General features: G+C 68.3%; 231 protein-coding genes, 4 tRNA genes and 6 pseudogenes (2 of these 241 only partly in view). 74 read left to right on the top strand and 167 right to left on the bottom strand.

What is annotated here, in order from left to right:
• Positions 1–215: the 5' end (the start) of a 2-oxo-4-hydroxy-4-carboxy-5-ureidoimidazoline decarboxylase gene (gene uraD, locus QM774_RS13990; protein WP_414976456.1), read on the bottom strand. 595 nt of this gene lie to the left of the window's left edge; the window shows 215 of its 810 coding nt (coding positions 1–215); its start codon is at positions 213–215; its stop codon lies off the left edge, out of view.
• Between the two features lie 121 nt (positions 216–336).
• On the opposite strand from uraD, the gene QM774_RS13985 reads away from it, so the two are divergent.
• The 4 genes from QM774_RS13985 to QM774_RS13970 all read left to right on the top strand — a co-directional run bounded on the left by QM774_RS13985 (position 337) and on the right by QM774_RS13970 (position 4107).
• Positions 337–1575, top strand: coding sequence for a DUF6986 family protein (locus QM774_RS13985; RefSeq protein ID WP_414976455.1), 1239 nt, complete (start codon positions 337–339; stop codon positions 1573–1575).
• Positions 1576–1623: 48 nt separating this feature from the next.
• Positions 1624–2604 carry an allantoicase gene (alc, locus tag QM774_RS13980; RefSeq protein ID WP_414976454.1) on the top strand — a complete coding sequence of 327 codons (981 nt, stop codon included), beginning with the start codon at positions 1624–1626 and terminating at the stop codon, positions 2602–2604.
• A complete protein-coding gene (gene puuE, locus QM774_RS13975; protein WP_414976453.1) occupies positions 2601–3578 on the top strand; it encodes an allantoinase PuuE in 978 nt (325 codons plus the stop codon). Before alc ends, puuE begins: the two co-directional genes overlap by 4 nt.
• A gap of 274 nt (positions 3579–3852) precedes the next feature.
• Positions 3853–4107 (top strand): DUF5652 family protein, encoded by a 255-nt coding sequence (locus tag QM774_RS13970; RefSeq protein WP_414976452.1) that lies wholly within the window; start codon positions 3853–3855, stop codon positions 4105–4107.
• Here QM774_RS13970 and QM774_RS13965 read toward each other — a convergent pair whose 3' ends face one another.
• A complete protein-coding gene (locus tag QM774_RS13965) occupies positions 4108–4662 on the bottom strand; it encodes a cysteine hydrolase family protein (protein WP_414976451.1) in 555 nt (184 codons plus the stop codon).
• A 56-nt stretch (positions 4663–4718) separates the two neighbouring features.
• On the opposite strand from QM774_RS13965, the gene QM774_RS13960 reads away from it, so the two are divergent.
• Together QM774_RS13960 and QM774_RS13955 are read left to right on the top strand one after the other, a co-directional pair.
• Positions 4719–5153, top strand: a complete 435-nt coding sequence (locus QM774_RS13960; RefSeq protein WP_414976450.1) for a MarR family winged helix-turn-helix transcriptional regulator — start codon at positions 4719–4721, stop codon at positions 5151–5153.
• A gap of 270 nt (positions 5154–5423) precedes the next feature.
• Entirely contained in the window at positions 5424–6524 is a 1101-nt protein-coding gene (locus tag QM774_RS13955) for an MFS transporter (protein ID WP_414976449.1), read from the top strand.
• Position 6525: 1 nt separating this feature from the next.
• On the opposite strand, the pseudogene QM774_RS13950 reads toward QM774_RS13955, so the two are convergent.
• A pseudogene (locus QM774_RS13950) lies at positions 6526–7432 on the bottom strand (TIGR03564 family F420-dependent LLM class oxidoreductase).
• A gap of 41 nt (positions 7433–7473) precedes the next feature.
• Between QM774_RS13950 and thiS the strand changes: the two are divergent.
• Complete coding sequence (gene thiS / locus QM774_RS13945; protein WP_414976448.1) at positions 7474–7698, top strand: sulfur carrier protein ThiS; 225 nt, start codon at positions 7474–7476, stop codon at positions 7696–7698.
• 91 nt (positions 7699–7789) lie between these two features.
• Here thiS and QM774_RS13940 read toward each other — a convergent pair whose 3' ends face one another.
• Genes QM774_RS13940 through rplN form a run of 4 tightly spaced genes read right to left on the bottom strand, consistent with a single transcriptional unit; the run spans position 7790 to position 9245 of the window.
• Positions 7790–7975, bottom strand: a complete 186-nt coding sequence (locus QM774_RS13940; RefSeq protein ID WP_414976447.1) for a type Z 30S ribosomal protein S14 — start codon at positions 7973–7975, stop codon at positions 7790–7792.
• A 1-nt stretch (position 7976) separates the two neighbouring features.
• Positions 7977–8555 carry a 50S ribosomal protein L5 gene (rplE, locus tag QM774_RS13935; RefSeq protein ID WP_414976446.1) on the bottom strand — a complete coding sequence of 193 codons (579 nt, stop codon included), beginning with the start codon at positions 8553–8555 and terminating at the stop codon, positions 7977–7979.
• 2 nt (positions 8556–8557) lie between these two features.
• A complete protein-coding gene (rplX, locus tag QM774_RS13930; protein ID WP_414976445.1) occupies positions 8558–8875 on the bottom strand; it encodes a 50S ribosomal protein L24 in 318 nt (105 codons plus the stop codon).
• A gap of 1 nt (position 8876) precedes the next feature.
• Positions 8877–9245: a 50S ribosomal protein L14 gene (gene rplN / locus QM774_RS13925; protein WP_414976444.1), complete on the bottom strand. Its 369-nt coding sequence runs from the start codon at positions 9243–9245 to the stop codon at positions 8877–8879.
• 283 nt (positions 9246–9528) lie between these two features.
• Here rplN and QM774_RS13920 point away from each other — a divergent pair, with 283 nt between their 5' ends.
• Together QM774_RS13920 and QM774_RS13915 are read left to right on the top strand one after the other, a co-directional pair.
• A complete protein-coding gene (locus QM774_RS13920; RefSeq protein ID WP_414976443.1) occupies positions 9529–9711 on the top strand; it encodes a hypothetical protein in 183 nt (60 codons plus the stop codon).
• 120 nt (positions 9712–9831) lie between these two features.
• Positions 9832–10413 (top strand): Fic family protein, encoded by a 582-nt coding sequence (locus QM774_RS13915; protein ID WP_414976442.1) that lies wholly within the window; start codon positions 9832–9834, stop codon positions 10411–10413.
• On the opposite strand, the gene QM774_RS13910 is transcribed toward QM774_RS13915, so the two are convergent.
• On the bottom strand, positions 10414–10725 hold the full coding sequence (locus QM774_RS13910) for a response regulator transcription factor (protein ID WP_414976441.1): 312 nt from the start codon (positions 10723–10725) through the stop codon (positions 10414–10416).
• A gap of 245 nt (positions 10726–10970) precedes the next feature.
• Here QM774_RS13910 and QM774_RS13905 point away from each other — a divergent pair, with 245 nt between their 5' ends.
• The 3 genes from QM774_RS13905 to QM774_RS13895 all read left to right on the top strand — a co-directional run bounded on the left by QM774_RS13905 (position 10971) and on the right by QM774_RS13895 (position 12328).
• Positions 10971–11513 (top strand): DUF4878 domain-containing protein, encoded by a 543-nt coding sequence (locus tag QM774_RS13905; RefSeq protein ID WP_414976440.1) that lies wholly within the window; start codon positions 10971–10973, stop codon positions 11511–11513.
• A 186-nt stretch (positions 11514–11699) separates the two neighbouring features.
• Positions 11700–11957, top strand: a complete 258-nt coding sequence (locus QM774_RS13900) for a ribbon-helix-helix protein, CopG family (RefSeq protein WP_414976439.1) — start codon at positions 11700–11702, stop codon at positions 11955–11957.
• Positions 11954–12328: a type II toxin-antitoxin system VapC family toxin gene (locus tag QM774_RS13895; protein WP_414976438.1), complete on the top strand. Its 375-nt coding sequence runs from the start codon at positions 11954–11956 to the stop codon at positions 12326–12328. Before QM774_RS13900 ends, QM774_RS13895 begins: the two co-directional genes overlap by 4 nt.
• 153 nt (positions 12329–12481) lie before the next feature.
• Here the strand turns inward: QM774_RS13895 and rpsQ are convergent, their stop codons facing one another.
• The 11 genes from rpsQ to rpsJ all read right to left on the bottom strand — a co-directional run bounded on the left by rpsQ (position 12482) and on the right by rpsJ (position 18005).
• A complete protein-coding gene (rpsQ, locus tag QM774_RS13890; protein ID WP_414976437.1) occupies positions 12482–12772 on the bottom strand; it encodes a 30S ribosomal protein S17 in 291 nt (96 codons plus the stop codon).
• Positions 12769–13002: a 50S ribosomal protein L29 gene (rpmC, locus tag QM774_RS13885; protein WP_414976436.1), complete on the bottom strand. Its 234-nt coding sequence runs from the start codon at positions 13000–13002 to the stop codon at positions 12769–12771. The genes rpsQ and rpmC overlap by 4 nt, the downstream gene beginning before the upstream one ends.
• Positions 13002–13418, bottom strand: coding sequence for a 50S ribosomal protein L16 (rplP, locus tag QM774_RS13880; RefSeq protein WP_414976435.1), 417 nt, complete (start codon positions 13416–13418; stop codon positions 13002–13004). The genes rpmC and rplP overlap by 1 nt, the downstream gene beginning before the upstream one ends.
• 3 nt (positions 13419–13421) lie before the next feature.
• Positions 13422–14252: a 30S ribosomal protein S3 gene (gene rpsC, locus QM774_RS13875; protein WP_414976434.1), complete on the bottom strand. Its 831-nt coding sequence runs from the start codon at positions 14250–14252 to the stop codon at positions 13422–13424.
• A 2-nt stretch (positions 14253–14254) separates the two neighbouring features.
• Positions 14255–14665: a 50S ribosomal protein L22 gene (gene rplV / locus QM774_RS13870; RefSeq protein ID WP_414976433.1), complete on the bottom strand. Its 411-nt coding sequence runs from the start codon at positions 14663–14665 to the stop codon at positions 14255–14257.
• Between the two features lie 2 nt (positions 14666–14667).
• A complete protein-coding gene (rpsS, locus tag QM774_RS13865; RefSeq protein ID WP_414976432.1) occupies positions 14668–14949 on the bottom strand; it encodes a 30S ribosomal protein S19 in 282 nt (93 codons plus the stop codon).
• Positions 14950–14966: 17 nt separating this feature from the next.
• Positions 14967–15803 carry a 50S ribosomal protein L2 gene (gene rplB, locus QM774_RS13860; RefSeq protein ID WP_414976431.1) on the bottom strand — a complete coding sequence of 279 codons (837 nt, stop codon included), beginning with the start codon at positions 15801–15803 and terminating at the stop codon, positions 14967–14969.
• 33 nt (positions 15804–15836) lie between these two features.
• Positions 15837–16142 (bottom strand): 50S ribosomal protein L23, encoded by a 306-nt coding sequence (rplW, locus tag QM774_RS13855; protein ID WP_414976430.1) that lies wholly within the window; start codon positions 16140–16142, stop codon positions 15837–15839.
• 2 nt (positions 16143–16144) lie between these two features.
• The gene (gene rplD, locus QM774_RS13850) at positions 16145–16780 is read right to left on the bottom strand and encodes a 50S ribosomal protein L4 (protein ID WP_414976667.1); all 636 of its coding nucleotides are present in this window, start codon (positions 16778–16780) and stop codon (positions 16145–16147) included.
• Between the two features lie 248 nt (positions 16781–17028).
• Positions 17029–17685 (bottom strand): 50S ribosomal protein L3, encoded by a 657-nt coding sequence (gene rplC / locus QM774_RS13845; RefSeq protein ID WP_414976429.1) that lies wholly within the window; start codon positions 17683–17685, stop codon positions 17029–17031.
• 14 nt (positions 17686–17699) lie between these two features.
• Complete coding sequence (gene rpsJ / locus QM774_RS13840) at positions 17700–18005, bottom strand: 30S ribosomal protein S10 (protein ID WP_003938093.1); 306 nt, start codon at positions 18003–18005, stop codon at positions 17700–17702.
• 454 nt (positions 18006–18459) lie between these two features.
• Here rpsJ and QM774_RS13835 point away from each other — a divergent pair, with 454 nt between their 5' ends.
• From QM774_RS13835 to QM774_RS13810, 6 genes are all read left to right on the top strand, one after another.
• Positions 18460–20103, top strand: a complete 1644-nt coding sequence (locus tag QM774_RS13835) for an acyl-CoA synthetase (RefSeq protein ID WP_414976428.1) — start codon at positions 18460–18462, stop codon at positions 20101–20103.
• Between the two features lie 38 nt (positions 20104–20141).
• The gene (locus QM774_RS13830; RefSeq protein ID WP_414976427.1) at positions 20142–20627 is read left to right on the top strand and encodes a hotdog fold domain-containing protein; all 486 of its coding nucleotides are present in this window, start codon (positions 20142–20144) and stop codon (positions 20625–20627) included.
• Positions 20628–20706: 79 nt separating this feature from the next.
• Positions 20707–21450 (top strand): DsbA family protein, encoded by a 744-nt coding sequence (locus tag QM774_RS13825; protein ID WP_414976426.1) that lies wholly within the window; start codon positions 20707–20709, stop codon positions 21448–21450.
• Positions 21447–22121 (top strand): vitamin K epoxide reductase family protein, encoded by a 675-nt coding sequence (locus QM774_RS13820; RefSeq protein ID WP_414976425.1) that lies wholly within the window; start codon positions 21447–21449, stop codon positions 22119–22121. Before QM774_RS13825 ends, QM774_RS13820 begins: the two co-directional genes overlap by 4 nt.
• A complete protein-coding gene (locus QM774_RS13815) occupies positions 22121–22861 on the top strand; it encodes a DsbA family protein (RefSeq protein WP_414976424.1) in 741 nt (246 codons plus the stop codon). Before QM774_RS13820 ends, QM774_RS13815 begins: the two co-directional genes overlap by 1 nt.
• 18 nt (positions 22862–22879) lie before the next feature.
• A complete protein-coding gene (locus QM774_RS13810) occupies positions 22880–23626 on the top strand; it encodes a class I SAM-dependent methyltransferase (protein ID WP_414976423.1) in 747 nt (248 codons plus the stop codon).
• 7 nt (positions 23627–23633) lie between these two features.
• Here QM774_RS13810 and QM774_RS13805 read toward each other — a convergent pair whose 3' ends face one another.
• Positions 23634–23909 carry an excalibur calcium-binding domain-containing protein gene (locus QM774_RS13805; RefSeq protein ID WP_414976422.1) on the bottom strand — a complete coding sequence of 92 codons (276 nt, stop codon included), beginning with the start codon at positions 23907–23909 and terminating at the stop codon, positions 23634–23636.
• A gap of 103 nt (positions 23910–24012) precedes the next feature.
• Here QM774_RS13805 and QM774_RS13800 point away from each other — a divergent pair, with 103 nt between their 5' ends.
• The 6 genes from QM774_RS13800 to QM774_RS13775 all read left to right on the top strand — a co-directional run bounded on the left by QM774_RS13800 (position 24013) and on the right by QM774_RS13775 (position 29907).
• Positions 24013–25119 (top strand): CaiB/BaiF CoA transferase family protein, encoded by a 1107-nt coding sequence (locus QM774_RS13800; protein ID WP_414976421.1) that lies wholly within the window; start codon positions 24013–24015, stop codon positions 25117–25119.
• 206 nt (positions 25120–25325) lie between these two features.
• Positions 25326–26522 carry a histidine kinase gene (locus QM774_RS13795; protein WP_414976420.1) on the top strand — a complete coding sequence of 399 codons (1197 nt, stop codon included), beginning with the start codon at positions 25326–25328 and terminating at the stop codon, positions 26520–26522.
• On the top strand, positions 26519–27160 hold the full coding sequence (locus QM774_RS13790; protein WP_414976419.1) for a response regulator transcription factor: 642 nt from the start codon (positions 26519–26521) through the stop codon (positions 27158–27160). Before QM774_RS13795 ends, QM774_RS13790 begins: the two co-directional genes overlap by 4 nt.
• A 142-nt stretch (positions 27161–27302) precedes the next feature.
• A complete protein-coding gene (locus QM774_RS13785) occupies positions 27303–28094 on the top strand; it encodes an ABC transporter ATP-binding protein (RefSeq protein WP_414976418.1) in 792 nt (263 codons plus the stop codon).
• Positions 28091–29464: an FtsX-like permease family protein gene (locus tag QM774_RS13780; RefSeq protein ID WP_414976417.1), complete on the top strand. Its 1374-nt coding sequence runs from the start codon at positions 28091–28093 to the stop codon at positions 29462–29464. The genes QM774_RS13785 and QM774_RS13780 overlap by 4 nt, the downstream gene beginning before the upstream one ends.
• Before the next feature lie 44 nt (positions 29465–29508).
• The gene (locus tag QM774_RS13775; RefSeq protein WP_414976416.1) at positions 29509–29907 is read left to right on the top strand and encodes a hypothetical protein; all 399 of its coding nucleotides are present in this window, start codon (positions 29509–29511) and stop codon (positions 29905–29907) included.
• Here QM774_RS13775 and QM774_RS13770 read toward each other — a convergent pair whose 3' ends face one another.
• The 12 genes from QM774_RS13770 to QM774_RS13715 form a co-directional block, all read right to left on the bottom strand.
• Positions 29908–30642 carry a DNA alkylation repair protein gene (locus QM774_RS13770; RefSeq protein WP_414976415.1) on the bottom strand — a complete coding sequence of 245 codons (735 nt, stop codon included), beginning with the start codon at positions 30640–30642 and terminating at the stop codon, positions 29908–29910.
• Positions 30639–31145 (bottom strand): hypothetical protein, encoded by a 507-nt coding sequence (locus QM774_RS13765; protein WP_414976414.1) that lies wholly within the window; start codon positions 31143–31145, stop codon positions 30639–30641. The genes QM774_RS13770 and QM774_RS13765 overlap by 4 nt, the downstream gene beginning before the upstream one ends.
• Complete coding sequence (locus QM774_RS13760; protein WP_414976413.1) at positions 31142–31732, bottom strand: hypothetical protein; 591 nt, start codon at positions 31730–31732, stop codon at positions 31142–31144. Before QM774_RS13760 ends, QM774_RS13765 begins: the two co-directional genes overlap by 4 nt.
• The gene (locus QM774_RS13755) at positions 31729–32229 is read right to left on the bottom strand and encodes a hypothetical protein (RefSeq protein ID WP_414976412.1); all 501 of its coding nucleotides are present in this window, start codon (positions 32227–32229) and stop codon (positions 31729–31731) included. The genes QM774_RS13760 and QM774_RS13755 overlap by 4 nt, the downstream gene beginning before the upstream one ends.
• Positions 32226–32792, bottom strand: a complete 567-nt coding sequence (locus QM774_RS13750; RefSeq protein WP_414976411.1) for a hypothetical protein — start codon at positions 32790–32792, stop codon at positions 32226–32228. The genes QM774_RS13755 and QM774_RS13750 overlap by 4 nt, the downstream gene beginning before the upstream one ends.
• An 11-nt stretch (positions 32793–32803) precedes the next feature.
• Entirely contained in the window at positions 32804–33670 is an 867-nt protein-coding gene (locus QM774_RS13745; protein WP_414976410.1) for an SDR family oxidoreductase, read from the bottom strand.
• Between the two features lie 33 nt (positions 33671–33703).
• The gene (locus QM774_RS13740; RefSeq protein WP_414976409.1) at positions 33704–34288 is read right to left on the bottom strand and encodes a TetR/AcrR family transcriptional regulator; all 585 of its coding nucleotides are present in this window, start codon (positions 34286–34288) and stop codon (positions 33704–33706) included.
• Positions 34288–35664, bottom strand: coding sequence for a cytochrome P450 (locus QM774_RS13735; RefSeq protein WP_414976408.1), 1377 nt, complete (start codon positions 35662–35664; stop codon positions 34288–34290). Before QM774_RS13735 ends, QM774_RS13740 begins: the two co-directional genes overlap by 1 nt.
• Before the next feature lie 125 nt (positions 35665–35789).
• A complete protein-coding gene (locus QM774_RS13730) occupies positions 35790–36770 on the bottom strand; it encodes an o-succinylbenzoate synthase (protein WP_414976666.1) in 981 nt (326 codons plus the stop codon).
• Between the two features lie 77 nt (positions 36771–36847).
• On the bottom strand, positions 36848–37495 hold the full coding sequence (locus QM774_RS13725; RefSeq protein ID WP_414976407.1) for a hypothetical protein: 648 nt from the start codon (positions 37493–37495) through the stop codon (positions 36848–36850).
• 54 nt (positions 37496–37549) lie between these two features.
• Positions 37550–38491: an esterase/lipase family protein gene (locus tag QM774_RS13720; RefSeq protein ID WP_414976406.1), complete on the bottom strand. Its 942-nt coding sequence runs from the start codon at positions 38489–38491 to the stop codon at positions 37550–37552.
• Complete coding sequence (locus QM774_RS13715; protein WP_414976405.1) at positions 38488–39372, bottom strand: hypothetical protein; 885 nt, start codon at positions 39370–39372, stop codon at positions 38488–38490. Before QM774_RS13715 ends, QM774_RS13720 begins: the two co-directional genes overlap by 4 nt.
• 107 nt (positions 39373–39479) lie before the next feature.
• On the opposite strand from QM774_RS13715, the gene QM774_RS13710 reads away from it, so the two are divergent.
• Positions 39480–40403 (top strand): oxygenase MpaB family protein, encoded by a 924-nt coding sequence (locus QM774_RS13710; RefSeq protein ID WP_414976404.1) that lies wholly within the window; start codon positions 39480–39482, stop codon positions 40401–40403.
• A gap of 6 nt (positions 40404–40409) precedes the next feature.
• On the opposite strand, the gene QM774_RS13705 is transcribed toward QM774_RS13710, so the two are convergent.
• Complete coding sequence (locus QM774_RS13705) at positions 40410–41660, bottom strand: arginine deiminase (protein WP_414976403.1); 1251 nt, start codon at positions 41658–41660, stop codon at positions 40410–40412.
• Between the two features lie 96 nt (positions 41661–41756).
• On the opposite strand from QM774_RS13705, the gene QM774_RS13700 reads away from it, so the two are divergent.
• Positions 41757–42437 (top strand): hypothetical protein, encoded by a 681-nt coding sequence (locus QM774_RS13700; RefSeq protein ID WP_414976402.1) that lies wholly within the window; start codon positions 41757–41759, stop codon positions 42435–42437.
• A 90-nt stretch (positions 42438–42527) separates the two neighbouring features.
• On the opposite strand, the gene QM774_RS13695 is transcribed toward QM774_RS13700, so the two are convergent.
• The 5 genes from QM774_RS13695 to rpsL form a co-directional block, all read right to left on the bottom strand.
• A complete protein-coding gene (locus tag QM774_RS13695) occupies positions 42528–43268 on the bottom strand; it encodes an alpha/beta fold hydrolase (protein ID WP_414976401.1) in 741 nt (246 codons plus the stop codon).
• 204 nt (positions 43269–43472) lie between these two features.
• Positions 43473–44663 (bottom strand): elongation factor Tu, encoded by a 1191-nt coding sequence (gene tuf, locus QM774_RS13690; protein ID WP_414976400.1) that lies wholly within the window; start codon positions 44661–44663, stop codon positions 43473–43475.
• A 104-nt stretch (positions 44664–44767) separates the two neighbouring features.
• On the bottom strand, positions 44768–46873 hold the full coding sequence (fusA, locus tag QM774_RS13685; RefSeq protein WP_414976399.1) for an elongation factor G: 2106 nt from the start codon (positions 46871–46873) through the stop codon (positions 44768–44770).
• A 134-nt stretch (positions 46874–47007) separates the two neighbouring features.
• Positions 47008–47478: a 30S ribosomal protein S7 gene (rpsG, locus tag QM774_RS13680; RefSeq protein WP_414976398.1), complete on the bottom strand. Its 471-nt coding sequence runs from the start codon at positions 47476–47478 to the stop codon at positions 47008–47010.
• A gap of 3 nt (positions 47479–47481) precedes the next feature.
• Positions 47482–47853 (bottom strand): 30S ribosomal protein S12, encoded by a 372-nt coding sequence (gene rpsL, locus QM774_RS13675; protein ID WP_414976397.1) that lies wholly within the window; start codon positions 47851–47853, stop codon positions 47482–47484.
• A gap of 367 nt (positions 47854–48220) precedes the next feature.
• On the opposite strand from rpsL, the gene QM774_RS13670 reads away from it, so the two are divergent.
• Entirely contained in the window at positions 48221–49447 is a 1227-nt protein-coding gene (locus tag QM774_RS13670; RefSeq protein ID WP_414976396.1) for a CynX/NimT family MFS transporter, read from the top strand.
• 115 nt (positions 49448–49562) lie between these two features.
• On the top strand, positions 49563–51173 hold the full coding sequence (locus tag QM774_RS13665; RefSeq protein ID WP_414976395.1) for a sigma-54-dependent Fis family transcriptional regulator: 1611 nt from the start codon (positions 49563–49565) through the stop codon (positions 51171–51173).
• A 208-nt stretch (positions 51174–51381) separates the two neighbouring features.
• On the opposite strand, the gene QM774_RS13660 is transcribed toward QM774_RS13665, so the two are convergent.
• Positions 51382–52443: a hypothetical protein gene (locus tag QM774_RS13660; RefSeq protein WP_414976394.1), complete on the bottom strand. Its 1062-nt coding sequence runs from the start codon at positions 52441–52443 to the stop codon at positions 51382–51384.
• A gap of 74 nt (positions 52444–52517) precedes the next feature.
• On the opposite strand from QM774_RS13660, the gene QM774_RS13655 reads away from it, so the two are divergent.
• Positions 52518–52961, top strand: coding sequence for a MarR family winged helix-turn-helix transcriptional regulator (locus QM774_RS13655; RefSeq protein WP_414976393.1), 444 nt, complete (start codon positions 52518–52520; stop codon positions 52959–52961).
• A gap of 99 nt (positions 52962–53060) precedes the next feature.
• Here QM774_RS13655 and QM774_RS13650 read toward each other — a convergent pair whose 3' ends face one another.
• Positions 53061–53945, bottom strand: coding sequence for an exodeoxyribonuclease III (locus tag QM774_RS13650; protein WP_414976392.1), 885 nt, complete (start codon positions 53943–53945; stop codon positions 53061–53063).
• A gap of 22 nt (positions 53946–53967) precedes the next feature.
• Here QM774_RS13650 and QM774_RS13645 point away from each other — a divergent pair, with 22 nt between their 5' ends.
• Positions 53968–54117 (top strand): hypothetical protein, encoded by a 150-nt coding sequence (locus tag QM774_RS13645; RefSeq protein ID WP_414976391.1) that lies wholly within the window; start codon positions 53968–53970, stop codon positions 54115–54117.
• Between the two features lie 27 nt (positions 54118–54144).
• On the opposite strand, the gene QM774_RS13640 is transcribed toward QM774_RS13645, so the two are convergent.
• The 10 genes from QM774_RS13640 to QM774_RS13595 all read right to left on the bottom strand — a co-directional run bounded on the left by QM774_RS13640 (position 54145) and on the right by QM774_RS13595 (position 66274).
• Positions 54145–55017 (bottom strand): SGNH/GDSL hydrolase family protein, encoded by an 873-nt coding sequence (locus QM774_RS13640; protein ID WP_414976390.1) that lies wholly within the window; start codon positions 55015–55017, stop codon positions 54145–54147.
• A 114-nt stretch (positions 55018–55131) separates the two neighbouring features.
• Positions 55132–55728: a TetR/AcrR family transcriptional regulator gene (locus tag QM774_RS13635; protein WP_414976389.1), complete on the bottom strand. Its 597-nt coding sequence runs from the start codon at positions 55726–55728 to the stop codon at positions 55132–55134.
• Positions 55725–56519, bottom strand: a complete 795-nt coding sequence (locus tag QM774_RS13630) for an enoyl-CoA hydratase family protein (protein ID WP_414976388.1) — start codon at positions 56517–56519, stop codon at positions 55725–55727. Before QM774_RS13630 ends, QM774_RS13635 begins: the two co-directional genes overlap by 4 nt.
• A 7-nt stretch (positions 56520–56526) precedes the next feature.
• Complete coding sequence (locus QM774_RS13625) at positions 56527–57699, bottom strand: acyl-CoA dehydrogenase family protein (protein ID WP_414976387.1); 1173 nt, start codon at positions 57697–57699, stop codon at positions 56527–56529.
• Between the two features lie 24 nt (positions 57700–57723).
• Positions 57724–59796, bottom strand: a complete 2073-nt coding sequence (locus QM774_RS13620) for an acetyl/propionyl/methylcrotonyl-CoA carboxylase subunit alpha (protein ID WP_414976386.1) — start codon at positions 59794–59796, stop codon at positions 57724–57726.
• A gap of 89 nt (positions 59797–59885) precedes the next feature.
• Positions 59886–61487, bottom strand: a complete 1602-nt coding sequence (locus QM774_RS13615; RefSeq protein ID WP_414976385.1) for an acyl-CoA carboxylase subunit beta — start codon at positions 61485–61487, stop codon at positions 59886–59888.
• Positions 61484–62644: an acyl-CoA dehydrogenase family protein gene (locus QM774_RS13610; RefSeq protein ID WP_414976384.1), complete on the bottom strand. Its 1161-nt coding sequence runs from the start codon at positions 62642–62644 to the stop codon at positions 61484–61486. The genes QM774_RS13615 and QM774_RS13610 overlap by 4 nt, the downstream gene beginning before the upstream one ends.
• Positions 62645–62647: 3 nt before the next feature.
• The gene (locus QM774_RS13605; protein WP_414976383.1) at positions 62648–64405 is read right to left on the bottom strand and encodes an acyclic terpene utilization AtuA family protein; all 1758 of its coding nucleotides are present in this window, start codon (positions 64403–64405) and stop codon (positions 62648–62650) included.
• Entirely contained in the window at positions 64402–65205 is an 804-nt protein-coding gene (locus QM774_RS13600; RefSeq protein WP_414976382.1) for a TIGR03084 family metal-binding protein, read from the bottom strand. Before QM774_RS13600 ends, QM774_RS13605 begins: the two co-directional genes overlap by 4 nt.
• Before the next feature lie 154 nt (positions 65206–65359).
• Positions 65360–66274: a PaaI family thioesterase gene (locus tag QM774_RS13595; protein WP_414976381.1), complete on the bottom strand. Its 915-nt coding sequence runs from the start codon at positions 66272–66274 to the stop codon at positions 65360–65362.
• 81 nt (positions 66275–66355) lie between these two features.
• Here QM774_RS13595 and QM774_RS13590 point away from each other — a divergent pair.
• Positions 66356–67274 (top strand): annotated as a pseudogene (locus QM774_RS13590) (amidohydrolase family protein).
• A 200-nt stretch (positions 67275–67474) separates the two neighbouring features.
• On the opposite strand, the gene QM774_RS13585 reads toward QM774_RS13590, so the two are convergent.
• Positions 67475–68506, bottom strand: coding sequence for a glycerophosphodiester phosphodiesterase family protein (locus QM774_RS13585; RefSeq protein ID WP_414976380.1), 1032 nt, complete (start codon positions 68504–68506; stop codon positions 67475–67477).
• 96 nt (positions 68507–68602) lie between these two features.
• Between QM774_RS13585 and QM774_RS13580 the strand changes: the two genes are divergently transcribed.
• Positions 68603–69433 carry an acyl-[acyl-carrier-protein] thioesterase gene (locus QM774_RS13580; protein WP_414976379.1) on the top strand — a complete coding sequence of 277 codons (831 nt, stop codon included), beginning with the start codon at positions 68603–68605 and terminating at the stop codon, positions 69431–69433.
• A gap of 32 nt (positions 69434–69465) precedes the next feature.
• Here QM774_RS13580 and QM774_RS13575 read toward each other — a convergent pair whose 3' ends face one another.
• The 3 genes from QM774_RS13575 to QM774_RS13565 form a co-directional block, all read right to left on the bottom strand.
• Entirely contained in the window at positions 69466–70002 is a 537-nt protein-coding gene (locus tag QM774_RS13575; protein WP_414976378.1) for a DUF3558 domain-containing protein, read from the bottom strand.
• Positions 69999–70871, bottom strand: a complete 873-nt coding sequence (locus QM774_RS13570) for a DUF3558 family protein (RefSeq protein ID WP_414976377.1) — start codon at positions 70869–70871, stop codon at positions 69999–70001. Before QM774_RS13570 ends, QM774_RS13575 begins: the two co-directional genes overlap by 4 nt.
• Positions 70872–71028: 157 nt before the next feature.
• Entirely contained in the window at positions 71029–71436 is a 408-nt protein-coding gene (locus tag QM774_RS13565; protein WP_414976376.1) for a hypothetical protein, read from the bottom strand.
• A 283-nt stretch (positions 71437–71719) separates the two neighbouring features.
• Here QM774_RS13565 and QM774_RS13560 point away from each other — a divergent pair, with 283 nt between their 5' ends.
• A complete protein-coding gene (locus QM774_RS13560; protein WP_414976375.1) occupies positions 71720–72172 on the top strand; it encodes a flavodoxin domain-containing protein in 453 nt (150 codons plus the stop codon).
• A 51-nt stretch (positions 72173–72223) separates the two neighbouring features.
• Here QM774_RS13560 and QM774_RS13555 read toward each other — a convergent pair whose 3' ends face one another.
• The gene (locus QM774_RS13555; protein ID WP_414976374.1) at positions 72224–73081 is read right to left on the bottom strand and encodes a DMT family transporter; all 858 of its coding nucleotides are present in this window, start codon (positions 73079–73081) and stop codon (positions 72224–72226) included.
• A gap of 98 nt (positions 73082–73179) precedes the next feature.
• Here QM774_RS13555 and QM774_RS13550 point away from each other — a divergent pair, with 98 nt between their 5' ends.
• From QM774_RS13550 to QM774_RS13535, 4 genes are all read left to right on the top strand, one after another.
• Positions 73180–73674, top strand: coding sequence for a nucleoside deaminase (locus QM774_RS13550; RefSeq protein WP_414976373.1), 495 nt, complete (start codon positions 73180–73182; stop codon positions 73672–73674).
• Between the two features lie 177 nt (positions 73675–73851).
• Positions 73852–75624, top strand: coding sequence for a hypothetical protein (locus QM774_RS13545; RefSeq protein ID WP_414976372.1), 1773 nt, complete (start codon positions 73852–73854; stop codon positions 75622–75624).
• Between the two features lie 64 nt (positions 75625–75688).
• A complete protein-coding gene (locus tag QM774_RS13540) occupies positions 75689–76207 on the top strand; it encodes a hypothetical protein (protein ID WP_414976371.1) in 519 nt (172 codons plus the stop codon).
• Positions 76208–76265: 58 nt separating this feature from the next.
• Complete coding sequence (locus QM774_RS13535) at positions 76266–77177, top strand: SGNH/GDSL hydrolase family protein (RefSeq protein WP_414976370.1); 912 nt, start codon at positions 76266–76268, stop codon at positions 77175–77177.
• Positions 77178–77295: 118 nt separating this feature from the next.
• On the opposite strand, the gene QM774_RS13530 is transcribed toward QM774_RS13535, so the two are convergent.
• The gene (locus tag QM774_RS13530) at positions 77296–78747 is read right to left on the bottom strand and encodes an acyltransferase (RefSeq protein WP_414976369.1); all 1452 of its coding nucleotides are present in this window, start codon (positions 78745–78747) and stop codon (positions 77296–77298) included.
• A 100-nt stretch (positions 78748–78847) separates the two neighbouring features.
• On the opposite strand from QM774_RS13530, the gene QM774_RS13525 reads away from it, so the two are divergent.
• From QM774_RS13525 to QM774_RS13515, 3 genes are all read left to right on the top strand, one after another.
• Positions 78848–79168 (top strand): hypothetical protein, encoded by a 321-nt coding sequence (locus tag QM774_RS13525; protein ID WP_414976368.1) that lies wholly within the window; start codon positions 78848–78850, stop codon positions 79166–79168.
• Positions 79169–79197: 29 nt separating this feature from the next.
• The gene (locus QM774_RS13520) at positions 79198–79662 is read left to right on the top strand and encodes a SixA phosphatase family protein (protein WP_414976665.1); all 465 of its coding nucleotides are present in this window, start codon (positions 79198–79200) and stop codon (positions 79660–79662) included.
• A gap of 228 nt (positions 79663–79890) precedes the next feature.
• The gene (locus QM774_RS13515; protein ID WP_414976367.1) at positions 79891–80862 is read left to right on the top strand and encodes an alpha/beta hydrolase; all 972 of its coding nucleotides are present in this window, start codon (positions 79891–79893) and stop codon (positions 80860–80862) included.
• Positions 80863–80979: 117 nt separating this feature from the next.
• Here the strand turns inward: QM774_RS13515 and QM774_RS13510 are convergent, their stop codons facing one another.
• The 16 genes from QM774_RS13510 to rplJ all read right to left on the bottom strand — a co-directional run bounded on the left by QM774_RS13510 (position 80980) and on the right by rplJ (position 103606).
• Entirely contained in the window at positions 80980–81276 is a 297-nt protein-coding gene (locus tag QM774_RS13510; RefSeq protein WP_414976366.1) for a DUF503 domain-containing protein, read from the bottom strand.
• Between the two features lie 188 nt (positions 81277–81464).
• Entirely contained in the window at positions 81465–85421 is a 3957-nt protein-coding gene (locus QM774_RS13505) for a DNA-directed RNA polymerase subunit beta' (protein ID WP_414976365.1), read from the bottom strand.
• 43 nt (positions 85422–85464) lie between these two features.
• The gene (locus tag QM774_RS13500) at positions 85465–88980 is read right to left on the bottom strand and encodes a DNA-directed RNA polymerase subunit beta (protein WP_414976364.1); all 3516 of its coding nucleotides are present in this window, start codon (positions 88978–88980) and stop codon (positions 85465–85467) included.
• 371 nt (positions 88981–89351) lie between these two features.
• On the bottom strand, positions 89352–90404 hold the full coding sequence (locus tag QM774_RS13495; protein WP_414976363.1) for a hypothetical protein: 1053 nt from the start codon (positions 90402–90404) through the stop codon (positions 89352–89354).
• A complete protein-coding gene (locus tag QM774_RS13490) occupies positions 90404–91705 on the bottom strand; it encodes an ABZJ_00895 family protein (RefSeq protein ID WP_414976362.1) in 1302 nt (433 codons plus the stop codon). The genes QM774_RS13495 and QM774_RS13490 overlap by 1 nt, the downstream gene beginning before the upstream one ends.
• Before the next feature lie 143 nt (positions 91706–91848).
• Entirely contained in the window at positions 91849–93090 is a 1242-nt protein-coding gene (locus tag QM774_RS13485) for an MCE family protein (protein ID WP_414976361.1), read from the bottom strand.
• On the bottom strand, positions 93083–94495 hold the full coding sequence (locus QM774_RS13480; protein WP_414976360.1) for an MCE family protein: 1413 nt from the start codon (positions 94493–94495) through the stop codon (positions 93083–93085). The genes QM774_RS13485 and QM774_RS13480 overlap by 8 nt, the downstream gene beginning before the upstream one ends.
• Positions 94495–95748, bottom strand: coding sequence for an MCE family protein (locus tag QM774_RS13475; RefSeq protein WP_414976359.1), 1254 nt, complete (start codon positions 95746–95748; stop codon positions 94495–94497). Before QM774_RS13475 ends, QM774_RS13480 begins: the two co-directional genes overlap by 1 nt.
• A gap of 2 nt (positions 95749–95750) precedes the next feature.
• Positions 95751–96827, bottom strand: a complete 1077-nt coding sequence (locus QM774_RS13470; RefSeq protein WP_414976358.1) for an MCE family protein — start codon at positions 96825–96827, stop codon at positions 95751–95753.
• 3 nt (positions 96828–96830) lie between these two features.
• Positions 96831–97928, bottom strand: a complete 1098-nt coding sequence (locus tag QM774_RS13465; protein ID WP_414976357.1) for an MCE family protein — start codon at positions 97926–97928, stop codon at positions 96831–96833.
• Positions 97925–99241, bottom strand: a complete 1317-nt coding sequence (locus QM774_RS13460; protein WP_414976356.1) for an MCE family protein — start codon at positions 99239–99241, stop codon at positions 97925–97927. Before QM774_RS13460 ends, QM774_RS13465 begins: the two co-directional genes overlap by 4 nt.
• 4 nt (positions 99242–99245) lie before the next feature.
• Positions 99246–100118 (bottom strand): MlaE family ABC transporter permease, encoded by an 873-nt coding sequence (locus tag QM774_RS13455; protein ID WP_414976355.1) that lies wholly within the window; start codon positions 100116–100118, stop codon positions 99246–99248.
• A gap of 3 nt (positions 100119–100121) precedes the next feature.
• The gene (locus tag QM774_RS13450; protein ID WP_414976354.1) at positions 100122–100928 is read right to left on the bottom strand and encodes an MlaE family ABC transporter permease; all 807 of its coding nucleotides are present in this window, start codon (positions 100926–100928) and stop codon (positions 100122–100124) included.
• A 2-nt stretch (positions 100929–100930) separates the two neighbouring features.
• On the bottom strand, positions 100931–102160 hold the full coding sequence (locus QM774_RS13445; protein ID WP_414976353.1) for an ABC transporter ATP-binding protein: 1230 nt from the start codon (positions 102158–102160) through the stop codon (positions 100931–100933).
• Between the two features lie 402 nt (positions 102161–102562).
• The gene (gene rplL, locus QM774_RS13440; RefSeq protein ID WP_414976352.1) at positions 102563–102955 is read right to left on the bottom strand and encodes a 50S ribosomal protein L7/L12; all 393 of its coding nucleotides are present in this window, start codon (positions 102953–102955) and stop codon (positions 102563–102565) included.
• Between the two features lie 120 nt (positions 102956–103075).
• Positions 103076–103606: a 50S ribosomal protein L10 gene (gene rplJ / locus QM774_RS13435; protein ID WP_414976351.1), complete on the bottom strand. Its 531-nt coding sequence runs from the start codon at positions 103604–103606 to the stop codon at positions 103076–103078.
• A 300-nt stretch (positions 103607–103906) separates the two neighbouring features.
• Between rplJ and QM774_RS13430 the strand changes: the two genes are divergently transcribed.
• Both QM774_RS13430 and QM774_RS13425 read left to right on the top strand, forming a co-directional pair.
• Positions 103907–105151 (top strand): glycoside hydrolase family 76 protein, encoded by a 1245-nt coding sequence (locus QM774_RS13430; RefSeq protein WP_414976350.1) that lies wholly within the window; start codon positions 103907–103909, stop codon positions 105149–105151.
• Between the two features lie 128 nt (positions 105152–105279).
• The gene (locus tag QM774_RS13425) at positions 105280–107340 is read left to right on the top strand and encodes a CocE/NonD family hydrolase (protein WP_414976349.1); all 2061 of its coding nucleotides are present in this window, start codon (positions 105280–105282) and stop codon (positions 107338–107340) included.
• 160 nt (positions 107341–107500) lie between these two features.
• Here the strand turns inward: QM774_RS13425 and QM774_RS13420 are convergent, their stop codons facing one another.
• The 4 genes from QM774_RS13420 to QM774_RS13405 all read right to left on the bottom strand — a co-directional run bounded on the left by QM774_RS13420 (position 107501) and on the right by QM774_RS13405 (position 110941).
• Positions 107501–108475 (bottom strand): alpha/beta hydrolase, encoded by a 975-nt coding sequence (locus tag QM774_RS13420; RefSeq protein WP_414976348.1) that lies wholly within the window; start codon positions 108473–108475, stop codon positions 107501–107503.
• Positions 108476–108574: 99 nt separating this feature from the next.
• A complete protein-coding gene (locus QM774_RS13415; RefSeq protein ID WP_414976347.1) occupies positions 108575–109069 on the bottom strand; it encodes a TIGR04338 family metallohydrolase in 495 nt (164 codons plus the stop codon).
• Between the two features lie 10 nt (positions 109070–109079).
• Positions 109080–109925, bottom strand: a complete 846-nt coding sequence (locus QM774_RS13410; RefSeq protein ID WP_414976346.1) for a DUF2786 domain-containing protein — start codon at positions 109923–109925, stop codon at positions 109080–109082.
• A 59-nt stretch (positions 109926–109984) separates the two neighbouring features.
• On the bottom strand, positions 109985–110941 hold the full coding sequence (locus QM774_RS13405; RefSeq protein WP_414976345.1) for an L-lactate dehydrogenase: 957 nt from the start codon (positions 110939–110941) through the stop codon (positions 109985–109987).
• Between the two features lie 257 nt (positions 110942–111198).
• On the opposite strand from QM774_RS13405, the gene QM774_RS13400 reads away from it, so the two are divergent.
• Positions 111199–112164, top strand: a complete 966-nt coding sequence (locus QM774_RS13400; protein WP_414974532.1) for an IS481 family transposase — start codon at positions 111199–111201, stop codon at positions 112162–112164.
• Positions 112165–112216: 52 nt separating this feature from the next.
• Here QM774_RS13400 and QM774_RS13395 read toward each other — a convergent pair whose 3' ends face one another.
• From QM774_RS13395 to QM774_RS13340, 12 genes are all read right to left on the bottom strand, one after another.
• A complete protein-coding gene (locus tag QM774_RS13395; RefSeq protein WP_414976344.1) occupies positions 112217–113428 on the bottom strand; it encodes an esterase/lipase family protein in 1212 nt (403 codons plus the stop codon).
• Between the two features lie 170 nt (positions 113429–113598).
• Entirely contained in the window at positions 113599–114687 is a 1089-nt protein-coding gene (locus tag QM774_RS13390; protein WP_414976343.1) for an NAD(P)-dependent alcohol dehydrogenase, read from the bottom strand.
• A 206-nt stretch (positions 114688–114893) separates the two neighbouring features.
• Entirely contained in the window at positions 114894–115610 is a 717-nt protein-coding gene (gene rplA / locus QM774_RS13385) for a 50S ribosomal protein L1 (RefSeq protein WP_414976342.1), read from the bottom strand.
• Positions 115611–115747: 137 nt separating this feature from the next.
• Complete coding sequence (gene rplK, locus QM774_RS13380; protein ID WP_414976341.1) at positions 115748–116182, bottom strand: 50S ribosomal protein L11; 435 nt, start codon at positions 116180–116182, stop codon at positions 115748–115750.
• A gap of 64 nt (positions 116183–116246) precedes the next feature.
• The gene (gene nusG, locus QM774_RS13375) at positions 116247–117098 is read right to left on the bottom strand and encodes a transcription termination/antitermination protein NusG (protein ID WP_414976340.1); all 852 of its coding nucleotides are present in this window, start codon (positions 117096–117098) and stop codon (positions 116247–116249) included.
• An 87-nt stretch (positions 117099–117185) separates the two neighbouring features.
• The gene (secE, locus tag QM774_RS13370; protein WP_414976664.1) at positions 117186–117569 is read right to left on the bottom strand and encodes a preprotein translocase subunit SecE; all 384 of its coding nucleotides are present in this window, start codon (positions 117567–117569) and stop codon (positions 117186–117188) included.
• Between the two features lie 75 nt (positions 117570–117644).
• Positions 117645–117717 (bottom strand) — tRNA-Trp (locus QM774_RS13365).
• 302 nt (positions 117718–118019) lie between these two features.
• Complete coding sequence (locus QM774_RS13360; RefSeq protein ID WP_414976339.1) at positions 118020–119072, bottom strand: fused (3R)-hydroxyacyl-ACP dehydratase subunits HadA/HadB; 1053 nt, start codon at positions 119070–119072, stop codon at positions 118020–118022.
• A 284-nt stretch (positions 119073–119356) separates the two neighbouring features.
• Entirely contained in the window at positions 119357–119524 is a 168-nt protein-coding gene (gene rpmG / locus QM774_RS13355; protein ID WP_414976338.1) for a 50S ribosomal protein L33, read from the bottom strand.
• A 76-nt stretch (positions 119525–119600) separates the two neighbouring features.
• Positions 119601–119674, bottom strand: a tRNA-Met gene (locus QM774_RS13350).
• 43 nt (positions 119675–119717) lie between these two features.
• Positions 119718–119790, bottom strand: a tRNA-Thr gene (locus QM774_RS13345).
• Between the two features lie 112 nt (positions 119791–119902).
• Positions 119903–119986: transfer RNA gene (locus QM774_RS13340), tRNA-Tyr, on the bottom strand.
• Positions 119987–120101: 115 nt separating this feature from the next.
• Between QM774_RS13340 and QM774_RS13335 the strand changes: the two genes are divergently transcribed.
• A complete protein-coding gene (locus QM774_RS13335) occupies positions 120102–120593 on the top strand; it encodes a YajQ family cyclic di-GMP-binding protein (protein WP_414976337.1) in 492 nt (163 codons plus the stop codon).
• 71 nt (positions 120594–120664) lie between these two features.
• On the opposite strand, the gene htpX is transcribed toward QM774_RS13335, so the two are convergent.
• A complete protein-coding gene (gene htpX / locus QM774_RS13330) occupies positions 120665–121540 on the bottom strand; it encodes a zinc metalloprotease HtpX (protein WP_414976336.1) in 876 nt (291 codons plus the stop codon).
• Positions 121541–121678: 138 nt separating this feature from the next.
• Positions 121679–122695 carry a polyprenyl synthetase family protein gene (locus QM774_RS13325; RefSeq protein ID WP_414976335.1) on the bottom strand — a complete coding sequence of 339 codons (1017 nt, stop codon included), beginning with the start codon at positions 122693–122695 and terminating at the stop codon, positions 121679–121681.
• Positions 122696–122784: 89 nt separating this feature from the next.
• Here QM774_RS13325 and QM774_RS13320 point away from each other — a divergent pair, with 89 nt between their 5' ends.
• Positions 122785–124044, top strand: a complete 1260-nt coding sequence (locus QM774_RS13320; protein WP_414976334.1) for a geranylgeranyl reductase family protein — start codon at positions 122785–122787, stop codon at positions 124042–124044.
• 3 nt (positions 124045–124047) lie between these two features.
• Here QM774_RS13320 and QM774_RS13315 read toward each other — a convergent pair whose 3' ends face one another.
• Complete coding sequence (locus QM774_RS13315) at positions 124048–125604, bottom strand: MFS transporter (RefSeq protein WP_414976333.1); 1557 nt, start codon at positions 125602–125604, stop codon at positions 124048–124050.
• Positions 125605–125711: 107 nt separating this feature from the next.
• On the opposite strand from QM774_RS13315, the gene QM774_RS13310 reads away from it, so the two are divergent.
• Positions 125712–126755, top strand: a complete 1044-nt coding sequence (locus QM774_RS13310) for an AsnC family transcriptional regulator (RefSeq protein WP_414976332.1) — start codon at positions 125712–125714, stop codon at positions 126753–126755.
• 122 nt (positions 126756–126877) lie between these two features.
• Here QM774_RS13310 and QM774_RS13305 read toward each other — a convergent pair whose 3' ends face one another.
• Genes QM774_RS13305 through menD form a run of 3 tightly spaced genes read right to left on the bottom strand, consistent with a single transcriptional unit; the run spans position 126878 to position 129795 of the window.
• The gene (locus tag QM774_RS13305; RefSeq protein ID WP_414976331.1) at positions 126878–127627 is read right to left on the bottom strand and encodes a demethylmenaquinone methyltransferase; all 750 of its coding nucleotides are present in this window, start codon (positions 127625–127627) and stop codon (positions 126878–126880) included.
• Between the two features lie 10 nt (positions 127628–127637).
• Positions 127638–128105 (bottom strand): hypothetical protein, encoded by a 468-nt coding sequence (locus tag QM774_RS13300; RefSeq protein ID WP_414976330.1) that lies wholly within the window; start codon positions 128103–128105, stop codon positions 127638–127640.
• A 4-nt stretch (positions 128106–128109) separates the two neighbouring features.
• The gene (menD, locus tag QM774_RS13295; RefSeq protein ID WP_414976329.1) at positions 128110–129795 is read right to left on the bottom strand and encodes a 2-succinyl-5-enolpyruvyl-6-hydroxy-3-cyclohexene-1-carboxylic-acid synthase; all 1686 of its coding nucleotides are present in this window, start codon (positions 129793–129795) and stop codon (positions 128110–128112) included.
• 46 nt (positions 129796–129841) lie between these two features.
• Here menD and QM774_RS13290 point away from each other — a divergent pair, with 46 nt between their 5' ends.
• A complete protein-coding gene (locus tag QM774_RS13290; RefSeq protein ID WP_414976663.1) occupies positions 129842–130462 on the top strand; it encodes a class I SAM-dependent methyltransferase in 621 nt (206 codons plus the stop codon).
• Here QM774_RS13290 and QM774_RS13285 read toward each other — a convergent pair.
• Positions 130431–130901, bottom strand: a complete 471-nt coding sequence (locus QM774_RS13285; protein ID WP_414976328.1) for an NUDIX hydrolase — start codon at positions 130899–130901, stop codon at positions 130431–130433. The two genes, QM774_RS13290 and QM774_RS13285, sit on opposite strands and share 32 nt — an antisense overlap.
• 136 nt (positions 130902–131037) lie before the next feature.
• Here QM774_RS13285 and QM774_RS13280 point away from each other — a divergent pair, with 136 nt between their 5' ends.
• On the top strand, positions 131038–132288 hold the full coding sequence (locus QM774_RS13280; RefSeq protein ID WP_414976327.1) for a saccharopine dehydrogenase family protein: 1251 nt from the start codon (positions 131038–131040) through the stop codon (positions 132286–132288).
• Positions 132289–132315: 27 nt separating this feature from the next.
• Here the strand turns inward: QM774_RS13280 and QM774_RS13275 are convergent, their stop codons facing one another.
• Positions 132316–132957: a PaaI family thioesterase gene (locus QM774_RS13275; protein ID WP_414976326.1), complete on the bottom strand. Its 642-nt coding sequence runs from the start codon at positions 132955–132957 to the stop codon at positions 132316–132318.
• 23 nt (positions 132958–132980) lie between these two features.
• Between QM774_RS13275 and QM774_RS13270 the strand changes: the two genes are divergently transcribed.
• Positions 132981–133937, top strand: a complete 957-nt coding sequence (locus QM774_RS13270; RefSeq protein WP_414976325.1) for a 1,4-dihydroxy-2-naphthoyl-CoA synthase — start codon at positions 132981–132983, stop codon at positions 133935–133937.
• A 19-nt stretch (positions 133938–133956) separates the two neighbouring features.
• Here the strand turns inward: QM774_RS13270 and QM774_RS13265 are convergent, their stop codons facing one another.
• Positions 133957–134103, bottom strand: coding sequence for a hypothetical protein (locus QM774_RS13265; protein ID WP_414976324.1), 147 nt, complete (start codon positions 134101–134103; stop codon positions 133957–133959).
• Between the two features lie 142 nt (positions 134104–134245).
• On the opposite strand from QM774_RS13265, the gene QM774_RS13260 reads away from it, so the two are divergent.
• Both QM774_RS13260 and QM774_RS13255 read left to right on the top strand, forming a co-directional pair.
• On the top strand, positions 134246–135412 hold the full coding sequence (locus QM774_RS13260) for a YncE family protein (RefSeq protein ID WP_414976323.1): 1167 nt from the start codon (positions 134246–134248) through the stop codon (positions 135410–135412).
• A 160-nt stretch (positions 135413–135572) separates the two neighbouring features.
• Positions 135573–136730 (top strand): YncE family protein, encoded by a 1158-nt coding sequence (locus tag QM774_RS13255; protein WP_414976322.1) that lies wholly within the window; start codon positions 135573–135575, stop codon positions 136728–136730.
• A gap of 58 nt (positions 136731–136788) precedes the next feature.
• Here QM774_RS13255 and menE read toward each other — a convergent pair whose 3' ends face one another.
• The 5 genes from menE to QM774_RS13230 are packed head-to-tail and all read right to left on the bottom strand — an operon-like array spanning position 136789 to position 140232.
• Positions 136789–137910, bottom strand: coding sequence for an o-succinylbenzoate--CoA ligase (gene menE / locus QM774_RS13250; RefSeq protein ID WP_414976321.1), 1122 nt, complete (start codon positions 137908–137910; stop codon positions 136789–136791).
• Between the two features lie 41 nt (positions 137911–137951).
• Positions 137952–138308, bottom strand: a complete 357-nt coding sequence (locus QM774_RS13245; RefSeq protein WP_414976320.1) for a DUF3349 domain-containing protein — start codon at positions 138306–138308, stop codon at positions 137952–137954.
• A 27-nt stretch (positions 138309–138335) separates the two neighbouring features.
• The gene (locus tag QM774_RS13240) at positions 138336–138641 is read right to left on the bottom strand and encodes a DUF3349 domain-containing protein (RefSeq protein WP_414976319.1); all 306 of its coding nucleotides are present in this window, start codon (positions 138639–138641) and stop codon (positions 138336–138338) included.
• Positions 138642–138674: 33 nt separating this feature from the next.
• On the bottom strand, positions 138675–138980 hold the full coding sequence (locus tag QM774_RS13235) for a hypothetical protein (RefSeq protein WP_414976318.1): 306 nt from the start codon (positions 138978–138980) through the stop codon (positions 138675–138677).
• A 28-nt stretch (positions 138981–139008) separates the two neighbouring features.
• Positions 139009–140232: an inorganic phosphate transporter gene (locus tag QM774_RS13230; RefSeq protein ID WP_414976317.1), complete on the bottom strand. Its 1224-nt coding sequence runs from the start codon at positions 140230–140232 to the stop codon at positions 139009–139011.
• Positions 140233–140472: 240 nt separating this feature from the next.
• Between QM774_RS13230 and QM774_RS13225 the strand changes: the two genes are divergently transcribed.
• The 4 genes from QM774_RS13225 to QM774_RS13210 all read left to right on the top strand — a co-directional run bounded on the left by QM774_RS13225 (position 140473) and on the right by QM774_RS13210 (position 143947).
• Complete coding sequence (locus QM774_RS13225; RefSeq protein ID WP_414976316.1) at positions 140473–141531, top strand: LLM class F420-dependent oxidoreductase; 1059 nt, start codon at positions 140473–140475, stop codon at positions 141529–141531.
• A gap of 89 nt (positions 141532–141620) precedes the next feature.
• Positions 141621–142016 (top strand): PGPGW domain-containing protein, encoded by a 396-nt coding sequence (locus tag QM774_RS13220; RefSeq protein ID WP_414976315.1) that lies wholly within the window; start codon positions 141621–141623, stop codon positions 142014–142016.
• A 193-nt stretch (positions 142017–142209) separates the two neighbouring features.
• Positions 142210–143082, top strand: coding sequence for a 1,4-dihydroxy-2-naphthoate polyprenyltransferase (locus QM774_RS13215; protein WP_414976314.1), 873 nt, complete (start codon positions 142210–142212; stop codon positions 143080–143082).
• Positions 143083–143296: 214 nt separating this feature from the next.
• A complete protein-coding gene (locus QM774_RS13210; RefSeq protein WP_414976313.1) occupies positions 143297–143947 on the top strand; it encodes a hypothetical protein in 651 nt (216 codons plus the stop codon).
• A gap of 4 nt (positions 143948–143951) precedes the next feature.
• On the opposite strand, the gene QM774_RS13205 is transcribed toward QM774_RS13210, so the two are convergent.
• The 6 genes and pseudogenes from QM774_RS13205 to QM774_RS13180 all read right to left on the bottom strand — a co-directional run bounded on the left by QM774_RS13205 (position 143952) and on the right by QM774_RS13180 (position 149288).
• Positions 143952–144191 (bottom strand): hypothetical protein, encoded by a 240-nt coding sequence (locus QM774_RS13205; protein ID WP_414976312.1) that lies wholly within the window; start codon positions 144189–144191, stop codon positions 143952–143954.
• Between the two features lie 94 nt (positions 144192–144285).
• A complete protein-coding gene (locus QM774_RS13200) occupies positions 144286–145173 on the bottom strand; it encodes a Clp protease N-terminal domain-containing protein (protein ID WP_414976311.1) in 888 nt (295 codons plus the stop codon).
• Positions 145166–145462: a helix-turn-helix domain-containing protein gene (locus tag QM774_RS13195; protein ID WP_414976310.1), complete on the bottom strand. Its 297-nt coding sequence runs from the start codon at positions 145460–145462 to the stop codon at positions 145166–145168. The genes QM774_RS13200 and QM774_RS13195 overlap by 8 nt, the downstream gene beginning before the upstream one ends.
• A 125-nt stretch (positions 145463–145587) precedes the next feature.
• Positions 145588–148107, bottom strand: a complete 2520-nt coding sequence (locus QM774_RS13190) for an ABC transporter permease (protein ID WP_414976309.1) — start codon at positions 148105–148107, stop codon at positions 145588–145590.
• Between the two features lie 185 nt (positions 148108–148292).
• Positions 148293–148922 (bottom strand): annotated as a pseudogene (locus QM774_RS13185) (ABC transporter ATP-binding protein); the annotation flags it as partial.
• Between the two features lie 48 nt (positions 148923–148970).
• Complete coding sequence (locus tag QM774_RS13180) at positions 148971–149288, bottom strand: DUF4229 domain-containing protein (RefSeq protein ID WP_414976308.1); 318 nt, start codon at positions 149286–149288, stop codon at positions 148971–148973.
• Positions 149289–149506: 218 nt separating this feature from the next.
• Between QM774_RS13180 and QM774_RS13175 the strand changes: the two genes are divergently transcribed.
• Together QM774_RS13175 and QM774_RS13170 are read left to right on the top strand one after the other, a co-directional pair.
• Positions 149507–149704 carry a BldC family transcriptional regulator gene (locus tag QM774_RS13175; RefSeq protein ID WP_414976307.1) on the top strand — a complete coding sequence of 66 codons (198 nt, stop codon included), beginning with the start codon at positions 149507–149509 and terminating at the stop codon, positions 149702–149704.
• A 40-nt stretch (positions 149705–149744) separates the two neighbouring features.
• On the top strand, positions 149745–149897 hold the full coding sequence (locus QM774_RS13170) for a hypothetical protein (protein WP_414976306.1): 153 nt from the start codon (positions 149745–149747) through the stop codon (positions 149895–149897).
• 105 nt (positions 149898–150002) lie between these two features.
• Here QM774_RS13170 and QM774_RS13165 read toward each other — a convergent pair whose 3' ends face one another.
• From QM774_RS13165 to QM774_RS13085, 17 genes are all read right to left on the bottom strand, one after another.
• Positions 150003–150854, bottom strand: coding sequence for a 3-hydroxybutyryl-CoA dehydrogenase (locus tag QM774_RS13165; RefSeq protein ID WP_414976305.1), 852 nt, complete (start codon positions 150852–150854; stop codon positions 150003–150005).
• Between the two features lie 90 nt (positions 150855–150944).
• Positions 150945–152003 carry a c-type cytochrome biogenesis protein CcsB gene (gene ccsB / locus QM774_RS13160; RefSeq protein ID WP_414976304.1) on the bottom strand — a complete coding sequence of 353 codons (1059 nt, stop codon included), beginning with the start codon at positions 152001–152003 and terminating at the stop codon, positions 150945–150947.
• Between the two features lie 35 nt (positions 152004–152038).
• Positions 152039–153676 carry a cytochrome c biogenesis protein ResB gene (locus QM774_RS13155; protein WP_414976303.1) on the bottom strand — a complete coding sequence of 546 codons (1638 nt, stop codon included), beginning with the start codon at positions 153674–153676 and terminating at the stop codon, positions 152039–152041.
• Positions 153673–154494 carry a cytochrome c biogenesis CcdA family protein gene (locus QM774_RS13150; protein ID WP_414976302.1) on the bottom strand — a complete coding sequence of 274 codons (822 nt, stop codon included), beginning with the start codon at positions 154492–154494 and terminating at the stop codon, positions 153673–153675. Before QM774_RS13150 ends, QM774_RS13155 begins: the two co-directional genes overlap by 4 nt.
• A complete protein-coding gene (locus QM774_RS13145; RefSeq protein WP_414976301.1) occupies positions 154491–155087 on the bottom strand; it encodes a TlpA family protein disulfide reductase in 597 nt (198 codons plus the stop codon). Before QM774_RS13145 ends, QM774_RS13150 begins: the two co-directional genes overlap by 4 nt.
• 5 nt (positions 155088–155092) lie before the next feature.
• Positions 155093–155710, bottom strand: a complete 618-nt coding sequence (locus tag QM774_RS13140; RefSeq protein WP_414976300.1) for a histidine phosphatase family protein — start codon at positions 155708–155710, stop codon at positions 155093–155095.
• Between the two features lie 116 nt (positions 155711–155826).
• Positions 155827–157167 carry a glutamate-1-semialdehyde 2,1-aminomutase gene (gene hemL / locus QM774_RS13135; protein WP_414976299.1) on the bottom strand — a complete coding sequence of 447 codons (1341 nt, stop codon included), beginning with the start codon at positions 157165–157167 and terminating at the stop codon, positions 155827–155829.
• A 106-nt stretch (positions 157168–157273) separates the two neighbouring features.
• Positions 157274–158173: an SGNH/GDSL hydrolase family protein gene (locus tag QM774_RS13130; RefSeq protein ID WP_414976298.1), complete on the bottom strand. Its 900-nt coding sequence runs from the start codon at positions 158171–158173 to the stop codon at positions 157274–157276.
• 1 nt (position 158174) lies between these two features.
• On the bottom strand, positions 158175–158720 hold the full coding sequence (locus QM774_RS13125) for a DUF3093 domain-containing protein (RefSeq protein ID WP_414976297.1): 546 nt from the start codon (positions 158718–158720) through the stop codon (positions 158175–158177).
• Between the two features lie 10 nt (positions 158721–158730).
• Positions 158731–159192, bottom strand: a complete 462-nt coding sequence (locus tag QM774_RS13120) for a hypothetical protein (RefSeq protein WP_414976296.1) — start codon at positions 159190–159192, stop codon at positions 158731–158733.
• Positions 159189–159947 carry a hypothetical protein gene (locus QM774_RS13115; RefSeq protein WP_414976295.1) on the bottom strand — a complete coding sequence of 253 codons (759 nt, stop codon included), beginning with the start codon at positions 159945–159947 and terminating at the stop codon, positions 159189–159191. The genes QM774_RS13120 and QM774_RS13115 overlap by 4 nt, the downstream gene beginning before the upstream one ends.
• Complete coding sequence (gene hemB / locus QM774_RS13110) at positions 159944–160936, bottom strand: porphobilinogen synthase (RefSeq protein WP_414976294.1); 993 nt, start codon at positions 160934–160936, stop codon at positions 159944–159946. The genes QM774_RS13115 and hemB overlap by 4 nt, the downstream gene beginning before the upstream one ends.
• A 48-nt stretch (positions 160937–160984) precedes the next feature.
• The gene (locus tag QM774_RS13105) at positions 160985–162640 is read right to left on the bottom strand and encodes a uroporphyrinogen-III synthase (protein ID WP_414976293.1); all 1656 of its coding nucleotides are present in this window, start codon (positions 162638–162640) and stop codon (positions 160985–160987) included.
• A gap of 68 nt (positions 162641–162708) precedes the next feature.
• Positions 162709–163644, bottom strand: a complete 936-nt coding sequence (gene hemC / locus QM774_RS13100) for a hydroxymethylbilane synthase (protein ID WP_414976292.1) — start codon at positions 163642–163644, stop codon at positions 162709–162711.
• A 90-nt stretch (positions 163645–163734) separates the two neighbouring features.
• Positions 163735–165066 carry a glutamyl-tRNA reductase gene (locus QM774_RS13095; protein ID WP_414976291.1) on the bottom strand — a complete coding sequence of 444 codons (1332 nt, stop codon included), beginning with the start codon at positions 165064–165066 and terminating at the stop codon, positions 163735–163737.
• Between the two features lie 86 nt (positions 165067–165152).
• Entirely contained in the window at positions 165153–165449 is a 297-nt protein-coding gene (locus tag QM774_RS13090) for a glutaredoxin family protein (protein ID WP_414976290.1), read from the bottom strand.
• 5 nt (positions 165450–165454) lie between these two features.
• Positions 165455–165967: a GNAT family N-acetyltransferase gene (locus QM774_RS13085; protein ID WP_414976289.1), complete on the bottom strand. Its 513-nt coding sequence runs from the start codon at positions 165965–165967 to the stop codon at positions 165455–165457.
• A 284-nt stretch (positions 165968–166251) separates the two neighbouring features.
• Between QM774_RS13085 and QM774_RS13080 the strand changes: the two genes are divergently transcribed.
• Positions 166252–167421, top strand: coding sequence for an HAD family hydrolase (locus QM774_RS13080; RefSeq protein ID WP_414976288.1), 1170 nt, complete (start codon positions 166252–166254; stop codon positions 167419–167421).
• A gap of 353 nt (positions 167422–167774) precedes the next feature.
• Here the strand turns inward: QM774_RS13080 and QM774_RS13075 are convergent, their stop codons facing one another.
• From QM774_RS13075 to QM774_RS13035, 9 genes and pseudogenes are all read right to left on the bottom strand, one after another.
• Entirely contained in the window at positions 167775–168848 is a 1074-nt protein-coding gene (locus tag QM774_RS13075) for a lysophospholipid acyltransferase family protein (protein ID WP_414976287.1), read from the bottom strand.
• A 105-nt stretch (positions 168849–168953) separates the two neighbouring features.
• Positions 168954–170019, bottom strand: a pseudogene (locus QM774_RS13070) (NAD-dependent epimerase/dehydratase family protein).
• 77 nt (positions 170020–170096) lie between these two features.
• Positions 170097–170198: a 30S ribosomal protein bS22 gene (locus tag QM774_RS13065; protein ID WP_003402602.1), complete on the bottom strand. Its 102-nt coding sequence runs from the start codon at positions 170196–170198 to the stop codon at positions 170097–170099.
• 148 nt (positions 170199–170346) lie between these two features.
• Positions 170347–170547 carry a helix-turn-helix domain-containing protein gene (locus QM774_RS13060; RefSeq protein ID WP_414976286.1) on the bottom strand — a complete coding sequence of 67 codons (201 nt, stop codon included), beginning with the start codon at positions 170545–170547 and terminating at the stop codon, positions 170347–170349.
• 182 nt (positions 170548–170729) lie between these two features.
• A complete protein-coding gene (gene proC / locus QM774_RS13055; protein WP_414976285.1) occupies positions 170730–171608 on the bottom strand; it encodes a pyrroline-5-carboxylate reductase in 879 nt (292 codons plus the stop codon).
• Between the two features lie 39 nt (positions 171609–171647).
• Entirely contained in the window at positions 171648–172505 is an 858-nt protein-coding gene (locus QM774_RS13050; RefSeq protein WP_414976284.1) for a thioesterase family protein, read from the bottom strand.
• Positions 172486–173376, bottom strand: coding sequence for a sugar phosphate isomerase/epimerase family protein (locus QM774_RS13045; RefSeq protein ID WP_414976283.1), 891 nt, complete (start codon positions 173374–173376; stop codon positions 172486–172488). Before QM774_RS13045 ends, QM774_RS13050 begins: the two co-directional genes overlap by 20 nt.
• A 13-nt stretch (positions 173377–173389) precedes the next feature.
• Positions 173390–174469, bottom strand: coding sequence for a hypothetical protein (locus tag QM774_RS13040; RefSeq protein WP_414976282.1), 1080 nt, complete (start codon positions 174467–174469; stop codon positions 173390–173392).
• A 68-nt stretch (positions 174470–174537) separates the two neighbouring features.
• Positions 174538–175488 carry a hypothetical protein gene (locus QM774_RS13035; RefSeq protein WP_414976281.1) on the bottom strand — a complete coding sequence of 317 codons (951 nt, stop codon included), beginning with the start codon at positions 175486–175488 and terminating at the stop codon, positions 174538–174540.
• A 57-nt stretch (positions 175489–175545) separates the two neighbouring features.
• Here QM774_RS13035 and QM774_RS13030 point away from each other — a divergent pair, with 57 nt between their 5' ends.
• Entirely contained in the window at positions 175546–176385 is an 840-nt protein-coding gene (locus QM774_RS13030) for a hypothetical protein (protein ID WP_414976280.1), read from the top strand.
• A gap of 248 nt (positions 176386–176633) precedes the next feature.
• On the opposite strand, the gene QM774_RS13025 is transcribed toward QM774_RS13030, so the two are convergent.
• The 7 genes from QM774_RS13025 to mshA form a co-directional block, all read right to left on the bottom strand.
• Complete coding sequence (locus QM774_RS13025; protein ID WP_414976279.1) at positions 176634–177323, bottom strand: response regulator; 690 nt, start codon at positions 177321–177323, stop codon at positions 176634–176636.
• Entirely contained in the window at positions 177320–178648 is a 1329-nt protein-coding gene (locus QM774_RS13020; RefSeq protein ID WP_414976278.1) for a sensor histidine kinase, read from the bottom strand. The genes QM774_RS13025 and QM774_RS13020 overlap by 4 nt, the downstream gene beginning before the upstream one ends.
• 134 nt (positions 178649–178782) lie before the next feature.
• Entirely contained in the window at positions 178783–179106 is a 324-nt protein-coding gene (locus QM774_RS13015) for a GNAT family N-acetyltransferase (RefSeq protein ID WP_414976277.1), read from the bottom strand.
• A gap of 62 nt (positions 179107–179168) precedes the next feature.
• Positions 179169–179933: a phosphoglyceromutase gene (locus tag QM774_RS13010; RefSeq protein WP_414976276.1), complete on the bottom strand. Its 765-nt coding sequence runs from the start codon at positions 179931–179933 to the stop codon at positions 179169–179171.
• 179 nt (positions 179934–180112) lie between these two features.
• The gene (locus tag QM774_RS13005; protein ID WP_414976275.1) at positions 180113–181717 is read right to left on the bottom strand and encodes a 4-coumarate--CoA ligase family protein; all 1605 of its coding nucleotides are present in this window, start codon (positions 181715–181717) and stop codon (positions 180113–180115) included.
• Positions 181718–181845: 128 nt separating this feature from the next.
• Entirely contained in the window at positions 181846–182454 is a 609-nt protein-coding gene (locus QM774_RS13000) for a YbjN domain-containing protein (protein ID WP_414976274.1), read from the bottom strand.
• Positions 182451–183773 carry a D-inositol-3-phosphate glycosyltransferase gene (mshA, locus tag QM774_RS12995; RefSeq protein WP_414976273.1) on the bottom strand — a complete coding sequence of 441 codons (1323 nt, stop codon included), beginning with the start codon at positions 183771–183773 and terminating at the stop codon, positions 182451–182453. The genes QM774_RS13000 and mshA overlap by 4 nt, the downstream gene beginning before the upstream one ends.
• Before the next feature lie 103 nt (positions 183774–183876).
• On the opposite strand from mshA, the gene QM774_RS12990 reads away from it, so the two are divergent.
• From QM774_RS12990 to QM774_RS12980, 3 genes are read left to right on the top strand one after another with little or no spacing between them, the layout of a single operon-like run.
• Positions 183877–184857, top strand: a complete 981-nt coding sequence (locus QM774_RS12990) for a metal ABC transporter solute-binding protein, Zn/Mn family (RefSeq protein WP_414976272.1) — start codon at positions 183877–183879, stop codon at positions 184855–184857.
• The gene (locus tag QM774_RS12985) at positions 184854–185663 is read left to right on the top strand and encodes a metal ABC transporter ATP-binding protein (RefSeq protein WP_414976271.1); all 810 of its coding nucleotides are present in this window, start codon (positions 184854–184856) and stop codon (positions 185661–185663) included. The genes QM774_RS12990 and QM774_RS12985 overlap by 4 nt, the downstream gene beginning before the upstream one ends.
• Positions 185660–186514 carry a metal ABC transporter permease gene (locus QM774_RS12980; protein WP_414976270.1) on the top strand — a complete coding sequence of 285 codons (855 nt, stop codon included), beginning with the start codon at positions 185660–185662 and terminating at the stop codon, positions 186512–186514. Before QM774_RS12985 ends, QM774_RS12980 begins: the two co-directional genes overlap by 4 nt.
• A gap of 115 nt (positions 186515–186629) precedes the next feature.
• Here QM774_RS12980 and QM774_RS12975 read toward each other — a convergent pair whose 3' ends face one another.
• The 5 genes from QM774_RS12975 to QM774_RS12955 form a co-directional block, all read right to left on the bottom strand.
• Entirely contained in the window at positions 186630–187001 is a 372-nt protein-coding gene (locus QM774_RS12975; RefSeq protein WP_414976269.1) for a type II toxin-antitoxin system HicB family antitoxin, read from the bottom strand.
• Positions 186998–187213: a hypothetical protein gene (locus QM774_RS12970; RefSeq protein ID WP_414976268.1), complete on the bottom strand. Its 216-nt coding sequence runs from the start codon at positions 187211–187213 to the stop codon at positions 186998–187000. Before QM774_RS12970 ends, QM774_RS12975 begins: the two co-directional genes overlap by 4 nt.
• An 82-nt stretch (positions 187214–187295) precedes the next feature.
• A complete protein-coding gene (locus QM774_RS12965; RefSeq protein WP_414976267.1) occupies positions 187296–187556 on the bottom strand; it encodes an ABC transporter permease in 261 nt (86 codons plus the stop codon).
• A 47-nt stretch (positions 187557–187603) separates the two neighbouring features.
• Positions 187604–188110 (bottom strand): DUF2599 domain-containing protein, encoded by a 507-nt coding sequence (locus QM774_RS12960; RefSeq protein ID WP_414976266.1) that lies wholly within the window; start codon positions 188108–188110, stop codon positions 187604–187606.
• Complete coding sequence (locus QM774_RS12955) at positions 188107–189669, bottom strand: carboxylesterase/lipase family protein (RefSeq protein WP_414976265.1); 1563 nt, start codon at positions 189667–189669, stop codon at positions 188107–188109. The genes QM774_RS12960 and QM774_RS12955 overlap by 4 nt, the downstream gene beginning before the upstream one ends.
• Before the next feature lie 45 nt (positions 189670–189714).
• On the opposite strand from QM774_RS12955, the gene QM774_RS12950 reads away from it, so the two are divergent.
• Positions 189715–190476 (top strand): LamB/YcsF family protein, encoded by a 762-nt coding sequence (locus QM774_RS12950; RefSeq protein WP_414976264.1) that lies wholly within the window; start codon positions 189715–189717, stop codon positions 190474–190476.
• Positions 190473–191420 carry an EamA family transporter RarD gene (gene rarD, locus QM774_RS12945; protein WP_414976263.1) on the top strand — a complete coding sequence of 316 codons (948 nt, stop codon included), beginning with the start codon at positions 190473–190475 and terminating at the stop codon, positions 191418–191420. The genes QM774_RS12950 and rarD overlap by 4 nt, the downstream gene beginning before the upstream one ends.
• Before the next feature lie 505 nt (positions 191421–191925).
• On the opposite strand, the gene rlmB is transcribed toward rarD, so the two are convergent.
• Genes rlmB through QM774_RS12920 form a run of 5 tightly spaced genes read right to left on the bottom strand, consistent with a single transcriptional unit; the run spans position 191926 to position 195935 of the window.
• The gene (gene rlmB, locus QM774_RS12940) at positions 191926–192882 is read right to left on the bottom strand and encodes a 23S rRNA (guanosine(2251)-2'-O)-methyltransferase RlmB (RefSeq protein ID WP_414976262.1); all 957 of its coding nucleotides are present in this window, start codon (positions 192880–192882) and stop codon (positions 191926–191928) included.
• Positions 192882–194279 carry a cysteine--tRNA ligase gene (cysS, locus tag QM774_RS12935; RefSeq protein ID WP_414976261.1) on the bottom strand — a complete coding sequence of 466 codons (1398 nt, stop codon included), beginning with the start codon at positions 194277–194279 and terminating at the stop codon, positions 192882–192884. The genes rlmB and cysS overlap by 1 nt, the downstream gene beginning before the upstream one ends.
• Positions 194280–194290: 11 nt before the next feature.
• Positions 194291–194755 carry a 2-C-methyl-D-erythritol 2,4-cyclodiphosphate synthase gene (gene ispF, locus QM774_RS12930; protein WP_414976260.1) on the bottom strand — a complete coding sequence of 155 codons (465 nt, stop codon included), beginning with the start codon at positions 194753–194755 and terminating at the stop codon, positions 194291–194293.
• Positions 194755–195417: a 2-C-methyl-D-erythritol 4-phosphate cytidylyltransferase gene (ispD, locus tag QM774_RS12925; RefSeq protein WP_414976259.1), complete on the bottom strand. Its 663-nt coding sequence runs from the start codon at positions 195415–195417 to the stop codon at positions 194755–194757. Before ispD ends, ispF begins: the two co-directional genes overlap by 1 nt.
• A gap of 29 nt (positions 195418–195446) precedes the next feature.
• Positions 195447–195935, bottom strand: a complete 489-nt coding sequence (locus QM774_RS12920) for a CarD family transcriptional regulator (protein ID WP_414976258.1) — start codon at positions 195933–195935, stop codon at positions 195447–195449.
• Positions 195936–196172: 237 nt separating this feature from the next.
• Here QM774_RS12920 and QM774_RS12915 point away from each other — a divergent pair, with 237 nt between their 5' ends.
• Positions 196173–196850, top strand: coding sequence for a copper-binding protein (locus QM774_RS12915; protein ID WP_414976257.1), 678 nt, complete (start codon positions 196173–196175; stop codon positions 196848–196850).
• Between the two features lie 85 nt (positions 196851–196935).
• Positions 196936–198315 carry a DNA repair protein RadA gene (radA, locus tag QM774_RS12910; protein ID WP_414976256.1) on the top strand — a complete coding sequence of 460 codons (1380 nt, stop codon included), beginning with the start codon at positions 196936–196938 and terminating at the stop codon, positions 198313–198315.
• Positions 198316–198347: 32 nt separating this feature from the next.
• On the opposite strand, the gene QM774_RS12905 is transcribed toward radA, so the two are convergent.
• The 5 genes from QM774_RS12905 to QM774_RS12885 form a co-directional block, all read right to left on the bottom strand.
• Positions 198348–198764, bottom strand: coding sequence for a DUF4333 domain-containing protein (locus QM774_RS12905; RefSeq protein ID WP_414976255.1), 417 nt, complete (start codon positions 198762–198764; stop codon positions 198348–198350).
• 70 nt (positions 198765–198834) lie between these two features.
• On the bottom strand, positions 198835–199188 hold the full coding sequence (locus QM774_RS12900) for a DUF4333 domain-containing protein (protein WP_414976254.1): 354 nt from the start codon (positions 199186–199188) through the stop codon (positions 198835–198837).
• Positions 199189–199268: 80 nt separating this feature from the next.
• Positions 199269–199640, bottom strand: a complete 372-nt coding sequence (locus QM774_RS12895) for a DUF4333 domain-containing protein (RefSeq protein ID WP_414976253.1) — start codon at positions 199638–199640, stop codon at positions 199269–199271.
• Positions 199641–199828: 188 nt separating this feature from the next.
• Positions 199829–200176: a DUF4333 domain-containing protein gene (locus QM774_RS12890; protein ID WP_414976252.1), complete on the bottom strand. Its 348-nt coding sequence runs from the start codon at positions 200174–200176 to the stop codon at positions 199829–199831.
• 139 nt (positions 200177–200315) lie between these two features.
• Entirely contained in the window at positions 200316–200852 is a 537-nt protein-coding gene (locus QM774_RS12885) for a PaaI family thioesterase (protein ID WP_414976251.1), read from the bottom strand.
• Positions 200853–200902: 50 nt separating this feature from the next.
• On the opposite strand from QM774_RS12885, the gene disA reads away from it, so the two are divergent.
• Positions 200903–201982, top strand: a complete 1080-nt coding sequence (gene disA, locus QM774_RS12880; protein WP_414976250.1) for a DNA integrity scanning diadenylate cyclase DisA — start codon at positions 200903–200905, stop codon at positions 201980–201982.
• A gap of 87 nt (positions 201983–202069) precedes the next feature.
• On the opposite strand, the gene QM774_RS12875 is transcribed toward disA, so the two are convergent.
• Positions 202070–202819, bottom strand: coding sequence for a hypothetical protein (locus tag QM774_RS12875; protein WP_414976249.1), 750 nt, complete (start codon positions 202817–202819; stop codon positions 202070–202072).
• Positions 202820–202917: 98 nt separating this feature from the next.
• A complete protein-coding gene (locus tag QM774_RS12870; RefSeq protein ID WP_414976248.1) occupies positions 202918–203535 on the bottom strand; it encodes a carbonic anhydrase in 618 nt (205 codons plus the stop codon).
• A gap of 43 nt (positions 203536–203578) precedes the next feature.
• Between QM774_RS12870 and QM774_RS12865 the strand changes: the two genes are divergently transcribed.
• The gene (locus QM774_RS12865) at positions 203579–204451 is read left to right on the top strand and encodes an A/G-specific adenine glycosylase (protein ID WP_414976247.1); all 873 of its coding nucleotides are present in this window, start codon (positions 203579–203581) and stop codon (positions 204449–204451) included.
• 125 nt (positions 204452–204576) lie between these two features.
• Here QM774_RS12865 and QM774_RS12860 read toward each other — a convergent pair whose 3' ends face one another.
• The 3 genes from QM774_RS12860 to purB are packed head-to-tail and all read right to left on the bottom strand — an operon-like array spanning position 204577 to position 209035.
• Positions 204577–206706, bottom strand: coding sequence for a S9 family peptidase (locus QM774_RS12860; RefSeq protein WP_414976246.1), 2130 nt, complete (start codon positions 206704–206706; stop codon positions 204577–204579).
• Positions 206699–207595, bottom strand: coding sequence for a phosphoribosylaminoimidazolesuccinocarboxamide synthase (locus QM774_RS12855; RefSeq protein WP_414976245.1), 897 nt, complete (start codon positions 207593–207595; stop codon positions 206699–206701). The genes QM774_RS12860 and QM774_RS12855 overlap by 8 nt, the downstream gene beginning before the upstream one ends.
• 12 nt (positions 207596–207607) lie before the next feature.
• Entirely contained in the window at positions 207608–209035 is a 1428-nt protein-coding gene (gene purB, locus QM774_RS12850; RefSeq protein WP_414976244.1) for an adenylosuccinate lyase, read from the bottom strand.
• A 228-nt stretch (positions 209036–209263) separates the two neighbouring features.
• Between purB and QM774_RS12845 the strand changes: the two genes are divergently transcribed.
• Positions 209264–209530 carry a metal-sensitive transcriptional regulator gene (locus QM774_RS12845; protein WP_414976243.1) on the top strand — a complete coding sequence of 89 codons (267 nt, stop codon included), beginning with the start codon at positions 209264–209266 and terminating at the stop codon, positions 209528–209530.
• A 100-nt stretch (positions 209531–209630) separates the two neighbouring features.
• Positions 209631–210548 (top strand): annotated as a pseudogene (locus tag QM774_RS12840) (alpha/beta hydrolase); the annotation flags it as partial.
• A gap of 246 nt (positions 210549–210794) precedes the next feature.
• Here the strand turns inward: QM774_RS12840 and purD are convergent.
• From purD to QM774_RS12825, 3 genes are all read right to left on the bottom strand, one after another.
• Entirely contained in the window at positions 210795–212048 is a 1254-nt protein-coding gene (gene purD, locus QM774_RS12835) for a phosphoribosylamine--glycine ligase (RefSeq protein WP_414976242.1), read from the bottom strand.
• 79 nt (positions 212049–212127) lie between these two features.
• On the bottom strand, positions 212128–214392 hold the full coding sequence (locus tag QM774_RS12830; RefSeq protein WP_414976241.1) for an ArnT family glycosyltransferase: 2265 nt from the start codon (positions 214390–214392) through the stop codon (positions 212128–212130).
• On the bottom strand, positions 214389–215648 hold the full coding sequence (locus tag QM774_RS12825; protein ID WP_414976240.1) for a glycosyltransferase: 1260 nt from the start codon (positions 215646–215648) through the stop codon (positions 214389–214391). Before QM774_RS12825 ends, QM774_RS12830 begins: the two co-directional genes overlap by 4 nt.
• 115 nt (positions 215649–215763) lie before the next feature.
• On the opposite strand from QM774_RS12825, the gene QM774_RS12820 reads away from it, so the two are divergent.
• From QM774_RS12820 to QM774_RS12805, 4 genes are all read left to right on the top strand, one after another.
• A complete protein-coding gene (locus QM774_RS12820; protein ID WP_414976239.1) occupies positions 215764–216612 on the top strand; it encodes an endonuclease domain-containing protein in 849 nt (282 codons plus the stop codon).
• An 85-nt stretch (positions 216613–216697) separates the two neighbouring features.
• The gene (locus QM774_RS12815; protein WP_414976238.1) at positions 216698–218827 is read left to right on the top strand and encodes a RecQ family ATP-dependent DNA helicase; all 2130 of its coding nucleotides are present in this window, start codon (positions 216698–216700) and stop codon (positions 218825–218827) included.
• A 32-nt stretch (positions 218828–218859) separates the two neighbouring features.
• Entirely contained in the window at positions 218860–220083 is a 1224-nt protein-coding gene (locus QM774_RS12810) for an adenylate/guanylate cyclase domain-containing protein (protein WP_414976237.1), read from the top strand.
• Positions 220084–220119: 36 nt separating this feature from the next.
• Positions 220120–220734, top strand: coding sequence for a DUF4203 domain-containing protein (locus QM774_RS12805; RefSeq protein WP_414976236.1), 615 nt, complete (start codon positions 220120–220122; stop codon positions 220732–220734).
• Between the two features lie 215 nt (positions 220735–220949).
• Here the strand turns inward: QM774_RS12805 and QM774_RS12800 are convergent.
• From QM774_RS12800 to QM774_RS12790, 3 genes and pseudogenes are all read right to left on the bottom strand, one after another.
• Positions 220950–221372 (bottom strand): annotated as a pseudogene (locus QM774_RS12800) (HIT family protein); the annotation flags it as partial.
• A gap of 10 nt (positions 221373–221382) precedes the next feature.
• Positions 221383–222858 carry a sensor histidine kinase gene (locus QM774_RS12795; protein ID WP_414976662.1) on the bottom strand — a complete coding sequence of 492 codons (1476 nt, stop codon included), beginning with the start codon at positions 222856–222858 and terminating at the stop codon, positions 221383–221385.
• A gap of 4 nt (positions 222859–222862) precedes the next feature.
• On the bottom strand, positions 222863–223084 hold the final stretch of the coding sequence (locus QM774_RS12790; protein ID WP_414976235.1) for a response regulator transcription factor. It continues 492 nt past the right edge of the window; 222 of the gene's 714 nt are visible here — the last part of the coding sequence; its start codon lies off the right edge, out of view; the stop codon is at positions 222863–222865.

The raw sequence follows: 223084 nt of genomic DNA, 5'->3' as shown, positions 1-223084 counted from the left end.
GCGGCGGACAGTCCCTCGGCGGTGAGCGAAGCGACCGCGTGATCGGAGACGGCCAGCAGTTCGTCGACGGTCTCGTAGGGCCGCGCGGCGACGACGTTCGCGATCCACTCGGGGGCCGTGCACACTCCGCTCAGCAGACCGCTCAGGTCGTCGGCGCCGAGGGCGTTGATGCTTCTCGAGGTCGTATTCGCGGGTCGTCGATCCCATACCGACAAGCCTGTTCGGATCGCCTCGGCGCCACCCGCCCAGAAACTACGAAATCGCTGCTCCGCAGACCAGTCATCGTTGGAGGATCCGACAAGGCCGCGACCGGCGCCGATGACTTACGCTCCGGCTATGGAGGTCGATCTGGACGAAGCGATGCGGCGCGTGGACGCGCTGCTCGAGCCGGTGGATGCCGCGCTGGCACGGCAGTTTCCGGGCGATCGCACCGGCCGCCAGCCGATCCATTCGGTCTACGTGCCCGCCGACCGCGCCGACGAGAACACCGTTCAGGTGTGGGGCGACGGCGCCCTGGCCCTGCTCGAGGAGAACCGCGACGTGGTCGCCGGGCTCGGCGACGGCGTGGACATCGACGGACTGGAGACCGCGCTGCGGACCCGGCCGATCCAGGATCTGCGCATCGATTTCGAGGACGGCTACAAGCATCGCGACGACGCGTCGGAGGACGCCGACGCGCGCCGGATCGGCGGCGTGCTGGCCGGACTCACCGGTCCCGGCGCCCCGGAGCGGTTCGGGATCCGTCCGCGAGGCCTGGAACCGGCCGAACGCCGACGGGGCATGCGCACTCTCGAACTGGTCCTGGAGGGCGCCGGCGGCGTGCCGGACGGCTTCGTCTTCACCGTCCCGAAGATCCGCTCCCCCGAACAGATCCCGGCACTGGTCACCCTGTGCGAGATCTTCGAGAAGGCTCATGGACTGGCCGAGGGGACGCTGACCTACGAGTTGCAGATCGAGAGCCCGCACATCGTGTTGGGCGCCGACGGCACCGCCGGTGTCGCCCGCGCGATCCGCCGCAGCGAGGGCCGGTGCACGGCCCTGCACTTCGGCACCTACGACTACACGACCGCTCTCGGTGTCGCCCCGCGCTATCAGTCGCTGGCGCACCCGACGGCCGACCACGCGAAGAACGTCATGATGCTCGCAGCGGCCCAGGCCGGCGTGTGGGTGTCGGACGGGTCGACGCAGGTGATCCCGCAGGGCACCGAAGAGGAGGTCACCTCGGCACTGGTGCGCCACTTCGATCTGGTGACCCGCTCGCTGACCGGCGGCATCTACCAGGGCTGGGATCTGCATCCGGGCCATCTGGTGACCCGCTGGGCGGCCACCCTGTCGTTCTACCGGGGAGCGATGCCGGCCGCCGCGACCCGGATCGACGCCTACTGCCGGCGCTCGGCCGGCGGCAGCATGATGGACGAGCCGGCGACGGCGCAGTCGCTGTCGGCTCTGGTGTTGCGCGGCCTGCAGTGCGGCGCCTTCACCGAGGCCCAGCTGCGGGTGCACGCCCCGCGCACCGACGAGGCGGTGCTGACCGCGCTGTCCCGCCGCGAACCCGTGCCCGCCTCCGCGCAATAGACCCTCGCGCGATCGGCACCGTCGATCCGCCCTGACATTAAGGACGCCATGACCGCCGCCGAAGCCTTCCACACCCTGCCCGATCTCGCGGCCCGCCTGATCGGCGGCTCGGTGATCTGGGCCAACGACGAGCTCTTCGCGCAGCGGCAGAACCTGATCAAGCCGGGCGACGCCGAGTACTCGCCGCACACGTTCGGGCACACCGGTCAGATGTACGACGGCTGGGAGACGCGCCGCCGCCGCGACGACGGCCACGATGCGGCCATCGTCCGTCTGGGCGCCCCCGGCATCATCCACGGGGCCGTCGTGGACACCTCGTGGTTCCGCGGCAACTATCCGACGTCGATCTCGCTCGAGGGCGCGAACGTGCCGGGCTACCCGACCGTGGAGGAGGTGCTGGCCGCGGACTGGACCGAACTGGTGTCGCAGTCCACCGCCTACGGCGACACCAAGAACGACTATTCGGTGTCCGACCGCCACACGTACACCCATGTGCGGCTGTCGATCTATCCGGACGGCGGTGTGGCCCGTCTGCGCGTGCACGGTGTGGCCCGCCCGGATCCGGATCTGCTCGATCTCGGCCCGGTCGATCTGGCGGCGCTGGAGAACGGCGCCGCCGTCTCGGGTTGCTCGAATCGCTTCTACTCGTCACCGGACAACCTGCTGTTGCCCGGTCGCGGCCGCACCATGGGTGAAGGCTGGGAGACGGCCCGGCGCCGGACCGGCGGCAACGATTGGGTGGCGGTCCGGCTGGCCGCCCACGGCGTGGTGCATATGGCCGAGCTCGACACCACCCATTTCCTCGGCAATGCGCCGGGCGAGGCGTCGTTGAGCGGTCGCGACGGCAACGGGCCGTGGTTCGAACTGATGCCGCGTACCCGCCTGCAGCCGGATACCCGGCACCGTTTCCCGATCGACGTCGACACCCCGGTCACCGAGGTGCGGATGGACGTCTACCCCGACGGCGGCATGCTGCGTATGCGGCTGTGGGGCGAGCTCACCGAGCAGGGTCGGGCGGCGCTGCGATGACCACGCCTGGAGGTTCGCCGTCGACGGCCCGCGATACGCAGCCGTATCCGCGCGACATAGTCGGCTACGGTCCGACGACCCCGGACCCGCAGTGGCCCGGCGGCGCGGTGATCGCCGTCCAGTTCGTCCTCAACTACGAGGAGGGTGCGGAGAACAATCCACTGCACGGCGATCCCGGCTCGGAGACCTTTCTGTCCGAGCTCGCCGATCCGGCCGCCTTCCCCAATCGGCACATGTCGATGGAGTCGAACTACGAGTACGGCTCGCGTGCCGGCCTGTGGCGGGTGCTTCGTGCGTTCGAGAAGCGCGATCTGCCGTTGACGATCTTCGGGGTGGCCAAGGCCCTCGAACGCAATCCCGAGGCCCTGGCGGCCTTTCAGCGTCTCGGCCACGAGATCGCCTGCCACGGCCTGTGGTGGAAGTCGTATCAGTTGGTGGACGAGGAGACCGAACGCCGCGACATGGCCGAGGCCGTGAAGCTCATGATCGAGCTGACCGGTGAGCATCCGCTCGGCTGGTACACCGGGAGGGATTCCCCCAACACTCGACGTCTGGTGGTCGAGCAGGGCGGCTTCCTCTACGACTCCGACTCGTACGGCGACGACCTCCCGTACTGGGCGCAGGTCGACACCGAGGACGGTGCGACGCACTCGCAGCTGGTGGTGCCGTATTCGTTGGAGACCAACGACATGAAGTTCTCGTCGCCGTCGGGCTTCTCGACCGGCAAGGACTTCGAGGACCATCTGCGTGATGCGTTCGACGTGCTGTACGCGGAGGGTCTGGCCGGCAGTCCGAAGATGCTGAACGTCGGCCTGCACTGCCGGATCGTGGGGCGTCCGGCGCGCACCGCCGCGCTGGAACGCTTCCTGGACTACGTGCAGTCGCGGGACCGGGTCTGGGTGGCGCGCCGCGCCGACATCGCCCGGCACTGGATCGACCACCACCCCGCCCCTTCCCCACCACTCGACGGCTGAGCCGCCGCCTACCCCGTTGGTTGAGCCGCCGGAGAGGCGCTAGCCGATCCGGCGAGTCGAAACCACTCCCCCGTCGGAGTGTTTGGTTTCGACACGACCTCCTTCGTCGGTCGGCTCAACCGCCGAACAGGACCGCCCCCTCGAACGGGCTGCCGAACGGAACCGCCCCCATCCCGCCGGTTGAGCCGGGTCGACGACGGAGCACAGCGACGACGACGCCCCGCGTCGAAACCAAACCCTCCGAGCGGCACGGAAACCGCAGTACCGTGGCCTCATGGCTAAGAAGAAGTGGCAGGACCTGTCCGACCGGCAGAAGGCGCTAATCGCGGGTGGCGCCGCGCTGGATGCGGGTCTGCGCCTGTATGCGGGACGCGATCTGGCGACGCGCGAGCGCGACGAGGTCCGGGGACCGAAGTGGCTGTGGGGCGTGGGCCTGGCCGTCGTGAACTCGGTCGGTGTGCTCCCGGCGATCTACCTGCTGCTGGGACGTCGCAGCAAGCCCGGCGGATACGACGTCACGCCGGGCTGATCAGAGGTCACCTGCCCAGGCGTCCACGGTGGTGACGGTCGCCTGCTTCGGGAACACCTTTCCGATGAGGATCGCGTGCACCTCCGGGTCGGGGTCGCCGCAGGCGTCCTGGAGAACGGTCAGCCGGTAGTCGAGGTCGGCGGCCTGCCGCACGGTGGACAGCACCACTCCGCTGGTGGAGACGCCGGCGAGAACCAATTCGTCGGCGTCGAGTCCGCGGAGAAGCACGTCGAGATCACTGCCGGCGAATGCGGAGATCCGCTTCTTGACCACCACCGGCTCACCGTCGCGGGGTGCGAGGGCGGCGATGATCTGGGTGCCGGGCGCGTCGACGTGCATGGCGTCGCCGGCGTTCGCTTTGGTGGCAGAGAAGGCCCGGTTGGTGGCGGCGACCTCGGGATAGCCGGGCCCGAACGCGACGCGGACGAAGATCACCGGCACCCCTCGGTCGCGGGCGGCTGCCAGCGACCGGGCGGCGGCGTCGACGACAGGCTCGAAGCCGGGACGTCCGGCGATGCCGTTCTGGAAATCCATCAGGATCAGGGCGCTGCTCATGGTGTCCTTCCACCGCGTTATTAGACAGTTATAACTGTACAGTCTATCCTGTTGATATGTCGAAGTCCCGCGAGGCCGGCATCGCCCAGGCCGCCATCGATCTGCGTTCCGTCGTCGCCCGCATCGTGCGCCACCTGCGTGAGGCCGGAGCCGACGATCAGATCACCCCGTCACAGGCCTCGGCCCTCTCCCGGCTCGGCCGCGCCGGAATCGCGACCACCAGCGCCCTCGCCGCCGGCGAAAAGGTCCGCCCGCAGTCGATGGCGGCCACCGTCGAAGCCCTCGAACAGATGGGCCTGGTGACCCGCCGCCCGGATCCCACCGACGGGCGGCGACAGCTCATCACTCTCACCGACGCCGGGCACGCCCGGCTCGACGGCAACCGTGCCGCCGTCAACACCCGTCTCGAACAGACCTTGTCCCAGTTGAGCACCGACGAACTCGCCACCGTCCGGGAGGCGACGGCCATCCTCGAACGAGTCCTCACCTGATGGTGCTCGCGCTACAGAGCCTCGACCCCCGACGGCCGGCACCCGCCGGCCGCTTCGACCGCCGTCTGCTGCCGCCCATGCTGTTGGGTGCGGTGCTCAACCCGATCAACACCTCGATCATCGCGGTGGCCCTCACCCCCATCGGGATAGCGTTGGGCGCACCCGCATCGGAGACGGTCTGGCTGGTGTCCGCCCTGTATCTGGCGACCACCATCGGGCAGCCCTTGGTCGGACGCCTCGTCGACGTCTTCGGTCTGGTGGCTGGTGGCCGTGCGGGTGGTTCTGGGCATCGGCACCTGCGCCGGCTATCCGGCCGCCATGCACATGATTCGCGCCGAAGGCGAACGGACCGGGCTGACCTCCCCCGCCACCGTTCTGACCGCACTGTCGATCACCACCCAGACGGTCGCCGTGATCGGCCCGACCCTGGGCGGACTGTTGATCAGCGGCTGGGGCTGGCGGGCATCGTTCGACGTCAACCTGCCGCTCGGGCTGCTCAGCGCCGCGCTCGGGCTCCTGTACCTGCCGCGCCGCACCGGCCTCGAACCGTCCACGACGGACCGGCCGGTGATCGACTGGCGCGGCATCGGACTGTTCGCGATATCCATGATCGGCTTGCTGATCTTTCTGCAGAACATCTCGATCGGCCTAGCGTGGCTCGCGGTGGCCGCCGCGGCCGTCGGAGGCGTCTTCGTGTGGTGGGAGTTGCGTGCCGACGACCCGTTCCTGGATCTACGCGTGCTGGCCGGCAACGCGCCACTCCTACGGACCTTTGCGCGGGCATTGCTGACCGCGGTCGTCTCGTACACCTTCATCTACGGTTTCACGCAGTGGCTCGAGGACGGGCGCGGGTTGAACGCCGCCCACGCCGGCTTGGTGCTGCTGCCGATCTTCGCGACCGGCATCGTGTTCTCCGCCGCGTTCGGGCGGCGGCCGGAAGTGACCTGGAAACTGCTCGTCGGATCGACGGCCCAGCTTCTCGCCAGCTTCGGTGTGCTGTTGTTGACCGGGACGTCCCCGGTCTGGTTCATCGTCGGGGTCATGATCGTGGTCGGCATCCCGCAGGGATTGAACGGCTTGGCGATCCAGAACTCGCTGTACTTCCAGGCCGACCCGCAGCGGATCGCCTCGTCGGCCGGCCTGCTCCGGACGTTCAGCTATCTGGGTGCCATCACCGCGTCGGTCGTGTACGGCAACGTGTACGGCGCGCGCGCCACGACGGCCGGCCTGCACACCCTCGGCTGGGTGGTGGTCGCCGTGTCACTGCTGTTCTTCGCCCTCACCGTGTTCGACCGTTCACTCCGGCGGGTGGGCCGCGTCGAACCCGATGACATCGCCGAGGCCCGTGATCGTCTCGGCGCCGCCGAGTGAGTCAGCGCAGCGAGGCGAGCAGTGCGCGAGTCCGGTCACGGACTGCGGGATCGCGATCGAAGACGATGCCGACGTACTCGTCGACACCCGCGTCGGCCACCTCCTGGAGGCGGCCGCGAACGGTCGCCTCGTCGCCGATGATCGCGGCGTCGGCCGGACCGTCATAGCCTTCTCGGTCGAGCATCGCCCGGTACGACGGCAACGATCCGTACATGCGGAACTGGCGGGCCGCCGTCTCTCGCGAGGTGTCCGGGTCGTCGGTGACGGCGACCGGCAGGAAGGCGACGGTCCGCACGTCGGACTCTGTGCGGCCGGCTGCGGTCGCCGCCTCCCGGAGGCTGGGCACGATGTGATCGCGCAGGGTCTTCGGCCCGGTCATCCAGGTGACGGTTCCGGCGGTGCGGCGCCCGGCGATCGCCAGCATCTCGGGGGCCGAGTGCGGCCAGATACACCGGGGGTGCCGGCACCTCGGTCAGGGTCATCGCGCCACGCGTGGTGTGCAGTTGGCCGACGGCTTCGGCGGGCTGTCCGGACAGCAACGGCAGCAGGCCGTCGAGGTACTCGTTGACGCGCCGCAGATTCCGCTCGTACGGAATGCCCCACATCCCCTCCGACACCACCTGGTGGGTCAGACCGATACCCAGGGTCAGGCGGCCGCCGGTGACGGCGTTGACGGTCAGTGCGCGCTGCGCCAGGTTCATCGGATGCTGGGGCTGGATGGGCAGCACCCCGGTGGCGAACTCGATGCGCGGCACCTCGCGGCCGGCGACGGCCAGCACGGTGAGCGCATCCGGTTCGGTCGGCATCCGGGTGGCCCAGATCCGGCCGAAGCCTTCCGTCTCGTACTGCGCGAGCGTCGCGATGTACTCGTCGAGGTGCAGGGTCTTCCGTCCGTCGACGGTGTGCATGAGGCTGATCTCCACGTCGGCCAACCTATATCCTGGCCTCGATGAAAAGGACCCGCATCGTGAACTGCGTCGTGAACGGCCGGGCACGCGACGTGCCCGACGGCAGCACCATCGACGACCTGGCCCGGACTTTGACCGGCGGTGTGGTGCCGACCGGACTGGCGGCGTCGGTCGACGACGTCGAGATCCCCCGCAACGAGTGGACGACCACCGCCCTGACCGACGGCGCCCGCCTCGACGTGGTGCCGGTGGTCGGCTGCGGCTGACCGTGCCGCGGATGCACGACGGCCCCGCCACCCGGTGAAGGGGGACGGGGCCGTCGCGGTGTCAGGTGCCGGCGTCAAACGCCGGCGAAGCTCACCAGCTCGACTTCTGCACGCCCGGCAGTTCGCCGGCGTGCGCCATCTCGCGGAAGCACACGCGGCAGAGACCGAACTTGCGGTACACCGAGTGCGGACGTCCGCAGCGGTTGCAGCGCGTGTAGGCGCGGACCGCGAACTTGGGCTTCTTGTTGGCCTTGTTGACCAGAGCCTTCTTTGCCATGTCAGTTGTCCTTCGCGTTCGAGTCCTTGAACGGGAAGCCCAGCGCCTTCAGCAGCGCGCGGCCCTCGTCGTCGTTGGTGGCCGTGGTGACGACGGTGATGTCCATACCGCGCGGCCGATCGATCGAGTCGATGTCGATCTCGTGGAACATGGACTGCTCGTTGAGGCCGAACGTGTAGTTGCCGTTGCCGTCGAACTGACGGTCGCTCAGGCCGCGGAAGTCGCGGATACGCGGGAGGGCGATCGACACGAGACGGTCGAGGAACTCCCACATACGGTCGCCGCGCAGGGTGCAGCGAGCACCGATCGGCATGCCTTCGCGCAGCTTGAACTGGGCGATGGACTTGCGGGCGCGACGGATCTCCGGCTGCTGGCCGGTGATCAGCGCGAGGTCGGCGACCGCACCGTTGATGAGCTTGGCGTCGCGGGCGGCGTCACCGACACCCATGTTGACGACGACCTTCACGACACCCGGGATCTGCATCACGTTGTCGTAGTTGAACTGCTCGCCCAGCTGGCCCTTGATCTCCTCGCGGTAGCGAGTCTTCAGACGGGGCTGGACCTTTTCACTGGTGGTCATAATCAGATGTCCTTCCCGGTCTTGCGCGAGATACGGACCTTCTTGCCCGACTCGTCGTCGATCCGGTAGCCGACGCGCGTCGGAGTGCCGTCGGCGTCGACGACCATCACGTTCGACACGTGGATCGGGGCCTCCTGGGTCACGATCCCGCCGGTGGCGGCGCCACGCTCGTTGGCCGAAGCGGCGGTGTGCTTCTTGATGCGGTTGACGCCCTCGACGAGCACCCGCTCGCGCTGCGGGTAGGCCTCGATGACCTTGCCCTTGGCGCCCTTGTCCTTGCCCGCGATGACGATCACGGTGTCACCCTTGTGCACCTTCATGTCAGATCACCTCCGGAGCCAGCGACACGATCTTCATGAAGCGCTTGTCGCGCAGCTCGCGGCCCACCGGGCCGAAGATTCGGGTACCGCGGGGCTCGTTCTCGTTCTTGAGGATGACGGCCGCGTTCTCGTCGAACTTGATGTACGAGCCGTCGGCACGGCGGCGCTCCTTGACGGTGCGCACGATGACGGCCTTGACGACCTCACCCTTTTTGATGTTTCCGCCGGGGATGGCGTCCTTCACGGTGGCGACGATGACGTCACCCACGCCGGCGTAACGCCGCGAGGATCCGCCGAGCACGCGGATGCAGAGGATTTCCTTCGCACCGGTGTTGTCGGCGACCCGCAGGCGCGATTCCTGCTGAATCACTGCTTGTCTCCTTGACCTGGATTCTTATGTCCGCCGGATTTCCGACCCGACGCACATGGTCTGTCACCACCGGAACACGCGCCTGCCTGGGGTTTTCCGTGGTTCACGGTCAATCCCAGTGGGTTCACGAGCCGGATTGCGACGCCAGGCGCCGCAGGCAACCGTTCAAGTGTAGGTGTTGCCGCAGGCCAGAGCCAAATCGTGGTTGTGCACAGCCTCGATCGAGGCCTCGATTCAGCGGTGCTGTCTGCGTAGAATCGAAGGAGCCGACCGAAGGATCATGATGGCCGCACCACTCAACACCCGGCAGGAAGAACTGCTCGCCGAGACGGAAGGAATCCTTGCCGCAGCAGGACACCGGATGTCCGATGAGGGCCGCGCGGACCTGATCTCGATGCTGAATGGTGAAATCACCGAGGACGAGGCCGTTCGCCGGGTCATCGCCCGCGCCAAGCGCGACAAGTAGCGTCGAGCGATGGCCCCGGGCCCACGAACATGGACCGACTACTTCTATCCGGGCACTACGGTGCTACGAAACAAGTTGGGTCTGACCGATCAGCAGGATCTGACCGCTGCGGAGACCGACTTGGCCGGTATCGCGATGGCAGGACTCCAGAAACGCGATGTCACGGCCGCCGAGTTCGATCGCGCCCATATGCAGTCGATCCACCGCGCGATATTCGAGAAGGTCTACGACTGGGCCGGGGAGCCGCGAGTCGGTCCGACGTTTCCGAAGGTGATGACGAAGGCCGGGCCGAGTCCGGAGTCGATCGCGCGTGGCGACTATCGGGCTGACGACGGTCACCCGTACTCCTACTTTCCGGCGGGAGAGGAGATGCTGAAGCACTTCGATCGCTGGGCGCGGATTCTGGGCAGGAACCTGACTGCACTCGAACCGGATTCTTCGGTGGAGCGGTTCGCCGAGGCGATCGCGGAGCCGTGGGGCGAGATGAACGTCGCCCACCTGTTCCGGGAGGGCAACACTCGCACGCAGCTGGTGTTCTTCAAGCAGCTCGCGCAGCGCCACGGCTTCTCAACGACGATCGCGCCGCTCGCACACGATGCGGACCTTCGTGCACGGTTCAACTGCGGGAGGTTCGTGATTCAAGCCGCCGGGCCCACCGAACTCTTCGAATCGGTGATCAGGGACCTCACCCGCAGGCGCTGATCACCAGTCGGACAGCTGGGTGTAGCCGTCCTGGAGTGCGCGGGCGAGCAGGTGCGCCTTGGTGGGGGCCGGGCGACCGACGCCGGCGTACTTGGCGCGGATCCGGGAGATGTGCGTGCTGACGGTCGATGCCGAGATGAACAGGCGGGCCGCCGCTTCGTCCTTCGACTCCGACGCCAGCCAGGCGAGCAGGACCTCGACTTCGCGCTCGGACAGCGCCGGGCGGTCGTAGGCCGGAACCGGCACCACAGGACCGAACCGGCCGTAGTCGACGACGACGTTTGCCGGAGTCGGCTCATCGAGCGTAGTCATGGATGCGGTCACGTCGCGTCTCCCCCTTCAGGTTCCCCAACCCTGGCCGAGCGTTCGCCCGGGACCGACTCCGGTGACGCCATCCCAGTCGCCTTAACCGGCGAATCCGAAGTGGTTGAACCAGAACCGGTGCCAGTGTCCCATCGCCGACATAGGACGTCAATCGCCAGTATCGGACCGCGCTGTGACGGAGGGGCCGCACGGCTACATGTTAGGGTCACCTCAGTCCAATCTAGGAGGATCCTATGCAGAAGAACCTGCGCCGTCCCGTCTACGCCGTCGCCGCGCTCGCCGCCGGTGCCGCCGTCGCGCTCACCGGTTGCTCGAGCACCAACGACACCGCCGACAAGGCCACCAGCGCCGTCGCCTCGGCCGCCGATCAGGCCACCAGCGCGGTTGCGTCGGCCACCTCGCAGGCCCAGGCCGCCGTCGAGGGTCTCGACAACGCGACCGCCCAGCAGATCTTCCGCGCCGCCGTCGACCCGAACACCCCGGCCGACCAGCTCGGCCGCTACGTCGACGTCGAGGGCGACGCCCTCGACGGCCTGGCCAACTTCAACAAGGGTGCGGCCCAGGGTGGCTACACCCCCGAGGTGTACACCGTGAAGAGCGTCGCGGCCGACGGTGCCGACAAGGCCACCGTCACCGTGTCCGTCGCGTCGCCGCACGCCCCGGCCCCGGTCGACATGCCGTTCGAGTTCGTCAACAAGAACGGCAGCTGGCTGCTGAGCTCGGATGCCGTCACCGCCCTGATGAGCCAGGGAAGCGCCCACGCCGGCGCCCACTGACGCACGACGCACTCGACGCCGCGGACTCCCTTGGGGGATCCGCGGCGTCGTCGTTTCTGTGGAGGGCCCAGGTTGTCCACAGACGCACGACCCCTGCTCTTCCGTCGCCGACCGCTTAGGCGCGCCGCTCGTGGCATGCGCGCTGCGAGCCCGTCGACCCTCCGCAAGCTGATGTATTCTTACATCATGCAGCGGACGCAGATCTCCCTCACCGACGAGGACCGTGAACTGCTGGACGCCGAATCCGAGCGGACCGGCCGGTCGATCTCCGCGCTCATCCGTGACGCGGTGCAGCAGACCTATCGGCGCACACGCGACCTCGACGCCGACCTGAAGGCGATCGCCGCGGCCGCCGGCGCGTGGAAGGACCGCGACGTCGACGGCGAGGAATACGTCGAACAGATCCGGAACGGCACACGCCTCCGCGATGCCTTCGAACGATGACGGTCATCGACACCTCGGTCCTCATCGACGTATTGCGCGGTGACCCCGCCGCGCAACGCACGCTCGGCGACGCCCGGTCGACGGGCCGTCTGCACGCAAGCGAGATCACTCGACTCGAAGTGCTCGGCGGCATGCGGAGCGGCGAGGAGAAGTCCACCCGCGATCTCCTCGACCGCCTCGTCTGGCATCCCCTCGACGCCCAGATCGCCGAAGTGGGCGCGGCGCTCGGACGACGGTGGCGGCGCAGCCATCCGGGCCTCGGCGCGGCCGACCTGACCATCGCCGCGATCGCCTACGTGCTCGACGCCCCGCTACTCACCCGGAACGTCAAACACTTTCCGATGTTCGACGGACTCACCAAGCCGTACTGACGCAGCCATGCACCCTGAGTCCGGCCACGCGGCCTCCACTGAGGCCGCGTACCCCGACTCAAGGTGCGGCGACTGCTGGAGGATGCCTGAAGCCCACCTCCCCCGACGGGACAGGTGGGCTTCAGTACGTGTGGTCGCTGTGCGCGAGAAGACCTACTTGGCCTTCTCCAGCACCTCGACGAGACGCCAGTGCTTGGTGGCCGAGAGCGGGCGGGTCTCCATGATCCGCACGCGGTCACCGACGCCGGCGACCTCCTTCTCGTCATGCGCCTTCACCTTCGAGGTGGAGCGGATGATCTTGCCGTAGAGCGGGTGGCTCTTGCGATCTTCCAGCTCGACCACGATGGTCTTCTGCATCTTGTCACTGACGACGTAGCCGATCCGCTCCTTGCGGCGGGCACGCTCTTCAACGGTCACGTTCGTGTCCTTCTGGTCCTTGCTCATGCGTCATCACCCTCCGGGCTGGACGCGAGGCCGAGCTCACGCTCGCGCATGACCGTGTAGATACGAGCGATCTCACGACGCACGGTACGCAGGCGACGGTTGTTGTCGAGCTGACCGGTCGCCATCTGGAAACGAAGGTTGAAAAGCTCTTCCTTCGACTCCTTCAGACGGGCGATCAGATCGTTGTCGTTGAGCTCACGCAGCTCAGCAGCTGCCACTCCGAGTGCCATCAGAACTGCTCCTCTCGGGTGACGATCCGGGTCTTCATGGGGAGCTTGTGCTGCGCGCGACGCAGGGCCTCGCGAGCGATCTCCTCATTGGGGTAGGTCATCTCGAACATGACTCGACCCGGCTTGACCGGGGCGACCCACCACTCGGGCGAACCCTTACCGGAACCCATGCGGGTCTCGGCAGGCTTCTTCGTGATCGGGCGGTCCGGGAAGATGTTGATCCAGACCTTGCCGCCACGCTTGATGTGGCGGTTGATCGCGATACGAGCGGACTCGATCTGACGGTTGGTGACGTAGGCACCCTCCAGGGCCTGGATACCGTAGTCGCCGAAGCTGACCTTGGTTCCGCCCTTCGCCTGACCCTTCAGGCTGGGGTGGTGCTGCTTGCGGTGCTTGACCCGACGAGGGATCAACATGCCTCAGCCCTCCTGGTTCTCGGCCTGCTCGGGAGCAGGCGCAGTCGAGGTGGCGTCGGCGGTGGTCGCCTCGGTGGCCGCAGCGCGACCGGCCTCGGTGCTCGTGCCGGTGGTGCCGGAAGCACCACTGCGACGCGGGCGGGCCGGACGTCGTGCACCACGACGGTCCTCGGCAGCCGGAGCGGCCGGAGCCAGCTCCCGCTTGCCGCCGACGATGTCGCCCTTGTAGATCCAGACCTTCACGCCGATACGGCCGAAGGTGGTCCGGGCTTCGTAGAGTCCGTAGTCGATGTCGGCACGCAGCGTGTGCAGCGGAACGCGACCCTCGCGGTAGAACTCCTTGCGGCTCATCTCAGCGCCACCGAGACGGCCCGAGCACTGGACGCGAACGCCCTTGACACCCGGCTGCCGCATGGCGGACTGAATGGCCTTGCGCATTGCGCGACGGAACGCCACGCGGTTGGTGAGCTGCTCGGCGACGCCCTGGGCGACCAGCTGAGCGTCGGCCTCGGGGTTCTTGACCTCGAGGATGTTCAGCTGAACCTGCTTGCCGGTGAGCTTCTCCAGCTCGCCGCGGATGCGATCGGCCTCGGCGCCGCGGCGACCGATGACGATGCCCGGGCGGGCGGTGTGGATGTCGACGCGAACACGGTCACGGGTGCGCTCGATCTCCACCTTGGAGATGCCGGCGCGCTCGAGGCCGGTGCTCAGCAGCTTGCGGATCGCGACGTCTTCCTTCACGTACTCCGCGTACTGCTTGTCTGCGTACCACCGCGAGTTCCAGTCGGTCGTGATGCCGAGGCGGAAGCCGTGCGGGTTGATCTTCTGGCCCACTACTAGGCTCCCTTCTTCTTCTGCTGGCGCGAGCGCTTGGTGCCTGCGGCCTGCTCGACGCTGGCCACGACCACGGTGATGTGGCTGGTGCGCTTACGGATACGGAAGGCACGACCCTGTGCACGCGGCTGGAACCGCTTCATGGTCGGACCCTCATCGGCGAAAGCCTCCGAGACGACCAGGGTGCGGCGATCCAGACCGAGGTTGTTCTCGGCGTTGGCGACGGCGCTGGCGAGCACCTTCGCGACCGGCTCGGTGGCGGCCTGCGGAGCGAACCGCAGGATGTCCAGAGCCTCGTCGACGTTCTTGCCGCGCACCGTCTCCAGCACACGACGTGCCTTCATCGGGGTGGCGCGAACGAACTTCGCGGTGGCCCGTGCGGTCTGCACGGGAGCTTCAGTCTTGGTAGCCATGATTACCGACGCTTCGCTTTCCGGTCATCCTTGATGTGACCCTTGAAGGTACGGGTAGGGGCGAACTCGCCCAGCTTGTGACCGACCATCGACTCGGAAACGAACACGGGCACGTGCTTGCGACCGTCGTGGACCGCAAAGGTGTGACCGATGAAGTCGGGGATGATGGTCGAACGGCGCGACCAGGTCTTGATGACCTGCTTGCTGCCCTTCTCGTTCTGAGCATCCACCTTCTTCAGGAGATGGTCGTCGACGAACGGGCCTTTCTTCAGGCTGCGTGGCATTTCTTACCTCCTCCTAGTTATCGCTTGTTCTTGCCGGTACGACGGCGGCGGACGATCAGCTTGTCGCTGGCCTTGTTCTTGCGGGTGCGGCCCTCGGGCTTGCCCCACGGGCTGACCGGGTGGCGGCCACCGGAGGTCTTGCCCTCACCACCGCCGTGCGGGTGGTCGACCGGGTTCATGACGACACCACGGACGGTCGGGCGCTTGCCCTTCCACCGCATACGGCCGGCCTTGCCCCAGTTGATGTTGCTCTGCTCGGCGTTGCCGACCTCGCCGACGGTGGCGCGGCAGCGCACGTCGACGCGACGGATCTCACCGGACGGCATACGCAGGGTCGCGTACGGACCCTCCTTGCCGAGCAGCTGGATCGAGGCGCCGGCCGAGCGAGCCATCTTCGCACCGCCGCCCGGACGCAGCTCCACGTTGTGGATCTGGGTACCGGTCGGGATGTTGCGCAGCGGCAGGTTGTTACCCGGCTTGATGTCGGCGTTCGGACCGCTCTCGACGATGTCGCCCTGCGACAGGCCCTTGGGAGCGATGATGTAACGCTTCTCGCCGTCCAGGTAGTGGAGCAGCGCGATACGGGCGGTACGGTTCGGGTCGTACTCGATGTGAGCGACCTTGGCGTTGATGCCGTCCTTGTCGTTACGACGGAAGTCGATCAGGCGGTAAGCCCGCTTGTGACCGCCGCCCTTGTGACGCGTCGTGATCTTGCCGTGAGCGTTACGACCACCCTTGCCGTGCAGCGGGCGAACGAGCGACTTCTCCGGATGGTCACGAGTGACCTCCGAGAAGTCGGCACCGCTCGAGCCGCGACGGCCCGGGGTAGTCGGCTTGTACTTACGAATAGCCATGAGTCTGTAGTCCCTCTCTCATTCGCGGGGCGGTCAGCTGACCGCGCCCCCGAAGATCTCGATGGGCTTGCTGTCTGCGGCCAGGGTCACGATCGCGCGCTTGGTGTCCTTGCGCTTGCCGTAGCCGTACCGGGTGCGCTTGCGCTTGCCCTGGCGGTTGGCCGTGTTGACGCTGGAGACCTTGACGTCGAAGATCTGCTCGATCGCGATCTTGATCTGGGTCTTGTTCGAGTCCGGGTGCACCAGGAAGGTGTACACGTTGTCTTCGATGAGGCCGTAGGCCTTCTCGGAGATCACCGGCGCCAGGATGATGTCACGCGGGTCTGCGTGGGTAGCCATGCTCAGGCCTCCTTCGCGGTATTCGCGTCGACGAAGGTGTTCAGCGTTTCCACGGTGAACACCAGCTCGTCGGCGTCGAGGACGTCGTAGGTGTTGAGCTGGTCCGGCGCGATCGCGTGAACGGTCGGCAGGTTGGCCACGCTCTTGCGGGCTGCCACGTCTTCACGGGACAGCACCACCAGGAACTTCTTGCGCTCGCTGAGGAGCTCGAGGAAGTTCCGTGCGGTCTTGGTCGACGGCTCCTGGCCGGCGACGAGCTCGGTCACCACGTGGATGCGCTCGTTGCGGGCACGGTCGGAGAGGGCACCGCGCAGGGCGGCGGCCTTCATCTTCTTGTTGACCTTCTGCGTGTAGTCACGCGGCTGCGGACCGTGAACGGTGCCGCCACCGACGAACTGCGGTGCGCGGGTCGAGCCCTGACGGGCGCGGCCGGTGCCCTTCTGGCGGTACGGCTTGGCGCCGCCGCCGGAGACCAGACCACGGGTCTTGGTCGCATGCGTGCCCTGACGGCCGGCGGCCTGCTGGGCGACGACGACCTGGTGCATGAGCGCGATGTTCGCGTCCTGATCGAACAGCGAGGCCGGCAGCTCGGCGCTGCCCTTGGTCTTGCCGTCGGCGGTGCGGACGTCGAGCTTCAGCTTGGTCTCGCCCTTGGCGGCCGGAGCCTTCTTGGCGGCGGCCTTGGCCGGAGCGGCCTTCTTGGTCGCAGCCTTGGCGGGAGCAGCAGCCTTCTCGGCGGTCGCCTTGGTGGCCGGAGCCTTCTTGGCGGCAGCCTTCTTGGCCGGTGCAGCCTTCTCGGCGGTCTTCTTGGCCGGAGCAGCCTTCTTGGCCGCGGTCTTCTTGGCCGCAGTCTTCTTGGCTGGGGTCTCGGCCGGATCCTTCTCGGTCACTTGTCGCCACCCTTCACAGCGTCGCGGATCACCACGATGCCGCCCTTGCGGCCGGGGATCGCGCCCTTGATCAGCAGGAGACCGGCCTCGGCGTCCACCTTGTGGACGGTGAGGTTCTGAGTGGTCACCTTGTCGTTGCCCATACGGCCGGCCATGCGCATGCCCTTGAACACGCGGCCCGGGGTGGCGCAGCCACCGATCGAGCCCGGTGCGCGGTGCACGCGGTGGGCGCCGTGGGACGCACCCAGGCCGGAGAAGCCGTGGCGCTTCATGACGCCCGCGAATCCCTTGCCCTTGGAGGTGCCGGTCACGTCGACCTTGACGCCGTCGGCGAAGAGGTCGGCTCCGAGCTCCTGGCCCACCTGGTACTCCGAGATGTCCTTGACGCGGATCTCGGTGAGGTGGCGGCGCGGGGTGACGCCGGCCTTGGCGAACTGGCCGGAAGTCGGCTTGTTCACCTTGCGCGGGTCAATGGCGCCGTAGGCGAGCTGAACGGCGGTGTAGCCGTCACGCTCGTCGGTGCGGAGCTGGGTGATGACGTTGTTGCCGGTCGCGACGACGGTCACCGGGACGACCCGGTTGTTCTCGTCGAAGACCTGGGTCATGCCGAGCTTGGTGCCCAGCAGGCCCTTCGTTGCAGTCTGGTTGCTCATTCTCGTTGCCCCCGTCACTGAATGTTGACGTCGACGCTGGCCGGAAGATCGATGCGCATGAGCGCGTCGACGGTCTTCGGCGTCGGGTCGAGGATGTCGATGAGTCGCTTGTGGGTACGCATCTCGAAGTGCTCGCGGCTGTCCTTGTACTTATGCGGCGAGCGGATGACGCAGTACACGTTCTTTTCGGTGGGCAACGGCACCGGGCCGACGACGCGTGCACCCGTACGGGTCACGGTCTCCACGATCTTGCGCGCCGAAGCGTCGATCGCCTCGTGGTCGTAGGCCTTGAGCCTGATGCGGATCTTCTGTCCCGCCACGCTGTGTCCTCTTCCGTCTGGTTCTCTCGACGAACACAACACCGCGTGAGCTCACACTCGCCCCGACCGCTCAGTGAGCTTGTCGAAATGCGAGCGGCAACGGAGCCACACAAGACCACACCTGCATTCGGCGCGATCGACGCTGTTCTGTTCGTCGTTGTACGCATCCCCGGTACCCGCGGTCGGGCGTGTCGTGTCCGTGAACCGAGTTCGGCGCACGCGTTACACGCCCGGGATCGCGTTGCGGTCCCGGTGGAGTTCATCGCCTCTCGAGGAGGCAACCGGTCAAGTATGCAATACCTCGACGTCGTAGGACAAATCGAGCCCGGAGCGGGCCCCTCGTCGATACCCGCCGAACGTCGGCGCGATATCCGATAACATTCGTTATCAGAAAAGGGGCGACCGATTCAGCGGTCCGCCTGCGCGCGCCCACGACCTTTAGGAAGATTCACGCATGCCGAACCTCAAGACGCGATTCGAGACCCTGACCGACACCCTGAAGGCCAGCAAAGCTCTCCGCGAGGCGCGCCTCACCGACCTGACGAAGCCGAAGCGCCTCGCCGACACCTTCAAGAACACCAAGGTCATCGGGCCGATGGCCACCGTCATGGCCCATCAGGCCGAGGACATCCCCGATCGGCCCGCCATCTCCGATGAACGCGGCACCCTCACCTGGGCCGAGGTCGACCGCCAGACCAACGCGCTGGCGAACACCCTGCTGGACGCCGGACTGAAGCCCGGCGACGTGGTCGGCATCATCGCCCGTGATCACCGCGCCCTGCCCCTGGCCCAGTTCGCCGCCGGCCGCTCCGGCGTCCGCCTCGCCCTGATGAACACCGGCTTCGGCGCCGCCCAGTTCGCCGAGGTCGCCGAACGCGAGCACATCAAGGCCATGCTGTTCGACCAGGAGTTCGCCGACCTCGTCGACGGCCTGCCGAAAGACCTGCCGCGGATCATCACCTGGGTCGACGACGAGAAGTGGCGCACAAAGAACAAGCACCTGCCCACCCTCGACGACGTGGTCGCGACCGGTCGCACCACCATGCCGCCGACCCCGCCCCAGTGGGGCGGCATGGTGATCCTGACCAGTGGCACCACCGGGCTGCCCAAGGGCGCCCGGCGCTCCAAGTTCTCGCCGTTCACCAGTGCTCTGCTGGTGGACCGCATCCAGTTCCCGTACCGGAGCTCGGCGGTGATCGTCTCCCCGCTGTTCCACTCCACCGGCTTCGCCACCTGGGCCGTCTGTACCGCCGGCGGCAACGAGACCGTGTTGATGCGCCGCTTCGATGCGGAGAAGACGCTGGCCGCCATCGCCGAACACAAGTCGGAGATGCTGGTCGCGGTCCCGACCATGCTGCACCGGATCCTGGCGCTCGGCCCCGATGTCATCAAGAAGTACGACACCTCGTCGCTCAAGTCAGTGGTGGTGGCCGGCTCGGCACTGTCCCCTGCTCTGTGCGAGGAGTTCCAGAACCAGTTCGGCGACGTGCTCTACAACCTGTACGGCTCCACCGAGGTCGCGGTCGCGGCCATCGCGAAGCCGACGGAGCTGCGCAAGGCGCCGGGAACCATCGGTAAGGCGCCGGTGTCGAGCTACCTGGCGCTGTTCGACGACGCCGGCAAGCGCGTCACCCGGCCGAACGTGAAGGCCCGCCTGTTCGTCCGCAACGGCGCCCCGTTCGAGGGATACACCGACGGACGCAACAAGGAGATCCTGGACGGCCACATGTCGACCGGCGACATGGCCTACTTCGATCAGGACGGTCTGTGGTTCATCGCGGGCCGCGACGACGACATGATCGTGTCCGGCGGCGAGAACGTGTACCCGCTCGAGGTGGAGAACCATCTCGCCGAGCACGACGACGTCGCCGACGTCGCGGTGATCGGCGTCCCCGACGACGAGTTCGGCACCCGTCTGCGGGCGTTCGTGGTGCCGGAGGAGGGCGCGACTCCGAACGCGGACGATCTGAAGGCCTACGTGAAGAAGGATCTGGCTCGCTACAAGGTGCCGCGCGACGTCGTGTTCGTCGACGAGCTGCCGCGCAACCCCACGGGCAAGCTGGTGCGCCGCGAACTGCCGACGGGGCCGATCGACTGAATCGTCGGCCTCCGAGCGCCCCGGGTACCATCTTACTCATGAGTAAGGAACCGAAGCCGAGCCCGACGTACGCCATGCGCAAGCGCCTGCCCGGCAACAAGCTCGGCAATGCGCTGTTCTCCCTCGGCATGGTCGCCCGGGTGCCGTACTTCGGCACCGTGCTGCCCCTGGTCGAGGAGATGAAGCCCGGCTACTGCAAGGTCACCTCGCCGAACTGGTTCGGTGTGCACAACCACATCGGCACGTTCCACGCGATCGCCGCCTGCAACCTGGCCGAGGCCGCGATGGGCATGCTGATGGAGGCGACCACACCGACCTCGCATCGCTGGATCCCCAAGGGCATGACCGTGCAGTACCTCGCCAAGGCCACCACCCGGCTGACCGCGATCGCCGAACTGCCCGGACCGGTCGACTTCGACGCCATCACCGAGGGCACCGACGTCGTCGTGCCGATCAAGGTTCTCGACACCGACGGCAACGAAGTGGTGCATTGCGAGATCACCACGTGGGTGACCCCGGCCTGAGGTGAGGCGTACCCAGTAGAGTCGATGCCGAACCTCCGGGTGTACCGCCCGGACCGGATGTGACGAAGGACGTTCAGACGTGAGCAACAAGGTCATCGATCCCCGCGCCGCCGAACGGCGCCGTTCGCTGCTGCTGATGATCGGCGCGGCACTGGCCGTCGTGATCATCGCCGCCGGCGTGATCTTCTGGGCCATCAAGGACAAGAAGGACTCCCCGGCCGCCGCGAAGCTGCCGGCCGGCACCGCGCAGCCGACCGTTCTGACCGGCGAAGCCTTCCGGCTGACCGCTGCGCCGAAGGGCACCACCCCCAAAGCCGTCGTCACGCTCATCGAGGACTTCCAGTGCCCGGCCTGCGACGCCTTCGAGAAGCAGTTCGGTCCGACCCTCGAGAAGCTGCAGTCCAATCCGGACGTGGCCTTCGACTACACGCCGATCTCGTTCCTGGACGGCTCGTCGAGCACCTTCTACTCCAGCCGCGCCGCCAACGCCTCGGTGTGCGTCGCCGAAGCCACCGGCAAGGACGGCAACTTCGACATCTGGTACAAGTTCCACAACGAGCTGTACAACAACCAGCCCCCGGAGGGCGGCGACGGCCTGCCCGACTCCGACCTGATCACGATGGCCAAGGACGCCGGCGCCGGCGACCTCACCAAGTGCATCACCGGCGGCGACTACGGCAACTGGGTCCGCGACCACACCAAGCGCGTGAAGTTCCAGTCCACCCCCACCGTCCGCATCAACGGCCAGGACGTGGACCTGCAGACCATCGCCACCCCGGCTGATCTGGAGAACAAGATCCTCGCGGCCGCGGGTCAGAAGTGAGCAGCAAGGCCGACGCCGCCGACCCCGACGTCGTCGAGACGGTCGCCGCAGAAGTCGACGACGTCGCCGAGCGAGCAGCCGGCGAACACCGGTCGCCGCTGACGGCGCTGCGCCCGATCGGCACGGCCAGCGCGTGGGTGATGCTGGTCTGCGCGGTCCTCGGGCTGATCGCCTCGTTCGACCTGTCCATCGAACGCATCGAACTGCTGATGAATCCGGACTACATCCCGTCGTGCAACATCAGCCCGGTGCTGTCGTGCGGCTCGGTCATGAAGACCGAGCAGGCGCGCTTCTTCGGATTCCCGAACCCGCTGATCGGCCTTCCGGCGTTCGCGGTCATCGTCACCACCGCCGTCCTGTCGGTCGGCCGGGTGCGGCTGCCGCGCTGGTACTGGATCGGTCAGACGCTGGGTCTCACGCTCGGCTTCGTCTTCATCAACTACCTGGCGTTCCAGTCGATCTTCCGGATCCACGCACTGTGCCCCTACTGCATGGTGGTGTGGACGGTCACCCCGATCGTTCTGGTGTTGAGTCTGTCCCGGGCCCTCGGTGACGGTCTGGGCGCACAGAAGCTCAGGGACGCGTCCTGGGTGGTCCTGGGCGCCTGGTACGCGCTGGTGGTGTTCACCATCGGCGTGAAGTTCTGGTACTACTGGAAAACTCTGTTCTGATGGCGAAGGCCTCGGTCGACCCTCGGGAAGCAGAGCGCCGCCGCTCCTTGATCGGCTCGATCATAGCCGCGGTGGTCGTGCTGGCCGTCGCCGCAGGCTTCATCGTCTGGGGCACGCACAAGAACAGCGGCCCGGAGGGCGGCTCGGCCACCCCGACGGTCGTGACCGCCGACGGCGCCCTGCGCGTCAGCAAGGCCCCGGCCGGGTCGCAGCCCGCGGTGGTGGTCTCGGTGGCCGAGGACTTCCAGTGCCCGGTGTGCCGCCAGTTCGAGACCACCTTCGGTTCGACCGTGGATTCGCTGGCCGACGATCCGCGCGTCGCGATCGACTACTTCCCGCTGGCCTATCTCGACAAGTATTCGCGTGACGAATACTCCACACGCTCGGCCAACGCGTCGATGTGTGTGGCGGAGGCGACCGCCGGCGACGGTCTCGCCGTCTGGCGCCGCTACCACGACGCCCTGTTCCAGCGGCAGCCGAACGAGGGTGGTCCGGGCATCGCCGACGACAATCTGGCCGACCTGTCCGGGGTCGTCGGAGGCCCCGGCATCGCCGACTGTGTGAAGGGCCGCGACTACGAGCAGTGGCTGGACGGTCTCACCAGCCGGGTCACCGGCCGGCCGGGTTTCGACGGCACCCCGGACGTCCGGATCAACGGACAGAAGTACGACTGGGCGGCGAACCCGGATCCGTCCGCGTTCCGCGCCGCGGTCGAGGCCGCCCTGGCCGCGCCGCACTGACCGGGAGTCACCGACCTCATGGCCAAGAGTGATCGCGCGACGTCGTTCGGCGCCCAGAGCGGCAACTACGAGACCGGGCGGCCCGACTATCCGGCCGACTCGGTCGACTGGCTCCTGTCGGGGCTGCCGCCGCCGCCGCGCATCGTCGACCTGGGTGCCGGCACCGGCAAACTGACCCGCGTCGTGGCCCAACGATTTCCCGCCGCCGCACTGACCGCCGTCGATCCGGACGCCGAGATGCTGGCGACCCTGTCCGCGTCCCAGCCGGACGTCGCCACCGCCGTCGGCAGCGCGGAGCATCTTCCCCTGCCCGACGGTTCCGCGGACGCGGTGATTCTGGGCCAGGCATGGCACTGGGTGGATCCCGACGCCGCCTCGCGGGAGATCGGGCGGGTGGTGACCCCCGGCGGGCTGCTCGGTCTGATCTGGAACATCCGCGACAGCCGCGAGGAGTGGGTGGCACGCATGACCGCTGTCATGCATTCGAGTGACGCCGAAGACCTGATCGCCGGCGGCGGACCGAGCGTGGCGGCACCGTTCGGCCCGGTGGAGACGAGATCGTGGGAATGGTCGCGCCCGATGACCCGTGAGCGCCTGCATGCGATGGCCGCGTCACGCAGCTATCTGATCACCGCGCCCGACGACGAGCGGGCGCAGATCGTCGCCGATCTGGACGCTCTGTTCGACGATCTCGGTCTGCGCGGTGACCGGACGATCGACCTGCCGTACGTGACGCACGCGTATCGCGCTATCCGTGAAGGCTGACCAACGGTCACTTCTTCTCGCAGGCGATACCGTCCTTGTCACGATCCAAGTGCGAGTTCCTGTTGTACAACGCCTTGTTAACCCGAAAGTTCTTCACAGGCCGAGTCCGCCCCGTCACGTGATCACGTGCACCCGGTCGGCCGACACCGTGGCGGTAGTCCTTGTTCAAGGCCGTGCAGTTCTTGTACTTGATCGGTGCCGCATCGGACGGCGCCGCCGCCACGAACATCATCGAACCACCGAGTGCCACTGAGGCCGTGAGTACCGAGAGCGTCTTCTTCATTCCTGGAACGCTACAACACCGCCGCCCGACCGACTGTGCCATCAGCTGATGGCACAGTAGTGTGATCGGCGACCCGCTTCACCATCACGGAGGTTCTCGATCCATGCCCACTCGCCAGCCGTCCGGTCGCTCCGGCCCCCTCGCAAGCGTCCGCGTCATCGAGTTCGCCGGCATCGGACCGGGACCGCATGCCGCGATGCTGCTCGCCGATCTGGGTGCCGACGTCGTCCGCGTGCAGCGTCCGGGTGATCTGCCGAAAGAGGGCGCACCGGCCGACGCACTGCTCCGCGGCCGACGCGTGGTCGAGGCGAACCTGAAGAACCCTGCCGACCGGGAGACGATCCTCAACCTCGTGAAGAAGGCCGACGTCGTCGTGGAAGGCTTCCGTCCCGGCGTGATGGAACGTCTCGGCTTCGGCCCCGACGACCTGCACGCGGTCAACCCGGCGCTCGTCTACGGCCGGATGACCGGATGGGGCCAGGAAGGGCCGCGGGCCCAGCTCGCCGGTCACGACATGAACTACATCGCGCTGACCGGCATGCTGCATGCCATCGGCCGCGCCGACGAGAAGCCCACACCCCCGCTGAATCTGGTCGGCGACTTCGGCGGCGGTTCGATGTTCCTGGTCATGGGCATCCTCGCCGCACTGGTCGAACGCGGCGTCTCCGGTCAGGGTGACGTGATCGACGCGGCCATGGTCGACGGCGCGTCGGTCCTGGGACAGATGATGTGGGCGTTCCGCGGCACCGGCATGTGGCAGGACAAGCGCGGCGCGAACCTTCTCGACACCGGCGCCCCGTTCTACGAGGTGTACGAGACCTCGGACGGCAAATGGATGTCGGTGGGCGCACTGGAGCCCCAGTTCTACGCCGAATTCATCAAGGGCCTGGGCGTGGACCCGGAGTCGTTGCCGCATCAGCTCGACATGAGCCGCTGGGACGAGCTGCGGCAGACGTTCATCGACACGTTCAAGACCAAGACCCGCGACGAGTGGGCCGCGATCTACGACGGCACCGACGCCTGCGTGGCGCCGATCCTGGACTGGAAGGAGGCGCCGCAGGATCCGCATCTGGCGGCCCGCGGCACCCTCGTCGAGATCGACGGCGTCACCCAGGCGCAAGTGGCGCCCCGGTTCTCACGCAGCACCACCGAGACCCCCACCGCCCCCGATCGCACCGCCACCGATCCCGCCACCCTTTGGCAGGACTGACCACGCTCACGGACCGCGCTCGGTGAGCCTGTCGAAGCGAGAACTCCTTTCGACAAGCTCAAGGAGCGTACGACAAGCTCAAGGAGCGTACGGCGAGCCCACCACGCTCGTTGAGCCTGTCGAAGCGAGTCCTCCGATCGACAGGCTCAGGGAGCGGAGGGCTCGAGGAGCGTAGGGGCGCGGGGGACGCATGGCACCCTGGAACCGTGCACGACCCTCTCGCTCTCCCGTACGTCCATCGCTCAACGATCGTCTTCGACGTCGTCATGGCGGTGGTGTTCGGGCTGGTTGCCGGCTCCGTCGAGTGGACACACACCTCCACCGCCGCCGGTGTCGCCACCGTGCTGATCGCGGTGGCGATCGCCGTCCGCGACGTGTGGCCGTCCGTGATGATCGTCCTGGCCGTCACCTCCGCGATCCTTCAAGTCGCCACCACCGACGTCGCCGTATTCGGCAGCCTGGGCTTCGCCCCACTGTTCGCCATCACCGGTGCACACCCCGACCGCCGAGTGCGGCGACTATCACTCTGGGCGGGCCTGGCCGGCGCCGTCGCCTCCGCCATCGTCATGCCGTTGACCTACCCGAACGGGGAGGCCTCCTGGACACAAGGCGTCGTGATCGGGTTCATCGGAGCGCTCCTGGTGTGCGTCGGCGGCTGGGTGTGGGGTTTCACCCGATACCAGCGGCGCAGCGTCGAGCAGGCACGGGTCACCGAGACCATCGCCGAACTGGAGCGCAAACGGCTCGTCGACCTGTACGACGAGCAGACGGAGCGGTCACGTCTGGCGCGCGATATGCACGATGTGGTCGCCCACTCGCTCGCGGTGGTGATCGCGCAGGCCGAAGGCGCCCGGTTCGCGTTGAAGTCGTCGCCGGAGGACACCGACGAGGCGCTCGGCGTGATCGCCGATACCGCGCGGGAGGCGCTCGGCGAGGTGCGTGACGTCTTGCAGCAGTTGCGCGACGACGACACTGCGGCGCAGTCGACGGCCGCGGACCGCGAACAGCTCTACACGCGGATGCGTGCGGCCGGTATGGATCTGACCGCCCAGGAGGTCGGCGACGCCGAGAAGGCTGATCCGGCGGCGGCACGGGTCGCGCACCGCGTCCTGACGGAGGCTCTCACCAACGCCCTCAAGCACGGCGATCCGGCATGTCCGGTCTCGGTGGTCCACGACTGGACCGACGGCACGCGGCTGACGGTGCGCAACACGATCGCCGCCACGCCGGCGGCGCGGTCGACGCCCGGCGCCGGCCACGGCATCGTCGGCATGTCCGAGCGCGCGTCCACGGTCGGCGGCCGGCTGTCGAGCCGTGCCGACGGCGAGGCGTGGGTCCTCGAGTTCGTCGCGCCCGCACGTGACAGGGTGGTGTCCGTGGACTCCGAGGAAACGTCGTCATGATCCGGGTGGCCCTGGTGGACGATCAGCCGTTGTTCCGCGGCGGCATCGCGATGATCCTGCGGAGTCAGCCGGACGTCGACGTGGTCGCCGAGGAGTCGTCGGCGATGAATCTGACCGCGATGATCGACGACGCCAAGCCCGACGTGGTGCTGATGGACGTGCGGATGCCCGGCATCGACGGGATCACCGCGACCGAACAGGTGACGGCACGGCTCGGCGACGACGCCCCGAAGATCCTGGTGCTCACCACGTTCGACGTCGACGAGGCGGCGGCGTCGGCGATCGAGGCGGGGGCGAGCGGCTTCGTGCTGAAGGACGCCCAGCCGGACTTTCTGCTCGCCGCGATCCGGGCGGTCGCCGACGGCAGTCAGGTGGTCGCGGCGTCGGCCACGCGTCGGCTGTTCGAGCGTCATCGCCCGCGCGGCTGCACGCCGGGACCGGACTACGAGCGTCTGACACCGCGGGAGCGGGAGATCCTGGTGCAGGCGGCGCGCGGACTGTCGAACGCTGAGATCGCCGACGCCGAGGTGCTGTCGGAGGCCACCGTCAAGACTCACGTGTCGCGGATCCTCACCAAGCTCGGGCTCCGCGACCGTGTGCAGCTGGTGGTCTACGCCTACGAGCACGACCTGGTCTGACGTTCCCACGGGTGGGGGACGACCCCGACCTGCTCGTGCGCCGCGTACACCGGACGATGTACACGGTCCCTCGCTGGATGTATCGCAAGTCCAGTATTGCGACGGATGTGGCGGGGGTGGTGCGCTCCCTAGCGTCGAAGACATGAACAACTCACCCCTCTCCGGTCCTGCGCCGGCGATCGCCACACCCCGTCCGACCCCGGCCGTCACGGTCCGCAACGTGCGCCGCATCTACGGCGACGAAGCCAACCCGGTCCACGCCCTCGACGACGTGTCCCTGAATCTGAACCGCCGCGAGTTCACCGCGATCATGGGGCCGTCGGGGTCGGGCAAGTCGACGCTGATGAACGTGATCGCCGGACTCGACGACGTCACCTCCGGCCAGATCACCGTCGGCGACACCCCCATCACCGGCCTGACCGACACCGCGCGCACCCTGCTCCGCCGCCACCACATCGGCTTCGTCTTCCAGTCGTTCAACCTGGTGCCGACGTTGACGGCCGACGAGAACATCCGGCTCCCGTTCGTGCTCGCCGGGCGGACGATCGACGCCGACACCCAGGCCTGGATCGCGCACCTCGTCGGCTCGCTCGGACTTCGGGACCGCCTCGATCATCTGCCGTCGGAACTGTCCGGCGGCCAGCAGCAGCGCGTGGCGATCGCCCGCGCGCTGGCGACCCGGCCGACGATCATCCTGGCCGACGAACCGACCGGCGCACTGGACACCCGAACCAGCCGCGAGGTGCTGTCGCTGCTGACCACCGCGGCCCGCGAATACGGTCAGGGCATCGCGATGGTCACCCACGACCCGGTGGCGGCGTCGTACGCCGACCGGATTCTCGTGCTGGCCGACGGCCGCGTCGTCGGCGAGTACGGCCATCTCGATCCGCGACAGATCTCCGATCTCCTGATCAACCTGGAGGTGAAGGCATGAGAGCCACCAGTTCCCGCCTCGTCGTCGGCAAACTGCGGGAGGTCTCCACGATCGGGGTGGTCGCCGCTCTCGCCTCGACCTACGCCACCGTCCTGTACGGCACCGCCGACACCCTCAACCGTGTCGGCGAGGATTCCGGCGGCAGCGTGGGCCTGATTCTGAAGGTCGTGGCCCCGGTGTTCATCGCGATCGCCCTGTTCGTGTCGGCGGTCGTCATCAGCAACGGCGTCGACACCGTGATCGCCGGACGCACCCGGCAGCTGAGTCTGCTCCGGCTGATCGGTGCAAGCGGAAGCCAACTGCGAAGCGGTGTCGTCTCCGCGGTCGCCCAGGTGGCCTTCGCCGGCGCTGCAGGCGGTGTGGTGATCGGCACGGTGATCAACCTCGTCACACGCTCGATACTGCTGCACCGCCACCTGATCCCCGCCGCGCACTACCGTCTGCTTCCGACCGGAGCCCTGATCGGCGCCCTGATCGTGGTGATCGTCGCGGTGGCCGCAGCAGCGGTCGGTACCCGCCGGCCGTTGGGTGCCACGGCACTGCGCGGGGCCGCCCCGGTCCGCGGCCGCCTCCGGGGCGTCGTCGCCGTCGCTCTGATCCTGGGTGGCGCGGCGCTGCTCGCGCTGGCCTGCGTCCTGGGTGAGACCGGCAGCCTGAGCGGGTTCTTCACCACGTTCCTGGGTGCGGCCACCGTCGGTGTCGGCGTGATGATGGGCGGACCGCTGATCATGCCGCGCCTGGTGGCCGGCTTCGCCCGGCTCGCGGGGTCGGGACCGGCGGCCCTGGTGGCCCGCAAGAACGCGATGAGCGATCCCGGCCGCACGTCCCGGTCGACGATCGGCCTGCTGATCGGCGTCACGCTGATCACGACGATCGCCGCCGGCATGAGTTCCATCACCGATTCGGTGCACAGCTGGCGCGGCCTCAAACCCGATGACATCCATCAGGCCGAGCAGGTGCTGTCGACGGTGTCGGCGGTGATGATCGCGATGATCGCCATCTCGGCACTGATCGCGGCGATCGGTTTCGTGTCGACCATGTCGCTGACGGTGATCGGCCGGACCCGCGAGATCGGCATGCTGCGCGCGATGGGCTTCACCGGCCGCCAGGTGCGATCGATGATCACCCTCGAGTCGCTCGCCCTCTCCGGCACGGCCGCGGTGCTCGGCCTGGTGCTGGGGGTTCTCTTCGGCGCGGTCGGCAGTCAGTCGCTGGTGGGCTCGCAGACGTCCGGGTTCATGGTCGGCCTGCCCTGGGCGACGCTGGCCGCGATCGTTGCAGGCACTGCGGTACTCGTCCTGGTGGCGGCGCTTCCGCCGAGCCGTCGCGCGGTGTCGGTGGCCCCGATCGAGGCACTCGCCGTCGCCTGACCCCGCACCTCACCCCTGCCCTACTGGGCCGTAGACTCGGGGGCATGTTCATCGACCGGTTGGCCAAGTTCATGTCCGGAGCGCTGATGTTCATGGGCACCCTCCACTTCCTCGCACCGAAGCCGTTCGACGCGATCGTCCCCGAGGAGTTGCCGGGCGATGCGCGCAACTACACGTACGCCTCGGGTGTGGCCGAACTGGGCCTGGGCGCGGCGCTGCTGCCGAAGCGCACCCGCAGCACGGCAGCGGCACTCGCCGCCGCCCTGTTCGTCGCGGTGTTCCCGGCGAACGTGAACACCATCCGGATCTTCGTCGACAAGGGTCCGCTGCTGAAGTGGATCGCCTGGCTGCGCCTGCCGCTGCAGCTGCCGATGATCGCCGCGGCGATCGCCGTCTGGCGCGGTTCCCGGCGTCCGGCGGATGAGACCGTCGTCGACGGCTGATCAGCGCGACCGGTAGTACGCCCGCTGCTCCGGTGCCAGCCGTTCGACGGCATAGCTCAGGGCCGTCCGGCCCATCCGTGCCGCGTTCTTCTCCAGGTACCCGGTCAACACCGTCTCGTCGACGCGCTTGCCGGCCTCACGCAACATCCAGCCGAGCGCCTTCTGAATCAGATCGCGGCGGTCGTCGACGACCAGTGGGGCCACCGCGAGGATCGCGTCGGCCGACCCCGACTCGATGAATGCGAACGTGCCGATGATGCCGACGCGCCGTTCCCACAGGTCCTCCGAGGAAGCCCAGTCGAGCAGTTCGCGGTGATCTCCCGCATCGACGAGCCACGCACCGAGAATCGGCCGGGCGGACGAGTCCACCAGGTCCCAGTTGTTCACCCGGCCCCGACGGACCGCGCGGCGGTACAGGTCGGTGACCGCGGCCCGATCGGCGGCACGCGCCGAGAAGCGTTCGGCGAGGGTGAACAGCGCGAGCGCACGGACCTCGTGCACCGGATCGTCCAGCAGGGCGTCGAGCACCGGAAGCGGGAGCTCGCGCAACCGCTTCGAGACGGTGCGCAGCACCGGTACGCGGACACCAGCGAAGACATCACCCTCGCCGTACTCCCCGGGCCCGGTCTTGAAGAACCGCTGAGCATGCTCCGCCTCCTCCGGATTCCCCAAGGCGCGAACCGTGTCGGCGATCTCCGCCGCGGAAGAAGCCGCTGTCAGAGGCGGCACCGTCATTGCCCGGCCACCGGTTCGATCCGGGTCAGCAGCCAACGGCCACCGAGTCGCTGCAGGGTGGCCCAGCGCGACACCCCGACGTGCTGAACCGGCTGTCCGGGCAGAGTGATCGACTGGTCGGCGAACACCATCACGCGCGCCCGCGTCCCGGAGGACGCGTCCACCGCGACCGCCTGCACCGCCGCGGTCATCGATGCCCCCGACTCGGTCGCCCCAGCCAGGACGACGTCCGGGCCGCGACCGCGGTAGTCGGCACCGAGTACTCCCCCGAGCTCGCCGTCCACCTCGGCCCGACGCTGCGCGGAATCGTCGGGCGTGAAGGTCATCAGATCCTGCACCGAGGAGGCCGCTGCGGCGGCGACCGCATCCCGGTCGCGAACCTCGCCGGAGCCCGGCCGAAGGGCGATCAGAACGCAGACCAGGGCGACCACGAGCGCCACAGCGGTGACCGCCGAAGTCCACACGACCACCCGCCGGTCGGCAGGCACCAGACGGCGCGTCATGACGGTTGCTCGGTTCCGGCGACGAGCCAGCGGTCACCGACCCGCCGCAGCGTGACGTCCACCGTGACACGGGATTCGTCGGCCGCCGCTCCGATCAGCGTCGGATCGCTGGCCTGCGCCACCACCACGACCTCCGCGGCGTCGCCGTGGCGGGACACGAGACCGGCGGCCAGTACGATGCCGGTGGCCGGACGGGTCAGCGCGGTGACGGCGTCGTGCAGCTGCGGCCGGACCCTGTCGAGCCGGTCCCGCTGGTCCCCGGTGCTGACGTCCAGGATCCGGTTCACGTAGCCGTCGGCGTCGGCGGGGTCGGCGGTCAGCATGGTGGTGATCGCCTCGGCGGCCGCGGTGCGCGACGCGTCGTCGGCGTCGAGCCGGTGCTGCGCGGCACTTCGGGACACGACCGCCCACAGCGCCGTGACCAACAGGGCCGTCACGACCGCGGCGGCCGCGACGCCGAGCAGCCGAACCCCGGCGCGGCGCCGTCGGCCGCGGGCCCGCAGATCATCGGCCGCGCCGATGCGGGCGAGCCGCTCCTGCCGGACGGCGTCGTCGTAGGCGGCCTGTGCGTCGATCCGCATGCTCATCGGAGTTCGTCCACCCCGCTCAGCAGCCAGCGCCCGTCGGTGTGGACGAAGTCGGCGTTCACCGACTTCACCCGCGTCTCCGGCTGTCCGGCCGTCGGCGTCACGACGACGCGAGCGACGACCACCGCGGTTCCGGCGTGCTCGTCGACGGACACGACTCCCGACGTCAACGGCTCCCATCGCACCGAGGCGACGCCGGCCGGTGGCTGCCCGGTGAGGCCTGCCGCCACCGACGACGCGAACGGTTCGGCCATCAGCGCCCGCGCCCGCTCCCGATCCGCCGTCCACGTCGAAGCGTCGGCGGAGAACACGTCGGCGACGATCGTGCCCGCCTGCCCGGCCAGGGCGTCGGAGGTGGCTGCACGTTCGGCGACCGGCGACCGCCAGGCGAGGGCCGTGCCGGCGACCACGGCCGCGATCACCACCGCCGCCACGGCGGCGGCCGTCCAGATCACCGGCGATGAACGACGGCGCCAGCGTCGGTCGAGGCGGTTCACGACACGAACTCCACGTTCGAGAGCTTGAGTTCGCCGTCCTCCGGGGTCACCGTGACCCGCAGCCGCAGTTCCTGGTCCAGTGGTGCGCCGGCCTTCTGCCGCACCGAGGTGCCGGCGACCACCAGGACGACGGCAGAGCCGTCCCGGCGATCGGCGAGCGCGGCGCCGTCGATGGTGGTGGTGCCGCGCGAGCCCTGCTCACCGACATAGCGCGTGTAGGAGTCGGCGGACTGGGCGAACGAGTCGTAGAAGTCACCGGTGGCGCCGGCGAGGATCTTCTCGGCACGATCCGGATCGGAGGCATCGGCGGTCAGGAGCAGCGAGGTGCGCTGCTCGGCGGCCCGTACGTAGTCGGCGTCGCTGTAGCCGCCGATACGGTCGACGGCCCGCCACACCGCGATCCCGGCACCCGCGACGGCCAGCACCGCCACGGCGATCAGCGCGAGCCGCGACCAGAGCGGCAGCCGCGAACGGAGGCCCGCGCGCACCTGGGCGGTGGCGAGCTCGTCCCACGCACGATCACGTCGTGTGCGGGCGCTGCGCCACTCTCCGATCCGGGTCACGTCCCCCGACGTTACTGGCCGATCCGCGCGTTGTAGTCGGCGCGCGCCTGCGAGTCGGGGTTCAAGAAGATGGTGTCGGTCTTGGTGACCTTGCGCAGCCAGCGCTTCAAGCCTTCGGGGGTGGCGACGGTGGCGTCGACGAATCCCATCCAGCCCGGTGCGGCCACCCGCACCCGCGGCTCCGCGATGATGCCGACCACGCCCGCAGCGACCTGCTCCGGCTTGATCGTCTTCACGAATCGGTTGGTGGCCAGGCCGTCGATCAGACCGGTCTCCGTGAACGTCGGCATCACCGTCGACACCCGCACCCCCTTGGGTGACAGTTCGGCGTCGAGCGCCTCGGAGAACTCGATGACGCCGGCCTTGGCGCCGTTGTAGATGGTCAGACCCGGATTCGGCAGGCGCCCGGCCACCGACGCGACGTTGACGATCTGCCCGTGGCCGCGCGGCACCATCCGGCGGGCGGCTTCCCAGCTGCCCAGCATGACGCCGACCAGATCGATGTCGATGCAGCGGCGGATCAGCGCCTCGTCGTAGGACAGGAAGTCACCGACCGGCATGATGCCGGCATTGTTGATCAGCACGTCGATCGGACCGACCCGCTTCTCCACCTCGTCGAGGAACGCCGAGAACGACGCCGAGTCGGTGACGTCGAGTTCGATGCCCTCCACCCCGAGGTCGGCGGCGGCCTTGCCGACCGCGTCGGCGTCGATGTCACCGATGGCGACCTTGGCCCCGTTCGCGAGGAGCTGGGTGGCGGTCTCGAAACCGATCCCGCGAGCGGCGCCGGTGATCGCGACCACCTTCCCGGCGATGGCGTCGCGCTGCTGCGCGAGACGGCGGTCGGCGCGGTCGCGTCGGGAGAAGGACGGAGGCATCCGGGGTCCTTTCGGCACGCTCGAGGAGCGCGGTCAGTAGATCATCGGGGCGAGGAACTTGGCGGCGAACGCACGCATCGCTTCGGGGCTGCGCTCGGCCTCCTCGGTGAGGGGAACCTCGAGGTACGAGATGACCAGTCGGACATGGATCTGGACGGCGTCGAGCAGATCCTTCTCCGGCATGGCGGCGCCCGCCTCCCGCAGGGTCGCCGCGACCCTGGCGGTCACCATGTCGATGAACAGGGTGCTCATCGTGGCGGTGACGCTGCGGATCTCGTAGTCCTCCAGAACCATCCGATGCAGCAGCGGATCGGAGTTCACCAGGTCGGCGCCCTGCGCAAACGCCTCGACCACCGCGTCGCGCGGCGACAGGCCGTCCACGGCGGTCTCCAGCCGCGCCATCCCGCGTTCGAAGGTGGCGTTCGCCAGCGCGATCAGCAGGTTGTCCTTGCTGGGGAAACGGCGGTACAGCGTCGAGCGGCTCACTCCGGCGGCGGTCGCGATGGCGTCCATGTTGGCCGCCCGCACACCGTTCTCGGTGAACTCGACCGACGCCGCGTCGAGAATGGCCTGTTCCTGCTGCTCCGGGGACGCGGTGACGCGAGCCTTGCGCGCCATCAGCGGCGCACCAGGGTGACGGGAAGGCGATCCTTGGGGACCGGGAGTGCGCTGTAGTCCATCGGCATGTGGTAGCCGGCCGGTACAGACCACTCGAAGTCGCGCAGCATGTGGTGCATGATCGTCTTGATCTCCATCTGACCAAAGTACAACCCGATGCACTTGTGGACTCCACCCCCGAACGGCATCCACGCCATCCGGTGGCCGCGCTGCTCCTGACGGGGCGCCGCGAACCGGTCCGGGTCGAAGACGTCGGGGTTGGTGAAGTACTTGTTGTCCCGGTGATTCGACATCTGCGGGATCACCACCATGGTGCCTTCGGGAATGAAGTGCCCGAGGACCTGCGTGTCCTTGATCGCCATGCGCGGCTGGGCCGGCACGGGCGGACACATGCGCAGCGATTCGTCCATGATGTGCTCGACGGTGGTCAGTTCGGCGAGCTGGTCGTAGTCGAGCATGTCCGGCAGTTCCAGGCTCTGTGCGCGCGCCTTCTCCTGCCAGTCCGGATACTCGGCCATCCGGTAGGTCATCTGGGTGAGGGTGATGGTCGAGGTGTCGTGCGCCGCCATCAGCACGAAGATCATGTGGTTGACGACGTCGTCGTCGCTGAACCGGTTGCCGTGTTCGTCCTCGGCGTGGCAGAGGACCGAGAACAGGTCGGGGGTGACCGTGGCGCGTTTGGCGGCGATGTGTTCGTAGAAGAAGTCTTCGAGCACCTTGCGCGAACGCAGGCCCTTCCACCAGCGGCCGCCAGGTACGGGCTTGCGCACCAGGGCGACGCCGGCGCGGACGGTCTCGATGAACGCCTTGTTGAGGCGGTCGGCTTCGGCCGGTGTCAGGTCGACGCCGAGGAAGATCTCGGCGGCGACGTCGAGGGTGAGCTGCTTGAGCTGGTCCATCATCTTGACTTTGCCGGCGGCGCCGGGAGCCTGCGAGCGGGCCGGGTCGGAGCTGCGCCACTTCGCGACCCGGTCGGCGATCACCGGCTGCATCTCCTCGAAGTAGCCGCGCAGGATCTTCGGGGTGAAGGCCTCCTGCATGATCCGGCGGTGATGTTTGTGCTCGTCGAAGTCCAGGAGCATGACGCCACGGTTGAAGAACGGGCCGATGAAGTAGCTCCATGCGGGGGCGTTGGCGAAGGCCTGGTCTTTGTTGATGAGGATCTGCTGGGCCGCTTCGGCGCCGCTGGCCGACACCATGCGGATGCCGAGAGCGTTCATCGCGAAGACGTCGCCGTACTGGGCACGTCGTTCCGAAGCGAAGTGGAACGGGTCCCGACGCATGGCCAGGATCTCGAGCACACCGTTGCGCTCGCTGACCGGGACCGGCTTCAGGTCGCTGCCGGCGGACGGCTGGGCGAGAAGGGGCGTGGCCATGGTTCCTCCCGAGGTTCATCGCCGCTGTGATCGGCGGCACACCTCTATTGGAACAGATTCTGTCGTTTGTTTCTATAGTTCGAGGTCATTCCATGGTGATGTCGTCCGAGCGACACACATTGTGACTACTGGGCCATGAGGATCGCGTGGCAGCGCCGCAACCGGTCGACCCACCAGGCGGTGCGCTCCTCCGAGGCCAGGGGAAGGTCGTCATCGGGCTGCACCACGCGCGGTGTCACCTGTCCGTGGCGGACGCTGAACGACGGCGCGACGTCCCGCTCGAACAGAGCCCCGGTTCCGAGCCCGCACGCGTGATCGAGCAGTGGAAGAGCCGCCGCAGCCGCGATCGACGACGACATGCCCACCGCCGTATCGAGGGCACTGGAGATGACGACGTCCATCTTCAGCGACGAGTTGAGTGCCAGGACTTTGCGCATGCCGCCGAGCGGCGCCACCTTGAGGACGGCGATGTCGGCGGCGTCGGCCTTCGCGACCAGCAGCGGATCGTCGGCCTTGCGGATCGACTCGTCGGCGGCGATCGGCACGTCCACGACGCGTCGCACGGCGGCGAGCTCTTTGACGGTGGCGCACGGCTGCTCGACGTATTCGACGTCACCGATGGCGGCGATCGCCTCGATCGCGGTCGGCACGTCCCACGCGCCGTTGGCGTCGATGCGCACGTTCGGGATGAGGTCCCGGACCGCGGCCACCCGCTGCACGTCGTCGTCGAGGGTCTGTCCCGGTTCGGCGACCTTCACCTTGGCGGTCGTGGAACCCGGATACCGGGCGAGGATCTCGGCGACCTCCTCCGGCCGAACGGCGGGCACGGTCGCATTGACCGGAACCACGTCGCGCACGGCGGGCGGCGGCCCCTGCCACGCCGCCTCGATGCCTGCGGCCAGCCACTGGGAGGCCTCGACGTCGTCGTACTCGACGAACGGAGAGAACTCCCCCCACCCGGACAGGCCCCGGAACAGCATGGCTTCGCGGACGGTGATCCCGCGGAATCGAGTCCGCATCGGCAGGGCGACCACGACCGCGCTCTCGAGGATGAGGTCGACCGGCGGCAGCTTCGGCTTCGAGGCCCGCACCATGAACGTCGGCATCTCGCCGGTCTTGTTCGGGATGGCGAACGGATTGTTGGCGCCAGGCTGATAGACCATGCGACCAGCCTACTGAGCGATCACCGGCGGTCGAGGGCGTAGCAGATGGCGGCTCCCAGGAGCACCGGCGGAACCCAGTAGATGACGTAGTTGAGCGCGATGATCCAGTGGTTGCCCTCGGTCGGGATCCATACGTAGAACAGTGCGATCTCGAGCAGAGTGATGGCGAGGGCGCCGGCCACCGCGTGGAACCACAGGGTGGCCGGCCGGCCGCGGGCCAGAAGCCAGGCGGCGAGCAGACAGATGCTCACGAGCAACGTGAAGAGCGCCGTCAACGGGGCGTTCAGGCCCTTCGCGACGATCAGCATGATGCCCCACACCGCTCCGACGGCGATCGCGGCGATGCTCATCCGGATCACCCAGGGCCGACGCTCGGCATGCGAGGCGAGCACCGCACACAGAGCGAGCCAGGCGATGCCCGCGATCAGTAGCACCCCGTTGAGAACCTCGTGCCAGGTGATGCCGGTGTGCGAAGCGGCGTCGCGTTCCGCGTCGAACAGGCCGATCAGCATGACGATCGTGTAGCCGAGGACACCGAGGGAACCCCAGACCAGTTCACGGCGGATCGGCCGGCGTCCCGGCTTGCCGGCGGGCGTCGCGGGGTCGTGGGCGACGGGACCGTCGGGATGGTGTTCCGTCGGCTCGGGCAAGCCCGGCGAATCAGTCATGACAGGGAGGTTATCGCGCTCGGCGACAGTACGGGGCCGGTCCCGGCGCCGGGATCAGCCGACGAGTCCGCCCAGCGCCGGAGCCACCGGCACGCACGGAACCCTCCGGTGGTGCGCGGGGTCGAGCGCACCCAGGACCACGGCGACCGATCGCGGCGACGACACGATCGACAGATGATCGGATCGATCGGCCGCGCAGGTGTCCTGCAGCACGATGTTGGTGGTCCGCCGCCCGGGGACGTCACCGTCGGTGTACGGCTCGACGATGCCGTCGTGCCGGGTCATGACGTTCGTGTAGGTGACGCCCGGTGCGTACGGTCCGCCCCCGGCGTTGATCCGATTCATGAACTCGGAGCCGTACTGCTCCTGATTGCATTCGGGGTACGGCCACGCGTCACCGACGCCGAGGGACGTCATGAATGCGAGCGCACTGTTGCAGCCGGAACTGTCCTGACCCTTCCAGTACGGGGCGAGTGACACGTAGTCGTCGACCTGCGACGCCCCGCCCAGGTACTTCACCCAATAGTCGGGCATGAGAGTGCCCTCGGAGTGGCCGACGACATCCACCTTCTGCGCGCCCGTCGCCGCGAGCACGCGGGCGACGAATCGTTTCAGCTGGCCGGCACTCGTCCGCATGTCGATGAATCCGCCGAGCGCGTTCACCGGCCACGACGTGTCGGGCAGCGCCCCGTAGGTCAGCGCGAAGACGCAATACCCGGCGTTGTGCAGTGCGGGGACCATCGTGGCCCAGTTGGTCTGCCGGTTACCGCCGGTGCCGTGCACCAGCACCACCGGATTCGGGTGTGCCGCGCTGGGCGTGCACCGCCAATCGTTGGACCCGGGCAGTGAGCCGCCGGGATGCGCGATCTCGTCCTGGGCACCGGCGAAGAAGTCGTACGGAACCGGCAGGGGCGGTGCAGCCTCCGCGGGTGCGGCAGCCATCGCCGTCAGCAGGCCGACGACCGCCGCGACCGCCACACCGATCCGGCGGATCATGGGCGCGGCCCCATCGGCACGGTCGGCGACATCGGTGCGCGGGGGAAGCCGGGCGCGGCCGGGACGGCGCCGGCCGGAGGTGTGCCCTGCTTCGGACCGACCATCCGGTCGAGCGCGACGGCCAGCCACGCCCACGCGACACCGACCACGGCGTAGGGCACGTCGATCAGCAGGAAGACCTTGAGGATGTAGACGACGATGTTCGGCTTCTCACCGAACGAGAGGTCGTCGAAGTGGAACAGCAGCCAGAACGACGCCATCGCCGGAATCACCAGGATCAGCGGGACCAGTGACCGGCGACGGCCCACGATCCAGGCGGACAGGAGGAGGCCGAAGCTGAGTGTGCAGGTGGTTTCGGCGATGAGGAGATAGTGCTCGAAGATGAACGACACCGAGGCCGCGGTCATCAGGATTCGCGCGGCCGCCCAGATCCCGTAGACGACGACACCCGCGACGCCGAGCCCGGCGACCGCCGACCGCCGGGCCGGCTCGCTCGCCTTGACGGCGGCGACGGCGACGCACACGACGGCGATCAGGGCGAAGACCTGACCGACCGGCTGTACCCAGCCGCCGCGGAGGAAGCCGGTGGTCAGACCGACCCCGTAGACGACGTCGCCGATGAACTGGGCGATGAGCATGCCGGCGATGCCGGCCGTTCCCCACACGAGGCCGCGGCGCGCGCGATCGGCCACGGTCGCCGCGGTCTGCGGTGGGAGTCCGGGCGCACCGTACGGCGGGTACGGGGTGTATCCGGCGGGCACGGGAGGCCGGCCGTACGCGGCCGGCGCACCGTACGGGGGCTGCGGAGCCGGGTAGGGCGCGGCCTGCTGCCGGTGCCCCGCCGGCCACGGCGGCGGGGTCGGTCCCTGCGGATACGTCACGGCACAACCCTAGACCGGGGACGGCGGCTGCACCCAGCGGTTCCGTCGCCGGACGATAGTTTGGAACATAACAAGTCATATGTTTCAAACTCGCGTATGCTGTGCCCATGACCACCGAGATCTCGTTCGAGAACGGAGTCCGCGAAGCGGAACCGTCGATCATCGACGACGTCGACTCGCTACCGCTGCGCCTCGGCGCGGACTCCCTGCTGTGGAAGTTCGCCGGGGACTCCCGGATGATCCTCGGGTTCCAGCGGCTCGCGGGCACCGAGAACTGCATCGAGCAGCTCGCCAAGGGCGTCGAGGACCATTCGGTGATCTTCGCCGACTTCCTCGGACGCGCCCGCCGCACCGGCCCACCGGTGATGCGCACCATCTACTCCGACGATCCCTACAAGTGGGGTCGCATGGTGCGCGACTTCCACCGCGACATCAAGGGCACCATCTCCGACGGATCGCGGTACCACGCCCTCAACCCCGAGCTCTTCTACTGGGCCCACGCCACCTTCGTCGATCAGGCCATCTACATCACCGACACGTTCATCCGCCGCCTCTCCTACGAAGAGAAGGTGCAGATGTTCGAGGAGTCCAAGATCTGGTATCAGCTGTACGGGGTCAGCCCGCGCAGCCAGCCGCAGACCTACGACGAGTTCTGCGCGTACTGGAAGGACATGTGCGGCAAGTTCACCCCGAACCGCACCATCGTCTACGCGACCGGCTACATCCGTCAGGGCTTTCCCCGGCCGCACGGTGTGCCCGAACCCGTCTGGAAGGTCGCGTCGGCCCCTCTGAACCGGTTCATCCGGACGGTGATCGTCGGCACCCTGCCGCAGGAGATGAGGGACGTCTGCGACCTGGAGTGGGACGACCGCCGTCAGCGCTCGTTCGATCGGTTCGCCCGGTTCATGCGGACGATGAACCCCGTCTTCAACCGGCTGCCGCTCACGGCGCTGTACGTGCCGTGGGCCCACGAGGGCTGGGCACGCGTGGGGGTGGATCCCCGCCGGCTCCACAACCGCCGGGACTCCTGAGGCCGATCAGGGTTCCCGGACGATCGGGCACGTCATGCAGTGCCCGCCGCCGCGTCCACGCCCGAGTTCGGCGCCGACGATCTCGATCACCTCGATGCCCTCCTTCCGGAGCAAGGCATTGGTGTACGTGTTCCGGTCGTAGGCGAACACGACCCCGGGTTCGACGGCCACCAGGTTGTTGCCGGAGTCCCACTGCTGACGTTCGGAGTCGTATTCGCTGCCGCCGGCCTCCACCACGCGCAGGACGTCCAGCCCGAGCGCGGCACGGACCACCTCGGTGAACGGTTCGCCGTCGTGTGTGATGACGTCGAAGCCGGGCGACCGGTCGGACGGCACGAGAGTGAACGCGACGATGGCGTCGACGATCTTCGGATACACGGTCACCAGGTCGCGGTCGCCGAAGGTGAACACGGTGTCCAGATGCATGGCGGCGCGCAGCCGCGGCATGCCGGCCACGATCACCCTGGACGCCGCCCCCGCCCGGAACAGTTCGACGGCCACCTGGGAGATCGCCTGCCGCGAGCTGCGCTCGCTCATCCCGATCAGCACCACACCGTCGCCGGCGATCTGCACGTCGCCGCCTTCGAGGGTTGCCGCACCCCACGATCGTTCCGGGTCGCCCCACCACACGTGAGCGCCGGCGAAGTCCGGATGGAAGTCGTAGACGGCCTTCATGAGGAGGGTTTCGTCGCGGCGGGCCGGCCAGTACAGCGGATTCAGCGTGACGCCGCCGTAGATCCAGCAGGTGGTGTCGCGGGTGTACAGCATGTTCGGCAGCGGCGGCATCAGGTACTCGTTGACGCCGGCCGACTCGGTGACCAGCGACAGGTATCCGGGCCGCGAATCGGCGGGCAGGTCCCGCGTCGACATGCCGCCGATCAGGAGCCTCGCCAGGTCCGCGGGCGCCAACTCGTCCAGGTAGGCGCGCGTCGGCTCGATCAGACCGAGACCGACGCGGTCGGCGACGATCTTGAGGTCCAGCAGCCAGGTCCGGGCGGCCGGATCGTTCATGGTCTCGGCGAGCAGCTGATGCAGCTCGATCACCTCGACGTCGCGCTCACGCAGCTTGGCCACGAAGTCGCGGTGGTCCTTCTTCGCGTTCTCCACCCACATGACGTCGTCGAACAACAGGTCCGCGGCGTTGGACGGCGTCAGCCGCTCGTGGGCCAGACCCGGCTCGCACACCAGGACTTTGCGCAGGCGCCCGACCTCGGACCGGACTCCGTGGGCGGGCACCGTCTCGGTGTTCGACGTCATGGGGCCGAACCTACCCCGACGACCCGGGTGATGCCGGTCTCTTCCCAGGTCATTCGATTGGTCGGCGTCGTGACCGTTCCGTTACCCTTGCTCTTCGTGAAGAGAGTCGGCGCACTGGTGGGCATCGCGCTCATCGGGCTCGGCGCCGGGCTCACGGCACTCGAGCGCCTCGGCCCCGCCGACGCCGCCTCGACCGGCACCACCCGCCCGTGCACCAAGGTCGGGTTGGTCGGCGACAGCAAGAGCGACTACCGGATCGGCGCACGCCTGACCATTGAGCACGAGCTCGTCGCGCACGGACTGCCGTACTACATGACCACGTCCGGCGGACGCAGCATCCGCCAGGCGGGCGGCGGCACCGACCGGTGGACCGGCGACGGCCTGCAGAGCGCGGCACTGGCCAAGGCGGCCGGCGCCGACTGCTTCCTGATCGCCCTCGGCGGCAACGACGCGGCGTTCACGCACGGCGACCGCCGGTTGATGGCCGCCGACATCGACGCCATGCTGCGCACGATCGGTCCGGAGCATCGGGTCGACTGGATCACCAGCAGCAGCCGCCTGGCGGCCGGTCCGTTCTCGGACCGGAACATCCGCAAGTTCTCGCAGGAACTCGACCGGGCGGCCCGGACGTGGCCGAATCTGGACGTCAACCACTGGGAACGCGTACCCGAGTCCGCACCCGGTTGGTGGAGCCCGGACGGCCTGCATCTGCGGTCGGGCAATGCCGCCCGGGGACGCTACGTGGTCGACTCGCTGTTCATCGACGGGTCCCGCTAGACGTCGCTAGAAGTCTCCCCGCCCCCCTGTCCCGTATAGCGTCGTTCGACGCTCACACGGCAACGAGGACGCTCAGCCGGGGAGACCGGGTCACGGCGCGAGGTGCCCGGCGACGACGGCATTGAACTCGCGAGGCCGATCGCGGTGCACGCTGTGCCCGGAGTCGACGACCGTGAACTCGCCACGGGGCAGCGCCTCCGCCAGACTCCGCAGGTGGCGCGTCGGCAGAAAGCTGCGCTCACCGCCCGACACGACCACGGTCGGCGACTCCACCGCGGCGAGCGCCTCCCACCATCCGGGGTCCGCCTGCCGGAACTGGGCGTTGACGGCGTCGGGCAGCACCCGATCGAATCGCAGGTACGGCTGTGGGTTGACGGCGAGGGCCCGCAGACCGCGGAGCCGTTCCGGCAGGTCTGCGGCGGGCCTGATCTCTTCGGCCACATCGGCGGCGTCGCGCGGCATGGGCGGCGGTTCCTCGAGAACCATCCTGCGCACCCGGTCGGGCGCGCCCATCGCGAACCGCAGCGACGCATGGGCTCCGAGGGAGTGCGCGACGACGTCCACCCGCTCCGTGCCGAGCCCGTCGAGCACGAACCCGAGGTCGTCGGCGAAGTCGTCGAGCCGGTACTGCCGGGCGTGCTGACTGACGCCGTGGCCACGCAGGTCGACGGCGAACACCGTGCGGCCGTCCAGTGCTCCGGCGACCGTCCGCCACGTGGAGTGATCGCCGCCCATGCCGTGCACCAGCAGCACCGGCGGGAGATGGTCATCGGCCCGGTGGACCCGGACCGCCAGATCCGGATTCCGCCCCTCACGCCTCAACACCCGCACGACCACCACTCTAGAGCCGCCCCTCCCCTGTCCCTACTCCCCCGTATAGCGTCGCTCGACGCCTCCACGACAACGAGGCGCGCTATACGGGGCAGTAGGGACAAAAAGGGGAGGCGCAGGGGGACGAAAATGCGGGGAGGGTCACGCAGACAGAAACGGCGCCCACCCCGAAGGGTGGGCGCCGTTTCAGCGCTGAAACCTAGATCACTTGATGATCTTGGTGACGCGGCCGGCACCAACGGTGCGGCCACCCTCGCGGATAGCGAAGCGCAGGCCCTCGTCCATGGCGACCGGCTGGATGAGCTTGACAGTCATCTCGGTGTTGTCGCCCGGCATGACCATCTCGGTGCCCTCGGGGAGGGTCACGACGCCGGTCACGTCCGTGGTGCGGAAGTAGAACTGCGGACGGTAGTTGTTGAAGAACGGGGTGTGACGGCCGCCCTCGTCCTTGGACAGGATGTACGCCTGGCCCTCGAACTCGGTGTGCGGGGTCGTGGTGCCCGGCTTCACGATGACCTGGCCGCGCTCGACGTCCTCACGCTTCAGGCCGCGGAGCAGCAGACCGGCGTTGTCGCCTGCCTGAGCCTCGTCCAGAAGCTTGTGGAACATCTCGATGCCGGTGACGGTCGTCTTCTGCGATTCCTCGCGGATACCGACGATCTCGACCTCGTCGTTGACGTTGATCTGGCCGCGCTCCACACGACCGGTCACGACGGTGCCGCGGCCGGTGATGGTGAAGACGTCCTCGACGGGCATCAGGAACGGCTTGTCGGTCTCGCGGACCGGATCCGGGATCGAGTCGTCCACAGCCTGCATCAGGTCCTCGATGGACTTGACCCACTTGGGGTCGCCCTCGAGGGCCTTCAGAGCCGAGATCGGGATGACCGGAGCGTCCTCGTCGAACTCCTGGGCGCCCAGCAGCTCGCGGACCTCCATCTCGACGAGCTCCATGATCTCCTCGTCGTCCACCATGTCGGCCTTGTTCAGGGCGACCAGGATGTACGGAACGCCGACCTGGCGCGCGAGCAGCACGTGCTCACGGGTCTGCGGCATCGGGCCGTCGGTGGCGGCCACGACCAGGATCGCGCCGTCCATCTGGGCGGCACCGGTGATCATGTTCTTGATGTAGTCGGCGTGACCCGGAGCGTCGACGTGAGCGTAGTGACGCTTCTCCGTCTCGTACTCGACGTGGGAGATGTTGATCGTGATACCACGAGCCTTCTCCTCCGGAGCCTTATCGATCTGATCGAAAGCGAAGCTCTCGTTCAGGTCCGGGTACTTGTCGGCCAGCACCTTGGTGATGGCGGCCGTGGTGGTGGTCTTGCCGTGGTCGACGTGACCGATGGTGCCGATGTTCACGTGCGGCTTGGTCCGCTCGAACTTCGCCTTCGCCACTTGTGTCCTCCTGGACTCATGCTGCCGAGTCGTTCCCGGCAGGGGTTTGGGTGTTTACAGTTTATGCGCCGAAGCGCGGGCCGCTTAAGCGGGCCGGAGAGCGCTTACTCTCCGGTCGCCTTGGCGATGATCTCCTTCGACACGTTCGCGGGAACCTCCGCGTACGAATCGAAGACCATGGAGTAGTTCGCACGGCCCTGAGTCTTCGACCGAAGGTCTCCGATGTAGCCGAACATCTCCGACAGCGGCACCTGAGCCTTCACGACTCGCGCACCACTGCGCTCCTCCATGGCCTGGATCTGGCCACGGCGGGAGTTCAGGTCGCCGATGACGTCGCCCATGTAGTCCTCCGGAGTCGTGACCTCGACGGCCATGATCGGCTCCAGAATGACGGGCTGAGCCATGCGCGCGGCCTCCTTGAGGGCCTGAGCGCCGGCGATCTTGAAGGCCATCTCCGAGGAGTCGACGTCGTGGTACTGACCGTCGAGCAGAGTGACCTTCAGGTTGACCAGCGGGTAGCCGGCCAGCACACCGTATTGCATCGCGTCCTGCGCACCGGCATCCACCGAAGGGATGTACTCGCGCGGGACTCGACCACCGGTGACGGCGTTGTCGAACTCGTAGGTGGCGCCGTCCTCGGCGTCCACCAGCGGCTCGAGCTTGATGATGACCTTCGCGAACTGGCCCGAGCCACCCGTCTGCTTCTTGTGGGTGTACTCGTGCTTGTCGACGGCCTTGCGGATGGTCTCGCGGTAGGCCACCTGCGGCTTACCGACGTTCGCCTCGACCTTGAACTCGCGCTTCATGCGGTCCACGAGGATGTCGAGGTGCAGCTCGCCCATGCCGCCGATGACGGTCTGGCCGGTCTCCTCGTCCAGGTTGACGGTGAAGGTCGGGTCCTCTTCGGCGAGCTTCTGGATCGCGGTGCCCAGCTTCTCCTGGTCGGCCTTGGTCTTCGGCTCGATGGAGACGTTGATGACCGGGTCCGGGAAGGTCATGGACTCCAGGACGATCGGATGCGCCGGATCGCAGAGGGTGTCGCCGGTGGTGGTGTCCTTGAGGCCGATCATCGCGTAGATGTGGCCGGCCACCGCGTCATCGACGGGCATCTCCTTGTTGGCGTGCATTTGGAAGAGCTTGCCGATGCGCTCCTTCTTGCCCTTGGTCGCGTTGAGCACCTGGGTGCCCGGATCGACCTTGCCCGAGTAGACGCGGACGAAGGTGAGCTTGCCGAAGAACGGGTGCGCGGCGATCTTGAACGCCAGCGCCGAGAACGGCTCGGAGGCATCCGGCTTGCGCGTGATGATCTCTTCTTCGTTGCCGGGGGCGTGGCCCTCGATCTCGCCGATGTCCAGCGGGCTCGGCAGGTAGTCGACGACGGCGTCAAGCATGGGCTGAACGCCCTTGTTCTTGAACGCCGAGCCGCACAGCACCGGGTAGATCTCCGAGTTGACGGTCATCTTGCGGATGGCGCCCTTGATCTCGTCGACCGAGAGCTCTTCACCGGCGAAGTACTTCTCCATCAGAGCCTCGTCGGACTCCGCGACGGTCTCGAGCAGCTTCTCGCGGTACTCGGCGGCCTTGTCCTTGAGATCGTCCGGGATCTCTTCGATGGTCGGCTCGGCGCCGATCTCGACGGTGCCACGCCAGGTGATGGCGTTCATGTTGATCAGGTCGACGACGCCGTCGAAGGCATCCTCGGCACCGATCGGGAGCTGCATCACCAGCGGCTTGGCGCCCAGGCGATCGATGATCGTCTGCACGGTGAAGTAGAAGTCCGCGCCCATCTTGTCCATCTTGTTGACGAAGCAGATGCGGGGGACGTCGTACTTGGTGGCCTGGCGCCAGACCTGCTCGGACTGGGGCTCGACGCCTTCCTTGCCGTCGAAGACGGCGACGGCGCCGTCGAGCACGCGGAGGGCGCGCTCGACCTCGACGGTGAAGTCGACGTGGCCGGGGGTGTCGATGACGTTGATCTGGTTGCCGTTCCAGAAGCAGGTCACGGCGGCGGAGGTGATGGTGATACCACGCTCCTTCTCCTGCTCCATCCAGTCGGTGGTCGACGCACCGTCGTGGGTCTCACCGATCTTGTAGTTGACACCCGTGTAGTACAGGATGCGCTCGGTGGTGGTGGTCTTACCGGCATCGATGTGCGCCATGATGCCGATGTTGCGGACCTTGGTGAGGTCGTTCAGCACTTCCTGTGCCACGGGATTCCCTTCGGGAGATTCTGAAGTCTGTGGGTGTGCGGCGGAGCGGCGACCGGATGGTCTTCGCGGTTCCGCCGACGCGGCCGGTGGCCCTGCGAAAGGCTAGCCAGCGGGCCGGCCTTTCGCAGGGTTGGTCACCAGCGGTAGTGAGCGAAGGCGCGGTTGGCCTCAGCCATCTTGTGGGTGTCTTCGCGACGCTTGACCGACGCGCCCAGGCCGTTGGAGGCATCCAGGAGCTCGTTGGCCAGGCGCTCGACCATGGTCTTCTCGCGACGCTGACGCGAGAAGGTCACCAGCCAGCGGAGCGCGAGGGTGTTCGCGCGGCCCGGCTTGACCTCGACCGGCACCTGGTAGGTGGCGCCGCCGACGCGGCGGCTCTTCACCTCGAGGGTCGGCTTCACGTTGTCCAGCGCCCGCTTGAGGGTGATGACCGGATCGGTGCCGGTCTTCTCACGGGTCTGCTCGAGCGCGCCGTAGACGATGCGCTCGGCGGTCGACTTCTTGCCGTCCAGCAGGATCTTGTTCACCAGCTGGGTGACGAGGGTCGAACCGTAGACCGGGTCGTTGACGAGGGGGCGCTTGGGAGCGGGTCCTTTACGAGGCATGACTTAGCTTCCCTTCTTGGCGCCGTAGCGGCTGCGGGCCTGCTTGCGGTCCTTGACACCCTGGGTGTCGAGCGAGCCGCGGATGATGCGGTAACGAACACCGGGGAGGTCCTTCACACGACCACCGCGCACGAGCACCATCGAGTGCTCCTGGAGGTTGTGACCCTCGCCCGGGATGTAGGCGGTGACCTCGACGCCACTGGTCAGGCGCACACGGGCGACCTTTCGCAGAGCGGAGTTCGGCTTCTTCGGGGTGGTGGTGTACACGCGGGTGCACACGCCACGGCGCTGAGGGCTGCCCTTCAGCGCTGCGGTCTTCTTGACCGAAGTCTTGTCCTGACGGCCCTTACGGACCAGCTGATTGATAGTCGGCACTGAGTTCTTTCTCTCTTCCGACCGGCCCCTTGCCGGTCTTCTCCTGGTCGTCGCGGTTTGTGCTCCGGGCAAGCGTCCCTCACCGCTTCACGGTGAGTTCAGAATCCGCAACTCGCCCCACCAGCACGTTCATGCTGGTCAGTGGGAGATCGTGCACCCGAGGTCGGGCGTGTCGTACACACCGTTCTCTCCCACGATTCCCCTGCTTCACGGCCGGCGTGCCGGACGTCGAGCAGGCAGCATCCAGCCACGCTGAACACCAGCGACGTACTCTACCGGCCGGATTTCGACAGGTCAAAACCGTTGACAGCCCTCTGGAGCGGTGGAGCGGAAAACGATTGGCGCCTGCGTCGAGACGCCTGCCACGATGACCGTCGTGTCCACTCCCCTGTCCCGTCCGCGCGCCGGTGCACTGGTGCTGTCCGCGATCATCGTCTTCTCGCTGTCGCTGCGCACCGCGGTCACCTCGATGTCGCCGTTGCTGACCCGTATCTCGCGCGATCTGGACTTCGGGTCGGTGGTGATCGGCATCCTCGGCATGCTGGCGACGCTGATGTTCGGTCTGGCGGGTCTGGTCGGTCCGGCCCTGGGCCGACGGTTCGGCCTCGAGGCGGCGGCGCTCGGTGCGGTCGTCGCGACCGCCCTGGGCATCGGTCTGCGGGCGCTGTCCCCGAACGCCTGGGTGCTGATCGTCTTGTCCGCGCTGGCCCTGTTCGGCATGGGTCTGGGCAACGTGCTGATCCCGCCGCTGGTGAAGCGCTACTTCGGGGTGCGGATCGCGGCGGTCAGCACCGCATACATCGTGTGCGTGCAGATGGGCACCATGGTGCCGGCGGCGCTGGCCGTTCCGGTGGCCGATGCGCACGGCTGGCGGATCTCGCTGGCGATGTGGGCGATCATCCCGATCGTCGCGCTGCCGCTCTGGACCGCCGTCGCCCTGCGGCGTCGCGCCGACGTGTCGGACGGCGACGCCGAGCCGACTCCGCCGCGCCTGCCGGTGTGGCGGTCACCGATCGCGTGGGGCCTGACACTGATGTTCGGCATGACGTCGTTGATGACCTATTCGCTGTTCACCTGGCTGCCGAAGGTGCTGACCGATGCCGGGGGCAGTGAGGCGCTCGGCGGCAACGCGGTCGCCGTGTTCGCCGGGATCGGGGTCGCGGCGACCGTGATCGCCCCGTGGCTGTGCATGCGGTTCGCCAATCCGTTCGGCTTCGTCGTCGTGTTCGCGGCGTGCATGATCGCCGGGATCGCCGGGCTGTGGCTGGCTCCGCTGTCGGCTCCGCTGCTGTGGGCGTTGCTCGCCGGTCTGGGCGTCACGCAGTTCCCGATGGCACTGACCCTCATCAACCTGCGCAGCCGGTCGAGCGCGGGGTCGTCGTCGCTGTCCGGCTTCGGGCAGGGCCTCGGTTATCTGCTGGCCTGCCTGGGCCCGCTGCTGTTCGGCATCCTCCACGACGCGACGGGTGGCTGGACCGCACCCTTCGCCTTCCTCACGCTCGCCTGCGGCGTCATGCTGGTGGGCGCGTGGGCCATCTGCCGTCCCCGGATCCTCGAAGACGACCTCGCCGCCCGGGACCACACGCTCGCCTGACTTCCGTGGGGATATTGAGCTCCCTCGGCTCAACTCGATCCCCCAGGTCACGATTCCGTGAGACAGTTGACCCATATCGTTCCAATCCTGAGCGGGCGCCGAACGAGGGGGCGAGATGAACGGACCGGTGGATCACCTGCCGCAGCGTCGTGTCATCGCGGCCTCCTGGCAACGGACCGCCATGACCGGACTGTCCCGGCAGGACGACCCCGATCCCCGGATCGCGGACATCACCGAAGCCGATCCCCTGCTGGATGCGGCGGCACCGGTGCTCGCGCACGCCGAGTCGCTGCTGAACGACACCGACACCGCCCTGCTGCTGGTGGACCACGAGTGCCGCCTGGTCGCACGGGTCAGTGGTGATCGCGGCCTGACGCGCGCCCTGGATGCCGCCGGCCTGGTTCCGGGAGCCCTGACCGACGAAGACACCCTCGGTACCAGCGGGCTGGGAACGGTGGCCGAGGTGCGTGGCGCGGTGACCATCCACAGCGCCGAGCACTATCTGGAGAAGTTCACGTCGCTGAGCTGCTACGGCCAGCCGATCATCCACCCGACGACCAACCGGCTGGCCGGGGTGCTCTGCCTGACGGAGGTGTCCGGTCAGGCCAGTCCCCTGTCGGCACCGGTCGTCCGGAGCCTGGTCGACGGCGTGACCGACCGGCTGCGGCGCCGCTCGCACGCCGACCAGCACGCGCTGCTGTCGGCGTTCGAGCGGGCGACGACGCGACGTGGCGAGGCCGTCGCCGTGCTGGGCACCGATCTGCAGCTGACCAATGCGAAGGCGGCACGACTCCTCAGCGATGCCGATCTCGGCACTCTGGCCATGCTGACCGACGAGCCGCACGACTCGGTGATCCGGATGACCCTGACCTCGGGACTGCCCGCCGAGGTGGTGGTCGAGCGCGTTCCGGGGGTGGCGCACGGCGCCCTCTTCGCCCTCCGGCCGGCACCGGCACCGACGACGGCGGCGGCATCGGTCCCGACCGAACCGGTGGCGGCGAGCCTGGCGATCACCGGTGAGCCGGGTTCCGGACGGACCACGCAGGCGCTCGACGTCGTCGGCGAGCGTCCGCACCGGATCCTCGACGTGGCGGCCGCACTGCTGGCCGGCGGGCCGGTGGACGTCGCGGCCGAGCTCCGAGCCTCTCGTTCCGCCGGCGAGGTGTTGATCGTCGACGGCGCCGACCTCCTCGACGACCGCGCACTGTCGCTGCTGACCGCCGCCGCCGGATCGTCGACCGATCCGCTGATCGTGATCACCGGCCGCCCGGACGACGCCCGCCCCGGCGTCGGCGCCCTCACCGCGCGCTGTCGCCGGCGGATCGACGTCCCCCCGCTCCGCCAACGGTCCGGCGAACTGGCGGCGGTCGCGCAGGGATTCCTGAACGGAGCGGCGCCGGGCCTGATCCTGTCGTCCGAGGCGGTCGATGCCCTGGCCAGTCAGGAGTGGCCGGGCAATCTGTCCGAGCTCGGCCAGGTGCTGACCGACGCGGTCGCGTCGGCGCTGGCCCGCGATGCCCGCTCGGTGGGCGTCGCCGATCTGCCGCCCCGTTACCGCTCGTCGACCCGGGCGGCCCGACTGTCCGGACGTGAGCGCGCCGAACGTCAGGCGATCATCGAGGCGCTGGCGTCGTGCCGGGGCAACAAGAAGCGGGCGGCCGAGGCGTTGGGCGTCAGCCGGACCACGCTGTACTCACGGATCCGCGCACTCGGCGTCCACGGGTGACACCGGTCCCCGACCGCGAATTGGAACAAGCCCACCGGTCGATTCGGGGGAAAACCGGCCGGTGGGCCTGCAAGACATCTCGGAACGCGCGAGCGGGCAGCGCTGCGAGATGCGGTCCAGCGTGTAGATGTGTCTCGCGCCACACCTGCACATAACCTTTATCGCACGGGACCAAGGTCCCGGAATGTCCAAGAACTGGACACTTCGGTCAGCCCACGACCTCTTCGACGAGCTCCTCGTACTGCTCGGCGTTGAGCTCGTGGCTCGCCGGTGCGGCCGGCGTCCCGTCGTGCGCCGCCTTCCGTCGTTCGTAGACGGCCGCCGCGGCCACCAGAACACCGGCGCCGATCACCCAGCCGAACACCTTCCACAGGTCGGCGGCGATCCCGACGTTCGGGAAGTACATCAGATTGCGGGCGGCCTCGTTGTAGCCCGCGCCCAGCCAGAAGTCGTGCAGGGCGGCGAAGAACCGCGGCTGCAGTTCGGGTGCGTAGACCCCGCCGGACGAGGTGAAGTTGAGGGCCACGAACAGTGTGACGGTCACCAGTGTGGTGAAGCGCCCGATGATGATGTGCAGGCCGGCGACGGTCAGGATGACCGCCAGCGTGTACGGGATGCCCAGGCCGAAGATCGCCCAGCCGGCACTCAGCAGCGCGTGGTAGACGAACGCCGCGATACCGGTGACGACGGCCGGCACCACCACCGAGAAGACGCCGATGAAGGCGAGGCGCACCCAGATGGACCGGCCACCTGCGGCCACGGCGATCGCCAGGCCGGCGCCGTACGCACCGACGGTGAGCGCGACCATCAGGAAGAAGATGCCTCCTCCGGCGGGGTCGTGCTCGGCGTCCGACGGCACGACGTCGACCACGTGCAGCACCTGGTTCTTCGCCGAGGCGACCTGACCGAAGGAGCGCTGCAGGATAGTGGCGGTGGCATCTCCGGCGGCGGTCGACACGTACAGCGTCTGCTCGGTGGGCGTCATCGCGACGGCACCGGCGAGGTCGCGGTGCTCGATGGCGGACTTCGCCGACTCGACACTCGGCGTGATCCCCACCTGGAAATGGTCGCCCGCCTGCTCGGCGACGGCCCCGGCCACGGCCTGGGCGGTCTGCCCGGATCCGATGACGTCGACGCGCACGGCGTGCGGGTCCGGCTTGTGGAAGCCGCCGAGGTAGCAGAGAGCCATGGACACTCCGATCATGACGGCCACGAGGACGTGGGCGGTGATCGTCTTCGCCGGCAGGGCCGGTGTGAGCTGTGCGGACATGCAGGGAGCCTTTCGTTCGGAAACCGTGTCAGTTGCATACTGCAACCGAGATAGTCAGTTGTACTGTGAAACTCATGAGTAGGCAAGAATCGGGCGTGTCCGGCATCCCCCTCAGCGTCGAACGCGAACTGGTTCAGCTGTCCCGCCGGCTCCGCAACGGCGCCAGCGACATCCACCGCGAACGCGGGCTCACCTTCGTCGAATACTCACTGCTCGCGCTCATCGACGACCACCCCGGAATCGGCGGCGCCGAGATCGCCGAGCGCGCCCGGATCGACAAGTCCACCGCCAGCCGCCAGATCACCGCGCTCACATCCCGGGGCCTCGTCGACCGCCGGCGCGACGCCGACGAACCCCGGGCCCAGAGACTCCACCTCACCGAGGACGGGAGAGACCTGCTCGACGTCATCCGCGACGCCAGCTCTGCGGCGATTCAGGAACGGCTCACCGGATGGCCGGACGACGACGTCGCCGTGTTCGCCCGCCTGCTGCACCGGTTCAACAACGCCGGCGACTGAGGTTCCGCCAGAAAGTGGCGCCCTTGGCGCCTCCGGGGGCAATCTGCCCCCGGTCGGCCCCCTACCGCCACTGTTTGGCGGTAGTCGGTCGTGCGAGCGTCAGTCGGCGACCGAGTGCGGGAGCTTCACCGAACCGGGCGCCACCGTCGCGGGCCGCGACGGGGGTGGCACCATAGGACCGCAGTTCCCGTCCGGGGCATCGTCCAGATCGACGACGACCGGCGCGTGATCGCTGGGCTTGGTGCCCTTGCGCGCCTTCCGGTCGACCCAGGCGGCCTGCACACGCGAGGCGACCGGATCTCCCGCCACGATCAGGTCGATCCGCATGCCGAGGTCCTTGTGGAACATGCCGGCGCGGTAGTCCCAGTACGAGTAGATCCGCTCGTCCGGCCAGTGGTCGCGCACCACGTCCCGCATACCGAGGTCGAGCAGCCCGGCCAGTTCGGCGCGTTCCGCAGGTGTCACGTGAGTGTGGCCTTGCAGGGCGGTGGGGTCGAAGACGTCGGCGTCGGCCGGAATGATGTTGAAGTCGCCGCACACCATCGTGTCGGCGGCCTCGCCGTTCACCGCGGCGCGCAGCTTGTCGAGCCAGGCCAGCTTGTAGCGGTAGTGGTCCGAATCCACCTCGCGGCCGTTGGGCACGTACACCGAATGGATCCGGACCCCGCCGCAGACCGCGGAGACCGCACGACCCTCCGGTGGGCCTGCCGGGTCCGGGAATCCCGGGGCACCGGGAAAGGCGACCCGGACGTCGTCGAGGCCCACCTTCGACAGGATCGCGACACCGTTCCACTGCCCCTGCCCGGCATGCGCGAACTCGTAGCCGCGGGCGGCGAGTTCGTCGCCGAGTTCGGCGGCGAACGTCTCGTCGGACACCTTCGTCTCCTGCAGGCAGACGACGTCCGGTGACCGTTCGTCGAGCCACGGCAGCAGCCGGGGAATCCGTTGCCGCACCGAGTTCACGTTCCAGGTCACCACGCGCATGACGCCAGAATAGAGTGGCGCCATGACCGAGACCGCGTGGGCCGTGCTCTACATCCTGCTGATGGGCACGGTGATCGTCGGCCTCGACTTCGCATTTCTGCGCGACCGGTTCTGGGCGCGTCTGGCGACCAATGTGGCGATCGTGCTGTGTTCGCGGCCGGCTATTTCCTGATCTTCCGGAACTGATCGGCGCCCGCGGTCAGCGGACGACCGCGTCGGCGACCAGGCGCCCGATGGCGCGGGCTCCACCACGGGTCATGTGGTACGGGATCGCACCGCCCCGGGAGGCCTCGCCGGCGAACCAGGCGCTGCCGCCCGCACAGACGCCGTGCGCACCGGCGTACCGCTGAACGTCGACGTAGGTGGCGCCGATGGACCCGGCGAGCCGCGCCTCGATGGTGTTGGCCCGGTCGTAGAGACCCCCGAGCCAGGCGGCGTCCGCGTCGCTCATCGGCAGCGAACGACGGCAGGCCTTCGCGCCACCGGGGATGAGACCTCCCGGACCGAGCACCACGATCTGCGCATGGGGATACTGGCGGCGAACCGCATGCAGCGCCGCGGCCACCTGGTTCCGCATGAACGCGACGCGGTAGTTCGCGCGACGGACGAGGCTCCGGTTGGACCGGCACTTGCGGTCGCGGCGCTTACTCAGGCAGTGGTAGCGGATCCGCCCCAGATCGAGGTCGTTGTGGCCGGTGGACACGGTGACCAGCGTCGCGTCACGGGGCGCCTCACTGAGCTGCACGGGGTTGAACTTGCGGCCGACCACCTGCATGTTGTGCCAGATCTCGGCGGATGTCGCCCCGCCACAGGCCACGTTCACGAATCGGCGCGCGTGAACGATCCGGGACGCGACGGCCGGGTAGGCGCCCTTCGAGCGCTTGCACTGGGGGTCGATCTCGTCGCCCAGACCGCGCGGATCGGTGAAGGCGCCGGCCGCGCGGGAGTCACCCAACGCCACGAAAGTGCCTCCGCGGTAGGGCTGCGGTGCGGCGTCGGCGTACGCCGGAACGAGGGCGCCGACCAGGGTCAGCAGAGCCAGCAGCAGGGCCGGCAGCGCGAACTTGCGCAAGGGGGGGATCCTTCATCGGGGGGGGTAGTCCGCGATGAACCTTACGGTCCGGTCAGGAAACCCGCCGAACCGAGACTGACAATTCGGCGGTTCGGATGTCACCCGATGCGGGGGTCAGGCCAGAGCGGCCTTCAGCTGGTCCACCCAGGTGCCCACGACCACCGCGCGGCGAGCGGAGTCGTCGGACAGGGTGTCGGCCAGACCGAGGCCGCGCGCGAGGTCGAGCGTCAGCTGCGACAACCGTTTCGCATCGGGGTGCACCCCGTCCGGATCGAGTGCCTTGAGAGTGAGCTTGTAGGCCGAGCGGCCGAGCTTGGCCTCCAGCGGCAGGATCGCCTGCCGCAGGTTCTCGTCGGAGGCCGCCGCGGCCCACACCTGCAGCGCCGCCTTGAACGGGGTTCCGGTGTAGATGCCGACGGCGCGATCGACGACGATCGCGATCCGTTCGGGTCCCTCCGGCAGATCGACGAGCTCCCGATCGGCTTCGTCGGTCATCTCCTGAAACATCTGCTCGAGTACGGCGGTGATCAACGACTCGCGCGTCGGGAAGTGATGCTGCGCTGCGCCCCGCGAGACCCCGGCGGCCTCGGCCACCACGCTCACGGTCGTCGCCGACCACCCGTGGGTGGCCAGCATGTCGACGGTGGCGCTCAGCAGCGCCTCCCGCGTGAGGCGGGAACGCTCCTGCTGGGGGGCGCGGGCCGCGGTCATGCGCGGCTCGCGTCCCAGGACGGCCTGGACTTCGACAGGAACGCGGTCATTCCTTCGCGAGCGTCGTCGGACCCGAACAACGCCATCGATTCGGCGGCACGCGCAGCGGCGGCGTCGTCGAATCCGTCGAGGAGTGACGCGGTGGTCAGCTTCTTCGACGCGGCCAGGCCCTGCGGTGACGCTTTTCGCACGCCCTCCAGGATCGCATCCAGTTCTGCGGCCACCCCGGCGGCATCCTCGGGTGCGGCCGTGAGGAGTCCTGCCGCGACGGCGGTGGGGGCGTCGAACTTCTCGCCGGTGAGGAAGTACCGGCCGACGGCGCGCGCAGTCATCTTCGGCAGCAGCACCACCGAGATGATCGACGGTGCCAGACCGAGGCGCGATTCAGTGAGCGCGAACGTCGACGACGGTCCGGCGATCGCGATATCCGCGGCACCGACCAGTCCGAACCCGCCGGCCCGGACATGGCCGTCGATCACCGCGATCACCGGTTTGGACAGTTCCAGGATCGACTTGATCAGCCCGGAGATGGTGCTGCCCACCTCGGCGGTCGCCTCTTCCGGGGTGAGACCCCGGGTGAGTGCCTCCCCCAGGTCGGCGCCGGCGCAGAACGTGCCGCCGCTGTGGGTGAGCACCACCGCGCGCACCGCGGGGTCGGCGGCGGCCGCGTCGATCGCTGCCCGCAGCTGCGCGACCAGCGTGGAGCTCAACGCGTTGCGGTTGGCCGGCGAGTCGAGGGTGATCGTGGTGATCGCCGCGTCGGTCGAGGTGCGGACCAGGGTGTCGGTCATGGCGGCCTCAGTACGACTTCGGCAGGCCGAGGCTGGTGGTGGCCACGAAGTTGAGGATCATCTCGCGGCTGACCGGAGCGATCCGCATGATGCGCACCAGCCCCAGCATGGGCGCCACCCCGTACTCGGCGGTCAGGCCGTTGCCACCCATCGAGTGCACGGCCTGATCCACCGCCTTCACCGCGGTCTCGGCGGCCAGATACTTGCCCATGTTGGCCGGTTCGGCGGCACCCCAGTCGTCGCCGGCGTCGTACAGGGTGGCGGCCTTCTGCATGAGCAGCTTGGAGGCCTCCAACTCGATCTTGATCTGGGCGAGCGGATGGGCGATCGCCTGATGGGTGCCGATCGGCGCCTTCCAGACGGTGCGGTCGTTGACGTATTCGACGGCCTTGCCGAGCGCGAACCGGGCGGTGCCGACGGCGGATGCGGTCGCCATGATGCGTTCGGGATTCAGTCCGGCGAACAGCTGGCTCAGAGCCGCGTCCTCGGAGCCGACGAGCGCGTCGGACGGCAGCCGCACATCGTCGAGGAAGAGGGTGAACTGCTTCTCCGGGTTCTGCAGCTCCATGTCGATCATCTGGGCGGTGAAGCCCTTCGCGTCGGTCGGCACGATGAACAGGGCGGGCTTGAGCTTGCCGGTCTTGGCGTCCTCGGTGCGGGAGACGATGAGCACGGCGTCGGCCTGATCCACACCGGAGATGAACACCTTCTGGCCGTTCAGGATCCAGTCGTCACCGTCGCGCTTGGCGGTGGTGGTGATCATGTGCGAGTTGGAGCCGGCATCCGGTTCGGTGATACCGAACGCCATGGTGATGGAGCCGTCGGCGAGACCCGGAATCCACTTCTTCTTCTGGTCGTCGGTGCCGAAGCGCGCGATGATGTTGCCGCAGATGGCCGGCGAGACCACCAGCATCAGGAGCCCGGCGCCGCTGGCGGCCAGCTCCTCCATGACGATGGCGAGCTCGTACATGCCGGCCCCGCCGCCGCCGTACTCCTCGGGCAGGTTGACGCCGATGAATCCGAGATCACCGGCGTCCTTCCACAGTTCGTCGGTCTTGCGGCCCTGTTTGGCGCAGTCCATGAAGTATTGGGCGCCGTACTTGGCGCCGAGCGCGGCGGCGGCCTTGCGCAGTTCGGCGCGCTCGGGGGTCTCCACGAAGGGGTTGGCGGCGTCGGTCATGTCGTGTCCTTTCGGTCCGTCGACTCAGTGCGTCGACGTCGGGGGTCGGTTCTCGGTCTCAGCAGATTCGAGGTCATCGGATTCGATGACGGCGAGCACATCGCCCACCGCCAGCTGCCGGCCTTCTTCCACTCCGAGGACGGCGACGACGCCGTCGACCGGAGCGCTGATCGTGTGTTCCATCTTCATGGCCTCCAGCCACAGCAGCGGCTGACCGGCGGTCACCCGGTCGCCCTGCTGGACGGCCACCCGGATCACCGATCCGGGCATGGGCGCCAGCAGCGACCCGGGGCGTTCCACCGACGCCGGATCGATGTAGCGCGGCATCCGGCGCAACGACACCGCGGCGCCGGGACGATCGACGTAGACCTTGTCGCCGTCGACGGTCACCGAGTACCGGCGGGTGACGCCACCGGAGGTGAGCGTCACCGAATCCGGTGCGACGGCGCCGACGGTCAGACCGTCGTCATCGGGCAGTTCGACGGTCACGCCGTCGCGGGCGAACCGGTAACGGACCGCGATCTCGTCGTCGCCGTCGTCGCCGGCCGTCACGACCGGGCGGTAACTCTTGGTCTGGTAGCCGGACGGCAGGTTGCGCCATCCGGACGGCAGCGAACCGTCGACCGTCGCGGCGATCCGGTTGGCCGCCGACTGCGCGAGTGCGGCGGCCACGGCCCCGGCCCGCACCTCGGCGGGGTCGGCGAGCGGCGCGGAGAGCGTGTCCAGACCAACGGTGTCGAGGTAGGCGGTGTCGGTGTCGCCGGTCAGGAACTGCTTGTCCCGGAACGTGTTCACCAGCATGTCGCGGTTGGTGATCAGTCCGTGGATAGTGGCGTCGGCCAGGGCTCTCGCCAGCATCGCCGCGGCGCGGGGCCGGTCGGGCGCCCACGAGATGACCTTGGCGAGCATCGGGTCGTAGTACGTCGAGATCTCGCTGCCGTCGGCCACGCCGGAGTCGACGCGGATGCCGGGCCGGTCCAGCGGACCGAACCGGACGTCGGCCGGCAGGTCGATCTGCGAGAGCGTGCCGGACTGCGGCTGCCAGTCGTTGGCCGGATCCTCCGCGTACAGGCGGACCTCGATGGCGTGGCCGGTGGCGGTCGACCCCTCGACAGGCTCGAGGAGCGACGGATCGAGAGGCTCGCCCATCGCCACCCTCAACTGCCAGGCCACCAGATCGGTGCCGGCGGTCAGTTCGGTGACCGGGTGCTCCACCTGCAGACGCGTATTGGTCTCCAGGAAGAAGAACTTGCCCTGGTGATCGGCGAGGAACTCCACGGTTCCCGCACCCTCGTAGCCGATCGACGACACCGCAGTGCGCGCGGCGTCGTACAGCTTCGAGCGCATGGCGTCGCCGATCTTCTCCACCAACGGTGCCGGCGCCTCTTCGATCACCTTCTGGTGGCGGCGCTGGATGGAGCATTCGCGTTCGCCGACCGCCCACACGTGGCCGTGCATGTCGGCCATCACCTGCACCTCGATGTGGTGGCCGCGTTCGATGTACGGCTCGCAGAACACGGTCGGGTCGCCGAAGGCCGACTCGGCCTCCCGGCGGGCGGCGGCGACCTCGTCGTCGAGCTCGGCGAGGGTGCGGACCACCCGCATGCCGCGGCCGCCACCACCGGCGGAGGCCTTGATGAGCAGCGGCAGATCGTCTTCGGTGACCGTCGACGGTTCCAGATCGGTGAGCACCGGGACACCGGCCTTCGCCATCGCCTCCTTGGCGTTGATCTTGGAACCCATCGCGACGATCGACGACGGCGGCGGGCCGATCCAGGTCAGGCCGGCGTCGATCACGGCCTGCGCGAACTCGGCGTTCTCGGACAGGAAGCCGTAGCCGGGGTGGATGGCGTCGGCGCCGGCCGCCTGCGCCGCGGCGATCACCAGGTCACCGCGCAGGTAGGTCTCGGCAGAAGTGGCACCGGGCAGCCGGACCGCGGAGTCGGCCTGCCGCACGTGCGGGGCGTCGGCGTCCGGGTCGGAGTACACCGCGACCGTCGCGATGCCCATGGCCCGGCAGGTGGTGAACACACGGCAGGCGATCTCGCCGCGGTTGGCGACCAGGACGGAGGTGATCGGCGCGGCTCCTTTCGACACGCTCAAGGAGCGGGAAGAGCTCGAGGAGAGGGACGGGCTCGAGGAGCGGGAAGAGCTTTTCGAAGCGGGTTTCTCAGTCATCGGTTCACTCACATCCGGAAGACGCCGAAGTCGCTGGTGGTGCCCGCGTACTCGGCACTGGCGATGGCGGACAGGGACAGGCCGAGGATCGTGCGGGTGTCCCGCGGGTCGATCACGCCGTCGTCGTAGAGCATTCCGGACAGGAACATCGGGACGGACTCGGCTTCGATCTGGGCTTCGATCATGGCGCGCAGGCCCGCATCCGCCTGCTCGTCGACGGTGCCGCCGCGGGCCTCGGTGGCGGCGCGGGACACGATCGATACGACGCCGGCGAGCTGGGCGCCGCCCATCACCGCCGATTTCGCACTGGGCCAGGAGAACAGGAACCGCGGCTCGTAGGCGCGGCCGCACATGCCGTAGTGGCCGGCGCCGTAACTGGCACCCATCAGCACCGAGATGTGCGGCACCGCCGAGTTGGCGACGGCGTTGATCATCTGGGCGCCGTGCTTGATGATGCCGTTCTGCTCGTACTCCTTGCCGACCATGTAGCCGGTGGTGTTGTGCAGGAACAGCAGCGGCGTGTTCGCGCGGTTGGCGAGCTGAATGAACTGGGTGGCCTTCTGCGCCTCGGCACTGAACAGCACGCCCTGAGCGTTGGCCAGGATGCCGACCGGATAACCGTGGATGCGCGCCCACCCGGTGCACAGCGAGTTGCCGTATTCGGGCTTGAACTCGTCGAAGTCGCTGTCGTCGACGATCCGCGCGATCACCTCGCGCGGATCGAACGGGATCTTCAGATCCGGCGGCACGATGCCCAGGAGCTCCTCCTGGTCGTACCGGGGCTCGATGCTGGCGGCGACCGGCGCAGGCCCCTTCTTCTGCCAGTTGAGGCGCTTGACGATGTTGCGGCCGATCCGGATGGCGTCCTGCTCGTCCTCGGCGAGGTGGTCGGCGAGACCGGAGACGCGGGCGTGCATCTCGGCACCGCCCAGTTCCTCGTCGTCGCTCTCCTCACCGGTGGCCATCTTGACCAGCGGCGGGCCGCCCAGGAACACCTTCGAACGTTCCTTGATCATCACGACGTGATCGCTCATGCCCGGAATGTAGGCACCGCCGGCGGTGGAGTTGCCGAACACCAGGGCGACGGTCGGAATGCCGGCGGCCGACAGCTGGGTCAGGTCGCGGAACATGGCGCCGCCCGGGATGAACACCTCCTTCTGGGTGGGCAGGTCGGCGCCGCCGGACTCGACGAGGGACACCACCGGAAGCCGGTTCTCTCTCGCGATCGCATTGCAGCGCAGGATCTTGCGGACCGTCCACGGGTTCGAGGCGCCGCCCTTGATGGTGGGGTCGTTGGCCACGATCAGGCATTCGACGCCTTCGACCACACCGAGCCCCACCACCAGTGAGGCTCCCACCGGAAACTGGGAACCGTAGGCCGCGAGCGGGCACAGTTCCAGGAACGGCGAATCCTCGTCGATGAGGAGTTCGATGCGTTCGCGGGCGAGGAGCTTGCCCCGCTTGCGGTGCCGGTCGACGTACTTCTCGCCGCCGCCGTCCAGCACCTTCCGGAACTCGAGGTCGAGTTCGGCGAGTTTGTCGTTCATCGCCGCGACGTTGGCCTGGAAGTCCTCAGCCGACGGGTCGATCTTGCTGGTGATGATCGTCATGACTGGTACCCCAGGACCTTCGCTGCGAGACCGGTGAGGATCTCGGTGGTGCCGCCGCCGATACCGATGATGCGGATGTCCCGGTATTGGCGTTCGATCTCGGATTCGCGCATGTAGCCCATGCCGCCGTGCAGCTGCACACCCTTGTCGATGACCCATTCGGCGGTCTCGACGGCCGTGTTCTTGGCGAAGCAGATCTCGGCCAGCATCGGATCGCCGTGGAACGCGTACCGCTCCACCACCGACCGGGTGTAGGTGCGGGCGACGTCGATCTTCCGGGCCATCTCGGTGACGGTGTCCTGGATGGCCTGCCGCTTGATGAGCGGCTTGCCGAAGGTTTCGCGGTTGCGGACCCAGTCGAGGGTGAGGTCCAGCGAACGCTGCGCCTGCGCGTAGGCCTGGACGGCGAGGCCGGCGCGTTCGGACACGAAGGCCTGCGCGATCTGCGCGAACCCGGAGTTCTCCGGGCCGATGAGGTTCTCGGCCGGTACCCGGCAGTCGACGAACGAGAGTTCACCGGTGTCCGACGACAGCCAGCCCATCTTCTCGAGCCGGCGGTCGACGTTGAAGCCGGGTGTCTCCTTCTCGATCACCAGCAGTGAGACTCCGGCGGCGCCGTCGCCGCCGGTCCGGACCGCGACGACCACGAAGTCGGCGCGCACCGACGAGGTGATGAACGTCTTGGCGCCGTTGACGATGTAGTGGTCGCCGTCCCGCCGGGCGGTGGTGCGCAGGTGGCCGACGTCGCTGCCGCCGCTCGGCTCGGTGATGGCCAGGCTGGAGATCTTGTCCCCGGCCAGAACCGGCTTGACCCACCTGTCGATCTGCTCCGGTGTGCCGTTGTTGGCGATGTGCGGTGTCGAGATTCCGCTGGTGAACAGGCTGGCGAACACGCCGCCGGCGACGCCCCGGTAGTGCAGTTCCTCGCAGACGATGAGGGCGTCGAGGGCGTCGCCGCCGCTGCCGCCCTTCTCCTCGGGGGTGCCCAGACCGAGCAGCCCGAGGTCGCCGGCCTGCTTGTGCAGTTCGCGCGGGATCAGGCCCTCGCTTTCCCACTGGTCCTGGTAGGGCAGGATGTGCTTCTCGGCGAAGCCGGCGACCATGGCTCGCAAGTCGCGGCGCTCCGCGGAGTCCCAGATCTCACTGGGGATGGGCATGGTTCAGTCCTTCTGGTCGGTCAGGAATCGGGTGGGGATGGGCACGACGCGTGACCGCAGCCACTCGCCGAGCCCCTTGGCCTGCGGATCGAAGCGGACCTGTTCGGCGACACCGCGGCCGAGGATCCCTTCGATCACGAAGTTGAGGGCACGCAGGTTGGGCAGCCGGTACCGGTGAACGGTCAGGTCGGCGGTCTCGGGGAGGAGTTCTTTGAGCTTGTCGACGGTCAGGAAGGAATCGAGCCAGTCGTAGGCGTCCCCGTCCTGCGCATTCGACCCGCCGGCTCCGCTCCCGGTGTCGGGCGCCCAGAGGCCGATGTTGGCGCTGCCGCCCTTGTCGCCGCTGCGCGAGCCGATGATCGTGCCGAGGGGCAGGTTCTGCGTCGGACCGAAGTCCTGACCGTCTTTCGACGGGTCCCCGGGGGAATCGTCGTCGGGAACCAGCGGCGCACGCACCGGCGACGGCTCGATCATGACGGTCACGCCGTCCGGCTGGGTGACGGTGTGCTCGACCAGCTGGGCGTCGACGTAGCCCGGTTCGAAGTAGGCGTACGGCGAACCGTTGCCGGGCGGGCTGGTGAGGGTGAACCCGGGGTAGCTGGCCAGGGCGAGTTCCACGGCGATGTTGGAGAACTGCCGACCGACCTTCTCCGGGTCGGGGTCGCGGGCGGTGATGCGCATGATGGCGCTCGCCTGCTCCTCGGTGTCGGAGTCCTCGCGGTCGTGCCGGATGAGCTCGAAGGTCAGGTCGGCCGGTTCGGTGGGGAGCTCGTTGCGGAACTGCTGCTCGAAGAGTTCGGCCTTCTTCTCGATGTCGAGGCCGACCATCACGATCTCCATCTGGTTCCGGGAGCCGGCCAGATTGTTGAGCGACACTTTGAGTTTGTCGGGCGGTGCCTCGCCGGTGGCGGCGGACACCGCGACCCGGTCGGGCCCGTCCTGGGTCAGGTGCACCGAGTCGAGGCGCGCGGTGGCATCCGGGTTGTAGTAGCGGGGCCCGGCCACCTCGTAGAGCAGCTGGCTGGTCACCGTGCCGACGGTGACCGCGCCGCCGGTGCCCTCGTGCTTGGTGATGACCGATGAGCCGTCGGCGGCGATCTCGGCGATCGGGAAGCCGAGATGCCCCATCGGGATCTCGGTGAAGAACGAGTAGTTGCCGCCGGTCGCCTGTGCACCGCACTCGATGATGTGGCCGGCGATCACCGCGCCGGCGATCGGATCGAGGTCGCGCTGCGTCCAGCCGAACGCGGCGGCCGCCGGACCGACGGTCAGCGAGGCGTCGGTGACGCGGCCGGTCACGACGATGTCGGCGCCACGGGTGAGTGCGTTCTTGATGCCGAATGCGCCGAGGTAGGCGTTGGCGGTCAGCGACGGCCCGAGGCCGAGTTCGGCCGCCCTGCCCGACAGGTCGTCGCCGGAGACGAAGGCGATGTTCGCGTCGACGTTCAGTTCGCCGGCGATCTCGCGGAGCGCGACGGCCAGGCCGTGCGGATTGAGGCCACCGGCGTTGGTGACGATCGTGACGTCCTTGTCGAGAGCGAGCGTCATGTTCTCGCGCATCTGACGCAGGAACGTCTTGGCGTAGCCGCGGCTCGGATCCTTGAGGCGGTCGCGCCCGAGGATCAGCATGGTCAGCTCGGCGAGGTAGTCGCCGGTCAGGTAGTCGAGTTCACCGCCCTCGAGCATCTCCTGCATGGCGGAGAACCGGTCGCCGTAGAAGCCGGAGGCGTTGCCGATCCGGACGAAGTCTGGTGCGCTCATCGCCGCTCCTTGAGGTCGTCGAGGGGTGCGCGGCCGCCTCCGGGAGGCCCGGCGAAGCATTGCGCGATCCTCGACCACTGTGTGGCGTCGTCGCCGGCGAACTCGAGGGCCAGGTCGTCGAGGTGGCGTCGCTGGGTGACCAGCTCGCAGAAGTCGAATGCCGGACCACGCACGACGTTCTCGGCGTCGTCGGGCCCCCAGGTCCAGAGTTCTCCGGACGGGGCGGTCAGTTCGTACCGGAACGGCTGGGCGGGCGCATCGATCTGGTTGACCATGTAGGCGAAGTCACGGGTGCGGACACCCAGGTGCGCGACGTTCTTGACGCGGTCGGTCTGCGCCGCCGGTACGCCGAGCCCGTCGGCGACGTCCAGGCCGTGCGCCCAGGTCTCCATGAGCCGCGCCGACGCCATCGACGCGGCGGACATGGGCGGGCCGAACCACGGCAGTTTGGTGCCGTCCGGGACGGCGACGAGGGCGGTGGCAAGCTTGGCCCGGGTGGCGCGCCAGTCGTCGAGGAGTTGGGCGGGGGGTCGTGCGGCTTCGGCCTCGGCGGCGGCATCGACGTAGCCGTCGGGGTCGCCCCACGCCTCGGCGAGCGCGTCCTGGAAGCCCGCGTCATCGGTGATGGCGATCAGGGAGACGCGGTCGGTCCACAGGAGGTGTCCGATCTGGTGGGCGACGGTCCAACCCGCAGCCGGGGTGGGGGTGGCCCACTGTGCCGGTTTGAGGCCGGCGACGAGGTCGTCGAGGGCGTCGCCTTCGGCGACCAGGTCGGCCACTACGGAGTCCACGAGGCTCATGCCGACGAGCCTCACACGGTTCCCCAAAAGACTCAAGCGCGCTTGATTGTTTTTATGTGGCAGTCACTCCCACCGCCCGCACCACTGGGCCGTATAGCGCCGCAGACGCCGTCAGACCCGGCACCGGACGTCTGCCGGCCCATCTGTGCGACGGTCAGGAGACGGAGAGGTCCATCCGGACGTCGGCCACGGCGTGCGCCAGCACCGTCTCGCCGTCGTACAGGAACGCCTGCAGCACCGACAGCCGGCGCCCCAGTTTGATCGGCTGCACCCGGACGGTGACGGGACGCCCGTCGACGGCCGGCGAGCGCAGGAACGACACCGAGTACTCGCTGATCAGATAGTCCTGACCGGGTGCGGTGTGGGCCTGCGCGCCATACGACAGTCCCTGGCCGACGAGTGCCCCGATCACGCCGCCGTGCATGGTGCCCATGATGTTGGCCGTCCACGGTGCGGCCGCGGCCTCGGTGACCACGGCGTCGCCGTCGACGGCCACGCGGACGCCCAGCAGATCGGCGAACGGCCCGCGCGGCAGATCCCCGGCGGCAAGGCCGGCGATGATCTCCCCACCCGACGATCCCGGGTCGGGGGCCGCGACCGCCGGGGCCGACGGGGCGACCGGCTCGGGGACCTGCAGATGGTCGCCGACCTCGACCACGTCACGCCCGACCCGCATGTTCCGGGCGGTGCCGGTGCAGACGAGGCCGGCGGCGGACCGCACCTCGACGTCGGTGACGCCGTAGTCGGCCGAATCGATACGGACACGGCCGACCGCGTCGAGCCGGTCGTCGACGGACAGACGATCCAGCATGGACATGCTGATCCGCGACTGCATGGACGGCATCGCCGCGGGCGGACGCGGCGGGTTCCCGTCACTCCCGGGGCCGAGGCCGAAGAAGAACGGGACGCCGCCGATGTCGTCGAACAGCATGGCGAGGACCGGCATCTCGATCAGGCCGCGGTGATCGGTGAGTCCGGGCCCCAGGTCCTGCGCGAACTCGGCGAGCTCCGAGCCGGGGCGACGGCCGACGCCGAACGCGGTGAACAGGTCCAGAGGCGAGGGGCTCATGGGCATCAGTCCTACTCCGCCGACCGAACCCGCTCCACGGTGCCCCTCACCCCCGTTCACTTCTCGCCCCTCCGGGCCCGGCTGGGCACTAGGGTCACGCAGGTGAGCCCCGACCGGTCCGAAGCCGACGCCGTCCACGCCTTCACCGATGCCCTCGGACTGCCCGGCCTGGTGGACGTGCACACCCACTTCATGCCGGATCGGGTGCTCGCGAAGGTGTGGGCCTACTTCGACGCGGCGGGACCGCTGATCGGCCGCGAATGGCCGATCACCTATCGCGCCGACGAAGACGCCCGGATCGCCACCCTGCGCGGCTTAGGGGTCCGCGCATTCACGTCCATGCTGTACCCGCACAAGCCGGACATGGCCGAATGGCTGAACGGGTGGGCCGCGGATTTCGCCGCCCGCACCCCCGACTGCCTGCACACCGCCACGTTCTATCCCGAACCGTCGGCCGCACGATACGTCGGCGACGCGATCGCCGCCGGGGCCCGCGTGTTCAAATCGCATGTGCAGGTGGGCGACTACTCCCCCCGTCGACCCGCTCCTCGATCCGGTGTGGGAGCAGATCGACGCGGCACGGATTCCCGTCGTGATCCACTGCGGATCCGGCCCCGCACCGGGCCGGTTCACCGGACCCGACCCGATCCGCCGGCTCCTGGCCCGCCATCCGTCGCTGCCCCTGATCGTCGCGCACATGGGCAGCGTCGAATACGAGCCGTTCCTGGAACTCGCCGAACGCTACGACCAGGTGCGCCTCGACACCACCATGAGCTTCACCGACTTCTCAGAAGCCGGCGCCCCCTACCCGCGCGACCTCCTGCCCCGCGTGAAGGATCTGGGTCCGAAGATCCTGTTCGGCTCCGACTTCCCCAACATCCCCTACCCGTGCCTGCACGCCCTGCAGGCCTGCGAACGCCTGGGCCTTGGCGACGACTGGCTCCGTGCCGTCGTGCACGACAACGCCGCCACTCTGTTCGGCCTGCCCGACCCCCAATAGCGCAGCATCGCGCGCGAAGCGTGCGACTCGGCTTCAACGAAGACTCGACGACGACTCACCGAGGCTGAGGGGCCGGGGGAAGTGACCGCAGCGCCCCCCGCAGCCGCCGACCTCCCTGCCGGTGCGCCCTGTCAGTGAGACCTTCGGCGGCGAGGACAAGCAAGGCGCTTGCCCCGGCCCCTCAGCCGTCACCGAAGAAATCAGCGACGCGGTCCACGGATTCCGCAGGGGTCCACACCTGCTTTGCCCGGGCGGACGATGTGACGCGAATCGAGGATGTTCTCGAGCAGGGTGGGCTTGGCGGGCATGAGTCCGTCGGCGCAGGTACCCAGGAGGCGGGTGTAGGTGGCACGGTTTTCGCTGGCGGTGCCGGAGAACCAGATGTGGACGGCGTAGCCGTCTCGGTGGGCGCGGTCGATGAACTCTCGGGTAACGAGCGGAATGCCTTGGTATTGGACCGGGATCTGGAGGGCGACGGTTCCGGGCTGGGGGCGGATGCCGGCGAGGAAGTATTTGGCGATGCCTTGCATGGCGGGGGCGAGGCCGATGGCGGGGGCACGCTTGTGGAAGTCGGCGAGGGCGGCGTCGTTGAACGACGCGACGATGACGTCGGTGCGGCCTGATCGTTTGAGGAAGTCGGCGAGCAGGCGGCCGGTGCGTTCGAAGGAGGCGACGTCGTCGTCGGAGGTTCCCTTGATCTCGATGTTGATCGGGGTGTGCGGGAACTGGTCGAAGACCTGGTCGAGGGTGGAGATGCCGAAGTCGTCGGCGGTGTAGCCGGCGGGCGCGGCCTTCTGCCCGGTGCGGATACCGCGCAGCGTGTAGGCGGAGGCGGGTTTGCCGTCGACGGTGCCGTCGCCGGGCACGAACTTGTAGGCGGCGTCGAGCGCCTGCACTCGGGCTGCGGTCATGTTCTCGACCTTGCCGTGACCGTCGGTGGTTTCGTCGACGGTGGAGTTGTGCATGACGACCAGTCGACGGTCGGCGGTGGATTGGACGTCGAGCTCGATCATGTCGGCGCCGAGGGCGACGGCCCGTTTGAACGCGTACATCGTGTTGGTGGGCGCCTCGTTCTCGCCGCCCGAGTGGGCCATGTTCATGACGCGTTTGGACAGCCACGGATTGCCGTGGTGGCCGTCCGCGGCGGCGGTGCCGGGCACGACGGCGACGGCGGCGGGCACGAGGGCCGCGACGGTGAGGGCTTTGACGAGAAGGTTCTTGTATCCGACCACGGGCCGCAGATTACCGGCTGTCTGACTCGTGAACGTGTCGAACCGCCTGTTGTTCAACGCCGCGACACCGGCCCGTCGGTCGGTACGGTGACACCCATGGCCGACGACCCGAAGCAGTACCCGCCCGAGTACGTCCCGCTCGAGGACCGGAAGGAGGGCGCACGGTTCTACGAGAACGACTATCGCGTCCGGACCGGCGACATCGATCCGGAGGCGCGAGTCCGTCTGGACGGTCTGGCGCGATATCTGCAGGACGTCGCGAACGACAACTACGACGCGGCCGGGTTCGCCGAAACCGATCCGTTCTGGATCGTGCGGCGCACGGTCATCGATGTCTTGAGCCCGATGGTGTTTCCGGCGAACTTCCATGCCGAGCGTTGGTGCGGCGCGCTGTCGACACGGTGGACGGACATGCGCGTCACCATGCGGTCGACGACCGAGACCAGCAAGTTCCATCCCGATCCGCGGCCTGACGGACACATCGAGGCCGTCGGGTTCTGGATCAACGTCAACGATCAGGGCATGCCGTCGCGGATCAGTGACGAGCTGATGGACGGTCTGATGACGATGACCGACGAGCACCGTCTGCGCTACAAGGCGATGAATCCGGAGAAGGCGCCGTCACCGGACGAGGTGGAGCTGCCCGACCGCGAGCATGTGCTGCGGTCCACCGACTTCGATCCGTTCAAGCATCTGAACAACGCCGCCTATCTGGAGGCGATCGAGGACGAGCTGGTCGACCATCCCGATCTGGTGGCGTCCCCGCATCGCATGGTGATCGAATATCTGCGCCCGATCACGCCGGGCACTCAGATCATGCTGCGCCGGCGTCGCGTCGACGACTGCCTGTTCGTCTGGATGCTGATTCCGGGCGGCGACGGCGAACAGGTGGTGGCCGCGACCGTCACGGTGCGCACCATCCCCTGACCCTCCTTTCGACAAGCTCAAGGAGCGGATCGTCAGTAGGCCGCGTCCATCACCATCTCCATCAGTTTGGTGGGGCCGGCGCATGGGTCGCCGGAGGGCGATCCGTGCGGCTCCACCCACCAGCTGAGGATGCCGCGGCTCGGCGATTTGGCGGTCACTCCGCACATCTCGGGGCGCTTGGGATCGCGGGCGGTGAAGGCGGCCGAACTCTTGATCTGCACGTTCTCGGTCTCGTAGCCGAGCCGCTTGGCGGTGTCCTTCTCCAGATTGAAGTCGCCCCACTCGAACCAGTCGAGGGTGACGTCGATGGCACCGGCGCCCTGCACCACCCAGCGGCAGATGGCCCCGTGGAACACCTGGTCGGCGGCCTGGCCTCCGACGGCGGTGGCGATCTCGCTCGGGGTGAGGACTTCGCATTCGCGGAGCAGTCCGTCGAACTTGCTGGTGTCGACGTCACCGGTGACGGTGCCGTCCTGTGCGGCGGGGTCGTCGTGGTGCCGGCTGCAGCCGGTGAGGATCAGCAGGAGCGCGACGAGGAGTGCGGCGGCCCGCGCGGCGTGGCGCGTCATTTCACACTCTCCAGCGTCTTGTGCGTGAGGTCTTTCATCGCGTCGCAGGTGTGCTCGAGCGTCTGGTTCGCGTCCCGGGTGTCGTAGCGTCCGGACAGTTCGATGAAGTCGGCTTCGAACTGGATGCCGATCTCGCAGACCTCTTCATGCTGGGCGAGGAACCCGTGTTCGCCGTCCATCTCGAAGTCGGTGGTGCTGTCGCGGGTGAGCTGTTCGTTGCCGCGTTCGCGGCCGATGGGCGATCCGCGGTACCAGTTCCAGGAGACGACGGCACCCTGCCGGTAGTCGCCGGCCCGCCATTCGCAGGCGGACGGGTTGTCGACGTACTGCTTGAGTCCGGGGAAGCCGGTGGCCTTCGAGACGTCGTCGAGGGTGAGGCCGCCGCAGCGTTCGAACTCGGGACCGGTGCCGGCTTTGGGGGTGTTTTCGGCGGTCGTGGTGTCGTGACTGCTGCCGCCGACGATGCCGCAGCCCGAGAGTGCGAGAGCGAGCACCGCCAGGATCGGCAGGAGGCCGCCGCGCAGACGATCCATCTGCCGGCGTTCACGTTTGGTGGGTCGCCCGGCGCCCGGGTCGCGGCGCGGGATCGCGGCCACCACTTCGCGCGGCGGCGGAGGCGGGCTGTGGTCGATGTAGCAGTCGGCGGCCACCGGGGCCGACGCTCGTTTGCTGATCAGTTTCGCGACTTCGACGATCCGTTCGCGGCCGTGCAATCGGACACGCACCTCGTCGCCGACGGAGACCGGGGTGGCGGGTTTGGCGGTGACGCCGTTGATCTGGACGTGGCCGGCACGGCAGGCGGCGCCCGCGGCCGATCGCGTCTTGGTCAGACGGATGCCCCAGATCCAGCTGTCGACGCGGGTTGTCATGCCCTGCACTGTAGTGGCCGGCCGCCTTACGCTCCTTGCGCTTGTCGAAGGAGCCCTGCCCCCCACGGCGGGCTGGGTGCGGTGGAGAAGGGACTCCAATGCACGACGCCCGGTGTCTCGTCGAGCGAGTCACCGGGCGTCGTGGCCGAACGAAGGGTCAGGCAGCAGGACCCTGCGGTGCCTGCGTCTGCAGCTGCTGCAGATCTTGCATGGCCTTGGCCTTGAGCTGCGCGAACTCCTGGTCGTTGACTGCACCGGTCTGGTGCAGCTGCTGGGCGGTCGCGATCTGGTCGGCCGGCGAGCTGGTGCGCACGACGGTGGTGTGGGCCGCCTTGTGCGCTTCCTGACGCTCGGTCATGCCGCGTCCGCGGGCGAGGATGTAGATGAACGCTGCCAGCCACGGAATCAGGACCAGGAACAGCAGCCACAGCACCTTCTGCCAGACCTTGAGGGTCTTGTCGCGGAAGATGTCGATGACCACCTGGACCAGGACGACGATGTAGGCGATGGTGACGACGAGGAAGATGGTGTACCAGACCACGTCCCAGAATTCGCTCCAGTGCACGGCGGAACCTCCTTGATGAGTATCAGGGCTCCCGGCCCGTGCCGGGTGCTGCCTCAATGATCATGCACGTCAACGACTCTCAGCGCGCGCGGCTCGCCGAATTGCCGAGACTCGAATCACAGGTCGTCTCACCCGGACGGATCGATGCTGGTCGGCTGGTGTTCGACGGTCCGGCCGGCCGACGAGTTCGGGAACAAAGTCCCTGCTCGGTGATTCGACTTAGGCGAAACGGTTACGTTAACGTAGCTTCGGCCAAAATCCACGACCAGGAGATTCAGCGATCATGGCAGCAGTCATCCTCTACGGCACCGAGACCGGGACCGCCGAGCTCGTCGCCGACGCCATCGCCGACGTGCTGGCCGATGAGTTCGATCCGTCGGTCTACGACATGACGGATTACTCCCCGGAGGACCTCGATCCGGAGGACTTCCTGGTCGTCGTGTGCTCGACCTACGGCGAGGGCGAGTTGCCGACCGGCGCACTTCCGTTCGCCGATGAGCTGGACGACATCAAGCCGGACCTGTCGGGTCTGCGCTTCTCGGTGTTCGGCATGGGCGACACCGTGTACGACGACACGTTCAACCGTGGCGGCGAGATCATGGCCGAGATGCTGACGAAGCTGGGCGCGTCGGAGGTGGGCGAGCACTACCGTCACGACGCGTCGTCGACGGAGAAGCCGACCGACGCCGGTGAGGCGTGGGCCGAGCGCCTGAAGGCCACCATCAAGGACGCCTGACCGACTTTCCGGGCCCGCCTCCGGGTGTGCCTTCGATGACCGGCCGACCTCTCAGAGGTCGGCCGTCGTCGTTTCTCCGATGCGGGGGCGCAGGTCGCCGTGGATGGCGGAGTGTTGCGCGAGCTTGGCGACCGCGATCATCGCCACGAGCATGACGAGGACCAGGAAGATCGCGGTCCCCACCCCGACCTGGATGGTTTCGCCGAGGAGTACGACGCCCAGGAGCATCGACATGGCGGGTTCCATCACGTTCATGGCGGGGAACGAGGTCTGGATGTCGCCGGCGCCGAATGCCCGCTGCTGGGCGACGATGGCCAGGGCGATGACGATGACGAGCAGGTACACGTCGGGCCGCATGAGCACGACTTCTCGCCGGTGGATGAACTGGAACGACACCGCTTTAATGAGGGGTGCGGCGACACCGAAGAGCGCGCCGGCGGCGATGCCGTAGAGCAGGGCGCGCTTGTGGTCGGTCCGGCAGCGTTCGGCGAACACCACGAGCAGGATGAGCCCGACGACGAGCGCGGTGGCGGTGGCGGCGAGCAGTTCGTTCGACGGCCGGCGTTCGGTGGGGACGGGTCGTGCGACGATCAGGAATAGGACGACGCTGCCGACGAGGATCGCACCCCACGTCCAGTCGGCGCGGGAGGGTCGTTGGTGGTCGATGCGCGCTTCGAGGGGCAGCGCGAACAGGACCGCGAGGACGATGAGCGGCTGCACCAGCAGGATCGATCCGAGGCCGAGCGCCCAGGCCTGCAGCCCGAAGCCGAGGACCGCGATGCCGGCACCGACCCACCAGCCGGCGGTGATGGTGCCGTTCTTGAGGGAGGCGCGTTGACGGAGGACGGTCCCGCTCGCGATCAGGGCCGCGGCGGCGACCGCCAGCAGTGCGGGAACCCAGGTGTGCATCGGCTCCAGATTATCGGTCGGTCGGCGGTGGTGCGCGCAGACCGTGAGTGTCGGCGGTGCGGCCGGTGGAGTGTGCCGTGCGGTGTTAGCGTCGGAAGGTGATCGTCCACGACCCGGCGCCCGAAGACCTGCCCTACCTGCGGCGGTGTGTGGTTCTGGCGCGTCACGCACTCGAGGTGGGCAACGAGCCGTTCGGCAGTCTGCTGATGCTCGACGACGCGGTCCTGTTCGAGGACTTCAATCATGTGAGCACCGGGGACGACACCCGGCATCCGGAGTTCGCGATCGCCCGGTGGGCGGCGGAGAATCTGACGCCGGAGCAGCGGCTGGCGGCGGTGGTCTACACGTCCGGCGAGCACTGCCCGATGTGTGCGGCCGCGCATGCCTGGGTGGGTTTGGGCCGGATCGTCTACGCGACCAGTTCGATCCAGTTGGTGCAGTGGCGGCGGGAGTGGGGTCTGCCGGACGGTCCGGTGTCGCCGTTGCCGATCGGCGCGGTGGCGCCCGGGGTGATCGTGTCGGGTCCGGCGCCCGAACTGCTGGACGAGGTCCGCGCGCTGCACGCGTCGTACGCCGGCGACGCCCCCGCCTGATGTCTTGAACGCTCCTTGCGCTTGTCCAACGCTCCCTTGAGCTTGTCCAACGCTCCTTGAGCTTGTCGAAAGGAGACTCGCTTCGACGGGCGGGTCCCCGAGCTCGTGGCGGAGCCTGCGACGACGCGAGGACCCGAACACGCCCCGAACGACACAGATCACGTTTACCGTTCCAACATGCGGTTCGCGAAGTTCAAGCGCACGTTTCCTCTGGCCGTGGCGGCGGTGCTCGCCGCGTCGACCCCGACGCTGATCGCACCGCCGGGTGAGGCGTCGGCGGTGCCGGTGAGCACGCAGCGCACGGAGGAGGTCTACACCTCCACGTCGCCGATCAACGGCGTGGTGGCGTCCGTGGTCCGCCACCACGTCCCGCTACCGAAGTCGGTGGGACCGCATCCGGCAGCCTGCGATTGGGTGTCGTACCTGCGATTCCGGTCGGCGGACGGGTCGAGTGATCCGCGGGCCGCCGACCGCATCATGATCGCTCAGCCCGGCATTCTGGAAGGTGCGGGAGCGTTCGAATCGGTCGCGCGGAACACCGTGGTGAAGGCTGCGGCCGAGGGTCGGCATGTCGAGTTCTGGGCACTGGATCGTCGGTCGAACTGCCTGGAGGACCACACCGGTCTGCGCGCCGGCGTCGCGGACAAGTCGTTCGCGACGGCCGCCGGCTACTACCTGCACGGCAAGCCGGTGAACGGGAAGCGGTTCGCAGGATTCCCCGATCTCGTGTCGAGCGCGGGTCAGCTGGCGTGGCTGAAGCACGTCGATCTGGAGCAGACCTTGAACGACGAGTACGCGATCATGCGCGCCGAGGTCCCCGATCAGAAGGCCCGGAAGCAGAAGTTCCTGTGCGGTGGTCATTCGCTGGGCGGCTTCATCACCGGATATTTCGCCGAGTGGGACTTCGACGGGAATCGCCGGACCCGCAACGACGCGGGCTACAACCAGTGCGCCGGCTATTTCGCTCTCGACACCGCGGTGACGTCGGACATGATGTCGATGGCCGGAGGCATGCTGCCCGGTGATCTCAGCAAGCAGCTGAAGCTGACGATGCCGAACCTGCCTCCCGAACTCGGGCAGGTGATGGACGCGTTCATGGGCATCCCGGACACCGCCCTGCCTGCTCTGGCATTGCCGACCCTGATCAACGCCGAGACGATGAACCTTCTCGCACTGGTGGGTCTGGCCGCGAACGTCGACCCGCAGGGCGTCGACAAGGTGGTGAAGGAGCTGCCCCGGAACCTGAATCTGGATTCGACGCTGCGGATCCTGCTGTCCAAGGACTATGCGATGGCGGCGACCGGACAGCCCGACATCCGGAAGCTGCGTGCCACCAATCAGGCGGTGCTGGGTGCGATCCTCGACGACAACGTACAGCCGTTCGGCTTCCTGCAGGTGAGTGTCGGGTTCACCCAGCCGCAAGACCCGGTGCAGCCTCGATCGTTCCCGCTGCCCGACGCGGTGGCGAACGCCTTGCCGGGCGGCGTGATGATGGTCGGCGACGCCAAGAAGTTCGCACCGAGCTCGTTCGACGGCCGCACGATCTACCGTTGGGCCGACTACGACCAGATCGGTCCGGCGCTGCGCGGCAAGACGTCCCCGTCGAACGAGAAGACGTCGATCACCGAGCTGGCCCGAGACCTGGCCGAGCCGCCGCTCGACTTCACCGAGTGGTACTTCCCCACCGCGCTCACCACCAGCCTGTCGAACCGCAGCGGTCCGGCGCAGACGCGCCACCGCTTCTACCCGGATGCCGCCCTGCGCGCCCCGATGATCACTTTCAAGGCGGGCGGCGGCATCCAGGCGAATCCGCCGAACGGTCACGGCCGCCTGGTGGAGCTCCCCGGCTACAACCACATCGATGTGCTGACGGCGGCGTGGAAGCAGAACGACGGCCGGCCCGAGCAGGTGTCGTCGAAGCTGGCCGACTTCGCCGTCAGCCCTCGATAGACGATGCTGCGGGGTGTCCTAGACTTCTAGCGATCCCTGCACACCTCAGCCCGGAGGCCTCACCTTGCCCGAGACGACGAGTCCCGAGACCACACGCCAGCCGCAGTGGGCGGCGGCCTCGGTGGCGACGGCCGTCGGCGGCGCGTTGATGGCGCCGGCGAGCCTGATGTCGTGGGCGCGGTACGTTCCGGCTCTGGGCCGACAGCCCGAGAGTGCCCCCGACATCCAGGTCAGCGGATTGGGTGGCACGCTGCCGGACGGGGTGTCGTACGGAGACTGGAAGCCCGCCGCGTGGACGTTCGGTGTCGGCATCCTGCTGGTGCTGGCCGGACTGCTGCTGGGCATCGTCGGACCGCGCCTACGCCTCATGGTGGCCGGTGTCGCCGCGGTCGCGGCCGTCGCGACTCTAGTGCTGGTGGCGTTCTGCCTGTCGAATCCGCAGCTGATGTACGGCCTGGAATCCGGGTCGGCCGGACCGAACCTGATGATCGCCTCGGAGGGCGGCATCTGGTGGGTCTTCGCGGGTGCCGTCATGGCGGTGACGGGCGCCGTCAGCGCCGTCGGTCTGGCTCGGTCACGTTGACCGAGATCACCGTCCGCCGATCACGGTTTTCTCAGCCCTCTGTGTGAGACTGGAACCCATGGGCCGATTCACCCGGGGCCACTTGCTGGCTGCCCTCATCGCCGTCGTGGCAGTGGTGGCTCTGGTGACGGTGACCCTGGTGGCGGTGTCGCCGGACAGCTCCCGGTCAGCGGAGAAACCACGGGTCAAGCCCGTTTATGTGGCTATGGGGAGTTCGTTCGCTTCGGGCGTCGGCGACGGCAAAGACATCAACAAGCCGTGCAGTCGCACCAAGAACAACTACCCGCATCGTCTGGCGAAGAAGGCTCACCTGAAGCTGACCGACGTCACCTGCGCCGGCGCCACCACCCGAAACATTCTTGAGCCCGATCCGGAACATCCGGATCGTCCGGTTCAGATCAACGCGGTGACCCCCAAGACGCAGCTCGTGACGATCACGGTCGGCGGCAACGACATCGCCTATGTACCCCGTACCGGCACGGCGTCGTGCGCGAACATTCTGACCGGCCAGGTGCCGTCCGAGCCGAACCCGCATTGTGAGCGCCTGGTGTGGCCGTCGCCGTTCCCGACGCCCGAGAGCTACCAGCATGTCGAGCAGTCGATGATCGACGTGGTCCATCAAATCCACGCGCTGGCCCCGAAGGCGAAGGTACTGCTGGTCGAATACCTGCCGGTGGTCTCGCCGGACGCGCCGCCGTGCCCCGCACTGCCGCTCGAACCGTGGCAGGTGGTCGAGACCGCTCAGGTCGGCGATCAGCTGTCGCAGGCCACCCAGCGTGCCGCCGCGGCTTCGGGCGCAACGTTCGTGTCGATGTCGGAGGGCAAGGACCACACGGTCTGCTCGAAGCAGCCGTGGGTACGCGGCTACGGCGACCGGATCCCGTACCACCCGAATCCGGCGGGCAATCAGGCCGTCGCCGACCGGGTGGCGCAGGAACTGGCCAAGGATCCGGTCACCACGGACGGCTGACCGCAGTCACAGGTGGGCCCGCTGAGGGCCGGTAACCGGTGTCGCCCGGCGACGCGCTCTATACGGCCCAGTAGTGCGGATGAGACGAGACGGCACTGCGCCGCGCTGCCGGCAGAGCTTAGGCGGCGGTCGGTGTCTTGGCCTTGGCCCGCAGGACGATGAGCGCGGTGATGACCAGCAGGATGCCCGCACCGATCAGGAAGTAGCCCACGCGGTCGTAGTCGACGAGACGCCACACGAGGCCGGCGCCGACGACGATCGACGCGGCGGCGATCGCCAGTTCCTTGGTGGGGTTCTGGGTGCCCAGGTCGACGCGTTCGCGGCCGGTGGTGATGAGGCTGATCGGGCTGCGGCGCAGGATCTCCACCAGATAGACGGTCAGAGCGCACACGATCAGGTACATGAAGAACATCCGCAGACCGTTGGCCATGTTCCAGCGGGTCACGACCGGCACCATGACGGAGATGGCGAGGACGTGCGCCAGGTAGATGGCGAACGAGCGGTCGGCGCCCATCTCGAGGATCTTGTCCGGCAGGGAGCCGGGGGTGCGGCGGTTCTGCCACCACAGACCGGCCAGATACAGCAGCACGATGATGCCCAGGAACGCGAACATGTTGTGAACCATGAACACGTTGGTGGCACGGAACATCTCTTCGCCGCCGTGCACCAGGTGCCGGTAGTAGACGAGGGTCAGCGCGATGGTGATGAGGCTGACCGGGACGAGCACCTTCCACCACTTCTTCATGAAGCCGGTGAAGGCGTCCAGGTGCAGGGCTGCGATGGCGCCGCCGAGGATGAAGAACTGGTAGGGCAGCAGCGTGATGCCCAGGTAGCGCCACAGGAGTCCACCGAGACCGTGACTGAAGATGTCCAGGGGCGGCCGGACCATGTGGTAGAGCAGCCAGATGTGGAAGGCGCCGCTGACGGCCAGCAGGTAGCGGTGGTAGCCGTAGGTCTTCTTCAGCAGCCACAGCAGGGCCGGGAACACGAAGTAGATCTGCATGCTCACCGACAGGAAGTACAGGTGATAGGTGGCGTGACCGGTGATGAGGTCGTAGGCGATGCTCTTGATCGACGTCAGAATCGCGTCGACGCTTCCGAAGCTGCCTTTGAGGAAGTTGTGGACCCCGGCGTCGGTGACGCGGTTGTACACCCAGTAGAAGAGCGACCAGGTGACGAACGGCAGTCCGATGTACTTGTAGCGACGCTTCCAGTACTGGCGGACGTCGAGTTCACGGTTGCGGTACTGGTAGGTCTGGACGAACCCGGTGAGCGCGAAGAAGCAGTAGCGGGTGTAGCGCAGCAGCAGTCCGACGCCCTGGGCGATGATCTCGGTCTGCGTGGTCAGCGCCAGGATGACGTGGTCCAGGACGACGCCGGCGAACGTGACGAGCCGGACGAAGTCGATCTGGTAGAGGTGGTTGCTCTTGCGTTTCTTGACGGGGGCCTTGCCGGTGGTCCCGGCGGTGCCGCTGTCCTGCGCTTCGAGCTGCGGATCGAACTCGGCGGGATCGGCGACGTTCTCGACCGGCGGGGTGTCCACCGTCTGCGCCTTGTGTGAAGAGTCCATTGCCTACGTTCTCGGTGTTTCGAGGGTCTTGGGAGAGGTTACCGGAGGGCACCGGCTTCAGCTCCAACCGCACCGCACGAAGTGAACAGATCCGGCATACGTGCGTGTCGGCTCGGGTTTGTCGGGGCACGGTTCTACCGTTGGAACATGGAGTACCGAAACGAACTCGAGCGCCTCACGACGTTGTCGTCGCGCCAGATCGAATGCGGCTTGTGCCGGTGAGAACATCTCCGCCCTGATCACCCACTGCTACGACGAGTACCTCGATCTGCGGGAGCGGGCCGAGGACACTCGGGACGCCGACGAGTTGCGCGCGTTCTATCTGCAGGAGGCGTCCGCGTGGCGGGATACGGCCCGGGTCCTGCGCGCCATGAACACCGATCAGAAGGCCCGCGCGGTCGGCGAGTCCGGGGCCGCGTGAGCAAGCCCGCTCCCCGGACCCTGGTGCTGATGCGGCACGGCAAGTCCGGTTATCCCGACGGCATCCTCGATTTCGATCGTCCTCTCGCCAAGCGGGGCCGTCACGAGGCGAATCTGGCCGGCGAGTGGATGGCCGACGACGGCCTCACGATCGACGCGGTGATCTGTTCGACCGCCGAGCGCACTCGTCAGACGCTGCAGCGCACCGGAATCGATGCCGCCACGGTCTACACCGACGAGATCTACGAGAACACGCCGGACGCGATCCTCGAGGCGATCCGCTCGTATGCCCCCGACGACGCCAAGACGGTGCTGGTCGTCGGCCACTTCCCCGGCCTACCGGGAACCGCGCTGCTTCTCGACGATGCGGCCGCGATCTCCGATTTCCCGACGTCCGCCTACGCGGTCCTGTCGATCGGCTGCCCGTGGGACCGCCTCGGACTGGACGTCGATCCGCAGGCGCGGCTCACCGCTCTTCGGGTCCCCCGCGACTGAGCGTCGCGCCGAAGTCGAACGTCTGCTCAGCACCCAGCCCGCTTCACGCGGCAGGATTGCACCGCCGGTCTGGACGAACAATGCCCCGACCGCGAAGCCCCCCGGTATCCGTCACGGTGCCGCCGTCCGTCCGGGAGACGCCGTACCCCCCGCCCCGTAGGCACGGGCAACACGCAGTGGACTCCCAGATTGGGTTCTTCGAGCCCAGCCCTTAGGCTCGGAGTCGTTATGCAACGACGCACACGGTTCAGCCTGACCACCCTTCTCCTCGCGATCGCCGCTACGGTGGCAGCCCCGCTGGCGGCGCCGTCCGCACCGGCTCAGGCGGCCGTGGTCGGCGTCCGCGAGCTCAACGCTCGTACGACGCTGCTGTCGGTGTATTCGCCCGCCATGCACCGCGTGGTCCGCAGTCACGTACTCCACCCGCCCGGGAAGCCCGGCGGGCTGCCGTCGTTCTATCTGATGGGTGGCGCCGGCGGCGCCGAGGACGGCATCTCCTGGTACAACTTCGGCGGCGTCAAGAAGTTCTTCGCCAACAAGCGCGTCAACGTGGTTCTGCCGATCGGCGGACGGTTCTCGATGATGACCGACTGGCAGAACAACGACCCGATGCTCGGCCGCAACAAGTGGCAGACGTTCTTCACCCGCGAGCTCCCCGACGCGGTGAATCAGGCGTTCGGAACCAACGGTTCGGCCGCTCTGGGCGGGGTCTCGATGTCCGCCGGCCCCGCCCTCGATCTGGTCGAGCACGCACCCAGCCGCTTCCGCGCCGTCGCCGCCTACAGTGGCTGCCCCGGCACCACCGACGCCCTCGGCCTCACCGCCAACATCGCCATCCCGATCCGCGGTGGCGGCAACCCCGGCAACATGTGGGGCGCCCCGGTCGGACCCAAGTGGTACCAGCACGACCCGGTCATCAACGCCGGCAAGCTCCGCGGCAAGACCATCTGGCTGTCCGCCGGATCGGGCCTCCCGGGCCCCATCGACGGCGGCCCGCTCGAGGTGGCCGGCGGACTGTTCGGCGGCAACGTCATGGAAGCCTGGTCGCTGGCCTGCACCAACAACATGTCGAATCGTCTCAACCAGCTGGGCATCCCGCACACCATGCACCGCCGCCCCGACGGCGCGCACACGTGGGGCCTGTTCGCCGCCGACATGCGCGCCTCCTGGCCGAAGATCGCTCGCGCAATCGGCGCCTGAGGCTTCGACACGGGGCGGCGGCGGCGGCGCTCCGCGACGGCGGCGACCCGGCTCAACCAACGGGTTCCAAAGGCACCGCGACCCAGCTCAACCAACGGGTTTCGACCCCGCTGACCGTCAGAGGTCCTCCGACGAAACATATCGGGTGCGGGCCGACAGAAGCTGAACCTCGGGCCGCGACGCGGCATGACGCTCCACAGACTCGACGATCTCCACCACGTGCTGACGATCGGCACTCACGACGGCCACACCGACGCCGGCCCTCCGATGAAGATCCCGGTGATCGGTTTCGGCCACCGACACATCGAACTTGCGGCGGATCTCCGCAACCAGCGGCCTCACCACCGACCGCTTCTCCTTCAACGAATGCACGTCGCCCAACAGGAAATCGAATTCAACGGTTCCAATCCACATATGCGGACGAGGTTACGCCGCCACCCGAGGCCGGCGCGCTTCGACGGCGTTCCCAGAGCATGAAGAAGGCCCCCGATCCGCGAAGATCGGGGGCCTCCTTTCGACAGGCTCAAGGAGCGTACGACAGGCTCAAGGAGCGTGCGACAAGCTCAAGGAGCGTTGCGACAGGCTCAAGGAGCGTGCGACTCCTAGCGGTAGTCGTTGCCGTAGTCGAAATCGTCCAGCGGAACGGCGGCACCGCTCGGGGCACCGAAGGTGCCGTCCGGGCTGTAGTAGGTGTCGTCGTACGTCGGGAGAGCGTACGCGGCGGCGCGCGCCTCCTCGGTCGGCTGAACCTGGATGTTGCGGTAACGGTTGATCCCGGTACCGGCCGGGATCAACTTACCGATGATCACGTTCTCCTTCAGGCCCACCAGCTTGTCGCTGCGGCTGTTGATGGCCGCGTCGGTCAGGACACGCGTGGTCTCCTGGAACGACGCCGCCGACAGCCACGAGTCGGTGGCCAGCGAAGCCTTGGTGATACCCATGAGCACCGGACGACCCGACGCCGGCTCGCCGCCCTCGGCGACCACAGCGCGGTTGGCCGCCTCGAACTCGGCGCGCTCGGTGAGCGAACCGGGCAGGAACTCGGTGGCACCGGAGTCGATGATCGTCACGCGACGCAGCATCTGACGGACGATCGTCTCGATGTGCTTGTCGTGGATCGACACACCCTGGCGGCGGTACACCTCCTGGACCTCGTTGACGAGGTGGATCTGCACCTGACGCGGGCCCATCACGCGGAGCACCTCGTGGGGATCCGCCGGACCCTCCATGAGCTGCTCGCCGACCTCGACGTGGTCACCGTCGGCCAGCAGACGCTCCGAGCCGTCGGCAGCCTTGAAGACGCGCAGACGCTGACGCTTGGACAGCTTGTCGTACACGACCTCCTCGGAACCGTCGTCCGGGATGATGGTGATCTTGTAGAAGCGGTCACCCTCCTCCAGGCGGATACGGCCCGACACCTCGGCGATCGGAGCCTTGCCCTTCGGCACACGGGCCTCGAACAGCTCGGTGACACGCGGCAGACCACCGGTGATGTCGTCACCGACGCCACCCTGGTGGAAGGTACGCATGGTCAGCTGGGTACCCGGCTCACCGATCGACTGGGCGGCGATGATGCCCACGGCCTCGCCGATGTCGACCAGCTTGCCGGTCGCCATCGAACGGCCGTAGCACTTGGCGCAGACGCCGGTGCCGGTCGCACAGGTCAGGACCGAACGGACCTTCACCTGGGTGACGCCCGCGTTCAGCAGTGCCTCGATCGCCGGGTCGCCCAGATCCTGGCCGCGCTCGACGATCACGTTGCCCTTCTCGTCGACCGCGTCGGCGGCCAGCGTGCGGGCGTACGCCGAGGTCTCGACGTGTGCGTCGCGGATCAGCTTGCCGTCGGCACCCTTCTCCGCGATCGGCACGGTGATACCGCGCTCGGTGCCACAGTCCTCTTCGCGCACGATGACGTCCTGCGACACGTCCACCAGACGACGGGTCAGGTAACCCGAGTCGGCGGTACGCAGCGCGGTGTCGGCCAGACCCTTACGGGCGCCGTGCGTGTTGATGAAGTACTCGGCGACGGTCAGGCCCTCACGGAACGAGGACTTGATCGGACGCGGGATGAACTCGCCCTTCGGGTTGGTCACCAGACCCTTCATGCCCGACAGGTTGCGGACCTGGGTCATGTTGCCCGTCGCACCCGACTTCGGGATCATCGTGATCGGGTTGTCGTCCGGGTAGTAGTCCTCCAGAGCCTCACCGACCTTCTCGGTGGCCTCCTTCCAGATCTCCACCAGGGCGTCGTGACGCTCATCCTTGGTCAGGCCACCGCGCTGGTACTTGCGCTCCTGCTCGTCGGCCTTCTTCTCGTACTCGTCGAGGATCTGAGCCTTGGCCGGCGGAACCAGAACGTCCGACATGGCGACCGTGACACCCGAACGGGTGGCCCAGTAGAAGCCCACGTCCTTCAGCTTGTCGACGGTCTGCGCGACCACGATCATCGGGTACCGCTCGGCGAGGTCGTTGATGATGACGGCCTGACGCTTCTTCGGCATCTGATCGTTGACGAACGGGTAGTCCTTCGGCAGCAGCTCGTTGAAGAGCACACGGCCCAGAGTGGTCTCGGCCTCCCACGCCTGACCCTTCTTCCAGGCACCGTCGAACTCGGCGTCCTCGATGTCGGCCGGCGGACGCAGGTCGGTCAGGCGCACCTTGATCGGGGCCTGCACGGACAGCGCACCGCGGTCGACGGCCATGATGGCCTCGGCCGGGCTCGAGTACACGCCGGTCTCCGGCTTGTCCTTGGCGGCCGGGGCGTAGGCGCCGACGGCGTCCTTCTTCTCGGTCGTCAGGTAGTACAGGCCGGTCACCATGTCCAGACGCGGCATGGCGAGCGGACGGCCCGACGCCGGCGACAGGATGTTGTTCGACGACAGCATCAGGATGCGCGCCTCGGCCTGAGCCTCGGCGGACAGCGGCAGGTGAACCGCCATCTGGTCACCGTCGAAGTCGGCGTTGAAGGCCTCACACACCAGCGGGTGCAGCTGAATGGCCTTACCCTCCACCAGCTGCGGCTCGAAGGCCTGAATGCCCAGACGGTGCAGCGTCGGCGCACGGTTCAGCAGAACCGGGTGCTCGGCGATGACCTCTTCGAGGACGTCCCACACGGCGGGGCGCTGACGCTCCACCATGCGCTTGGCCGACTTGATGTTCTGTGCCTGGTTCAGGTCGACCAGACGCTTCATCACGAACGGCTTGAACAGCTCGAGAGCCATCAGCTTCGGCAGACCACACTGGTGCAGCTTCAGCTGCGGGCCGACCACGATGACCGAACGGCCCGAGTAGTCGACGCGCTTACCCAGCAGGTTCTGGCGGAAGCGGCCCTGCTTGCCCTTCAGCAGATCGGACAGCGACTTCAGCGGACGGTTGCCCGGGCCGTTGACCGGACGGCCACGACGGCCGTTGTCGAACAGCGCGTCCACCGACTCCTGAAGCATGCGCTTCTCGTTGTTGACGATGATCTCCGGCGCACCGAGGTCGATCAGTCGCTTCAAACGGTTGTTGCGGTTGATGACGCGGCGGTACAGGTCGTTCAGGTCCGAGGTGGCGAAACGGCCACCGTCGAGCTGAACCATCGGACGCAGCTCCGGCGGGATCACCGGCACGGCGTCGAGCACCATGGCGCGCGGCGAGTTGCCGGACTGCTGGAACGCCGCCACGACCTTCAGTCGCTTCAGCGCACGCAGCTTCTTCTGGCCCTTGCCGGTACGGATGGTCTCGCGCAGGATCTCGGCCTCGGCGTCGATGTCGAAGTCCTCGAGCAGACGCTTGATGGCCTCGGCACCCATGGCACCGGTGAAGTACTCGCCGAAACGGTCCTCCAGCTCGCGGTACAGCTTCTCGTCGACGATCAGCTCGCCCGGGGCCAGCTTGGTGAACTTGTCCCAGATCTCGTCGAGCGCCTCGACCTCGCGGTTGGCGTGATCGCGCATGCGCTTCAGCTCACGCTCGGCCGCGTCGCGGACCTTGCGCTTGGCGTCGGCCTTGGCGCCCTCGGCCTCCAGCTCGGCCAGATCGGACTCGAGCTTGGCCTGGCGCTCGGCCAGGGCGGCCTCGAGGTCGTCGAGGATCGCCTTGCGCTCCACACCGATCTCGGCCTCGCGGGTCGACAGCTCCGCGTGACGCAGCTCGTCGTCCACCGAGGTGATGACGTAGGCGGCGAAGTAGATGATCTTCTCGAGATCCTTCGGCGCCAGATCCAGCAGGTAGCCCAGCCGGCTCGGCACACCCTTGAAGTACCAGATGTGCGTGACCGGGGCGGCCAGCTCGATGTGGCCCATGCGCTCACGGCGCACCTTGGCCTTGGTCACCTCGACGCCGCAGCGCTCACAGATGATGCCCTTGAAGCGCACGCGCTTGTACTTGCCGCAGTAGCACTCCCAGTCGCGAGTCGGTCCGAAGATCTTCTCGCAGAACAGGCCGTCCTTCTCAGGCTTCAGCGTGCGGTAGTTGATGGTCTCCGGCTTCTTGACCTCGCCGTACGACCACTCGTGGATGTCGTCGGCCGTCGCAAGGCCGATCTTCAGTTCGTCGAAAAAGTTGACGTCGAGCACTTGTTGCCTTTCAGTAGCTCAGTTGTCCAACTAAATGGTCTGGTCAGTTAGCGAGGTCGTCGACCGTGGCCGACTCGTTGCGCGAGAGGTTGATACCCAGGTTCGCCGCGGCGCGCTCCAGGTCCTCGTCGTCGGTGTCGTTCATCGCGATGGCCGCACCGTCCGAAGACAGCACCTCCACGTTCAGACACAGCGACTGGAGCTCCTTGAGGAGCACCTTGAAGGACTCGGGGATACCCGGCTCGGGGATGTTCTCGCCCTTGACGATCGCTTCGTAGACCTTCACGCGGCCCACCACGTCGTCCGACTTGATGGTCAGGAGCTCCTGCAGCGTGTACGCCGCGCCGTAGGCCTGCATGGCCCAGCACTCCATCTCACCGAATCGCTGGCCACCGAACTGCGCCTTACCGCCCAGCGGCTGCTGGGTGATCATCGAGTACGGGCCGGTCGAACGGGCGTGGATCTTGTCGTCGACCAGGTGGTGCAGCTTGATGATGTACATGTAGCCGACAGCCACCGGGTACGGGAACGGCTCGCCGGAGCGACCGTCGAACAGGGTGGCCTTGCCGTCGCTGTTCACCATCACGTCGCCGTCGCGGTTCGGCAGGGTCGAACCCAGCAGACCCGCGAGCTCCTCGTCCTTGGCGCCGTCGAACACCGGGGTGGCGGTGTTCGTGTTCGGCTCCACCGAGTACAGCTCCTCCGGCAGGCGCTCGGCCCAGTCCGGAACGCCCGCGGCCACGTCGATGTTCCAGCCGGCCTTGGCGACCCAACCCAGGTGGGTCTCCAGGATCTGGCCGATGTTCATACGACGCGGAACACCGTGGGTGTTCAGGATGATGTCGACAGGCGTGCCGTCGGGCAGGAACGGCATGTCCTCCTGCGGGAGGATCTTGCCGATGACGCCCTTGTTGCCGTGGCGGCCGGCCAGCTTGTCGCCGTCCTGGATCTTGCGCTTCTGAGCGACGTAGACGCGGACGAGCTCGTTGACGCCCGGCGCCAGATCGTCGTCGTCGTCACGCGAGAACACGCGGACGCCGATCACCTTGCCGGTCTCGCCGTGCGGCACCTTGAGCGAGGTGTCGCGGACCTCGCGCGCCTTCTCACCGAAGATCGCACGGAGCAGACGCTCCTCCGGGGTCAGCTCGGTCTCACCCTTCGGGGTGACCTTGCCGACCAGGATGTCGCCGTCGCGGACCTCGGCACCGATACGCACGATGCCGCGCTCGTCGAGATCGGCGAGCACCTCGTCGGAGACGTTCGGGATGTCCCGGGTGATCTCCTCGGCACCGAGCTTGGTGTCGCGGGCGTCGATCTCGTACTCCTCGATGTGGATCGAGGTGAGGGTGTCCTCCTCCACGAGCCGCTGGCTCAGGATGATCGCGTCCTCGTAGTTGTGGCCCTCCCACGGCATGATCGCGACGAGCAGGTTCTTGCCCAGCGCCATCTCACCCTGATCGGTGCAGGGGCCGTCGGCCAGAACCTGGCCGGCCTCCACACGCTGGCCCTCGTCCACGATCGGGACCTGGTTGGCGCAGGTGCCGTGGTTCGAGCGCTCGAACTTGCGCAGCCGGTAGCTGTCGCGGGTGCCGTCGTCGGCCATCACGGTGATGTAGTCGGCCGAGACCTCCTCGACCACACCGGTCTTGGCGGTGACGATGACGTCGCCGGCATCCACCGCGGCGCGCAGCTCCATACCGGTGCCGACCAGCGGCGACTCGGACTGGACCAGCGGCACGGCCTGACGCTGCATGTTGGCACCCATCAGGGCGCGGTTGGCGTCGTCGTGCTCGAGGAACGGGATCATGGCCGTCGCGACCGACACCATCTGGCGCGGGCTGACGTCCAGGTACTCGACCTGCGAAGCGTCGACGTACTCGACCTCGGCGCCCTTCACACGCACGAGCACGCGCTCGTCGGTGATCTTGCCGGAGGCGTCGTAGCCGGTGTTCGCCTGACCGATGAGGTAACGATCCTCTTCGTCGGCGGTCATGTACTCGATCTCGTCGGTCACCTTGCCGTCGACGATCTTGCGGTACGGGGTCTCGATGAAGCCGAACGGGTTGACCCGCGCGTACACCGAGAGCGAACCGATCAGACCGATGTTCGGACCCTCAGGGGTCTCGATCGGGCACATGCGGCCGTAGTGCGACGGGTGGACGTCGCGGACCTCGAGGCCGGCGCGCTCACGCGACAGACCGCCCGGGCCCAGCGCCGACAGGCGACGCTTGTGGGTCAGACCCGACAGCGGGTTGTTCTGATCCATGAACTGCGACAGCTGGCTGGTGCCGAAGAACTCCTTGATCGCCGCCACGACGGGACGGATGTTGATCAGGGTCTGCGGGGTGATCGCCTCGGCGTCCTGGGTGGTCATCCGCTCACGGACGACGCGCTCCATGCGCGAGAGGCCCAGACGGATCTGGTTCTGGATCAGCTCGCCGACGGTACGCAGGCGACGGTTGCCGAAGTGGTCGATGTCGTCGACCTCGACGGGCACCTCGACGCCGCCGGGGCCGGTCATCATCGGGGCGGCCGCCGCCGACGGATCGGCGTCGTGCAGACGCACCAGGTACTCGACCGTGGTGACGATGTCCTCGCGGGTCAGCACCGACTCGCCGTTCATCGGGTTGTCGGTCAGACCCAGCTTCTTGTTGATCTTGTAGCGACCGACGCGCGCCAGGTCGTAGCGCTTCTCCTTGAAGAACAGGTTCTCCAGCAGGCTCTCCGCGGACTCCTTGGTCGGCGGCTCGCCCGGACGCAGCTTGCGGTAGACCTCGAGCAGCGCCTCGTCCTGGTTGGTGGTGTGGTCCTTCTCCAGGGTCGACATCATGATCTCGGAGAAACCGAAGCGGTCCGCGATCTCCTCGCGGGTCATGCCGAGCGCCTGCAGCAACACGGTGACCGGCTGGCGGCGCTTGCGGTCGATGCGGACGCCGACGGTGTCGCGCTTGTCGATGTCGAACTCGAGCCATGCGCCACGGCTCGGGATCACCTTGACCGCGTGCAGGGTCTTCTCGGTGGCCTTGTCGATCGACGCATCGAAGTAGACGCCCGGGCTGCGGACGAGCTGCGAGACGACGACACGCTCGGTGCCGTTGATGATGAAGCTGCCCTTGTCGGTCATCATCGGGAACTCGCCCATGAAGACCGTCTGCGACTTGATCTCGCCGGTGTTGTTGTTGATGAACTCGGCGGTCACGAAGAGCGGCGCCGAGTAGGTCATGTCCTTGTCCTTGCACTCGTCGATGGAGGCCTTGACCTCATCGAAGTGCGGATCGGAGAAGGAGAGGGACATCGAGGACGAGAAGTCCTCGATGGGCGACAGCTCGGTGAGGACGTCTTCCAGTCCTCCGACGGGATTCTCCTCGCCACGGGCGATCGCCTTGGCACGCCACTCGGGAGATCCGATGAGCCACTCGAAGGAGTCGAGCTGCAGATCGAGCAGTCCCGGCACCTCCAGGGGCTCACTGATCTTGGCGAACGAGACGCGGCGCGGTGCTCCCGGAATGGTTCCGCTGCCGGTCGAGGTGGTTGAGGTGGACTGGCGATCGACTGCCAAGATGCGTCCTTCTCTCGCGATGTGTTCAGTGGTCGGCTCGGGGCCGGTGGCCGGTGGGCCGCTGCGTGGTCAGGCATCCTGACGAACTGCGGTTTCCCACGGCCGAACACGAGAGTGTCGGACAGGAACACAGACAGTGGACGAGGAGCAGCCAGCGCAACGTCCAACTGTAACAGAAAAAGGGCATGCTATGCCAACCCCGTCAAATCGGCGGAGTCGTCACGCCGCGGGGCCCGAGTCCCTCGCGCTGGCCAGCGGGTCGGTTCTCGTTCGTGAACAGACTGTACCGCCGGAGCCGCCACGTCAAGCGAAACGCGCAGAAATTGTGGAAAAACTGCCGTTCACCAGGACCGATCAGCCCAGATTCAACCCTATTCGGTGTCGTTGACCTGAGCGATCAGCCACTGACCGCCCTTCTTCTGGAACTCGTACTGGACCCGCGGAGTGTTGCTGTCGGCGGGCATCCCGTTCTGCTCGACGCTGACGATCAGCTGCGCGATGACGGTCGCCTTGTCGCCGTTGATCGACACGATTCCCACCTGGTCGGCCTGGCACTCGGTGGTGGCCTTGGTCTGTTCGGTGATCTTGCGGGTGGTGGTGTTGACGTACTCGTCGAACTGCTTCTGCGCCTGGCCCGTCATCTGGGCGCGGCCCTTCTTCAGGTCGGCGTCGATGCTCTTGTAGTTGAGCCGGAACGGTGCACACACCCGATCGGTCGCCTGGGTCATCAGCTGCGCGGTGACTCGGGAGTTCTCGAACGCCTCGTTGTCGTCGGTGCTGGCGCCCGGGTGGATCGCGAAGAAGGTGGCGAGGCCGGCCACCACGAGGGCGGCGACGGCGGCCAGGACGGCCAGCGAGGTGAGCGCCGACGATTCGCGCTGCGCCTCGGTCGGCTCGGCGGCCACCGGCTCGGCGGTCGTCTCGGCAGCGTCGCCGGCGTCGGCAGCCGTGTCGGCAGCGGCCGTCTCGACGACATCCTTCGCGGTGTCGTCGGCGGTGGCCGGGACGTCGGATCCCTTGCGGCGCTTACCGAATCGCTTCGCCTTAGCGGTGGCGCCCTCGGCGGCGGCAGCGACCGCCGCACCGGCGGCCACCGTGCCCGCCTTGGCCTGTCCGGCCAGCTTCTCGGCCTCGTCGACCGCCTTCAATGCAAGGCCTTCGGCCTCGGCGTCGGCGGGCACCGGCTCGAATCCGGTATCCGTCGCCGCGACATCATCGTCGGCCGGCACCGCGGTCTCGGCGGGTTCGCCGGCGGTACCGCCGGTCAGCTCGTCCAGGGAGACGGTCTCGGTGCGGATGACCATGGTCGGCACCTCGGACGGCGTGTGCCGCACGGTGACGTCGTCACTGATCTGTTCGACCTCGGGCGCCTCGGGAGTGACGTTCTCCTCCGGCAGTTCGGGGGTCTGCTGCTCGTCGCTCATCAGTTCCCGCCCTCCTGCTGCTGGTCCTGGTCGTCGCCGGTGTCAGCGCTGCCGGTGTCACCGCCTTGGCCGGACTGGTCCTGCGAACCGGTCTGGTCCTGGGAATCGGACGTGCCGCCGCTGCCGGACTGACTGCTGGTCCCGGACTTCTCTTCGCTCTCGGCGTCATCGACGTACGGGACACCCGACAGCGGAACCACCTTGGAGGCCTTCCGGTTCGGGCCGTCCTGCACGACGACGATCAGGAAGTTCATCGGCACCGTGGTGGCCTGGCCACCCTTCGCCGGGGTGCTGGTGGACGTGGCGAACACCAGCACGGTCGCGCTGTTGTTCTTGACATCCATGTCGGTCACCGCGGAACGGCGGATCTTGGTGCTGATCTGGTCGTTCTGGATGCGGCCGGCCTTCGCCTGCTTCCGCAGGTCTCCGATACCGCCGTCGAGGGCCTGCTTCAGCGCGTCGCCGGTCAGCGACGAACGCAGGCGCTTCTCCCAGTCGTCGAGGTTGTCGACCTGCACGTTGCCGATGTTCAGGACGGCCTGCTCGGCTGCGTCCACCGACTGGTCGCGAATCGAGGCGGCCTTGCCGCCGCCGAGTCCGGTGTACGCCTGCACGCCCTGCGCGCCGAAGCCGATCAGCGCGGCGACCGCGGTCAGCAGCGCCAGGGCCGCAGCCCAGAAGAGCCAGCGGGAGCCGCGGCCGGCCTCGAGGTAACGGACGGCGCGGTCCGGCCACAGGTTGTAGCCGATCCACACCAGCACGGTCAGCACCGCGAGTGCGATCAGACCGGCGACGATACCGACGATGATGGCGGTGACCAGCGAATAGCTGAGAGTGAACGGCGGATCGTTGAGCAGCCACAGAACCACGTAGGTGACCGCCGCGACGACGACGGAGATCAGCACCGACCACACGATCAGGCGCCGCTTCTCCCCGCCCTCGGGGGCGCGGCGGTAGTCCCGGACGAACGAGCCGGCGGCGAACGCGGCCGCGAAGACCGGCACCACCACGAGCGCGAGGGTGACCGGGAAGTGCACGAAGTATTCGACGACGCCCAGGATCGCGGCCAGGACCACGAGTGTCACGGCGAACTGCCCGATGTACTTCCACAGGCTGCGACCGGTGCGGACAGCCGACGCCTTCGCGGCCTTCTTCGCTTCCTTGGCGGCCTCCTTGGCCTCCTTGGCGGCCTTCTTGGCTTCCGCGGCGGCGTCGACGGGCGTCGCCTCAGCGGCAGCGGTGTCGACGGTCGCGTCGGACCCGACGGTCACGTCGGAGTCGGGGGCTTGCTCGTCACTCATCGGGCGTCACTGTATCCATTCACGGCCGCGTCACTCACACGGCCTGCACGTTTCTCCAAACTGAACCACACCAACCTGTGAGTGCCCTGTACTCCGATCGGCGGACCCGGAGAGCGTGAAGCTCACCGGATCCGCCGAAGGGGTCAGCGCGGGTTGACTCCCAGAATCCACGACAGCTGCGTCGCGATCGGGTTCAGGTTCAGCTTGTCCGGATCCTTCTTCGGCACGTCGTCCCACGGCTGGGCGATCTCCGGGTTGGCCAAGGCCGCACGGTTCGCGCTACGGACACCGGTCGGGTTGCCGACGGCGACGTCACAGTGCGCATTCGTGTTGAACGCGAAGTCGTCGTAGTTGATGTCGAAGTTCGGGTTGGCCTTCTTCGCCTGCGCGATGATGTCCTTGGTGCCTTCGTAGCCCTTGGTACATGCCGGCGGGTTGTTGGTCTCCAGCACGATGCCGAAGTGGATCTGGCCGTCACCGGGCGCCGGGCTGTGCGAGCCGGCGGACAGCGCCGACAGCATGGCGAACAGGGCGCCGGTCGAATAGGTGGCCGGCTCGACGGCGTGCATGGTCTCACCGAGCTGATGGACCAGCTTGGTGGTGTCGTCGCCGTTCTTGGTCAGGAAGTCCGAAAGCTCGGTGGCCGTCTTCGGTCCATCGGTCAGGATCCGCTGCACCGCCGGATCGGAGGCCGCCAGCTGGGCGGTCACCTGATCGAGGCCCTTCGACCACGCCAGGATCTGATCGGACTGATCCTTCTGCGTCTGCAGCACCACGTCGGCGTTCTGGATCAGACTGACCGTCTCACCGAGGTTGTCGTGCCCGGACTGGGCCAGCTTGGTCAGCGAATCCAGCAGACGCGACATGTCGTCACCCTTGCCGTCGAACGCCAGACCCAGCTCATGCACCACGGTCGAGAGATCGTCCACCGGCACCGACTTGGTCAGGTCGATGGTGTCGCTCATGACGTCCTGCAGCTTCGGCGGCAGGTCGTACTGGTTGATGCGGTCGCCGTTCTTCAAGTACGGGCCGCCCGCGGCCTCCGGCTGCAGATCCACGAACTGCTCACCGATCGCCGACCGGTTGCTGACCACGGCCTTCACGTTCTCGGGCACCTTGGGCGCCGACGAGTTCAGGTTCAGGGTGACGTCCACACCCTTGTCGGTCAGCTTCATGTCGCCGACACGGCCGACCGGTACGCCACGGTAGGTGACTTCGGCGTTACTGAAGATGCCGCCGCCGTCCTGCATCGGCACGACCACCTTGTACTGGCCGATACCGAGCATCTTGTCCAGCCGCGCATAGTTGGCGCCGACGTAGACGATGGCCAGCGCACCGATGATCGCGAAGACGATCAGCTGGATCTTGACGAGCCGGCTAACCATTGCCGCCCCCCATCATCGCGATGGTGCCGTCCAGGAACGACTCGCCCGACTGTGCCGCCGGCATCTGCGACGACGCCGGATTCGCGCCCGGCTTCGTCTTCTTCTTGGCGGCGGCCGCCTTGCGCTTCTTGGCCGCGTCGCTCTGCGCGTTCACCGGATTCCGGTTGCCGAAGTCGTACTGCTTCGTCAGATCCGGGGTCAGCGGGTACTTGCCGCCCGACGGCGGAGTGTTGGGACCCGGCTTCCAGTTGGCGCCCGGCGGCAGCAGCGTGATCGACGGCCAGCCCCAGCGCGGGCCGTTGCCGTTGATGTACGGGTTGTGCGGATCCACCTTCGGCGGGTTGACCGTCGGCGGCTGGTACACCGGCTCGCCCTGGCCCACACCCAGCGCCTCCAGCTGGTTCAGCAGCCGCAGGTCCAGGGTCATGAACAGGTTGGTCGAGTCGCCGCGGACCGCGGGAAGCAGATCGTCCGGGAACGGGTGGGTCAGCATGAGCGGGGTCGCGGTGATCGCGTCGTCCGCCGACTTGGCGAGCTCCGTCAGGATCGGTCGCAGCGCCTTGAGATCGTTGACGATCTGGGTGTGCGACTGGCCGAGGATGTCGGTACCGACCTGACCCAGCTTGTCCAGCTTGGTCAGCAGTTCCACGAACTGCGGACGCTGCTCGTTGAGCACCTGCACACCGGCCGGCAGCTCGTTGAGGATCCGCTCGATCTGCTCGGTCTGGGCGTTCGCACGCTCGGAGAGCGTGTTGACGCCGTCGATCGCCTGCAGGATGTTGTCCCGCTGCTGGTTCAGACCGTCGATCAGCGTGTTCGCGTTCTTCAGCAGGCTGCGGGTGGTGGCACCGCCGTCGGCGCCGACCGACTCGTTCAACGACTCGATGATCGGCTGCAGCTGGTTGATGCCGCCGCCGTTCAGCAGCAGCGACAGGGCGCCGAGCAACTGCTCGATGTCGGTGGTCGTGCGCGTGCGGGCGGTATCGATCACCTGATCCGGGTTCTGGCGCGGCGCACCCTTCGAGCCGTCCGGCTCGGACAGCGCCACGAACTTCTCACCCAGCAGGTTGGTCTGCTGCACCGCGGCCTGCGCCTCATCGGACAGGTCGACGTTGTTCTTGACCTTGATGTGGACGATGGCGTTCCACTGGTCCTGCGGCACCTCGATCTTGGTGACGCGGCCGACCGGGGTGCCGTCCATCTTCACCACCGACTGCGGAACCAGGTCCAGGATGTCGGAGAAGGCGATCTTGTATTCACGCGGATGCGAGCCGACGTCCACACCACCGGGCAGCGGCACCTGCTGCAGGTTGACCCCACAGCCCGAGGCACCCGCCACCACGACGGTGGACAGTGCGACCGCGGCACCGATACGGCGCACGCGCGAATCTCCGGCGAACTTCATCAGTTGCCTCCCGGGAGTCGCGGATCCGGATTGCCGGGGACGGCACCCGGAGTCGGCATCTTCTGGAGCTTGTTGTTGCTCATGATGCCGAACGGCAGGATCGGCAGCATGGGCTCGAGGACGCCCTGGGTGATCTGGTCGCCCACCGCCTGGCAGTTGTCCACCAGCGGACGCATGGTGTTGCTGAACTGCTTGGCGAGCGGGTTGCCCGGCAGGATCGCACCCAGGTCGAGCAGCTTGCACTGCGCGCCGATCAGATCCTGCATCTGCGGGATCTGCAGGCGCATGGCCACCGTGCCCGACTCCGCGTCGTACGCGTTGATCAGGTTGCTGACCGCCAGCGGCAGCGTGGTGAAGACCTCGAGCAGGTGATCCTTGTTGTCCAGCAGCGCCTGACCGGTCGGCTGCAGGTCGCGGATCGCGTCGCCCAGCTTCTGGTTGTTGTCGTGCAGGAAGGTCGCGACGTCACCGAGCGCGTACGACAGCGAATCGAGGGCCGCACCGAGCTGGTCCTTCTCCCCCGCCAGATAGGTGGTGAAGTCGGCCATCTGCTGGTTGAAGCCGCGGACCTGCGCGTCGTGCTCCTTGAGAGCGCCGACGAACACGTTGAGGTTGTCGACGGTGTCGGCGATGTTGCCCCGCGAGTTCGACAGCGTGTTCGCCGCGTCCGACAGGTTGGTGATCGCCTCACCGAGCTTGGAGCCGTTGCCGTCGAGGTTGTCGGCGGCCACCTTCACGGCGTCGCTCAGGGCGCCGTTCTTGTTGGCGCCCTTCGGGCCGAGAGACTTCGACAGCTTCTGCAGGTTGCCGTAGATCTGGTCGATCTCCACCGGCACGTTAGTGCGCTCGCGCGGAATGTCGACCTTGCCGCTCACGGTCGGACCCTGGCCGTTGTAGGCCGGGGTCAGCTGGATGAAGCGGTCCGCCACCAGCGACGGGATCATCTGCACCGCACCGACGTCGGCCGGCAGCTTCACGCCGTGATCGACGCGCATCTCGACGTCGACGTTCTGGCCGTTCGGCTTCACCTTGGTGACCTTGCCGACGTTCACGCCGAGGATCTTGACGTTGCTGCCCTTGTAGACACCGACGGCGCTCGGGAACGTGGCGTTCACCTTGGTCGCGGTGATCAGGTTGAACGCCCACGAACCGACGGCCCACAGCAGGAGCGCGACGATGGCGGCGAGCACCATCCACAGCAGGTTCTTCTTGGAGAAGAACCTGCTGTCCTTGGTCTGATCCGGAGTAGTCATCATCAGCCTCCCGTTCCGCCGTTGGTGACGTTCTTAGTCGCGTTCGGCAGGCGGTCAGTGCCCTGCGCCGGCAGCGCCGGCGGCAGGAGATTGGTGACGGTCGACTCGAACCAGCGGCCGTTGCCCAGCACGTTGGCGTAGAGCCGGTAGAACGGCGCCATGTACTGGATCGACTTCCGCAGGTCGTCGTTCTGCGCGGTGAGCAGGTTGGTCACACCCTTGAGCGAATCCAGGGCCGGACCGATCTGCGCCTCGTTGTCCTTGACGATGCCGGTGAGCGACTTCGACAGGCTGGTCGTGGAGACCAGCAGGTTCGAGATCGCTTCCTGACGGTCGTTCAGCTCCTGCAGGAGGCTGCCGGCACCGGCGATCAGCTTGGTGAACTCCTCGTTGCGGTCGGCCAGGATCTTCGACGATCCCTTGGTGGCCTCCAGCAGCTTCTGGACTTCCTGATCGCGACTCGAAATGGTCTTCGACAGCCGCGAGATGCCGTCCAGCGACGACGAGATGTCGCCCGGCGTCTGCGAGAACGCGTTCGACAGCTGCGTCAGCGCATCGGCCACCTGATCGGTGTCGATGTTCTGGATCTGCGTGGTCGCATCCGAGAACGCCTCGACGACGTCGTACGGCGCGACCGTGTCGGTCAGCGTCTTGCTCGGATCGGCCAGATGATCACCCTTGGGCGTCAAACCCAGGTACTTCTGGCCGAGCACGGTCTTGATCTGGATGGACGCCTGCGTCTGATCGCCGATCCAGGTGTTGTTGGCGCGGAAGCCGACGTCGACGTGATCGCCGTTCAGCTTCACCGACTGGACCTCACCGACCTTGACGCCCGCGACACGGACCTCGTTGCCCGGCGACAGGCCGGCCGAATCGCTGAACTGCGCGGTGTACTGGGCACCGGCGGCCAGGATCGGCAGCTTGGTCAGGTAGAACGCCGACAGTGTCAGCATGATGAGGACCGCCAGGCCCAGGATGCCGATGCTCTTGGCGTCACGCCGGCCGGCGAACCGCTTGTGCTTCTTGGGCGGCTCCGGGGTGGTCGCGGCGGTGTCAGAAGTGTTCTGTGCGTCGGACATGTGTCACCCCACTCCGTTGATCTTGCCGTCGCGCCAGCAGCGCGTGGCGGCACTGGTGTACAGCACGTGGTTGATGTCGGGCAGCGGAACCAGCGGCTGGGTCAGCAGCGTCGACTTGCCGTTGCCGGCGCGCACGTCGATACCGCAGAGGTAGAACTGGAACCAGGAGCCGAAGGTGGCGGCACGGCCGATCTTCTCGAGCTTGATCGGCAGGTTGTGCAGCGCCTGCTGAACGTCCTTCTCGCGGGCGTTGATCTTGTCCGACGTGTCCTTCAGACCGGCGATCGCGCCCTGGATGGACGGCCGGGTCTGGCTCAGGATCGAGCCGGTCACCGTGGTCAGGTTCGACACCGAGGTGATGGCGGAGCCGACCGAGTCGCGCTGAGCGGCCAGACCGGTCACCAGCTGCTCGGTGTTGGTGAGCAGCGAGCTGAAGTTCTCCTCGTTGCGGTTCACCGTGTTCAGCACCTGAGTCAGGTTGGTGATCATCTCGCCGATCACCTGGTCCTTGTCGGCCAACGCGTTGGTCAGCTGCGAGGTCTGGGTGATCAGGTTGCCCATGGTGGTGTCCATGTCGCCCTGGAAGACGTTGATGAGCGTCTCCGCCAGCTTGTTCATGTCCTCCGGCGAGATCTGCTTGAACAGCGGCTTGAAGCCGTTGAACAGCTCGGTGAGGTTCACCGCCGGAACGGTGCTCGACTCGGCGCGGTTGTCGCTGAACTGGAACGTGTAGCCGGGCTTCACGTTCTGCGTCGCATCGCCCGGACCCTTCTCCAGGGCGACGTACCGCAGACCCGCCAGGTTGCGGTAGCGGATGTACACCTTGGTGCTCGCCGGCAGCGTCGGACGGTTGACGTCGAACGCCACCTCCGCGCGATCGCGGTCGACGATCTTGACCGAGTCGACCTGACCGACACGCACACCGGCGATGCGGACGTCGTCGCCCTTGTTGAGCATCGCGGCGTCGGTGAAGATCGCCTTGTAGTGGTTCTTGCCGGTCGCACCGGTGTTGGCGATGAGCATGCCGAGCATCCCGGTCGCGAACACGGTGACGAGCGCGAAGACGATCAGCTTGATCAGCGGGGAGAGAAGTCCTCTCACTTGAGGTTCACCTCCGCGTCCTTGAGGGCGCCCTGGCCCGTGTACGTGACCCAGGTCGGAACGTCGGCCGGGTACTGGCCGTTGTTCGCGCCGTAGATCAGCTTCATCTGGTCGGTCCTGTCGGTCATGCCCGAGCCCGACGGCGTCGCCGAGAAGTCCGGCTGCGGCAGATCCGGCCAGTTCTTCGGACCGGCGTTACGCGACGGCGGCTGGTACGAGCCGTCCGGCACACCGCCGCCCGGGTACTGCGGGAAGGGGCGGCCGTTGGTGGCCGGCTGGTAGCAGCGGGCGGGCGGATCGGTCCACCACATGCGCGGCTCGTCCTGGTTCGGCAGGTAGCGGCCGCGCGGGTTCACGAACTGCAGGTTCACGCGCACGCCCGGGTTCTTGGTGCCCTTGCCGACGATCTTCTCGGCCTTCGGGACGATGGTCGCGAAGTTGTGGAACATGCAGCCGAAGGTCGGCGACTGGCGGGCCAGCTGCACGAGCAGGGTCTCCGAGTCGACCGCCAGGTGCAGCAGGTCGGTCTTGTTGGTCTGCAGGAACTGGGTGGTCTGATCCGAGGCGCCGCCCAGTGTGGAGATCAGGTTCCGCAGGTCGTCCTGCTGGCCCACGATGGTCCGGTTGGTGACCCGCAGATTGTCCAGGCCGTCGATGATCGTCGGCAGCGCCTCGGAGTAGGTCTGCGAGAACGAGGCCAGGCCCTCGAGGGTGCCCTGCAGCTGCGGCATGTTGGCGTTGACCGCGCTGAAGATGTCGTTGAGCTGGTCGATGGTGGTGGCCAGCTGCTTGCCCTTGCCACCGATCGCCTGCGAGATGGCGGTCAGGGTCACGTTCAGGTCCTGCGGCGGGATCGCCTTGATGACCGGGGTCAGCGCGTCGAACAGGTCCTCGACCTCGGGGGCGTTGCCGCTCGGGTCCTCGAAGATGTTCTTGGCCGACGCCAGGGTGCCGTCGGACGGGCTGTCCGGGATCTGCAGCGCCACGAAGCGCTCACCGAACAGCGTCTTGGGCAGCACGCGGGCGGTGGTGTTGCCCGGCAGCTCCTTGGCGATGTCGGGCTTGATGCCCATCTCGACCTGCACCTGGCCGCCGTCGGAGACGGTGACCTTCTTGACGGTGCCCACGACCACGCCGCGCGCCTTGACGTCGGCGCCGTCGGCGAGCGCGTTGCCGGCGCTGGCTGTCTTGAGCGTCACGTTCGTCTCGCTCTTGAACTTGCCGAGGAAGATCGCGATCGACAGCAGAACCAGCGAAATGATCACGACGAAGAACAGCAGGCCGGAGAGCCTGCGCTTGAGTGCAGCACTCACGCCATCAACCTCCGACTCGGATCGACGTGGACGTGCCCCAGATCGCCAGGCCCAGGAAGAAGTCCAGGATCGCGATCAGCACGAGGGCGGTACGGACGGCACGGCCCACGGCCACGCCCACACCGGCGGGGCCGCCGCTGGCGTAGTAGCCGTAGAAGCAGTGGACCATGATGATCATGAACGCGAAGACCAGCACCTTGCCGAACGACCAGAGGACGTCCTCGGGCGGCAGGAACAGGTTGAAGTAGTGGTCGTACGAACCGGTCGACTGCCCGTTGAACAGGGTGTTGATGGTTCGTGACGCGAGGTAGGCGGCCATCAGGCCGAGCACGTAGAGCGGGATGACGGCGATGAAGCCGGCGATCACGCGGGTCGACACCAGGAACGGGATCGACGGAACGGCCATGACCTCGAGGGCGTCGATCTCCTCGGAGATGCGCATGGCGCCCAGCTGCGCGGTGAAACCGCAGCCCACCGTCGCACTCAGCGCGAGACCGGCCACCAGGGGCGCCACCTCGCGGGTGTTGACGTAGGCCGATAGGAAGCCGGACAGCGCCTGCGAGCCGATCTGCTCCAGGGCCGCGTAGCCCTGCATGCCGACGACGACGCCGGTGAAGCCCGACATCAGGATCATGACGCCCACGGTGCCGGCGATGACGGCCAGGCCACCCGCGCCGAAGGCCACCTCCGCCAGGATGCGGAAGGTCTCCTTCTTGTAGTGCACCAGCGTGCGCGGGATCCAGGCGATGGCCCGCGCGTAGAAGGACATCTGCTCACCGGCATTGTCCAGCGCGCCGAGAGGCTTCTGAGCGAGCTTCTTGGCCTCATACGCGAGCCACTCCGGGCGGCTCTTGGAGATCGTTACGCCACGAGTCAACGGTCAGCCCACCTTCGGCGGCACGATCTGGAGGAAGACCGCGGTGATGATCAGGTTCGCGAAGAACAGCAGCAGGAAGGTCACGACCACCGACTGGTTGACGGCCTCGCCGACACCCTTCGGGCCGCCCTTCGGGTTCAGACCCTTGTAGGACGCGACGACACCGGCGATGACACCGAAGATCGCGGCCTTCAAGGTCGAGATGTAGAGGTCGGGCAGCTGCGCGAGCGCACCGAACGACGACAGGTAGGCGCCCGGCGTGCCGTGCTGGACGATGACGTTGAAGAAGTAGCCGCCGGCGATGCCGACCACGGCCACCAGGCCGTTCAGCAGCATGGCGACCAGCACCATGGCCAGCACACGCGGAACCACGAGGCGCTGGATCGGGTTGATGCCGAGCACCTCCATCGCGTCGATCTCTTCGCGGATGGTGCGCGAGCCCAGGTCAGCGGCCACGGCCGAACCGGCGGCACCGGCGACCAGCAGCGATGTCACCAGCGGGGAGCCCTGCTGGACGACGACGAGGACCGAGGCGGCACCGGTGTACGACTCGGCGCCGAGCTGCTTGATCAGCGAGCCCGTCTGCATCGAGACGATGGCACCGAACGGGATGGCGATGAGCGCCGTCGGCAGGATGGTCACACTGGCGATGAACCAGGCCTGCTGGATGAACTCGCGCCACTGGAACGGGCGCACGAACATCTGACGTACGACGTCGACGAACAGCTGGACGATGTTGCCCGTCTGCGACAAGGCGCCATCGGCGGCCTTGGAAACCCGTGCGACGCCACGCGAAGTGGCAGTGGTCATGCCTAGCCGTTCTCCTTGGTGTCGTCGAGCGTCGCATGCTCCGCGTCTTCGAGGACGGCCGTGGCCTGGGCCGCCTGATCGGTGACCTGCTGCTCGTCGTAGTGGATGGCCTCGGTGACGGCGTCCGACGGCACGACCAGCTGGGTGTCCCCGACCTGATGAGTGGTCTCACCCTGAGGGTACGAGAACTGGTGCGCGGCCATCGCGGCCAGGGTGGCGTTGTTCTCCGGCGACTTCGCGGCGAGCGCGTCCTCTTCGGCGATCGACGCCAGAATCGCGGCCTGCGCGTTGGCGGGCAGCGTGTGCAGCGAGTTCAGAACGCTCTGGCGGTGACGGATCGCGGCCTGGCGGACCGGCATGCCCGGGTTCGGCTGAACCTGCGGGATGATCTCGCTGAAGTCGTCCTTGGTGCCGCCACCGGAGATGCCGGCGGCCTGCAGCGCGGCCTCCTGCGCGGCCACGGCCTCGTCCTTCTCCTCGGACATGCCGATGGGACCGAAGCGGTCGCCGGCCAGGAACTGCTTGACCACGGGCTGCTCGGAGGTCAGCAGCACCTCGCGCGGACCGAACATGACGAGTTCCTTACGGAACAGCATGCCGATGTTGTCCGGGATGGTCCGGGCGATGTTGATGTTGTGCGTCACGATGAGGATCGTGGCGTCGATCTCGGCGTTGATGTCGATCAGCAGCTGCGAGATGTAGGCGGTACGCACCGGGTCCAGACCGGAGTCCGGCTCGTCGCAGAGGATGATCTCGGGGTCGAGCACGAGAGCACGGGCCAGGCCGGCGCGCTTGCGCATACCGCCGGAGATCTCACCGGGGAGCTTGTCCTCGGCGCCGGTCAGACCGACCAGGTCGACCTTCTCCATGACGATCTTGCGGATCTCGTCTTCCTTCTTCTTCGTGTGCTCACGAAGCGGGAAGGCGATGTTGTCGTACAGGCTCATCGAACCGAAGAGCGCGCCGTCCTGGAAGAGGACGCCGAACAGCTTGCGGATCTCGTAGAGCTCCTTGGAGGAGCACTGGGTGATGTCGGTGCCGTCGATGATGACGGAGCCCTGCTCGGGGTGGAGAAGACCGATGAGGGTCTTCAGGAACACCGACTTACCGGTACCGGACGGGCCCAGCAGCGCGTTGACCTCACCGGCCGGCAGGGTCAGCGAGACGTCCCGCCAGATGTTCTGTGAGCCGAACGACTTGGTCAAGTGTTCGACGGAGACCTCTACTCCCACTGCGTCCCTCCAGACGTTTCGTTCACCGAGCAGTCGCCTTCGACGACGATCGCCCCCCAATGGGCGGTTGGTTCACCCGGTGAGTCAGATTGTGGCTGGGGTCACTCTAACCCACAGCCATGCTGTGACACACCTCGGGCCGCCCTGAGAACAGCCTTAAGAACTTACCCAGCGGTAACTCCTCGGTCCGCTGAGAATACCGAACCCGGGTGGATCCTCCAAAGTGAGATGTGAGTCCGGTTCGCGAACATAGAGCGATCGGCGTCACACGATTCACGGCCGCCTCACCCGTCGCCCTCTCGGACGCTCTCGACCCCGGACACGACGACGCCCCGCAGGGAATCCCTGCGGGGCGTCGTAAGCCTGAAGTTCAGGCGGCTACTCGCGCGAGGCGAGCCCTTCTCACTTGAGCGAGATGGTGGCGCCGGCCTCTTCGAGCTTGGCCTTGGCGGCCTCGGCGTCTTCCTTGCTGGCCTTCTCGACGAGCGGCTTCGGAGCGCCCTCGACGAGATCCTTGGCCTCCTTGAGGCCCAGGCCCGGGACGACCTCGCGGACGACCTTGATGACCTGGATCTTCTTGTCGCCGGCCGACTCGAGGATGACGTCGAACTCATCCTGGTCAGCGGCGGCACCGGCGTCGCCGCCGGCAGCCGGGGCACCGGCAGCGGCAACGGCGACCGGAGCAGCGGCGGTGACCTCGAAGACCTCTTCGAACTTCTTCACGAAATCGCTGAGCTCCAGCAGGGTCAGTTCCTTGAACTGCTCGATGAGCTCGTCAGCGGTGAGCTTCGCCATGATGGCGTCCTTCCTATAAGTCCCTGTACGGGGTGGTCTGCGCCCATCCGGGCCCAGACCGGGTCTGGTTGGTGGCCGGGGCTCGCATGTCGAAAGACCCGGCCGGGTGGTGAAAAAGGATCAGGCGGCGTCGCCGTCTGCGGCCTTCTTCTCCTGCAGGGCCGCGGCAAGGCGCGCCACCTGCAATGCCGGCTGGTTGAACAAACCAGCGGCCTTGGCCAAGTTGCCCTTCATGGCACCGGCGAGCTTTGCCAGCAGAACCTCTCGGGTCTCCAGGTCGGCGATCTGCTCGATCTCGGCGACGGACAGCGCACGGCCGTCCATGTAACCGCCCTTGATGACCAGCGCCTTGTTCTCCTTGGCGAAAGTCTTCATCGCCTTGGCAGCACCGACCGGCTCACCTTCGATGAAAGCGATCGCGGTCGGACCGGTGAACAGCTCGTCGAGCCCCTCGACGCCGGCGTCTGCAGCAGCACGCTTGGCGAGGGTGTTCTTGGCGACGGAGTAGGTGGTTCCTTCACCGAGGGCTCGTCGCAGCTCGGAGATCTGCGGGACCGACAGACCACGGTATTCCGTGATGACGGCCGCATTCGACGACTTGAACTGCTCGGTGATCTCTGCGACTGCAGAGACCTTGTCGGGATTCGCCATACTTCGCCTCCTCTCGTGTCTCTCCTGACACCCTTTCGGGTGCAGCGGCCCAGAACCCGCAGTCTTTTCCGACCCGGAGAAACACGAACGCCCCGTGCAGGAGGCACGGGGCGCATCAGATGTCGCGCGGCGGACCGCACGAGCGAAGCTCCTCGTTCATCCTGCGTGGGCCGCCGATGTGTTCATCGGGCCTTCGTTCGGGACTCTCGTCCCGACGACCAACGGTCTCTGGTTGAACTCGACATGACGTGCCGGTCGTGAGACCGACGTTCGTCATACCGCCCACTAGGCTAAAGGACCATGGAACGCGATGCCAAATCAGCCGCCGTCGTCACCTCGGACAATGCGACCGTCCCCCAGCGACTGCACGCCGCCGTCAAAGCCCTCGATGAACGACACCTCCGCCGGGTCGGCTATGCGCTGCCCGGCACCCGTATCGGCGTCTCGTCGTGGCCGCCGGCCGGACGGTTCGCCTCGAAGCAGCGGTTGACGGCGTCGTGGAACTACTGGTGGCAGGCGCATCTGATCGATGTGCTGGTCAATGCCGCCAAGCTGCAGAACGACAAGCAGTCCGCGAAGAACGCGCTGCGCCTGATCCGCGGCGTACGGGTCCGCAACTCGGGTAAGTGGACGAACTCGTACTACGACGACATGGCGTGGCTGTCGATGGCCATCGAGCGCGCCGACCGCCACCTGCCGGCGCTGGTGAAGAGCGACCACAAGGGTGCGCTCGCGACACTGACCTCCACGCTCTACAAGCCGTGGGCACCGGATCTGGGCGGCGGCATCCCGTGGCGCACCACCGACTACTTCTTCAACGTGCCGGCCAACGGCCCGGCCGCCATCTTCCTGGCCCGCCGCGGCAAGACCGATCGCGCCAAAGACATGGTCGACTGGATCTACCAGACCATGCTGTTGCCGTCCGGCCTGATCGCGGACGGTTTCTGGCGCGAGACCGGCGACGACGGCCAGGTGAACAAGCGATACATCAACACCGTCTACACGTACTGCCAGGGCGTGGTGTTCGGTGCGCTCCTGGAGGTGTACCGGGCCACCGGCGACGCGTCGTATGTGAAGAAGATCGACGATCTGCTCACGGCGGTCACCGACAACCTGACCACCGACGGAGTGATCCACGGTGGCGGCGGCGGTGACGGCGGTCTGTTCGACGGGATCCTGGCGCGCAATCTCGCGTTGATCGCCACCGACCTTCCCGACGCGGCCCCGGGCACCGGGAGCGCAGCGAGCGGGCCCGACCTGCCCAGTGCGGCGGATCTGCGCAAGCGGGCCGGCGACATCGTGCTGAAGTCGGCGGACGCCTGCTGGGCCACCCGGACCGAGGTCGACGGTCTGCCGCTGTTCAGCGCCGACTGGACGCAGAAGGCCACGGTGCCGAGCAAGAGCGCCCCGGCCGCCCAGTTCGTCGCCGGTGCGGTCCACTCGTCGGCCACCCCGGAACGCGACATGTCGGTGCAGGTCTCGGCGGCGACGCTGCTGGCCGCGGCGCAGGCGGTCACGGACCGGTCACCCGAACACAACGGTTGAACCACCCCACCGTGACATCGGACAATGGCATGGTGCTAAATAGATAGTGAGCGGTGCGTGACTCAGGCCACACATCACTCGGGGGGATCTCGTCCGTCAGTGTTGCCGTGACCGGAGGTACGACACCCATGAGTGTCCAGTACGACCGCTATGCGCAGGCCGCCTTGCGCTCCCCTGATTCCGCGCTGCCCGATGCCGGCGCCGCGGCACCCGTCTACCGGGACGCGGACGGCGGGCACCTCGCCGCCACCTGGCGCGAGTCCGTCGACGGCGCCAAGCCGTATCCGCGGGTGCACATCTCTCGGGACGTCACGCTGACCATGAGCGACGGCGTGAAGCTGCGCGCGACCGTGGTGCGACCGGCCAACCGGCTCGGCCAGCCCAGTCGGGGCCGCTTCCCGGGCGTCCTCAACATCAACCCGTACAACCGGGCGGTGATCGACGGCATCGATCACCTGCTCCATTCGCCGGGCATCGGCAGAGCCACGCGTGCCGCGTCGGGGACCATGACCTACGAGCACGGTCCGCTGACGGGTATCAGCCGCCTGACCCGCACCTTCAACCGCGGCCTGTGGGACGTGTTCGGCATCAACCGCAATCTGGTGCAGTCCGGCTACGTTCAGGTGCTGGTGGACGTGCGCGGAACCGGCGCCAGTCACGGCAAGTGGGAGATCCTGGGCGAGCGCGAACAGCGCGACTCGGTGGAGATCATCGAGTGGATGGCCCGCCAGAACTGGTGCGACGGCGCCGTCGGCATGGCCGGCTGGTCGTACTCGGCGATCAACTCCCTGCAGGCGGCCGGTCATCGCCCGGATGCGCTCAAGGCGATCTTCGCGGTCGAAGGCAGCGGCGACGTGGTCCGCGACATCTACATCACCGGCGGCATGCCGTCGTCGTTCATCCCGGTGTGGATGAGCCTGGTGAACCTGGCCAAGTGGCTGCCGAACCCGGCGACCGTCCTGATCGACACGCTCCGCGGTGACCAGATCCGGTGGCTGATGGACCGTGTGAAGAGTCCGGCCACCGAGCTGCCGTCGCTGCTGTGGGGCTTCCTCACCGCGCGCGACGATCGCATCTTCGACGACCCGTATTTCGAGGTGCGCGCCCCGAAGATCGCCGACATCGACGCCGCGACGTTCACCGTCGGCGGCTGGCACGACCTGTTCGGCCGGAGCGCCACCCGCATCTATTCGCAGCTGAACATGGCGCCGGGCCGCAAACAGACTCTCATCGCCAACGGCTACCACCTGGATCCGGGCTGCGACCACGGCGGCGAGCACGAGCCGCCGCGCCTGGACGTGCTCGAGCGCGCCTGGTTCGACAAGTGGCTCAAGGACATCCCGAACGGCGTCGAGACCTACGGTCCGGTGACGATGGAACAGCAGGGCGGCGACTGGTCGTGCGGTCCGCAGTTCCCGCGCCCCGAGGTCCGCACGCAGCGACTGTTCCTCACCCAGGATGCGACGGACACCGCGCCGCACGCCCGGCACGACGGCGCGCTGGCCACCAGTCCGTCGACGCGGCGCCGGTCGCTGCGAACCAGCCCCGACCTGCGCGGAATGATGTCTCGCGACATGTCGCAGGTGCTGGCGGGCATCCCGATCGTGTTCGGCAGGAACTTCACCGACGACGCCCGCTTCCAGGAGCACGGTGCCCTCAGCTTCACCAGCGAGCCGGTGACCGCACCCACCCAGATCTCGGGAGCGATGAACCTGCGCCTGAACGTGTCTACGAACGCGCACGAAGGCATCTGGGCGGTCACCGTGAACGACGTCGCCCCCGACGGCACGTCGACGGTCCTGACCAACGGGGCGCTGACAGCGTCGAATCGCGCCCTGGACACCGAGCGTTCCGGCTACACCGAGGAGGGTGTGCTGATCGACGCCGTCCACTACCTCTCACGGGAGCGGCGTCTGGCCGTGCCGGCCGACGAGCCGGTGCGCATCGATGTCGACCTGGTGGCGACCGACGCCGTTCTGGCACCCGGTCACCGCCTGCGGGTGGACGTCTACGCGGCCAGCCTGCCGCGGTACCTGACGATCGTGCCCGACCTGATCAAGGCGCGCGGCCGCCGTCAGCACCTGGTGCTGGACCCGAACAAGCCGAGCTACCTGTCGTTCCTGTCCGACGGCGACCTGGGCGCCGATCCGGTTCCCGCCGCCACCCAGCTCCACCCGATCAGGGGCTGAGACGCCGAATCCTCAGCGCATCTACTCGCCCAGCGAACAAATGCGCTGACGATTCGGCCGGAACGCGACGATCCCAACGAAACCCGGCCGCCCTCCCAGCGTCCCAAGCTTCTTCGCCCGGCCGACCAGGCTGGAACAGCACTTCGATCCGCGCGACTACCTACGCCGCGGCGGCCGTCTGCCGGCTGGTCTGCGCGACGATGAATCGGGCCATGGCGGCGATCGCGAGGCGTGACTCGGGCAGGACGTCGATGAACGCCTGGAAGACGTGTACCTGGCCCTTCCAGATCTCCAGCTGAACCGGAACGCCGGCCTGGGCCAGCGCGGCGGCGAAGTCTTCGGCGTCCACCCGCAGCATCTCGTGCGAGCCGACCTGGATGAGGGTCGGCGGGAGGCCGGTCAGGTCGCAGTCGAGCGGGGCGACGGCGTCACCGGCCGGCTCGGTCTCACGGATGATGCGGTCGAACTGATCGAACGCGCGATGCGGGAACAGCGAATCGGCCGCCTTGTAGGCGCCCTCGCGGCGACGCGACGGCGTCGGATCGATCACCGGGTTCTCGCAGATCAGACCGGCCGGCATGCCGAGTCCACGATCGCGGATGGCGATCGCCGTCATGGCGGTCAGGAAGCCGCCGGCCGAGTCGCCGGCGATGACGATCTGGTCCGGGCGGAAGCCGCGGTCGAGCAGCCAGCGGTAGCCGTCCAGGCAGTCCTCGACGGACACCGACGGCGGATGGTCGGGCAGTTTGCGGTACTCGACGGCCAGGACCTGCGCCTCCGAGCGCGCCGCGATCGATCCCGCCAGACGGCGGTGGGAGGCCACGCCGCCGACGATGAAGGCGCCGCCGTGCAGGTACAGGATCGCGCGGTCGGAGCGGGCGCCCTCGGGCACCTGGAACTCGGCCGTGCAGTTGGGCAGTTCGATCGGTTCACGGAAGTTGCTCGACACCGGCGGAACGACCTTGCCGGCGACGTCGTCGAACAGGTGGTACGGCCAGGGGAGGCGCGGGGCGTACGACCACGCGGCGATCACCGGGTACGCGGTCAGGCGCAGGCCCAGCCACGACAGCCGGCTGCGGAAGCTGCGATCGTCGTATTCGACACGCTCGACCTGCACGGGCTGGTGTGCACTCATCAGTGTTCTCCTCGCCGTCCCCGTCGGAAGTGAGACGACATCGTTTCAATGGTCTCAAAGGATACGACGTTGCGCCGCCCCGCGAGGGGATATGACCTGTCACATAAGGCCGGCGTCTGTGACGAGGACCCGGTAGACGAAGGCGGTCTCCGGACCGAGGACCCGTTCAACCAGGTCGATGAGGGTCTCGATGAACCCCCGTCCGTGAGCCGGGCCACTGCTGTCGTCGAGGTGATGGGCCAATTCGTGCAGAACGACCAGTTCGCGCAACGCCCACCGCGACCCGTCCGGCACCGCGATCTCGGCGTCCGTGGGCGAATAGTGGGCAGCCCGTTCGCCTCTCCGGCGCCGCACCCGCACCGGTACCGCGGCGCGCGGAAAGCGGCTCGTCACCGACGGCAGCGCGAGCACCTCGTCCACATAGCGCTGAACGGATTCGACGGACGCGAACCGGGCGTCGGCCGGGACGGTGAGCGTGGCACCGGCCAACTGCACGGTCTGCGCGCCACCTCCGGGCCGGTCGGTGAGCGCAAGGATCTGCCGTTCGGTGTCGTAGAAGCGTTGACGCCGGGTGTCGCGGGCTGCGCCGGTCATCGGCGGACGATCATTTCTCCAGGGCGCCGCGAGGCGCGCCGAACTCGCGGTCCGCGCCGATCTTGGCACGACGTCCCGCGCGGTCCCCGGCCTGCCGGGCACCCGACGAGTAGCCGGCGGTCGCCCGGGCGGCGCGCCAGGTGCCGCGCGCCGTCGACTCACTCTTGTAGAAGTCGGCGACTTCGAGTTCCTTGTCCCGGATGGCCAGTGCCGTCGACGTCGAGGCCGGGGCGTTCCCGCCCGAGGCGGCCTCGACCTCTTGCCGGACGGCTTCTCGTCGCTGTTCGTCGCGCGCACTCTTGAGCCGGACACCGACGCGCTCGGCGAAGGCGGACTGGAAGTTCAGGCGCGCGGTGATCGGCGACAGCGACTTCTCCTCCACGACCTTCCGGCGCCACGGACCGACCTTGCGCGTCACCACCTGCTGGGCGGTCTCCCTCTTGTAGTCACCGGACTTGAGGTAGGCGTCGCTCGCGGTCACCATCTGAACCACCAGCGAGGCGTACAGCGCCTCGACGGCGTCGATGTCGGCCTCGAAGCCGTAGGCGATCACATAGGTCGAGTTGGAGGCCACGTCACAGGTGACGTCGTTGGCGAGCGCGATCTGCACGAACAACTGCACGTAGGTTCGCAGCCCCCGTTTGCCGGCGGCACCGATCGTGGTCTGCCGTGTGATGGGCGTCGAGATGTTCTTGAGCGCCGGGTCGTGGGCGCGGGCGACGGCCAGATCGATCTGCGACGCCGTGGCCAGCCGCTGCGCGGCGGCGAGAAAGGCTTCCGCTTCGTGTTCGTTGTCGGTGCCTTCGGCCTGCCGCAGCAGGCCCGCGATCCGGGTCAGAAGCTTGTCGTCGCGCATGGCTTCCACGGTAGCCAAGCGGTCCGACGCCGGCGTATTCCATCCACAGGCCCGGCCGGTCAGAGACCGAACGACCGCTGCATCTCCTTGAGGGTTCGGGCGGATTCGCGCAGCGCGGTCAGTTCGTCGGCCGACATGGAGACCGGAAGGAACCGGCCGGCGCCGGCCGCGTCGACCATGGTCGGCAGCGAGAGACACACGTCGGAGATCCCGTGGAAGTCGTCGGAGATCAGTGAGGAGACGGGCAGGACGCGGTGTTCGTCGGCGAGGATGGCCTCGGCGATGCGGGCGGCGGCGAGTCCGATGGCGTAGTTGGTGGCGCCTTTGCCCTGGATGATCGCGTACGCGGCGCCGACCACCTCGCGGTAGATCTCCTCGCGGGCGGCCGCGTCGAGGGGCGCTCCCCCGGCCGGAGGCTCCCAGTCCAGCAGCGGGACGCCGCCGATGGTGGCCGACGACCACAACGGCACCTCGGAGTCTCCGTGCTCTCCGGCGATGTAGGCGTGCACGTTCTGCACGGCCACCCCGCATCGCTGCGACAGCGAGAACCGGAGTCGGGACGTGTCCAGGACGGTGCCCGAGCCGAAGAGCCGGTTGCGCGGCAGCCCGGTGACTTTGAGGGCCGCGTAGGTGACGACGTCGACAGGGTTGGTCACCATCACGATGATCGCGTCCGGCGCGGCCTCCACGATCGGGGGCAGCGCGCGGCGGGTCAGGTCGACGGTCGCCTCGGCGAGCTCGAGCCGCGACTGGCCGGGCTTCTGTTTGGCGCCGGCGGTGAACAGGATGACGTCGGAGTCCGCGCACACCGCCGGATCGTCGGAGCCGGTGACGCCGGCCCGCGGCACGAACTCGAGTCCGTGGGACAGATCGAGGACCTCGGCGTGCACCTTGGCGCGGTTCACGTCCATCAACGCGACCTCGCGGGCGACCCCGCGAATGAGTGCCGCGTAGGCGATCGATGTCCCGACCGCACCCGCCCCGACGATGCTGATCTTGCGCCGCACGTTCTCCATGCTCCGACGCTACCGCGGCCGGACGCCGCCGGCGACCGTCGTCGCCCACTGTTCAGACTCGTCGCCGGCACCGGGTCAGGATCGGACATGCGAACGGGGAGAATCACACACCCCCCGTGTGTGATCCTCCCCGTTCTACCCCTGCACGCGCTGGACTAGTTGTTCTTCCCCGGGACGTTGTGAACGTGTGAGGTAGGCGAAGGCCTCCGGGCAGGATTTGGGTTACCACAACTCAGTTCCACACCACGGAGGCCTTCGTGACTCACGCTAATGCACCCTTGACCCCCGAGGGGCGTCGTCGTCTTGCTGTTCTGATCGTCGAGGACGGTTGGCCGTTGCGGCGAGCTGCTGAACGATTCCAGTGCTCACCATCGACTGCTAAGCGATGGGCTGATCGGTATCGGGCCGGCCTGCCACTGACTGATCGATCATCGCGTCCGCGGCGCTGTCCGCAACGAATCTCCCGCAGGCTCGAACGCCGGATCATCGGGTTGCGGTTCACTCGCCGCTGGGGTCCACACCGGATCGCCTATCACCTGCAGATCGCCCGTTCGACCGTCGGGCGGGTCCTGGCCCGCTACCAGATGCCGCTGCTGGCGCACCTGGACCAGGCGACCGGGTTGGCCGTACGCAAGCCTGCACCACACCGGTATGAGGTCGATGAGCCCGGTCAGCTCGTGCACGTCGACATCAAGAAACTCGGCAGGATCCCTGATGGTGGTGGTCATCGCATGCTCGGGCGCACGATCGGCAACCGCAACAACGGTAGGAAGGGCCGCGGGTACGCGTTCTTGCACCACGCGGTCGATGACCATTCCCGGCTGGCTTACAGCGAGATCCTCGACGACGAACGCAAAGAGACCGCCGCCGGATTCTGGCTACGGGCCAAGACGTTCTTCGCCGCCAACGGGATCATCGTGACCGCGGTGATGACCGACAACGGTTCCTGCTACCGCTCGACACTGTTCAACAAAACCCTCGGCGAGAAGACCACGCACCGGTACACGCGCCCGTACCGGCCGCAAACTAACGGCAAAGTCGAACGATTCAACCGCACACTGGCCACCGAATGGGCCTACGCCCACATCTACTCAAGCGAGGAAGCCCGCGCAGCAACCTACGTCGACTGGCTTCATCACTACAATCATCACCGACCCCATACCGGCATCGGAGGCCAAGTCCCCGCCGACCGCGTTCCCAACCTCACGGGGAAGAACAACTAGTGCGCTGAGTACAGGAGCATCACCTGGTCTGCTCCAGCTTCCTGGGTCGGGGTCAGAAGCTGAAGAACCAGGGGTTCGACGAGCAGACGAGCTTCGGGTACCGCTTGGGATCCAAAGCGTGCAGAGCGATCGAGATCGCCCGCGGCGAGTAGGCCATCGACATGTGGTCGGAGACGTCCTGCTCGCAGCCGTTCTGCAGCGTGATGTTCTTGACGTTCTTGTAGCGCGGACCGCGGACGAAGCCCTCCGGGAGGAAGGTGATGTCGTACGGCGTGGTGATCTCGTCGTACCGCGTGCCGACGATCGTGTACTTGACGTTCGGGTACACGCGCCGCTGCTTGCGGTCGTGGTACGGCGCCATGTTGTTCACGTACTTGATGGTCGGCGACTCGATGGTCTGGTCGATACCGCCCGAACCGACGAGCGGGGTCACCGGGAACGCCAGGATGTCGATGCCGATGTTGTTGATCGACCGGCCCAGTGCGGCGATGCCGTCGAGCGTGGTGCCGTTGTTGGTGGCGCCGTAGGTGATGAGGTGGTCGACCTTGGTGTAGCCGTTGTACCGCTTCATCCAGTAGCGGGCCAGGAGACCGCCCTGCGAGTGGCCGATGATGTCGACCTTCTGGGCGCCGGTCTTCTTCAGCACCTTGTCGATGTACGGCTTGATCTGCTGCGCCGAACGGCTCACCTTCGCGACGCCGTTGGTGCCCGGCAGGATGGTGCCGAGACCACCGATGTCCAGCAGGTCGGTGCGGCCGTAGTTCGGGGTGTAGACGCAGTAGCCGGCCTTCTTCAGGGCCGGGGCGAACGCCGCCCAGTTGTCGTAGGCGTTCTCCCAGGTGCCGTGCAGCAGCACCACCGGGTTCTGTCCGGCCTTCGGCTTGCAATTCCAGTCGTTGGCGCCGGGAGGTGCCGCGTTCGGGTACACCTGGCCGTAGGCGAAGGCCGACCAGAAGCCACCCTGTCGCGGACCCTGCCCGACCGTGTTCGGGATCGGCGGGAGCTTCCGGGTGTACCCGGTCCAGTCGACGTCCTTACGGCCGGGGAGCACCGCCTCAGCCTTGTGGCCGGGCTGCGAACCCGCGTTGATCTTGTCGGTCAGTTGCTGGATCTGTGCCGCCTCGTTCGGTGCGGCGGGCGCGTCGATCGAGGCGTCGGTGTCGGCGTTGGCGGGTGCGACGCCGAGCACGGTGGCACCAGCGGCGGCGATGGAGACTGCGGCTGTCAGGAACCGGCGGTTCCTCCAGGGCTGCTTGACGGACATGTATGGCTCCCTCGGAGTCAGGTTTCTGTACCGCCCGGGTCCTTACCAAGCGGTAACTTACTAACGCGTAGGGAGATTACTCTCAGGATTCTCACAATCAAGAGGTTCAGTACACATTCGTACACTGAAAGGTAAAATATATGTTGTCAGATTTCGGCGTTTCGGTCCGTTCAAGGCACTAGAACAGGCTTGATGACCCGCCCGGCACGGAAGTCTGCGAGGGCACGATCGATCTGCACGAGCGGGTATTCGGTGATCAGTCGTTCCATCGGGAAGCGGCCGTCACGCCACAACCCGATCAGCTCGGGAATCAGCCGGTGCGGCTCCGCGTCGCCCTCGATCACACCGGTCAGAGTCCGGCCCATCAACGAATGCCCCTGATCCACCGCGATCTCGTTGCGCGGGCCCTGAAGACCGACCGTCGCACAGACCCCCGGCGAGCGCAGCGAGGCGAGTGCCTGAGCGATCACCGCCCCGGTGCCGACCGCTTCCATCACACAGTCGAGTCCCCCGAGCTGCTTGCGGATCCAGCGCGGGACGTCGTCGACCTCCGACGGATCGACGGTGTGCGTGGCGCCGAGCTCCCTGGCCAGCGCCAGACGCTCCGCATTGACGTCGACCGCGACGATCGTCGACGCTCCCGCCGCCTTCGCCGCCATGACTCCGGCGAGCCCCACCGTGCCGATACCCCAGAATCCGGCGCTCTGCCCCGGCTCCGGCCGCAGGACGTTACGCACGGTGCCGGCACCCGTCAGCAGGCCACAACCCAGCGGTCCGAGCAGCCGCAGCGGGGCGTCACGGTCGACCCTCACCGCGTTGCGCACGTCCGCGATCGCATGCGTCGCCCACGACGACTGCCCGAACCAGCTGCCGTGCACCTCACCGCCGGCGCCACGCAGCGTCGTCGAGCCGTCCGGCCGCGCCCCCGAATAGTTGCGCGGGGCGAACGACGCGCAATAGGCCGGCCGCCCACGGCCGCACGCCGCGCAGTCGCCGCAGTAGTCGAAGGTGAGCACCACGTGGTCGCCCACCGACAGGTCGCTGACCCCGGCGCCCACCGCCTCCACGACACCGGCGCCCTCATGCCCCAGCACGGCGGGCGTCGGCAACGGGACCGCACCGGCCAGCGCCGTCAGATCGGTGTGGCACACACCCACACCGGCGATCGCGACCAGCACCTCGTCAGGGCGCAGTGCCGAGGTCTCGATCTCACGAAGAGAGGGCGGCGATCCGGGGGCGTCGAACACGGCGGCGAGCATGCGTTGGACGCTAGCTCCTTTCGACAGGCTCAAGGAGCGAATCCGAGGCAAGAAGCGAATCGAGGCAAGGAGCGAATCGCGGAAAAGGAGCGAATCGGGGAAAGAAGCGGGTCGCGGCAAGGAGCGGGTCCGAAGGAGCCCGCGCACCGAAAACGACGAGGGGCACCACCGTCCGGTGGTGCCCCTCGTCGCGAGTACGTCGACTATCAGGCCTCGTCGGCGCCCGCGAAGTTGCGGGCCACGGCCGGATCGATCTGGATGCCCGGGCCGGACTGGCTCGACACGGTGACCTTCTTCAGGTACTTGCCCTTCGAGCTGGACGGCTTGGCACGCTGGATCTCGTCGTAGGCGGCGCCGTAGTTCTCCGCGAGCTGCTCGGCGCTGAACGACGCCTTACCGATCACGAAGTGCAGGTTGGCGGCCTTGTCGACGCGGAAGTTGATCTTGCCGCCCTTGATGTCGTTGACGGCCTTGGTCACGTCGGTGGTGACGGTGCCCGTCTTCGGGTTCGGCATCAGGCCGCGCGGACCCAGGACGCGGGCGATACGGCCCACCTTGGCCATCTGGTCCGGCGTCGCGATCGCGGCGTCGAAGTCCAGCCAGCCGCCCTGAATCTTCTCGATCAGGTCCTCGGCGCCGACCTCGTCGGCACCGGCGGCCTGCGCCTCGGTGGCCTTGTCGCCGGCGGCGAACACGATCACGCGGGCGGTCTTACCGGTGCCGTGCGGCAGGTTGACGGTGCCGCGGACCATCTGGTCGGCCTGGCGCGGGTCGACGCCCAGGCGGACAGCGACCTCGATGGTCGAATCGGTGTTCTTCGAGGAGGTGTCCTTCGCGAGGTTCACAGCCTCCAGCGGGCTGTACAGCTTGTCGCGGTCGACCTTCTCGAGGGCGGCCTGATAGGCCTTGCTCTTCTTGCTCATTGCTCTGTTCCTTCTTCACAGACCCTGGCGGGCCGGGAGTTAGTGGTTAGTGGGCCGAGCACGGCCCTCCCACGGGGGTTTCGACGGAGCACAACGGCAGGTGATCGCTCACCCGGCCGAGTCCGTCGGCTGAGGGTCTAGCCCTCGACGGTGATACCCATCGAACGCGCGGTACCGGCGATGATCTTCGCGGCGGCGTCGATGTCGTTGGCGTTCAGGTCTTCCTTCTTGGTCTCAGCGATTTCCTTGCACTGAGCCATGGTGACCTTGCCGACCTTGTTCGTGTGCGGCTCGCCGGAGCCCTTCTGCAGACCGGCTGCCTTCAGCAGCAGCTTCGCGGCAGGCGGGGTCTTCAGCTTGAAGTCGAACGAACGATCTTCGTACACGAAGATCTCGACCGGCACGACGTTGCCACGCTGCGACTCGGTCGCGGCGTTGTACGCCTTGCAGAACTCCATGATGTTCACGCCGTGCTGACCAAGCGCCGGACCCACGGGCGGGGCCGGATTGGCCTGGCCCGCCTGGATCTGGAGCTTGATGATCCCGGCGACCTTCTTCTTCTTGGGAGGCATCTCTCTTGTTTCCTTTTTCTTACCAATCCGCGCACGCTGGACGCGCGGAAGTCTTAGTGGATGGTCAGAGCTTCTCGACCTGGTTGAAGCCCAGCTCGACCGGGGTCTCGCGACCGAAGATCGACACGAGGACCTTGACCTTGCGCTGCTCGACGTTGACCTCGCTGATCGAGGCGGGCAGCGTCGCGAACGGACCGTCCATGACGGTGACCGACTCGCCGACCTCGAAGTCGACCTCGACCAGGTTCGACGCGGCGGCAGCGGCGGCCTCGACACTGCCGTCGGCGGCAGCGGCGGCCTTCGCGGCCTTCTCCTTGCGGACCTCGGCCTGCGGCAGCAGGAACTGCTCGACCTCCTTCAGCGACAGCGCGGTGGGACCACCGGTGCCGACGAAGCCGGTCACGCCGGGTGTGTTGCGCACGGCGCCCCACGACTCGTCGTTCAGATCCATGCGGACCAGGATGTAGCCGGGAAGCACCTTGCGGTTGACCTTCTTCGGCTGGCCGTTCTTGATCTCGGTGACCTCTTCGGAGGGCACGACGACCTCGAAGATGTAGTCGCCCACATCGAGGTTCTGGACGCGCGTCTCCAGGTTGGCCTTCACCTTGTTCTCGTAGCCGGCGTACGAGTGGATGACATACCAGTCGCCCGGCAGACGGCGCAGCTCGCGCTTCCGCTTGGCGATCGGATCCTCTTCCTCCTCGGCCGGCTCGGCGGCAGGAGCCTCGGCGGGGGCATCGCCCTCGGCCTGCTCCGATGCCTGAGCCTCCGCCTCGGCGGGGGCCGCCTCATCGGCGCCGACCGCTTCGGCGACCGTCTCGGTCAGCTCGGGAGCGTCGGCGACGACCGCCGCATCCGCGCCGGCGTCGACCGCAGCGGTCTCCGGCGAGTCGATCTCGTTCTCCGGGGTGCTCATCGCGCCCACGCTCCTTCATCCTCTTCGGGCGGCTGCCCGAATCCTTGCTCCACCGGTCCCGATCGCTCGGTCCGGTCAATGTTCTTGTCAGCCGAATACGACGAGCATCAGCTTGGCGAAGCCGATGTCCAGTCCGGCGATCACGGCCGTCACGACGGCCACGAAGACCAGCACGCCGATCGAGTACACGATCATCTCGTTGCGCGTCGGCCAGACGACCTTGCGCAACTCGTCGACCACCTGGGTCAGGAACAGCCAGATCCGGGTGAACGGGTTGCGGCTCGCCTTGAGCTCGGCCTCGTTCTTCTCGTCGGTGCCGGCGGCGACCTGGACGGCCGTGGCCGTCGAACCACCGGCGGCGCGACGACCACTGCGTCGCTTGCCGGTCGGCTTCAGCTCGTCGGCCGAGTCGACAGCGATGTCGGCGTCGTCGGTCGACGGCTCCGGAGCCTTGCGATCGCGCTTGGCCACGTCGTTCACCGATCCCTTCGTCTGGTGTGCCCCAGGGCGGGGCCGAATCCGGTAGCGACCCGGGTTCGTCGGGTGCAGGGGCGACAGGACTTGAACCTGCAACCTGCGGTTTTGGAGACCGCTGCTCTGCCAGTTGAGCTACGCCCCTCTGCGCCGGCCCCTGCGGTCCGGCACGTCATCCGAGCCTAACAACACCAACGCGCCACCCTAGGGGCAGCGCGCAAGTCCAGCTAAAGCTCAGACTTCACTAGTGTACGGCAACGCCTCGGCCGGTCACAAAACGCTCCCGCTCGCCGAGCCCGTTGCCCGCTCGTTGAGCTTGTCGAGGCGAGCATCCACCCGCTCGTTGAGCCTGTCGAAGCGAGCATCCACCCGCTCGTTGAGCCTGTCGAAGCGAGCTCGTCGAGGACGCGGGTCTCCTTTCGACAAGCTCAAGGAGCGGGAGGCGAGTCAGTTGAACTGGATGACGGCGGTGGCGCGGCCGAAGATCTTCTTGTCGCCCTGCTTGGCGGTCAACGCGATGGTGCCGCGGCGGGACTCCGGATCCAGCGACTTGACCTTCGCGGTGAAGTCGACGGCCGCACTGTCGTCCTCCGGCACGTAGACCGGGCTGGTGAAGCGGACGTTGTATTCGCAGAACGCCGCCGGATCGCCGATCAGCTCACCGAGGTAGGTGGCGCCCAGCCCCATGGTCTGCATGCCGTGCGCGACCACACCGTCCATGCCGGATGCCTTCACGACGTGATCGGAGAAGTGGATCGGGTTCGGGTCGCCGGCGACACCGGCGTAGTTCACCAGGTTGCCGCGGGTCACCAGGAACCGCTTCGGCTCGAACTCCTGGCCCTGGGTCAGAGTGTCGAAGGAGATCGCCGAGTAGGCACCGGGGCGCTCGGTCGGATCGTCCTGATCCGGGTCGCCCTCACGGGTGACCGTCTTGCCCGGCTCGCCGATCGCGTCCAGCTTGATCATCACGTGGTCCAGCGACTCGGCGACCTCCGGCGACACCTCCAGGCCGGGGCGTGCGGCCAGCGACGTGTGGGTGGTCATCACCGGTTCACCGTGCTGATTCCAGATGACGTTCTTCGACACCATCAGATCGATGTTGTCGGGGCTGGTGATGTGCCGGAACGATTCGAGCGAGACGTCGCAGATCAGCCGGTCGCCCACCTTCATCGGCTGGTGGTAGACGAGGCGCTGGTCGGTCTGCATGATCTGCCACATGTCGTAGCCGGTCACCACCTCCTCGAACAGCTTGCGCTGCGCGGTGATGCCGAGCACCGAGACGAACGTCGGATGCGCGACGAGCGTGTCGTGGCCGAGTTCCTTCGCGCCGGCCTCGCTCCACTGCTCCGGATGCGCCGACTGCACGGCCAGGGCGTGCTTGCGGACCTCTTCGCGGCCGACCTCGTAGTAGTCGTCGACGGTGTAGTGGTGGCCGACGACCGATTGCGTGTGCGCGGCGATCTCATCGGGGGTGAGCTTGATCTTCGCGTCGACAGTCATCGATCTCTCCTTCACGACGGCCCTCGGGGGGGTGGGGGGGGTGGGGTGCGCGGACGGACTGGTCCGCGCGCCGGCCGTCGGGTGACTAAGCGTTCCGATTCTGCGCGCGGATCGTCGCGAGAACCAAATCGGCCGGGCCGGTGTCGTCGCAGACGACGAACACCGCGGGGCACCGGTGGTCACCGGAAACGAAACAAGCGAGCCGCCCCGTCGGGGTGGCTCGCTCGGTCGACATCGATCCCGGTGCCGTGAAGCGGCCGGTTCAGTGCGGAAGACTCAGCGACTCAGCGCGATTCTTTGTGCGCCTCGTGCTTGCCGCAGTTCGGGCAGAACTTCTTGATCTCGAGGCGATCGGGATCGTTGCGGCGGTTCTTCTTGGTGATGTAGTTGCGGTGCTTGCACACCTCGCACGCGAGGGTGATCTTCGGCCGCACATCGGTCGAGGAAGCCATGATTGCCTACTTTCAGTCCTACATTGTCTTCGGTGGCGGTCAGGCCCCGAATCCGGAGCGGTGAACCACCGATGTGTAGCGGTGGGGGGACTCGATCCCCCGACCTCACGATTATGAGTCGTGCGCTCTAACCAGCTGAGCTACACCGCCCTGTTCGGCGACCCCGATCCGGTTGGACCGTGACCGCCAAGCGAGCCCCCTGACGGAATCGAACCGTCGACCTTTTCCTTACCATGGAAACGCTCTGCCGACTGAGCTAAGGGGGCGTATCCCCTCGCGTCCTTCACGGGCGCGCGGAGAAGCCTTCACGAGGTTACACACCGGTACTCCGGTTGACCAAAAGCAATGGTCTACCGGGGTTTTCGGAGTGAGTCCGCGTGGTGGCAGATACAGGATTCGAACCTGTGTAGCTTGCGCGACGGATTTACAATCCGCTCCCTTTGGCCGCTCGGGCAATCTGCCGTGTCACCGGGTGGGCAACGTCGACCAGAATACAATGAACGCCCTGGCCGGACGCAAATCGGCAGTTCAGCGCACTCCCCCGGAGACGCCCCCGGTCATGGCCTAGGCTGGGCGCATGGCTGATTCCTCATTCGACGTCGTGAGCAAGGTCGACCGCCAGGAGGTCGACAACGCCCTCAACCAGGCCGCCAAAGAGCTGTCCCAGCGGTACGACTTCCGCGGCACCAACACCGGTATCGAGTGGTCCGGCGAAGAGAAGATCGTGCTGACCTCCGACTCCGAGGAACGGCTGCTGGCCGGCCTCGAAGTGTTCAAGGAGAAGCTGATCCGCCGGGACATCTCGCTCAAGGCGTTCGACGCCGGCGAACCGGTCGCGTCCGGCAAGACCTTCAAGCTGACCGGCGAACTGGTCCAGGGCATCGACTCCGAGCACGCCAAGAAGATCTCCAAGAAGATCCGCGACGAAGGCCCCAAGGGTGTGAAGGCGCAGATCCAGGGTGAGGAGCTGCGGGTGTCGTCCAAGAAGCGCGACGACCTGCAGGCCGTCATCGCCCTGCTCAAGGGCGAGGATTTCGGCATCGCGCTGCAGTTCGTCAACTACCGCTAGCGCAGACCTCACGACGACGGCCGCCTCCCACTCGGGCGGCGGCCGTCGTCGTCGACAGGTGTCGGGCAGCGTTACTCGGTCTGGCCCATCTCGCGGGCGATCGCCTGGAGCCGGGCGATCCGGTCCGGGGTGCTCGGATGGGTGGAGAACAGCTTGCTCATCATCTCGCCCTTGCGGAACGGCGACTCCAGCATCATGTGTTGCTGAGTGGCGACCTCCGGGGTCGGCGCCAACGGCGCCTGCGCGATACCGCCGGACACCTTCTGCAGCGCCGACGCCAGAGCCAGCGGATCCTCGGACAGCTTGGCGCCCGACTCGTCCGCCTGATACTCGCGGGACCGGGAGATCGACATCTGGATGACCGACGCCGAGATCGGGCCGAGCAGTGCGATCAGAACCATGGCCAGCGGGTTGGGGCCGCCGTTGTCGCGGCCGCCGCCGGACATGCCCGCCCACATCGCCATGTTCGCCAGACCCGAGATGACCGCGGCCAGCGCACCGGCCACCGAGCTGATCAGGATGTCGCGGTTGTAGACGTGCGACAGCTCGTGCCCGAGGACGGCGCGCAGTTCGCGTTCGTCCAGGATCTTCAAGATGCCGGCGGTGCAGCAGACGGCGGCGTTCTTCGGGTTGCGGCCGGTCGCGAACGCGTTCGGCGACTCGGTGGGGCTGATGTACAGCTCCGGCATCGGGGCGTTCGCCTTCGACGACAGTTCTTTGACGATCCGGTACAGCTCCGGGGCCTGCACCTCGGTGACCGGCTGGGCGTGCATCGACCGCAGCGCCAGCTTCTTGCTGTTGAAGTAGGCGTAGACGTTGGTGCCGATGGCCAGTGCCACCGAGAACCACAGAATGGTGGAGTTCTGGAACAGGGCGCCGATGCCGACGATGACGGCCGACATCAGGCCCATCAACGCGGCGGTCTTCAAACCGTTGAACTCGTGCATGGAACCTTCTCTCGACTCCGGCGGTCCGCTGCAGCGGACTACGCGCTCAATCCTGGCATGACAACGACGCGGATGCCCCGCGTGTTCCCAGGTTCGCGCCGGATTCGCTGTGGGCGATCAGCGCGAAGGGTGGTGCGGTCAGCCGACTCGCTGCACGGTGTAGTCGACCAGCGACGAGAAGGCGTGGCGGGCCGGCCCCTCGGGAAGCTTCGCGAGTTCGGCGTGCGCCTCATCGGCCATGTCGGCGACCCGCTGCCGGGCGCGCGCCATGCCGTCGTGATCCACCAGGATCCGCAGCGCCTCGTCCACCTCGTCGTCGTCGGTGAGCTGGCGGGCCTCGCCGGTCGCCGGATCCAGCAGCAGTTCCTTGAGACGCTGCGCGCCGGCGTCGTCGCCCTGCAACGCGTACAGCACCGGCAGGGTGTGCACGCCCTCGCGAAGATCGGTTCCCGGCGTCTTGCCGCTGTCGCCGGTCACCGAGGTGATGTCGATCAGATCGTCGGACACCTGGAAGGCGACACCCACGATGTCGCCGATCTTGGACATCGACTCGACCCGCTCGGGTGCCGCGCCGGCGGTCATCGCCCCGAAACGGCCGGCCGCCGCGATCAGCGAACCGGTCTTCTCCCACACCACGCGCAGATAGTGATCGACGGGGTCGCCGCCGCGGGCGCCCACGGTCTCGCGCATCTGACCGGTCACCAGTTCGGCGAACGTCTCGGCGATGATCCGCACCGAGTCCGGGCCGAGCGTCGACGTGAGGCGGGAGGCGCGCGCGAACAGGAAGTCGCCGGCCAGGATCGCCACCGAGTTGGACCACCGCGAGTTGGCGCTCTGGGTGCCGCGCCGCAGCGGAGCCTCATCCATCACGTCGTCGTGGTACAGGGTGGCCAGGTGGATCATCTCGACCACGGTGGCCGCGGTGATCACGTCCCGGCCTGCCGGATCCGGACCGAAATGCGACGACAGGATCGCGAACATGGGCCGGAACCGCTTGCCGCCGGCCTTCGCCAGGTGGGTCGCGGCCTCGGTCAGGATCTCGTCGCCCGACGACAGCTCGGTCAGCAGCAGATCCTCCACCCGAGCCAGCGCGTCACCGACCCCGTCGGCGAACTCGCCGCTCCCGAGATCGATGCCGGCGAATGTCGACTTCACAGTGGAGACGCTCCCATGTTCTATTCGGTGAAACGGGCTCATTGGACACCAGAAGCCTAACCGTTCGACGGCCCCGACATAATCGACGGGTGACCAGTGCAACAGACGACCGGGCGGGCGTGCCCGACTCGGTGGACGTCCTCGTCGTCGGTGCCGGTCCCGCCGGGGCCGCAGCGGCCGCGCACGCCGCAGCCGCCGGCCGTGAGGTGCTGCTCGCCGACGCCGCCGTGTTCCCCCGCGACAAGACCTGCGGCGACGGTCTGACACCGCGTGCGGTGAGTGCGCTCGAATCACTGGGCATGGGCGACTACCTCGCCGGCCGGCCGACGATCCGCGGTCTGCACCTGCACGGCTGGGGTGCCGATCAGAAGGTGCCGTGGCCGGCGTCGAGGTTCGGCGACCACGGCAGTGCCGTCGCCCGGGTCGAGTTCGACGACGCCGTTCGCCGCTTCGCCGTCGACCGGGGTGCCCGGATGCTGTCGGCCGCCAAAGCGGTGGACGTGACCATGAACGGCGACCGGGTGGACGCCGTGACCGTGCAGACCGCCGGCGGGCCGTCGTCGATCCGGGTGAACCAGGTGATCGTCGCCGACGGCGTGCGGTCGACGCTCGGCAAGACGCTCGGCCGCGAATGGCACCGCGACACCACCTACGGGGTGGCCGGACGGTCGTACGTCGACTCCGGTGACTCCGATTCGGAATGGATGGGCTCGCACCTGGAACTGCGCGATCCCGACGGCACCCTGCTGCCCGGCTACGGGTGGGTGTTCCCGCTCGGGGACGGCACCGTGAACGTCGGTGTCGGCGCGCTCGCCACCGCCAAGCGGCCCGCCTCCCTGCAACTGCGCCCGGTGCTCGAGCACTATGCCCGGTCGATCGGCGACGAATGGTCGTTGACGTCCGAGCCGAAGCGAGTCGCATCGGCACTGCTGCCGATGGGCGGCGCGGTGTCCGGGGTGGCGGGCCGGAACTGGATGCTCATCGGCGATGCGGCGGCCTGCGTGAACCCGCTCAACGGGGAAGGCATCGACTACGCGCTCGAGACGGGCCGGATGGCCGTCGAACTCCTCGACGCGAGCGACGACCACACCGCCGCCTGGCCGGACGTCCTGCGCCGCGAGTACGGGCAGGCCTTCGCCGCGGCCCGCCGGGCGGCCGGACTGCTCACCATGCCCAAGACCGTGCCGGTCCTCGGCCGTCCCGGAATCCGATCAGCGGCGCTGATGCGCGCGGTGGTGCGGGTGATGGGAAACCTGATGACGCCGGAGGACTCCGACGTCATCGCCCGCGCCTGGCGGGCAGCGGGAACGGCCGCGACCCGTGTCGAGTCGCGGCCGCCGTTCGCCTGACCGCTAGGACGCGGCCACCGGCTCGTGCTCCGGCGGCACGACCTTCTCCGGCTGCGGGGTGGTGTCGACGAAGTCCTGCTGACGGATCAGGACGGCCGAGAGAACCGCTCCCACAAGTGCGACGGCACCGCTGACGATCAGCAAGGTGTTCATCGAGTCCGCCATCGCGATCCGTGCGGCCCCGCCCACGGTGGCACGTCCACCGGACGGCAGCGTCTGCATCACCCGTCCGAGGCCGCCGCTGCTGATCGCACCGGCCAGTGCCTCGGCGCGGCCGGCGAAGGGCGTGCCCGACAGGGCGTCGACCATCGACGACTTGATGCGAGCGGAGAACAGCGTGCCGTACACAGCGATACCGACTGCGATACCGACCTGACGGAACGTGGTGTTAGCACCGGACGCCATCCCGGACTGGCGAACCGGCACCACCCCGACGGCGGTCGATGCGAGAGGCGGATTGACCAGACCGCTGCCGATACCGGCCACGATCAGGCCGGGAATCAGATGTGTCCACGAGCTCTGCGCATCCAGGCCGGCCATCACCATCAGCCCGACGCCGACCAGGAACAGTCCGGGGCCGATCAGCCAACGCACCGGCACATGACTGGAGGCGCGACCGGCGACGGTCGCTACCACCATCGAGCAAGCCGACATCACCAGCAAGCGCAGGCCGGTTTCCATGGCGCTGTATCCCAGCCCGTTCTGCAGATAGATGACGAGGTACACCAGCATCGAGAACAGCGAACCGTTCATGGCGAAGGCGGCGACACTGCCGCCGAGGAAGGTGGGCACGCGCAGCAGACTCAGATCGAACATCGGCTCTGCAGTCCGCATCTCGATCAGCACGAAGGCGACCATCAGAACCGCGGCGGCGACGAAGGACGCGATGACCAGCGGGTCACTCCACGACTTCTCGCCGGCCTCGGTGAGTCCGAAGACGAGCGATCCGAGCCCGACGGTGAACGCCACCATGCCGGGGACGTCGATGCGGCGCGCATGCGGGGCCTTCGACTCGCCGACACGCAGCAGAGTCAGCACCACACCGAACACGCCGATGGGCACGTTCACCCAGAACACCGCCCGCCAGCTGATTCCCGTCGTCAGGGCTCCGCCGAGCACCGGGCCGAGAGCCGTTGCCACACCGGCAACCGCGCCCCACACACCGAAGGCGATGCCGCGTTCCTTGCCGTGGAAGGTGCTCGCCAGCAGTGCGAGCGACGTGGCGAACAGCATCGCACCGCCCACGCCCTGGAGCCCGCGAGACACGATCAGCATGATCGGTTCCTGGGCGACGCCGCACAGCAGTGACGCGGCCGTGAACAGCACCAGGCCGATCACGAAGACGAGACGACGACCGAAACGGTCGGCGAGCGACCCCGACGTCAGCAACAGCGCGGCCAGAGCGAGTGCATAGATGTCGGCGGTCCACTGCAGCTGACTGAACGAGGCGCCGAGTTCGGCCTGAATGTCGGGAAGCGCCACCGCGACGATGGTCACGTCGAGCAACAGCATGAATGTCGCGGTGCACGCCGCGATCAGGGTCCACCACTTCTTATCCATGGGAACCTCCTTCGTGTGTCTGGGGGGAAGAGAATTCGTTGCCCCCAGGGTCCTCTCCGACGATCTATTCCCGCATCCCAGGACGCCCCAGACGTACGATTTCCACTATGACGGCCTCCATTTCAGATGATTCGAACGGTTTCGATCAGATCGACAGGAGGATCGCTCAGGCACTCCAGGTGTCCCCGCGTGCCTCGTTCAGCGATATCGCCGCCGTTCTGGACGTGGCCGAGCAGACCGTTGCTCGGCGCTACCGGCGACTGCGGCGCGAGGGTCTGCTGCGCGTGACGATGGTCTACGACCCGGCGGCACTGAACTCGACGTCGTGGCAGATCCGAGTGCACTGCTGGCCCGACAGCGCCACCTCGATCGCCGAGGCGCTCGGCCGGCGCCAGGACGTGTCGTGGGTGGTCATCCAGAACGCCGGCTCGGAGGTCAGCTTCGGCCTGCGTGCCATCGACGAGAAGCACACCCAGGAACTCCTCGGCCGTCTGCTCCCCAAGGCAGCTCCCATGTTGGAGGTGAAGGCATACGCCGTGCTCCACACCTTCGTCGGCGGCCCGACCGGGCACTACTGCAAGGGGTGGGTGGACGGATTGAGTGCTGAACAGGTGGCCGCACTGGAACCCGACCAACCCGAACCGGCACCCGGGGTCTCGACCGTGCCCACGCTGACCGCCGAGGACCGCGTGCTGGTGGCCGAGCTCGCCCGGGACGGACGAACGCCGTTCGCATCGCTGGCACGCTCGACCGGCATGTCGGTCGGGAAGGTGACCCGCCGCTTCGACGCGCTGGTCAGGTCCGGTGTCGCGTACCTCGACGTCGACTTCGCGCCAGCACTCAGCGGAGGTGGCACCGCGACCACGTTCTGGATGACCGTCGCCCCCGATCGGCTCGACACCGTCGGCCGCGCCCTGGCCGAGCACCCTGGAATCCCGTTCGCGGCGGCGATCACCGGCTCGTCGAACCTCGTCACCACCCTGCTCACCGAGGACCGCCACGGCGTGTACGAGTTCGTCACCGGAACCCTCGCCCGCCTCGACGGGATCACCGGCTACGAGCTCGTGCCCCAGTGGCGGCGGGTGAAGTACGCGGGAGCGATGACCGCCGGCGACCGGCTGGCGCCGCCGCCTCCGTCCCGCGTGCGCTGAGCTGAGCTGAGCTGAGCCCGCCCCGTTTGTCCCTACTCCCCCGTATAGCGCGCTTGCGCCGTCCCACAGCGATGAACAGCGCTATACGGGGGAGTAGGGACAGAGGAGGGGATGAGTGGGGTTCAGGCGCGGCCGGTGTGTACGGCGACGATGCCGCCGGTGAGGTTCTTGTAGGCGACGTCGGAGAAGCCGGCCGCACGGATCTGGTCGGCCAGACCCTCCTGGTCCGGCCAGGCGCGGATCGACTCGGCGAGATACACGTAGGCGGCCGGATTGCTGGAGACCGCGGTGGCCACCGACGGAAGCGCCTTCATCAGGTACTCCATGTACACGGTGCGGAACGGGCCGAGGGTCGGCGTGGAGAACTCGCAGACCGCGAGACGACCGCCCAGCTTGAGTACCCGGCGCAGCTCGGACAGACCGAGCGGCACATCGTTGAGGTTGCGCAGGCCGAACGAGATGGTGGCCGCATCGAACGAGTCGTCGGCGAACGGCAAATGCAGTGCGTCGGCGGCGACCTTCGGCACCGCACGGTCGGCGCCGGCCCGCAGCATGCCGAGCGAGAAGTCGGCGGCGACCACCGTCGCGCCGGAGGAGGCCAGCTCCACCGAGCTGACCGCGGTACCGGCGGCGAGGTCCAGGACGACGTCCTTCGGCCGCAGCTTCAGCGCCTTGCGGGTCTCCTTGCGCCACAACCGGTCCTGACCGAACGACAGAACCGTGTTGGTGATGTCGTAACGGCGGGCGACGCCGTCGAACATCGACGCGACCTCCTCCGGCTGCTTGTCCAGGCTCGCGCGGGACCCGGCGCCGGGAACGGAGTGAGCGGGCCGCTCCGATCCGGCGTCGGGAACGTCAGAGGTGGGAGTCATGCCAGCGAGACTAGTCGCTCGCCCCACCGGTGCCTGTCGTGGCCTGGGCGCCCCGGGCGGCCATCCGTCGGCTCACCTGCACGGTGATCAGCATGGCGCCGACGGCCACCACCCAGCCCGCCACCACGATCGACAGGCCCGGAACCACCGACAGCCAGGCATTGCGGCCGGCCGGGCGGGCCAGGGTGTCGGGATCGGCGGCGTCGTAGTCGACCAGGATCCGCTGTCCGGCCTCCAGTTCGGTCGGGTAGAGAAGACCGAACTGCGGGTTGCGGAGCACCCCGTCGGGGGTGACGAAGTTGACTGCGGCGTGTAGGCGGTCGGCGGAGATGACGTCGGCCGGAGCGGTGGCCTTGTTGGCGTCGATCTTCGCGTCGTTGCGGAACGCACCCAGGATGATCACGGCACCGATCAGCGTCGCCAGCACACCGAGCGCGACGAAGCCGAGCTGCACGCGTCGGAGGATCACCGGGTTCATGCGGTCAGGATATCCCGGCCGGACCGGTGATCCGGGCCGCGATGCGCGCATGGAGGTCACGCAGCGGCGCGCGGTCGGTGGGCACTTCGACGATCTCGATGCCGCCGTCCGGGATCGGGGCCGCCAGGGCGGCCGGCAGATCGTCGAGCCGCACCCGCACGAAGGGCAGACCGAATCCGGTGCACAGCGACTGCAGGTCGGTGCGGTGGGGCGTGCCGAAGATGCGCTCGTACGCGCCCTCGTACGGTCCGGTCGAGAAGCGCGGATCGCCCTGTTCGAGGGTCTCGAAGATGCCGCCGCCGTCGTCGTTGGCGACGACGATGCGCAGCGCCTTCGGCCGCGGCTCGCCCGGACCGATGATCAGTCCGGTGGCGTCGTGGATGAACGTGAGGTCGCCGACGAGGGCGAGGGTGCGCCCGCCCGACTCGTCCTCGGTGTCGGCGGCGAGTGCCGCACCGATGGCGGTGGAGTTGTTGCCGTCGATGCCGGCGACACCGCGATTGGACAGGACGCGGACGCCCGGCGCGAGGTCGCCGGCGATCGCGATGTCGCGGATGGGGTTGGAGGCGCCGAGCACCAGCTGGTCGCCGGGACGGGTGGCCGTCGCGACGGCACGGGCCACGTGCAGACCGGTGGTGTGCTCGCAGGCGTCGAGTTCGGCGGTGACGGCGTCGACCGCGGCGGCCTGGACGTGGGCGCATTCGGCGAGCCATTCACCGGACGGCGCCCCGGACACCACCGCGCGGGTGCCGGTCGCGTAGACGTTGCCGGAGACGTCGGGCCAGCGAGGGCCGGTGGTGATCGCGTAGACGCGGACCGACGGGTCGGCGAGGAGCCGCGCGACCGACCAATGCAGGGTCGGTCGACCGCAGATGATCGCCTGCTCGGGGGCGAGGGCGCTGAGGGCGAGCGGATGCAGCGGTGTCTGCGGATGGCCGGCGGTGGGCTCTGCGACGGTCGGGACACCGGCCAGCTCCGGGTTCACACCGGCGCCGTGCCCGGCGACGACCACGGTCGGGCGGGACAGGTCGATCTCGATCGGGATGTCGAGGCGACCGGTGGGTGCACTGGTCCACGGCTGACCGTCGGCCCGGCCGGAGTGGGCGGCGTCGAGTTCGGCCGCCGGATCGTCGGCGGGGTCGGGCACCAGAGGCTCGCGCAGCGGGATGTCGAACTGGACGGGGCCGGCGTTGCCGGTGCGGGCGCCGCGCGCCGACGCCAGCACACGACCAACCGCCGACCGCCACTGCGAGTTGGTGTCCAGCTCTTCTTCGGCCAGTCCGATGCTGATGGCGGCCCGCACCTGGGTGCCGAAGATCCCGAACTGTTCGACGGTCTGGTTCGCTCCGGATCCGAGCAGCTCGTACGGCCGGTTGGCGCTGACCACGATGAGCGGAATCCGCGCATAGTTCGCTTCGAAGACGGCCGGGCTGACGTTCGCCACGGCCGTCCCGGAGGTCATGACGATCGGCACCGGGCGGCGGGACGCCGATGCCAGGCCGAGGGCCAGGAATCCGGCGGAGCGTTCGTCGATGCGCACGTGCAGCCGCAGTCGGCCTTCGCGGTCGGCGGCGTAGAGCGCGAACGCGAGCGGGGCGTTGCGCGACCCCGGGCACAGCACCGCTTCGGCGACACCGCCGCGGATCATCTCGTCGACGATCACGCGGGCCTGCAGGGTCGACGGATTCATGTCGACCACCCTAGTCAGCGTCGCCCGCGGAGCTAGCCTGCCCCTCATTGGCTTCTACGACGACCGGATCCTGCCGAGGGTCATCGAGGTCACCTGCGGCGGGCGCGGCATGGACGGGCTCCGCCGCCGGGCGTGCGCGCCGCTGTCCGGCGCGATCGTGGAAGTGGGTTTCGGCTCCGGCTTCAATGTCGGGAACTATCCGCCGGAGGTGACGTCGGTGGCCGCGATCGAACCGTCCGATCTGGCGTGGCGCCGCGCGGCCGCCCGGGTGGCGTCGTCGTCGATCCCGATCGAGCGCGCCGGCCTCGACGGGCAGCGGCTGCCGTTCGACGACCACAGCTTCGACGGCGCACTCTCGACGTTCACCCTGTGCACCATCCCGGACCTGTCGGCGGCACTGTCCGAACTGCGACGGGTGGTGAAGCCGGGTGGACGGCTCGCGTTCCTCGAGCACGGCCTGGCCCCGTCGACGAGCGTGCAACGGTTTCAGCACCTGATCGATCCCGTCGAGGGTGCGCTCGGCGGCGGTTGCCGCCTGACCCGCGACATTCCGGCCGAACTCGACGCGGCCGGCTGGCGGATCGTCGAGAACGACCGCTTCTATGGCAAGGGCGTCCCGAAGCCGTGGAGCGCGTTCAACCTCGGGTACGCGGTCTGTCCGGGTTGAGCGCGCGCTCGATGCGGTCCCGGTGCAGATCGGGCACATCGTCGGGCAGCCGGTCGATCCGGAACCAGGCGACATCGGTCGATTCGTCGTCCCCCACGTGCGCCTCACCGGAGACGTACCGGCACAGGTACAGGACCGACAGGTACTGGGACCGATCCCCGTTCGGGTAGGTGACCGGAGGGTCGGTGCTGACCGAGATCAGGTCGACCACCTCGGCGATCACTCCGGTCTCCTCCCGGATTTCACGGACGATCGCCTCGGCCGGCTGCTCCCCCGGTTCCAGGACCCCGGCGGGGTTCGCCCAGTAACCGAAGTCCGAGCGCTTGCCCAGGAGGACCTCGCCGGCGTCGTTCACGACGACGGCGCACACACCGGGCAGCCACAGGAGGTCGTGGCCGATCTTGGCTCGGATGGTGCGGATGTACTCCGGAACGGGCATGCCGCCACTGTACGGAGGCCGAACCGGGATGGTCTCTCGCGCGCACAGAGGCGCGCACGAGGGAACATTCCCCTCGTGGCCGCGCATGCGCAGTGTTGGGGCCACCGCACCCGCTCATCCCCGTAGGGTGAGGTTCATGAGCCGCGAATTCGACGTGATCGTCTACGGAGCCACCGGCTTCGTCGGCGAACTGACCGCCCGGTACCTGGCCGAGCAGGCCCCTGAGGGCACCACCATCGCCCTCGCCGGCCGCAACGAGACCAAGCTCGCCGCCGTGCGGCGCACCCTGCCGCCGCGCGCCGCATCGTGGCCGCTGGTGATCGCCGACGCCGACTCTCCCGCATCGCTGGATGCCATGTGTGCGCGCACGCAGGTGCTGGTGACCACCGTCGGCCCGTACCTGAAGTACGGCGAGAACGTGGTGGTGGCCGCCGCGTCGGCCGGCACCGACTACGTCGATCTGACCGGCGAGGTCCCGTTCGTGCGCTTCTGCATCGACAAGGCCGACGAGATCGCCCGCGCCACCGGCGCCCGGATCGTGAACTCGTGCGGCTTCGACTCGGTGCCTTCGGACCTGGGCACCTATCTGCTGCACGAGAAGGTCGCCGAGGACGGCGCCGGCGACCTGACCGACACCACCCTGGTGCTGTGGACGGTGCGGGGCGGCGTCTCGGGCGGAACCGTCGACTCCATGCGGGTGATCGCCGAACAGGCCAAGGACCCCGACATCCGCCGTCTGCTGCTGAATCCACAGGCACTGTCCGGCGGCCCGGGCGAGATCCCGCGCGCCGGTCTCAACTCGGAGCCCAGCGACATCTCGCCGGTCGACGCCAAGAAGGTCGATCCCGAACTGACCGGCACGCTGGCGCCGTTCTTCATGTCGTCCTACAACACCCGCGTGGTCCGGCGGTCCGACAGCCTGCTGGACGGCGCCTACGGCCCGGATTTCAAATACCAGGAGACGATGGCGGTGGGCGGTGTGCCGCTGCTGTCCGCGGCCATCGCCGGCGCGGTGACCGTCGGCACCGGCATCGCGCTGGGCGCGATGAGCTTCGGGCCCACCCGCAAGCTGCTCGACAAGGTGCTGCCCAAGCCGGGCTCCGGTCCCAGCGAACAGTCCCGGGAGGCCGGACACTTCGTGACCCGCACCTACACGAAGACGAGCACGGGCCGCCGCTACCGTTCGCAGATGCGCGCCGACGGCGACCCCGGCTACAAGGCGACCGCCACGATGCTCGGCGAGTCGGCGCTCGCTCTGGCCCTGGACCGCAAGAAGCTGCCGAAGCGCGCCGGCGTGCTCACCCCGGCCGTCGCGATGGGCGATGTCCTGGCCGATCGCCTGCGGGAGGCCGGTTTCGTGATCGAGGTCCACGAACTGACCTCGTGACCGACCGCGTCGGCGGTGCCCGACCGGTCAGGCCTGTCCGGGCCTCAGCATGATGAAGAGGCCTTCGGCGTCGGCGCAGACGCGGTCGCCGTCCTGCAGGGTTCCCGTCACGAACAGTTTCCGGTCCTCGCGGCGGTCCACCCGGCAGCGCACCACCAGCGGAGTCTCCAGCGGGGTGAGCGACCGGTAGTTCACCGTCAGGTAGGCGGTGCGGCATACCCGTCCGGCGTGCACACCCGCCGTGATCCCGGCCATGTCGTCGAACAGCAACGCCAGGTACCCGCCGTGCGCGACGTCGTTGCCACCGATGTGGAACCGCCGGAACGTGACCTTCGCCGCGATCCCGTCCGGGCCCAGTTCGAAGATCTTGTACGGCGGCAGCCCGATGTCGCCGCGCGACGGCAGATCCACCCGTGTGCCGGACGGGCTCGTCCACTCGTCGACCAGGGTGGGGGCCAGTCGGGCGTTGGCGGCGGTGAGCAGCGCGATGACGTCGTCGGCGGCGGACTCGTCCGGGCAGGCGTACCGGACGTTGTCCATCAGGGTCCGCATCTGCTCGATCAGTTCCGGATACCGCGGGCCGCCTCGCTCGGTGGTCAGGTCCATCCTGGCCGGGAATCCGCCGGCGCCGTCCTGGCGCGGCGGCGCCCCGTCCTTCTGTTCGGTCATGTCTCCAACGTAGGGTCGGATCCATGACCGCCGCGCCCGATTCGCCGTTCGATCCGACCCAATGGACGACGGTCCCCGGTTTCGAGGACCTGACCGATCTCACCTACCACCGTCATGTCGGCGAGGGCCGCGAGAACGGGATCGTGCGGATCGCGTTCGACCGCCCGGAGGTCCGCAACGCGTTCCGGCCGCATACGGTGGACGAGCTGTACCGGACGCTGGATCACGCACGACGCTCCCCCGATGTCGGCACGGTGCTGCTGACCGGCAACGGGCCGTCGCCGAAGGACGGCGGCTGGGCGTTCTGCAGCGGTGGCGACCAGCGCATCCGCGGACGTTCCGGCTACCAGTACGCGACCGCGCACGACGACGACGTCGCCGCGGCGGGCGCCGACACCGTCGATGAGGCCCGGGTGAAGGCCGAGGGCGGTCGCCTGCACATCCTGGAGGTGCAGCGCCTGATCCGCACCATGCCGAAGGTGGTGATCGCGGTGGTGAACGGCTGGGCGGCCGGCGGCGGCCATTCCCTGCACGTGGTGTGCGATCTGACGCTGGCCTCGCGCGAACACGCCCGCTTCAAGCAGACCGACGCCGATGTGGGCTCGTTCGACGCCGGCTACGGGAGCGCCTATCTGGCCAAGCAGGTGGGCCAGAAGTTCGCCCGGGAGATCTTCTTTCTCGGTGAGGCCTACGACGCCGAGACCATGCACCGCATGGGCGCGGTGAATCGCGTCGCCGATCACGCCGAGTTGGAGAACACCGCGATCGAGTGGGCGCGGGCCGTCAACGGCAAGTCGCCGACCGCGCAGCGCATGCTCAAGTTCGCGTTCAACCTGACCGACGACGGTCTGATGGGTCAGCAGGTGTTCGCCGGCGAGGCGACGCGCCTGGCCTACATGACCGACGAGGCCGTCGAGGGGCGCGATGCCTTCCTGGAGAAGCGTCCGCCGAACTGGGACGACTTCCCGTACTACTACTAGGCCGCCGGCACCCCGGCGGTCAGCGCCGGGTGAAGCGGGACAGCAGTGCGCGTGCCCCGGTCGCAGACCGGTAGTGCTCGCAATCGCAGAGGGCGCAGTCGGTGCCGCGGCGGTGGTGCTCGTGGGCGTCACGGGCGTGCCCGCAGACACAGGCCTTCTTCTCCATGCGACGCAGACTACCGACCCCCGCGGGCCCCGCGCACGAATCGGACGAATGGCCCCTGACCAGGCGGTCCGGGGATGATGTGGCGCATGCCTCACCTGGGCTGACTAGACCCTGAGAAGAACCTTAGGCTAGCCTCAGCTTCATGACTCTTCGATCCCCTCGCGCCCGCGCGATCGCGCTGGCCCTCGCCACCGCTACCACCCTGGGCACCGCCGCCGCCGTCGCACCGGCCGCCCAGGCCGCTCCCGCGCCTTCCGCCGGCGCCGTCCAGCAGACGCCCGGCTACCACGTGACCGGCTACAACGTCGGCAAGGGCAACTACCGCGCCGCCATCGACCCGCAGTCCGGCGACATGTGGCTGACCAACGTCTCCCCGATGGGCAAGCCTGCCCAGTCGCAGATCCTGCAGCTGAACCCGGCCGACATGTCGCTGAAGAAGCGGATCACGATCACCCGCAAGGCTCAGACCGGCGGCCACGGCTTCATCGCCGGCGCCTACGACATCGGCGTCCCGAAGACCGGCAACACCGTCTGGACCACGGGCGCCCCGTCCAACCAGGTGACCGTCTGGGACAAGAGCACCGGCCGTGAGCTGAAGTACATCGACGGTGTCGAGCACGCCCACGAGATCACCTTCGCCGAGGACCTCGGCCTGGCGATCGTGTCGACCAAGGGTGCCGCCCTGCAGTTCTTCGACCTGAACACCTTCGAGAAGGTCGGTTCGGCGTCGTTCCCGGGCGGCGGACAGCACCTGGGTGCCGGCATCGCCGTCACCGACGAGAGCGCCTCGGGTGCCACCGTCACGGTCACCGACTACTACCGCAACCTCACCCAGTTCCGCGTCACCCGTGACGGCGGCGCCGTGCAGAGCAAGGTGCTGTGGAACACCCGTCAGGCCGCCGCGCAGGGTCACGGCAGCGTGGTCGCCGACACCCGCACCAACCGGATCTACGTCAACGAACTGATGGGCGGCACCGTGTCGGCCTTCAACCTGCGCACCGGCAAGCACATCGGCGACATCACGACCGGCCCGGGCACCAACTCGATGATGATCTTCCACGGCAAGCTGTACGCCGCGGACTACTTCGCCAACTTCATCTCGGTGATCGACCAGAAGAACCTGGCCGTCACCCAGCGGATCACCACCGGCCTCATGCCGAACCAGCTGGTGCCCTGGAAGAAGAACACCTTCCTGGTGGTCGACAAGTCGTCGTCGGCTGCGGAGCTTCCCGCCGGCGTTCTGGAACTGAAGATCAAGGCGCCCGCCGTCGGCGTCGACCACGTCTGGAAGGTCACCAAGACCGGCTAGCACGACCGATTTCCGTCATCGGGCCCCGACACCGCACCCGCGGCGTCGGGGCCCGACGCGTCCGGCCCGGTGTTCGCGCCCGGTGGAGCGAACCGGACGAAAGGCACTCTGACCGGCCGCGAAGATGCCTCCGAGAGCGTCTTAGGCTAGCCTCATCCGCATGACCCCTCGACGTCTCAGCCGTTCGCGCGCCCTCGCGCTGTCCTTCACCGCGGCCGTGTCGGTCGGCGCGGTCGTCGCAGCCCCGATCGCGCAGGCCGCCCCCGTCCAGACCGTTCCGCAGCAGCCCGGTTACACGATCACCGGCTATAACGTGGGTAAAGGCAACTACCGCGGGGCCATCGACGCCCAGACCGGCGACCTGTGGCTCAGCAACGCCTCCCCGCTGAGCGGCGCCAGCGAGTCGTCGATCCTGCAGCTCGATCCGAACACCATGCACGTCAAGAAGCGGATCAAGATCACCCGCAAGGTCGACACCGGCGGTCACGGCACCATCGCCGCCGCCTACGACATCAACGTTCCCAAGACCGGCAACACGGTCTGGACCACCGGCGCCCCGGCCAGCGAGGTGAGCGTCTGGGACAAGAACACCGGCAAGGAACTGAAGACCATCACCGGCGTCGACCACGCCCACGAGGTGCAGTTCGCCGAGGGCCTCGGGGTGGCGATGGTGTCCACCAAGCCGGGCGCCGTCGAATTCTTCGACCTCAACACGTTCGCACCGCTCGGCGAGGCGAAGTTCCCGGTCGGCGGCCAGCAGCTCGGTTCGGGCATCGCCGTCACCGACGACGGCCCGTCCGGCGCGACCATCACGGTCACCTCGTACTACAGCGCCCTCACCCAGTTCCGCATCACCCGCGACGGCGGCGGCGTGCAGAGCAAGGTGCTGTGGAACACCCGCCAGGCCGGCGGCAGCCAGGGCCACGGCAGCATCGTCGCCGACACCCGCACCAACCGGGTCTACGTCAACGACCTGTACGGCGGCCGCGTCGCCGCCTACGACCTGCGCACCGGCAAGCACATCGCGGACGTGACCACCGGCCCCAGCACCAACTCGATGATGATCTTCCACGGCAAGGTCTACGCGGCCAACTACTTCGCCGGCTACATCTCGGTGATCGATCAGAAGACGCTCGGCGTGACGCGCCTGATCACCACCGGCCTGATGCCGAACCAGCTGGTTCCGTGGAAGAAGAACACGTTCCTGGTGGTCGACAAGGCCTCGTCGGTCGCCGAGCTGGCCGGCAGCAACCTGGGCGTGCGTTCGGCACCCACCCTGGGCACCGACCACGTCTCGAAGGTCACCACGAACAACTGACCGATTCGGTAACCGAGAAGCCCCGTTCCCGCCTGCGCGGGTGCGGGGCTTCTTCGTGTCAGCCGAAGCGTTCCACGAGGGCCTGGCGATCCACCTTGCCCGGTCCGCGCAGCGGCAGCTCGTCGACGACGAACAGCTCCCGCGGTGCGGCGTACCGGTCCAGACGGGCGGTCACGTGGTCGCGGATCACCGTCGACAATCGGTCCCGGGAGATCGTTCCGGCGGGGACGACGGCGGCCGCGACCTTCTGGCCGAGTCGCTCGTCGGGCAGCCCGAAGACCGCGCACGCGGACACCCCGTCGAGTTCGGCGATCACCGCCTCCACCACGTCAGGAAGCACGGTCAGGCCGCCGGTGGAGATCGCCTGGTCCGCCCGGCCGACGATCCGCAGCACGCCGTCGTCGACGGCACCCAGATCGTCGGTGCGGAACCATCCGGGCTCGGAGAACGCCGGATGGCCGGGCAGGTTGCGGTAGCCGAGCGCGACGGTCGCCCCGCCCAACTCCACGCGGCCCACCCCGTCGGCGTCCGGCTCGGCGATCCTCATCCGCACGCCGGGCAGCGGGACGCCGTCGTACACGCAGCCGCCGGCGGTCTCACTCATTCCGTAGGTGCGCACGATCGGCAGCCCTGCGGCGCGGGCGGCGTCCGCGAGGGACGGCGGAGTGGCGGCACCGCCCACCAGGATCGCGTCCAGACCGGCGAGCGCCTTCGTGGCGGCCGGGTCCTCGAGTGCCTTGCGCAGCTGCAACGGCACCAGCGACGTGTAGCGCCGCGGTCCGTCCAGCGCGTCGACGGCGGCCGGCAGCACGCCGGGGTCGAAGCCGTCGGCGACGTCGATCACCACCGGGTCGTGGCCCGCGGCGAGGGACCGCAGCATCACCTGCAGTCCGGCGATGTGGTGCGGAGGGAGAGTCAGCAACCAGGCCCCGGGGCCGCCCAGCGCCTGTGCGGTCCCGTCGGCCGACGCCCGCAGCGACGCCGCGGTGTGCAGGGCGCCCTTGGGCACCCCGGTGCTCCCCGAGGTGGACACCACCAGGGCGACACAGTCGTCGATCGGTTCGCCGGCACCCAGTTCGCGGGTCAGCAGCTCGGCCGCCGCCGGATCCGCGGCCGGCACCGGAAGGAAGGCGCCGTCGCCGTCGAGCAGCGACAAGAGATCCCGCCGTGCCTGCAGCACGGCGGGACCGAAGAAGAGCGGAAGCGATCGGAGAACGCGGCTCAGAGGTCCTCCTCGTCGGATGCCGCGTCGCGCGCGGCCGGATGATCGGCGGGATCGAGCGGCACGTCGTCGAACGGCCAGCCCGCCTCCTCGAGCCTAGCGCGCACCCGGGCCACGTCGCGGTCGAGTGGAGTCTCGTCGGTGACCCGCGTGATGGCGACCCCGGTATCCACCCGGTCGACCGCCGCGTCGGACGGTGTCGCGATGCTCAGCCGTCCGGCGACCTCACCGACCTCGTCCTCCGACAGCTGTCGGCGGAGCAGAGCGAACAGCGGCTGGTAGTCGTGCTCGGGCACCCCGTTCGGGTAGCCCGTCCGCAACCAGTTGACGATGGCCTGCAGACTGAACGCCGTCATCGGTGCGGACCCCCGTCCCTCGCCGCGCTAGCTGCGCTCGGCGAGGTGGTTGTCCAACGGCCAGCCGGCCGCGGCCAGCCGGGCGGCCACCTGGTTGATCTCGTCCTGCGACGGATGCGTCTGGGTGACGTTCTTGATGGCCTCGGCCACGTTGTCGCGGGTGGTGGGCTCGCCGTCGTCCCGGTTCAGGGCCAGCGCCAGGACCACGTCGGTGATCTGCGAATCGTCGAGCACCGGGGTGAGCAGTGCGAACAGCGGCGGGTAGTCGGTGGGCGGGATGCCTTCCGGGTATCCCTTGCGGATCCAGGAGACGATGTTGTCGATGATGTTCACGAGTGTGAGCCTTCTGTGCGTCTGGTGAACGGACTACTTGTAGGTGCTCTTCGGGAAGATCTGCCAGCCGAAGTGATGGAACAGGGTCTGGCGGGTGATCCACAGGATTCCGGCGAGGATGACCAGCGCGACGAACGCGTACAGGAGGTAGCCGACGGCGGTGAGGGCCGGGCTCTTCTTGTGCGCGACACCCGTCTGGGCGTCCACGTCGCCTTCACCCTCCGACACCAGGCGCATGCCGACGGCGAAGAGTGCGGGCAGGCCGGCACCGAGGATCAGGCCGACGGCCAGGACACGGGCGATGGACTCGCCGATCTGTGCGAAGTCGATTCCGAACATTGTTCTGTGTGCCTTTCGGGGGTTCGGCTCAGGCCTGCTGCTTGGGCTGTTCGTCGGTCGGGTTGCGGAGTTCCGCGGAGACCGGCGAATGGGTCTCGTCGTCCCACTCGGCGTTGACGTTGCTCGCGTCGACCTTCTGCTGCTGGGCGCGCCAGTACATGAAGCCCGACAGGATGGCGAGGATCACGAACAGGGTGATCGCGCCGGCGGCACCGCCGATGATGTGGGCGATGAAGTAGCTGAGCGCACCGACGATGGCGGCGGCGGGCAGCGTCGTGATCCATGCCAGAGCCATGCGGCCGGCGACGGCCCAGCGGACCTCGGCGCCCTTGCGGCCCAGGCCGGTGCCCAGGATGGAGCCGGTGGCCACGTGGGTGGTCGACAGCGCCATGCCGGCGGCCGACGAGGTCAGGATGATCGACGCGGACGCGGCCTCGGCGGCCATACCCTGCGGGGCGCTGATCTCGACCAGGCCCTTGCCCAGGGTGCGGATGATGCGCCAGCCACCCAGGTAGGTGCCCAGGGCGATCGCGATCGCACAGGAGGCGATGACCCAGAACGGCAGGCCGTTGGCCTCGATGTCGGGGCTGAGGTGGCCGGTGACGATCAGGGCCAGGGCGATCACGCCCATGGTCTTCTGTGCGTCGCCGGTGCCGTGGGCGAGCGAGACGAGCGAGGCGGTGGCCACCTGGCCGGCGCGGAAGCCCTTCTCCTTCTTGCTTTCCGCGATCACGTTGGTGATGGCGTAGATCAGCATGGTGCCGATGGCGGCGACCAGGCCGGCGATGACCGGGGCCAGGAGGGCCGGGACGATCACCTTACCGACGACACCGTTCCAGTTGATGGCGACGCTGGCGGCCAGGCCGGCGCCGATCAGGCCGCCGAAGAGGGCGTGCGAGGAGCTGGACGGCAGGCCGAGCAGCCAGGTGAGCAGGTTCCAGATGATGGCGCCCACCAGGCCGGCCGAGATCAGCGTCAGCGCGGTGATCGGTCCGCCGACATCCGTCGCGAGCTGTGTCGGATCGGTCGGCAGCTTCAGCACGTCCTTGGTGACTGTGGTGGCGACCTCGACGGAAAGGAACGCGCCGACCAGGTTCAGGACGCCGGCGATCGCGACGGCGACCTTGGGCTTGAGGGCCCCGGTCGCGATCGAGGTCGCCATGGCATTGCCGGTGTCGTGAAAGCCGTTGGTGAAGTCGAATCCCAGCGCCGTCACGATCAGCAGCACGAGGATCAGCATCTCTGCACTCATGGCGATCACTATGACCAGGGACCGGTCGATTCGGAAATTCTGCAATACGCCGCGATTTGCCACGTGACCTGCGAGTTTACCGACCATCCAGGCTCGTTCACGGAAAGTTCACCGCGAAGTCGGCGGACCTTCGCCGGCGGTGGAGAACCGAGGACCACCGGCAGGTGAACCGGCGGTGAACGCCGGACGTGATGAGGGTGCACTCACCACTGCGGCGGGCCCGCTGGCAGAATCGGCGCCATGACGACGCTTGGCATGCCGATCAACTACGCAGGTGACTTCCGCGAGACCATCGACAACCTCACCGATTTCGAGGACGTGGGCGTGCAGCGCATCACCGTCCCGGAGGCCTACAGCTTCGACGCGGTTTCCCAGCTCGGCTACATCGCCGCCAAGACCCGGACGATGGAGCTGCAGACCGGCATCCTCCCGATGTACTCGCGCACGCCGACGAACCTGGCCATGACGGCCGCCGGCCTCGACTACATCAGTGGCGGTCGCGCGGTGCTCGGCATCGGCGCCTCCGGCCCCCAGGTGATCGAGGGCTTCCACGGCGTCAAATACGACTTCCCGTTGGGCCGGGCCCGCGAGCACGCCGACATCTGCCGCAAGGTGTGGCGTCGCGAGAAGCTCGAATATCAGGGCAAGCATTACCATCTGCCGCTCACCAAGGAGGACGGCGGCAGCGGTCTGGGTAAGCCGTTGAAGCTCATCAACCATCCGGTGCGCGACCGGATCCCGATGCTGCTGGCGGCGATCGGCCCGAAGAACGTGGCGCTGGCCGCCGAACTGTTCGAGGAGTTCCAGCCGTTCCTCTTCCACCCCGAGCATGTGCAGGCCGCATTCGGGGAGTCGCTCGACGAGGGCAAGGCCAAGCGTGATCCGTCGCTGGGCGATCTGAAGATCGTGGTGCAGACTGCCGTCCGGATCACCGAGGACGCCGACGAGATCGAACGCACCCTGACGATCGTCCGCCATCACGCGGCCCTCTACATCGGCGGCATGGGGGCCCGGGGCAAGAACTTCTACAACTCTCTGGTGCAGCGCTACGGCTACGTCGACGAGGCCAAGGAGATCCAGGACCTGTACCTGGACGGCCGCAAGGACGAGGCCGCCGCCGCCGTCCCCGACGACCTGGTGAAGGCGATGAGTCTGATCGGTCCGCGGTCGTTCGTGGCCGAACAGGTGGACGCGTTCGAGAAGGCCGGGGTGGGCGTGATCCTCGGCGCCCCGTCGGCGATCGATCACCGGGACCGGGTCGAGGACATGCGGGTGCTCTCCGAGATCGTCAGCCGCTGACACAGCGGAACACACCTGCCGGGAATCCTGCGCGGGAACTCGATCGCGGTTACCGTCGTTGAAAGCCTGAAGCCAAGGCGAAGGGACCCATGAGCACTCGACGAACGCGACTGAAGGTGTGGCACCGGAAGAAGCGGTACAGCATCCGGCAGCAGCCGATGCTTGACCGCGCCTACCGGATCGCCGTCGGCGTGGTGGGCGGCGTGATGGTTCTGGCCGGGATGGCGATGATTCCGCTGCCGATCCCCGGCCCCGGCTGGGTGACGTTCTTCCTCGGCCTCTCGGTGCTGTCCACCGAGTTCGTGTGGGCGCATCGGCTGACGTCGTTGGCGCGGCGCGGACTGCACCGGGCCCGTGAATACGGTGCCGCCGCGGTCGAACTGCTGCGCCGCCGCGTGGTGCCGGCGATCGGCGCCTACGCACAGACCGCCGCGCAGCATCTGTCGGCGCAGGCCTGGGTGCCGTTCGCTCCGTCGTACGCCTGACCCACTCGACCGGCACCCGCTTCGGACGGGGTGGTTTCGACACGGGACGTCGTCGTCGCTGCGCTCCGCCGTCGGCCCGGCTCAACCAACGACGTGATTCGCTCGTCGCTGCGCTCCGCCGTCGCCCCGGCTCAGCCAACGACTTGGGTGACCCGTCGCCGACGGCCGCGGGCGCGGTGGAAAGATCGACGGCGTGGCAACCATGAATGAATGGATTCAGGGCGCACGCCCGCGCACCTTCCCGAACGCGATCGCACCGGTGGTCGTCGGCACCGGTGCGGCGGTGCGGCTCGGCGACCCGGTGTGGTGGAAGGCCGCGCTCGCCCTGGTCGTCTCCGTCTCGCTGATCATCGGCGTGAACTTCGCCAACGACTACTCCGACGGTGTCCGCGGCACCGACGACGATCGCGTCGGCCCGATGCGCCTCGTGGGTTCCGGAGCGGCGAGCGCCGGCGCGGTGAAAGCGGCCGCCTTCGGTGCGCTCGGTGTCGCCGGCGTGGTGGGCCTGGTGCTGGCGGCGACCACCGCGTGGTGGCTCCTCGTGGTCGGGGCGGTCTGCATCCTCGGAGCCTGGTTCTACACCGGAGGATCGCGCCCGTACGGCTACGCCGGCCTCGGTGAGATCGCGGTGTTCGTGTTCTTCGGTCTGATCGCGGTGCTCGGCACCGAATACGTGGTCGCCGGCGACATCGACATCGCCGGACTGCTGGGCGCGATCGCGGTCGGCTGCTTCTCCAGCGCCGTCCTGGTCGCGAACAATCTGCGAGACATCCCCACCGACACCGAGTCCGGAAAGATCACGCTGGCCGTACGTCTCGGCGACCGACGCACCCGGCTGCTGTTCGCCGCCCTGGTCGCCCTGCCGTTCGTGGCGACGATCGCGATCGCGGCGGCCACCACCTGGTGGGCGCTGGCCGGACTGGTCGCGGCGCCTCTCGCCGTCCTCGCCGCCCGGCCGGTGGTGGGCGGGGCGCAGGGCCGCGCCCTGATCCCGGGGGTCGCCGTGACCGGCCTGGCGATGCTCGCCTGGTCCGTCGCGACCGGCGTGGCCCTCGCCTTCGCCTGATCGGCTCGACCACGGGTTAGCCTGCTGGCATGAGGCCGGTGGAGCGGGACGTCGTCGACGTGACGACGCGCCGACCGATCGGATACCGGCGATCGCCCCGCGGTCCAGGCCACGCCGGGCGGCGGCCATCCTGCTGGTCCTGACGACCCTCACGATCCTCGGATCCGTCACCGCCTGGCAGTTGTGGGGCGTCCGGTCCTCCACTCGGATCGACATGACCACGGTGTCGCTCGGTGAGCCCACCGAGGTGACCGGCGAATACGACCCGGGTGGACGGGTCGTGGACGCCCGGCCGCGGCGGATCGGCACGATTCCCCTCGAGGTGGACCTGAGGAACACCGGCGACAAGCCGCTCAGCGTCGCCTCCGTCGAGGTCGACGTGCTGGCCTCCACGCGCCTCGACCGCTGCGGCACCACCACGAGGGCCGGCACGGGGCGGATCGGCGCCGTCTACACGGTGCGGCTGCCCGTCGCCGACGTCGACGGGCAGCCCGCCCCGAAACCGGGGGTCGTGAACACCCCGTCGGACTTCACGCTCGACGGCGGGGAGACCGACTGGATGGAGATCACCGTCGGCCCCGACTCCCAGAGCGACGTCGTCGCGCAGTTGTTCGCCTACCGGCCCGCCCTCGTCCTGGACGACGGCAGCCGGATCGTGTTGCCGTCGGTGGCGACGATCTCGTCGACCGGCATCGTCGGCCGGTATCTCGCGGCCGCGAAGACCGCGGCGCCGAACGCCGCCGTGAAGAAGTGCGCCGCCGAGGCCGTCGACCGGATCGACGAGGCCGCCCGGCTCGCGCAACTGCGGACTCCGCCGCTGACCGAGCTCCGGACCGCCTACGCGACCCTCGCCGGACGGCGGTGACCCGTCACTCGACGTGGGCGGCGCTGACCTTCGTGGTGCCGTCGCCGTTGACGGTGACCGTGCACGTGTAGCGGTTGACGTCCTGGCCGCCGAACTCGCCGGGGCTGCGGACGGCGTCATGGCACGCGGTGGTCGCGGCCTGATCCTTCTCCGACTTGGAGAGACCGCCCTTGTCCGAGTGGCAGCCGGCGAGCAGCGCGACGGCGCCCGCAGCGCCGACGACAGAGATCACGATTCGCTTCATGCGCCCCATTACACCCGTTTCGGACCCGATCCGTGCGGTGGATGCGGCCGACCCCGCCGATCGTGTCGATCAGCGGGGTCGGTGTCGTGGGGTGTCAGGCGTCGACCGGGGTCTCCGGCAACGACGCCAGGACGGCGGCACGCAGGTCGTCGGCCGTGGTGGCCGAGGCGATCAGGGCGTGCGAGGCCGCGTCGTCGGTGTCCAGGATTCCCAGGAGCACGTACTCGGGGACGATGGTGCGGTCACCGCGGTCGCGGGCGTATCCCACGGCGGCGCGCAGAGCGTCCCGGGCGGAACCGCTCATGCGGGGTCCGCCGCGACGGCCACGCGGGCCGCGGCGGCCGCGGCCGCCCTCCCACGGGCCCTCGTCGTCGGCGCCGGGGCCGGGGCCGAAGCCACCGGGACCCCATCCCTGTCCGGTATCGCCCGGCCCGAAGCCGCCCGGCCCGAAACCGCGGGGACCGAAGCCCTCACGGTCGGGACCGCCGCGACGTCCGCCACGGCCCTGTGGGCCACCACGGCGCCCGTCGGGACCGCCGTGCCGGCGGCCGTGCGGCCCGTCGCAGTCGGGACCGTGACCGCGTCCGCGGCCCCGTCCGTCTCGTCCCCGGCCGCGGCGTTCGCCCCAGCCGTCGGTCATGTCCTCGCCGAAGCGGTCGCGGACCGCCTCGCGCACCTTGTCCAGGTCGATGCCGATGCTCTTGAGTGCCTCGCGGTCCTCGTCGTAGCGGTCGGTGGCCGATCCGGAGCCGTCATCGGCCAGTTCGTCGGCGTGCTCGTCGTGGAAGGCGCGCACGGTGTCCCGTGCGCTGTCCAAGGTCAGCCCCTGCTCGCCGAGCAGCGAGAAGAGCGGGCTGCGGGCGTTGCCGAGCATGCCGAGGATCAGGTGGTCGTTGCCGAGGCCCCGGTGTCCGAGGTCTGCGGCCTCCTGCATGGCGAACATCATCACCACGCGGTCGTCTGCGTTGAAACGGTTAAACATCGTTTCCGTCCTTTCCGGCCTTGTGGGCCGATTCACCGCGGTTCTCCGGTGGGATCTCGCGGTACGAGTGTTTCTGGTGCACGGCCTGCCGGCTGAGCTGCAGGACGTCGGCGATCGCCTGCCAGCTCCATCCTTGGGAGCGGGCGTTGGCGACCTGGACGTCTTCCAGGCGGTCGGCCAGGGTTCGCAGCGCGCGGACGGCGGCCAGGCCTACGGCCGGGTCTCCGCTCGCGGCGGCTCCGGCGACCTGATCTCCTTCAGTCACTGTCAACTCCTCTTCGTCGTGCATGATGTCAGGTTATGTTGACGATTCAACCGTTGTCAACATTTCTTGACAACTTTTTTCGGAGCCCGCCGACAGGAGTGCTGAGAACGTGTTCACCACGAACACGAATCCAGCAGTCTCCCGGCGTTCTACTCCGAGATGATCGACTCGGTGATGTTCATCCGCGACGCACGCAACGCCGGGACGAGCGCTCCGAACAGGCAGAGAGCCGCCGCGACGGCGACATAGAGCGCCGAGGACCACAGAGGTCGATACAGGATGTCGATCGAGGTGACCTCGGTGAGGATCTTGTCAGACAGGTAGTGCAGACCCGAGCCCATCACCACACCGACCACGGCGCCGACGACCGCCACCGACCCGGCCTCGGCGAGCACCATCGCGACCACGAAGCGACGGGAGGCGCCCATCGCCCGGAGCACACCGATCTCACGGCGGCGTTCCAGGACGGACAGCAGCAGGGTGTTCAGCAGGGCGATCGCCGCCGCGCCCGCCACGATCCATTGGATGGCCACCGTGAACGCACCCGCCTGCTGGACGGTCTTCTGCGTCGCCTGCAACGCCACGTGCCCGGTGTAGACGTAGACCGGCCGGTCCCCGGCACCCGGATACCTGTCGGCGATCGCGGTGATCGCCCGGGTGACCGCGGCGCGATCGGCGCCCGGGTCCAGGAACACCTGCAGGTAGGTCTCCCCCGGTCGTTTGAACCAGTCCGCCATCCGGTCGACCGAGATCGCGGCGGTCCCGGAATCGATGGTCACGTAGTTGACGGTGTCGCGGACCACCACCTCGTGATAGCCGGTGGGGGTGGCGAGGCGGATGGTGTCTCCCACCTTCACCCCGAGCGTCCGGGCCAGCACGCGAGAGATCAGGATCCCGTCGCCGTCGAGGGTCTGCTTCACCGCTTCGGGACTGGCTTTGCGCATGAACGGTGCGGCGGCGTCCGGCTCCAGCCCCTGCAGCATGGCGCGGGCGTCACCCAGGTTCACCGAGGCCCACTGCCCGCCCGTCACACGTGCCACGCCCGGCACCTTCTCGACCTGGGAGGCGATGTCCGGGTTCAGGACCGGACCGACCGGGATGTCTTCGGCCGACCGGGACGACACGTACAGGTCGGGGTCGGACAGACCGTCGAGGGAGCGGCCGATGGAACCGATCATGTTGTTCAGCGCGCCCGAGATGCCGACGCCCACGGCGATCGCGACGGCCACCGTCATCACCGTCGCCCACACTCGGCGGGGTGCGCGTTCGCTGTTGACCGCGGCCAGCCGGCCCGGACCCCGGAACCAGCGGGACACCACGACGACGGCGGTCACCAGCACGGTGATGAGCCCGAAGCACAGCAGCAGGCCGCCGAGCGAGTAGACGGCGCCCGCCAGCAGTGCGGCCTGCCCTTGGATGAACTGCGGCATCAGGAACGCGCCGATCACCATCGCGGTGCCGATACCGGCCAGCGACCACCGCAGCAGCCGTGACGGCGGCGCGGCGTCGGCCGCCTCGCCGGGCACCATCGCCTCGACCGGCTCGACGGCGAACACCGATCGCGCGGCGAGCGCGGTGGCGGCCACACACGCCAGGATGCAGGCGGCGACGGTCAACGGCGCCGCGTACGCGGGAAGGCTGTACGACACCTCGATGGGCGTCGATCCGACCGCGCTGGGCAACCGTCCGACGGCCCAGCGGCCGGCCAGGATCCCGACCGGCACACCGAGCAGGCCGCCCACCAGACCGAAGACGCCGGCCTCGGCCAGCAGGTCGCCGACCAGGTGACGCCGCCGGGCGCCGAGTGCGCGGATCATCGCGAGCGACTGGCGCCGCGATGCCACCGCCATGTTCATGGTGTTGAACACGAGGAACGCCGCGATGATCAACGAGACCAGCGACACCAGCAGCGTCGAATCACGGGTCACCGCGCTGGCGACCTCGGCCTGCTTCACCCGGAAGTCCGGATCGACCACGGCGGCCCGGCCGTCGACGGCTTTCTCCACCTCGCCGCGCAGCGCCGCCGCATCGGCGCCGGGCTTGGGGACGATGAGGATCGAGTCGACGGCGCCGTCGAGCCCGGTGAGCTGCTGCGCCAGCTGCAGGTACGCGAACACGAAGCGACCGCCGTTGAGGACTCTGGTGTCCGCATCGTCGACGACCCGCAGGACGCGCACGTCGACGCCGCTGACGGTCAGTTGCTGGCCCTCGCGCAGACCCGTGCCCGCGCCGGCGATGATCCCGTCCTGCAGATCGTCGGCGCCGAGCGATCCGCCCGACGCCGCCACCGCGGATCGCAGTTGCGGGGACAGTGCGGTCACCCGCATGTCCGAGCCCAGGAGCGTCGTCGACTCACCGTTCACCAGGATCGAGCCGCGCACCAGAGGCACCACCGATTTAGCGTCCGTCGCCGCCGAGCGGACCTCCCCGACCAGCGAGTCGTCGATTCCGGTGTCGGCGACCGCGGCCACCTCGAGGGTGGCCGAACCCGAGATCGCACGATTGAACTTGCTGACCGTGTCGCTCATCGAGCCGTACGCACCGAGCACCGCGATCAAGAGTCCGGACGCCACGACGATCACGATCAGCGAGGTGACCACGCGCAGCCGGTGACTCGACAGCTCACGCAGGTTGAGGACCCGGACCCGGGTCAGTCCCGCCCGGATCATTCGGCCCGGTGCCGTCCGGAGTCGCCGGACGAGGGCAGCGGCCCGGTCATCCATCTGGCGCCCGGGACGTGCTGGGCGGGCTGCGGCGCACGGATCGGCGCGGGCGCCATCGGCCCGGGCGTCATCGGCGCCCGATCCGGCTGCGGGTGCACGGCCGGCAACGGCTGCGCCGGCCGCGCACCACCGTCGAGGACCTTGCCGTCACGGACGGTGATGACGCGATCACAGAAGGAGGCGGCACCGTTGTCGTGCGTCACCATCAGCACCAGCCGGTCGGGTTCGTCGTGTGCGACGTCGGCCAGCAGCTGCAGGACGTCCTGGCCGGTCTTGGAGTCGAGGTTGCCGGTGGGTTCGTCGGCCAGCAGGATCTTCGGCGACATGATGAGCGACCGGGCGATGGCGATGCGCTGCATCTGTCCGCCGGACAGTTCCGAGGGACAGTGGTCGATCCGGTTGCCCAGGCCGACCCGATCGAGCAGTTCCACGGCGCGCGGCTTGGCCTTCGCCAGCGATTTCGAGTCGAGCAGCATCGGCAGCGCGACGTTCTCCCAGGCCGAGAGCGTCGGGACGAGGTTGAAGAACTGGAAGATGAAGCCGACCCGGTGCCGCCGGAATTCGGAGGCCTGGTCGTCGTTCAGGGACGACAGGTCGACACCGTCGACGACGATCCGGCCCGACGTGGGGGTGTCCAGTGCGCCGAGGATGTGCAGCAGTGTGGACTTGCCGGCGCCCGAGGGCCCGATGACCGAGACGAACTGGCCGCCGTCGATGGTGAGGCTGGCGCCGTCGAGCGCACGGACGCGCTCGGTGCCCATCTGATATTCGCGGACCAGGTCGGTCGCCTCGACGACGGGCACGTGGGCCTACTCGTCGTCGCCGCGCAGCCGAGCGTGGAGGTCGTCACGGCGGGCGGCGCGCTGCGCATCGACGCCGGCGATCTGCTCGTTGACCTTGTTGCGCAGACCCTTGAACGCGACCATGCCGATCGGCAGGGCGATCAGGACGCCGAAGACGGCGGCGATCAGGATCGGCACCTTCACACCGAACAGCAGTCCGACGCCGATGATGGCGGCGGCGATCGCGACCACCAGGCCGAGACGGACGACGGTGTAGGCGGCGAGCCAGCCGATCAGGGAGCCGACCGACGCGGTGGGCGTGGTCTCGGTGCGATCCTCAGTCATGGTGCTCACCCTATACGCGGTGGCTGGACCGGAAGACATGGCACAAATCGTACGGTTTGTGCCAATAAGCGGTGGTCGAACCGGCGAAATCCCCGCTCCGAACCGGCGCCAACCGGACATTACCGACTCTTTACCGTTTACTGACCATTCGAGCACCTGGGGGTTCGAGGTGTATCCAGGAGTCAGTAAGAACAGTCCACTACCCCACTGGAGGAACGATGACTCTCTCCGAGCCCATCACCCCGAGCCTGGCTCGCCAGCACAGCCTGACCCCGGGCCAGGTCGCCGAGATGTTCAACGTGAATCCGAAGACGGTCGCCCGGTGGGCCACCACCGGCGTGCTGCCTTCGATCCGCACGCCCGGAGGCCACCGCCGCTTCCGCGAGGCCGACGTCGTCGCCCTCCTCAACCGCTGAGCCCAGACTCCCGATCGTCCTCCGCGAGTACCGTGGAGGCATGGCGTATCTCTTCGCGTTCGTGATTCTGCTGGCCATCGTCTGGATCGGCTGGCGACTCACCTACGGCTCATCGTCGGCCACCCCGTCCGCCGTCCGGCACGACGCGCCGCGCGGCCCGGACGACGATCCGGAGTTCCTGGACAAGCTGTGACCCAGAAAGACGCCCCCGCAGTTCGCGTGAACTGCGGGGGCGTCTCCTTTCGACAAGCTCAAGGAGCGTCAGACGCTCGTTGAGCCTGTCGAAGCGAGAGAGGGCCTACTTCTTGGTGTAGTCGTAGAAGCCCTTACCCGACTTGCGGCCGTAGTAGCCGGCGTCGACCATGCGGCGCAGCAGCACCGGCGGCGCGTACTGCGGCTCGCTGAACTCCGCGTAGAGGCTTTCGGCGATCGGCAGGCACACGTCCAGACCCACGGTGTCGGCCAGACGCAGCGGACCCATCGGATGACCGCAGCCGTTGACCATGCCCTCGTCGATGTCCTCGGCGCTGGCGAAGCCGGTCTCGTACATGCGGATCGCACTCAGCAGGTACGGCACCAGCAGGGCGTTGACGATGAAGCCCGCCTGGTCCTTCGACTCGATGGTCTTCTTGCCGAGCGTCTCCGAGGCGTAGGTCTTGACCTTCTCGACCACCGCCGGATCGACCTTGAGCGTGGTGACGATCTCGACGAGGTTCATCACCGGCACCGGGTTGAAGAAGTGCATGCCCAGCACGCGCTCGGGGTGCTTGGTCGCGTTGGCCAGCCGGATCACCGGGATCGACGACGTGTTGGTGGCCAGGATCGCGTCCGGGCTGACGATCTCGTCGAGCTTGTGGAAGTACTCCAGCTTCAGCGACTCGATCTCCGGCATCGCCTCGACCACCAGCTCGCAGTCGGAGAACGACTCGATATCGGTCGTGACGGTGACGCGGTCGAGGGCGGCCTTGGAATCCTCTTCGCTCAGCTTGCCGGCCTTCACACCGCGGGCGAGGCTGGTGGCGATCCGCTCCTGCGCGGCGTCGACGGCCTCGGCGCGCTCGAGCACGCGCACGTTCGAACCGGACTTGGCGACGACCTCGGCGATGCCGGCACCCATGGTGCCGCCGCCGATGACTCCGACGTTCTTCATTCTTCTCCTTCAGTGACGGGACACAGTCGTCCCGTGGTTCATTTCGACGAGCTCAATGAGCGAGGGTTGAGCTCAATGAGCGGGTGAGGCTTACAGGCCGGCGTAGGAGTGCAGGCCGGACACCACCAGATTGATGGCGAACAGGTTGAACATCAGCGCCACGAAGCCGGCGACGTTGACCCAGGCGGCGGCGTTGCGCCAGCCGGCGGTCGCGCGGGCGTGCAGGTAGGCGGCGAAGATGATCCAGGCGATGAAGCTGACCGTCTCCTTCGGATCCCACCCCCAGAAGCGGCCCCACGAGCTCTCCGCCCAGATGGCACCGAACACGATGCCCAGACCGAACAGCGGGAAGCCGACGACCACGCACTTGTAGGCGAGCCGATCGAGGCTGTCCGCCGACGGAAGATGGTCGACGATGCGGCGTCCGATGACGGCGGGCGAGAAGCCGGTGGCGGTCTCGTCCTCGGCTTCGTGCGCGGCGGCCGTCGCACCCCAGCGCACCTTGATCAGGTACAGGATGCTGGCGACGCCGGACACCAGCAGAACACCGCTGCCCGTCGAGATGATCGACACGTGGATGAGCAGCCAGTAGGACTTGAGTGCCGGCACCACCGGGGCCGCGGTGGCGTAGAGCCACTTTCCCGCGATGAACATGAGCAGCGCGACGGGGATGAGCACGATGCCCAGCAGCGGACGCTGGGCGGGTTTGCGCAGGAAGAACAGGGCGGCGAGCATGCAGGCGGCGCAGGTCAGCGAGATGAACTCGTACATGTTGCCCCAGGGTGCACGGTCGGTGGCGATGCCGCGCACCACGATCGATGCGACGTGTGCGGCGAAGCCGACCCACACCACCGGGTAGGCCATGGCCGAGAGGCGGTCGCCCAGGGGCCGCTTGGCCTGCGGTCCGGCCACTCGGCCCGGCGTACGGTCTCCCAGCGCCGTCGACCGGCCGCGCGCTGCGCTCCCGGCGCCCGCGGCGACCAGTTCCTTCTCCGCGGCCGTCTCCGGCAGCGCGCGGCCGCGCGCTCCGGCCAGCGCCGTCAGGAACAGCAGCATGGCGACGACGTAGATACCGATCGCGGTGCCGAACAACAGGTCCGACCACCGACCCAGATCTTCGTTGACGTAATCGCTCAATCCGGTGTTCACGCTGTGCGTTCCTTACTTGAAGTTCCTCGGGGGCGTCAGAGACGTCCGCGGTGGCGTCGCGAGTCCTCGTCGAGCAGTGCATGAGCCTGTTCGTCGAAGCCCTCTCCCCAGCCGGCCTGATCGGTCCGGGCCAGTCCGGCCACCTCCACTACAGTACGTCGTTGACCCTCGGCGGAGCCATCCCGCGTGGTCGGCGTCTCCGGCACCAGCCGGGCCCAGATGCGGCGACGACGGATCACCAGTGAGGTCAGCAGACCGGCCAGCATGACGATCGCCGACACCAGCACACCGCCCTGCGCCGGGTCGTGCGACACCTGCACCGACACCCACCGCTTGTATCCGTCGAACGAGACGACGGTGCCGTCCGGCAGCGTGGTCGTCTGACCGACGTTCAGGTTGACCGATGCCTTGCGCACCAGGCGCCCCTGATCGATGAGGTCGCGGTCCAGCGAGAAGACGTTCTGGGCGCGGCCGGTGTCCAGGCCGGTGTCGCCCTCGTAGACGCGGATGGCGACGGCCGGGTCGTGCGGCACCGGCGACTGCGACGCCAGGAGCGTGCCGTGCAGCAACGGATCCGGCGCGAACAGGCCGTCGATGGCGATCTGGTGCTTGCGGCGGTCGTCCTCGTTCGGGTACATGCCGGCCGGGGTGTCGAAGCGCATGGCGCCCTCGGACAGGAAGGTCTGCGTGTCCTGCGGCAGGTACGGCGAGGTCTGGGTGCGCTTCTCCCCGTTCGGGAAGGTGACGGTGAACGTCGGTGCGAAACCGTTGCCCAGCACGTAGACGCGGGCACCGGAGATGCGGAGCGGATCGTTCACGCGCACATCCCGCTCGGTCCAGGTGTTCTCCGGGGCGTCGACGTCCTTCGTGTAGGCCACCTTCGCGGTGTACATGTCGGGCTGGCCGTTGGGCAGGAACTTCGCCTCGAAGTCGTCGACGCGGAAGCAGAACGGCGCCAGCCGGGTGCCGTCGACCATCGCGCCGGAACGGAAGCTGTCGTAGACGGCCGTCGAGGTGTTGCAGAGCACCTGGTCGTCGCCGGCGATCAGCGTGCGGCTGCCCTCGTAGCCCCACAGTTTGCCGAGCGCGATGGTGACCAGCATCGACAGCAGTGCGAAGTGGAACACCAGGTTGCCGAACTCGCGCAGGTAGCCCTTCTCGGCGGACACCTCGACCGCGCCCTCCGGGTACCGCTCGGACGGTTCGACGACCCGGGTCATGGTGCGCCAGCCACGCAGGTTGCCGGTGATGCGGGTGGCGAGCTCCTCCGGTGCGCCGTCGACGGTCTCGCTGATGTGCCGCGGCATGCGGGCCAGATTGCGCGGTGCCGGAACCGGCTTGCCGCGCAGCTGCTGGAAGTACTCCCAGATGCGTGGCGTCAGGCAGCCGATCAGCGAGATGAACAGCAGCAGATAGATCGCGGTGAACCATCCGGACGAGAACACCCGGAAGAAGCCGAGACGATCCATCCAGACGCCGATGGTGCCGTGGTCGGCGATGTACTTCTCGGTCTTGGACTCGTTGAGCTCACGCTGCGGCAGCAGGGCGCCGGGGATCGCGGCGAGCGCGAGCAGGAAGAGCAGCGCCAGCGCGGTGCGCATAGAGGTCAGTTCGTGCCAGAACCGGCGCAACGGTCGGAGCAGCCAGCGCTGGGCGGGCGAGACGGTGGTCATACGGGCAGCTCCACATCGGAGACCAGATGCATGCGGATCCAGTCGACGAAATCGTTCCACACGCCGAACAGCAGAAGCACACCGACCACGATCATCAGCACACCGCCGACGATCTGGATGGTGCGGGCGTTACGGCGCAGGAAGCCGAGGCTCCGCAGCGCCCAGGCCGATCCGAACGCCAGCAGGACGAACGGCACGCCGAGCCCGATGCAGTAGGCGATCACCAGCAGCACGCCGCGCCAGGCGGTCATGCCGTCGGTGTTGGCGGCCACCACGAGTACCGCGCCGAGGGTGGCGCTGCTGCACGGGATCCAGCCGACCGCGAACACCGCGCCCAGGAGGGGCGCCCCGATCCAGTTGGAGATGCGTCGCGGCGAGAACCGCAGGTCCCGCTGCAGGAACGGGATCATGCCGAGGAACACCAGGCCCATCGCGATGGTGACCACGCCGCCGATCCTCTGCATCAGCTCCATCCGATGCTGATCGAGGAACAGATGGGTGGCACCCAGGACGGCGGCGGTGGCGAGGACGTAGACGACGGTGAATCCGGCGACGAACAACGCGGCGGCGCCCATCACGCGCAGGCGTCCCTTCTTGGCCGGCTCGTCCGGGCTGACGGCCGGCGCTTCGGCACCGACCAGACCCGCCAGATACGACAGGTAGCCGGGGACCAGCGGCACCACGCACGGCGATGCGAACGAGATCATGCCGACCAGCACGCACACCGCCATGCCGAGCAGCAGCGGCCCGGTGGAGACGGTGTTCGAGAAGGTGTCGGCGACGCTGGCGAGCGGCACCGATCCGGCGGCGAAGGTCATTGCGGTGTGCCGGCTCCTTCGGCGGCGACGCGCTGTACGGCCGCGCTGAGCTCCTGCTCGTCGATCGCCTTCAGATAGACGACGGCCGGCCGCAGTTCACGGTCGAGGATGACGGTGGTGGGCACGGCGCCGACCGGCACGCCCAGCGCGGACAGGGTGCGCCCGCCATAGTCGAAGATCGACGGATAGGTGACGCCGCGGTCGCGGATGAAGTCCTGGGCGCTGCCCTGGACGTCGCGGAAGTCGATGCCGACGAACTGGACGCCCTTGTCCTTGGTCTCGTCGAAGGTCTTCTGCAGTTCGGAGAACTCCTTGCGGCACGGCGCACACCAGGAGGCCCACACGTTCACGACCACCACCTGGCCGCGGTAGGCGTTCACGTCGACGGTCCCGTCGCCGAGCACGTTCTCGCCGGACACCTGCCCGATCGGCTTACGGTCGGCGGGCGCGTACTCCAGCACGGTCTTGCCGCCGGGCGCCACGATCTGGTTGCCCTGACCCTGCACGACGGCGTCGTCACCGGTGCCGCAGGCGGAGGTTCCCACCGCGACGGCGGCGAGCATCGCCGCGGCCACAGCCGATCGGATCCGCATGCCGCTCACGCCCCCGTCACCGACGGATCCGATGCGCCGGCCGGCTCGGAGTAGACGATGTCGACGAGCTCGTCGCCGGAATAGATGAGGCTGGTCAGCGACGCCAGCGAACACTGGCGCAGGCGCGGATCGTGCCAGAGGCGCTTGCCCTCCAGGAAGCGGCGCAGCGTGTAGACCGGCAGCTGGTGGCTGACGCACACCACCTCGTGGCCTTCGGCGGTGTCCCGGGCCAGGTTCGCGGCCGCCAGCATGCGGTGCGCGATGTGCAGGTACGGCTCACCCCAGGAGGGCGTCATCGGGTTGCGCAGCTTCGCCCAATGCCGGGGTTTGGCGATCGCGTCGCCCACCTTCAGGCCCTCGAACTGGTTCTCCGACTCGATCAGGTCGTCGTTGGTGATGATCTCCAGGCCGTGCGAGGCGGCGATCGGGGTGGCGGTCTCCTGTGCGCGCTGCAGCGGCGAGGCGAAGACGGCGGCGATGTCGTGGTCGGCGAGGACGTCGGCGACGGTCTGCGCCTGCGCACGCCCGACGTCGGACAGACGGAAGCCGGGGAGCCGGCCGTAGAGGATGCCGTCCGGGTTGTAGACCTCGCCGTGACGCATCATGTGCACGATCGTCTTCATCTACCGCTCCTCGTGCCTGGTCATCTGTCGCTCCTCGCGCCTATTCACTCGCCGCTCCTCGAGCCTGTTCACTCGCCGCTCCTTGAGCCTGTCGAAAGGTGCATTCATCGGGCTGGTCACTCGCTCGCTCGGGCGGCGGCCGCCGCAGCGGCGGGCAGGGCGGCGGCGATCGTCTCGAAGGCGTCGTCGTCGAGGGCGGTGGAGGTGAACCATGCCTCGAAGGCGCTCGGCGGCGGGTACACGCCGCCGGCGAGCAGGGCGTGGAAGAACGGCGCGAAGCGCCAGGTCTGCGTGGCCTTGACGCCGGCGTAGTCGACGATGGGCTCGTCGCTGTCGGTGAAGAAGACGCTGAACAGGTTGCCGGCCGCCTGGACGCGGTGCGCGACGCCGGCCTCCGTGAGCGCGTCGCCGATCATCTGCTGCAGCCGCAGCGAGTTGGCGTCGAGCGTCGTGTAGACGGCGTCGTCGGCCAACCGCAGCTGGGCCAGGCCCGCGGCGACGGCGACCGGGTTCCCCGAGAGGGTGCCCGCCTGGTAGACCGGTCCGAGCGGGGCGAGGTGATCCATCACGTCGGCGCGGCCACCGAAGGCGGCGGCCGGCAGGCCACCGCTCATCACCTTGCCGAAGGTGTACAGGTCGCCGGCGACCCCGTCGATCCCGAAGTAGCCGGCCTTGCTGACGCGGAAGCCGGTCATCACCTCGTCCATGATCAGCAGGGCGCCGTGGCGGGCGGTGAGGTCGCGGAGCCCGGCGTTGAAGCCGTCGACCGGTGCGATCGCCCCCATGTTGCCGGCGGCGGCCTCGGTGATGACGGCGGCGATGTCGTCGCCGTGGGTCTCGAAGGCCTGGGCGACGGCGGCCAGATCGTTGTACGGCAGGACGAGGGTGTCGTGCGCGGCCGCGCCGGTGACGCCCGGCGAGGTCGGCAGGCCGAGGGTGGCGACACCCGACCCGGCGTCGGCCAGGAGCGCGTCGACGTGGCCGTGGTAGCAACCGGCGAACTTGATGATCTTGGAGCGGCCGGTGAATCCGCGGGCCAGGCGCACCGCCGACATGGTGGCCTCGGTGCCGGAGTTCACCAGGCGCACGCTCTCGACGGGATCGACGCGGGCGATGATCGCCTCGGCGAGTGCGATCTCCGCCTCGGTGGGCGCACCGAACGACAGTCCGTGCACGGCGGCCGACCGCACCGCGTCGATCACCTGCGGGTAGGCGTGGCCGAGGATCATCGGGCCCCAGGAGCAGACCAGGTCGACGTAGGTGTTGCCGTCGGCGTCGGTCAGCCGGCAACCGGACGCATCGGTGATGAAGCGGGGGGTGCCGCCGACCGCGGAGAAGGCCCGCACCGGCGAGTTCACACCGCTGGGAATGGAGTGCGCGGCCCGGGCGAAGAGCGCAGCGCTGTTCGTCGTGACCTGTTCGCGGGCAGTCGGTTCCACGTCAGAGGGTCGGGCCATGCCCTCCAGTGTTCCAAATCCGGGCGCGCGGTCCCAATCGCGTGAACAGCATCTCAGCCGGTAGACGGCGATTGCCGGGTCTGCGTGGTCTGTGCCGCCCGCTGCGTCAGCGTCCGGCCATCGCGGCCACGACCGCATCCGCGATCGCCTGCTGGCCGCGGGCGTTCGGATGCATCGATCCGGGTCCGGCCTTGATCGGTTCGATCCAGCGTTCGGCGCCCGCACACACGTCGTGCCCCTCCGACGGTCCGGCGGTGTCGACGTAGGTGATGCCGCCGACCGTGCGGGCCGCCGTGCGCAGCACGGTGTTCAGATCGTCGGTGAGGCCGGACAGGAGCGGGACGTCGCCGGCACCCAACGGCACCAGGTCGTGGCAGCCACCGGTCGCGGGCACGATCCGCGGATAGCCGGCGAGATAGATCTTCGCGTGCGGGGCCGCCTTCCGTATCCGGCGCAGCGCGTCGACGAGGGCCGGCCGGGTGTCGTCGTTCAGCTGTGCGGTCAGCCGGGCGATGACACCGGCGCACGGTGATCCGTCCGGGTCGGAGCGGCCCAGACGGGTGCACTCCCCCACAGCGGTGGAGAACACGTAGCCGTCGTTGCCGCCCAGCGTCATGGTGACCGTCTCGGTGGCGTCGGAGAGGACATCGAGTTGCGGGTCGACGCCCTCGTACTGTGCGGCGGTCAGGTCATCGGTGGTGGCGCCGGCGCACGCCACGTCGGTGAGCGTCCAGCCCTCGTCACGGGCGACGATCTCGCCGTAGTTCTTCGCCGATCGCAGGCAAGTGAAGGGCGAGTCCTCGATCAGCGGGCTGACGCCCGCTCCGCTGGCGTAGCTGTCGCCGAGATGGACGTGCCGGGCGGCATGCGGCGGCGGCGTCGTCGTGGTGTCCTCGTCCGACGTCGTCGTCGGGGTGACCGGTGCCGGGGTCTGCGCCGGAGCGCACCCGGTGACGAGCGTCGCGGCGGCGGCCGTCGCGATCAGCAGCCGAGCGGCTCCCCGCATGTCACGACTCCGGTGAGGTTCCGGAGGGGCCCATGCCCAGCTTCACGGCCAGGACGGCCTCGGTGAGTTCGGTGCGGAACCGGTCGACGTCGCGCGCCCACGCCTGCGCCAGTTTGCCGTCGGACAGCTTGACGCCGACGCCCTTGCGGCGGCGGGGAACGGCCGGCAGTTCGCCGAGGGCCCGCGCCGATTCCCACTTCTCCGGGATGTCGGTGCGGTTCTCGGGGTAGACCTTCTCGATGTCCTCGAGGGCGACGATGCGTGCGCCCTGGCGGAGGGTGGTCTCGGTGAGCCGCACGGTCACGTGCTGACGCGCGGCGGCGTACTGCATCCAGGAGAAGCCGATCAGGATGACACCGAACAGGGTGAGGATCGGCCAGTGGACGCGGCCACCGCCGATGATCTCCATGATCAGCACCGCGGCGACCATGATCGGACCGATGGCGACGATCCACGGGCTGCCGCCCCGCTCGAAGAACAGGGTGCGGCCGGGGTCGAGTTCCTCGGTGTCGGTCAGCCCCGGGTAGGGCGTGGCCTTGTCGCTCACCTGCGGTCGCTCACTTGCGGCGCTTCTTCCCGGACTTCTCGGGTTTGGGTTCGTTCGGGTCACGGCCGTTGAACCAGGCGTCGGCGTCCGGCCGGTAGGCCAGGATCGAGCCGAACAGTCCGATCACCGCGGCGAACAGCACGACGGCCAGGCCCGCAGCCTGGAAACCGACGGTCAGCACCAGAAGCATGGCGACGGCGACGATGGTCAGGGCGGCCAGCGCGCCCCGCCACTGCGGTTCGCAGTAGGCCTTGCGGGCCAGCAGCACGTAGGCGAGTCCGACGACGGCGACGAGGATGGCGACCGCGACCACTCCGAAGTCCCAGCCGGATCCGACGATGTTGGTGATGATCGAGGCGACGCCCAGAACGATGAGCAGTCCTCCGGAGATCAGCCACAGCCGCAGCGCCCACGTCACCGTGGGCGGTCGGGTGGCCGGGTCGGGCCGGTTCGTCACAGGCGAGTCGGTCACCGTGGTCCTCCAGTCGGATGCGTGCCTACACGTCGAGTGCCACGGTACTCGTCCATGGCGGTGCAGAAGCGGCCGCTCTCGGCGTTCATCAAGACCGCGACGGCTCCCATCGCGGCGACACCGGCGATGATCCGCGGCACCATCGTCCAGGTCGGCATCGACGTCGCGTCGGCCGACGGGGTGCCGAGGGTCGAGCCGATCACGTCGAGCACCGTCATGACGGCGATGAACGCACTGAGCCACGTCAGGCCGAGACGCGCCCACCCGCGTCCCTGCCACACCATCAGGCTGAGGACTCCGGCGATCAGCAGTCCGGCGACCGCCATCATCACCATTCCGCTGATCGCGGAGAAGGTGGCGAGCTGATCGACGCTGGCGCCGCCCGTCGGCTGGGTCTTGGCGGTCTCCTTGGCCATCTTCAGCGCTTCGGTGCGCAGCGGTGTGTACATGCCCGCGAGGGAGACCAGCATGCCGAGCGCCACGACGACCCAGAACTGCAGGGCCATGCGGATGGTGTCGGGCCGGGTCGGCGGCGGCCCCGCCGGGACGACGGGCACCGGCGGCGGGAAGGGGAACTGCGCGCCCGGCATCGGCTGGTACGGCGGCGGCGGGTACGTCGGGGGAGGCCCGAACTGCGGCACCGGCGCGGGAGCGGTCGGCGGCTCGGTCACGGCAGGCCCGGGCGCCGGCGCTTCAGCGGCAGGCGTCGCGGCGGGACCCGTCTCGGCGGCCTCCTGCGGGGTGCGGTCCGTCATCTCGGCCCCTCGGTCAGCCGGCGGGCGATCTCGACCGCGCCGTAGGTGAGGATGATGGACGCCCCGGCACGGGCGATGCTGAGCACCGCCTCGTCCAGTGCGGCCTCGCGGTCGATCCATCCGTTCTCGGCGGCCGCGCAGATCATCGAGTACTCACCGCTGATCTGGTAGGCGGCGACCGGCCGGTCGGACAGGTTCGCCACATCGCGCACGATGTCGAGATAGCTCATCGCCGGCTTCACCATCACCATGTCGGCCCCCTCGTCGAGGTCGGCGAGCAGTTCGCGGACGGCCTCGTCGCGGTTGGCCGGATCCTGCTGGTAGCTGCGACGGTCACCCTGCAGCGACGACGCCACCGCCTCGCGGAACGGGCCGTAGAACGCCGAGGCGTACTTGGCGGTGTAGGCCAGGATCGAGACGTCGGCGAAGCCCTCCTCGTCGAGCGCCTCCCGGATGACCGCGACCTGGCCGTCCATCATGCCGCTGGGGGCGACCACGTGGGCTCCGGCCCGCGCCTGCGACACCGCGAGCTTGCCGTATTCGATCAGGGTGGCGTCGTTGTCCACGCGCCCCTGATCGTCCAGAACTCCGCAGTGGCCGTGATCGGTGAACTCGTCCAGGCAGGTGTCGGCCATCAGCACGGTCGAGTCGCCCAGATCGGCCCGCAACGCGGCCAGCGCCCGGTTGAGGATGCCGTCGGGGGCGCATCCGCACGAACCGGTCGCATCCTTGTCGTCGGCCGTCGGCACCCCGAACAGCATCAGGCCGCCGACACCGGCGTCCACTGCGTCGGCGGCGGCAGCGCGCAGCGAATCGATCGTGTGGTTCACGACGCCCGGCATCGAGGTGATCGGCCGCGGCGTCTCGATGCCGTCGGCGACGAACATCGGCAGCACCAGCTGCGCCGGAACCAGCCGGGTCTGAGCGACGAGCCGCCGCATGGCCGGCGTCGTGCGCAACCGGCGGGGCCGGTGGACGGGATGCTCCATACCGTCGATCCTATGTCCTGCGACAGGCTCGGCAACCGGCCCGAACGGTCAGGACCGTGAGCGGCGGGACTTCTTACGCGGCGGGGGCAGGGCGCCCTCGGCACGCAGCGTCGCGGCGTGGTTCGCCAGCGCGTCCACCAGATCCGGGATCGACGCGGTCTCCGGCCGCACATCCACGCGCAGCCCGAACTCGACGGCGGTCTCGGCGGTCTTCGGGCCGATGCAGGCCACGATGGTGCGCGCGTGCGGCTTGCCGGCGATGCCGACCAGGTTCCGGACGGTGGAGCTCGAAGTGAAGCAGACCGCGTCGAAGCCGCCGGTCTTGATCATCTCGCGCGTCTCGGCGGGCGGCGGTGCCGCGCGCACGGTGCGGTAGGCGGTCACGTCGTCGATCTCCCAGCCGCGCTCACGCAGGCCCTCGGCGAGGGTCTCGGTGGCGATGTCGGCGCGCGGCAGCAGGATCCGGTCCACCGGATCGAGGATCTCGTCGTAGGGCGGGAAGTCCTCGAGCAGGCCGAGCGACGACTGCTCGCCGCTGGGCAGCAGTTCCGGCTCGACACCGAACGAACGGACCTTGGCGGCGGTCGACTCGCCGACACAGGCGATCTTGACGCCGGAGAAGGCGCGGGCGTCCAGACCGAACTCGGCGAACTTCTCCCACACTGCGCGCACCGCATTGGTCGAGGTGAAGACGACCCACTGGTAGCGGCCGTCCACCAGGCCCTTGACGGCGCGTTCCATCTGGGCCGGGCTGCGCGGCGGCTCGACGGCGATGGTCGGGACCTCGCGGGGGATGGCGCCGTGCGAGACGAGACGCTGGCTCATGTCGGCGGCCTGGTCTTTGGTGCGCGGCACCAGCACGGTCCAGCCGTACAGGGCGCGGGACTCCCACCAGGAGAACTTGCCACGCTTCTCGACGGGCTTGCCGACGGTCAGGATCAGCGGGCCGGTGAGACCGGTGGCCGCGTCGGTGAGCGTCGCGATCGTCGCCTCGACGGTGCGCTGACGGCAGGTGGTGCCGTTGACGGTGATCGCGACCGGGGTCTGCGGGGCCAGCCCGTGCTCGGTGAGCGCGCTGGCGACCTCGCCGAGATGGCTGTCGGTGGCGTGCAGCACCAGCGGGCCGGGTGCGGCGGCCAGAGCCGCCCAGTCTACGTCGCCGCGGACGTCGGCCACGGTGTGCGCCGAGCCGAGCGGCACGCCGGCGAAGCCGGGCACCGCGGCACCGGCGGGCAGGCCGGGCAGCACTTCGAAGGCGACCGAGGTGCGGGCCACGGCGGTGATCTCGGCGAGCACCGCGTCGGTGGTCATCGGGTCGCCGGCGACGACGCGCACGACGTCCGTGCCGGTCTTCGCCTGGGCGACGAGAGTCTTGGCGACGGTGGCGGGATCGCCCAGTGCCGGACGGACGACCTGCTCGGCCTCATCGGCCGGTTCGGCGGTCTTCGGCTGCGGATCGTCGGCGGGGTTCTCGGCGTCGTCGGCCTTGCCCTCGGACTTGCGGGTGCGGGCCCGGGCCGGCTCCTCGATACGGTGCGCCGATCCGATCAGGTCACGGATCTCGGCGGGAACGTCGGGGTCGACGTAGGCGACGGTCGCGTCGACGAGGACGTCGCGGGCTCGCACAGTCAGCAGATCCGGATTACCCGGACCCGACCCGACGAACAGAATCCGCCCGGGCTTAGCATTCTTCGTACGGCTCATGCGTTCGCACTCTCCTGCCCCGCGTGCGGGGCTGCAGTTCCATCTGGAGCCGTCAGAAGAGTGTCGCGTTACGACCTTCCGCTGACGAGTGCGGCAGCACCGAGCTCCAGCAGTTCGGTGGCGAGATCCCTACCGAGTTCGACGGCCCGATCGACCGGGCCCACCACCGAAGCTCGGATCACATCGGATCCGTCTTCGGCCGCCACCACCGCGCGGAGCGACAGTTCGGCGAAGATGCGCCCGTCCTCATCGATCGACTCGACCACTTCTCCGATCGCACCGATCGGGGCGGTGCAGCCGGCCTCGAGGGTGGCGAGCACCGCGCGCTCGGCGTCGACCGCAGCACGGGTGGACAGGTCGTCCAACTCGGCGAGAATTCTCACCAGTTCGGCGTCATCGGATCGGCACTCGACCGCTAGAGCCCCCTGTGCCGGCGCGGGCAGCATAGTCACCGGGTCGAATGCCTCGGCGACTGCATCGGCTCGGCCGATGCGTACCAGTCCGGCTCGGGCGACTACCACCGCGTCCAGTTCACCGTTCGCGACTTTGCCCAACCGAGAATCAAGGTTGCCCCGTAGGGGGCGGATTTCCAAACCGAGACCCAATGCTTTAAGCTGCGCGACCCTTCGCGGCGCCGAGGTACCGACGGTGGACCCGGGCGGAAGCTCCCCGAGGACCAGTCCATCCCTGCTGACCAGCGCATCTCTGGGATCGACGCGCTCGGGAACGACGATGTGGAGGTCGGGTTCGGCGGCGGTCGGCAGATCCTTGTACGAATGGATCGCGACGTCGCATTCACCGTCACGGAGTGCCACTCGGATGGCGGTGGTGAAGACGCCGACGCCGATCTGGGCGACCGGAGACCGCTGATCGGCGTCGCCGGGGGTCTTGATGATGACGAGTTCGGCGGGGTGACCGTTGGCGGTCAGACGGTCCGCGATGCCCTGGGCCTGCGTGGTGGCGAGGAGGGATCCGCGGGTGCCGATCCGGATCGGGACACTCATCGTGCCCGGCGCTGGCGCATCAGAGCCCGCTCACTTCGTTCCCGGCGCTCGCTCATCAGAGCCCGCTCACTTCGTTCCCGGCGCTCGATATCAGCCACGGCGCTCGGTGTCGGGTGCGGCGACCTGCTCGGCGGTGCCGGGCTGCAGTTCGAAGAGTTCGCGCAGGGCTTCGGCGTAGTGGTCACCGTTGCCATTCGAGGCGAGCTGCTTCACGCGCACCGTGGGGGCGTGCAGCAGCTTGTCGGCGACGCGGCGGACGGCTTTGGCGACCTCGTCGCGCTGGTGGCCGTCGAGTCCGGGAAGTTTGGTCTCCAGCCGCAGGATCTCGGCCTCGACGAGGTCGGCGGCCCGCTGACGGAGTGCGGCGACGGTCGGGGTGACCTCGGCCTGCCGCTGCGCGGTCAGGTAGTCGGACAGTTCGTCGGCCACGATGGTGCGGGCGGCGGCGGCATCGTCGGCGGCGGCGCGGGTCTCGTGGTCGCCGCGCAGCGACTCGATGTCGATCACCTCGACGCCGGGCAGCCGGCCGGCCGCCGGATCGACGTTGCGGGGCAGGCCCAGGTCGCAGATCATCAGCGGCGCCGGGTTGGTGCGGGCCAGCAGGGCGCCGTGGACGTCGCCGACCTCGAGAACGGTGTTCACCGAACCGGTGCAGGCGACGACGATGTCGGCGTCGGCCATCTCGGCGGCCACATCGGTCAGGCTGACGCCGCGGGCGGAGACGCCGTAGCGCTCGGTGACGCCGGCGGCGAGTTCGGCCGCACGGTCGGCGGTGCGGTTGACCACCACCATGTCGTCGATGCCGTCGCGGGCGAGCTGGCTGGTGGCGAGCGATCCCATCGCACCGGCGCCGATGACGACGGCGCGACGCATCGGCGGGTAGTCGGCGCCGCGGAGGGCGCGCGCACGGTGCACCGCCACCGACACCACAGAGGCGCCGGCCCGATCGATGCCGGTCTCGGTGTGCACCCGTTTGCCCACGCGCAGCGCCTGCTGCGCGAGTTCGTGCAGGGTGCTGCCGGCGGCGCGGTTCTCGTCGGCCACCGTGTACGCCGAACGGATCTGGCCGAGGATCTGCTGTTCGCCGATCACCATCGAGTCCAGGCCGGCGGCCACCGTGAAGAGGTGTTCGACGGCGGCCTCGGAGTAGTGCACGTACGCGTGCTGGGTGAGTTCGGAGTGCGAGAGACCCGAGTAGTCGCCGAGCACACGGCCCACCGCTTCGAGGGCGGGGTGGAAGGCGTCGACGACGGCGTAGACCTCAACGCGGTTGCAGGTGCTGACGACCATGGTCTCGGAGATGACCGGGGACTGCATGAGGGCTTCGACCAGCTTGGGGCGGTCGGTGTCGGCGACGGCGAGGCGCTCGAGCACAGGGACGGGTGCACTCCGATGGGAGGCCCCGAACAACAAAAGACTCACGCCGTCACCGTTTTCTCACCATGCTGTGCTTCTTCGCGCAGCACACCCATGCCCCCGATCAGAGCGCATGTACTACACAGGTTAGTTCACCGTCGAGGCTCGTCACCACCGACCCGGAGAAGTCTGTCGAGGTCTGAGCGCAGCCTTGCCTCATCGATTTCCCAGTACGAATGCTCGGTTCCGTCGAGCAGAACCACGGGCAGCCGGTCCCCGTATTCGGCGCGGAGCCCGGGATCTCCCTGGTCGGCCGCACGATCGACGTCGACGACGTCCGGCGCCAGTCCGTAGCCGGACAGGATCGGCGTCAACTGCGCGAGCGCCGTCTCGCACAGGTGACAGCCGTTCCGTGTCAGCAACGTCACGTTCACTTGCTCGTCAGCCATGCCGTTCAGGCTAGCCGCGACCACCTCCATGCCCACACGGTCCCGGCGTCGGGATCGTGGGCCTCGCCGACGTGGGCGAAGCCGAGCGAGGCCAGCACCCCCGTCGACGGATTGGGGCCGGGCAGGGTGTGCGCGATGACGTGATCGACGAGCCCGGTGCCGACGGCGTCGTCGACCAGCGCCTGCGCCGCGCTCGATCCGAGTCCGCGGCCCCGGAATTCGGGCGCTATCTCGTAGCCGATCTCCACGGTTCGGTCGTCGGGTGGTCCGGCGTATCCGCCTGACCCGATCAGGGTGCCGTGGGTGTCGTCGACGAAGAACCGCATCGACCAGGGCCGATCGTCGTCGGACGCGGTCTGGAGGTGCTCGAGGGCACCGCCGACGGCCTCCGGGAACTCCGGCCAGCCCTCCGGGGCCGGAGAGCCGATCATCGCCGCGAATCGCGTGCGATCGGCCTGCAGAGCGCACAGAAGCTGTTCGGTGACGGGTACGAGGCGTACCCGAGGACGGTTGGTCATGAGAGATCTCCAATCGTGGGAAAAGGGATGGCCGCACGACCGGGAGAAGGAGAGAAACCCACGAGCGAGGAGCGCAGCCGAAAACAAGGGCACGCCGAGAACGGCGTCTCGACGGTGACCGGAAAGTGGTCGGCGCTCCTGAAAGCTCGTGGTGTGTCGCCCGAAACGATTTCGGGCGTCGTCGACGTTACGCGCGACCGGCACGATCGTCCAGGTCCCCACGCGAACCGAACGGCTGACTACGCTGGAGGCCGATACGTTCGATCCGTCGCTAGGAGGTGCTCGTGAGCAAGGACGCTCCCGAACCGGAGGGCTACGACCCCGACCGCGATCCCGAGCACACCGATTCCGAGCACGACGAGGTCGTCGCTCACGTCGAGGAGGGTCGCGAACTCGCCGCGGAGCAGTTCGGCACACTGCTCGACGCGGATGAGCTGAACGAGGAGCTTCTCGACCGGGACTCCGCCGAACGTGAGGTCGCCGACCTGGAACGCCAAGCCCTCCTCGATGAGGAGGAGAACCGCCGGGTCACCCAGTGGCTGTCGGAGCGGGCCGGCAAGTTCAAGCAGAGTGCCGCCGAACTGCGGCAGGTGCTGGCCGGCGAGGCGTCGGCGAACGCCGCCATCGAGTCGCTGCGCGCCCGCATCCCGGAGGACGGCGCCGACCCGGGCGCCGATCTGACCGCCGCCGCCTTCTTCGACGTCGACAACACGCTGGTGCACGGCGCCTCCATCGTGTTGTTCGCCCGGGGCCTGGCCTCCCGCAAATACTTCTCGTACAACGACATCGCCAAGTTCGCCTGGCAGCAGGCGAAGTTCCGGCTGACCGGCCGGGAGAACATGGACGACGTGGCCGAAGGCCGCGACAAGGCGCTGTCGTTCATCGCCGGCCGGCCCACCGCGGAACTCGTCGCACTCGGTGAAGAGATCTACGACGAGTACATCGCCGACAAGATCTGGCCGGGCACCGCAGCCCTCGCCCAGCGGCACATCGCCGCCGGCCAGCAGGTGTGGCTGGTGACGGCCACCCCGGTCGAGCTGGCGCAGACCATCGCCAAGCGCCTCGGCCTGACCGGTGCTCTCGGCACCGTCGCCGAAAGCGAGAACGGCATCTTCACCGGCCGACTGGTCGGCGACATCCTGCACGGCCCCGGCAAGGCGCACGCGATCCGCGCCCTGGCCGTCCGGGAAGGCCTGAACCTGCGACGCTGCACCGCGTACTCGGACTCCTACAACGACGTCCCCATGCTGTCGCTGGTCGGCACCGCGGTCGCCATCAACCCCGATTCGGATCTGAAGGAGGTCGCGCGGGTGCGCGGCTGGGAGTCGTACGACTTCCGCACCGCCCGCAAGGCCGCCAAGTACGGCGTCACCACGGCCGCGGTTCTCGGCGCGACCGCCGGCGCCGGCGCCGTGGCCACCAAGGCGTTGCGCGGCCGGGGCGCAGGAGACTGAGGTTCGCACCCTGACTCGGGGTACGCGGCCTCAGCTCAGACCGCGCCGCCGGAATCAGGGTGCGTGCGACGGCCGCTCAGCCGACCCTCCCGCCGGTTGACCCATCGGCCCTCCCGTCGGTTGAGCCGCCACCGAGCCGATAGGCGAGGCGGCGAGTCGAAACCACCCCTCCAAGACGCGTGAGCAATGAAGAACCGCATTTCCGGTCGGTGGGGTTTCGACACGGCCTCCTTCGTCGGCCGGCTCAACCAGCGGAGGACAACGTCGACCGGGTCAACCAGCGGAGGACAACGTCGACCGGGTCAACCAGCGCGAGGCAGACATCGGGCCGGCTCAACCAGCGGAGGACGACGTCAGCCGAAGTAGACGGAACCGCGGCGGCTCAGCATCCGGAACAGCGTCTGCTGGATCTCTTCGCGAACGTGGTCGGTGAGATCGAAGACCACCATCGGGTCGTCTGCGGCGTCGGCGGCGTAGTCGCTCGTGTCGATGGGGCGGCCGAAGTGGATGTGCCACTTGGACGGCAGCGGGATGAGGCCCGCCGGGCCCAGCCACGGGAACAGCGGGGTCACCGGGAAGTACGGCAGACCCAGTGCCTTCGCGAGCGGCTTCAGGTCGGCGATCATCGGATAGATTTCCTCCGAGCCGACGATGGAGACCGGAATGATCGGCGCCTTGGTCCGGATGGCCGTGGTGACGAAGCCGCCGCGGCCGAAGCGCTGCAGCTTGTACCGGTCCTTGTAGAGCTTGCCCAGCCCCTTGTAGCCCTCCGGCCACACGGCGGTCAGTTCGCCCTGACGCAGCAGCGCCTCGGCGTCCTCGTTGCAGGCCAGGGTGGCGCCAATGCGACGGGCCATATCGCCGATGACCGGCATGTCGAACGCCATGTCGGCGGCCAGTACCCGCAGATAGCGCTGGTTGGGGTGGTGGTCGCGGACCGCCAGCGAGGTGATCAGCGCGTCCACCGGCAACGAACCGGCGTGGTTCGCGACCAGCAGTGCAGCACCCTCGGCCGGCAGATTCTCGACGCCGGTCACCTCGACGCGGAACCACTTCTCGTACACCTGGCGCAACGCCGGGAACCAGACGCTCTCGGCGAAGTTCGGGTCGAAGCCGAAGTCGTCGACGGTGTAGTCGCCGGTCATCCGCTCCCGGATGAATCCGGAGGTGGCGATCAGCGAGTCGGCGACCGTGTTGCGCAGGCCCCCGAGACTGAACAGCGGCGAATGCCGGCCCGGCTCGATCGGTGCGACGGCCTCGTCGGAGAGCTCGATCTGATTGCTGATGGGCACGACCTCGGCGGCCTCACGGCCGAATCCGTCGGTGTTGGGATGGCCCATGCCGGCGTAGCGCTGACGGGGATCCGACGTGTAGAGCGAAATCACCTTCGCATGACGCCGGTCGATCGGTTCATCGGCTGCTGCCATCGGTACTCGCCCCCTTGTTTCCGTCGGCTTAGGCAAACATCGTACGACGGTCCGCGCATGCTCGCAGTGGCCGACGCCACTCTGGACGGGATCGGATACCGCCGGTCACTGCAGGGCGGTGGCCGCCGCGACGAGTCGCCGTTCCACGCTGCGCCACACGTCCGACGGAACCAGCGGCTGGGTGCGTCCACGGTCGATGAACGAGTCGAGGGTCTCCAGCGTCGTGTAGCGCGGCGTGAAGCCGAGTTCGCTGCGCATGCGGCTGGTGTCCAGGACGCGGCCGAACGCCAGGAACGCCTCCTGCTCGGAGCGGATCCGCGGCACCCGGCCGTCCTGCATCATGCCGACCAGCGAGCCGAGCAACGGCGCCGGAACCCGCAGCGCGAGGTGACCGGACCGGTGCAGTGCCTGCGTCAGCGTCACAATGCCGTCGCCGGCGAGGTTGAAGGTGCCGGCCACACCGGCGCGCGTCGCGTGCTCGAGGGCGCCCAGGGCGTCCTCCTCGTGCAGGAACTGCAGCCGCGCCCGATGACCGAGGACCACCGGGGCGATCGGCATCGAGAAGTAGGCGCTCATCCGGGTGTCCAGGCTGGGGCCGAGGATGGCCTGCGGACGCAGGATGGTGACGTCGATGTCCTGCCGGCGACGGGCCAGACCGCGGACGTAGCCTTCGACGTCGAGCATGTCGCGCCCGAATCCGCTGCGCAGTTCGCGGCGGGCGCGGGTGGTCTCGGTGAAGTACGCCGGGTCGGCGGAGCTGGCCCCGTAGACCATGGCGGTCGACCGCAGGATGAACCGTTTGACCGACGGGGTGCGCTGCACCGCGGCGCACACCTGCATGGAGCCGACGACGTTCAGTTCCTTGATGGCGGCCGAATGCTCTGCGGGCATCCATCACCGACGGGGCGGCGTGCACCACGGTGTCGACCTCGAAGGTCGACAGTGCCTTGGCGATGGCCGGGCGGCGGATGTCCAGACGGAGGAATTCGGCACGGCCCATGCGCCGCAGCAGCGGCTTGCTGGGGACGCGGGAATCGACGGCGACGACCTTCTCGATCGACGGATCGTCGGCCAGCCGGGCGGCGAGGTACCCGCCCAGGAACGTCGACGCACCCGTCACCAGCACCGAGCGCGGTGCGGTCGGTGCCGGGAGAGTGCTGTCGCCGGCCATGGCGTTAAGAGTAGTGCGAACGAACAAGACCCGCCCGATGGGCGGGTCCTGACGAGATCACCGGGACAGGCCGGTGATCACTTACCGAGCTTGCGCCGCTGAACTCGAGTCCGGCGAAGCAGCTTGCGGTGCTTCTTCTTCGACATGCGCTTGCGACGCTTCTTGATGACTGAACCCATGGGGACCAGTCTAGACGGCAGGCGAACTCAGCACGAAATCGCCCTTCGATACGGCCGTCGGGCTCCGCTCAGCGGTACCCGACGGCTCGGTCAAGGAGTCGACGCCCGAACAGGTCAGACCTTTCGGGTGCGCATCGACGACGTCGGCCTAGCCGGCGTCGAAGTACGAGGTCTCCAGGTAGTCGTGCACCGCCTTGGCGTGAACGCGGAACGAACGTCCCACGCGCACTGCGGGCAGCTCGCCACTGTGGACGAGACGGTAGACCGTCATCTTCGAGACCCGCATGAGAGCGGCGACCTCGGCGACGGTGAGGAACTGCGAAGCGGAGCTCGCGTCTGCAGCAGCCATGTATGAACAACCTCCGGTGCACGCATCGCGGCCACCGGCTTCCCCTCCGGCGGACATAGACACGTACGTGCTGGGTTGAGCTTAGCGTGGCGGATGTGAAATATGCGACGTGAGTGGCGAAATATTCCGGAATATCATCGTTAGGATTCCCACACTTCGGTCATATCCGCAGGTCAGAACCCCTACAGGTCCGACGGTGCACCGTCGGAAGAACCGGGCAAACCCGCCGGAGAACCCTCAACCGAGGGTCGAACTGCCGACTGACGGCCCACTTCGGCCGCCGCGCGGGCCGCTTCACCGACCGCGTGGCGCAGTCCGTAGCGCTCCAATTCGGCCAGCGCCGCAGCGGTCGTGCCGCCCGGCGAGGTCACCGCGGCACGCAGTTCCACCGGCGACACCCCGGACTCGGTGAGCAGCAGACCCGAGCCGTACATCGTCTGACCTGCCAGCTCGGCAGCCTGCGCGCGCGTCAGACCCAGGCCGACGCCCGCATCGGTCAGCGCCTCCACCATCAGGAAGAAGTAGGCCGGACCGGAACCGGAGATCGCCGTGACGGCGTCCATCAGCTTCTCCGGCACCACCTGCACCTTGCCGACCGACTCCATCAGACGGACGGCGACCGCCACCTGATCGTCGTCGGCGTAGCGCCCGGCGCTCACCGCGGACATCGCCGCGTTCACCAGCATCGGGGTGTTCGGCATGACGCGGATGACCGGCGAGCCCGCCGGCAAGGCGTGCTCGTACCGGGCGGCGGGGACACCGGCGACCAGCGTCATCGTGATGCGCTCGTCCTCGCCGTCGTCCTCGGCGCGGGCCAGATCGCGGAGCACGCTGTCCACCGCGTCCGGCTTGACCGCGATGACCGCGACCTGGGCGCCCTCGGCGGCGTCGCGGACGTCGTCGGTCACCCGGACGCCGTACTCGCCCTTCAGCTCGGCGGCCCGATCACTGTGCCGCTCGACCACCACCAGATCCTTGACCGGCTTTCCCGACTGGATCAGGCCGGCCAGCAGGGCCTCGCCGATCCGTCCGCCACCGATGATCGCTACACGCTCACTCATTGGTTCTTTCCCGTCCTCGTGTGATTTCTCGTTGCCGTTCTAGGGTGCGGCGGGGATCAGTGCCAGCTGCCGCGACTGGGCCACCACGGCCCCGGTCGCATCCAGGACCGTGTGGTCCTCGGCGAACATCGACTGCCCCACCTCGTTGCTCGACGCCTGGAACCGGAGCCAGCCCGGCGCCGGTGTCCGTCGCACATAGGTCGTCAACTGGACGGTCGGCGCCCAGCCGACCAGACCCAGATTCATCACCACCGGCGGCGACAGATCGCAGACCAGGACCGGGAAGTCCAGGCCCATCGTCGACGGCTGATCGGCGGCGTCCTTCGGCCGGGTCCAGCCACGGGTCACCGGATCGCCGGTCTCGCCCCGCATGAGCGGGAAGCAGCCGGGATCCAGCGCCAGATCGAGCGCCGGCGCCAGATGCATCACCTCGCCGAGCGGCGTGCCGTCGATATGCAGCGCGTCGGTGGGCGGTTCGGCGGGCAACTCGTGCAGCGGAGTCCGATGCCGGTAGCGCGGTTCACCGTGGTCTTGCCGGCCGAGTGTCACCGCGGACGACACCATCAGGCGGTCGTTCTGCACCACGTCGACGTGCACCAGATTCACGGTGCGGCCCCGCTTGGTGACACGGACCTTCACGTCCACCTGGGACGGATCCGGTGCGGCGAGATAGTCGCTGGAGACCGCGAGAGCGGTCACCCCGGTCAGGTCGTCATCCGGTCCGGCCACCGCGTTCAGCGCCTGCCTCGCCGCCGAGGCGACCATCATCTGCAGGCTGCCCCCGTGAACCTTCGGACCGATGGTGAACACCGGATCGATCACGCCGCGGTAGTCGACGCCGTCGGCGGTGCGGCCCGTCTCGTCGAAGTCGAGCAGTTCAGCGAGCTGCGTCGGCACGAACGTCCTCCTCCAGTCGGTCGCGGGACAGATGCTTGCGCGCGAACTCCAGCGACCGCGTCAGCATGGCACGCCGTTCGGCCTTGTTCCGCGCCGACCCGGTGTGCACTTCGAGCACCACGGCGCCATCGAAGTCGCTCTGGGCGAGCTGCCGGCACACCTGCGCGCACGGCTGGTTGCCGTCGCCCGGAATGAGATGCTCGTCGGTGGCGGCACCGGTGCCGTCGGTCAGGTGCAGGTGCTTGAGCCCCTCCCCCATGCGTCCGGCCATCGCCAGGGCGTCCACGCCAGCGGTCGCCGCGTGTGAGAGGTCGAGCGTGTAGTGGTCGTAGCCGTGGTCGGTGGGGTCGATGGACTTGCCGAACGCCGACGCGTGCAGGCCGGGGCGGCCGCCGCGATCGGCCATCCGGTCGGCCGACTTCTTGCCCGCGCCGAACAGCCGATCGGCACGCATCGGGAACATGTTCTCGACGGCGACGTTCACCTCGGATTCCGCCTCGAGGCGCTGCACCAGCCGGTCGAAGCCGCGCACGTACTCGCGCTGCCACCGGAACGGAGGATGCACCACCACGGTGTCGGCGCCGAGGTCCTCGGCGGCCTGCACCGATCGGACCAGCTTGGCCGACGGGTCGCGACCCCAGACGCGCTGACTGATCAGCAGACACGGTGCATGCACCGACAGGACGGGCACCTGGTACTGCTGGGAGAGGTGCGCGACGTGGGCGACGTCCTGACTGACCGGATCCGACCACACCATCAGCTCGACGCCGTCGTAGCCGATCTCGGCCGCGTAGGCGAAGGCCGCCTCGGTGTTCTGCGGGTACACCGATGCGGTAGACAACCCGATCGGGATCTCCGGGCGCAGCGGCATAGACGGGTCTCCGCTAGACCAGCATGACGAGCGGACCGATGGTCACCAGCAATCCGACCGCGAGTGCGAGCAGGGTGGTCGGCAGATCCCGCTTCCGCAGGATGTGCGCGAACGTGACGATCGCGAAGATCACGAGCACGGCCAGGACCAGTGCGAAGTACACGTACTGCTTCCACAGGATGGTGAAACCCCAGAAGAGGCCGGCGCCGACGGCCAGGCCGAGCACCACTTCACCGATCAGTCCGAGCCACTGCAGCAGCGGCGAGCGCTCGTGGTCGGCGTAGTCGTCCTCGTCGTCGTCCTCATCGAGGTCGAGGTCGGCGGCCGGCTCCGTGGCCGGCGTCTCCGCAGGCGCCGCCGCGGGTGCGGTCGTCGTGGTCGTCTCGACCACCGGGTGGGTGTCGGTGTCCGCGGCGGCGGACGCCGGGGACGAACCGAGCAGGGCGGTGGCGGCCGGCACGGCCTCGTCGGCGACGGTCTCGGCGTCGTCCTGCTTCGCGGCCTTCTTGGCGGCACGGCGGGCGGCCCAGTCGAGCTTGCCCGGCTTCTTATCGGTCGCCTCGTCGGTCTCGGTCTCCGTCGCAGCGACTGCCGCGGCGGCTGCGGTCGCAGCGACGGGAACGGCACCGGTGGCCGGGGCGACGGGAACAGCGCCCGTCGCCGGAGCGACAGGAACAGCGCCGGTGGCCGGGGCCGCGAGAGCGGCGTCGTCGTGGACCTCCATGGCGGGCAGATCCTCGCCGAGCAGATCGTCCGGCTCGACCGGGGCGACGGTGCCGGCGACGGCCGCAGCCGCCTGCTCGTGGTCCGAGTCGGCGACCGCGTCGACCGGGATGATGCCGGTCACGACATTCGCGGCGCCCGCCTTGGCGGCGGTCGACGGCGCGGGCGCGGCGATCGGCACCTGACCGGTCGCGGGAGCCGTGTACGCGGGCATGCCGGAGGCGCCCACGACACGCTGGGCGCCGGTGGCCGGCGGGGTGTAGGCGGGCATGCCGGACGACCGCGGGAACGCGTCGGGGTCCGAGTTCTTCCGCGCCATCAGCTCATCGACGCTGATGGGTCGTGAATCGGGATCCGGTTCCTGGGCCATCGCTGGCGACTCCTACTGCTCTGCTCTGCGGGCACGACCACGGGCTCGTCGTGCGGGTGACCGCGATCCTACGGCGTACTGATGAAGGTTTCGGCAGGCTCGGCATCAAGCCTGCGCAGAATCACTCCTTCACGCAACGCCCAAGGACATATGTCGAGTGTATCCACACTCAGGGCTCGCATCGCCGCCTCGGCGACCAAGGCGCCCGCCACGATCTGCGGGGCCCGCGCCACACTGACGCCTTCGAGTTCGGCCCGGTCGGCCGTCGTCATCCGCGAGATGAACGCGATCAGCTGCCGCAAACCGTCCTGCGTCAGGGTCCGTTTGACCCGCGGGCCGGCGCTCGACGGCGCCGCACCGGTGAGACGGGCGAGGGTGCGGAAGGTCTTGGACGAGCCGACCGCCAGGTTCGGTTTCCCGGTCTTGCGGAGCTTCTTGGCCGGCGCCTTCAGCTCGGCGTCCAGCCAACCGCGCAGCTCGTCGATGGCGGCACGGTCCGGCGGATCCTCCGGCAGCCATTCCCGGGTGATGCGGCCGGCGCCGAGCGGCAGCGACAGCGCCAGATCGGGTTCCTCGTCGACGCCGTTGGACATCTCCAGCGATCCGCCTCCGATGTCCAGGGCCAGGATCCGGCCGGCGCTCCAGCCGTACCAGCGGCGCACGGCGAGGGATGTCAGCCGTGATTCGTCCACGCCGGACAGGACGCGCACCTTCACCCCGGAGGCGTCGCGCACACGGTCGAGGACGTCGTCGGAGTTGACGGCATCGCGGACCGCCGAAGTCGCGAACGCCATCACCTGCTCGCAGCCTGACGTCTCGGCCACCTTCTTGAAGTCGACCACGGTGTCGACCAGCGACTGTGCGCCCTCGTCGGTCATGTGACCGCCGGGGTCGATCTGCTCCGCCAGGCGGAGGACCGCCTTGGTGGAGCTCATCGGGGTCGGGTGGCCGCCGCGATGTGCGTCGACCACCAGCAGGTGAACGGTGTTGCTGCCCACGTCGAGCACTCCGAGTCTCACCGGTACAAACTACCGCGAGGCGGCGAGCGTGCCGCCGAGACGCTAGCGTGTGGCCCTATGTCCCCCGATGCGGCCTCGGATCCAGCCCCCGAGGTGCCACTCGACTTCCCTCGCGAGTGGTACGAGTTCCCTGATCCCGACGACGACGAGCACGTGATCGTCGCCGATCTGACGTGGCTGCTCTCCCGCTGGACGTGTGTGTTCGGCACCCCGGCCTGCCGCGGCATCGTCGCCGGCCGGCCGAACGACGGATGCTGCACCCACGGCGCCTACCTGACCGACGACGAGGACCGCGAACGTCTGGAGGCCGGTGTCGCACTGCTGACCCCGGAGGACTGGCAGTTCTATCCGGAGGGTTCCGGCGACGACCCGTTGGGCGAGAACGGCTACCTCGAGGAGGGCGACCTGGATGACGAGCCGGCGTTGAAGACGCGGGTCCAAGAGGGCGCCTGCATCTTCGCCAACCGGCCCGGTTTTCCGGCCGGCGCGGGCTGCTCACTGCACGCGGTGGCGCTGCGCCGCGGAATCGAACCCCTGACCGTGAAACCGGACGTGTGCTGGCAGCTGCCGGTGCGACGGGAGCAGGAGTGGGTGACCCGCCCCGACGGCACCGAGATCCTCAAGACCACGATCACCGAATACGACCGCCGCGGCTGGGGCGAAGGCGGACACGATCTGGCCTGGTACTGCTCGGGATCCCCCGACGCGCACGTCGGCGTGAAACCGGTCTTCGAGTCGTATCGGCCGGAGCTCACCGAGATGATCGGCGCCGCCGCCTACGAACAGCTCGCCCAAGCCTGCCGGCGCCGCACCCAGCTGGGCATCGTCGCCGTCCACCCGGCGACGGCCGCCGCCACCACCCGCCTCGACACCGACCTCAAGTACGAGCAGCTGTAGCCCCCGGCCTATGCCGTGAGTTCAGGGCAGATAGCAGCCTCAACCCACGGCACAGACGAATTCAGGCCCTCCGCAACCGCACACACGCTGGTCGGAGGCCGGCCTCCCCCGTCCCCAGCATCTCTTCCGCGCCGAAGGCGCGCGCTGGGTCGGGCTCCTTTCGACAAGCTCAAGGAGCGTAGGGCGGAGCCAAGGAGCGTGGAGAGTGGCTCAAGGAGCGTAGGTCGGGCTCGAGAACCGGCGAGCGGTCACGGCTCGAACTTGTACCCCAGGCCGCGGAGGGTGATGAGGTGACGCGGCTGCGACGGGTCCGGCTCGATCTTGGAGCGCAGACGCTTCACGTGAACGTCCAGCGTCTTGGTGTCGCCGACGTAGTCGGCACCCCACACGCGGTCGATCAGCTGCGAACGGGTCAGTACGCGGCCGGCGTTGCGGAGCAGGTACTCCAGCAGGTCGAACTCCTTGAGCGGGAGCGTCACCTCGGCGCCGTCGACCGTCACGGTGTGGCGCTGCACGTCCATGCGGACCGGCCCCACCTCGAGGACGCCGATCGCGGCATCGTCGTCGTCGGCCACCACGCCGCCGCGGCGCAGGACCGCACGGATACGCGCGATCAGCTCACGCGCCGAGTACGGCTTGGTGATGTAGTCATCGGCGCCCAGCTCGAGGCCGACCACCTTGTCGATCTCGCTGTCGCGGGCGGTCACCATGATGACCGGCACACTCGACTTGGCGCGGATCTGCTTGCAGATCTCGGTGCCGGAGATTCCGGGCAGCATCAGGTCGAGCAGGACGATGTCCGGCCCGATGCGATCGAACGCGGCGACGGCCTCGGAGCCGTCGTTGACGATGCTGGCTTCGAAACCCTCCTTCCGCAGCAGGAACGCGAGCGGATCGGCGAGGGCTTCTTCGTCTTCGACGATCAGGACGTGCGTCAAGGCTTCTCTTCCTCCGTGTGTGGGGATGAATCGGTGGTCTCGGTGGGATCGGACCCGTCGGGATCGTCCGACGGGTCGCGGTCGTCGACGTCCGTCGACGGGGTTTCGGGGCGCGGCAGGGGCGGCGCCTGTTCGGGGATCTCCGCGTTCGGGTCGAGCGGGATGTACAGGGTGAAGGTCGAACCCGTGCCGGGCCGGCTCCACAGGCCGATGTGTCCGCCGTGGCTGGCGGCGACGTGCTTGACGATCGCCAGGCCGAGGCCGGTGCCGCCGGTGGCGCGTGACCGCGCCTTGTCGACGCGGTAGAAGCGTTCGAAGACGCGCTGCTGGTCGGCCGGCGCGATGCCGATGCCGCGGTCGGTGACCGCGATGGCCACCATCATCTCGCCGTCCATCTCGGTCACCTTGCGGCTCACCGAGACGACGTCGCCGTACATCGAATGGTTGATGGCGTTCGCGATCAGATTGTTGAGCGCGGTCAGCAGCAGCGTGCGATCACCGATCACCGACAGGCCCGACGCCTGGTCGGCGAGCAGTTCGATCTCCTCGATCTCCGCGCTCACCGACGCCGCGGCCACCGCGTCGTCGACGAGGGAGTCGACGTCCACCGACGTGAACTCGTCGATCCGCCCCTCCTGCAGACGCGACAGGCCGATCAGCTCGTTGATGAGCGTCTTCATCCGCTCGGTCTCGTGCACCACGCGGCGCGCGAAGTTTTCGACGGCCTCCGGGTCGTCGTGCGACTCGAGGATCGCCTCCGCCATCAGACTGATCGCGCCCAGCGGGGTCTTCAACTCGTGAGAGACGTTGGCGGCGAAGTCGCGGCGGCTCGCCTCCACCCGCAGGTTGGTGGAGTCGTCGTCGCCGTAGACCAGCGCGTAGCGCGAGGTGCCGTGCTCGGCCAGACGCACCACGCAGCGGACGTTCTCGATGGTGCGCGGCATGGTGCGGCCGGTGGAGACGAAGCCCATGTTGGATACCGGCGGCACGAAGTCGAAGCGGCGGTCCTCCCCCGACTCGAACACCTCGGTGACGGCTTCGGCGACCGGATCGGCGAGGGTGTCGCGCAGCAGACCGAGGTCGACGGCCCGCTGATTGAACAGAATGATCTTGTGATCGGCGTCGACCACCGCCATGCCGGTCTCCGAATGCGCGCCGAGCAGATTGGTCAGCCCGGCACGCGAGATGGAGCCGTCGTCGTTGAAGGTGACCGCGTCGTCGTCGATGGACTGTGCACCGGGCGATCCGCTGTCGAACGGGCCGACGATCGACTCGCGGGGCGCGGCAGCACCCGACGAGTGGTCGGCACCGTCAGAGTCGAACACACCCGGGATACTACGGCCCATCACCACAGGTTGGGAACCTGGGAGGGCGTGGTCAACGAGCTGTTCACGAGGTATTCGCGCGCATGTCCCGAAGGTGAACCGGACCTGTCGAACCGGCCACCGGGACCCGGCGTTCAGTCGTTGGAGACGACCAGATCGGCGTACTCCGGATGCTTGTCGAGGAACTTCACGACATACGAGCAGACCGGAACGACCTTGTTGCCGTCGGCGCGGATGTCGTCGAGGACCTGCTGCACCAACTGGCCGGCGATACCGCGCCCGCCGAACTCCGGGTACACCACCGTGTGGGTGAGGGCCAGATGGTCGCCGTCGGCGTGACCCGCATCGCGGGTGTAGTCGAGGTAGCCCACCTCGGTGGGAGCGCCGTCTTCGTCGAGGTCGGCGCGGTAACGCTCCCGCTCCTGCAGATGAGTAACCGTGATCACACCGTCAGCCATGAATCCAATGTAGCTCAGGCCGACGAGTGGCGCAGGCGCCGAGGAAAGCGCCCGTATCGGACTTACTTGCTGCCCTGCGCGGCCACCGCGGCGGCACCGGCGGCGGCGGCCTCCGGGTCCAGGTAGCGGCCGCTCGGCGCGGCCGGATCGCCGCTCGGTGCGGTGCTGCGCAGCTGATCGTCGACCTCGTACACCAGCGGGTTGCCGGTCGGGATGTTCAGCTGGGCGATGTCCTCGTCGGAGATCTGGTCCAGGTGCTTGACCATGGCGCGCAGCGAGTTGCCGTGGGCGGCGACCAGCACGTTCTTACCGGCCCGCAGGTCGGCGCCGATCGTCTCCTCGTAGTACGGGATGAGGCGCTTGACCACGTCCAGCAGGCATTCGGTCAGCGGCACCTCGATGCCGGCGTAGCGGGGATCGCCCACCTGGCTGTACTCGCCGTCGGCGTCGATGGCCGGCGGCGGGGTGTCGTAGCTGCGGCGCCACAGCATGAACTGCTCGTCGCCGTACTTCTCCTTGGTCTCGGCCTTGTTCAGGCCCTGAAGGGCACCGTAGTGGCGCTCGTTGAGACGCCAGTCCCGCACCACCGGGATCCAGTGGCGGTCGGCCTTGTCCAGCGCCACGTTGGCGGTGGTGATCGCACGACGCAGCACCGACGTGTAGAGCACGTCCGGCAGCAGATCGTTCTCGGCGAGCAGCTCGCCGGCGCGCACGGCCTCGGTGCGGCCCTTGTCGGTCAGGTCGACGTCCACCCAGCCGGTGAACTGGTTGGAGGCGTTCCATGCGGACTCGCCGTGACGCATCAGGATCAGCTTGCCGTTGCTCATGGCTTCAGTTTCCCACAACACCGTTCGCGGGTGGAGCCGGTACCGAGCCGCCGGGCGAGGTGCCGTGCCGAAACCACCGTGCGGGGGGGTTTCGACACGGGCTCGTTCCTCGCCCGGCTCAACCATCGGGGCAAGCAAGCTCGTTCCTCGCCCGGCTCAACCAGCGGGCCGGCGGGCGGCTACTTGCGCAGATCCTTACGGAGGATCTTGCCGGCCGACGACTTCGGGATGGCGTCGATGAACTCGACCTGACGCACCTTCTTGTAGGGCGCGACGCGTTCGGCGGTGAACTCCATGACCTCGTCGGCCGTCAGATCCTGACCGGGCTGGGTCACCACGAACGCCTTCGGGACCTCTTCGCCCTCGTCGTCGTGCGCACCCACGACCGCCGCGTCGGCGATCTTCGGGTGCGTCAGCAGCAGGGCCTCGAGCTCGGCCGGCGGCACCTGGTAGCCCTTGTACTTGATGAGCTCCTTGAGGCGATCGACGATCGTGACGCAGCCGTTCGCGTCGACGGTCGCCATGTCGCCGGTGTGCAGGAAGCCGTCCGAGTCGATGGTCTCGGCGGTGGCCTGCTGGTTGTTCAGGTAGCCGGCCATCACGTTCGGGCCCTTGACCCACAGCTCACCGGGCTCGGAGACGCCGTCGGAGGGGACCTCGATGTCGTCGCCGGTGCCCGGATCGACGATGCGGTTCTCCGAGTTCGGCACGGCCCAGCCGACCGACGACAGCGGCGCCACGATGCCTCGGGACTCCAGACCGCCGTCGGCGGGCATGATGTGGCTGACCGGAGACAGCTCACTCATGCCGTAGCCCTGCAGCACCTGGACGTTCAGGCGCTCGGCGACGGCGTGACCGAGTTCGGCGTCGAGCGGGGCGGCACCGGAGAAGACGGTCTTGAGTGACGTCAGTTCGAAGTCGTCGACCACCGGGTGCTTGGCCAGCGCGACCGCGACCGGGGGCGCGATGTAGGCGAACGTGATCTTGTGGTCCTGGATGCCCTTCAGGAACTCACCGAGATCGAACCGGGGCATCACGAACAGGGAGCTGCGGGCCTTGAGTGCGGCGTTCAGCAGGACCGTCATGCCGTAGATGTGGAAGAACGGCAGCACCGCGAGAACCACGTCGTCGGGGGTCAGCCCGTTCAGCGGCTCGATCTGCGCGACATTGGACACCAGGTTGCGGTGGGTGAGCATGACGCCCTTGGGGTTGCCGGTGGTGCCCGAGCTGTAGGGCAGCACCGCCAGATGGGTCGCCGGGTCGAAGGTGACGTCCGGGGCCGGCAGACCGGCACCGAGGAGGTCGGCGGCGTTGGGGTGACCGCTCGCGGCCTGGCCCTCGCCGTCCAGGATGATCAGGTTCTCGTCGCTGATCCCCACCTCTTGGCACGCCTGCTTGGCCTGCGGCGCCATCATCGAGATGGTGACCAGCATCTTGGCCTTCGAGTCGGTCAGCTGCTTGGCGATGTCCTTCTCGGTGAACAGCGCGTTCAGCGTGGTCGCGGTCGCGCCGGCGCGCAGCACGCCGTGGAAGACGGTGGCGAAGGCCGGGATGTTCGGGGACAGGATCGCGACGACGTCGCCGACGGCGATGCCGCGATCGGCGAGTGCGCCGGCGGCCGCATCGATCTGGCCGACCAACTGCTTGTAGGTGGTGGTCGCACCGGTCATCGAGTCGATCAGCGCGGTGCGCTCGAGGTCCTCGCCGGCGATCGATCCGAACAGGAAGTCGTAGACGCTGACGTTCGGGATCTCGACGTCGTCGAACGGACTCTTGAAGCTCATGGACACCCTCCGTCGGTGAAATGCGTGGCGCCGCCGCTCGCGGCACGGTTGCCCCCGTCACCGTTCCGGTGACGCAGTGGTGCCACCCAGCCTAGGGCCCGCGGCGTGATCGCGCTCACGTACCCCGGTCAGTCGGAGATCGGCTGCGAGCCGTCACCGCCCGTGGCCTGCTCGATCACGCCGATGGGCGATTCGTCCGTTTTCAACGGGGCGATCTCGGGGAGGTCGTCCTCGTCGATCAGATGCTCGAAGGCCATCAGGTTGAACAGCGGTTCGCCCCGCGACTTACGCCACGCCCACTCGCGGCGGATGGACGTGATGAAACCGATTTCGAGGATCTTGTTGAAGTCGTTGTCGGCGGCTTCGAGGACCTGGCCGAGCACGCGGTCCACCTCGTCACGGGTCAGCGCATCCGAGGAGATCCGGCCGATCAGGTAGATGTCGCCGATGTTGTCGATGGTGTAGGCGACGCCGTACAGCCGGCGGTTGCGCACCAGCAGGTAGCGGTACACCTGCAGGTGGTTCTCGTCGGGCCGGCGGCAGACGAAGGCCTCCACGCGCACGCCGTGCGGGCCGGCGGTCAGCAGGACGGCGGTCTTCAGCTTCTTCTCGCCCGGCAACTCCACCACGACGTGTTCGGTGCGCGCGGTGTCGGACGCCTTGCGGACGTAGTCGATGCCGGACTCGTCGAGCGCCGTGGTCAGCGCCTGCAGATTGCGTTCCGTCGGATCGGTCATCCTGCCACCCTCGGTCGGTTCTTCCGCCAGGCGCGCTTGCGCCGGTCGGTGCGCTGTGGACCGTACTCCCGCCGGAAGTCGGCCATGGCCCGACCGTACGACGCCAGCAGCGCGTCGGTGGTGTGCTCCCAGGAGAAGTTCTGGGCGTGTGCGACGGCGGCGGCGCCCATCCGTTCGAGTACGGGCCGGTCGGCGAGGACGGCGGCGAGTTCGCGGCTCCACACGTCGATGTCGTGTCCGTCGACGAGCACGCCGGTCACCCCGTCGTCGACGGCGACGCCCAGGCCGCCGACGTTCGCGGCGATCACCGGGGTGCCGCAGGCCTGGGCTTCCACGGCGACGAGCCCGAAGCTCTCCGAGAAGCTGGGGACGGCGACGACATCGGAGGCGCGGTAGACGTCGGCGAGGTCGGCCGGTGCCCGGGGAGGCAGAAAGGTGACGCGGTCGGCGATGCCGAGACGTTCGGCCAGGTCCTCCATGGCCCGGGGTCGTTCGAGTCCGGTGCCCGACGGCCCGCCGACCACCAGCAGCCGGAGATGTCCGGTGGGGTCGGCTTTGATGAGCGGTGCAGCGGCGGCGAGCAGCACGTCCGGGGCTTTGAGCGGCTGGATGCGGCCGACGAAGGTGACGAGGGTGTCGGCGGGATCCAGTCCGAGACGCGCGCGGGCGGCGTTCTTGTCGCCCGGCGTGTACGTGTCCAGGTCGGCGCCGGGCGTCACGACGTCCACCCGTCCGGGATCGGCGCCGTACATCTCGACGAGTTCGGTCTTCTCGGTGGACGTGTTGGCGATGAGCCGGTCCGCTTCGGCCACCACCTGCTGTTCGCCGATGACACGCATCATCGGTTCGGCGGTGTCCCCGGCGGCCAGGGAGGCGTTCTTGACGGCGGCCAGGGTGTGCGCGGTGTGGACCAGCGGTACGCGCCAGCGGTCGCGGGCCAGCCAGCCGACCTGTCCGGACAGCCAGTAGTGGGAGTGGATGAGGTCGTAGTAGCCGGGTTCCTGGGCGGCCTCGGCACGCAGGACGTTGGCGGAGAACGCGCACAGCTGACCGGGCAGGTCGCGTTTGTCGAGGCCTTCGAACGGGCCGGCGACCACGTTGTGCACGGTGACACCGGGGGCGGCGGCGACCACCGGCGGATCGTCGGAGGAGGTGGCGCGCGTGAAGATCTCGACGTCGATTCCGCGCCGCGCGAGACGGGTGGCGGTCTGCCAGACGTACACGTTCATGCCGCCGGCGTCACCGGTGCCCGGCTGTGCCAGCGGCGAGGTGTGCACGGAGATCAGCGCGATCCGTCGCGGTCGCAGGCCACCGGTCATGTGTCCAGCGTACGACTCATGCCTTCATCGGTATTAGTGCGCGTCGCTCGAACCGCCATACAGTCGGAGAAACCCGATTCGTCCCCTTTCGAAGCAGGAGCACATGCGCACCCACGTCAACGTGAGCCGCCGTACCGCGCGCGGCCTCACCGTCGCCTCCGCCACCCTCGCCCTCGCCCTCGCCACCACCGCCTGCAGCAGCGACGACAAGCCCGCCACCACCGATCATCCGACCGTCGTGACGTCCACCGACGTGTGGGGTTCGGTCGCGCAGGCCGTCGTCGGCGACAAGGGTGACGTGATCTCCCTCTTCCATTCGCCCGACGGCGACCCGCACGAGTTCGAGCCGTCGGCGGCGGACACCGCGAAGATCCAGGACGGCGACGTCCTGCTCTACAACGGCGACCACTACGACGCCTACTTCGAGGAGGCCGCGCAGGACTCCAAGGCCCCGAAGGTCGAGGCCACCTCCTTCGTGGCGGGCGCCGACGACCACGATCACGACCATGAGGCGACGGACGACGACGAGCACGACGGCCACCATCACCATCACGGCGACTTCAACGAGCACGTGTTCTACAACCTGGCCGTCGTGGGCCAGTCCGCGGACAAGGTCGCCGACGCGCTGTCCGAGGTGTCTCCGGCCAACGCCGACGTCTTCCACAAGAACGCCGCCGACTTCAACACCAAGCTGACCGGCCTGAAGGATCGTCTCGCGGCCATCAAGGCGGCACAGGGCGGTCAGAAGGTGGCCGCCACCGAGCCGCTGGCCGCCTACCTCCTCACCGATGCCGGCCTGACCGATGTCGCCCCGGCGAGCTTCACCGCTGCCGTCGAGGACGGCCAGTCGCCGTCCGCGGCCGATGTCGCGACCTTCGACGACCTGCTCTCGCAGAAGCAGGTCAAGGCACTGGTCTACAACACCCAGGCCGTCGATCCGTCGACCGAGAACCTCCTGAAGATCGCACGCGGCTCCGGGGTTCCGGTGGTAGAACTGACCGAGTCCCTGCCCGCCGGCGTCACCGACTACATCACGTGGCAGTCCGGCCAGATCGATCAGTTGGAGCGAGCCCTCACCACATGACAGAACCCGTCATCGAGCTCCAGGGCGCGACTCTCGGATTGGGGGACCGCGTCCTGTGGCGCGATCTGGACCTGACGGTCGAGCCCGGCGAGTTCATCGCGGTGCTGGGCCCGAACGGCTCCGGTAAGACGACCCTGCTGCGCGCGATCCTCGGCCAGGTCCCGCTGACCGAGGGCACGGCGGCGACCCACGGCGCCCTGGGCTACGTCCCGCAGCAGCACGCCGACGACTCCGACCTGATCGCGCTCCGCGGACGCGACCTGGTCGGTTTCGGCGTGGACGGGGCACGGTGGGGCATCGGTCTGCGTGATCGTCGGGAACGCCGGGCCCGCGTGGATGCGGCGCTCGCCGAAGTCGAGGCCTCCCGATACGCCGACTCGCCCGTCGGACTGCTGTCCGGCGGCGAACAGCAGCGCCTGCGGATCGCGCAGGCCCTGACCAAGGATCCCGCGGCCCTGCTGTGCGACGAGCCGCTCGCGAGCCTGGACCTGCGGAACCAGCGCACCGTCGTCGACCTGCTCGACGCGCGCCGTGAGACCGCCGGCACCGCGATTCTGTTCGTCACCCACGAGATCAACCCGGTGCTGCCGTTCGTGGACCGTGTCCTGTATCTGGTCGACGGCGCGTTCCGGATGGGAACGGTCGACGAGGTGATGACCTCCTCCACGCTGTCCGAGCTGTACGGCAGCCGCGTCGACGTCGCCGAGGTCGGCGGACGTCTCGTGGTGATCGGCGGCGACGGCGAACACCACCACTGCGATGCGCACGACTACGGTGACGGCACCGCGCAGGTGGTCGCCCGATGACGACCAGCCTGCTGGCCGCCGACATCGGCAACTTCTGGAACTTCTCGCAGACCGGAGACCTGCTCAGCCGCACCTTCGTGCAGCAGTCGCTGCTGGCGCTGGCCCTGCTCGGCCTGATCGGCGGCGTCCTCGGCCCGATGGTGGTGGCCCGGCAGATGAGCTTCGCCGTGCACGGCGCCGCCGAGCTCAGCTTCACCGGTGCCGCGGCCGCCCTGCTGGCCGGTGTGAGCGTGAACGTGGGCGGTGTGATCGGTGCCGTCGTGGCCGCCGCGGTCTTCGGATTCCTGGGCAACCGGGCACGCGAACGCGACTCGGTGATCGGCGTCGTGATGGCGTTCGGTCTCGGCCTGGGCGTCCTGTTCCTCAGCCTGTACGGGCGCACCGGCACCGGTTTCGCTCTGCTGACCGGCCAGGTCGTCAGCGTCGGCGGGTCCGGCCTGGTGGCGGTCGCCGTCACCGCGGTCGTGGTGCTGGCCGTGATGGCGATCATCTACCGGCCGCTGCTGTTCGCCAGCCTCGACCCCCGTGTGGCCACCGCCTCCGGCGTCCCCATGCGGACGCTGTCGGTGGTCTTCGCGATCCTCGTCGGCCTGGCCGCCGCACAGGGTGTGCAGATCATCGGCGCCCTGCTGGTGATGTCCCTGCTGATCACCCCGGCCGCCGCCGCGTCCCGCCTGTCGGCCAATCCGACGGTGGTGCTCGGACTCTCGGTGCTGTTCGCCGAGATCGCCGCCGTCGGCGGCCTGATCCTATCGCTGGCCCCGGAGCTTCCGGTGTCGGTGCTGGTCACCACGATCTCGTTCGCGATCTACCTGGTGTGCCGCGTCATCGGTATCCGCGGCCGCGAGTAAGCCGGCAGACGTTCCAAGGTGTGCGTCATCCGGCGTCCTGACCGCGCACCGCACGGCTGAACCCTCTACTCGCCTTGAGCGGGTAGAGGGTTCTTCGGTCACCCGGTGGGGCCGATTACTTGGTCAGCTGGTGCGCTCGCTGGTAGGACACTCCGAGCGCTGTGCCCACGTCGCGGACGGTGAGCCCGCTCTTGCGTAGCCGCAGTGCAGCATGTCGCGAGAGTCGCGCGGCCTCGCTGTTCGCGCGCTGCGCCTGCTCGCGCAGCTCCTCGGCGTGCGCAAGTTCGGTGCGAACGTCGCTGGGGAGTTCAACGGTGAACGACTCGAGTTGCACATCGCCGATCGGGACGTCGCGGATCGTCGCGGCGAGATCTCGCGCCATGTCCTGCGCCTCAGCGAGGTTGCGCCCCTGCGTGTGGGCGTCAACCTCGGGCACGTAGACGAGCCAGAACCGGCCGTCTCGCGTAGCTGTTGCCGTGATCTTCATCGCCACCAGTCTTCTCCTAGGGTCTGTTCGCACTGTTTGTAGACGGTCTCGGCGTACCGGTTGCCGAGTTCGTTGTGGCGGCCGATGGTCACCTTCTGGTCGCCCAGGCGGTAGATCGTGTGGTTTCCACCTTCCCGCTCCACCTCCCATGGGATCCCTGCGGCCTTGGCGGCCTGGGCGATCTTCTTGGTCAGCTCTTTCCGCTTGGTCACAAGTCTAGTCTATCCCGGGGTAGACAAACAAGTCCAGTGCGCACTAGACAAATGTGACAGTTACGGAAGTGCGCGTAAGTAGTCAGCCGACCTGCATCGGGAAGAACACCGTATAGATCAGTGTGATCACGAAGTTGACGCCGATGATCGCAACGGTCGAGACGACCACCGTGGCGTTGACCCCGTCCGCGATGCCCCTGGGCCCGCCCTTGGCTTCGAGGCCGCGCTGGCAACCGACGATCGCGATGATGACGCCGAAGATCACGTCTTTGACCATCGCCAGCAGAATGTCGCGTTGCGACGCGAATGATCCGAACGACTGCCAATAGCTGCCCGGGCCCACACCCTGCAGGGCGGCGTTGTCGTCGGGCGGCAGGCCGGCGTCGGCGGCTACTCCTCGGCGAAGCCGGGATTGCAGCGGGCGGCGATCATCTCCTGATCGGTGACGACCGGGCGGCCGGGTTCGATGTTCCAGGTCGCCTTGTCCGGCTCCACGATCCGTGCGAACGTCCAGTGACAGTCGAACTGCGCCTTCATACCCGGAGTGTCGGCGTCGGGGGCGATCCGCAGGACCTCCGACCAGGCCTCGTCCTCGGTGCCGTCACCGCTCACCCGCCGTCCGTTGTCGGTCGGTGCGATCTGCAGGCTGGGCCCCACCTCGGTGTCCACCCAGTCGGCGTGGTCGATGTAGGGAGGCGGGAGGGTCGGCGGCGTGGAGGTCTCGGTGGCGTCGTCGTCGGCCGACGGCACCGCGACCGACGACGAGGCCGGCGCGGTCGAGGTGCTGACGCCGGTCGACGGTGCGGCGTCGTCGGACGAGCTCCCGCAGGCGGTCACACCCAGCAGGGCACCCGCCGCCATCGTGACGGCGACGACGCGCGCCCCCGCGCCGGTCATCCGACCGCCAGCTGAGCCAGATGCACCTTCTCCCAGGCGGCGCGGCGCGAGCCGTCCGGGTCGGACACCACGTACGAGGGGTCGTCGATCACCAGCACGCGCCGATCGTCGGTGTCGTACTGCGGCCAGTCGAAGCCGGGATTGCCGGTGCGGGCGAACCGCGACCAGTAGCCCTGCACCTCGGTGGTGACCCGCTTGGTCTCGCTCCAACTGCCGGTGGCGGCCAGGCCGACACCGAGCACCTGACGGTAGGTGCCAAAGACGGCGAACAGCTCGGTGGCGTGGGTGGCGCCGATGCCGGCCAGCTTCAGCGCGCGCGGCGCATAGTCGTAGCGGTACATCCAAGTGGGCGCCCGCTTGGCGTGCTCCTGCGCGAAGATCGTGGTCGGCACCCAGAACACGGCGTCCGCCGACAACCGGATGTTCTCGCCGGTACCCGGATACAGCTGGTCGATCTCATCGCGGATCTCCGGGTCGTGCACGCCCACCAGGAAGCGTCCCGACTCCGGCAGGATGTCCCAGAACCGCTTGAACAGCTCGCCCTCGTCCCGATTGCTGCCGATGATCAGCGGCACCGGATGCGTGTCGCCGTCGAGGGCCGCCTGCACCGGCATCTTCGGCAGGTAGTCGCCGTCGACCACCGGGGCGAACGGCAGCGGCTCGGACAGTTCCGCATGCTTGGCGAAACCGAGCAGCCGCTTGCCCGCCCGATGCAGGGTCGCCGCATCGGCACCGTCGATGATCCGGGCCACCTCGGCCGGATCCAGCGGCTCCTCGGTGCGCTCGGCGCCGGCACGGCGTTCCGGATCGACCAGCTGACGCACGAACTCGTCGCCGACGATCGTGGCGGTCTCCTTCTGGACCACCAGATCCGGTGCCGGACTCTCGGCGATCGCCTGCGAGAACAGGCCGCGGGCGGACGGCAGGGACAGCAGGGTCAGCACGGCCGCGCCGCCGGCGCTCTCACCGAACACCGTCACCCGGTCGGGATCGCCGCCGAAGGCGGCGATGTTGCGCTGCACCCATTCCAGGCCCGCCACCACGTCACGGATACCCAGGTTCGAGTCGAACTGCCGATCCGGGGTGGAGAACTGTGTCAGGTCGATGAATCCGAACGGCCCGAAGCGGTAGTTGACCGTCACCACGATCACGTCGCGGGCCCGGGCCAGGAACGAACCGTCGTAGATCGGGGTGGGCGTGCCACCGAGCATGTAGCCGCCGCCGTAGATGAAGAACATGACCGGCCGCGGTGTGGAGGACACGGTGTCGGGTGCGAACACGTTCAGCGTCAGGCAGTCCTCGCTGCGCGGATGGAAACGTCCGTCGGTGCGCGCGGTCAGCAGCTTCTCCTGAACGGGCGTCGGCCCGTACTCGTGGCAGGTGCGGATCTTGGTGGGCCACGGCTCCACCGGCTGCGGTGCACGGAATCGCAGGTCACCGACCGGGGGCGCCGCGAACGGGATCCCCAGCCACGCCGTCGTGCCCTTGCGGGAACGGACGCCGCGCTTGCCGTCGACGGGGCCTTCGACGGTCTCGACCACCGTGCTCATCTTCGCCATGACCGCCAGCGTATCGGCCGTCCGGGACCGGCTTACCATCGAGCCATGGCAGCAACACCCGGTGCGCGGTCCTCGGTCGACCTGAACGCCGATCTCGGCGAGGGCGTCGGCGACGACGCCGCCATGGTCGACCTGGTCTCGAGCGCCAACGTCGCCTGCGGCTTCCACGCCGGAACCCCCACCCTGATGCGGACCACGTGCGCCCAGGCGGTGGCCGCGGGAGTACGGATCGGCGCGCAGGTGTCGTATCCGGACCGGGAGAACTTCGGGCGGACGTTCATGGAGATGCGGACCGATGATCTGATCGCCGACGTCCTGTTCCAGATCGGCGCGCTCGGCGCGATCGCCCGGTCGGTGGGCGGCAGCGTCGACTACGTGAAACCGCACGGCGCCCTGTACAACGCGATCGTCGCGCACGAACAGCAGGCCGACGCGGTCGTCACCGCCGTCGCCGAAGCCGGGCTGCCGTTGATGTGCCTGCCGGGTTCGCTGGCGTTGACGCTGTCCGCCGACCGCGGCGTCCCGATTCTGACCGAGGCGTTCGCCGACCGCGCCTACACGGCGGAGGGGACGCTGGTGCCGCGCACCGAGGACGGCGCCGTTCTCACCGACACCGCCGCGATCGCGGCGCGCGTCGTCGATCTGGTCCGCACCGGCGAGGTGACCGCCATCGACGGCAGCCGGGTCAGGGTGGCCGCCGGCTCGATCTGTCTGCACGGCGACACCCCCGGGGCCGTCGAGCACGCCCGCGCCGTGCGCCACGCGCTGGCCGAGGCCGGCGTCGACGTGCGGGCCTCCGCCGAATGAGCGCCGATCGCCGGCCGCCGTCGCGGCTCGCAGAACTCGGCCGCAAGGGAGGTGTCCTGGCGGGCTTCGGCGCCTACGGCCTGTGGGGCCTGTTCCCGCTCTACTTCGACGCGCTGCGGCCGACCGGGCCGTGGGAGATCCTCGCCAACCGGATCGTCTGGAGCGCGGTCTTCTGCCTGATCGTGCTGGCCGTCCGCCGCGACTGGGCCTGGCTTCCTCCGCTGCTGCGGAACCGGAAGCTGATGCTGGGCGTGACGGCGGCGGCGTTCCTGATCGCGGTCAACTGGGTGGTGTACGTCGCTGCGGTCACCTCCGGGCACACCTCCGATGCGGCGCTCGGCTACTTCCTGAATCCGATCGTCACGGTCGCACTCGGCGTGCTGGTCCTCCGCGAACAGCTGCGGCCGCTGCAGTGGCTGGCCGTCGCAATCGGTGCCGCGGCGGCGGTCTATCTCGCGGTGGCCGGCGGGTCGTTCCCGGTGACCGCGCTGACCCTGGCCGCGTCGTTCGCGCTCTACGGACTGGTCAAGAACAAGGTGGGCGCCACACTGCCGGCCCTGCACAGCCTGACCCTGGAGACCCTGATCCTGTTGCCGGCCGCCGCCGTCATCCTGGTGGTCGTGGCACTCGGCCCGGGCCTCGACTTCGCCCGGCACGGCACGGCCCACAGCGCGCTGCTGGTGCTCAGCGGCGTCGCCACCGCCATCCCACTCCTGCTGTTCGCCGCCGCGGCCCGGCGGATCCCACTGGTCACCGTCGGCCTGATCCAGTTCGTGACACCGGTCATCCAGCTGATCTGCGCGGTGACCCTCCTCGGCGAGCACGTGTCGACGGCGCGCTGGATCGGTTTCGGAATCGTCTGGGTGGCTCTGGCGGTCCTCACCACCGACGCGTTGATGAACGCGCGATCGCCGCGGCGAGGGGTCGAGCCGGTCGTGCCGTGATAGTCCGCACCCAGGACTGTCTCACCCTGAACCAGCCGGTGCGCACCCTCACTCCGGCGACGCACCCTCGGCTGAGGCCGCGTTCCCCGAATCAGGCCGCGCGGCTTGTCCTGGTCCTCCAACGCTCTATCCGGCCGGCGTCCACGCTCCGCGCGGTCGTCGCCCGGGCTCAACCGCCGTCGGGAAGCCGGTCCCCGGTGGACACGCCGATCCGGTTCTTGGGGCCCAGATACGAGGTTCGCAGCACCGGTGATCACTGCTGTCACGCTGCCTGGCGTCCATCGTCTGGCCCCCGCCGCGTCGACGACGTGTCCGATGAGGTGCAGAAGATTCCGCCGCGTACCGGGTCACTGGTGCCGGTCGATCCACGGCCGCACCCTACAGGCGGCTTATGCCGCGATTCTGAGTCGAATACTGACCTCAACTAGCGGCATAAGCGGATTCCGACGATTCGTGGACCGCACGAACGCGGCGTGTGCGCCGGGTCAGAACTCCGAACGAAGCGCTACTGGCCGGCGACGCGCCGCTGGCGCGCGAACTCGGCCAGCACCACACCGGCGGCGACGGAGGCGTTGAGGCTCTCCACCTTGCCGGCCATCGGGATCGACAGGATGGTGTCGCAGTTCTCGCGCACCAGCCGTGAGAGGCCCTTGCCCTCCGAGCCGACCACGATCACCACGGGACCGGTGCCGTCGTAGTCGTCGAGGGTGGCGTCGCCGTCGGCGTCGAGCCCGACGATCTGCGCACCCGACTTGGCCCAATCGACCAGGGTGCGGGTCAGGTTCGGTGCCTGTGCGACGGGGAGTCGTGCGGCGGCGCCGGCGCTGGTGCGCCAGGCGACGGCGGTGACGCTGGCCGAGCGACGCTGCGGGATCAGCACACCCTGACCGCCGAACGCGGCCACCGAACGGATGACGGCGCCGAGGTTGCGGGGATCGGTGATGTTGTCCAGAGCCACCAGCAGCGGCGGCTCCGGCGAGGCGAGGGCGTCGGCGATCAGATCGTCGGGGTGCGCGTACCGGTACTCCGGCACCTGCAGTGCCAGACCCTGATGCAGACCGTTCGTGGTGAGCCGGTCGAGTTCCGGCTTGCTGGCCTCGAGCACCGCGATGCCCTTGTCGCCGGCGACGTGCACGGCTTCGCGCACCCGGTCGTCGGCGTCGATCGTGCTCATCACGTACAGCGCGGTCGCCGGAACGCCGGCACGCAGGCATTCGACGACCGGGTTGCGGCCGACCACGTACTCGGGGCCGTCCTCCTTGCGCCGCTGCGGACGCTTCGCCTGCTGCTTGGCTGCGGCCTTCGCCCGTTTGTGGGCCGCGTGATAGACGCGGTCCTCGGCCTTGGGGGTCGCGCCCCGGCCTTCCAGGCCGCGCCGCCGCTGTCCGCCGGACCCGACGGTCTGGCCCTTCTTGGTGCCGTCCTTACGGATGGCGCCCTTGCGCTTGGAGTTGCCGGCCATCAGGCGTCCTTCTGCTTCAGTGCCCACTGGGCGCCGTCGGGGGTGTCGGTGACCTCGACGCCGGCCGCGGCCAGACGGTCGCGGACCTCGTCGGCGGTCGACCAGTCCTTGTCGGCCCGGGCGGCGGCACGACGTTCGAGTTCCGCACCGATCAGCACGTCGAGGGCCGCGGTGGCCGCGTCGTCGGCGTCGCCGTCGGCGGCCCACCTCCCGTCCAGCGGATCGGTGCCGAGGATGCCCATCATGGCGCGCACGCCTGCGGCCAGTGCCTGTGCCTTCGCGCCGTCGCCGGCCTCCAGGGCGGTGTTTCCTTCACGCACGGTGTTATGCACGACGGCGAGGGCCGCGGGCACCCCGAGGTCGTCGTCGAGGGCGGCGGCGAAGTCGCCGGACACCTCGCCGACCGCCACGTCACCGACCCGGTCGGCGACCCGGTGCACGAACGATTCGATGCGCCGGTATCCGGCGGCCGCCTCGTGCAGGGCGCCCTCCGAGTACTCGAGCATGGACCGGTAGTGCGCGCTGCCGAGGTAGTAGCGCAGCTCCACCGGCCGCACCTTCTTGAGCATTTCGGGGATCGACACCACGTTGCCCAGCGACTTGCTCATCTTCTCGCCGCTCATCGTCACCCAGCCGTTGTGCAGCCAGTACTGGGCGAAGCCGTCGCCGGCGCCGTGACTCTGGGCGATCTCGTTCTCGTGGTGCGGGAAGATCAGGTCCATGCCGCCGCAGTGGATGTCGAACTCGGCGCCCAGCAGCGAGGTCGCCATCGCGGAGCACTCCAGGTGCCAGCCCGGACGGCCGCGGCCCCACGGGGTGGGCCACGACGGTTCACCGGGTTTGGCGGCCTTCCACATCGTGAAATCGCGGGGGTCGCGCTTGCCGGTGCCGGCGCTCTCGCCCTGGTGCACGTCGTCCAGCTTGTGGCCGGACAGGCTCCCGTACTCGGGCAGGCTCTGCACATCGAAATACACGTTGCCGTCGGCCACGTAGGCGTGACCGCGGTCGATGAGGCGCTGCATGTATTCGGTCATCTGGGTGACGAAGGCCGTGGCGTGCGGCTCGGCCGACGGCGGCAGAACACCCAGGGCGTCGTAGGCGGCGGTGAACTCGCGTTCATGGGTGGCGGCCCACTCCCACCACGGGCGGCCGGCGTCGGCAGCCTTGGTGAGGATCTTGTCGTCGATGTCGGTGACGTTGCGGACGAACAGGACGTCCAGCCCTCCGTGGGCGAGCCACCGGCGGAGAACGTCGAAGGCGATACCGCTGCGGACGTGGCCGATGTGCGGAACACCCTGCACGGTCGCGCCGCACAGGTACACCGAAGCGGTGCCGGGGCGGAGCGGAACGAAGTCGCGGATCTCACGGGCCGCGGTGTCGTACAGGCGAAGGGTCACGACGTACGATCCTACTTGGTCTCCACCAGCGCCGTCGCCACCGCGGCGATGCCTTCGCCGCGGCCGGTGAGACCCAATCCGTCGGTGGTCGTGCCGGACACCGAGACGGGTGCTCCGAGGAGCCCGGACAGCAGCTTCTGGGCTTCCGCCCGGCGCGGACCCACCTTCGGGCGGTTGCCGATCACCTGCACGGCGGCGTTCACCGGGGCGAAGCCCTCGGCGGCCAGCAGCTGCGTCACGTGCACCAGCATCACGGCGCCGGTCACGTTCTTCCATTCCGGGCGGTCGACGCCGAACACCGAACCGATGTCGCCGAGTCCCGCCGCCGACAGCAGCGCGTCACAGAGAACATGGATGCCGACGTCGCCGTCGGAGTGCCCGGAGCAGCCGTCCGCATCCTCGAAGAGGAGCCCGAGAAGCCAGCACGGCCGGCCGGGCTCGATGACGTGGACGTCGGTACCGATTCCCACACGCATCAGATGTCTGCCTCTCCTGCCGCGCAGAGTCGCTGCGCGACGGTCAGGTCGAAGGGGGTGGTGATCTTGAAGGCCATCTCGTCGCCGGGAACCACCCGGACGTCGACGCCGAGCGATTCGACGAGACCCGCGTCGTCGGTGGCGTCCCCGGCACCGGCGTGTGCGCGACGCAGCAGTGCCGCGGTGAAGCCCTGCGGCGTCTGCACGGCGCGGAGTTCGCTGCGGTCGGGGGTGGCGCGCACCAGTCCGGCGTCGTCGACGCGTTTGAGGGTGTCGGCGACGGGCAGACCGGGCACCACGGCGGGGGCACCGGAGCGCAGTGCCGCCACCACGTCGCCGAACAACGACGGCGGGGTGAGGGCGCGCGCGGCGTCGTGCACGAGGATCAGGTCGGCGGCCGGATCGGCCGCGGCGAGACCCGCACGGACGGAGTCCGAACGCTCGGCACCGCCGGCGACCACCGTGACCGACGGCAGCAATGCACCGGTGGCGTCCACCTGGTCGTCGGGAACGATCACGACGATCTGGTCGATCACGCCGGAATCCCAGGCGGCCACCACACTGCGTTCGAGCAGGGTCGATCCCGCGAGCGGAACGAAGGCTTTGGGCACGTCGAGCCCCAGCCTGGTGCCCATCCCGGCGGCCGGGATGAGCAGGACCACGCGACCGGAGTCCGGCCGGAGATCAGGGGTCAGGACGCCGCAGCCAGGATCTCGCCGAGAATGGTGTCGGCCTTCTCGTCATCGGTGTTCTGGGCGAGCGACAGCTCGTCGACCAGGACGCGACGGGCGCGGGTCAGCATGCGCTTCTCACCGGCGGACAGGCCGCGGTCCTGTTCACGACGCCACAGGTCGCGCACGATCTCGGCGACCTTGATGATGTCGCCGGAGATCAGCTTCTCCTGGTTGGCCTTGAATCGGCGGGCCCAGTTGGTCGGCTCTTCGGTGTGCGGCGCGCGCAGCACCTGGAAGACCTCGTCCAGTCCCTCGGCGCCGACGACGTCGCGAACACCGACGTAGTCGAGCTTGCTGGAGGGGATCTGCACCGTCATGTCACCGTCGGTCACCTTCAGGACCAGGTACTCGACCTCTTCGCCCTTGATGGTCCGTACCACGATGTCTTCCACCCGAGCCGCCCCATGGTGCGGGTAGACGACGGTGTCGCCAACTTTGAAATTCAATGTTCCGTGCCCCTTTCGAGTGTTGCCAGTTTAACACGGGCCAAGTGAGGGTGACCTTGACGGTGCAGGTCAGCGCACTGCTTATCCACCCCCGACGGGGAGGGGCCGCAGGTCCGGACCGGGTTTTCCGGCCAATCTGGGCACCCCGTAAGACAGGTGCGGCACCCGGCCACTACGCTGCGTAGTGAAAGGTTGCGCAGAACACGCGCGACCTGCGGCTTACCTCGGAGGAATCAGGTGTCAGCGTTCACTCGGACCACCGCCCGTCGTATCGCATCGGCCACCGCCGCCGGCGCGCTCGGCGTCGCGATCGCCCTGGGCACCACCGCGTGCGGTGCGGGCAAGATCTCGCAGACCAACAACCAGGCTCCGGCCGTCAACGGCGCCTACGGGACCCTGACCCTGCCGCCGGTCCAGGAGGGCGGCCAGTCCGTCCCGACCGGTTCGATCGACGTCCGCAATCTGCAGATCGAGTTCCCCCAGGACGACGCCGATCAGGTGTTCGGCAAGGGCGGCCCGTTCAAGCTCGGTTTCACCATCGTCAACAACAGCCCGCAGCGCACCGTGAAGCTGGTGTCGATCCGCCCGGTGCAGGGCACCGTCGCGCTGCCGGGTGTGCAGACGATCGCCCCGAACGGCGCGCTGACCGCCGGTCTGCCGACGCTGGTCGATCCGTCGGCCGCCGCCAAGGACGGCGTCGACCGGATCGATCTCGAACTGACCGGCACCGGTGACTCGGTTCGCGCCGGCCTGACGGTGCCGCTGAACTTCACCTTCGAGTTCTACGACCTCGCGGGCAACCAGGTGGGCCAGGACGACATCACCATCAACACCCCGGTGGACGGCACTCCGCTGACCGACCGTCCGGACACCGTCCGCGATCTGGCTCCGGCTGGCGAAGAGGGCGGTCACTGACCCGCACCCCGTCTCGACTCGATCAGGCCCCGGTCCCGTGTGGATCGGGGCCTGATCTGTCTGAGTCGGCGCCTAGGCTGAGCGGGTGGCGAAGTCGAAGTCGGTGTTCCGGTGCGCGCAGTGCGGCAACCAGGTTCCCAAATGGGTGGGCCGCTGCCCCGAGTGCGGCGAGTGGGGGTCGATCGAGGAGTCCGCTCCCCTGGCGGCGTCGGCCGGCACCGGTGCGGTGGCGCCGCGCAGTCCGGCGCAACGGATCACCGAGGTCGACGCGAACGCGGCCGGCGCTCTGCCGACCGGAATCGCCGAGTTCGACCGGGTGCTGGGCCGAGGCGTGGTGCCCGGATCGGTGATCCTGCTGGCCGGTGAGCCCGGCGTCGGCAAGTCGACCCTGCTCCTGGAGACCGTCAAGCACTGGGCGCAGCAGGGCCGGACCGCGCTGTATGTGACCGGCGAAGAGTCGGCCGGTCAGGTGCGGTTGCGCGCCGAACGCACCGATGCGGTGCACGAGAACATCTACCTGGCCGCCGAAACGGACCTGGCCACGATCCTCGGTCACGTCGACGCGGTGAACCCGACGCTGCTGATCGTCGACTCGGTGCAGACCGTGCAGGCGACCGGAACCGACGGGGTGTCCGGCGGCGTCACCCAGATCCGTGCGGTCACCACGGCACTGGTGTCGCTGGCCAAGAACTCCGGGATCGCGGTCGTGCTGGTCGGTCACGTCACCAAGGACGGCAACGTCGCCGGCCCGCGCTCACTGGAACATCTGGTCGACGTGGTGCTGGCGTTCGAGGGCGACAAGCATTCGTCGCTGCGTCTGGTGCGCGGCGTGAAGAACCGGTTCGGCGCATCCGACGAGGTCGGCTGCTTCGAGCAGCGGTCGGACGGCATCCACGAGGTCGCCGATCCGTCGGGGATCTTCGTGCACGAGCACACCGGCGACGTCGAGGGCACCGTCAACCTGGTGGTGATGGACGGCCGGCGCGCGATGGTCGGCGAGATCCAAGCGCTCATGACCGACACCGAGCAGACCAATCCGCGGCGGGCGGCCTCCGGCCTCGACTCGGCGCGGGTCGCGATGATGCTGGCGGTCGCGCAGGCGCACGGGGGTGTGCAGGCCGGCAAGAAGGAGGTCTACGTCTCCACGGTCGGCGGCATGCGGGTGACCGAGCCGGCAGCCGATCTGGCGCTCTTCCTGGCATTGCGGTCGGCGTACAAGAAGGAACCGCTGCCGCACGGCACCGTCGCGATCGGCGAGGTCGGGCTGACCGGCGAGGTGCGGCGGGTGACGTCGACGGCCCGCCGAGTGGCGGAGGCCAAGCGGCTCGGCTTCACGCATGCGGTGATCCCGGCGGGCACCGACGAGGAGATGCCGGCCGGAATCAGGGTCAGCAAGGTCTCGAATCTGGTCGACGCGGCTCACGCCGTCCGGTCACCGGCCGACTACGCCACCATCCCCTACTGACCTCATCCTTCCCGACAGGTCGGCGAGGAAGCTCAGTTCGCGTACGACGGCTTCGGAATGGTGTCGTCGTCGACCTCGAATTTGGTGTTCGGGTCGCTGCCCTCGGGGTTGACGGTCACCTGCACCTCATGCCATTCCCCGTCGTAGGACGCGGCGCAGTCGACAGTGTTGCCGGGTGTCATGGTGAGATCGCCGTCGCAGGCCAGCTCATCCACCGACTTCCCTATCGTCTGCTCAACGTTCGGCTTGAGTTGTTCCTCGACCCGGCTTTTCTTGACCACGCGGGGCGCGGTGCCCGAAGCACCCGACTCGGGCGCGGCCGATCCGGATGTCGAGTTCTCCGACGCCGACGGCGCCGAAGTCTCGACGCCAGGCGCGCTGACTGTGGTGTCGTCATGGCCGTGGCGGTTCACGTATCCGCCGCCGTCGCAGCAGGCGAGGGCGAGCACTGCGGCCGAGGCCACGAGCAGGATCGTTCCGCGCGCAAGGTTCGTCTTCACTGTCGTCTCCGTCTCGATGTCAGTTCGATCCGCCCGGAACCGAGCTCGGGTGGTCGTCCTCCTTGATGTGGAAGGTCACGTTGCTGCCTTCGACCGCCGTCACCGTGGCGGTGTACGGCAGCCACACTCCGTCCCCCGCCCCGACCTCGCATTTCTGGGTTGCACCGACCTCACCCTTGAGGCCGCCGTCGCACTTGACGGTCGGTAGGTGGGCGATGTCCTGGGCGAGTTGCTGTGCGGACGTCTTCTCCAGGGCGGCCTTGTCGACAGTCAGACCGCCGCCGCCGTGGAATTCCAGACCGACGACCGTCAGTGCTGCGACGACCGTGCCCGTCACCAGAGCGGCTCGGGCAATGTTCTTGATGGACTTCATGTCGGTCTCCTCATCGTGTCCGGCTTTCACTGACTCGGCGATTCGATGGTCCGAGGGGCCGCGAATGTTCCGCTGCGGAGTCAGTTCGCGTAGGCGGGTTGTTCGATCGCCTGGTGGCCGATGCCGATGCCGAGCTGGCCTTGGCCGTCGATCACGTCGTCGACTTTGACCGTGATGGGCAGCCAGTTGCCGCCGACCCGGCCCGCGCAGTCCTGGGAGGCACCGACCTGCACGGCGATGTCTCCGGCGCACGCCACCTGTTCGGGTTCCTCCCCGGCCGTCGCGGCCGCGAGATCCTTCACCTGGGCGGCGAGCGAATCCTTGGCGATCGACGTCGCCGGCGCTGCCGAACCGCTCGCGGGACCGCCGGAATCGTTCGATCCGCAGCCGGCCAGCGCCAGCACGGCCGCCGCCGATCCGGCCAGGATCATTCCTCGGTTCACAGCCTTCATCGGTCCTCCACCCACTGAGCCGGCCTTGTCCTACTCAGGCAGTATTTCCCACTCGCTGGCCGGCCAACGGGATATTCGGCGACCTCGGTGACGCGCATCCGTGACACGCACGCGAGCACCGGATCTGCCGAGTGAAAGAGTGAACGCCGCGATCCCGTGCGGGATCGCGGCGTTCGTAGACGAATGGATCAGTTGGCGTACGACGGCTGCGGGATCTGGTTCTTGCCGACCTGCAGGTCGTAGTCGACGGTCTTGCCTTCGACGGCCGTCACCTTCACCTCGACCGGAAGCCAGGCGCCGCCCGACTCGAGAGCACACTCGGTGGTGTTGCCGATCTTGCCTTCGAGCTCACCCGGGCAGGCGATGCGATCCGGAGACCGCCCGGCGGTCTCCGTGATCTTCTCTTTCAGGCCGGCCTCCAGGGTCGACTGACTCACCTTCGGGGTGTCGTCACCCACCGAGACGTGTGCCTCACAGCCACTGAGTGCGAACACCGCTGCGGCGGCACCGATCAGAAGGGCTCCCCCCCCGGTCACCTTCTTCAACATTTGTTTCTCCAGTCCGTCGTGCCCCGTTTAGGGCGGATTTTCGACTCGCGAAGTATATCCACGCGTGCCGACCTCCCCAGGGAGGATTTCACCGAGTCGGACGGATCGAACGGGTCGAAATGTTCCGTCAGAGGTTGGACGAGGGGGAACCCGAACTGAACGCGTCGCTGTATTTGCCGAAATGGGCGACCGGATCGATCTCGATGAAGATCGCGTGCGCGGCAGCGACCGGGTTCGCGGGGTCGCCGATGTGCGCGGTGGCACGTGTGAAGACCTTGCGGCGTTCCTTGCAGACCACCTCGCCGTCGAAGTGCAGGGTGGAGCCGACCGGGATCGGCTTGGCGAAGTCCGTCTCCAGATGTGCGGTCACCACGGGCGCCCCGATGATCAGCGGCGCGGTACCCATCACCTCGTCGAACGCCGCCATCAGCAGGCCGCCGTGCAACAGATTCGGACCGCCCTGCATCCAGGCCTCGATCTCCAGATCGGCGGTCACGGTGAAGCCTTCACCGGCCAGCACCTTGATGTGCAGGCCCGGGTTCGCGTCGTCGCCGCAGCCGAAGCAGAGCGAGTGATGCAGGCCGATGTGGCCTCCCGGCTCGGGCGCCTTCGGATGGCGTGCGATGGGATCGGGGTTCGCGGGCAACTCGAATACCGGTTTCACATCGGGCTACGCTAGTCCAGTTCACATAAGCCACTCGCCATAGGACCCTGATGACCGAGCCGATCTCCGACCAGCTCCGCGCCACGCTGCAGCAGGTCGCGCCGGGCACCGGTCTGCGTGACGGTCTGGAACGGATCCTCCGCGGCGGCACCGGCGCACTGATCGTTCTCGGCTACGACAAGGACGTCGAGAAGATCTGCGACGGCGGATTCAACCTGGACGTCGAGTTCGCTCCGACCCGGCTCCGCGAACTGTCCAAGATGGACGGCGGCGTGGTTCTGTCCGGCGACGGTGAACGGATCGTCCGCGCCAACGTGCAGCTGGTCCCCGACCCGACCATCCCGACCGCCGAATCCGGCACCCGTCATCGCGCCGCCGAACGCACTGCCATCCAGACCGGCCTGCCGGTGATCTCGGTGTCGGCGTCGATGTCGATCGTCAGCCTGTACGTCGACGGCCAGCGTCGCGTGGTCGAGAACCCCGACACCCTGCTGTCGCGCGCCAACGTCGCCCTCGCCACCCTGCAGCGCTACAAGACCCGGCTCGACGAGGTCAGCGCCCAGCTCTCGCGCGCCGAGATCGAAGACTACGTCCTGCTGCGCGACGCGATGAGCACCGCGCAGCGGATGGAGATGGTCCGCCGGGTCGGCGCCGAAATCGAAGAGTACGTGCTGGAGCTCGGTACGTACGGCCGCCAGGTGTCGCTGCAGCTCGAAGAACTGATCAGCGACAACGACATCATGCGCGAACTACTGGTCCGCGACTACCAGCCGAACCCGGAGCCGGCGAGCACCGAAGAAGTCCGTCAGATCCTGGACACCCTGGAGAACCTGTCGAACGCCGACCTGCTGGACCTGACCCTGGTCGCCGGAGCCTTCGGCTATCCGACCACCATCGAAGCCCAGGATCTGCCGATGAGTCCGCGCGGCTACCGGCTGCTCGCCCGCATCTCACGTCTGCAGTTCGGCCACATCGACCGCCTCGTCCGCGAGTTCGGCACCCTCCAGGCGCTTCTCGCCTGCAGCGCTGCCGACCTTCAGTCGGTGGAAGGAATCGGCTCCATCTGGGCGAGGCACATCCGCGAGGGCCTCTCTCGCCTGGCCGAGTCCAGCATCGAACGCTTCGACTAGCGCCGTGTGACCTCGCACCCTGATCCGGGGTACGCGACCTGAGCTGAGGCCGCGTCGCCTGACTCAGGGTGCGCCGACGCGATCGGCTTACTGCCCGGCGGGCTTGACCACGTTGAACGTGATCGGGGCCGATTCGCGCTGACCGTTCATGGCGATGGCCTGGTAGCCGCCGACCGGGATGGCCACGCGCGGCTTGTTGCAGCCGGGGCTGCTGGTGGCTCCGGACCACGTGATCTTGTCGGTCACCTGCTGGCCGGGAGCCAGGACCTGGTGGTTGACGGTCTTGTCGGGGGCGCAGTCCTGGGCGGCCCACAGGGTGCGGGTGCCGTCGAGGGAGCGGACGACGACGTTGGTCGCCGCCTTGCCCACGTCACGCGAGCAGGGGGCCAGACCGCCGTTGGTGGTCACGATGGTGAACTCCGGCTGGTCGCCCTGCGTGTAGGTCGGCTTGTCGGTGTAGACGACCACCGACAGGGCCTGGTCGGAGCAGGCCGGGGTGCCGTCGCTCTCCGCGGGTGCCGGCGCGGCCGACGTCGAGGCATCGGCCGGGGCGGGCGCCGCCGGATCGGACGATTCGGCGGGAGCCGGGGTCGATCCGGTGGCGGGGGCGGCCGCGTCGACAGGCGTGGTCGGAGCGGCCGACGTGCTCGGTGCGGTCGGGGTCTGCGACGCCGAACCGGTCGAGGCGACGTTGCGGGTGCCCGAATCCTTCTTGCCGGAACCGGCCCAGATGATCAGGCCGACGACCAACGCGACGACCGCGATGCCGGCGGCGACGGCGAGCAGGCGGCGGCGCCAGTACACCTCGTCGGGCAGCGGTCCAGTCGGTTCGATCACGCTGCCACGGTATCGCCGGACACGCGCGGGGCCGCTGACCTGCAGCGGCGTGTCGCGAGTTGGCCGGTGAGATCTCGATTACGACGAAGGCGGAAAGGTCATTCGCCGACGTCTCCGATGAGCCCGGACATGCTGACTTTGCCGTCGTCGAGGTGATAGTTGAGGCCGAGGATCGCGAGGCGGCCGTCGGCCACCCGGTCGGCGATGATCCGGCTGCGTTCCACCAGCAGTTTGCCGGTCTCGTTGACATGCTTGGCTTCGAACTCGTCCAGGCGGGTCAGTCCCTCGCCGCGCCCGGCGATCACGCTCGGCATGACGCGTTCGACGATGCTGCGCACGTATCCGGGCGGCAGTTCGAGGTCGTCGAGGGCCTTCACCGTGGCCGCGACGGCACCGCAGTTGTCGTGACCGAGGACCACGATCAGCGGCACGTTGAGCACCTCGACGCCGAACTCGATCGATCCCAGCACCGACGAGTCGATGACGTGGCCGGCAGTGCGCACCACGAACATGTCGCCGAGCCCCTGATCGAAGATGACCTCGGCGGCCACTCGGGAGTCACCGCAACCGAACAGCACGACGTGCGGTGTCTGGCCGTCGACGAGCTTGGCCCGGTCGGCGATACCCTGACTGGGATGGATGGATTCACCCCGGACGAAGCGCTCGTTGCCTTCTTTGACGACCTTCCATGCCTGTGCGGGAGTGAGATCCTTCATGCCTAGCAGTGTCGCACGCCCCGCCTCCACGTCTCTCCCACCCATGGAACTCCTCGCATGGTTCGACCGTCACGAACGCGATCTTCCGTGGCGTGAACCCGGCATCTCCGGCTGGCAGGTGCTGATCAGCGAGATCATGCTTCAGCAGACCCCGGTGTCACGGGTGCTGGAGCCGTGGCGCACCTGGGTGTCGCGGTGGCCGGTGCCGTCGGCGATGGCGTCGGAGTCGCCCGGCGAGGTGGTGCGCGCCTGGGGCAAGCTCGGCTATCCCCGGAGGGCGATGCGGTTGCACGAATGTGCCGGCGTGATCGCCGCCGAGCACGACGACGTGGTGCCCTCCGACGTGGACGTGCTGCTGTCACTGCCCGGGATCGGCGACTACACGGCCCGCGCGGTGGCCTGCTTCGCCTATCGGCAAGCGGTGCCGGTGGTCGACACGAATGTGCGCCGGGTGATCGCGCGGGCCGTCCACGGCCGCGAGCCCGGCAACCCGGCCAAGTCCGATCTCGCCGACGCCGACGTCCTGCTGCCTCGCGAACCCGACGGATCGTTCAGCCCGACGGCGCCGCGCTATTCGGCCGCCCTCATGGAGCTGGGAGCCCTGGTCTGCACGGCCCGGAATCCGAAGTGCGACATCTGCCCGGTCGCGTCGTCGTGCCTCTGGCTGGCGCGCGGGAAACCGACCGCCGACGCACCCGTCCGCAAGACGCAGAAGTACGAGGGCACCGACCGTCAGGCGCGCGGACGACTGCTCGACGTGCTGCGCGGCACCGCGGGTCCCGTCGACCGCGCGGCGCTGGACATCGCGTGGACCCGTGACGACGGCCAGCGCGCCCGCGCCCTCGATTCGCTGTTGACCGACGGACTGATCGAGGTCACCGACGACGGCCGGTTCTGTCTCGCCGGCGAAAGCTGATCAGACCTCCGACAAGTGTTGGTTTCGTGTTCGTGGCGGACACGAAACCAACACTTCGACAGGGCGGGGTTTCGACACGGGGGCCTCGGCTGACGCCTCGGACCCCGGCTCAACCAACAGCGGGCTCACCCAGCGGCGACGGCGCCGGTCTGGCGCAGGATCCACGCGAGCTCGAAGGCGGTGTCCTCCCACTGCTTGTAACGCCCCGAGCCGCCGCCGTGACCGGCGGACATCTCCGTCTTCAGCAGGATCGGATTGTCCGACGTCGAGAGCTCCTGCAGCTTCGCCACCCATTTCGCGGGCTCGGTGAACAGGACACGGGTGTCGTGGAAGGACGCCAACGCCAGAATCGCCGGATACGGCTGGGCGGTCACGTTCTCGTACGGCGTATACGACTTCATGTACGCGTACACGTCGGCGTCGTGCAGCGGGTCACCCCACTCCTCCCACTCGATCACCGTCAGCGGCAGCGACGGATCGAGAATCGAGGTGAGGGCGTCGACGAACGGCACCGCGGCGAGCACCCCGCCGAACAGTTCCGGTGCCGCGTTCACGACCGCACCCATCAGAAGACCGCCGGCCGACCCGCCGTCGGCGACCATCTGCTTCGGGGTCGTCCAGCCTGCATCCACGAGGTGCCGGGCCACGGCGATGAAGTCGCTGAAGCTGTTCTTCTTGTTGAGCAGCTTGCCGTCCTCGTACCAGTGCCGGCCCATCTCGCCACCGCCGCGGACGTGCGCGTAGGCGACCGCCATACCGCGATCGAGCATGGACAGACGCGCCACCGAGAAGCCCGGGTCGGTGCTCGACTCGTAGGCGCCGTAACCGGTCAGCAGCAGCGGCATCGGGGTCGAGGAGTCGTCGGCGATCCGCCGCACGATGGACACCGGGACCCGCGTGCCGTCGTCGGCGACCGCCCATTCGCGGACCGCGACGTACTGGGAGGCGTCGTAGCCGCCGAGCACCGTCTGACGCTTGAGCAGGGTGCGCTCTCCGGTGCGGACGTCGAGATCGATCACCTCGACCGGGTCGACGAAGCTGGTGTAACCGATCCGCAGATGCGGGGTGTCCCATTCGGGGTTGGCGCCCAGTCCGACCGAGCAGAGTTCCTGATCGAAGACGACCGGTTCGAAGTCGTCGATGGTCGGCAGCTCGTCACGGCCCCGCAGGTCGGCGACGGCCAGCCGCGGCAACGCATCCTCGCGATAGGACAGCACGAGATAGTCGGCGAAGCAGTCGACGTCCTCGATGCGGCGGGCCGGATCGTGAGCGATCAACGGCCGTCGTCCGCCGGGATTCCCGACCGGCATGACGTCGACCGCGAAGTCGACGGCCCCGTCCGCGTTGTGCACGATCACGAAGTAGTCGTCGCCGCCGAGCCTGGCGTGCTCGATCGAATACTCCACACCGTCGACGCGCGGGAGAACACTCACGAACTCGCCGGTCGGGTCGTCGGCGGACAGCACATAGTTCTCGCTGGTCACCTTGGAGCCGACGCCGATCACCAGGTAGTCCTCGCTGTGGCTGGTTCCCATGCCCACCCAGAAGCGCTCATCCGGCTCGTTGAACACGACGACGTCGTCGGTTCCGGCGCCGACATCGTGCCGCCAGACCGTGTCCGGCCGCCAGGCATCGTCGACGGTCAGATAGAACAGGTGCTTCGCGTCCTTGGACCAGGTGGCGCCGCCGGCGGTCCCCTCGATCACATCGGGCAGCAGTTCCCCGGTGTCCAGGTTCTTGATGCGCAGCGTGTAGCGCTCGTCGCCGACCAGGTCGACGCTGTAGGCCAGCCAGTGACCGTCGTGGCTCACCGAGAAGGCGCCGAGCGAGAAGAAGTCGTGCCCCTGCGCTTCGACGTTGGAGTCGAGAAGGATCTGCTCACCGTCGACGGCCTGCCCGGGCGCCACCTCCGGGGGCGTCCAGTCGCCGGCGCCGCGGATCGGGACCCGGCAGCGGATCGCGTACGAGCTGCCTTCCACCGTGCGCGCGTAGTACCAGTGGCCGCCGGACCGGATCGGGACCGACATGTCGGTCTCCTGGGTGCGCGACTTGATCTCACCGAAGACGTCCTCGCGCAGCGACGCCAGATCGGCGGTCTGCGCGTCGACGTACGCGTTCTGGCCTTCGAGATAGGCCACCACCTCGGGGACGTCCTTGTCGCGCAGCCATTCATAGTCGTCGACGAAGACGTCACCGTGATGGATGCGCTCGACCGGAACCTTCTTGGCGACCGGCGGCGTGACGGCTTCAGGCATCCGCGCTGTCCGGCCAGTCGGCGAAGGAGAGCCCCGAGATGCGTTCGTACGCCTCGATGTAGCGGGCACGGGTGCGTTGCACCACGTCGTCGGGCAGCGGCGGAGGCGGAGTGTCGCCGTGACGGTCCCAGCCCGATTCGGGGCCGGTCAGCCAGTTGCGGACGATCTGCTTGTCGAAGCTCGGCTGCACCTGCCCCGGCCGATAGGTGGCTGCGTCCCAGTACCGGGAGGAGTCGGGGGTGAGCACCTCGTCGGCCAGCACCAGCGAACCGTCGGGGGCCTGCCCGAACTCGAACTTGGTGTCGGCCAGGATGATCCCCCGATCGGCGGCCAGCGCCGTGCCGCGCGAGTAGATGTCCAGGGTGGTGTCACGGAGAGTGTTCGCCAGCTCGTCGCCGACCTGCGCGGCCACCTGCTCCAGCGACACGTTCTCGTCGTGGTCACCGAGATCGGCCTTGGTGGCCGGTGTGAAGATCGGTTCGGGCAGCCTGTCCGACTCCCCCAGACCGGCCGGCAACCGCACACCGCACACCGCACCGGTGGCGTTGTAGTCGGCCAGACCGGAACCGGTCAGGTAACCGCGGGCCACGCATTCGACCGGCACCATCGGCAGCTTCCGGCACACCATGGACCGGCCCACCACATCGCCCGGGATCCGTTCATCGGTGGGGCCGCCGGCCAGATGATTGGGGACACCGAGCTCGTCGAACCAGAAGAACGACGCCGCCGTCAGGATCCGGCCCTTGTCCGGGATGGGGGTGTCGAGGATGAAGTCGTAGGCGGAGATCCGGTCGGACGTGACCATCAGCAGCGTCTGATCGTCGATCTCGTAGATGTCGCGAACCTTGCCGGACGCGAGATGTCGGTAGTCGGAGAGTGCGGGACGCATTCGGTTCCTGCCTTAGAGGATCGGGGCGGGGGTGTACGCGGCGGCGTGCGGATCGGATTCGATCCACTCGGCGGCGTCGGCGATGACCTTCGCGACCTGCGCGTCGGCGGCTCCGACGAATGCACCCTTGTCGGCGATGAGGGCGTCGAGCTGTGCGCGGTCGAGCGGAATGCGGTCGTCGGCGGCCAGCCGGTCCAGCAGGTCCGGCTCCTTGCCCTCTTCGCGCATGGCGAGGGCCACGGCGACCGCGTTCTCCTTGATGGCCTCGTGCGCCTCCTCCCGGCCGACGCCGGCACGCACCGACGCCATCAGCACCTTGGTGGTGCCCAGGAACGGGAGGTAGCGGTTCAGTTCGTTCTCGATGACCTTCGGGTAGGCGCCGAATTCGGCGAGCACCGTCAGGAAGGTCTCCATCAGACCGTCGATGGCGAAGAAGGCGTCGGGCAGGGCGACGCGACGCACCACGGAGCAGAAGACGTCGCCTTCATTCCACTGCGAGCCCGCCAGTTCACCGGTCATCGACGCGTAGCCGCGCAGGATGACGGCCAGCCCGTTCACACGCTCGCAGCTGCGGGTGTTCATCTTGTGCGGCATGGCGGAGCTGCCGACCTGACCGGGCTGGAAGCCCTCGGTGACCAGTTCGTGGCCGGCCATCAGGCGGATGGTGGTGGCCAGCGACGACGGCCCGGCGGCGGTCTGCACCAGCGCGGACACCACGTCGTAGTCGAGGGACCGCGGGTACACCTGGCCGACCGAGGTGAAGGCGTTGGCGAAACCGAGATGCTCGGCCACCTTCGACTCGAGCCGATCGAGCTTGGCGGCGTCGCCGTCGAGCAGGTCCAGCATGTCCTGGCTGGTGCCCATCGGGCCCTTGATGCCGCGCAGCGGGTAGCGGTCGATCAGCTCGCTCAGGCGGGTCAGCGCGACCATCAGTTCGTCGGCGGCGCTGGCGAACCGCTTGCCGAGGGTGGTGGCCTGGGCGGCGACGTTGTGGCTGCGGCCGGCCATCACGACGGTCGAGTACTGGGCGGCACGCTCGGTGATGCGCGCCAGCACCGCGATGCCGTGGGCCCGCACGTATTCGAGGGACCGCAGGATCTGCAGTTGCTCCACGTTCTCGGTGAGGTCGCGGCTGGTCATGCCCTTGTGGATCTGTTCGTGCCCGGCGAGGTCGTTGAACTCCTCGATGCGGGCCTTCACGTCGTGGCGGGTGACGCGCTCGCGCTCGGCGATGGAGTCGAGGTCGACGTCGCCGATGACGCGCTGGTAGTCGGCGATGGCGCCGGCCGGAACGTCGATGCCCAGGTCACGCTGTGCCTGCAGGACCGCGATCCAGAGCTCGCGCTCGAGGATGATCTTGTTCCGCGGAGACCAGATCTGCGCCAGGTCGGCGGACGCGTAGCGGCTGGCGAGGACATTGCTGATGGCCGGTTTTCCCACGTCGGAGAGTCTAGTGGCTCGTCGCGGCAGGCCCGAATCCCCGCTGTCCCCCCGCACTACTGGGCCGTATACGGTTCGTCACCCGATGTGGCCCAGCTGCGGACCGGATACGGCCCAGTAGTGCGGCAGGGGTGCGGCACGGGGGCCGCGCGGGGGTCGGTGCCGAGCACGTGCCGCACATACCCCAAGGGGCATATAGTGGACGTTGACCGACCGAAGGGACCAGCCATGATCGGTGACGAAGAAGCCGTCGCGACCATCCTGAACCGCCTGCGCCGCGCACACGGTCAGCTCGCCGGAGTGATCTCGATGATCGAGGACGGCCGGGAGTGCAAGGACGTGGTGACCCAGCTCGCCGCCGTGTCCAGCGCCCTCGACCGCGCCGGCTTCAAGATCGTCGCCACCGGCCTGCGCGAATGCATGAGCGACAGTGAACCGTCCGGTGAATCGATGAACGTCGAACAGCTCGAGAAGCTGTTCCTGGCGCTCGCCTGACCGACCAGCACCGCCGCGGAGCGACCGCCGCCGGACGAGACGGTTCTCACCTCCGTCCGGGCGGAGCATCGCCGTCACCACGGTAGGATTCCCGCTTGAGATGAGCCCAGATCCAGCCCTGTCCGGCGCGCTGTCGCGCCGGCGATTTCTTTTCGGCACCGGCCTGGCCGCCGCCACAGCGGTCGGCCTGTCGGCGTGCGGTTCGTCGAGCCCGGCATCTGTGAACGACGCCGAGAACGACGTGGGCGGCAGCGACGACCTCCCCACCCAGACTCAGCAGCCGGTCGCGCCCGGCGGCCCGCCGGTCATCACCGGCAGCTTCACCTCGCAGGCGATGGGTGGACGCGAGACCCGCTGGGCAGCGGTCCGCCCCACCGGGGTGACCGGCACCCTGCCGCTGGTGATCGTCGCTCACGCCCTGAACACCGATGAGCGCACCATCTTCAGCAAGCATCTGAACATCCAGAGCGTCCTGCAGGAGTACGTGGACGCCGGCAATCCACCGTTCGCGATCGCCTGCGCCGACGCCGCGCGCAACTACTACCACCGGCGCACCGACGGCACCGACGCGTCGGCGATGATCCTCGACGAATTCGTTCCCCTGCTCGCGGCGAACAAGGACCTGAACGTGCGCACCGACCGGCTCGGTCTGTTCGGCTGGTCGATGGGCGGCTACGGCGCCCTGCGGATCGGCGCCATGGTCGGCGCGCCACGCATCACGGCGATCGCGGTCAGCTCACCCGCCCTGTGGGCCGATCCGGGCAACTTCGCGCCGCGCGCCTTCGACTCCTACGCCGACTACCAAGCCAACTCGTTGTTCGGCCAGCAGGCGTCGTTCGCGAAGATCCCGCTGATGATCTCGATCGGCTCGTCCGACCAGTTCTACACCTACACCCGGCAGTGGGCGGCCGAGCTGCATCCGCCGGCCGCCTTCGATACCGCACCGGGCGGACACACCAACAAGTACTGGAGGTCGGTGCTCGGCGAGCAGATCGAGTTCCTGGGCCGCAGCTTTGCGGGTCTGCCGGCGGCGAGCAGCACGAGCAGCAAACCCACGACGAGCAGCGCCCGATCGACCACCACGTCACCGACGACGGATCCGACCTACTCCGAACCGACGGACAGCGGGTCGACGGGCATCGGGTCGACGAACGGGGAGTCGACGACCGGGCCCGCACCGACCTTCACACCGCAGGTGCCGATCCAGCCGATGTATCCGGGGCCGGTGATCCCGCAGTAACGGCGGACACCCCCCGGCCTTGGATCAGAGGCTGATGCGGCCTTCTTCGGCGGCGAGACCGATGTCGGTTCGGTAGTGCGAACCGGGCAGCTTGACGCCGGCCAGCCGGTCGTAGGCCTGCGCCCGGGCCTCCGCGAGATCCTTGCCGCGTCCCACCACGGACAGGACGCGTCCACCGGAGGAGACGATGTGACCGTCGGCGTCAAGTTTGGTGCCGGCGTGGAGAACGCCGTCACCGGAGGCCCCGGTGATCGTGTCGCCGGTGCGCGGGGTGCCCGGGTAGTTCTCGGCGGCCAGCACCACGACCACGGCACTACCGTCGAACCACTGCAGCGGCGGCAACGTGTCGAGCGTGCCGGTGGCGACGGCGTTGAGGGTCTCGCCGAGCGGCGACGTGAGCAGATCGAGCACGGCCTGGGTCTCCGGATCACCAAAGCGGCAGTTGAACTCCACGACGGCGGGACCGTCGGCGCCGATGGCCAGACCGGCGTACAGCAGTCCGGAGAACGGGGTGCCGCGCTCGGCCAGCTCTGCGGCGACCGGGCGCACCACGTCGTCGACGATCTGGTCGACCATGCCGTCCGGCAGCCACGGCAGCGGCGTGTAGGCGCCCATGCCGCCGGTGTTGGGGCCCTGATCGTCGTCGCCGACCCGCTTGTGGTCCTGCGCGGGCAGCAGCGGGACCACGGTGTCGCCGTCGACTAGGCAGAACAGGGACACTTCGGGGCCGTCCAGGAAGCTCTCGAGAAGAACGGGATGCCCGTTCTCCAGGCAGTCGGCGGCGTGCGCGCGGGCGGCGGCGCGATCGGCGGTCACCACGACGCCCTTGCCGGCGGCCAGGCCGTCGTCCTTCACCACCCAGGTGGGTCCGAAACGGTCGAGCGCGGCGTCCAGCTCGGCAGGACTGTCGACGATCTCGGCGCGCGCGGTCTTCACTCCGGCGGCGGCCATGACGTCCTTGGCGAATGCCTTGGAACCCTCGATCTGCGCGGCCTGCGCACTCGGACCGAAGACGGCGAAGCCGGCATCGCGCAGGGCGTCGGCGACACCGAGGACCAACGGCACCTCGGGTCCGATGACGACCAGATCGGCCGCGACCTCCCGGGCGAGGGCCACCACCGCGTCGGCGGACGCGCCGTCCACCTGGTGGTTGGTCGCCAGCGACGCGGTCCCGGCGTTGCCGGGGGCCGCATGCAGTTCGGTCACCGACGGATCGCGGTCGAGTCCGAGCAGAAGGGCATGTTCGCGGCCGCCCGAGCCGATCACCAGTACGCGCACGCGACCAGCCTAATGGCTGGTCCGCCACGACGAAGGACCCGGGAGGCTCGAGGCCTTCCGGGTCCTTTTCACGCCGCGACTACGACGCCTTCGGGGCCGTCAGGTCGTACAGGGTGACGCCGTCGACCTCGGTGGAGGTGTAGTTCGCCTCGACCCATTCGCGGATCGACGACGACGCGCGGCTGCCACCCATACCGCCTTCGGAGCCCATGGCGCCGAATCCGCCGCCACCGTCGATGAAGTAGTGGATCTTGCCTTCCTTCACGTACGTCTGGAACTCGGCGAGCGTCGGCGACGGATCGGTGCCGTTGAATCCGCCGATTGGCATCACCGAGTAGCCGGCGGCGATCTGATAGCCGGAGGCCTCCGTGGAGCCGACCGCCGCAGCGACCCAGGTGTACTTGTCAGCGCCGTCGCGCAGGGTCGCGGTGACCTGCTCGCTAGGCGTGGATGCGCCCATCATGCCGCCACCCATACCGCCGCCCATGCCGCCACGGCCTTCGCCACCCATGCCGCCACGGCTTTCGCCGCCCATGCTCGCGGAGCCGCCCGCCATACCCGGCATGCCGTTCATGCCGTTCATGCCGTTCATGCCGTTCATGCCGTTCATGCCGTTCATGCCACTGCGGCCCGACCTGCCCTGGCCCATGCGACCGTTCTGACCCATTCCCGGAGAACCGTTCATGCCGCCCTGACCGGGGCCACCACCGCCACCGGGGCCGCCTCCCATACCGCCCGGGCCGAATCCGCCTTCCACGCGGGGACCGGCGCTCACGATCGAGCCTTGCGTCGAGTGGTTCAGGGTGTACGCCGTGTACGCGGTCGGGCCGGCGAGGGCCGCGGTGATGGCCGCGCCGGCGACCACCTTCGAACCGAGGCCGCGTCGCACGAAGATCAGCGCCACCGCGGCGGCCAGACCGATCACCAGCACCAGCCAGCGCAGCCACGGCACGAACTCCGGAGAGCGACCGAGGAGCTTGAAGCCCGTGAACGCGGCGAGCGCGGCGCCGGCCGCCAGGACCAGCGACACCCACCACTTCTCCCGCTCCCGCCAGCAGACGGCGGCCGCAGCGGCGATCACTCCGGCGAGCGCCGGCGCGATGGCGGCCGTGTAGTAGCTGTGGAAGATTCCGTGCATGGCGCTGAACACACCCACCGTGACCAGCATCCAGAGACCGAACATCACCAGGTAGGCGCGTCGCGTGTCGGTGCGCTTGGCGCGACCGATCAGGACCAGAGCGGCCACAGCGAACACGATCGCGGTCGGAATGAGCCAGGCGATCTGGCCGCCCTGCTCGGACTGGAACATCCGGAACAGTCCCGGTTCACCCCACATACCGCCGCGGCCACCACCGCCACCGCCGCCACCCGGTCCACCGCCGGGGAAGCCGCCGCCGGCACCCTCGGCACTACCGGAGAAACCGCCCATGCCGCCGCCGGGGCCGCCGCCTTCGCCGCCCATGCCGGGGACGACTGAACCGGTCTCGTTGCCGTTGAGACGGCCGAGGCCGTTGTAGCCGAAGGTCAGCTCGAGAATCGAGTTGTGCTGCGAGCCGCCGATGTACGGGCGGGAATCCTTGGGCCACAGTTCCACGGTCAGCAGCCACCAGCCGGCGCCGACGATCATCGAGACGAACGCCGCGAAGAGGTGCCCGAGACGCTTGCCCCAGCCACCCGGGGCGAACGCGAAGTAGGCGAGCGCGATCGGGGGCACCACCAGCAGCACCTGAAGCTGCTTGGTGAGGAAGCCGAAGCCGACCGCCAGGCCGCACCACACCATCCAATGCAGACGACCCGTCTCGATCGCCTTCATGCCGAAGGCCACGGCGGCCAGCATCAGCAGGATGAGCAGCGCCTCCGGGTTGTCGAAACGGAACATCATGGCGGCGACCGGCGTGAGCGCCAGCACCGCGCCGGCACCGATACCGGCCCAATGGCCGAAGTAGCGGCGAGTGACGAAGTACAGCACCGCCACCGATCCGACACCGATCAGCACCTCGGGCACCAGCACCGACCAGCTGTTGAGTCCGAACACCCGGACCGACAGCGCCGGCAGCCACAAGGAGGCCGGCGGCTTGTCGACGGTGATCGAGTTCGCCATGTCGGACGAACCGAAGAGCCACGCCTTCCACGACTTGGAGCCCGCTTGAATGGCCGCGGTGTAGAAGGAGTTGCCCCAGCCGTTGGCGGAGAGGTTGTACAGGTACGCGAGCAGGGTGCCGAGCAGCAGGACTGCCAGGCTCACACCCTCGACGGTCTTCTTCGGTGCGCGTTCGGGTTCAGTCGAGACGGCCACCGACGGAGTCGGCTCCGTCGGCGGCGCGAAGTCGGTGAGTGCGGTCATGCGCGGGCCTCCATCGGGGATTCGGACCGGCGGACGAACACCCAGCGGAGTCCGACGAATCGGGTGACGGTGGCGACGAGGTTCGCGACCACCAGGACGGTCAGTTCCAGCCATCGGCCGGGATGGGGTTCCACGGCGTGCAGGACCGCCAGCGATGCGGCGGTCACAGCCCAGCCGAAGAGAAAGATGCCCCAGCCGAGCAGATGGTGTCCGACCGCGCCTTCGCGACCGCGGACCCCGAAGGTGAAACGGCGGTTGGCGGCGGTGTTCAGCACCGCGGTGATGGCCAGTGCCAGGAAGTTGGCGGTCTGCGAGCCGACATGGGTGTGCAGCAGCAGATAGATGAGCGCGTAGCCGAGCGTCGACGCGATGCCGACGGCACCGAACCGGATCACCTGGCCCACCATGCCCGATGGGACGCCCTCGAGTTCGGGGCCGTCGTCGCGTTCGCGTCCGAGGTTTCGGCGCAGCTGGTCGATCGGCAGCCGGCCGCTGGTGAGCGCCCAGCCGACCCGAGCACAGCCGCGCAGGTCGGCGGTCGCGGTCGAGACGATGTCCACAGAGCTGTCCGGGTCGTCCACCCAATCGACGGGCACCTCGGCGATGCGGAGCCCGATACGTTCGGCGAGCACCAGCAGTTCGGTGTCGAAGAACCATCCGGTGTCCTCCACCAGTGGCAGCAACTCGCGGGCGACCGTGGTCCGCATGGCCTTGAAGCCGCACTGGGCGTCGGAGAAGTGCGCACGCATGGCGACCTTGAGGATCATGTTGTAGCTGCGGGAGATGAACTCCCGCTTCGGACCGCGGACCACGTTCGACGAGTGCGCGAGCCGGGTGCCGATCGACAGATCCGAGTGACCGGACTTGAGTGGCGCGATCAGCGGCATGAGTGCGTTCAGGTCGGTCGACAGGTCGACATCGCAGTAGGCGACGATCTCCGCATCCGAGGCGCGCCACACCGCGTTCAGCGCGCGTCCCCGGCCCTTCTCCTCGAGGTGGACCACCCGGACGTCGCCGAACTCCCGGGCCAGCTCGAGCGCGACGGGCAGCGTGCGGTCGGTGCTCGCGTTGTCGGCCACGGTGATCCGGGCTGTATACGGCACCTGCGAGACGAGGTGGTCGTGCAGCCGGCGGACCGCGTCGGGCAGGTCCTTCTCCTCGTTGTACACCGGAACGACGATGTCGAGTACGGGGGCGACGATGGCGGAGTCGGCCACGATCGTCATGGCCGTAGCGGGATCGGTTACTGCTGTCATGAGTACAGCCTCCGATCCGCACCTCCGGTCACCCTGGAACCAACCTGGCAGGTTCCTGTGCACGAGGGAACCGAACGAAGTGGTGCTGCGTCTAAACGCCATGAGTCTAACCACCATGGGAATCAACGAACTGTCCAATGGCGTGGGCGGCACCGGCTGCGGCGTGTACTCGGTGGCCGAACTCGAGGCCCGGGGCTGGGACCGGAACCGGCGCCGACGGGCGGTGGCCGACGGTGTGCTGACGCCGTTGCGGCGCGGCTGGTTCGCCGAACCCGGCCACGATCCCGAGGTCGCGCGGGCGGTCCGCGCCGGCGGCACCCTCGCGTGCGTGTCCGTCCTGCGCAAAGCGGGTTTCTGGGTTCCGCCCGGCTATCCGGGGGTGCATGTGCGGCGGGGTCGTGCGACCACCGCCGATCCGTTGTCGTGCCGGGGTTTCACCCGGATGGATGCCGGCGAGACCGCCGTCGATCCAGTCGTGACCGCCCTCGAGTGCGCGGCCCGCTGCATGTCCGGGGAGGACTGGATCGCAGTGTGCGATTCGGTGCAGAACCGGCACGGGGTGTCGGCGGAGACCCTGCGTGGGGCGATGGGCCGACTGCCCGCCAAGGCCGTCGCCCTGTTCGCGAAGACCGACGGACGTTCCCAGTCGGGTACCGAATCCCTGTGCCGGGTGCGTCTTCGATCCCTGGGCTTCGGGGTGATCGTGCAACCGGAGATCCCCGGCGTGGGGCGCGTCGACCTGCGCATCGGGCGGCTGCTGATCGAATGTGACGGCGAGCAGTACCACTCCGGTCGCGACGAGTTCCGCAACGACCGCCGTCGCGATCGGGCCTCCCTGCTCGGCGGCTGGTATTCGATGCGGTTCACCTACGACGACATCGTGTTCGGCTGGGACGACGCCGTCGCCGACATCCGCGCCTTCACTTCGGTCGACCGCCACCGCATCCGCGATGTCCGTCAGTGACACCAGAAGCGCCGCCGAGGGCGATATCCCCTCGGACCCGGCCTCAGTGACCCCGGGCGACGCGGCGGGCCCTAGGGTCGGAGCCATGGAGAACCGGGAACTCGTCGGCAGCGACCGCGAGGTCGCCGAGCGGGTGATCACCGCGTTGGCCGGTCCGGACGCGCGTCTGCGTCCCGACCAGGAGACGGCGGTCGCGACCCTGGCGACTCCGGGTGCGCGGGCCCTGGTGGTCCAGGCGACCGGCTGGGGCAAGTCGGCGGTGTACTGGGCGGCCACCGCGGTGATCCGGGCCCGCGGCGGAGGACCGACGCTGATCGTGTCTCCGCTGCTCTCACTGATGCGTGACCAGGTCGCGGCCGCCACCCGCGGCGGATTGCGGGCGGCGACACTGAACTCCGCGAACGTCGACGACTGGTCCCGAGTCGAGGCGGAGCTGACCTCGGGCGCACTGGACGTGCTGCTGGTGTCGCCGGAGCGCCTCGCGAATCCCGGTTTCGGGCGGCGTGTCCTCGACGCCCTGGCCGGCCGGCTCGGACTCGTGGTGATCGATGAGGCGCACGCCATCTCCGACTGGGGTCACGACTTCCGGCCCGACTACCGGCGCGTGGCCGACGTGCTGCAACGGCTGAACCCGCAGACGTCGGTGCTGGCGACGACGGCGACCGCCAACCGGCGGGTCACCGACGACGTCGCCGCACAGCTGGGTGCCGCGAGCAGTCCCGGCGACGGATCGACTCTGGTTCTGCGGGGTCCTCTCGCACGCCGGTCCCTGCACCTGAACGTCCTGGACGGGTTGTCGCCGCTGGAGCGCTACGGCTGGGTGGCCGATGAGCTGCCGAACCTTCCCGGCTCGGGCATCGTCTATGTGCTGACCGTCGCCGACGCGGATCGTCTGGTCACCGCGATCAAAGCCGTCCGCGGCGAGGACTATCCGGTCGCCGCGTACACCGGCCAGCTGCCGCCCGAGGAGCGCCACCGACTCGAAGACGACCTGCTGGCCGACCGGGTGAAGGCACTGGTCGCGACGTCCGCACTCGGGATGGGCTTCGACAAGCCGGACCTGGGCTTCGTGGTGCACGTCGGGGCACCGCCGTCACCGGTGTCGTACTACCAGCAGGTGGGTCGTGCCGGTCGCGCCCTCGACGAAGCGGTGGTCGTGCTGCTCGCGGCCGCGCCCAGCGATCGGAGCGGCGGCGACGCCGCGATCTGGGAGTACTTCGCGACCGCCACCATCCCCGACCCGGACCGCATGGAACGACTCCTCGCCGAGCTGTCCGATACCCCCGTCTCGGTTCCTGCGCTGGAGGCCAAGACCGGGATCCGCCGCACCCGGGTGGAACTCATGTGCAAGCAGCTCGCCGTCGACGGCGCCGTGGAGCGCACTCCCGACGGCTGGGTCGCGACCGGACGCCCGTGGCGCTACGACGCCGAGCACTACGACGGCGTGCTCGCGGTGCGGCGCCGCGAGGCCGACATCATGCGCGCCTACATCCGCGGGGAGGCCTGCCTGATGCGGCTGCTGACCAAAGCGCTCGACGATCCGGCGGCACAGGACTGCGGCCGTTGCAGCGTCTGCCTGGGCCGGCTCACCGAGGGGCTGCGCACGTCGGTGCCGCCGGAGACGATCGGCACACTGGCCGCCGCGCTGCGCCGTGACGCCCAGGTGCTCGAGCCACGCAAGATGTGGCCGGGCGGGGCGTTCGGTTCCCGCGGCCGGATCCCGGCAGGACAGCTCGCCGAGCCAGGGCGGGTGCTGGCGCACGCCGACGCACCGCAGTGGACCGACACCCTTCGTCAGGCGCGGGACAGCGACCCGGAGGTCCGGGAGACCGCGCTGGGCGAACTGACGCAGGCGGCGGTCGCGGTCCTGGCCGAGTGGGGCCGCGCCGGCATCCGGCCGGACCTGATCTGCGCACTGGATCTGGGGACCGGGACGGCGACGGAGCTGGCGGCACGGCTGCGCACGGTCGGACGGCGGGAGGGCACCGACCTCGACGTGCTGCCCGGTACCCCGCCGGGCCGTGACGCGACCGGCGCCGACGAGGCGGTGTACTGGCGTGACCATCTCGGGCGGGTGCCGGTCACGCACGGCGCGAGCGTCCTGCTCGTGGTGGACGAGACGTCGTCGACGTGGCCTGTGACGCTCGCGGCGGCCGCACTGCGTGAAGCCGGTGCCGGGCCGGTGCTGCCGCTGCTGATCCATCAAGCCGTGTAACGGGCCGCGGGAACGGCAGTAGCGTCGCAGAGATGGGTATCCCCGACGAGGTCCGGTTGCGCTGCACCGCCGGCGCGTCACCCGAGGTGCTCGACGACGTCGCGCGGCGCCGGCGGCTGGTGACACTCGCCTGCTACGACGCGGCCGCGGTCGGATTCTTCTTCGGGATCGTCGGCGCGGTGGGCGGCGGACCGCTCGTCGTCGCCGGCGTCAGCGCGGCCGGCGGGGTGCTGTTCGCCCTGATCCCGTTGCTGCGCCGGTTCGGTCCGACGGTGGTCGCGGTCGCTTTCGCCCTGACCGCCACCGTGGTGTTGTCGATCCTCACCGCGCTCCTCGGCACCGACGGCGGTCTGCTCTTCTACTTCTTCGTGATCGCGGTGTCGGGGCCGATGATCGTCGGCACCGAACGGCTGTGGCAGCCGGTGCTGTTGCTCGCGGTGTGCACGACGGCCGTCTGCGTTCTGCATTTCACCGTCCCGCACGACACCGGCCGCGCCCCGACCTGGCTGCTGAACGGCGGGTTCGTGGTGAACGCGGTGGCGGCGGCGGGTCTTGCCGTCTACATCATGACGTCGGGTATGAAGCAGATCCGGCGGGCCGAGCTGGCTCTGGAGGACCAGTACGACCACTCCGAGGCGCTGCTCGACAACATTCTTCCGCGCAGCGTCTCGCAGCGTCTCAAGGATTCTCCGGCCGCCGAGATCGCCGACACCTACGACGACGCATCCATTCTGTTCGCCGATCTCGCCGGCTTCACCGCCATGTCGAGCCGCCACAGCCCCGGCGACGTGGTCGGCTATCTGAATGCGCTGTATTCGGCGCTCGACGACCTCACCGACCGGTACGGGCTGGAGAAGATCAAGACCACCGGCGACTCGTACATGGTGGTCAGCGGGGTGCCGTCACCACGGGCAGACCATCTGGAGACGCTCGCCCGGTTCGCACTGGAGATGCGTTCCGTGTGCGACGGGGTGCGCGGACCCGAAGGCGAATCCATGCATTTGCGGATCGGGCTCGCGGCCGGACCGGTGGTGGCCGGGGTGATCGGCTCGAAGAAGTTCTTCTACGACGTGTGGGGTGACGCGGTGAATCTCGCCTCCCGGATGGAGTCGACGGGTGTCCCGGACCGGATCCAGGTGCCGGCGGCGGTGCGGGATCGGCTGGCCGGGGTGTTCGAGTTCGACGAGCGCGGGGTGGTGCCGGTTAAAGGCAAAGGCGATCAGCGGACCTGGTTCCTGCGGGGTCCGCGCGGCTGACCCCGAACGGTGCCCGCGCTGACCTACGATCAGCGCGTGAACATCGTCATCGGTATCCTCGCGCTCCTGGTCGGCGCGGTCTTCTGCTTCTCCGGCATCTCCGCGATGCGGGTCGTGATCTCGATCTGGGGTGCGTTCTTCGGCCTCAGCCTGGGCGCCGGGGTGGTCGCGGCCACCACCGGCAAGGGCTATCTGGATTCGCCGGAAGGCTGGATCGTCGGACTCGTCGTCGCCGCCGTCTTCGCCCTCATCGCCTACCTGTACTACGCCGTGTCGGTGGTGCTGGCGATGGCGTCGATCGGCTTCGTCCTCGGCACCGCGCTGATGATGCTGTTCGGTGTCGACTGGAACTGGGTGATCATCGGGGTCGGCGTGATCGTCGGCGTCCTGCTCGCCTGGCTGACGATCTCCCTGAATCTGCCGGCGCTGCTGCTGGTGGTGCTCAGCGCGCTCGGCGGTGCCACGGTGATCGTCGCCGGCCTGATGCTGCTGACCGGCGTGCTGCACACCAGCGACGTCGGCGACGGGTCGGTCACCGCCCGCATCCACGAGAGCGGCTGGTGGTGGCTGCTGTACGCGGTTCTGGCGATCGCGGGAATCGCCGCGCAGTACCGCAAGGCGGGCCGCCGCGACCTGAGTCAGGACTGGTAGCCCGACTCGGCCACGTTCCCGCGCCCCACGCTCCTTGAGGCGACCGCCCTCCACGCTCCTTGAGCCTGTCGAAAGGAGGCTTCCGGACTCGCTTCGACAAGCTCAACGGGCGGGCGGGGAGGCTCGCTGCGACGGGCTCAACGAGCGTGCGGGGAGGCTCGCTTCGACGAACTCAACGAGCGTTCAGAACGCTCAGGGGCGTCGTCGGTCGGCTCCTCCGGCACGTTCTCCTGGTAGCCGAGGGCGCGGAGCGAGGCGCGGATCCGGCGGGCCGCGTCATCGAGGACGGCGGGATCGGGATCGGTCTCCGCCTCACGCAGGTCGAAGAGCTCCTCGTTCCACGCCGGGAAGACGTGCAGGTGCAGGTGGGGTACCTCGAGGCCGGCGATCAGCAGACCCATGCGCGGGGCGTCGTAGGCGGCCTTGGCGGCGCGGCCGATCTTCTGCGAGACGTCGGCGAGGTGCGTGAACGTCGGGGTGTCGATCTGCTCCCAGTGATCGATCTCCTTGCGGGGGATCACCAGCACGTGGCCCGGCGTGACCGGGTTGATGGTCATGATTCCGACGGCCTGGCCGTCCTTCCACACGAAGCGCCCGGGGAGGTCCCCGTTGATGATCTGGGTGAAAACCGAAGCCATGTCTCGAACTCTAGAGGCTGGCGACCGACTTGTCCTCAGGCGGAGGTGTCCACACGGGAAGGGTGAACCAGAACCGGGCGCCCTGGTCGGGCGCGGACGCGACACCGACCTGCCCGTTGTGGGCGCCGACGATGGCCGAGACGATCGACAGACCGAGCCCGCTGCCCGCGGTGGACTCCTCACGGTGGCGGGACGGATCACCCCGGTAGAAGCGTTCGAAGACGCGGTCGGCATCGTCGGCGGACAGTCCCGGACCCTGGTCGACGACGTCGACGCGGGCCTGGTCGGGCGTCTGCGCCACGACCACCGTGACCGGTCCGGCCGGGGCGTACCGCAGGGCGTTGTCGATGAGGTTCCGCAACACCTGGGTGAGCCGGTCGGCGTCGCCTTCGACGATGGGGCCCGGATCGTCGCCGGTCCGGTCGTCGACGACGATGGTGCGTTTCGGGGCGGCGGCCTGCGCGGCCGCGACGGCGTCGTGTACCAGTGAATCCATGGCGACGGGCGCCTTGGCGAGCGGACGGTGTGCGTCGAGCCGGGCGAGGACGAGCAGGTCTTCGACGAGCAGGCTCATCCGCTGCGCCTCCCCCGAGATGCGGCGGACACCGTCGGCGGGGTCGTCGGTCATGCCCTTGTCGATGAGGTCGGCGAATCCCTTGATCGAGGTGAGCGGGGTGCGCAGTTCGTGGGAGGCGTCGGCGACGAACTGCCGCATCCGTGCCTCGGATGCGCGGGCCTGCTGCTCGGAGGCGGCGGTGCCGGCGAACGCGTACTGGATCTGGCCGAGCATGCCGTTGAGCGAGTCGGACAGGCTGCCGACCTCGGTGTTGGCGGCGGTCTCGGGGATGCGCCGGTTGAGATCGCCGAGCGCGATCGCGTGCGCCGTCTCCTCCACCCGCCGCAGCGGCCGCAGTGACGAGCGCACCAGCAGATAGCTGAGCACCCCGATCACGATCACCACGATCAGGCCGATGCCGGTCTGCAGCCAGATGAGCCGGGAGAGGGTGTCGTCGACGTCCTTGAGCGGGATCGCGACCACCACGCTGTCGGTTCCCGATTCGCGTTTGATGACCCGCCAGTCGGGGCCGTCGCCGGTGGACGGCACGGTCAGCGGGCCCGCGTCGCCGTCGGGCAGGTTCGTCAGGTCGGGGGTCCAGGTGTAGTCGCTGGTGACGAAGGTGTCGCCGCTGCCGAACGACACCTCGACGAAGTACTTCGACGGGGGGCGGCGCGGACCGGCCGGCCCGGGCTGGTCGTGCCCGGCCTGCGGTGGCCGCGCCCAGCTTCCGGTGGCCTCGGTCAGACCGTTGTCGACGCGGTCGATGAGGTCCGAGCGCATCGCCGAGGTGACCGCGAGCCCGGAGGCCAGCAGCCCGAGGATCACCAGCACCAGGGTGAGCACCACCAGTGACACCCGCAGCGGAATCCCGCGGCGCCGGGCGGCGGCCGCGGGGACGCGGGTGACGGGGGGTGCGGCGACGGCCATCGGATTATTCGCGCGGCTCACGCATCACGTAGCCGACGCCACGCAGGGTGTGGATGAGGCGCTTGGGTCCGGTGTCGACCTTGCGGCGCAGGTAGGAGACGTACGACTCGACGACGTTCACCTCACCGCCGAAGTCGTAGTTCCAGACGTGGTCGAGGATCCGCGGCTTGGACAGGACGGTGCCTGCGTTGACCATGAAGTAGCGCAGCAGCGTGAACTCGGTGGG

This window comes from Gordonia sp. (in: high G+C Gram-positive bacteria), assembly GCF_047600565.1.
Taxonomy (GTDB): Bacteria; Actinomycetota; Actinomycetes; order Mycobacteriales; family Mycobacteriaceae; genus Gordonia.
Note: the sequence above shows the minus strand (reverse complement) of the source record. Positions and strands in the feature narration are given on the sequence as shown.

Excerpts from the sequence above, each read along its gene's own strand:
- QM774_RS13985 (WP_414976455.1), top strand. The coding sequence starts at position 337 with ATGGAGGTCGATCTGGACGAAGCGATGCGGCGCGTGGACGCGCTGCTC.
- alc (WP_414976454.1), top strand. The coding sequence starts at position 1,624 with ATGACCGCCGCCGAAGCCTTCCACACCCTGCCCGATCTCGCGGCCCGC.
- puuE (WP_414976453.1), top strand. The coding sequence starts at position 2,601 with ATGACCACGCCTGGAGGTTCGCCGTCGACGGCCCGCGATACGCAGCCG.
- QM774_RS13970 (WP_414976452.1), top strand. The coding sequence starts at position 3,853 with ATGGCTAAGAAGAAGTGGCAGGACCTGTCCGACCGGCAGAAGGCGCTA.
- QM774_RS13965 (WP_414976451.1), bottom strand. The coding sequence starts at position 4,662 with ATGAGCAGCGCCCTGATCCTGATGGATTTCCAGAACGGCATCGCCGGA.
- QM774_RS13960 (WP_414976450.1), top strand. The coding sequence starts at position 4,719 with ATGTCGAAGTCCCGCGAGGCCGGCATCGCCCAGGCCGCCATCGATCTG.
- thiS (WP_414976448.1), top strand. The coding sequence starts at position 7,474 with ATGAAAAGGACCCGCATCGTGAACTGCGTCGTGAACGGCCGGGCACGC.
- QM774_RS13940 (WP_414976447.1), bottom strand. The coding sequence starts at position 7,975 with ATGGCAAAGAAGGCTCTGGTCAACAAGGCCAACAAGAAGCCCAAGTTC.
- rplE (WP_414976446.1), bottom strand. The coding sequence starts at position 8,555 with ATGACCACCAGTGAAAAGGTCCAGCCCCGTCTGAAGACTCGCTACCGC.
- rplX (WP_414976445.1), bottom strand. The coding sequence starts at position 8,875 with ATGAAGGTGCACAAGGGTGACACCGTGATCGTCATCGCGGGCAAGGAC.
- QM774_RS13920 (WP_414976443.1), top strand. The coding sequence starts at position 9,529 with ATGGCCGCACCACTCAACACCCGGCAGGAAGAACTGCTCGCCGAGACG.
- QM774_RS13910 (WP_414976441.1), bottom strand. The coding sequence starts at position 10,725 with ATGACTACGCTCGATGAGCCGACTCCGGCAAACGTCGTCGTCGACTAC.
- QM774_RS13905 (WP_414976440.1), top strand. The coding sequence starts at position 10,971 with ATGCAGAAGAACCTGCGCCGTCCCGTCTACGCCGTCGCCGCGCTCGCC.
- QM774_RS13900 (WP_414976439.1), top strand. The coding sequence starts at position 11,700 with ATGCAGCGGACGCAGATCTCCCTCACCGACGAGGACCGTGAACTGCTG.
- QM774_RS13895 (WP_414976438.1), top strand. The coding sequence starts at position 11,954 with ATGACGGTCATCGACACCTCGGTCCTCATCGACGTATTGCGCGGTGAC.
- rpsQ (WP_414976437.1), bottom strand. The coding sequence starts at position 12,772 with ATGAGCAAGGACCAGAAGGACACGAACGTGACCGTTGAAGAGCGTGCC.
- rpmC (WP_414976436.1), bottom strand. The coding sequence starts at position 13,002 with ATGGCACTCGGAGTGGCAGCTGCTGAGCTGCGTGAGCTCAACGACAAC.
- rplP (WP_414976435.1), bottom strand. The coding sequence starts at position 13,418 with ATGTTGATCCCTCGTCGGGTCAAGCACCGCAAGCAGCACCACCCCAGC.
- rplV (WP_414976433.1), bottom strand. The coding sequence starts at position 14,665 with ATGGCTACCAAGACTGAAGCTCCCGTGCAGACCGCACGGGCCACCGCG.
- rpsS (WP_414976432.1), bottom strand. The coding sequence starts at position 14,949 with ATGCCACGCAGCCTGAAGAAAGGCCCGTTCGTCGACGACCATCTCCTG.
- rplB (WP_414976431.1), bottom strand. The coding sequence starts at position 15,803 with ATGGCTATTCGTAAGTACAAGCCGACTACCCCGGGCCGTCGCGGCTCG.
- rplW (WP_414976430.1), bottom strand. The coding sequence starts at position 16,142 with ATGGCTACCCACGCAGACCCGCGTGACATCATCCTGGCGCCGGTGATC.
- rplC (WP_414976429.1), bottom strand. The coding sequence starts at position 17,685 with ATGAGCAACCAGACTGCAACGAAGGGCCTGCTGGGCACCAAGCTCGGC.
- QM774_RS13835 (WP_414976428.1), top strand. The coding sequence starts at position 18,460 with ATGCCGAACCTCAAGACGCGATTCGAGACCCTGACCGACACCCTGAAG.
- QM774_RS13830 (WP_414976427.1), top strand. The coding sequence starts at position 20,142 with ATGAGTAAGGAACCGAAGCCGAGCCCGACGTACGCCATGCGCAAGCGC.
- QM774_RS13815 (WP_414976424.1), top strand. The coding sequence starts at position 22,121 with ATGGCGAAGGCCTCGGTCGACCCTCGGGAAGCAGAGCGCCGCCGCTCC.
- QM774_RS13810 (WP_414976423.1), top strand. The coding sequence starts at position 22,880 with ATGGCCAAGAGTGATCGCGCGACGTCGTTCGGCGCCCAGAGCGGCAAC.
- QM774_RS13805 (WP_414976422.1), bottom strand. The coding sequence starts at position 23,909 with ATGAAGAAGACGCTCTCGGTACTCACGGCCTCAGTGGCACTCGGTGGT.
- QM774_RS13800 (WP_414976421.1), top strand. The coding sequence starts at position 24,013 with ATGCCCACTCGCCAGCCGTCCGGTCGCTCCGGCCCCCTCGCAAGCGTC.
- QM774_RS13790 (WP_414976419.1), top strand. The coding sequence starts at position 26,519 with ATGATCCGGGTGGCCCTGGTGGACGATCAGCCGTTGTTCCGCGGCGGC.
- QM774_RS13785 (WP_414976418.1), top strand. The coding sequence starts at position 27,303 with ATGAACAACTCACCCCTCTCCGGTCCTGCGCCGGCGATCGCCACACCC.
- QM774_RS13780 (WP_414976417.1), top strand. The coding sequence starts at position 28,091 with ATGAGAGCCACCAGTTCCCGCCTCGTCGTCGGCAAACTGCGGGAGGTC.
- QM774_RS13775 (WP_414976416.1), top strand. The coding sequence starts at position 29,509 with ATGTTCATCGACCGGTTGGCCAAGTTCATGTCCGGAGCGCTGATGTTC.
- QM774_RS13770 (WP_414976415.1), bottom strand. The coding sequence starts at position 30,642 with ATGACGGTGCCGCCTCTGACAGCGGCTTCTTCCGCGGCGGAGATCGCC.
- QM774_RS13765 (WP_414976414.1), bottom strand. The coding sequence starts at position 31,145 with ATGACGCGCCGTCTGGTGCCTGCCGACCGGCGGGTGGTCGTGTGGACT.
- QM774_RS13760 (WP_414976413.1), bottom strand. The coding sequence starts at position 31,732 with ATGAGCATGCGGATCGACGCACAGGCCGCCTACGACGACGCCGTCCGG.
- QM774_RS13745 (WP_414976410.1), bottom strand. The coding sequence starts at position 33,670 with ATGCCTCCGTCCTTCTCCCGACGCGACCGCGCCGACCGCCGTCTCGCG.
- QM774_RS13740 (WP_414976409.1), bottom strand. The coding sequence starts at position 34,288 with ATGGCGCGCAAGGCTCGCGTCACCGCGTCCCCGGAGCAGCAGGAACAG.
- QM774_RS13735 (WP_414976408.1), bottom strand. The coding sequence starts at position 35,664 with ATGGCCACGCCCCTTCTCGCCCAGCCGTCCGCCGGCAGCGACCTGAAG.
- QM774_RS13730 (WP_414976666.1), bottom strand. The coding sequence starts at position 36,770 with ATGCCGACGTTCATGGTGCGGGCCTCGAAGCCGAAGCTGCCGCCGGTC.
- QM774_RS13725 (WP_414976407.1), bottom strand. The coding sequence starts at position 37,495 with ATGACTGATTCGCCGGGCTTGCCCGAGCCGACGGAACACCATCCCGAC.
- QM774_RS13720 (WP_414976406.1), bottom strand. The coding sequence starts at position 38,491 with ATGATCCGCCGGATCGGTGTGGCGGTCGCGGCGGTCGTCGGCCTGCTG.
- QM774_RS13710 (WP_414976404.1), top strand. The coding sequence starts at position 39,480 with ATGACCACCGAGATCTCGTTCGAGAACGGAGTCCGCGAAGCGGAACCG.
- QM774_RS13705 (WP_414976403.1), bottom strand. The coding sequence starts at position 41,660 with ATGACGTCGAACACCGAGACGGTGCCCGCCCACGGAGTCCGGTCCGAG.
- rpsG (WP_414976398.1), bottom strand. The coding sequence starts at position 47,478 with ATGCCTCGTAAAGGACCCGCTCCCAAGCGCCCCCTCGTCAACGACCCG.
- QM774_RS13670 (WP_414976396.1), top strand. The coding sequence starts at position 48,221 with ATGACCGTCGTGTCCACTCCCCTGTCCCGTCCGCGCGCCGGTGCACTG.
- QM774_RS13665 (WP_414976395.1), top strand. The coding sequence starts at position 49,563 with ATGAACGGACCGGTGGATCACCTGCCGCAGCGTCGTGTCATCGCGGCC.
- QM774_RS13660 (WP_414976394.1), bottom strand. The coding sequence starts at position 52,443 with ATGTCCGCACAGCTCACACCGGCCCTGCCGGCGAAGACGATCACCGCC.
- QM774_RS13655 (WP_414976393.1), top strand. The coding sequence starts at position 52,518 with ATGAGTAGGCAAGAATCGGGCGTGTCCGGCATCCCCCTCAGCGTCGAA.
- QM774_RS13650 (WP_414976392.1), bottom strand. The coding sequence starts at position 53,945 with ATGCGCGTGGTGACCTGGAACGTGAACTCGGTGCGGCAACGGATTCCC.
- QM774_RS13645 (WP_414976391.1), top strand. The coding sequence starts at position 53,968 with ATGACCGAGACCGCGTGGGCCGTGCTCTACATCCTGCTGATGGGCACG.
- QM774_RS13635 (WP_414976389.1), bottom strand. The coding sequence starts at position 55,728 with ATGACCGCGGCCCGCGCCCCCCAGCAGGAGCGTTCCCGCCTCACGCGG.
- QM774_RS13630 (WP_414976388.1), bottom strand. The coding sequence starts at position 56,519 with ATGACCGACACCCTGGTCCGCACCTCGACCGACGCGGCGATCACCACG.
- QM774_RS13625 (WP_414976387.1), bottom strand. The coding sequence starts at position 57,699 with ATGACCGACGCCGCCAACCCCTTCGTGGAGACCCCCGAGCGCGCCGAA.
- QM774_RS13615 (WP_414976385.1), bottom strand. The coding sequence starts at position 61,487 with ATGACGATCATCACCAGCAAGATCGACCCGTCGGCTGAGGACTTCCAG.
- QM774_RS13610 (WP_414976384.1), bottom strand. The coding sequence starts at position 62,644 with ATGCCCATCCCCAGTGAGATCTGGGACTCCGCGGAGCGCCGCGACTTG.
- QM774_RS13605 (WP_414976383.1), bottom strand. The coding sequence starts at position 64,405 with ATGAGCGCACCAGACTTCGTCCGGATCGGCAACGCCTCCGGCTTCTAC.
- QM774_RS13600 (WP_414976382.1), bottom strand. The coding sequence starts at position 65,205 with ATGAGCCTCGTGGACTCCGTAGTGGCCGACCTGGTCGCCGAAGGCGAC.
- QM774_RS13595 (WP_414976381.1), bottom strand. The coding sequence starts at position 66,274 with ATGAGCCCCTCGCCTCTGGACCTGTTCACCGCGTTCGGCGTCGGCCGT.
- QM774_RS13580 (WP_414976379.1), top strand. The coding sequence starts at position 68,603 with ATGGCCGACGACCCGAAGCAGTACCCGCCCGAGTACGTCCCGCTCGAG.
- QM774_RS13575 (WP_414976378.1), bottom strand. The coding sequence starts at position 70,002 with ATGACGCGCCACGCCGCGCGGGCCGCCGCACTCCTCGTCGCGCTCCTG.
- QM774_RS13570 (WP_414976377.1), bottom strand. The coding sequence starts at position 70,871 with ATGACAACCCGCGTCGACAGCTGGATCTGGGGCATCCGTCTGACCAAG.
- QM774_RS13560 (WP_414976375.1), top strand. The coding sequence starts at position 71,720 with ATGGCAGCAGTCATCCTCTACGGCACCGAGACCGGGACCGCCGAGCTC.
- QM774_RS13555 (WP_414976374.1), bottom strand. The coding sequence starts at position 73,081 with ATGCACACCTGGGTTCCCGCACTGCTGGCGGTCGCCGCCGCGGCCCTG.
- QM774_RS13545 (WP_414976372.1), top strand. The coding sequence starts at position 73,852 with ATGCGGTTCGCGAAGTTCAAGCGCACGTTTCCTCTGGCCGTGGCGGCG.
- QM774_RS13535 (WP_414976370.1), top strand. The coding sequence starts at position 76,266 with ATGGGCCGATTCACCCGGGGCCACTTGCTGGCTGCCCTCATCGCCGTC.
- QM774_RS13530 (WP_414976369.1), bottom strand. The coding sequence starts at position 78,747 with ATGGACTCTTCACACAAGGCGCAGACGGTGGACACCCCGCCGGTCGAG.
- QM774_RS13520 (WP_414976665.1), top strand. The coding sequence starts at position 79,198 with ATGCGGCACGGCAAGTCCGGTTATCCCGACGGCATCCTCGATTTCGAT.
- QM774_RS13515 (WP_414976367.1), top strand. The coding sequence starts at position 79,891 with ATGCAACGACGCACACGGTTCAGCCTGACCACCCTTCTCCTCGCGATC.
- QM774_RS13510 (WP_414976366.1), bottom strand. The coding sequence starts at position 81,276 with ATGTGGATTGGAACCGTTGAATTCGATTTCCTGTTGGGCGACGTGCAT.
- QM774_RS13495 (WP_414976363.1), bottom strand. The coding sequence starts at position 90,404 with ATGAGCGACGAGCAGCAGACCCCCGAACTGCCGGAGGAGAACGTCACT.
- QM774_RS13490 (WP_414976362.1), bottom strand. The coding sequence starts at position 91,705 with ATGAGTGACGAGCAAGCCCCCGACTCCGACGTGACCGTCGGGTCCGAC.
- QM774_RS13485 (WP_414976361.1), bottom strand. The coding sequence starts at position 93,090 with ATGGTTAGCCGGCTCGTCAAGATCCAGCTGATCGTCTTCGCGATCATC.
- QM774_RS13480 (WP_414976360.1), bottom strand. The coding sequence starts at position 94,495 with ATGAAGTTCGCCGGAGATTCGCGCGTGCGCCGTATCGGTGCCGCGGTC.
- QM774_RS13475 (WP_414976359.1), bottom strand. The coding sequence starts at position 95,748 with ATGACTACTCCGGATCAGACCAAGGACAGCAGGTTCTTCTCCAAGAAG.
- QM774_RS13470 (WP_414976358.1), bottom strand. The coding sequence starts at position 96,827 with ATGTCCGACGCACAGAACACTTCTGACACCGCCGCGACCACCCCGGAG.
- QM774_RS13450 (WP_414976354.1), bottom strand. The coding sequence starts at position 100,928 with ATGACCACTGCCACTTCGCGTGGCGTCGCACGGGTTTCCAAGGCCGCC.
- rplL (WP_414976352.1), bottom strand. The coding sequence starts at position 102,955 with ATGGCGAAGCTCACCGCTGACGAGCTCATCGAGCAGTTCAAGGAACTG.
- rplJ (WP_414976351.1), bottom strand. The coding sequence starts at position 103,606 with ATGGCGAATCCCGACAAGGTCTCTGCAGTCGCAGAGATCACCGAGCAG.
- QM774_RS13430 (WP_414976350.1), top strand. The coding sequence starts at position 103,907 with ATGGAACGCGATGCCAAATCAGCCGCCGTCGTCACCTCGGACAATGCG.
- QM774_RS13425 (WP_414976349.1), top strand. The coding sequence starts at position 105,280 with ATGAGTGTCCAGTACGACCGCTATGCGCAGGCCGCCTTGCGCTCCCCT.
- QM774_RS13420 (WP_414976348.1), bottom strand. The coding sequence starts at position 108,475 with ATGAGTGCACACCAGCCCGTGCAGGTCGAGCGTGTCGAATACGACGAT.
- QM774_RS13415 (WP_414976347.1), bottom strand. The coding sequence starts at position 109,069 with ATGACCGGCGCAGCCCGCGACACCCGGCGTCAACGCTTCTACGACACC.
- QM774_RS13410 (WP_414976346.1), bottom strand. The coding sequence starts at position 109,925 with ATGCGCGACGACAAGCTTCTGACCCGGATCGCGGGCCTGCTGCGGCAG.
- QM774_RS13405 (WP_414976345.1), bottom strand. The coding sequence starts at position 110,941 with ATGGAGAACGTGCGGCGCAAGATCAGCATCGTCGGGGCGGGTGCGGTC.
- QM774_RS13395 (WP_414976344.1), bottom strand. The coding sequence starts at position 113,428 with ATGTCCGTCAAGCAGCCCTGGAGGAACCGCCGGTTCCTGACAGCCGCA.
- QM774_RS13390 (WP_414976343.1), bottom strand. The coding sequence starts at position 114,687 with ATGCTCGCCGCCGTGTTCGACGCCCCCGGATCGCCGCCCTCTCTTCGT.
- rplA (WP_414976342.1), bottom strand. The coding sequence starts at position 115,610 with ATGAGCAAGAAGAGCAAGGCCTATCAGGCCGCCCTCGAGAAGGTCGAC.
- rplK (WP_414976341.1), bottom strand. The coding sequence starts at position 116,182 with ATGCCTCCCAAGAAGAAGAAGGTCGCCGGGATCATCAAGCTCCAGATC.
- nusG (WP_414976340.1), bottom strand. The coding sequence starts at position 117,098 with ATGAGCACCCCGGAGAACGAGATCGACTCGCCGGAGACCGCTGCGGTC.
- QM774_RS13360 (WP_414976339.1), bottom strand. The coding sequence starts at position 119,072 with ATGACTGTCGACGCGAAGATCAAGCTCACCCCCGATGAGATCGCCGCG.
- rpmG (WP_414976338.1), bottom strand. The coding sequence starts at position 119,524 with ATGGCTTCCTCGACCGATGTGCGGCCGAAGATCACCCTCGCGTGCGAG.
- QM774_RS13335 (WP_414976337.1), top strand. The coding sequence starts at position 120,102 with ATGGCTGATTCCTCATTCGACGTCGTGAGCAAGGTCGACCGCCAGGAG.
- htpX (WP_414976336.1), bottom strand. The coding sequence starts at position 121,540 with ATGCACGAGTTCAACGGTTTGAAGACCGCCGCGTTGATGGGCCTGATG.
- QM774_RS13315 (WP_414976333.1), bottom strand. The coding sequence starts at position 125,604 with ATGGATAAGAAGTGGTGGACCCTGATCGCGGCGTGCACCGCGACATTC.
- QM774_RS13310 (WP_414976332.1), top strand. The coding sequence starts at position 125,712 with ATGACGGCCTCCATTTCAGATGATTCGAACGGTTTCGATCAGATCGAC.
- QM774_RS13305 (WP_414976331.1), bottom strand. The coding sequence starts at position 127,627 with ATGACTCCCACCTCTGACGTTCCCGACGCCGGATCGGAGCGGCCCGCT.
- QM774_RS13300 (WP_414976330.1), bottom strand. The coding sequence starts at position 128,105 with ATGAACCCGGTGATCCTCCGACGCGTGCAGCTCGGCTTCGTCGCGCTC.
- menD (WP_414976329.1), bottom strand. The coding sequence starts at position 129,795 with ATGAATCCGTCGACCCTGCAGGCCCGCGTGATCGTCGACGAGATGATC.
- QM774_RS13285 (WP_414976328.1), bottom strand. The coding sequence starts at position 130,901 with ATGCCCGTTCCGGAGTACATCCGCACCATCCGAGCCAAGATCGGCCAC.
- QM774_RS13280 (WP_414976327.1), top strand. The coding sequence starts at position 131,038 with ATGAGCCGCGAATTCGACGTGATCGTCTACGGAGCCACCGGCTTCGTC.
- QM774_RS13275 (WP_414976326.1), bottom strand. The coding sequence starts at position 132,957 with ATGACCGAACAGAAGGACGGGGCGCCGCCGCGCCAGGACGGCGCCGGC.
- QM774_RS13270 (WP_414976325.1), top strand. The coding sequence starts at position 132,981 with ATGACCGCCGCGCCCGATTCGCCGTTCGATCCGACCCAATGGACGACG.
- QM774_RS13265 (WP_414976324.1), bottom strand. The coding sequence starts at position 134,103 with ATGGAGAAGAAGGCCTGTGTCTGCGGGCACGCCCGTGACGCCCACGAG.
- QM774_RS13260 (WP_414976323.1), top strand. The coding sequence starts at position 134,246 with ATGACTCTTCGATCCCCTCGCGCCCGCGCGATCGCGCTGGCCCTCGCC.
- QM774_RS13255 (WP_414976322.1), top strand. The coding sequence starts at position 135,573 with ATGACCCCTCGACGTCTCAGCCGTTCGCGCGCCCTCGCGCTGTCCTTC.
- QM774_RS13245 (WP_414976320.1), bottom strand. The coding sequence starts at position 138,308 with ATGACGGCGTTCAGTCTGCAGGCCATCGTCAACTGGTTGCGGACGGGC.
- QM774_RS13235 (WP_414976318.1), bottom strand. The coding sequence starts at position 138,980 with ATGTTCGGAATCGACTTCGCACAGATCGGCGAGTCCATCGCCCGTGTC.
- QM774_RS13230 (WP_414976317.1), bottom strand. The coding sequence starts at position 140,232 with ATGAGTGCAGAGATGCTGATCCTCGTGCTGCTGATCGTGACGGCGCTG.
- QM774_RS13225 (WP_414976316.1), top strand. The coding sequence starts at position 140,473 with ATGACGACGCTTGGCATGCCGATCAACTACGCAGGTGACTTCCGCGAG.
- QM774_RS13220 (WP_414976315.1), top strand. The coding sequence starts at position 141,621 with ATGAGCACTCGACGAACGCGACTGAAGGTGTGGCACCGGAAGAAGCGG.
- QM774_RS13210 (WP_414976313.1), top strand. The coding sequence starts at position 143,297 with ATGACCACGGTGTCGCTCGGTGAGCCCACCGAGGTGACCGGCGAATAC.
- QM774_RS13205 (WP_414976312.1), bottom strand. The coding sequence starts at position 144,191 with ATGAAGCGAATCGTGATCTCTGTCGTCGGCGCTGCGGGCGCCGTCGCG.
- QM774_RS13200 (WP_414976311.1), bottom strand. The coding sequence starts at position 145,173 with ATGTTTAACCGTTTCAACGCAGACGACCGCGTGGTGATGATGTTCGCC.
- QM774_RS13195 (WP_414976310.1), bottom strand. The coding sequence starts at position 145,462 with ATGCACGACGAAGAGGAGTTGACAGTGACTGAAGGAGATCAGGTCGCC.
- QM774_RS13190 (WP_414976309.1), bottom strand. The coding sequence starts at position 148,107 with ATGATCCGGGCGGGACTGACCCGGGTCCGGGTCCTCAACCTGCGTGAG.
- QM774_RS13180 (WP_414976308.1), bottom strand. The coding sequence starts at position 149,288 with ATGACTGAGGATCGCACCGAGACCACGCCCACCGCGTCGGTCGGCTCC.
- QM774_RS13175 (WP_414976307.1), top strand. The coding sequence starts at position 149,507 with ATGACTCTCTCCGAGCCCATCACCCCGAGCCTGGCTCGCCAGCACAGC.
- QM774_RS13170 (WP_414976306.1), top strand. The coding sequence starts at position 149,745 with ATGGCGTATCTCTTCGCGTTCGTGATTCTGCTGGCCATCGTCTGGATC.
- QM774_RS13165 (WP_414976305.1), bottom strand. The coding sequence starts at position 150,854 with ATGAAGAACGTCGGAGTCATCGGCGGCGGCACCATGGGTGCCGGCATC.
- QM774_RS13155 (WP_414976303.1), bottom strand. The coding sequence starts at position 153,676 with ATGACCACCGTCTCGCCCGCCCAGCGCTGGCTGCTCCGACCGTTGCGC.
- QM774_RS13150 (WP_414976302.1), bottom strand. The coding sequence starts at position 154,494 with ATGACCTTCGCCGCCGGATCGGTGCCGCTCGCCAGCGTCGCCGACACC.
- QM774_RS13145 (WP_414976301.1), bottom strand. The coding sequence starts at position 155,087 with ATGCGGATCCGATCGGCTGTGGCCGCGGCGATGCTCGCCGCCGTCGCG.
- QM774_RS13140 (WP_414976300.1), bottom strand. The coding sequence starts at position 155,710 with ATGAAGACGATCGTGCACATGATGCGTCACGGCGAGGTCTACAACCCG.
- hemL (WP_414976299.1), bottom strand. The coding sequence starts at position 157,167 with ATGGCCCGACCCTCTGACGTGGAACCGACTGCCCGCGAACAGGTCACG.
- QM774_RS13130 (WP_414976298.1), bottom strand. The coding sequence starts at position 158,173 with ATGCGGGGAGCCGCTCGGCTGCTGATCGCGACGGCCGCCGCCGCGACG.
- QM774_RS13115 (WP_414976295.1), bottom strand. The coding sequence starts at position 159,947 with ATGACGGACCGCACCCCGCAGGAGGCCGCCGAGACGGGTCCCGCCGCG.
- hemB (WP_414976294.1), bottom strand. The coding sequence starts at position 160,936 with ATGGAGCATCCCGTCCACCGGCCCCGCCGGTTGCGCACGACGCCGGCC.
- QM774_RS13105 (WP_414976293.1), bottom strand. The coding sequence starts at position 162,640 with ATGAGCCGTACGAAGAATGCTAAGCCCGGGCGGATTCTGTTCGTCGGG.
- hemC (WP_414976292.1), bottom strand. The coding sequence starts at position 163,644 with ATGAGTGTCCCGATCCGGATCGGCACCCGCGGATCCCTCCTCGCCACC.
- QM774_RS13090 (WP_414976290.1), bottom strand. The coding sequence starts at position 165,449 with ATGGCTGACGAGCAAGTGAACGTGACGTTGCTGACACGGAACGGCTGT.
- QM774_RS13085 (WP_414976289.1), bottom strand. The coding sequence starts at position 165,967 with ATGACCAACCGTCCTCGGGTACGCCTCGTACCCGTCACCGAACAGCTT.
- QM774_RS13075 (WP_414976287.1), bottom strand. The coding sequence starts at position 168,848 with ATGGCAGCAGCCGATGAACCGATCGACCGGCGTCATGCGAAGGTGATT.
- QM774_RS13065 (WP_003402602.1), bottom strand. The coding sequence starts at position 170,198 with ATGGGTTCAGTCATCAAGAAGCGTCGCAAGCGCATGTCGAAGAAGAAG.
- QM774_RS13060 (WP_414976286.1), bottom strand. The coding sequence starts at position 170,547 with ATGGCTGCTGCAGACGCGAGCTCCGCTTCGCAGTTCCTCACCGTCGCC.
- proC (WP_414976285.1), bottom strand. The coding sequence starts at position 171,608 with ATGAGTGAGCGTGTAGCGATCATCGGTGGCGGACGGATCGGCGAGGCC.
- QM774_RS13045 (WP_414976283.1), bottom strand. The coding sequence starts at position 173,376 with ATGCCGCTGCGCCCGGAGATCCCGATCGGGTTGTCTACCGCATCGGTG.
- QM774_RS13040 (WP_414976282.1), bottom strand. The coding sequence starts at position 174,469 with ATGGCCCAGGAACCGGATCCCGATTCACGACCCATCAGCGTCGATGAG.
- QM774_RS13030 (WP_414976280.1), top strand. The coding sequence starts at position 175,546 with ATGTCCCCCGATGCGGCCTCGGATCCAGCCCCCGAGGTGCCACTCGAC.
- QM774_RS13015 (WP_414976277.1), bottom strand. The coding sequence starts at position 179,106 with ATGGCTGACGGTGTGATCACGGTTACTCATCTGCAGGAGCGGGAGCGT.
- QM774_RS13010 (WP_414976276.1), bottom strand. The coding sequence starts at position 179,933 with ATGAGCAACGGCAAGCTGATCCTGATGCGTCACGGCGAGTCCGCATGG.
- QM774_RS13005 (WP_414976275.1), bottom strand. The coding sequence starts at position 181,717 with ATGAGCTTCAAGAGTCCGTTCGACGACGTCGAGATCCCGAACGTCAGC.
- QM774_RS13000 (WP_414976274.1), bottom strand. The coding sequence starts at position 182,454 with ATGACCGATCCGACGGAACGCAATCTGCAGGCGCTGACCACGGCGCTC.
- mshA (WP_414976273.1), bottom strand. The coding sequence starts at position 183,773 with ATGACCGGTGGCCTGCGACCGCGACGGATCGCGCTGATCTCCGTGCAC.
- QM774_RS12990 (WP_414976272.1), top strand. The coding sequence starts at position 183,877 with ATGCGCACCCACGTCAACGTGAGCCGCCGTACCGCGCGCGGCCTCACC.
- QM774_RS12985 (WP_414976271.1), top strand. The coding sequence starts at position 184,854 with ATGACAGAACCCGTCATCGAGCTCCAGGGCGCGACTCTCGGATTGGGG.
- QM774_RS12980 (WP_414976270.1), top strand. The coding sequence starts at position 185,660 with ATGACGACCAGCCTGCTGGCCGCCGACATCGGCAACTTCTGGAACTTC.
- QM774_RS12975 (WP_414976269.1), bottom strand. The coding sequence starts at position 187,001 with ATGAAGATCACGGCAACAGCTACGCGAGACGGCCGGTTCTGGCTCGTC.
- QM774_RS12960 (WP_414976266.1), bottom strand. The coding sequence starts at position 188,110 with ATGACCGGCGCGGGGGCGCGCGTCGTCGCCGTCACGATGGCGGCGGGT.
- QM774_RS12955 (WP_414976265.1), bottom strand. The coding sequence starts at position 189,669 with ATGGCGAAGATGAGCACGGTGGTCGAGACCGTCGAAGGCCCCGTCGAC.
- QM774_RS12950 (WP_414976264.1), top strand. The coding sequence starts at position 189,715 with ATGGCAGCAACACCCGGTGCGCGGTCCTCGGTCGACCTGAACGCCGAT.
- rarD (WP_414976263.1), top strand. The coding sequence starts at position 190,473 with ATGAGCGCCGATCGCCGGCCGCCGTCGCGGCTCGCAGAACTCGGCCGC.
- rlmB (WP_414976262.1), bottom strand. The coding sequence starts at position 192,882 with ATGGCCGGCAACTCCAAGCGCAAGGGCGCCATCCGTAAGGACGGCACC.
- ispF (WP_414976260.1), bottom strand. The coding sequence starts at position 194,755 with ATGCGTGTGGGAATCGGTACCGACGTCCACGTCATCGAGCCCGGCCGG.
- QM774_RS12900 (WP_414976254.1), bottom strand. The coding sequence starts at position 199,188 with ATGAAGTCCATCAAGAACATTGCCCGAGCCGCTCTGGTGACGGGCACG.
- QM774_RS12895 (WP_414976253.1), bottom strand. The coding sequence starts at position 199,640 with ATGAAGGCTGTGAACCGAGGAATGATCCTGGCCGGATCGGCGGCGGCC.
- disA (WP_414976250.1), top strand. The coding sequence starts at position 200,903 with ATGACCGAGCCGATCTCCGACCAGCTCCGCGCCACGCTGCAGCAGGTC.
- QM774_RS12870 (WP_414976248.1), bottom strand. The coding sequence starts at position 203,535 with ATGAAGGATCTCACTCCCGCACAGGCATGGAAGGTCGTCAAAGAAGGC.
- QM774_RS12865 (WP_414976247.1), top strand. The coding sequence starts at position 203,579 with ATGGAACTCCTCGCATGGTTCGACCGTCACGAACGCGATCTTCCGTGG.
- QM774_RS12860 (WP_414976246.1), bottom strand. The coding sequence starts at position 206,706 with ATGCCTGAAGCCGTCACGCCGCCGGTCGCCAAGAAGGTTCCGGTCGAG.
- QM774_RS12855 (WP_414976245.1), bottom strand. The coding sequence starts at position 207,595 with ATGCGTCCCGCACTCTCCGACTACCGACATCTCGCGTCCGGCAAGGTT.
- QM774_RS12845 (WP_414976243.1), top strand. The coding sequence starts at position 209,264 with ATGATCGGTGACGAAGAAGCCGTCGCGACCATCCTGAACCGCCTGCGC.
- QM774_RS12830 (WP_414976241.1), bottom strand. The coding sequence starts at position 214,392 with ATGACCGCACTCACCGACTTCGCGCCGCCGACGGAGCCGACTCCGTCG.
- QM774_RS12825 (WP_414976240.1), bottom strand. The coding sequence starts at position 215,648 with ATGACAGCAGTAACCGATCCCGCTACGGCCATGACGATCGTGGCCGAC.
- QM774_RS12820 (WP_414976239.1), top strand. The coding sequence starts at position 215,764 with ATGGGAATCAACGAACTGTCCAATGGCGTGGGCGGCACCGGCTGCGGC.
- QM774_RS12815 (WP_414976238.1), top strand. The coding sequence starts at position 216,698 with ATGGAGAACCGGGAACTCGTCGGCAGCGACCGCGAGGTCGCCGAGCGG.
- QM774_RS12810 (WP_414976237.1), top strand. The coding sequence starts at position 218,860 with ATGGGTATCCCCGACGAGGTCCGGTTGCGCTGCACCGCCGGCGCGTCA.
- QM774_RS12795 (WP_414976662.1), bottom strand. The coding sequence starts at position 222,858 with ATGGCCGTCGCCGCACCCCCCGTCACCCGCGTCCCCGCGGCCGCCGCC.